Source organism: Rhodobacter ferrooxidans (assembly GCF_000176015.1).
In the GTDB taxonomy this organism is placed as follows: domain Bacteria; phylum Pseudomonadota; class Alphaproteobacteria; order Rhodobacterales; family Rhodobacteraceae; genus Pseudorhodobacter_B; species Pseudorhodobacter_B ferrooxidans.
The window spans coordinates 109785-274438 of record NZ_ACYY01000002.1 but is presented as its reverse complement, the minus strand read 5'-3'; the positions used below and the strand labels follow the sequence as shown (position 1 = coordinate 274438).

The 164654-nt window shown below is 65.7% G+C and carries 160 protein-coding genes (1 of these 160 only partly in view); 81 read left to right on the top strand and 79 right to left on the bottom strand.

Going from position 1 to position 164654, the window contains the following annotated elements; translation table 11 throughout:
* A partial coding sequence (locus RSW2DRAFT_RS02825) for an alcohol dehydrogenase catalytic domain-containing protein (RefSeq protein WP_008027848.1) occupies positions 1 to 247 on the bottom strand: 247 nt, incomplete at its 3' end.
* 87 nt (positions 248 to 334) lie between these two features.
* Here RSW2DRAFT_RS02825 and RSW2DRAFT_RS02820 point away from each other — a divergent pair.
* Positions 335 to 634, top strand: a complete 300-nt coding sequence (locus tag RSW2DRAFT_RS02820; protein ID WP_008027845.1) for an I78 family peptidase inhibitor — start codon at positions 335 to 337, stop codon at positions 632 to 634.
* Positions 635 to 673: 39 nt separating this feature from the next.
* On the opposite strand, the gene RSW2DRAFT_RS02815 is transcribed toward RSW2DRAFT_RS02820, so the two are convergent.
* Positions 674 to 1114 carry a c-type cytochrome gene (locus RSW2DRAFT_RS02815; RefSeq protein ID WP_008027844.1) on the bottom strand — a complete coding sequence of 147 codons (441 nt, stop codon included), beginning with the start codon at positions 1112 to 1114 and terminating at the stop codon, positions 674 to 676.
* A gap of 162 nt (positions 1115 to 1276) precedes the next feature.
* Here RSW2DRAFT_RS02815 and RSW2DRAFT_RS02810 point away from each other — a divergent pair, with 162 nt between their 5' ends.
* The 14 genes from RSW2DRAFT_RS02810 to RSW2DRAFT_RS02745 all read left to right on the top strand — a co-directional run bounded on the left by RSW2DRAFT_RS02810 (position 1277) and on the right by RSW2DRAFT_RS02745 (position 13964).
* Positions 1277 to 2929 (top strand): DUF6504 family protein, encoded by a 1653-nt coding sequence (locus tag RSW2DRAFT_RS02810; protein WP_008027842.1) that lies wholly within the window; start codon positions 1277 to 1279, stop codon positions 2927 to 2929.
* A 255-nt stretch (positions 2930 to 3184) separates the two neighbouring features.
* Positions 3185 to 4045, top strand: coding sequence for a branched-chain amino acid aminotransferase (locus tag RSW2DRAFT_RS02805; RefSeq protein WP_008027840.1), 861 nt, complete (start codon positions 3185 to 3187; stop codon positions 4043 to 4045).
* 56 nt (positions 4046 to 4101) lie between these two features.
* On the top strand, positions 4102 to 4557 hold the full coding sequence (locus tag RSW2DRAFT_RS02800) for a universal stress protein (RefSeq protein ID WP_008027839.1): 456 nt from the start codon (positions 4102 to 4104) through the stop codon (positions 4555 to 4557).
* A gap of 108 nt (positions 4558 to 4665) precedes the next feature.
* The gene (locus tag RSW2DRAFT_RS02795; protein ID WP_008027837.1) at positions 4666 to 4812 is read left to right on the top strand and encodes a hypothetical protein; all 147 of its coding nucleotides are present in this window, start codon (positions 4666 to 4668) and stop codon (positions 4810 to 4812) included.
* Between the two features lie 84 nt (positions 4813 to 4896).
* A complete protein-coding gene (locus tag RSW2DRAFT_RS02790; RefSeq protein WP_008027836.1) occupies positions 4897 to 5457 on the top strand; it encodes a NifU family protein in 561 nt (186 codons plus the stop codon).
* Positions 5447 to 6082, top strand: coding sequence for a tRNA (adenosine(37)-N6)-threonylcarbamoyltransferase complex dimerization subunit type 1 TsaB (tsaB, locus tag RSW2DRAFT_RS02785; RefSeq protein ID WP_008027834.1), 636 nt, complete (start codon positions 5447 to 5449; stop codon positions 6080 to 6082). Before RSW2DRAFT_RS02790 ends, tsaB begins: the two co-directional genes overlap by 11 nt.
* Entirely contained in the window at positions 6079 to 6501 is a 423-nt protein-coding gene (gene rimI, locus RSW2DRAFT_RS02780) for a ribosomal protein S18-alanine N-acetyltransferase (protein ID WP_008027831.1), read from the top strand. The genes tsaB and rimI overlap by 4 nt, the downstream gene beginning before the upstream one ends.
* A gap of 179 nt (positions 6502 to 6680) precedes the next feature.
* The gene (locus RSW2DRAFT_RS02775) at positions 6681 to 7676 is read left to right on the top strand and encodes a BMP family lipoprotein (protein ID WP_008027829.1); all 996 of its coding nucleotides are present in this window, start codon (positions 6681 to 6683) and stop codon (positions 7674 to 7676) included.
* Between the two features lie 2 nt (positions 7677 to 7678).
* Positions 7679 to 9286 carry an ABC transporter ATP-binding protein gene (locus tag RSW2DRAFT_RS02770; RefSeq protein ID WP_008027827.1) on the top strand — a complete coding sequence of 536 codons (1608 nt, stop codon included), beginning with the start codon at positions 7679 to 7681 and terminating at the stop codon, positions 9284 to 9286.
* Positions 9286 to 10377, top strand: a complete 1092-nt coding sequence (locus RSW2DRAFT_RS02765) for an ABC transporter permease (RefSeq protein ID WP_040671492.1) — start codon at positions 9286 to 9288, stop codon at positions 10375 to 10377. The genes RSW2DRAFT_RS02770 and RSW2DRAFT_RS02765 overlap by 1 nt, the downstream gene beginning before the upstream one ends.
* On the top strand, positions 10377 to 11345 hold the full coding sequence (locus RSW2DRAFT_RS02760) for an ABC transporter permease (RefSeq protein ID WP_008027823.1): 969 nt from the start codon (positions 10377 to 10379) through the stop codon (positions 11343 to 11345). The genes RSW2DRAFT_RS02765 and RSW2DRAFT_RS02760 overlap by 1 nt, the downstream gene beginning before the upstream one ends.
* Complete coding sequence (locus tag RSW2DRAFT_RS02755; protein WP_008027821.1) at positions 11329 to 12132, top strand: purine-nucleoside phosphorylase; 804 nt, start codon at positions 11329 to 11331, stop codon at positions 12130 to 12132. The genes RSW2DRAFT_RS02760 and RSW2DRAFT_RS02755 overlap by 17 nt, the downstream gene beginning before the upstream one ends.
* 102 nt (positions 12133 to 12234) lie before the next feature.
* The gene (locus RSW2DRAFT_RS02750; protein WP_008027819.1) at positions 12235 to 13155 is read left to right on the top strand and encodes a sulfite exporter TauE/SafE family protein; all 921 of its coding nucleotides are present in this window, start codon (positions 12235 to 12237) and stop codon (positions 13153 to 13155) included.
* Entirely contained in the window at positions 13152 to 13964 is an 813-nt protein-coding gene (locus RSW2DRAFT_RS02745) for a TIGR02186 family protein (RefSeq protein ID WP_008027816.1), read from the top strand. The genes RSW2DRAFT_RS02750 and RSW2DRAFT_RS02745 overlap by 4 nt, the downstream gene beginning before the upstream one ends.
* A 12-nt stretch (positions 13965 to 13976) precedes the next feature.
* Here RSW2DRAFT_RS02745 and RSW2DRAFT_RS02740 read toward each other — a convergent pair whose 3' ends face one another.
* Genes RSW2DRAFT_RS02740 through RSW2DRAFT_RS02730 form a run of 3 tightly spaced genes read right to left on the bottom strand, consistent with a single transcriptional unit; the run spans position 13977 to position 16223 of the window.
* Entirely contained in the window at positions 13977 to 15278 is a 1302-nt protein-coding gene (locus RSW2DRAFT_RS02740) for an MATE family efflux transporter (protein ID WP_008027815.1), read from the bottom strand.
* Entirely contained in the window at positions 15271 to 15795 is a 525-nt protein-coding gene (locus RSW2DRAFT_RS02735; RefSeq protein WP_008027812.1) for a PaaI family thioesterase, read from the bottom strand. The genes RSW2DRAFT_RS02740 and RSW2DRAFT_RS02735 overlap by 8 nt, the downstream gene beginning before the upstream one ends.
* Positions 15792 to 16223, bottom strand: coding sequence for a PaaI family thioesterase (locus tag RSW2DRAFT_RS02730; RefSeq protein ID WP_008027810.1), 432 nt, complete (start codon positions 16221 to 16223; stop codon positions 15792 to 15794). Before RSW2DRAFT_RS02730 ends, RSW2DRAFT_RS02735 begins: the two co-directional genes overlap by 4 nt.
* Positions 16224 to 16353: 130 nt before the next feature.
* Between RSW2DRAFT_RS02730 and RSW2DRAFT_RS02725 the strand changes: the two genes are divergently transcribed.
* The 10 genes from RSW2DRAFT_RS02725 to RSW2DRAFT_RS02680 all read left to right on the top strand — a co-directional run bounded on the left by RSW2DRAFT_RS02725 (position 16354) and on the right by RSW2DRAFT_RS02680 (position 25535).
* Positions 16354 to 16716 (top strand): MerR family transcriptional regulator, encoded by a 363-nt coding sequence (locus RSW2DRAFT_RS02725; protein ID WP_008027808.1) that lies wholly within the window; start codon positions 16354 to 16356, stop codon positions 16714 to 16716.
* Between the two features lie 134 nt (positions 16717 to 16850).
* The gene (locus tag RSW2DRAFT_RS02720) at positions 16851 to 17246 is read left to right on the top strand and encodes a MerR family transcriptional regulator (RefSeq protein WP_008027807.1); all 396 of its coding nucleotides are present in this window, start codon (positions 16851 to 16853) and stop codon (positions 17244 to 17246) included.
* 25 nt (positions 17247 to 17271) lie between these two features.
* Entirely contained in the window at positions 17272 to 19047 is a 1776-nt protein-coding gene (locus tag RSW2DRAFT_RS02715; protein WP_008027805.1) for an acyl-CoA dehydrogenase C-terminal domain-containing protein, read from the top strand.
* A 39-nt stretch (positions 19048 to 19086) separates the two neighbouring features.
* Entirely contained in the window at positions 19087 to 19299 is a 213-nt protein-coding gene (locus RSW2DRAFT_RS02710) for a hypothetical protein (RefSeq protein ID WP_008027803.1), read from the top strand.
* Positions 19300 to 19411: 112 nt separating this feature from the next.
* Positions 19412 to 20047: a glutathione S-transferase family protein gene (locus tag RSW2DRAFT_RS02705; protein WP_008027801.1), complete on the top strand. Its 636-nt coding sequence runs from the start codon at positions 19412 to 19414 to the stop codon at positions 20045 to 20047.
* 9 nt (positions 20048 to 20056) lie between these two features.
* On the top strand, positions 20057 to 21268 hold the full coding sequence (locus RSW2DRAFT_RS02700) for an acetyl-CoA C-acetyltransferase (protein ID WP_008027800.1): 1212 nt from the start codon (positions 20057 to 20059) through the stop codon (positions 21266 to 21268).
* A 216-nt stretch (positions 21269 to 21484) separates the two neighbouring features.
* Complete coding sequence (locus tag RSW2DRAFT_RS02695) at positions 21485 to 21886, top strand: hypothetical protein (protein ID WP_008027798.1); 402 nt, start codon at positions 21485 to 21487, stop codon at positions 21884 to 21886.
* A gap of 30 nt (positions 21887 to 21916) precedes the next feature.
* A complete protein-coding gene (locus RSW2DRAFT_RS02690) occupies positions 21917 to 22387 on the top strand; it encodes a cupin domain-containing protein (RefSeq protein ID WP_008027796.1) in 471 nt (156 codons plus the stop codon).
* Positions 22384 to 23349, top strand: a complete 966-nt coding sequence (locus tag RSW2DRAFT_RS18430; RefSeq protein WP_008027794.1) for a cupin domain-containing protein — start codon at positions 22384 to 22386, stop codon at positions 23347 to 23349. Before RSW2DRAFT_RS02690 ends, RSW2DRAFT_RS18430 begins: the two co-directional genes overlap by 4 nt.
* Positions 23346 to 25535 (top strand): 3-hydroxyacyl-CoA dehydrogenase NAD-binding domain-containing protein, encoded by a 2190-nt coding sequence (locus tag RSW2DRAFT_RS02680; RefSeq protein ID WP_008027790.1) that lies wholly within the window; start codon positions 23346 to 23348, stop codon positions 25533 to 25535. The genes RSW2DRAFT_RS18430 and RSW2DRAFT_RS02680 overlap by 4 nt, the downstream gene beginning before the upstream one ends.
* Here the strand turns inward: RSW2DRAFT_RS02680 and RSW2DRAFT_RS02675 are convergent.
* From RSW2DRAFT_RS02675 to RSW2DRAFT_RS02655, 5 genes are all read right to left on the bottom strand, one after another.
* Positions 25517 to 26083, bottom strand: a complete 567-nt coding sequence (locus tag RSW2DRAFT_RS02675; protein ID WP_008027787.1) for a Hint domain-containing protein — start codon at positions 26081 to 26083, stop codon at positions 25517 to 25519. The two genes, RSW2DRAFT_RS02680 and RSW2DRAFT_RS02675, sit on opposite strands and share 19 nt — an antisense overlap.
* A gap of 246 nt (positions 26084 to 26329) precedes the next feature.
* A complete protein-coding gene (locus RSW2DRAFT_RS02670; RefSeq protein ID WP_040671431.1) occupies positions 26330 to 27283 on the bottom strand; it encodes a 2-hydroxyacid dehydrogenase in 954 nt (317 codons plus the stop codon).
* The gene (locus RSW2DRAFT_RS02665) at positions 27280 to 27612 is read right to left on the bottom strand and encodes a tRNA-binding protein (RefSeq protein WP_008027784.1); all 333 of its coding nucleotides are present in this window, start codon (positions 27610 to 27612) and stop codon (positions 27280 to 27282) included. The genes RSW2DRAFT_RS02670 and RSW2DRAFT_RS02665 overlap by 4 nt, the downstream gene beginning before the upstream one ends.
* Positions 27609 to 28421, bottom strand: coding sequence for a pyrroline-5-carboxylate reductase (gene proC / locus RSW2DRAFT_RS02660; RefSeq protein WP_008027782.1), 813 nt, complete (start codon positions 28419 to 28421; stop codon positions 27609 to 27611). Before proC ends, RSW2DRAFT_RS02665 begins: the two co-directional genes overlap by 4 nt.
* 63 nt (positions 28422 to 28484) lie before the next feature.
* Complete coding sequence (locus tag RSW2DRAFT_RS02655) at positions 28485 to 28988, bottom strand: type III secretion system chaperone family protein (RefSeq protein ID WP_008027781.1); 504 nt, start codon at positions 28986 to 28988, stop codon at positions 28485 to 28487.
* A gap of 569 nt (positions 28989 to 29557) precedes the next feature.
* Between RSW2DRAFT_RS02655 and RSW2DRAFT_RS02650 the strand changes: the two genes are divergently transcribed.
* The gene (locus RSW2DRAFT_RS02650; protein WP_040671430.1) at positions 29558 to 30610 is read left to right on the top strand and encodes a nucleoid-associated protein; all 1053 of its coding nucleotides are present in this window, start codon (positions 29558 to 29560) and stop codon (positions 30608 to 30610) included.
* A 634-nt stretch (positions 30611 to 31244) separates the two neighbouring features.
* Complete coding sequence (locus RSW2DRAFT_RS18175) at positions 31245 to 31970, top strand: hypothetical protein (protein ID WP_198008063.1); 726 nt, start codon at positions 31245 to 31247, stop codon at positions 31968 to 31970.
* A 241-nt stretch (positions 31971 to 32211) separates the two neighbouring features.
* Here the strand turns inward: RSW2DRAFT_RS18175 and RSW2DRAFT_RS02640 are convergent, their stop codons facing one another.
* The 3 genes from RSW2DRAFT_RS02640 to RSW2DRAFT_RS17760 form a co-directional block, all read right to left on the bottom strand.
* Positions 32212 to 33042 (bottom strand): DNA adenine methylase, encoded by an 831-nt coding sequence (locus RSW2DRAFT_RS02640; protein ID WP_008027778.1) that lies wholly within the window; start codon positions 33040 to 33042, stop codon positions 32212 to 32214.
* Positions 33043 to 33188: 146 nt separating this feature from the next.
* Positions 33189 to 33428, bottom strand: coding sequence for a hypothetical protein (locus tag RSW2DRAFT_RS02635; protein ID WP_008027777.1), 240 nt, complete (start codon positions 33426 to 33428; stop codon positions 33189 to 33191).
* Positions 33429 to 33501: 73 nt separating this feature from the next.
* Positions 33502 to 33726 carry a hypothetical protein gene (locus tag RSW2DRAFT_RS17760; protein WP_156790606.1) on the bottom strand — a complete coding sequence of 75 codons (225 nt, stop codon included), beginning with the start codon at positions 33724 to 33726 and terminating at the stop codon, positions 33502 to 33504.
* Between RSW2DRAFT_RS17760 and RSW2DRAFT_RS18780 the strand changes: the two genes are divergently transcribed.
* From RSW2DRAFT_RS18780 to RSW2DRAFT_RS17750, 7 genes are all read left to right on the top strand, one after another.
* Entirely contained in the window at positions 33688 to 33786 is a 99-nt protein-coding gene (locus tag RSW2DRAFT_RS18780) for a hypothetical protein (protein WP_394295232.1), read from the top strand. The genes RSW2DRAFT_RS17760 and RSW2DRAFT_RS18780 overlap by 39 nt on opposite strands.
* A gap of 39 nt (positions 33787 to 33825) precedes the next feature.
* A complete protein-coding gene (locus RSW2DRAFT_RS02630) occupies positions 33826 to 34269 on the top strand; it encodes a hypothetical protein (RefSeq protein ID WP_008027776.1) in 444 nt (147 codons plus the stop codon).
* 5 nt (positions 34270 to 34274) lie between these two features.
* Entirely contained in the window at positions 34275 to 34898 is a 624-nt protein-coding gene (locus RSW2DRAFT_RS02625) for a DUF5131 family protein (RefSeq protein ID WP_008027775.1), read from the top strand.
* Between the two features lie 52 nt (positions 34899 to 34950).
* Positions 34951 to 35847, top strand: coding sequence for a three-Cys-motif partner protein TcmP (locus RSW2DRAFT_RS02620; RefSeq protein ID WP_008027774.1), 897 nt, complete (start codon positions 34951 to 34953; stop codon positions 35845 to 35847).
* 803 nt (positions 35848 to 36650) lie between these two features.
* A complete protein-coding gene (locus tag RSW2DRAFT_RS17755; RefSeq protein WP_008027773.1) occupies positions 36651 to 36956 on the top strand; it encodes a hypothetical protein in 306 nt (101 codons plus the stop codon).
* Between the two features lie 319 nt (positions 36957 to 37275).
* Entirely contained in the window at positions 37276 to 37842 is a 567-nt protein-coding gene (locus RSW2DRAFT_RS17080; protein ID WP_008027772.1) for a hypothetical protein, read from the top strand.
* 68 nt (positions 37843 to 37910) lie between these two features.
* Complete coding sequence (locus tag RSW2DRAFT_RS17750; RefSeq protein ID WP_008027771.1) at positions 37911 to 38678, top strand: hypothetical protein; 768 nt, start codon at positions 37911 to 37913, stop codon at positions 38676 to 38678.
* Between the two features lie 48 nt (positions 38679 to 38726).
* Here RSW2DRAFT_RS17750 and RSW2DRAFT_RS02600 read toward each other — a convergent pair whose 3' ends face one another.
* From RSW2DRAFT_RS02600 to RSW2DRAFT_RS02575, 6 genes are all read right to left on the bottom strand, one after another.
* A complete protein-coding gene (locus RSW2DRAFT_RS02600) occupies positions 38727 to 43286 on the bottom strand; it encodes a MupA/Atu3671 family FMN-dependent luciferase-like monooxygenase (protein ID WP_008027769.1) in 4560 nt (1519 codons plus the stop codon).
* A gap of 31 nt (positions 43287 to 43317) precedes the next feature.
* Positions 43318 to 44307 (bottom strand): glycosyltransferase family 2 protein, encoded by a 990-nt coding sequence (locus RSW2DRAFT_RS02595; RefSeq protein WP_008027767.1) that lies wholly within the window; start codon positions 44305 to 44307, stop codon positions 43318 to 43320.
* 2 nt (positions 44308 to 44309) lie between these two features.
* Positions 44310 to 50690, bottom strand: a complete 6381-nt coding sequence (locus tag RSW2DRAFT_RS02590) for a type I polyketide synthase (protein ID WP_008027765.1) — start codon at positions 50688 to 50690, stop codon at positions 44310 to 44312.
* A 209-nt stretch (positions 50691 to 50899) separates the two neighbouring features.
* The gene (locus RSW2DRAFT_RS17070) at positions 50900 to 51901 is read right to left on the bottom strand and encodes a glycosyltransferase (protein ID WP_008027763.1); all 1002 of its coding nucleotides are present in this window, start codon (positions 51899 to 51901) and stop codon (positions 50900 to 50902) included.
* Positions 51901 to 53316, bottom strand: coding sequence for a hypothetical protein (locus tag RSW2DRAFT_RS02580; RefSeq protein WP_008027762.1), 1416 nt, complete (start codon positions 53314 to 53316; stop codon positions 51901 to 51903). Before RSW2DRAFT_RS02580 ends, RSW2DRAFT_RS17070 begins: the two co-directional genes overlap by 1 nt.
* Positions 53317 to 53355: 39 nt before the next feature.
* Positions 53356 to 54249 (bottom strand): acyltransferase family protein, encoded by an 894-nt coding sequence (locus RSW2DRAFT_RS02575; protein ID WP_198008062.1) that lies wholly within the window; start codon positions 54247 to 54249, stop codon positions 53356 to 53358.
* 169 nt (positions 54250 to 54418) lie between these two features.
* Here RSW2DRAFT_RS02575 and RSW2DRAFT_RS02570 point away from each other — a divergent pair, with 169 nt between their 5' ends.
* On the top strand, positions 54419 to 55171 hold the full coding sequence (locus tag RSW2DRAFT_RS02570) for a WecB/TagA/CpsF family glycosyltransferase (RefSeq protein WP_008027757.1): 753 nt from the start codon (positions 54419 to 54421) through the stop codon (positions 55169 to 55171).
* Here RSW2DRAFT_RS02570 and RSW2DRAFT_RS02565 read toward each other — a convergent pair whose 3' ends face one another.
* Complete coding sequence (locus tag RSW2DRAFT_RS02565) at positions 55172 to 56158, bottom strand: glycosyltransferase (RefSeq protein WP_008027755.1); 987 nt, start codon at positions 56156 to 56158, stop codon at positions 55172 to 55174.
* A 334-nt stretch (positions 56159 to 56492) separates the two neighbouring features.
* Between RSW2DRAFT_RS02565 and RSW2DRAFT_RS02560 the strand changes: the two genes are divergently transcribed.
* Positions 56493 to 57395, top strand: a complete 903-nt coding sequence (locus tag RSW2DRAFT_RS02560) for a CpsD/CapB family tyrosine-protein kinase (RefSeq protein WP_232209637.1) — start codon at positions 56493 to 56495, stop codon at positions 57393 to 57395.
* Positions 57396 to 57416: 21 nt separating this feature from the next.
* Complete coding sequence (locus RSW2DRAFT_RS02555; protein WP_008027751.1) at positions 57417 to 58736, top strand: GumC domain-containing protein; 1320 nt, start codon at positions 57417 to 57419, stop codon at positions 58734 to 58736.
* A gap of 56 nt (positions 58737 to 58792) precedes the next feature.
* Here the strand turns inward: RSW2DRAFT_RS02555 and RSW2DRAFT_RS02550 are convergent, their stop codons facing one another.
* The 3 genes from RSW2DRAFT_RS02550 to RSW2DRAFT_RS02540 all read right to left on the bottom strand — a co-directional run bounded on the left by RSW2DRAFT_RS02550 (position 58793) and on the right by RSW2DRAFT_RS02540 (position 61651).
* Entirely contained in the window at positions 58793 to 59485 is a 693-nt protein-coding gene (locus RSW2DRAFT_RS02550) for a sugar transferase (protein WP_008027749.1), read from the bottom strand.
* A 471-nt stretch (positions 59486 to 59956) separates the two neighbouring features.
* Positions 59957 to 60139: a hypothetical protein gene (locus RSW2DRAFT_RS02545; protein ID WP_232209636.1), complete on the bottom strand. Its 183-nt coding sequence runs from the start codon at positions 60137 to 60139 to the stop codon at positions 59957 to 59959.
* A gap of 177 nt (positions 60140 to 60316) precedes the next feature.
* Positions 60317 to 61651: an oligosaccharide flippase family protein gene (locus RSW2DRAFT_RS02540; protein WP_008027746.1), complete on the bottom strand. Its 1335-nt coding sequence runs from the start codon at positions 61649 to 61651 to the stop codon at positions 60317 to 60319.
* A gap of 107 nt (positions 61652 to 61758) precedes the next feature.
* Between RSW2DRAFT_RS02540 and RSW2DRAFT_RS02535 the strand changes: the two genes are divergently transcribed.
* A complete protein-coding gene (locus RSW2DRAFT_RS02535; RefSeq protein WP_008027745.1) occupies positions 61759 to 62955 on the top strand; it encodes a glycosyltransferase in 1197 nt (398 codons plus the stop codon).
* Positions 62952 to 63737, top strand: coding sequence for a hypothetical protein (locus RSW2DRAFT_RS02530; RefSeq protein ID WP_008027743.1), 786 nt, complete (start codon positions 62952 to 62954; stop codon positions 63735 to 63737). The genes RSW2DRAFT_RS02535 and RSW2DRAFT_RS02530 overlap by 4 nt, the downstream gene beginning before the upstream one ends.
* A gap of 85 nt (positions 63738 to 63822) precedes the next feature.
* On the opposite strand, the gene RSW2DRAFT_RS02525 is transcribed toward RSW2DRAFT_RS02530, so the two are convergent.
* The 7 genes from RSW2DRAFT_RS02525 to RSW2DRAFT_RS02495 form a co-directional block, all read right to left on the bottom strand.
* Positions 63823 to 64644, bottom strand: coding sequence for a glycosyltransferase family 2 protein (locus tag RSW2DRAFT_RS02525; RefSeq protein WP_008027741.1), 822 nt, complete (start codon positions 64642 to 64644; stop codon positions 63823 to 63825).
* On the bottom strand, positions 64638 to 66932 hold the full coding sequence (locus RSW2DRAFT_RS02520) for a hypothetical protein (RefSeq protein ID WP_008027739.1): 2295 nt from the start codon (positions 66930 to 66932) through the stop codon (positions 64638 to 64640). Before RSW2DRAFT_RS02520 ends, RSW2DRAFT_RS02525 begins: the two co-directional genes overlap by 7 nt.
* Before the next feature lie 139 nt (positions 66933 to 67071).
* Positions 67072 to 67809: an SDR family NAD(P)-dependent oxidoreductase gene (locus RSW2DRAFT_RS02515; protein ID WP_008027737.1), complete on the bottom strand. Its 738-nt coding sequence runs from the start codon at positions 67807 to 67809 to the stop codon at positions 67072 to 67074.
* Complete coding sequence (locus tag RSW2DRAFT_RS02510) at positions 67806 to 68366, bottom strand: DUF3833 family protein (protein WP_008027734.1); 561 nt, start codon at positions 68364 to 68366, stop codon at positions 67806 to 67808. The genes RSW2DRAFT_RS02515 and RSW2DRAFT_RS02510 overlap by 4 nt, the downstream gene beginning before the upstream one ends.
* 3 nt (positions 68367 to 68369) lie before the next feature.
* Positions 68370 to 69617, bottom strand: coding sequence for an MFS transporter (locus RSW2DRAFT_RS02505; RefSeq protein WP_008027733.1), 1248 nt, complete (start codon positions 69615 to 69617; stop codon positions 68370 to 68372).
* Positions 69614 to 70366 carry a DUF1365 domain-containing protein gene (locus RSW2DRAFT_RS02500; RefSeq protein ID WP_008027731.1) on the bottom strand — a complete coding sequence of 251 codons (753 nt, stop codon included), beginning with the start codon at positions 70364 to 70366 and terminating at the stop codon, positions 69614 to 69616. The genes RSW2DRAFT_RS02505 and RSW2DRAFT_RS02500 overlap by 4 nt, the downstream gene beginning before the upstream one ends.
* On the bottom strand, positions 70363 to 71655 hold the full coding sequence (locus RSW2DRAFT_RS02495; RefSeq protein WP_008027729.1) for an NAD(P)/FAD-dependent oxidoreductase: 1293 nt from the start codon (positions 71653 to 71655) through the stop codon (positions 70363 to 70365). The genes RSW2DRAFT_RS02500 and RSW2DRAFT_RS02495 overlap by 4 nt, the downstream gene beginning before the upstream one ends.
* Before the next feature lie 226 nt (positions 71656 to 71881).
* Between RSW2DRAFT_RS02495 and RSW2DRAFT_RS02490 the strand changes: the two genes are divergently transcribed.
* Positions 71882 to 72427, top strand: a complete 546-nt coding sequence (locus RSW2DRAFT_RS02490) for a sigma-70 family RNA polymerase sigma factor (protein WP_008027727.1) — start codon at positions 71882 to 71884, stop codon at positions 72425 to 72427.
* A 10-nt stretch (positions 72428 to 72437) separates the two neighbouring features.
* Positions 72438 to 73073: a ChrR family anti-sigma-E factor gene (locus RSW2DRAFT_RS02485; protein WP_008027725.1), complete on the top strand. Its 636-nt coding sequence runs from the start codon at positions 72438 to 72440 to the stop codon at positions 73071 to 73073.
* Here the strand turns inward: RSW2DRAFT_RS02485 and RSW2DRAFT_RS17065 are convergent.
* The 10 genes from RSW2DRAFT_RS17065 to RSW2DRAFT_RS02435 all read right to left on the bottom strand — a co-directional run bounded on the left by RSW2DRAFT_RS17065 (position 73070) and on the right by RSW2DRAFT_RS02435 (position 85174).
* Positions 73070 to 73594: a HutD/Ves family protein gene (locus RSW2DRAFT_RS17065; protein ID WP_008027724.1), complete on the bottom strand. Its 525-nt coding sequence runs from the start codon at positions 73592 to 73594 to the stop codon at positions 73070 to 73072. The two genes, RSW2DRAFT_RS02485 and RSW2DRAFT_RS17065, sit on opposite strands and share 4 nt — an antisense overlap.
* A complete protein-coding gene (locus RSW2DRAFT_RS02475; RefSeq protein ID WP_008027722.1) occupies positions 73591 to 74748 on the bottom strand; it encodes a DNA recombination protein RmuC in 1158 nt (385 codons plus the stop codon). Before RSW2DRAFT_RS02475 ends, RSW2DRAFT_RS17065 begins: the two co-directional genes overlap by 4 nt.
* A complete protein-coding gene (gene mutL / locus RSW2DRAFT_RS02470) occupies positions 74745 to 76562 on the bottom strand; it encodes a DNA mismatch repair endonuclease MutL (RefSeq protein WP_008027720.1) in 1818 nt (605 codons plus the stop codon). Before mutL ends, RSW2DRAFT_RS02475 begins: the two co-directional genes overlap by 4 nt.
* A 47-nt stretch (positions 76563 to 76609) precedes the next feature.
* Positions 76610 to 77920, bottom strand: coding sequence for a M16 family metallopeptidase (locus tag RSW2DRAFT_RS02465; protein WP_008027718.1), 1311 nt, complete (start codon positions 77918 to 77920; stop codon positions 76610 to 76612).
* Positions 77917 to 79260: a M16 family metallopeptidase gene (locus RSW2DRAFT_RS02460; RefSeq protein WP_008027716.1), complete on the bottom strand. Its 1344-nt coding sequence runs from the start codon at positions 79258 to 79260 to the stop codon at positions 77917 to 77919. The genes RSW2DRAFT_RS02465 and RSW2DRAFT_RS02460 overlap by 4 nt, the downstream gene beginning before the upstream one ends.
* Positions 79261 to 79343: 83 nt before the next feature.
* On the bottom strand, positions 79344 to 79868 hold the full coding sequence (locus RSW2DRAFT_RS02455; RefSeq protein WP_008027714.1) for a DUF3035 domain-containing protein: 525 nt from the start codon (positions 79866 to 79868) through the stop codon (positions 79344 to 79346).
* Between the two features lie 51 nt (positions 79869 to 79919).
* Positions 79920 to 80414, bottom strand: a complete 495-nt coding sequence (gene lspA / locus RSW2DRAFT_RS02450) for a signal peptidase II (RefSeq protein ID WP_008027711.1) — start codon at positions 80412 to 80414, stop codon at positions 79920 to 79922.
* A 1-nt stretch (position 80415) separates the two neighbouring features.
* Complete coding sequence (gene purH, locus RSW2DRAFT_RS02445; RefSeq protein ID WP_008027707.1) at positions 80416 to 82020, bottom strand: bifunctional phosphoribosylaminoimidazolecarboxamide formyltransferase/IMP cyclohydrolase; 1605 nt, start codon at positions 82018 to 82020, stop codon at positions 80416 to 80418.
* Positions 82021 to 82041: 21 nt separating this feature from the next.
* Positions 82042 to 83721 carry a heparinase II/III family protein gene (locus RSW2DRAFT_RS02440; RefSeq protein ID WP_008027705.1) on the bottom strand — a complete coding sequence of 560 codons (1680 nt, stop codon included), beginning with the start codon at positions 83719 to 83721 and terminating at the stop codon, positions 82042 to 82044.
* Between the two features lie 169 nt (positions 83722 to 83890).
* Positions 83891 to 85174, bottom strand: coding sequence for an RsmB/NOP family class I SAM-dependent RNA methyltransferase (locus tag RSW2DRAFT_RS02435; RefSeq protein ID WP_008027702.1), 1284 nt, complete (start codon positions 85172 to 85174; stop codon positions 83891 to 83893).
* 72 nt (positions 85175 to 85246) lie between these two features.
* On the opposite strand from RSW2DRAFT_RS02435, the gene RSW2DRAFT_RS02430 reads away from it, so the two are divergent.
* On the top strand, positions 85247 to 85417 hold the full coding sequence (locus RSW2DRAFT_RS02430; RefSeq protein WP_008027699.1) for a DUF1674 domain-containing protein: 171 nt from the start codon (positions 85247 to 85249) through the stop codon (positions 85415 to 85417).
* Between the two features lie 71 nt (positions 85418 to 85488).
* On the opposite strand, the gene dapB is transcribed toward RSW2DRAFT_RS02430, so the two are convergent.
* Positions 85489 to 86298 (bottom strand): 4-hydroxy-tetrahydrodipicolinate reductase, encoded by an 810-nt coding sequence (gene dapB / locus RSW2DRAFT_RS02425; RefSeq protein ID WP_008027697.1) that lies wholly within the window; start codon positions 86296 to 86298, stop codon positions 85489 to 85491.
* A 98-nt stretch (positions 86299 to 86396) separates the two neighbouring features.
* Between dapB and rbfA the strand changes: the two genes are divergently transcribed.
* The 4 genes from rbfA (at position 86397) to RSW2DRAFT_RS02405 (ending at position 89148) form a co-directional block, all read left to right on the top strand.
* Positions 86397 to 86813 carry a 30S ribosome-binding factor RbfA gene (rbfA, locus tag RSW2DRAFT_RS02420; RefSeq protein WP_008027695.1) on the top strand — a complete coding sequence of 139 codons (417 nt, stop codon included), beginning with the start codon at positions 86397 to 86399 and terminating at the stop codon, positions 86811 to 86813.
* The gene (locus RSW2DRAFT_RS02415) at positions 86797 to 87534 is read left to right on the top strand and encodes a phosphodiester glycosidase family protein (protein WP_008027693.1); all 738 of its coding nucleotides are present in this window, start codon (positions 86797 to 86799) and stop codon (positions 87532 to 87534) included. Before rbfA ends, RSW2DRAFT_RS02415 begins: the two co-directional genes overlap by 17 nt.
* A 51-nt stretch (positions 87535 to 87585) precedes the next feature.
* Positions 87586 to 88491, top strand: coding sequence for a tRNA pseudouridine(55) synthase TruB (gene truB / locus RSW2DRAFT_RS02410; RefSeq protein WP_008027691.1), 906 nt, complete (start codon positions 87586 to 87588; stop codon positions 88489 to 88491).
* A gap of 129 nt (positions 88492 to 88620) precedes the next feature.
* Positions 88621 to 89148 (top strand): DUF1643 domain-containing protein, encoded by a 528-nt coding sequence (locus RSW2DRAFT_RS02405; protein WP_008027687.1) that lies wholly within the window; start codon positions 88621 to 88623, stop codon positions 89146 to 89148.
* On the opposite strand, the gene RSW2DRAFT_RS17060 is transcribed toward RSW2DRAFT_RS02405, so the two are convergent.
* Complete coding sequence (locus RSW2DRAFT_RS17060) at positions 89130 to 90077, bottom strand: calcium-binding protein (RefSeq protein ID WP_232209635.1); 948 nt, start codon at positions 90075 to 90077, stop codon at positions 89130 to 89132. The genes RSW2DRAFT_RS02405 and RSW2DRAFT_RS17060 overlap by 19 nt on opposite strands.
* Before the next feature lie 444 nt (positions 90078 to 90521).
* Here RSW2DRAFT_RS17060 and rpsO point away from each other — a divergent pair, with 444 nt between their 5' ends.
* The 3 genes from rpsO to RSW2DRAFT_RS02385 all read left to right on the top strand — a co-directional run bounded on the left by rpsO (position 90522) and on the right by RSW2DRAFT_RS02385 (position 94624).
* Complete coding sequence (gene rpsO, locus RSW2DRAFT_RS02395; protein ID WP_008027682.1) at positions 90522 to 90791, top strand: 30S ribosomal protein S15; 270 nt, start codon at positions 90522 to 90524, stop codon at positions 90789 to 90791.
* Positions 90792 to 90939: 148 nt separating this feature from the next.
* Positions 90940 to 93075, top strand: a complete 2136-nt coding sequence (pnp, locus tag RSW2DRAFT_RS02390) for a polyribonucleotide nucleotidyltransferase (protein WP_008027680.1) — start codon at positions 90940 to 90942, stop codon at positions 93073 to 93075.
* A gap of 241 nt (positions 93076 to 93316) precedes the next feature.
* Entirely contained in the window at positions 93317 to 94624 is a 1308-nt protein-coding gene (locus RSW2DRAFT_RS02385) for a D-amino acid dehydrogenase (RefSeq protein WP_008027678.1), read from the top strand.
* 71 nt (positions 94625 to 94695) lie between these two features.
* Here the strand turns inward: RSW2DRAFT_RS02385 and RSW2DRAFT_RS02380 are convergent, their stop codons facing one another.
* Complete coding sequence (locus RSW2DRAFT_RS02380) at positions 94696 to 95349, bottom strand: peroxiredoxin (RefSeq protein WP_008027676.1); 654 nt, start codon at positions 95347 to 95349, stop codon at positions 94696 to 94698.
* 58 nt (positions 95350 to 95407) lie between these two features.
* Positions 95408 to 96343, bottom strand: a complete 936-nt coding sequence (locus tag RSW2DRAFT_RS02375; RefSeq protein WP_008027674.1) for a glycosyltransferase family 92 protein — start codon at positions 96341 to 96343, stop codon at positions 95408 to 95410.
* Between the two features lie 145 nt (positions 96344 to 96488).
* Between RSW2DRAFT_RS02375 and RSW2DRAFT_RS02370 the strand changes: the two genes are divergently transcribed.
* From RSW2DRAFT_RS02370 to RSW2DRAFT_RS02360, 3 genes are all read left to right on the top strand, one after another.
* Positions 96489 to 97934, top strand: a complete 1446-nt coding sequence (locus tag RSW2DRAFT_RS02370) for an aldehyde dehydrogenase family protein (RefSeq protein WP_008027672.1) — start codon at positions 96489 to 96491, stop codon at positions 97932 to 97934.
* Positions 97935 to 98244: 310 nt separating this feature from the next.
* Positions 98245 to 98499, top strand: coding sequence for a DUF883 family protein (locus RSW2DRAFT_RS02365; RefSeq protein WP_008027670.1), 255 nt, complete (start codon positions 98245 to 98247; stop codon positions 98497 to 98499).
* A 3-nt stretch (positions 98500 to 98502) separates the two neighbouring features.
* Entirely contained in the window at positions 98503 to 98901 is a 399-nt protein-coding gene (locus RSW2DRAFT_RS02360; protein WP_008027668.1) for a hypothetical protein, read from the top strand.
* A 3-nt stretch (positions 98902 to 98904) separates the two neighbouring features.
* Here RSW2DRAFT_RS02360 and RSW2DRAFT_RS02355 read toward each other — a convergent pair whose 3' ends face one another.
* From RSW2DRAFT_RS02355 to RSW2DRAFT_RS02340, 4 genes are all read right to left on the bottom strand, one after another.
* Positions 98905 to 99552 carry an RluA family pseudouridine synthase gene (locus tag RSW2DRAFT_RS02355; RefSeq protein ID WP_008027666.1) on the bottom strand — a complete coding sequence of 216 codons (648 nt, stop codon included), beginning with the start codon at positions 99550 to 99552 and terminating at the stop codon, positions 98905 to 98907.
* Between the two features lies 1 nt (position 99553).
* On the bottom strand, positions 99554 to 100450 hold the full coding sequence (locus RSW2DRAFT_RS02350; protein ID WP_040671427.1) for a homocysteine S-methyltransferase family protein: 897 nt from the start codon (positions 100448 to 100450) through the stop codon (positions 99554 to 99556).
* Positions 100447 to 101079 (bottom strand): LysE family translocator, encoded by a 633-nt coding sequence (locus RSW2DRAFT_RS02345; RefSeq protein ID WP_008027662.1) that lies wholly within the window; start codon positions 101077 to 101079, stop codon positions 100447 to 100449. Before RSW2DRAFT_RS02345 ends, RSW2DRAFT_RS02350 begins: the two co-directional genes overlap by 4 nt.
* Before the next feature lie 119 nt (positions 101080 to 101198).
* Positions 101199 to 101984: a DeoR/GlpR family DNA-binding transcription regulator gene (locus RSW2DRAFT_RS02340; protein ID WP_008027660.1), complete on the bottom strand. Its 786-nt coding sequence runs from the start codon at positions 101982 to 101984 to the stop codon at positions 101199 to 101201.
* A 148-nt stretch (positions 101985 to 102132) separates the two neighbouring features.
* On the opposite strand from RSW2DRAFT_RS02340, the gene glpD reads away from it, so the two are divergent.
* The 4 genes from glpD to RSW2DRAFT_RS02320 all read left to right on the top strand — a co-directional run bounded on the left by glpD (position 102133) and on the right by RSW2DRAFT_RS02320 (position 107598).
* Positions 102133 to 103710 carry a glycerol-3-phosphate dehydrogenase gene (glpD, locus tag RSW2DRAFT_RS02335; RefSeq protein WP_008027658.1) on the top strand — a complete coding sequence of 526 codons (1578 nt, stop codon included), beginning with the start codon at positions 102133 to 102135 and terminating at the stop codon, positions 103708 to 103710.
* A 300-nt stretch (positions 103711 to 104010) separates the two neighbouring features.
* Complete coding sequence (locus RSW2DRAFT_RS02330) at positions 104011 to 104541, top strand: hypothetical protein (protein WP_040671426.1); 531 nt, start codon at positions 104011 to 104013, stop codon at positions 104539 to 104541.
* A gap of 433 nt (positions 104542 to 104974) precedes the next feature.
* Entirely contained in the window at positions 104975 to 106453 is a 1479-nt protein-coding gene (gene glpK, locus RSW2DRAFT_RS02325) for a glycerol kinase GlpK (protein ID WP_008027654.1), read from the top strand.
* The gene (locus RSW2DRAFT_RS02320) at positions 106453 to 107598 is read left to right on the top strand and encodes an iron-containing alcohol dehydrogenase (RefSeq protein WP_083800636.1); all 1146 of its coding nucleotides are present in this window, start codon (positions 106453 to 106455) and stop codon (positions 107596 to 107598) included. Before glpK ends, RSW2DRAFT_RS02320 begins: the two co-directional genes overlap by 1 nt.
* 46 nt (positions 107599 to 107644) lie before the next feature.
* Here RSW2DRAFT_RS02320 and RSW2DRAFT_RS02315 read toward each other — a convergent pair whose 3' ends face one another.
* Both RSW2DRAFT_RS02315 and RSW2DRAFT_RS02310 read right to left on the bottom strand, forming a co-directional pair.
* Positions 107645 to 108310: a 4'-phosphopantetheinyl transferase family protein gene (locus RSW2DRAFT_RS02315; protein WP_008027650.1), complete on the bottom strand. Its 666-nt coding sequence runs from the start codon at positions 108308 to 108310 to the stop codon at positions 107645 to 107647.
* Positions 108310 to 108762: a GAF domain-containing protein gene (locus RSW2DRAFT_RS02310; protein WP_040671464.1), complete on the bottom strand. Its 453-nt coding sequence runs from the start codon at positions 108760 to 108762 to the stop codon at positions 108310 to 108312. The genes RSW2DRAFT_RS02315 and RSW2DRAFT_RS02310 overlap by 1 nt, the downstream gene beginning before the upstream one ends.
* Before the next feature lie 160 nt (positions 108763 to 108922).
* On the opposite strand from RSW2DRAFT_RS02310, the gene RSW2DRAFT_RS02305 reads away from it, so the two are divergent.
* The 3 genes from RSW2DRAFT_RS02305 to RSW2DRAFT_RS02295 all read left to right on the top strand — a co-directional run bounded on the left by RSW2DRAFT_RS02305 (position 108923) and on the right by RSW2DRAFT_RS02295 (position 111546).
* Positions 108923 to 109270: an STAS domain-containing protein gene (locus RSW2DRAFT_RS02305; protein ID WP_008027646.1), complete on the top strand. Its 348-nt coding sequence runs from the start codon at positions 108923 to 108925 to the stop codon at positions 109268 to 109270.
* A complete protein-coding gene (locus RSW2DRAFT_RS02300; RefSeq protein WP_008027645.1) occupies positions 109260 to 109730 on the top strand; it encodes an ATP-binding protein in 471 nt (156 codons plus the stop codon). Before RSW2DRAFT_RS02305 ends, RSW2DRAFT_RS02300 begins: the two co-directional genes overlap by 11 nt.
* Before the next feature lie 238 nt (positions 109731 to 109968).
* Positions 109969 to 111546 (top strand): gamma-glutamyltransferase family protein, encoded by a 1578-nt coding sequence (locus tag RSW2DRAFT_RS02295; protein WP_008027644.1) that lies wholly within the window; start codon positions 109969 to 109971, stop codon positions 111544 to 111546.
* Between the two features lie 66 nt (positions 111547 to 111612).
* Here the strand turns inward: RSW2DRAFT_RS02295 and hspQ are convergent, their stop codons facing one another.
* Positions 111613 to 111939: a heat shock protein HspQ gene (gene hspQ / locus RSW2DRAFT_RS02290; RefSeq protein WP_008027641.1), complete on the bottom strand. Its 327-nt coding sequence runs from the start codon at positions 111937 to 111939 to the stop codon at positions 111613 to 111615.
* 84 nt (positions 111940 to 112023) lie between these two features.
* On the opposite strand from hspQ, the gene RSW2DRAFT_RS02285 reads away from it, so the two are divergent.
* Together RSW2DRAFT_RS02285 and RSW2DRAFT_RS02280 are read left to right on the top strand one after the other, a co-directional pair.
* Positions 112024 to 112905, top strand: a complete 882-nt coding sequence (locus RSW2DRAFT_RS02285; RefSeq protein WP_008027639.1) for an AEC family transporter — start codon at positions 112024 to 112026, stop codon at positions 112903 to 112905.
* A gap of 73 nt (positions 112906 to 112978) precedes the next feature.
* Positions 112979 to 113563, top strand: coding sequence for a transglycosylase SLT domain-containing protein (locus RSW2DRAFT_RS02280; protein ID WP_008027637.1), 585 nt, complete (start codon positions 112979 to 112981; stop codon positions 113561 to 113563).
* 3 nt (positions 113564 to 113566) lie between these two features.
* Here the strand turns inward: RSW2DRAFT_RS02280 and RSW2DRAFT_RS02275 are convergent, their stop codons facing one another.
* Complete coding sequence (locus RSW2DRAFT_RS02275; RefSeq protein WP_040671461.1) at positions 113567 to 114169, bottom strand: LolA family protein; 603 nt, start codon at positions 114167 to 114169, stop codon at positions 113567 to 113569.
* Between the two features lie 162 nt (positions 114170 to 114331).
* Between RSW2DRAFT_RS02275 and RSW2DRAFT_RS02270 the strand changes: the two genes are divergently transcribed.
* Positions 114332 to 115417, top strand: coding sequence for an alkene reductase (locus RSW2DRAFT_RS02270; protein ID WP_008027634.1), 1086 nt, complete (start codon positions 114332 to 114334; stop codon positions 115415 to 115417).
* A 30-nt stretch (positions 115418 to 115447) separates the two neighbouring features.
* Here RSW2DRAFT_RS02270 and RSW2DRAFT_RS02265 read toward each other — a convergent pair whose 3' ends face one another.
* The 3 genes from RSW2DRAFT_RS02265 to RSW2DRAFT_RS02255 form a co-directional block, all read right to left on the bottom strand.
* Entirely contained in the window at positions 115448 to 118357 is a 2910-nt protein-coding gene (locus tag RSW2DRAFT_RS02265; RefSeq protein WP_008027632.1) for a DNA translocase FtsK, read from the bottom strand.
* 12 nt (positions 118358 to 118369) lie between these two features.
* A complete protein-coding gene (locus RSW2DRAFT_RS02260) occupies positions 118370 to 119548 on the bottom strand; it encodes an aminotransferase class I/II-fold pyridoxal phosphate-dependent enzyme (protein ID WP_008027630.1) in 1179 nt (392 codons plus the stop codon).
* 185 nt (positions 119549 to 119733) lie between these two features.
* Positions 119734 to 121071 (bottom strand): amidase, encoded by a 1338-nt coding sequence (locus RSW2DRAFT_RS02255; protein ID WP_008027628.1) that lies wholly within the window; start codon positions 121069 to 121071, stop codon positions 119734 to 119736.
* An 84-nt stretch (positions 121072 to 121155) separates the two neighbouring features.
* Between RSW2DRAFT_RS02255 and RSW2DRAFT_RS02250 the strand changes: the two genes are divergently transcribed.
* Entirely contained in the window at positions 121156 to 122385 is a 1230-nt protein-coding gene (locus tag RSW2DRAFT_RS02250; RefSeq protein WP_040671425.1) for an FAD-dependent monooxygenase, read from the top strand.
* Positions 122386 to 122461: 76 nt separating this feature from the next.
* Here the strand turns inward: RSW2DRAFT_RS02250 and RSW2DRAFT_RS02245 are convergent, their stop codons facing one another.
* From RSW2DRAFT_RS02245 to RSW2DRAFT_RS02220, 6 genes are all read right to left on the bottom strand, one after another.
* Complete coding sequence (locus RSW2DRAFT_RS02245; protein WP_008027624.1) at positions 122462 to 122662, bottom strand: Trm112 family protein; 201 nt, start codon at positions 122660 to 122662, stop codon at positions 122462 to 122464.
* A complete protein-coding gene (locus tag RSW2DRAFT_RS02240; protein WP_008027623.1) occupies positions 122659 to 123306 on the bottom strand; it encodes an LON peptidase substrate-binding domain-containing protein in 648 nt (215 codons plus the stop codon). Before RSW2DRAFT_RS02240 ends, RSW2DRAFT_RS02245 begins: the two co-directional genes overlap by 4 nt.
* A gap of 27 nt (positions 123307 to 123333) precedes the next feature.
* Positions 123334 to 124245 carry a thioredoxin gene (trxA, locus tag RSW2DRAFT_RS02235; RefSeq protein WP_008027621.1) on the bottom strand — a complete coding sequence of 304 codons (912 nt, stop codon included), beginning with the start codon at positions 124243 to 124245 and terminating at the stop codon, positions 123334 to 123336.
* Positions 124246 to 124372: 127 nt separating this feature from the next.
* Positions 124373 to 125161 carry an exodeoxyribonuclease III gene (locus RSW2DRAFT_RS02230; RefSeq protein ID WP_008027619.1) on the bottom strand — a complete coding sequence of 263 codons (789 nt, stop codon included), beginning with the start codon at positions 125159 to 125161 and terminating at the stop codon, positions 124373 to 124375.
* A 129-nt stretch (positions 125162 to 125290) separates the two neighbouring features.
* Complete coding sequence (locus RSW2DRAFT_RS02225) at positions 125291 to 125614, bottom strand: hypothetical protein (RefSeq protein ID WP_008027618.1); 324 nt, start codon at positions 125612 to 125614, stop codon at positions 125291 to 125293.
* 302 nt (positions 125615 to 125916) lie between these two features.
* Positions 125917 to 126603, bottom strand: coding sequence for a response regulator transcription factor (locus RSW2DRAFT_RS02220; RefSeq protein WP_008027614.1), 687 nt, complete (start codon positions 126601 to 126603; stop codon positions 125917 to 125919).
* Positions 126604 to 126753: 150 nt separating this feature from the next.
* On the opposite strand from RSW2DRAFT_RS02220, the gene ribA reads away from it, so the two are divergent.
* Genes ribA through RSW2DRAFT_RS02205 form a run of 3 tightly spaced genes read left to right on the top strand, consistent with a single transcriptional unit; the run spans position 126754 to position 130282 of the window.
* A complete protein-coding gene (ribA, locus tag RSW2DRAFT_RS02215) occupies positions 126754 to 127842 on the top strand; it encodes a GTP cyclohydrolase II (protein WP_008027612.1) in 1089 nt (362 codons plus the stop codon).
* Positions 127839 to 128348 carry a L,D-transpeptidase family protein gene (locus RSW2DRAFT_RS02210; protein ID WP_008027610.1) on the top strand — a complete coding sequence of 170 codons (510 nt, stop codon included), beginning with the start codon at positions 127839 to 127841 and terminating at the stop codon, positions 128346 to 128348. Before ribA ends, RSW2DRAFT_RS02210 begins: the two co-directional genes overlap by 4 nt.
* Positions 128349 to 128401: 53 nt before the next feature.
* Positions 128402 to 130282, top strand: a complete 1881-nt coding sequence (locus RSW2DRAFT_RS02205; protein ID WP_008027609.1) for an alpha-amylase family protein — start codon at positions 128402 to 128404, stop codon at positions 130280 to 130282.
* Between the two features lie 59 nt (positions 130283 to 130341).
* Here the strand turns inward: RSW2DRAFT_RS02205 and RSW2DRAFT_RS02200 are convergent, their stop codons facing one another.
* Together RSW2DRAFT_RS02200 and RSW2DRAFT_RS02195 are read right to left on the bottom strand one after the other, a co-directional pair.
* The gene (locus RSW2DRAFT_RS02200; protein WP_008027607.1) at positions 130342 to 130989 is read right to left on the bottom strand and encodes a YggS family pyridoxal phosphate-dependent enzyme; all 648 of its coding nucleotides are present in this window, start codon (positions 130987 to 130989) and stop codon (positions 130342 to 130344) included.
* 92 nt (positions 130990 to 131081) lie between these two features.
* Positions 131082 to 132005, bottom strand: coding sequence for a porin (locus tag RSW2DRAFT_RS02195; RefSeq protein WP_008027605.1), 924 nt, complete (start codon positions 132003 to 132005; stop codon positions 131082 to 131084).
* Positions 132006 to 132303: 298 nt separating this feature from the next.
* Here RSW2DRAFT_RS02195 and RSW2DRAFT_RS02190 point away from each other — a divergent pair, with 298 nt between their 5' ends.
* The 5 genes from RSW2DRAFT_RS02190 (at position 132304) to RSW2DRAFT_RS02170 (ending at position 139930) form a co-directional block, all read left to right on the top strand.
* Positions 132304 to 132855, top strand: coding sequence for a DUF3576 domain-containing protein (locus RSW2DRAFT_RS02190; RefSeq protein ID WP_008027602.1), 552 nt, complete (start codon positions 132304 to 132306; stop codon positions 132853 to 132855).
* Positions 132856 to 133067: 212 nt separating this feature from the next.
* Positions 133068 to 135791, top strand: a complete 2724-nt coding sequence (gene leuS / locus RSW2DRAFT_RS02185; RefSeq protein ID WP_008027601.1) for a leucine--tRNA ligase — start codon at positions 133068 to 133070, stop codon at positions 135789 to 135791.
* Positions 135778 to 136266, top strand: a complete 489-nt coding sequence (gene lptE, locus RSW2DRAFT_RS02180; RefSeq protein WP_008027599.1) for an LPS assembly lipoprotein LptE — start codon at positions 135778 to 135780, stop codon at positions 136264 to 136266. Before leuS ends, lptE begins: the two co-directional genes overlap by 14 nt.
* Positions 136263 to 137282 (top strand): DNA polymerase III subunit delta, encoded by a 1020-nt coding sequence (gene holA / locus RSW2DRAFT_RS02175; protein WP_008027597.1) that lies wholly within the window; start codon positions 136263 to 136265, stop codon positions 137280 to 137282. Before lptE ends, holA begins: the two co-directional genes overlap by 4 nt.
* 158 nt (positions 137283 to 137440) lie before the next feature.
* Complete coding sequence (locus tag RSW2DRAFT_RS02170; protein WP_008027596.1) at positions 137441 to 139930, top strand: DEAD/DEAH box helicase; 2490 nt, start codon at positions 137441 to 137443, stop codon at positions 139928 to 139930.
* Positions 139931 to 140085: 155 nt separating this feature from the next.
* Here RSW2DRAFT_RS02170 and RSW2DRAFT_RS02165 read toward each other — a convergent pair whose 3' ends face one another.
* Positions 140086 to 140700 (bottom strand): enoyl-CoA hydratase/isomerase family protein, encoded by a 615-nt coding sequence (locus RSW2DRAFT_RS02165; RefSeq protein WP_008027594.1) that lies wholly within the window; start codon positions 140698 to 140700, stop codon positions 140086 to 140088.
* The gene (locus RSW2DRAFT_RS02160; protein ID WP_008027592.1) at positions 140697 to 141443 is read right to left on the bottom strand and encodes an SDR family oxidoreductase; all 747 of its coding nucleotides are present in this window, start codon (positions 141441 to 141443) and stop codon (positions 140697 to 140699) included. The genes RSW2DRAFT_RS02165 and RSW2DRAFT_RS02160 overlap by 4 nt, the downstream gene beginning before the upstream one ends.
* A gap of 144 nt (positions 141444 to 141587) precedes the next feature.
* On the opposite strand from RSW2DRAFT_RS02160, the gene RSW2DRAFT_RS02155 reads away from it, so the two are divergent.
* The 4 genes from RSW2DRAFT_RS02155 to RSW2DRAFT_RS02140 all read left to right on the top strand — a co-directional run bounded on the left by RSW2DRAFT_RS02155 (position 141588) and on the right by RSW2DRAFT_RS02140 (position 145788).
* Positions 141588 to 143087, top strand: coding sequence for a DUF2125 domain-containing protein (locus RSW2DRAFT_RS02155; protein ID WP_008027589.1), 1500 nt, complete (start codon positions 141588 to 141590; stop codon positions 143085 to 143087).
* Between the two features lie 72 nt (positions 143088 to 143159).
* Positions 143160 to 143612, top strand: a complete 453-nt coding sequence (locus tag RSW2DRAFT_RS02150; protein ID WP_008027587.1) for a GAF domain-containing protein — start codon at positions 143160 to 143162, stop codon at positions 143610 to 143612.
* A gap of 60 nt (positions 143613 to 143672) precedes the next feature.
* On the top strand, positions 143673 to 145016 hold the full coding sequence (locus RSW2DRAFT_RS02145; protein WP_008027585.1) for a TldD/PmbA family protein: 1344 nt from the start codon (positions 143673 to 143675) through the stop codon (positions 145014 to 145016).
* Positions 145003 to 145788, top strand: a complete 786-nt coding sequence (locus RSW2DRAFT_RS02140) for a 3'(2'),5'-bisphosphate nucleotidase CysQ (protein ID WP_008027584.1) — start codon at positions 145003 to 145005, stop codon at positions 145786 to 145788. The genes RSW2DRAFT_RS02145 and RSW2DRAFT_RS02140 overlap by 14 nt, the downstream gene beginning before the upstream one ends.
* 53 nt (positions 145789 to 145841) lie before the next feature.
* Here RSW2DRAFT_RS02140 and trxA (RSW2DRAFT_RS02135) read toward each other — a convergent pair whose 3' ends face one another.
* Together trxA (RSW2DRAFT_RS02135) and hpaR are read right to left on the bottom strand one after the other, a co-directional pair.
* Positions 145842 to 146162, bottom strand: a complete 321-nt coding sequence (trxA, locus tag RSW2DRAFT_RS02135) for a thioredoxin (protein WP_008027582.1) — start codon at positions 146160 to 146162, stop codon at positions 145842 to 145844.
* Between the two features lie 110 nt (positions 146163 to 146272).
* Positions 146273 to 146743, bottom strand: a complete 471-nt coding sequence (gene hpaR / locus RSW2DRAFT_RS02130; protein WP_008027579.1) for a homoprotocatechuate degradation operon regulator HpaR — start codon at positions 146741 to 146743, stop codon at positions 146273 to 146275.
* 108 nt (positions 146744 to 146851) lie between these two features.
* On the opposite strand from hpaR, the gene RSW2DRAFT_RS02125 reads away from it, so the two are divergent.
* Genes RSW2DRAFT_RS02125 through hpaH form a run of 5 tightly spaced genes read left to right on the top strand, consistent with a single transcriptional unit; the run spans position 146852 to position 151295 of the window.
* Positions 146852 to 147241, top strand: a complete 390-nt coding sequence (locus RSW2DRAFT_RS02125) for a 5-carboxymethyl-2-hydroxymuconate Delta-isomerase (protein ID WP_008027577.1) — start codon at positions 146852 to 146854, stop codon at positions 147239 to 147241.
* A 7-nt stretch (positions 147242 to 147248) separates the two neighbouring features.
* Positions 147249 to 148766, top strand: coding sequence for a 5-carboxymethyl-2-hydroxymuconate semialdehyde dehydrogenase (gene hpaE, locus RSW2DRAFT_RS02120; RefSeq protein ID WP_008027575.1), 1518 nt, complete (start codon positions 147249 to 147251; stop codon positions 148764 to 148766).
* Positions 148767 to 148796: 30 nt separating this feature from the next.
* Positions 148797 to 149636 (top strand): 3,4-dihydroxyphenylacetate 2,3-dioxygenase, encoded by an 840-nt coding sequence (gene hpaD, locus RSW2DRAFT_RS02115; RefSeq protein WP_008027573.1) that lies wholly within the window; start codon positions 148797 to 148799, stop codon positions 149634 to 149636.
* A gap of 1 nt (position 149637) precedes the next feature.
* Positions 149638 to 150510 carry a fumarylacetoacetate hydrolase family protein gene (locus RSW2DRAFT_RS02110; RefSeq protein ID WP_008027571.1) on the top strand — a complete coding sequence of 291 codons (873 nt, stop codon included), beginning with the start codon at positions 149638 to 149640 and terminating at the stop codon, positions 150508 to 150510.
* Complete coding sequence (gene hpaH / locus RSW2DRAFT_RS02105) at positions 150507 to 151295, top strand: 2-oxo-hept-4-ene-1,7-dioate hydratase (protein WP_008027569.1); 789 nt, start codon at positions 150507 to 150509, stop codon at positions 151293 to 151295. Before RSW2DRAFT_RS02110 ends, hpaH begins: the two co-directional genes overlap by 4 nt.
* A 73-nt stretch (positions 151296 to 151368) precedes the next feature.
* On the opposite strand, the gene RSW2DRAFT_RS02100 is transcribed toward hpaH, so the two are convergent.
* The 6 genes from RSW2DRAFT_RS02100 to dnaN form a co-directional block, all read right to left on the bottom strand.
* Positions 151369 to 153402 (bottom strand): oxidoreductase, encoded by a 2034-nt coding sequence (locus tag RSW2DRAFT_RS02100; protein WP_008027568.1) that lies wholly within the window; start codon positions 153400 to 153402, stop codon positions 151369 to 151371.
* Positions 153403 to 153499: 97 nt separating this feature from the next.
* Entirely contained in the window at positions 153500 to 155917 is a 2418-nt protein-coding gene (gyrB, locus tag RSW2DRAFT_RS02095; protein WP_008027566.1) for a DNA topoisomerase (ATP-hydrolyzing) subunit B, read from the bottom strand.
* A gap of 80 nt (positions 155918 to 155997) precedes the next feature.
* Entirely contained in the window at positions 155998 to 156618 is a 621-nt protein-coding gene (locus RSW2DRAFT_RS02090) for a LysE family translocator (protein ID WP_008027565.1), read from the bottom strand.
* Positions 156615 to 157049: a VOC family protein gene (locus tag RSW2DRAFT_RS02085; RefSeq protein WP_008027563.1), complete on the bottom strand. Its 435-nt coding sequence runs from the start codon at positions 157047 to 157049 to the stop codon at positions 156615 to 156617. The genes RSW2DRAFT_RS02090 and RSW2DRAFT_RS02085 overlap by 4 nt, the downstream gene beginning before the upstream one ends.
* Entirely contained in the window at positions 157046 to 158146 is a 1101-nt protein-coding gene (recF, locus tag RSW2DRAFT_RS02080) for a DNA replication/repair protein RecF (RefSeq protein ID WP_008027560.1), read from the bottom strand. The genes RSW2DRAFT_RS02085 and recF overlap by 4 nt, the downstream gene beginning before the upstream one ends.
* Before the next feature lie 67 nt (positions 158147 to 158213).
* Positions 158214 to 159332 carry a DNA polymerase III subunit beta gene (dnaN, locus tag RSW2DRAFT_RS02075; RefSeq protein ID WP_008027557.1) on the bottom strand — a complete coding sequence of 373 codons (1119 nt, stop codon included), beginning with the start codon at positions 159330 to 159332 and terminating at the stop codon, positions 158214 to 158216.
* Between the two features lie 217 nt (positions 159333 to 159549).
* Here dnaN and RSW2DRAFT_RS18665 point away from each other — a divergent pair, with 217 nt between their 5' ends.
* On the top strand, positions 159550 to 159675 hold the full coding sequence (locus RSW2DRAFT_RS18665) for a hypothetical protein (RefSeq protein ID WP_269629099.1): 126 nt from the start codon (positions 159550 to 159552) through the stop codon (positions 159673 to 159675).
* A 60-nt stretch (positions 159676 to 159735) separates the two neighbouring features.
* On the opposite strand, the gene RSW2DRAFT_RS02070 is transcribed toward RSW2DRAFT_RS18665, so the two are convergent.
* From RSW2DRAFT_RS02070 to mutM, 6 genes are all read right to left on the bottom strand, one after another.
* Complete coding sequence (locus RSW2DRAFT_RS02070) at positions 159736 to 160911, bottom strand: LamG domain-containing protein (RefSeq protein ID WP_008027556.1); 1176 nt, start codon at positions 160909 to 160911, stop codon at positions 159736 to 159738.
* Entirely contained in the window at positions 160908 to 161174 is a 267-nt protein-coding gene (locus RSW2DRAFT_RS02065) for a spike base protein, RCAP_Rcc01079 family (RefSeq protein WP_008027553.1), read from the bottom strand. Before RSW2DRAFT_RS02065 ends, RSW2DRAFT_RS02070 begins: the two co-directional genes overlap by 4 nt.
* A 229-nt stretch (positions 161175 to 161403) precedes the next feature.
* Positions 161404 to 162762, bottom strand: a complete 1359-nt coding sequence (gene dnaA, locus RSW2DRAFT_RS02060; RefSeq protein ID WP_008027552.1) for a chromosomal replication initiator protein DnaA — start codon at positions 162760 to 162762, stop codon at positions 161404 to 161406.
* A 496-nt stretch (positions 162763 to 163258) separates the two neighbouring features.
* Complete coding sequence (rpsT, locus tag RSW2DRAFT_RS02055) at positions 163259 to 163534, bottom strand: 30S ribosomal protein S20 (RefSeq protein WP_008027550.1); 276 nt, start codon at positions 163532 to 163534, stop codon at positions 163259 to 163261.
* A gap of 94 nt (positions 163535 to 163628) precedes the next feature.
* Positions 163629 to 164405: an enoyl-CoA hydratase gene (locus tag RSW2DRAFT_RS02050; protein WP_008027548.1), complete on the bottom strand. Its 777-nt coding sequence runs from the start codon at positions 164403 to 164405 to the stop codon at positions 163629 to 163631.
* A gap of 56 nt (positions 164406 to 164461) precedes the next feature.
* Positions 164462 to 164654: the end of a bifunctional DNA-formamidopyrimidine glycosylase/DNA-(apurinic or apyrimidinic site) lyase gene (gene mutM / locus RSW2DRAFT_RS02045; protein ID WP_008027546.1), read on the bottom strand. The gene runs 659 nt beyond the window's last position; the window shows 193 of its 852 coding nt (coding positions 660–852); its start codon lies off the right edge, out of view — the gene reads right to left on this strand; it ends in the stop codon at positions 164462 to 164464.

Sequence of the window (164654 nt, the reverse complement as noted above, 5' to 3'; positions counted from 1 at the left end):
GATCGCCGGGTTTCAGGCTGGTCACACCCGGGCCGACCTCCAGCACCACGCCCGCACCTTCGTGGCCGAGGATGGCCGGAAACAGCCCTTCGGGATCAGCGCCCGACAGGGTGAATTCGTCGGTATGGCAGATGCCGGTGGCGCGGATTTCCACCAGAACCTCGCCCGCCTTCGGGCCTTCCAGATTGACCTCCATCACCTGCAACGGTTGTCCGGCAGCGACAGCAACGGCGGCGCGGGTGCGCATGACGATTTCCTCCCGAAGTGTTATTTTGCCGCAGGTTGCGCGAAATCGCGGGCCTTGGCAACCTCTGGAGCGACAAGGAGAACCGCCATGACCGGCATGTCGATGACAGGATTTCGGGCGCCGTTTCTGGCGATGACGGTGGCCTTGCTGACCGCCGGTTGCGTCGTGGAAGCGCCGCCGCCCATGCCCGACATGAGCCCGAATTGTGGGGCTGCCGATCTGCAAGGGCTGGTCGGCCAACCGGCTTCGGTGCTGCAAACCATGCGCTTTGCCAAACCCACCCGCATCATCCGCCCCGGCATGGCGGTGACGATGGATTACAGCCCCGACCGGCTGAACATCGAGATTGATTCAGCGGAAAGGATCATCCGCGTCGCCTGCGGCTGATCAGGTCGCGGCCCCCGGGTTCAGGGGACCGCGCTGCGTTCAGCGTTTGACGCGATAGGTGGAATGACATTCCTTGCAGGCACCGCCCACCGCCATCATCCCTGCCTGCACCCCGGCCAGCGTGGTGGTATCGACGGCCTCGGCGGCCTTGACCAGATCGTTCGATTTCGCCACGAAATCATCCCACTGGGTCCAGATTTCCGGCAGTGCGTCGGTCACCGGGTCGGTGGCCTGCGGCTCGAACTTCGCCGCAATGTCCTTGGCCGAAGCCAGCAGGTCGGCGCGCGCGGCCTCGGCGGCGGCGGCATCGAAGGCGTTCTTTTCCTGGGCAAACTCCATCAGGATCTTCACGCTGTGCGATTGCACGCCCATCAGATCCATCCGCGCCTTCACGGTCGGATCCTGCACGCCTTCCTTGGCAACGGCAACGCCGCCCGCCAGAATCAGGCCTGCGACAAGGGCTTTGGTGGCAAATTTCATGGTAGTCCTCCCGGTTTTTCTGGTCTGAAAACTATAGCCGCGGTTTGAGATGGCGAAAGTGACAGGATCACTCGCCCTAAGGGGGATCACGCGAATGTCATCCTTTTCAGGGCCTCGACTCGGTCCGTCATGCCGCGCTATTGTGAACGAAAAGAGAACATGATGGCACATCGACGGATTCTCTCGCTGTGGTTTCCACGGCTGGCGGCGGAACGGCTGCTGCGGCAACGCGGCGACGTGCTGCCGCTGGCCTTTGCCGTGGTGGCCGATCAGGGCGGGGCGCAGGTGCTGGCCTCGCTGAACGGGTCGGCCGAGGCGGCGGGGCTGCGGCTGGGCCAGCCGTTGCGCGATGCTACGGCGATGTGCCCCGGCCTGATCACCCGCGCCGCCGACCCGTTGCGCGATGCGGCGTTTCTGACGGTGCTGCGGCGCTGGGCGGGCAAGTTCTCGCCTTGGGTGGCCGAAGAACCCCCGGCGTCGCTGGTGATCGACCTTACCGGCTGCGCGCATCTGTTCGGCGGCGAGGCGGCGCTGCTGGCGGAGGTGGAGGCCGATTGCGCCGCCCTTGGCCTGAGCCTGCGGGCCGGGGTGGCCGATACGCCGGGGGCGGCCTGGGCGCTGGCGCGGTTTGCGGGAAAGGACGTGGTGCCGGGTCGCAATGGTGACGCGATTGCGCAGGAGGCCCGTGCCACCCGCTCGCGCGCGTCCAGGCGGCGCGGCTGGGAACGCGGCGGGGCGGTGCCGGCGCTGGCAACCCCGGCGCTGCCGCAGGGGGTGATTGCCGCCCCCGGGCAGATGCGGCAGGCGCTGGCACCCTTGCCGATGGCGGCGCTGCGGCTGCCGGGCGAAACCGTGACCGGGCTGGCGCGGCTGGGCCTGCGCCGGGTCGAGGATATCATGGGCCTGCCGCGTGCCGCCCTGGCCCGGCGCTTTGGCACCGACACGCTGCGGCGGCTGGATCAGGCGCTGGGGCTGGAGCCGGAACCGGTCGCCCCGGCCCGTGCGCCGTTGCATTTCGCGGTGCGGCTGACCTTTCCCGACCCGATCGGCCTGCTGGCCGATGTGCAGGCGGCAGTGGACCGGTTGTTGCCGGTGCTGTGCGCCAAGCTGCACGACCGCGCCCGCGGTGCGCGGCGGGTGCGGCTGCAGGCCTTTCGCGTCGATGGCGCGGTTCAGATGATCGAAGTGGGTCTGGCGCGCCCCGCCGACGACCCTGCCCGCATCCGGCCGCTGCTGGCGCTGAAGCTCGATCAGATCGACGCGGGCTTCGGCATCGACTGCCTGCGGCTGGAGGCGTCCGAGACCGAGCCGCTGACGCCGCGCCAGCACCGCGGTGCGATGGACCCGCAGCCGCGCGGCGCGGCGCAGGATGGCGATGCCCTTGACGATCTGTTGGGCAAGTTGGGGGTGCGGCTGGGGATGGAGGCGGTGACCCGGCTGCACCCCGCCGAAAGCCATATCCCCGAGAAATCGGCGCTGGTGCTGGCCGCCGCCTGGTCTGCCCCCACCACCGACCCCTGGCCCGAGCCGCGCGCCCCCCGGCCCTTGATCCTGTTCCCGCCCGAGCCCGTCATCGCCCCCGAGGAACCCCACCTGCCCGCCACATTCCGCTGGCGCAGACGCGACATGGTGGTGCACCGCGCCGCCGGCCCCGAACGCATCGCGCCCGAATGGTGGTTCGACGACCCCGACTGGCGATCCGGCCCGCGGGATTACTTTCGAGTCGATACGGGCAGCGGCGAGCGGCTGTGGCTTTACTTTGCCCATGGCGCAGCGGTGTCGGCCGGCTGGTTCTGCCACGGCAGTTTTGCCTGAAACGGGGCAGCCGACCCCGGTGGCATCGAGCCACCGTGCCCGGCGCTGACGCGGTGCGGATGACCGGGGGTATCACGCATCTTCTCTGCAAAAATATCCCCGCCGGAGGCACCCGGCCCAATCGCCAGAGCCTCCGGCGGGGATACTTGAGCAAAGGAGAATGCGAAGAGCGCCCGCAGGGTGCGCGATGAGCCTGTGGCTGGACCCCGCCGCCTGCCGGTGCTTAAGTGGCGCCGAATCGCAGGGGTTACAGACATGGCATTCGGCAAGAATATCCGCACTTTCTTCGAGGGGCGTTGGCACGAGGGCGACGTGGCGGTGATGCGCGCCGCCGATCACGGCATCTGGCAAGGCTCGTCGGTGTTCGACGGTGCGCGCTGGTTCGATGGGGTGTCGCCCGATCTGGACAAGCACTGCGCCCGGGTCAACCGCTCGGCCGAGGCCTTGATGATCACCCCCACTGTCGATGCCGCCGAAATGGTCGCCATCGCGCGCGAGGGCTTGCGCGCCTATTCCGACAAGCAAGCGGTCTATATCCGGCCGATGTATTGGGCGCTGGACGGCTCGGAACTCGGCATCGCGCCCAAGGCGAATTCCACCGGCTTTGCGCTGTGCCTGGAAGAAGTGCCGATGCCTGATCCGCTGGCGATGACCAGCCTGACCCGCACCCGCTTTCGCCGCCCGGTGCTGGAGAACAATGTCTGCAACGCCAAGGCGGGCTGCCTTTACCCCAACAACGCAAGGATGCTGGTTGAAGCCAAGGCCAAGGGATTTGGCAACGCGCTGGTGGCCGACGCCATGGGCAACGTCGCCGAAACCGCTACCGCCAACGTCTTCATGGTCAAGGACGGCGTGGCCTTCACGCCCATCGCCAACGGCACCTTCCTGTCGGGCATCACACGGGCGCGCCACATCGCCAACCTGCGCGCTGACGGCATCGAGGTGCGCGAGGCGGTGCTCAGTTTCGACGATTTCCACGCCGCCGACGAGGTGTTCCTGTCGGGCAACTTCGCCAAGGTCACGCCGGTCGGCAATTTTGACGGCACGCATTACCAGCACGGCCCGGTGGCAAAGCGCGCCTGGCAGCTTTACCGCGACTGGGCGCACTCCGCCTAGGGCTTGCCAGCCGGGGGGCGGATCGGCGATGCTGGGGGCTTGTTGGGGGAAATATCATGCGCAAGTTTCTGGTCGTGCTGGATGACAGCCGCGAATGTCTGAACGCGATGCGGTTCGCGGCCTTGCGAGCTGCCCGCACCGGCGCCGGGGTGCAGATCCTGTCGGTGGTGCCGCCCGAGGAATACCAGCACTGGCTGGGCGTCGCTGACCTGATGCGCGCCGAAGCCCGCGAGCGGATCGAGGCGCATTTCGAGGTCTTCGCCAAATGGATGCGCGACAAGAACGGCATCAACCCCGAACTGGTGATCCGCGAGGGCGACCCGACCACCGAGATTTTGGCGCAGGTGCGCGATGATCCCAGCATCGGCGTGCTGGTGCTGGGTGCCGGCACCGACAAATCCGGCCCCGGCCCGCTGGTGACACAGATGAGTCGCAACTCGGGCAGCCTGCCGATCCCAATCACAATCGTGCCGGGCGACATGTCGAAGGAACGGCTGGAAAGCATCACCTGACGCCACGTCAGGTTTGCGCCAGGCGCATTTCGCACTTGCAGCAATTGAATGACGGAAGTCATGCTGCACGTGCATCATGCCGTGGGAGGCGAACCAGAGGAGCGTGCAATGGCCCGCAAACTTCGCTACGTCAAGAAGCCCACTCCGGCGCTGGATGATGCTGTCGCCTACTTCCGCGTCGAGCCAAGCAGCGATCACAGTCTGCGTCTGATCACCGCGCTGGACCAGATGTATGGCTATTACAGCCCGGAATAGCCGAAGATCGGTTTAGAACCGTTCCAAACCTTGACTTGTCGGCGCTGGCGGCGCATATCCGACTATAACAGTTGGAGAAGCCACATGTTCATCCAGACCGAATCCACGCCCAACCCGGCGACGCTGAAATTCCTGCCCGGCCAGACCGTGCTGGAGCTTGGCACCGCCGATTTTCCCAGTGCCGAGGCTGCGGGGAAATCGCCGCTGGCGCAGCGGATCTTCGCGGCGGGCGGTGTGGCTTCGGTATTTTTCGGCACGGATTTCGTCACCGTCACCAAGACCGACACCGCCGCCTGGGACCATATCAAGCCCGGCATCCTGGGCGCGATCATGGAGCATTTCCAGTCGGGTGCGCCGGTGATCGAGGGCGAGCAGGCGGCCTCGGGTCACGCCGACCATGACGGGCCGGATTCCGATATCGTGCGGCAGATCAAGGAGTTGCTGGACAGCCGGGTGCGGCCTGCCGTGGCGCAGGATGGTGGCGACATCACCTTTCACGGTTTTGACCGCGGCGTCGTCTATCTGCACATGCAGGGGGCCTGCGCCGGCTGCCCGTCTTCGACACTGACGCTGAAGATGGGGATCGAGAACCTGTTGCGGCACTATATTCCCGAAGTGCTTGAGGTGCGGTCTGTTGCCGCCTGAGCCATGGATTCTGGGGTTCGACACATCGGCCGCGCATTGCGCGGCCGCTTTGCTGTGCGGCGACCGGCTGGTGGCCGAGGCGCTTGAACCCATGGAGAAGGGGCAGGCCGAACGGCTGATGCCGCTGCTGGCCGAACTGCTGGCCCAGGGTGGCATCGGTTGGCGTGACCTGGCCGCCATCGGCGTCGGCACTGGTCCCGGCAATTTCACCGGCGTGCGCATTGCGGTTTCCGCAGCGCGCGGGCTGGCGCTGGCGCTGAAAGTGCCCGCCATCGGCATCACCCGGTTCGAGGCGGCGGCTTTCGGTCTGCCGCGGCCCGTGGCGGTGGTGGAGGATGCCCGGCGCGGCGAGGCCTTTGTGCAGGCGTTTGCCCCTGACGCCGGTCCGGCGCATGTAGGACTGCTGGCCGATCTGGCCGAAGGGCTGACAATGCCACTGGTCGGCTCGGGTGCCGCTGCGGTGGCAGGCGCGCAAGTGCTGGCGCAACCCTTGCCGCTGGCCGAGGCGATTGCCCGGCTTGCGGCGCAGCGGCTGGGGGCCACACAACCGCGCCCGGCGCCGTTCTACCTGCGCCCCGCCGATGCCGCCCCTTCCTCTGACCCGCCGCCGGTGATGCTGCCGTGACACCGTCCGATCTGGCCTTGCTGCACTTGCGGGTTTTCACCATGCCTCGGCCCTGGACCGTGGCGGAATTCTCCGGGTTTCTGGCCGACCCCGCCTGTTTCCTGTGCCACCAGCCCGGCGGCTTTCTGCTGGGGCGGGTGATTGCGGACGAGGCGGAGCTTTTGACCCTTGCCGTAGCCCCCGAAGCCCGCAGGCAGGGCATCGCTGCTGCCTTGCTGGCGGAATTTCTGGCACAATCCACCGCGCGGGGGGCCGAAACGGCCTTTCTGGAAGTGGCCGCCGACAATCGCGCCGCCCTTGGCCTTTATCACGCCGCGGGCTTTACCGCAGTTGGGCGCCGGCGGGGGTATTACACCTCGCCCGAGGGCCGGGCCATTGATGCGCTGGTGCTGCGTTGCCGGCTGCCCGCCACAGCCTGAACAGCGAACAGTGCAGGCGATTTGATCGAAAGATCAAACCCCTGCCGCGCCTTGCGCAAATATCTATTGACCGGCCAAGCCAAACCCGCCCTAAATCGGCTACGATACGTCCGACGTTTGGTCCGCTGAGTCTGGACCGCTGATCGGGCGTCGCAACAAACAATAACCGGGAGACTTCCATGACCCTCACGAAACACCTGCTCGGCGCGGCGGCAACGCTGGCGCTGACCTCCGGCATGGCGCTGGCCGATCCGGCGATCATCTACGATCTGGGCGGCAAGTTCGACAAATCCTTCAACGAATCGGCCTTCAATGGCGCGACGCTCTGGGCCAAGGAAACCGGCGGCACCTTCAAGGAACTTGAAATGCAGTCCGAAGCCCAGCGCGAACAGGCGCTGCGGCGGCTGGCGGAATCGGGTGCCAACCCGGTGGTGATGACCGGCTTTGCCTTTGGTGACGTGCTGAACCAGGTGGCCCCCGACTTCCCCGACACCAAGTTTGCCATCATCGACATGGTGGTTGATCAGCCGAACGTGAAATCGGTGGTGTTCTCGGAGCATGAGGGCTCGTATCTGGTCGGTCTGCTGGCCGGCATGGCCTCGAAAACCGGCACGGTCGGCTTTGTCGGCGGCATGGACATTCCGCTGATCCGCAAGTTCGGCTGCGGCTATGCGCAGGGTGTCGTGGCGGCCAACCCGGCGGCCAAGGTCATCTTGAACATGACCGGCACCACGCCAGCCGCGTGGAACGACCCGGTGAAGGGTGGCGAGCTGGCCAAGTCGCAAAAGGCGCAAGGCGCCGACGTGATCTATGCCGCCGCCGGTTCGACCGGTCTGGGCGTGCTGCAAGCCGCGGCGGATGAGGGCATCCTGTCGATCGGCGTCGATGCCAACCAGAACTACCTGCATCCCGGCCAGGTGCTGACCTCGATGCTGAAGCGCGTCGATGTCGCGGTTTACAGCGCCTTCATGGAAGGGGCCGACATGACCCCCGGCATCAACGTGCTTGGTCTGGCCAACGAAGGCGTCGGCTACGCGCTGGACGAAAACAACGCCGCCCTGATCACCCCGGAAATGAAGGCCGCGGTGGATGCCGCCGCCGCCAAGATCAAGTCGGGCGAACTGGTGGTGCATGACTACATGAGCGACGACACCTGCCCGGCAGCGACGTTCTGAGCATGTCGGTTGATACCGAAACGGGGCGGCGGGCAACTGCCGCCCCACCTTCCGGCGATGTGCCGCCAGCCATCGAGCTGCGCGGCATCTCGAAGGCCTTCGGCTCGGTGCAGGCCAACAAGGATATCGACATCCTTGTGGCGCGCGGCACCATCCACGGCATCATCGGTGAAAACGGCGCCGGAAAATCCACCCTGATGTCAATCCTTTACGGCTTTTACAAAGCCGACAAGGGCGAGATTTTCATTGGCGGCAAACTGACCACCATCCCCGACAGCCAGAGCGCCATCCGCGCCGGCATCGGCATGGTGTTCCAGCATTTCAAGCTGGTGCAGAATTTCACGGTGCTGGAAAACGTCATTCTGGGTGCCGAAGAAGGCAGGCTGCTGGCGCCGTCGCTGGCCAAGGCGCGCAAGGTGCTGGCCGAACTTGCCGCGGAATACGAGCTTGACGTGGACCCTGACGCGCTGGTGCAGGATCTGTCGGTGGGCCTGCAGCAGCGGGTCGAGATCCTGAAGGCCCTTTACCGCCACGCCGATATCCTGATCCTGGACGAGCCGACCGGCGTGCTGACGCCCGACGAGGCCGACCATCTGTTCCGCATCCTGCAGGGGCTGAAGGATCAGGGCAAGACCATCGTCATGATCACCCACAAGCTGCGCGAGATCATGGAGATCACCGACAATGTCAGCGTCATGCGGCGCGGCACCATGGTGGCGACGGTCAAGACCGCCGAAACCAGCCCCGAGGATCTGGCCGAACTGATGGTGGGCCGCAAGGTCTTGATGCATGTACCCAAAGGCCCCGCCAACCCCGGCAAGGTGGTTCTGGAGGTGGAAAACCTGGCCGTGCGCGACGAGCACAAGGTGGAACGCCTGCGCGGCATCAGCCTGCAAATCCGCGCCGGTGAAATTCTGGGCATCGCCGGGGTGGCGGGCAATGGCCAATCCGAACTGCTGGCGGTGCTGGGCGGTTTTGCCAATGGCACCGGCAAGATCCGGGTCAACGGGGTCGAGCTGGACCTGACAGGGCGCCATTCGGATGGCCAGAGCCGCCGCGCCCAGGGCATCGCCCATGTGCCCGAGGATCGGCAAAGCCTTGGCCTGATCATGGATTTCACCGCCTGGGAAAACATGGCCTTCGGCTATCACAACGCCCCGGAATACCAGAAGAACTGGCTGCTGATGGACAACGACGCCCTGCGCGCCGACACCGACAAGAAGATGGCGACCTATGACATCCGGCCGCCGATTGCGACGCTGGCTGCCAAGAACTTTTCCGGCGGCAACCAGCAGAAGATCGTGGTGGCGCGCGAGATGGAGCGCAATCCCGACCTGTTGCTGATCGGCCAGCCCACCCGCGGCGTAGATATCGGTGCCATCGAATTCATCCACAAGCAGATCATCGCCCTGCGCGATGCCGGCAAGGCGATCCTGCTGGTCTCGGTCGAGCTGGACGAGATCATGAGCATCGCAGACCGCATTGCCGTGATGTTTGATGGCCGCATCATGGGCGAGCGTGATCCGGCGACCACCAACGAACGCGAGCTTGGCCTGCTGATGGCGGGCATGGGCGAGGCAAGTGCCGCCCCAACCAAAGGGGCCGCATGATGGACAGATTGCCAAGATGGGCCGACGTGGTGCTGGTGCCGCTGATCAGCCTTTTGCTGGCGGCGGGCATCTCGGCGCTGACGCTGCTGGCGATCGGGGCCAGCCCAATGGAGGCGCTGACCACCATGGTGACGGGTGCTTTGGGCACGCCCTACGCCTGGGGTTACACGCTCTATTACACCACCAGTTTCATCTTCACCGGGCTGTCGGTGATCGTGGCTTTCCATGCCGGCCTGTTCAACATCGGCGGCGAGGGGCAGGCGCAACTGGGCGGGCTGGGGGTGGCGCTGGTCTGCCTGGCGGTGCCATGGCCACACTGGACGCTGGCCCTGCCTGCGGCGATGCTGGGGGCGGCGCTGTTCGGGGCGGCCTGGGCGGCGATACCGGCCTATCTGCAGGTGCGGCGCGGCAGTCATATCGTCATCACCACCATCATGTTCAACTACATCGGTGCGGCGCTGATCGTCTACATGCTGGTCAACGTGCTGCGCCCCAAGGGCCAGATGGACCCGGCCTCGGCGCATTTTCCGCCCGGTTCCAACCTGCCGACGCTGCATGAATTGCCGGGCTTCAGCCTGATCTTCACCAAGCAGGTGCCCGCCAACGTCACGCTGTTCATCGCCCTGCTGGCCTGCTGGCTGGTCTGGGTGCTGCTGTGGCGCACCCGCATGGGCTATCAGATCCGCGCCTTCGGCAAATCCGACAAGGCGGCGCGCTATGCCGGGATATCACCCTTCAAGGTGACGATGGTGGCCATGCTGATCTCGGGCGCGCTGGCGGGGTTGATGTCGATCAACAACGTGATGGGCGAAAGCGAGCGGTTGTTGCAGAACTCGTCCGAAGGGGCGGGTTTCATCGGCATCGCGGTGGCGCTGATGGGGCGCAACCATCCGTTCGGGGTGTTTCTGGCGGCGCTGCTGTTCGGGTTCCTGTATCAGGGCGGCGCGGAAATCGGCCTGTGGACCTCGATCCCGATCGAGTTGCGCATCGTGGTTCAGGGCCTGGTGATCCTGTTCACCGGCGCGCTGGATCAGATGGTGCGGATGATGCTGGGGCTGGTATTCCGCCCCCGCAAGGCGGAGGCCGCCTGATGGATTACGCAACCCTGCTGCAAATCCTGGACAGCACGCTGCGGCTGGGAACGCCGTTGCTGCTTGCCTGTCTGGCGGGCCTGTTTTCCGAACGATCCGGCATTTTCGACATCGGGCTGGAAGGCAAGATGCTGATGGCCGCGATGTGTTCGGGGGCAGTGGCGGCGCTGTCGGGGTCGGTGTGGATCGGGCTCTTGGCCGGGATCGCCGGGTCGATGATGTTTGCGGTGGTGCACGGGCTGGCCTCGATCACCTTCCGCGGCAACCAGTTGATTTCCGGCGTGGCGCTGAACTTTGTGGCCTCGGGCATTACCGTTCTGGTGGCGCAGGATCTGTTCCATCAGGGTGGCCGCACCCCGGCGCTGACCGGGAACGCGCGGTTCAACGCCATCGACCTGCCGTTTGCCGAAAGCCTGCGGGGCGTGCCGGTGCTGGGGCCGTTCTATGCGGAAGTGGTCTCGGGCCATTCGGCGCTGGTCTATGTGGCGCTGCTGGCGGTGCCGGTGACGTGGTGGCTTTTGTATCGCACCCGGTTCGGGCTGCGGCTGCGGGCGGTGGGGGAAAACCCGGCCTCGGTCGATACCGCCGGGGTTTCGGTGGTGCGGCTGCGTTATGCTGCGGTGGGGATTGCCGGGCTGCTGTGCGGGCTGGCCGGGGCCTACATGGCCACCGGCTTGCAAGCCGGGTTTGGTCGCGAGATGACGGCAGGGCGCGGCTATATCGCGCTGGCCGCGCTGATCTTTGCCAAATGGCGGCCATGGCAGGCACTTTACGCCACCATGCTGTTCGGCTTCCTGCAGGCCTTGGCGCTGCGGCCCGACGTGATCGAGAATATTTTCGGTTTCGCCGTGCCGATCCCGCTGCTGGATGCGCTGCCCTATATCCTGACCGTGGTGGTGCTGGCCGGGTTCGTCGGCAAGGCCATCCCGCCGCGAGCCGGAGGCGAGCCTTATGTCAAAGAGCGCTGAGCTTGCCGCCCTGATCCGCGCCCGCGCGGGCGATGCGCCAGTGCGGCTGGGGCTGATCCTTGGATCGGGGCTGGGGCATCTGGCGGGGGCGGTGCAGGGGGTGGCGATTCCCTATGCCGATCTGCCCGGGTTTCCGCATGTCGGCGTTTCGGGCCACAACCCGAACCTGGTGATCGGCGATCTGGAGGGCGTGCGGGTGGCGGTGTTCGGTGCCCGCGAGCATTACTATGAAAACGGCAACCCTGCGGCGATGCGCCTGCCGCTGGAGGTGCTGAAGGCCCTGGGGGCCGAGGCGCTGATCGCCACCAATGCCGCCGGCTCCCTGCGCCCCGACATCCGCCCCGGCGATCTGATGCTGCTGGCGGACCATATCAACTTTTCCGGCCTGAACCCGCTGATTGGCGAAAAGACCGATGCCCGTTTCGTACCGATGACCGCCGCGCATGATCCCGACCTGCGGGCAGCGCTGCGGGCGGCGGCGGGTCGCGTCGGCGTGGCGCTGCCCGAGGGGGTCTATGCCTGGTATTCCGGCCCCAGTTTCGAAACCCCGGCCGAAATTCGCGCCATCGGCATCCTTGGCGGCGATGCGGTCGGCATGTCCACGGTGCCCGAGGTGATCCTGGCGCGGTTTTTCGGCCTGAAAGTCGCGGCGATCTCGACCATCACCAACATGGCGGCCGGGCTGTCGAGCGAAAGCATCAGCCACGAGCACACCAAGGCGATGGCACCGCTGGGGGCGGCCAAGCTGGAAAAACTGTTGCGCGAATTCCTGCGATGTCTGCGATGACGCCGTGAGCCGCACCGGGGTTTGACAAGCCAACCCGCAACGCGCAAGACTTTTCCCAGCGCCTGTTTTTTCAACCCGCAGCATTTCTTTCCGGCTTCGCCCATGCAGATCTTCCTACCCATCGCCGAGGTTTCCGTGAATGCCTACCTGCTGTTGGGCATTGGCGGAGTCGTGGGCTTTCTGTCGGGCATGTTCGGGGTTGGCGGCGGCTTTCTGATCACGCCCCTGCTGTTCTTCATCGGCATCCCGCCGGCCGTGGCGGTGGCCACCGGCGCCAATCAGGTGGTGGCGTCGTCGGTTTCGGGGGTGCTGGCGCAGTTGCGACGCAAGGCGGTGGATTTCCGCATGGGAGTCGTGCTGCTGGCGGGCGGCATGCTGGGGTCGGCCTTCGGCATCTGGGTGTTTGCGCTGCTGACCAAGGCCGGGCAGATCGACGTGTTCGTGCAGCTGAGCTATGTGCTGTTCCTTGGCATCGTCGGCGCGTTGATGCTGAAGGAAAGCCTGGGGACTCTGCTGCGCACCCGTGGCGGCCGAGCCCCGGTGGCGCGCGCCCATACCCACACCTGGGTGCATGGTCTGCCGCTGAAAGTGAAATTCCGCACCTCGGGGCTGTTCATCTCGGTTTTGCCACCGTTGGCGGTGGGGGCGGTGGTGGGCTTTCTGTCGGCGATCATGGGGGTGGGCGGCGGCTTCATCATGGTGCCGGCGATGATCTACCTTCTGGGGATGCCGACCAAGGTGGTGATCGGCACCTCGCTGTTCCAGATCATTTTCGTGACCGCCTTCACCACGCTGATGCAGGCTGTCACCAACCACACGGTGGACATCGTTCTGGCGGCGCTGCTGATCTTTGGCGGAGTGATCGGGGCACAGCTTGGCGCCCGCGTCGGCGTGCGGCTGAAGGCCGAGCAGTTGCGCGTGCTGCTGGCGCTGCTGGTGCTGGCCGTCTGCATCCGGGTGGCGCTGGATTTGTTGCTGATGCCAGCCGAGCTTTTCTCGATCACCGCGGGCAGGTTGCCATGATCCGCGCGCTGGCCCTTCTGATGCTGATGGCGCTGCCTGTGGCCGCCCAAACCGGACCGGAACAGACCCGACCGGAACAGCCCCGACCTGAACAGACTGCGACCGAAACCATCGTCGCCGGCCTCAGCCACAGCCGGGTGTCGATCACCACCAATTTCGGCGGCTCGGAAATTCTGATCTACGGCGCTGTCAAACGCGAAACCAAGGTGCCCGAAGGCCCGCCGTTACAGGTGATCATCACCGTCGAAGGCCCGCCACAAACCCAGATCGTGCGCCGCAAGGACCACCGCTTTGGCATCTGGCTGAACTCGGCCGAGGTGCGGATCGACAGTGCGCCCAGCTTCTATGCCGTGGCCAGCACCGGCCCGCTGAGCCAGATTCTGGCGCAGACCGATGACCTGCGCTACAATATCTCGCTGCCGCAAGCGATCCGCGCCGTCGGCATCAGCGCCGAAGCCGAAAGCGCGCCACAGTTCGTCGAGGCGCTTATGCGCATCCGCACCGGCGAAGGCAGGTTCATGGTGCGCGACACCGGTGTCGGACTGGCGGAGGACACACTGTTCCGCGCCGATATCGAACTGCCGGCCAACCTGACCGAAGGCAACTATCAGGTGCGGATTTTCCTGACCCGCGATGGCGCCGTGGTCGATACGCTGAAACGCACCATCCGGGTGCGCAAGGAAGGGCTGGAACGAACTGTCTATCGCATGGCCACCCGACAGCCGCTGCTGTATGGCCTGATTGCGCTGGCGCTGGCAGCGGTTTCGGGCTGGGCGGCCTCGGCGGTGTTCCGGCTGTTCCGGCTGTAGCCAACACCGCAGCTAGGCCGCCGCCCGTTCAACCGCCGGGTAGGCCAGTGCCATGCTGATGCCGCGCGTGGCGTTCAGCACCATCAGCGCCGCCCATAGCCCGTGGTTGCCAAAGGGCAGCAGCACCAGCAGCGCCACCGCATAGGCCGCGACCGAAATGGCCATGCAGGCCAGCATCGCCCGGGTGCGGGTGGCGCCGATGAAGATGCCGTCGAACATCCAGCTGGCGACCCCGATCAGCGGCGCCGCAACCAGCCACCAAAGATGCGCCCGCGCCACCGTGCGCACATCCGGGGCAGTGGTCATCAGGTCGATGATCTGTGGGCCGAACAAGGCAAAGGCCAGCGCCAGCAGTGCCGCCCCGCCAAGCCCCCATAACCCGGAAATCCGCGCCGCCTGCCGCACCGCCGCGACCGAGCGCGCGCCCACCGCCTGCCCCACCAGCGCCTCGGCGGCAAAGGCAAAGCCGTCCAGCGCATAGGCGGTGATCTCCAGAAACTGCATCAGCACCTGGTTGGCGGCCAGCGTCACGTCACCAAAGCCCGCGCCAAGGAACAGGAAGGCGGTGAAACTGCCCTGCAACAGCACGGATCGCAGCATGATGTCGGTGTTGACCGAGGCCATCCGCCGCAGCGCCCGCGCATCCCGCATCCGCGCCCAGACCGCCGCCAGCCCCGGGCCAAAGGCGCTGCGGCAAAGCCACAGACCGAAGCCAAGCCCGGTCCATTCGGCAATCAGCGTCGCGGCGGCCACCCCCGGCACGCCCCAGCCAAGGCCCAGCACGAACCACAGGTCCAGCGCGATGTTCAGCCCGTTCATCCACAGTTGCAACAGCAGCACCGCGCGGGTGCGCTCCTGCGCGATCAGCCAGCCGGTCACGGCGTAAAGCGCTATGGTGGCAGGCGCCCCCCAGATGCGGATGGCAAGATATTGCCGCGCCAGCCCCTCCACCTCGGCACTGGCCGGGGCCAGCGCGAAGGCGGCCCAGACCAGCGGTGCTTGCAACGCCACGAACACGCATCCCGCCGCAGCACCAATGGCCAGCGCCCGCAGCAGAATCGCCCGCAATTCCACCCGGTCCCCCGCCCCCAGCGCCTGCGCCGCCAGCCCCGAGGTGCCCATGCGCAGAAAGCCGAAGATCCAGTAGACCGAGGCCAGCACGATCGCCCCCAGCCCCACCGCGCCGATCGGGGCCGCCAGACCCATCTGCCCGACCACGGCGGTATCCACCGCCCCCAACAGCGGCACGGTGGCGTTCGAAAGCACAATGGGCAGCGCGATCTTCAGAACGCGGGTGTGACCGACCTCAGCCATCCGTGGCCATGCCGTCGCCCGTTGGCATCAGGAAATGCCCGGTGGCCTGCGCGAACAGGCGGCTGCGATTGTCCTGCCAGGCCTCGACATGCACGCTCGCATAGCGCCGCCCCGAGCGGTTGACCCGCGCCCTTGCATAGGCGTCGCGCGGCAGGCCTGCGCGCAGATAATCCACTGTGAAATCAATGGTCTTGGGCAGGCGTGGCAGATGCGCGGGGTCCAGCGCCCGCGGGTCCAGCGCGCCTTTCTCCATGTTCTCCCACAGCAGCGACCACGACAGTTCGATGATCGCCGTCACCTCCAGAAACGCCGCCGTCACCCCGCCGTGCAGCGCCGGGATCGTCGGGTTGCCAATCAGCTTTTCGTCAAACGGCAGGATCGCGGTCAACTCGTCGCCGCGGCGGTCGAACCCTATCCCCAGAAAGCTGATATAGGGCACGCCTTCCACCAGCGTGCGCAGCGCGGTATCGCGGCGCTGCTTGATCACCTGCACCGGCTCGGGCTTGGCGCGGGTCATTCGGCGGCCCTCCGGCGTTCGACGGTGAAGGCGCCGGTGGCAGTGGCGACCGGGCGGGTGGTGTCGTCGTCGGTGGTGACCACCCGCACGAAGGCCACCGACCGGGTGACGTGGTAACATTCCGCCCGGGCCGAGATGCGCTGGCCGGGGGCTGCGGGGCGCATGTAGTCGATGCGCAGGTCAATGGTGGCGGTGCTGTCGCCGGCCGCAGGGTGGCTCATCACCGCCGCCCCCGAGGCGGTATCCATCAGCGCCGAAACCGCCCCGCCATGGATGACCCCGGTCAGCGGATCACCGACGAATCGCTTGTCATAGGGCATATCGACCACGGCCACGCCATTGCCGATCTTCTGCAACTGCATGCCCAGCGCCGCACTGTGCGGCAGCGCCTCGATGAACTGGCGGGCGAATTTCAACGTGTCGCGCATCGCGGCCCCCTGCAACCTGCGCCATATTCGCCGAACCACCCGCAAGCACAAGCCCCGGCCCCTGCGGCCTTTGCACAACGATTGCGCAACCGGATGCTTTGGCCTTAGGCTGGCCGCGAAAGGAAGGGCGATGGCCGATATCCGCCTCAGCTTCAAGGACATGTGCGCGCGGTTCGATGTGACGCCGCGCACCCTGCGCTATTACGAATACATCGAATTGTTGCAGCCCGAAAAGGACGGCCGCGCCCGGTTTTATGGGGCGCGTGAGGTGGCGCGGATGACGCTGATCCTGCGGGGTCGGCGGTTCGGCTTTTCGCTGGAGGAAATCCGCCAGTGGCTGCTGATCTATCAGCAAAAGGGCACCAAGGCGCAGATGGCCGCCATGGTGGCGCTGGCCGACCGGCAACTGGCGGAACTGGAACGCCAGCGGGCCGAACTTGACGCCTCGATCACCGATCTGCGCGCCCTGCGCGATACCGCCGCCGCACAGTAACCGCTTGCCCGGCTGACATCACGTCAAGCGCGCTTTGACGTAACGTTACGTTTACGTCAACGTCAACCGGTCTGGTAACACCGGGGTTCGGCGCACATTTACCCCCTATCCCCATTCACTGCGCGAGCATGTCAATGACACCCGACCTGATGACCATCCGCGAGATGTGTGCCGCTTTCGACGTCACCCCGCGCACATTGCGGTTTTACGAATCCAAGGAACTGATCTTTCCGGTCCGCCAAGGCACCCGGCGGCTGTTCACCCGGCGCGACCGGGCGCGGCTGACGCTGATCCTGCGCGGCAAGCGTTTCGGCTTTTCGCTGGAAGACCTGCGCCAGCTTCTGGACCTTTACGACCGCGACGGCAGCCAGGAGCCGCAGTTGCGCCGCACCTACGAGATCGCTAGCGAACGGCTGGCACAGATGGAACGCCAGCGCGCCGAGCTTGATGTGGCGATTTCCGACCTGAAAGAGCAACTGGCCTGGGGCGCCGAGGTGCTGGCCAGCTTTCGCCAACCCGCCGCCGAATAGAATTCCCACCTGACCGGAGACGCCGATGCCCGTATATGCTGCCCCCGTGAAAGACCTGCAATTCGTGCTGCACAACCTGCTGGAGGTGTCGCAATCCGAGGTGCCCGGCTATCACGAACTTGACGCGGGCTTTACCGGTGCGGTGTTCGAGGAAGCGGGCAAGGTGGCCACCGACCTGCTGACCCCTTTGAACGCCGTGGGCGACCACGAGGGCTGCGTGCTGGAAAACGGAGTGGTGCGCACCCCCACCGGCTTCAAGGCGGCGTTCAAGGCGATGCAAGAGGGTGGCTGGACCTCGCTTGATTGCGACCCCGATTATGGCGGCCAGGGCCTGCCCTATCTGATGGGGGCGGCGGTTTCGGAAATCTTCTCCTCGGCCAACATGGCGTTCAACATGTATCAGGGTCTGACCCATGGCGCCTATTCAGCGATCCACGCCCATGGCACCGAGGCGCAGAAGGCCACCTATCTGCCGAAGATGGTCAGTTGCGACTGGACCGGCACGATGAACCTGACCGAGCCGCAATGCGGCACCGATCTGGGCCTGATGCGCACCAAGGCAGAACCGCAGGCCGACGGCAGCTATGCGATCACCGGCACCAAGATCTTCATCTCGGCCGGCGAGCATGACCTGGCGGAAAACATCATCCATCTGGTGCTGGCCCGTGCGCCGGGCGGTGCGCCGGGCATCCGCGGCGTCAGCCTGTTCATCGTGCCGAAGTTTCTGGTCAACCCCGATGGCAGCCTTGGCGCACGCAACAAGGTGACGGCGGGCAAGGTCGAACACAAGATGGGCATCCACGGCTCGGCCACCTGCGTGATGAACTACGATGGCGCCACCGGCTTTCTGCTGGGCGATCTGCACAAGGGCATGCGCGCCATGTTCACCATGATGAACGAGGCCCGGCTTGGCGTCGGCCTGCAAGGCTATGCGGTGGCCGAAGCCGCCTTTCAGAACGCCGTCGCCTACGCCCGCGAACGCCTGCAAGGCCGCGCTGTCACCGGCGACGCCAACCCCGCCGGCCCCGCCGACCCGCTGATCGTGCATCCCGACATTCGCCGCAGCCTGATGGACCAGAAAAGCTTCGTCGAAGGCGCGCGGGCCTTCACCCTTTGGGGGGCGCATCTGATCGACCGCTCGCGGCGGCAGGGCGACGCGGCGGCCGAGGCGATGATCTCGCTGCTGACCCCGGTAATCAAGGGCTTCCAGACCGACAAGGGCTTCGAGATGGCGGTGGCGGCACAGCAGGTCTGGGGCGGCCACGGCTATATCGAGGCCAACGGCATGAGCCAGTTCGTCCGCGACGCCCGCATCGCCATGATCTACGAAGGCGCCAATGGCGTGCAGGCGCTGGATCTGGTGGGGCGCAAACTGGCATTGGATGGCGGCAAGCCGGTGATGGCGTTCTTTGCCATGATGAAGGCCTTCATCAAGGACAATGACGGCGACCCGCGGCTGAAGGCCGACTTCCTGCTGCCGCTGAAAAAGGCGTCGAAAGACGTGCAGGCCGCGGCGATGCACTTTCTTGGAACGGCGGCGAAAGACCCCAATGCCGCCCTCTCCGGTTCTACCGATTTCCTGCACATGATGGGACATGCCTGCCTTGGCCTGATGTGGGCGCGGATGGCGAAAGCCGCTTATGCCGCACTGGACGCAGGCGGCGATACCGCATTTCTGGAAGCCAAGATCGCCACGGGCCGCTACTACATGTCCCGCCACCTGCCCGCCACTGCGCTGCATTTGGCGCGGATCGAGACCGGCGCTGCGGCGGTGATGGCGCTTCCGGCTGCAGCGTTCTAGTCTGGGTTGCACGCCCATCGGCAACACCACGAGGATACCATGCCCAAACGCTTTCGCCTGACCCGCCGCTTCCCCGTCGCCATGACCGAAGACGGCTACCGCCGCCTGAAACGCTTTGCCACCGAGGCAGGGCTGGACGAAGGCGAGGCGCTGTCGTTCCTCTTTGAAAACTTCACCTCGGTGATCAACGAAGACAACCTGACCCACCGCCTGCGGCTGTTCAATTCGGAACTGGAGGATCGCAAGGCATGACCGCCCGCCGCCCCACACCCGCACTCCACTTTTCACCTTTGCACAAATATCCCACGGGGGTGCGGGGGTGTGAAACCCCCGCTGCCGTCGCCAACAACGGAGTGCCCCGCCGATGACCACAAAACTTTATTGCTTTGGCGAATCCGGCAATGCCTACAAGGTGGCGCTGGCCCTGACGCTGGCCGACATGGAATGGCAGCCGGTCTACGTCGATTTCTTCAACGGCGAGACCCGCAGCCCGGCGTTCCGCGCCCTGAACCCGATGGGCGAGGTGCCGGTGCTGGTCGATGGCGATACCACGCTGACCCAGTCGGGGGTGATCCTCGACTATATCAGCTCCAAATCCGGCAAGCTGGGCGGGCGGTCGGCGGCGGCGCGGCGCGACATCCTGCGCTGGCTGTTCTGGGACAATCACAAACTGTCCACCCAGATCGGCACCACCCGCTTTCTGGCCAATTTCATGCCCGAAGACAAACGCCCCGCCGGCGTCATCCCCTTCCTGCAAGGCCGCCTGAAAGCCGCCTATACCGTGCTGGACGACCACCTTGCCGCGCACAAATGGCTGGTGGGCGACGCCGTCACCATCGCTGACCTCTCCTGCTGCGGCTATCTGTTCTACCCCGAGCCCTTCGGCTTTTCCCGCACCGACTGGCCGCATATCGACGCCTGGCTGGGCCGGATTTCCGCCCTGCCCGGCTGGCAGCTTCCCTATGATCTGATGCCCGGCAACCCGTCCGACCGCGCCTAAGGAGCCACCATGACCGACGCCTTCATCTACGACGCCCTGCGTTCCCCCCGCGGCAAGGGCCGCCCCGACGGCGCGCTGCACGAGGTCACGGCGTTGGCGCTTTCGGCCCGGATGCTGAACGCGGTCAAGGCGCGCAACGGGCTTGTCGGCGCTGCGGTCGAGGATGTGATCTGGGGCAACGTCACCCCGGTGGGCGAGCAGGGTGGCTGCCTGGCCCGCTCGGCGGTGCTGGCGTCGGACCTTGACGAAACCATCCCCGGCCTGGCGATCAACCGCTTCTGCGCCTCTGGCATCGAGGCGGTGAACCTTGCCGCCAATCAGGTGCGCGGCGGCGCCGGGAACGGCTATATCGCCGGCGGGGTCGAGATGATGGGGCGCGTTGCCATGGGCAGCGATGGTGCTGCGATTGCCGCCGACCCGTCTCTGGCGATGAAGGTCCATTTCGTGCCGCAAGGCATTTCCGCCGACCTGATCGCCACGAAATATGGCTTCAGCCGCCAGCAGGCCGACGCGCTGGCGGTGGAAAGCCAGCGGCGGGCGGCGCAAGCCTGGGCAGAGGGGCGGTTTGCCCGCTCCATCGTGCCGGTGCTGGATCAGAACGGCCTGACCATTCTGGCCCGCGACGAATACATGCGCCCGGCCACCGACATGGCCAGCCTTGCCGCCCTGCGCCCGGCCTTCAAGGACATGGGCGAAACCATGCCCGGTTTCGACAAGGTGGCGCTGATGCGCTATCCGCAACTTGAGAAGATCGAACATGTCCACCATGCGGGCAACTCCAGCGGCATTGTCGATGGCGCCGCTGCGGTGCTGATCGGCAACCGCGAGTTTGGCGTGAAGTTCGGCCTGCAACCCCGCGCCCGTATTCGCGCAACCGCCAAGATCGGCACCGAACCCAGCATCATGCTGACCGGCCCGGTGCCGGTGACCGAAAAGATCCTGCGCGAAGCCGGCATGTCAATTTCCGACATCGACCTGTTCGAGGTCAACGAGGCCTTCGCCGCCGTGGTGTTGCTGTTCCAGCAGGCTTTCAACGTCGATCCCGCCCGGGTCAACGTCAACGGCGGGGCGATTGCCATGGGCCACCCGCTGGGCGCCACCGGTGCCATGATCATCGGCACCCTGCTGGACGAGCTGGAGCGCAGCGGAAAATCGGTGGGGCTGGCGACGCTGTGCATCGCCTCCGGCATGGGCGTGGCGACGATCATCGAACGGGTGTGACCATGCGGCGGGGCAAGTTTTCGACCGGAATCGACGCTGATTTTCCTTTATGCGCGTCAAGCGGCATGAAAATCCCATTGATTCCCGCGCCGGTTGTCGTATTTTGCGCAAACAAGGGCGCTAAAGGTCGCATCACTTGGCCCATCCGGGTTATTCTTCGCTGTTTGAATTTTCGCTCAGGCCCGGCCCCCGATGTATGCACGCGCGCGAGATTTGATGGACCAGCATGCCCACGCCTTCAACGCGGGCAATTTCCGGCAATTCGTCGGGATCTACGACTTTCCGCTGGCGATGGAGGTCGAAGGGCAGATGATGCTGTTCGTCACCCCGGATGCGCTGGTGGCGTCCATGCGCGGCTATCGCCTGATGCTGGCCGGGCTGGACAGTGCGACCATCCGGCCGCGGGTCAAGGCGGTGGAATTGCCGCGGCACAGCCGCTTCCGCATCTGGACCAGTTGGCTGCATTTCGATGCCGCGGGCACCGAGTTCGGCGTTTCGGAATTCGTCTATCATTGCCGCGACCGACGCGACCACATCTGCGTCGAGATGGTGTCGGTGCTCAAATCCTTCGACGCCGCAATGGTGCCAGCGCAGCCGACCCAGGCCTTCCGCGCCTGACCTCGCAGGCCACCGCACCGGAGGCCGCCCATGCCCAAGCTTGACCTGACAAAGGTGCCGCTGAAGACCGGCAGCATCTATCCCGAACCCTATGCCAGCCAGATGGCCGGGCGCAGCAGCCTGCGGCTGGGTGCGGCGGGAGGCCTCACGCAATTCGGCGCCAATCTGGTGATCCTGCAACCGGGTGCGATGTCGTCCTTGCGGCACTGGCACGCCGCCGAGGATGAATTTGTCATGGTCACGCAAGGCATCTGCACCCTGGTGCAGGACGCAGGCGCCACCGACATGCACCCCGGCGATTGCGCGGCCTTTCCGGCGGGCAACTCCGATGGCCACCATTTCCTGAACCGCACCGATACCGAGGCGCGGTTTCTGGTGATTGGCAGCAAGGCCGCGCACGAGGTGGCCACCTATTCCGATATCGACATGCAGGTCGAAATGTCGGGCGGCAAGGCCCGCTTCCTGCACAAGGACGGCAGCGACTGGAGCGGCCCGCGATGATCGTCGATCCCTTGCGCGCGCCGGTCAGCGGCGAGAACGGCTGCCACACGCTGCACCTTTCGGTGGCGGGCGGACTGACCCAGTTCGGTGCCTATGTCGATACGCTGCAACCGGGGGCATATTCGTCCAAACGCCATTGGCACGAGGCCGAGGACGAGTTTCTTTTCGTTCTGGAAGGTGTCGCCACGGTGATCGACGATGATGGTGCCCATGATCTGGTGCCCGATGATGCCGCCTGCTGGCGTCACGGCGACCCCAATGCGCATCACGTCACCAACCGCGGTGCTGCCCCTTGCCGTTACCTGATCGTCGGCAGCCGGGTGGCGGGCGATGTCTGCCACTATCCCGACAGCGGCTGGCGACAGGTGAACGGCCCCACACGCTGGACGGTTTGCAACGGCGACGGCGGGGTGGAACGGCAAGGCGATCTGCCGCCGGAACTTCTGAACCTGCCGCCGGTCTGGGGCACGCCCTATGACCGGCCGATGCCACGCATCTTGCGGGCGGCCACGCGGCAATGGGTGCTGGAGGATAGCTATGCCCACCCGGTGCTGGGCGGCGGCCTTGGCCCCTATAGCCATGCCATTCTGGGCGATGTCGGCGGGCTGTCGCAATTCGGCGTGCATCTGGAGCGTCTGCCTGCAGGCAGCCGGTCGTCGTTCCGCCATTGGCACGAAGCCGAGGATGAACTGGTGCTGATCCTGTCGGGCCATCCGACGCTGATCGAGGATCAGGAAACCCGGCTGAACCCCGGCGACATGGTCTGCTGGCCTGCCGGTCAGGCTACCGCGCACCAGTTGCGCAATGATGGCCCGGGCGAGACGCTGTATCTGACCCTCGGCACCCGGCTTGCCGATGACATCATCCACTACCCCGACCACGACCTGATCACCCACAAGACCGGCCCCGCCCGACGCTACACAAGCGCCGACGGCACCCCGATCGACAGGAGGCTTCCATGACCGATTTCACCATGACCACCGACGCCGACGGCATCGCCACCATCACCTGGGACGTTCCGGCCAAGTCGATGAACGTGATGTCGCTGGCAGGCTTTGCCGAACTGGATGCAGCGATGGATGCGGCCTTGGCCGATCCGGGGGTGAAGGGCATCCTGATCACCTCGGGCAAGAAGGATTTCGCCGGCGGCATGGATCTGAACGTCATCGCCGAGATGCGGGCCGGCGGCGCTCAGGCGATCTTTGACGGGGTGATGGCGATGCACGCCGTGCTGCGCAAGATCGAGCGTGCCGGCATGGACCCGAAAACCCTGAAGGGCGGCAAGCCGATTGCCGCCGCCCTGCCCGGCACCGCGTTGGGGATCGGGCTGGAGCTTCCCCTCGCCTGCCACCGCATCTTTGCCGCCGACAACCCGAAGGCGAAGATCGGCCTGCCCGAGATCATGGTCGGCATCTTCCCCGGTGCCGGTGGCACCACGCGCCTTGCGCGCAAGATGGGGGCAATGATGGCCGCGCCCTACCTGCTTGAAGGCAAGCTGTCCGACCCGAAATCCGCCAAGGCGGGCGGGTTGATCGACGAGGTGGTGGCCCCCGATGCGCTGCTTGCCCGGGCGAAGGAATGGCTGCTGGCGGCGACCGACGCCGATCTGGTCAAGCCCTGGGACGCCAAGGGCTACAAGATGCCGGGCGGCGCGCCTTACCATCCGGCGGGCTTCATGACCTTTGTCGGTGCCAGCGCCATGGTGCTGGGCAAGACCATGGGGGTTTACCCTGCGGCGAAGGCGCTGCTGTCGGCGGTCTATGAAGGCGCTTTGGTGCCGTTCGATACCGCCCTGAAGATCGAGGCGCGCTGGTTCACCCATGTGCTGATGAACCCCTCCTCCACCGCGATGATCCGCAGCCTGTTCATCAACAAGGAGGCGCTGGAGAAGGGCGCCAACCGGCCTGCCTTGACTGACCAGAGCGTGCAGAAACTGGGGGTGATCGGCGCGGGCATGATGGGTGCCGGCATCGCCTATGTCAGCGCCAATGCGGGCATTCAGGTGGTGCTGATCGACGCCACGCAAGAGGCCGCCGACCGTGGCCGCGCCCATGCCGAAAGCCTGCTGGACAAGGGCATCGCGCGGCGCAAGGTGACGCCGGAAAAGAAGGCCGAAGTGCTGGCCCGCATCAGTGCCACCACCGATTATGCCGCCCTTGCCGGGTGCGATCTGGTCGTCGAGGCGGTGTTCGAAGACCCGAAAGTGAAGGCCGAGGTCACGGCGAAAGTCGAAGCCGCCACTGGCCCCGGTTGCATCCTTGCCACCAACACCTCGACCCTGCCGATCACTGGCCTGGCCCGCGCCAGCACCCGCCCCGAGGCCTTCATCGGCATCCATTTCTTCTCGCCCGTGGACAAGATGAACCTGGTCGAGATCATCCGTGGCAAGCAGACCGGCCCGACCGCCGTCGCCAAGGCGCTGGATTTCGTCCGGCAAATCCGCAAGACCCCGATCGTGGTCAACGACGCGCGGTTCTTCTTCGCCAACCGCTGCATCATCCCCTACATCAACGAGGGCATCCGCATGGTGGCCGAAGGGGTGGAACCGGCGCTGGTGGAAAACGCGGCCAAGCTGGTGGGCATGCCGCTGGGGCCACTGCAACTGGTCGATGAAACCTCGATTGATCTGGGGGTCAAGATCGCCAAGGCCACCAGGGCCGCGATGGGCGATGCCTATCCCGATGGCGCGGTGGATACGGTGCTGTTCGCCATGGCCGACGCCGGGCGGCTGGGCAAGAAGGCCAATGCCGGGTTCTACGCCTATGACGCGCAGGGCAAGCGCGAGGGGCTGTGGCCGGGGCTTGCCACCGCCCATCCCGTCGCTGCCAGCCAACCCGACCTGACCGAGGTGCAACACCGCCTGCTGTTCGCGCAGGTGCTGGAGGCGGTGCGGGCGCTGGAAGACGGCGTGCTGACCGACATCCGTGAAGGCGACGTGGGGGCTATCCTCGGCTGGGGCTTTGCGCCGTGGTCAGGCGGGCCGTTCTCCTGGCTCGACATGATCGGCACGCCGCGTGCGGTGGAGATTTGCGACGCCCTTGCCGCCGCCCACGGCCCGCGCTTCGCCGCCCCCACCCTGCTGCGCGAGATGGCGGCCGGCAACCAGCAGTTCTACAGCCGCTTCGCGCCTCAGGTAAACGCCGCCTGACCGCCGCCGTAACCGGTCTGATACAGGCTGCGGCCCAGGTCTTCGGCCATCATGCCAGCGACCAGCGTCCGCGCCTGCGCCGCTGTCAGCAGCGGGTATTCCGTCACCTTGCTGGCGGGCGACGGGCAATGCAGCAGCATGCCGCGCCCGCCGTAGATGATCTGATCGGCTGCAAACTGCAGCGAAAAGGCCGGGCGCGCGCCCACCGGGCACAGATCAATGCCGCGAAACCCCATCAGCGCCGCCGCTGGCACCAGCACAAAGGGCTGGCCATAAAGCTCTTCGGCGGCATCGCTTTCGATCAGCACCCGCTGTTCGGGTAACAGCACGATGCCCTGACGGTTCTCCATCGCCCCGACCGGCACCTTCAACGGCCAGACCAGCCGCAACCCGATCTCGGCCACCTCCGGCAGCGCCAACCGTTCCACCCGCACCAATGCCTGCGGCCCGGATTCAAAAGTCAGAACCACATCGCCCGGCAGTAGCGTTTCCACCGCCCGCCAGCCGTTCGGCGTGGCCACATAGGTGCCCGCCAATATTCCACCCATCATCTGTCCCACTTCGCAACCCCTGCCCCACAGCAGATTTAGCCGCGCCCACGCGTCAGAAAGCCGGGAAACCGAGCCACCCAAGCGGCCGGATTCAGGCGCGCTTTGGACACTTCGGGTTAATTTGATTCAAACTTTCGGCTTCTTCTCTGGAAACCGGCGCTCCGCGCGTTCAGGCCTGAAACGCTCCACTGGAGCGTTTCCGAGACGGCCTTCACCCCCGCCGCAGGCTCCGACCGTTCAGCCTCAAACCCGGTTCGGCACCTCGGCGCCGTCAAACAAAGCCACCAGATTGGCCACCGCCATCAGCCCCATGGCCGTGCGCACCTCCAGCGCCGCGGTGCCCAGATGCGGCAGCAGCGTCACGTTTTCCAGCGCAATCAGGGCCGCAGGCACCTTCGGCTCGAACTCATAGACATCCAGCCCCGCCCCGGCGATCAATCCGGCCTGCAAGGTCGCCACCAAGGCGCCTTCATCCACCACATCGCCGCGCGAGATGTTGATGAAAATCCCCGAGGACTGCATCGCCGCGAATTCATTGATGCCGATCAGATGATGCGTGGCCGCCCCCCCGGGCACCGCCACCACCACGAAATCCGCCGCCATCGCCTGCGCCAGGCCGACCTGCGTCGCCGGAACCCCCACATCGGCCAGCGCCGAGCGGTTGTGGAACACCACCGTCATGCCAAAGCCGAAATGACAGCGCCGGGCGATTGCCTTGCCAATCCGGCCCATGCCGATGATGCCCACCGTCTTGCCGGTGACATGGGCGCCCAGCATCTGCACCGGCCCCCAGCCTTGCCACCTGCCCGCACGCAGCAACCGCTCGCCCTCGCCCGCCCGCCGCGCCGTCATCAGGATCAGCGTCAGCGCGATATCGGCGGTGGCGTCGGTGACGGCACCGGGCGTGTTCGATACCACCACGCCGGCCGCCCGCGCGGCTTCGGCGTCGATATGGTTGTAGCCCACCCCGAAATTCGCCAGAATCCGGGCGCGGGGCTGCGGCACATCGGCAAAAACCGCGGCATCAAAGCGATCGCCAAGCGTCGGCAGCACCGCATCGAAATCGCGCAAAGCGTCGCGCAACTCCTCGGCATCCAGCGGTGCTGTTTCGTCGCGCAGGGTGACCTCAAAGGCCGCCTCTGCCGCCTCCATCACCTCGTCCGGCAAGCGCCGGGTGATCAGAAGCGCCGGTTTCAAAACAGTTTCCCCCCCAAGGGCACGTCATGGCCGGGGCCGATCAGCACCACCTCGCCCGCTGCATCCGGCAGGCCCAGCACCAGCACTTCCGACATGACCTTGCCGATCTGCCGGGGCGGAAAGTTCACCACCGCCAGCACCTGCCGCCCGATCAATTCCTCGGGCGCATAGTGCACGGTGATCTGCGCCGACGAACGTTTCTCGCCGATCTCCGGCCCGAAATCGAGCCACAGCTTGTAGGCGGGCTTGCGCGCCTCCGGGTAGGGCTCGGCCCTGGTGATCCGGCCCACGCGAATATCGACCTTCTCGAAATCGGCGTAAGTGATCACTTGCCCAGCTCCCGCCCGCGATCCGCCGCCGCCTTCACTGCCCGCCGCAGCAAGGGCGGAAAGCCGGTCTCGGCGTCCATCAGCACCGCCAAGGCCGCCGCCGTGGTGCCGCCGGGCGAGGTGACGTTGATGCGCAACTGCGTCGGGTCTTCCGGCCCCAGCCGCGCCAGCTCGCCTGCCCCCGCCACGGTTTCCAGCGCCAGTTGCGCCGCCAGCGCTGCAGGCAGGCCCTGCGCCTCGCCCGCGGCCGCCATCGCCTCGATCAGGTGGAACACATAGGCGGGGCCAGAGCCGGATACCGCCGTCACCGCATCCATCTGATGCTCGCCGTCCAGCCGCACCACCTTGCCCACCGCCGAAAGCAACGCCTCGGCCAGTGCCATGTCGCCTTCGGTCGCCACCGCATTGCCGCAGATCGCGGTGATGCCACGCGTTACTGCCGCCGGGGTGTTGGGCATGGCGCGGATGATCGGTGTCCCCACCCCAAGCACCTTTTCATAATAGGCAATTGTGGTGCCCGCCGCGACCGACAGGAACAGCGTCGCCCCACCGCCCAAGGCCGCCAGCGAGGGCAAAGCCTCGGCCATCATCTGCGGCTTCACCGCCACCAGCACGATGGCCGGCGCTTCGGGGAGGCCTGCGTTCAGATGCACGCCGGTGCCGCGCAACCACGCGCTCGGATGCGGCTCCTGCACCCAGACCGAGGCTGCGGGCAACCCCTGCCGCAACCAGCCCGCCAGCATCGCAGAACCCATCTTGCCGCAACCCAGCAGCACCAGCCCCTGACGGCCCACCTTGTCGAAATTCATCCGCAATCCCCGCGCTTGTTCGCGACAAGGTTAGGCGGGTGCCGCATCTGCCGCAAGGGCGCGTCAGGCCCGGCCGTAAGCCTCGGCAATCGCCACCTTCATTGCGTCGGCGGGGGTTTTCTCGGCCCAGGACACCAGTTGGAACGCCGGATAGAACCGCTCCGACGCCAGCACAGCATCGGAGATCAGCGTGTCGATCTGTTCGATATTGGCCATCTGCCCGCCCGCCAGCGTCAGCCCATAGCGCCAGACCATCAGCTTTTGCTCGGTCCAATAGGTGAAGCAGCCGGTCCAGACCATGTCGTTGCAGCGGTTCAGCACATCGTAAAGCTCGCCCATGCGGTGCAGCGGCGGCTCCATCTCGAAGGTGCAGATCAGCCGCAGGGTTTCGTCCTGCGCCGACCACGCGAGCGTCAGCGCATAGGTGCGCCACTGGCCTTCCACCGCCATGGCGATCTGGTCGGGGGTGACGCGGTCAAACTCCCAATCATGGTCGGCGGCCAGCGATTCCACCATGTCGATCGGGTGCAGGTCATCGCCTGACAGGTATTCTTCGGAAAGCGACATCGCCCGGCCTCACTATTAAGCCTCTGGCGGGAAACGACCCACTAGAAGCTGGGTGTCTGGCAAGGCACAGCGTTTGCCGAACTGCACCTATACTAGATATGGTGTGACCAAAGCGGAACCCTGTAAAGTGATTTCTGCAGAAATCTTCTGTGGGTAAGTTTGGCGCGTGTGTGGCTCGCCACCCGAGTTGGCACACTTTGACAACCGAGTTGGCAGCAAGCGAAATGTATCGTCGTTGAACTACTTTTCGGCCACGGCCGAGCTTGTAGAGGGGTTGAACGGGGTGTTCAACGGGGCATCAAGGCCGCCAGTGTGGCTCGCCACCAGAATTGGCAAAAGAACCTGCTGCGGAGTTGTGCCATCGCCACCAAGGGCGTGAGCTCGGCTGCAGAATGTCATGCCTACTGGCCGACACCCATGATCGGAAGGTCGATCACTGGTGTCAGACGCTCTCGACGGTGCGACGATACGACACCCAAACTGCGCATGGGCCATTCAGGTTATTCTTGCTGGTCGTAGACTCCGCCTGCATCCTCTCCCTAATTGGCCTAGGGATTCGGGGGTAGACGTTGAGTTTTTTTCGTGACGAGGAAATCGGTGCGTTGGCCATTCGCCGGATGGTGTTGCACGTCGTCGGCCGAGAACGCCCCATAGCGTTGCAGCCGGAGATCGATGGTGTCGAGCATTTGGAGTTCTTCTTGGCTCGAATACGCGAAGTTTCATCTAGCCCCGTCCATGAGTTTGCCGACCTATCACCAACTAAAGCTCTGATCGAAAAGATCGCAAGAAACGAGGTCGACTTCGCGGCAGGGGCGTTCGAACTGGCAAGGCGCTTTTCAGAAGCTCATGACGGCTCTAGCAGCGATGGTGCATTCTTCGTTGTGGAACTTGGTTGCGGGGATCCAGCGACGGCGTTCTTCTGCCTCATCAAGTATGACTACCGCTCGGTCGTTGAGCTGGCGCATGACGGCGAACGCAACATCCTGCGCGAGATAGTCCAAGCATTCGTGCGGGAAAAGCGAGCGATCCAGAAATGTTGCACAGTTCGCGTCACGAACGGCGATGCAGAAGCCGCCGTTTCGGCCGTCGATCGCATGGGCAACGCGCCGGATCTCACTAGGTACTTCGCGGTCTACTTGGATGTGACAAGACACCGAGATCAGGAGGAGTTGAGCACCAAACTCAGCGAAGCTCTCCGCAAGACGTTCATTGCGTGTTCGAATGACGTCCCAAACCTCAACCTGGGAGATGCAGTAGGGATTGCAAAGGGCATCCTCCAGAGACGAGAGCAAGTGGATGAGGACGCGGTCCTCGAGGCAGTTCGGATCGCCGTCGGGAACCCTGAGGACGAATCGGTGCGTTCTGAGATAGACAAGAAGGCCACGCGCGCGCTACGCACGGCTAACTTGGAGGGGTTGACCTTCCGACCGGATGATAAATTCTTTCGTACTCGCCCCCGAAGGAAATTGAAGACACAGGAAGATGTGACGATCGACTATCCCGGCGAACTTGAAGGCAAGGCCGTGTTCAAGGAACATAGAGCGGAGGGGGGATGGACGTTCACCATCATCACGGACGGGGAATTGGCGAAGGATGAGACCATCTCCAGCAAAGCTCGCTGACCTTCTGGACTCATGGGCGGGTGCGGGCCGTGCTGCGGTCATTGAGACTGGGGCGGAGGTACTGGTAAAGAATCTGACGCTCTCTCAAGCTCAGGAGCTTTTCCAGTTCTCGGACGAGGCATCCCTGCACACTGTTGCTGTAGATACGGGTGGGGAGGAGACCGGAATCGACGGGCTTGTAGAGGCATTCGCCCCTTTTGAGATGCGGATATCCAAGCCGACGGGTGGGTACACACATATCTTGACTGCTACCGCGCTCAGGGACTGGCTGAGAAATGATCGGCGAGATGGCCAGAGCGTCCTCGCCATTCCCGGTATCGACGTTCCTGTCGATACTCTTTCAATGCGCCTCGCTCCCTGGGGGGACGAGTCCGAATTCATCCCCACTCGTATTGATGCCAATCCGAGAAAACTGGTTCGTGAGACAGGCGATTCCCGCATGGTGGTGAGTGACCTGAGCCCATGGCTCCTTCGAGATCAAGATTTGGTCCTTAATGCACCGAGTCCGCACGTTCAGGCTTGGTGTGACCTGTCAGCAGTTCGCTTGACACATTGTCTCGCTGATGAAGTCGATCACGATGGGCGGTTCAGCTTCAGGGGTCCGCCTGTTGTCCGGTTTGGCCAGGCGACCGGAATGAAGCGGTTGGAGCCGGTCGATTTCCGGTCCCTTCAGACACTGGCCATGTGGGTTTACGACAACAACTCTGACGCCGAGACGCGGCGATCGCTCGTTGCAGCGGAGATCGCAAGATCTGCCTTTCCGGACGAAGAACCGGCGAGAATTGCCGCGCTTGCCCCAAACTTCCTCGAGGGCGCCAGAATTGCTCACCAAGTCGGCCTCAACAAGGTCAGCTTAGACACACTGAGAGCGCTGGCTGATCTGCGGAAGACTGTTTCGGACGAAACTGCTCGGTTTTCGGAGGCCACACGGCAACTTTCTACCAGCGTTGCTGGTGCAGTGTTCACCGGGATAGGGGTGATGGCTGCTCGCCTCTCCCTTCCGGTGGAAGGGACCGCCTTCAGCGTCGCTGTCTTCGTTGTTGGTGTTGTATTGTTGCTTTACGTTTGGGCGGTGATTTGGAATGGCTATCGCTTTATGGCCATCCAAAAGCAGCTCAGGTTGGACTGGCGTCAGAGACTATATCGCTACCTCCAAAAAGAAGAATATGACCTTCTGGTCACCTCACCGGCGGAATCTGCGGAGCGCGCATATACTTGGGCCGCTCGGTTTGCGATCGCCATTGCAGTATTCTTGCTTCTTGGGTTGTCCGTCGTTGCATTTTCCGACGCTTTCAGCGCCGCCCTAAGGGGTGAAGCAATGACAGATTTGCCAGTGACTGGCACCAGCGCGGCACCCTGAACCGTCGGGCATCTGACGATCGAGTGCAAACTGTCGCAGGTCCAAGCTACTGATCCACCCGCCCATCGCCCGCCCTATCCTTCGGCACCCGCCAGGGGTTCAGCTTGCAGACCATGGGTTCACGCGCTACTTCCAAAGATGCGCAGCGGGGCCGGGGAAGGCGAGCCGTCCCAGATATCTTGAAGCCGTGCTGAAAACCGCTTCTCGCGCTGCGCACCTCCGCCGATGCCAAGCGGCTTCTTCAGCTCGGCCCGTCCAGCCCCAGCGGCCAGTTCGAGATCAGCACCTCGGCCCGGTCTGGCGACGCCCCGCCTGCGCCGATCGTGTAGGTGGTTTTCACCTCGCGGAACTCGAATCCGGCGAAGGTTTCACGCACCCCTTTAACGTCGTTTAAAGACAGGATGAAACGCCCCTTCAAAGCCCCCAGAACCGCCGCCAGGCCCTCGAACCGCTCGCGGCTGAACAGCGCCTTGCCGTAGTCGGCCTCGCAGCCCCAGTAGGGCGGATCGAGGTAGAACAGCACCTCCGGCCGATCGACCCTGCGGATGAATTCGGCGAAGTCGAGGCAGGTCACCGTCACCCCCGAAAGCCGGGTGTGCAGCGCCTCCAGGTCGGACTGCAGCGTGGTCAGGTTGAACCGCGCGGGCCTATCCACCGCCAGCCCGAAATTGCGCCCCGAAACCTTGCCGCCGAACGCGCAGCGCTGCAGATACAGGAACCGCGCTGCCCGCTGCATGTCGGTCAGGGTGTCGGGGTCAACCCCCACCAGCCGGTTGAAGTTCGCCTGCGTGGTGATCTGGAATCGCAGCATGTCCAGAAAGGGCACGTAGTGCTCCTGCAGCACCCGGAACAGGTTGTAGATGTCGCGCCCGGCATCGTTGATGAACTCGGCCTGGGGCCGCATCGAGCGGCGCAGGAAGATGCCGCCCATGCCCACGAAAGGCTCGGCATAGGTGCGGTGCCGGTCGTCGGCATCGATGATGGCGCAGATGCGTTTCGCCAGGTTGCGCTTGCCGCCCAGCCAGGGGGCGATGGGGCGCACGGGGGCGACGGATGTTAACTCGGTCTTCATGGGAATCAGTGCCTCAATGGGCGGCCCGCAAGGGCGGTGCGGCCATAAGGTGATACTGGTCGGCGGGGGGTTCTTTGCTCGTTAACCCCGTGTCTGGGGGGTGTTCCACCACCCCCCGGCCTCCCTTGCAGGGAAGGCCTGATCGATCACTCGGTCAGTTGCACCAACCCGAGTCGGGCCAGCACATCGGCGAAATGCGCCGCCCCATCGGCCCCGGGGCGGACATCGACCACCAGCACTGCCAGCAGCGGCTGCGCCTCGGCCGGGGGGGCTGTCAGCATCTGGGTAAACACCTGATCCACCTGCGCGCGGCAGCCGAAATGCGTGGCCGGGGCCGCACCAGTCGGCGACAGCGCCACTGAATAGTTGCCCGGCCCCCAGCCCATCGCCAGCCCCAGCGCATCCCGGCCGCACGTTGGGCGGCAGGCAGGATCAGCACGGCAGAAAACTCGAACCCGCTCATGCCGCCACCCCGCTCTTGCGCGCCAGATACCGTTCCGTTTTGACGATTTCCGACGTGGTAGAAGACGCACCCCGCAGGGCCAGCCCATACAGCCGCCCGTTGAACGGCAAAGACGTGCCGCCGCGCCGCCCGATGTAAAGCGCGTGGTTGCCGAATGTGCCGGTGCCCTGATCCGCGATGCCATGCGGGTCGAAGGCTCGAAGACCTATGTGCGCTGCCACCGCCGCGACGCAGTGGATGCGCCATGGCAGCCGGTCAGCATCGATCTGGCGAAGGCGTGACGGCTAATACTTGAACCCCAACCCGAAAAGGAGACAACCATGAAAATCATCAGTACTGACACGATTGCCGACGCCATCGCCCAAGAGCCTGGCGCACTTCTGCAAATTCTGGGCGTCATCGCGACGGCCCATGAAGACCCCGTTGGTGACGAGGAAGTGAACCTCAGCAGTTTCGACAATTTCCTTTCGCGTGTCGCCACCGCGGCCAACCTTTCGCACGGCTGCCTGTGCATCCCGCATTTTCTGCGGCAATTTGCAGATGTCGTCGAAAGCCGCATGCGGGACCAGGTCGCCGAGGTTCATGCGAATCATCCGGAATTCTTTCTGGGTGAGAGCAGCGTTGACCGGCATTTGTACTTGCGGCTGATGAACCCGGTGCCGGTCTGGGTCGTCGATCAGGAAAGAACGGATGATTTTCGCGCCGCGTTGGCGAAGCGGGCGGCGGAAGAAGTTGACGATATGCCTGACGAGTCGAAGGCGTGACGGCCATGACGAACAAGCTGGCCGACCTCAACGACCACCTGTTCGCGCAGCTGGAGCGGCTGCGCGACGAAACCCTGACGCCCGAGCAGATCGCCACCGAGGTGAAGCGGGCCGGGGCCATCGTGGATCTGGCGGACCAGATCACCGAGGCCTCGAAGCTTCGGCTGGCGGACTGGCATGTCTACCAGGTGCTGACCAAGCGCAGCTCGCTGATGCGCAATTACATCCGCAGTCGCTATTATGGCGGGCGCGTCCCGCGCCATATCTGGCTTGGGGTGTCGGTCGAGAACGCGGCGCACAAGAGCCGGATCGATCACCTGAAGGAAACAAATTCAGAAGCCAGGTTTGTCTCATTCGAGCGCTTGCTGGGTCAGATTGGTGACGTTGACTTGAAGGGCATTGCCTGGGCGATCGTGGGCGGCGAGAGCGGCCCAGGTGCACGAGTCATGGAGGGAGAGTGGGCAACCGAACTGCGCTTGATTTGCGATCGAGACGGGGTAGCCTTTTTCTTCAAGCAATGGGGTGGGGCGCGACCGAAATCGGGTGGTCGTCTGCTTGACGGCGAAGAGTGGAATGGCTTCCCGACCGACATCGTCCCGCAGGCAATCCGTGACGCGATCACGGGTTGACCCGATACCCTTGCCAGTTGTCTGATCGGACAATTGGAATCGGGAATGGTGCATGGTCAAGAAGTCGCATTTAGAAAACACCGTTGGCCCGTGGGCAAGAGAGAAACTCGAGGCCCTCGAAAAGTACCTCAGATTTTACTGTTCAGTCCTTCAGAATCCGCGCCTGAAGCTTGTCTATATTGATGGATTTGCGGGCGCTCCGGTTACAACGCTTCGGGGGATTTCAGCCACAAAGAGCAAGGGCTTCCTCGACGATGACCAGCCTGAGGATCAGGCTGAGTTCGTAATGGGCTCGCCCATCCGTGCGCTGGATATCGAGAAGGGATTTGATCGGCATTACTTCTTCGACCTTGATGACCGGCGCGTCGCCGAGCTTGAAGAACTCAAGCCGGTGTGGCCAAAGAAGTGGATCTATGTCCAGGTGGGCGATGCCAACGAGCGAATTCGGGCGTTGATGCAGAAGATCGGCGGGTTTGGCGATGTCAAAGGCGTTGCCTTTCTCGACCCTTACGGGCCACACCTTGAATGGGCAACGCTCGAAGCGCTGGCCGCCACCCGGAAGTTCGAAGTGATCGTCAACCTGCCCATCCACATGGCAATAAACAGGCTGCTCGCCAAGAACGTCGATCGGAACCCCGAATGGGAGGAGATGATTGATCGCTGCTTTGGCACACCAGACTGGCGGCGCATTGTCTACCCTGAGCACCTAACCCTGTTCGGGGAGATCGAGACCCCGAAGGCAGAGGGTGTCCCCCGCATGCTGCTCGCGCTCTATGTCGAACGTCTCAGGGACATCTTCCCATGCGTGGCAACCCCTCGGTTGATCCGCGACACTCAGAAGAAGCCGCTTTACTATTTGCTTTGGGCTGGCCCTCACGCCAAAGGGAAACAGGGTGCCGAGTATATTTTGGGATACGGAGAGAAGCTCGCGAAGAAGCGTCGCTTTTGAAATCGGCTGCCGTGGCCTCAATCCATCCCTGCTGGCCTGCGCAGGCAACGCCTTCATGGTGCGTTCAGACTTGCCGTCCAACACCTACCCGATGATCGAAAATTCGTTTGCTGCCAACTCGGTTGTCAAAGTGTGCCAACTCGGGTGGCGAGCCACAGCGCGCCACCCGAGTTGGCTGGAAACGGGTTTTCCATACGGCCCGAATGTCAGGTCGGTCGCAGGGGCCATTTCGCGCGCTGGAATGGCCGCGCCGGGGTCAGTGCGCAGCGGTTCACCCGGGATGATTTTGCGGCGGCAAGACTTTTTTCCGCGCTGTGGGCCAAAAAAAACGGCCATGGCAGTGAATATCTGCCATGGCCGTTTCGGGTAGGCGACCAGCCCCCTAGCCACCTACACGTCTTGCGGGACTGGCCGCACAGGCTTTGCGCCATCCCCTTTAGCGTGAGCCGAGCAAACATCGAAGCGATGATCAAGGCAACTGACCAAGGTCTGGCATAGAGTGCATATTGTTCAGACTTAGGGCCGAATTCCGCAGCCAACCGCACAACTGATTTCCTTAACATACTGTTTTGGAATGGTTTCCTGTTTCGCAATCATCTTGATGAGTGTCAGTATCCTGCCCGCCAATGGCTTGGCTTCAGACCTTGGCCCGTCGGGTTCCGCGGACCAAGGTCTGCTTTGGGTTGAGTATTGGTCTGAGCAAACCCGGCAATGGTCCGCAGCGACTTTGCACCCGCAGCATTGGGTGTCACATCACGAAGATATCCGGCATCGCGTTCCGGTCCGCCAAAAAGGAGATGACAATGCGTGTGACCCAGAGCCTCGCTTCCCGCCTGTTCGCAACCAGCCTCGCGTCCATCGCAGCCTTCGGGCTGCTGGGCGCACCGACTTTGGCGCAGGCTGCCGCCGAAGCCGACGCTGCCACCGCAGCGCCATCCCCTTCGGTGATGCGGGTGCTGCATTTCAAGAACTGGATCGAAGTGACCATGACCGATGGCAGCTATGAACAGATCAAGAATGGCTTCTATCAGCACATCGACGCTGCCGGAACGGTGCTGGAAATCCGCGCCGCCACATCGACGGACATCACCCGTTTGCTGGCGATGTAATCTGACACCAGAATCTGAAGAACTGCGCCCCGGATCAGGAATGGTCCGGGGTGCAGTTTTTTCATGGCTGCGCGTCACAGTGCGTGCTGGCCGCGAGTCGCGCCGCAACGCCTCAGCGACCACCTGACGACCTTGTCACCCCGCTTTTTGGCCGGCTTCAGACCTTGGTCTGAGTCAATCACCAGACCAACGACCCGGGCATTTTGGGTGGAAGTCTGATCAGCTTCCGCAAAGGTCGTGTGCCGGTATTTTCGCAAAACTCGTTGTGCCATCAAGACTCATCCCCGGCACAACGCCGGATAACCAACCGGAGAACACCATGACCAAGACCCTGAAATCCCCGTCGCGCCTGATCACCCTGTTCTGCACCACCGCCTTCGTGGCCATCATGCCGCTCAGCCTTCATGTCAACGTCAAGACCGGTGCCCTTGATGTCGTGTCGTCGGTGGCATTCGCCGACAATGACGGCGGGAACGACAGCGGCTCGGACGACCACGGTTCGGACGACAATGGTTCGGACGACCATGGCTCGGCCGGCCACGGTTCGGACGACAACGGTTCGGACGACAACGGTTCGGACGACAACGGTTCGGACGACCACGGATCGGACGACAACGGTTCCGACGACAACGGCACCGACGACAATATGGACGGTCTGGACGATTCGACGGGCACTTCGGTTTCTGGCAGCACCTCGGGCTCTGGCGCGACTGCGGTTTCGGTGATCAACCTGCGCCGCTTTGCCAATGGCATTGAAGTCGAATTGAGCGATGGTTCGGTGGAATCGATCATTGATGGCACCTACACCCGCCGGAGCGCATCGGGCGCAGTTGTCGAAAACCATGCCGCCACGCGCGCTAACATCGACCGTCTGTCCGGTCTCTGATAGACTGGCAAAACAAGGTGCCCCGGACCGATGTGGTCCGGGGCAGGGTTTTTCTGCCTGGAATTGAAATGAATCGCCGGCTGATCCATCTTCTTCTGCTTTCGGCTGTTCTCGCTTCGGCGGGAGATCTCGTTTGCAGCGGTTGGAAGCCCGGAACCGGCGCGGTCTTTGCCGGTGGCAGCGACGACGGGTCAGATCACAGCGACCATGATAGCGGCGGTTCTTCCGGCGATGACCACGACAGCGATCGTGACGGAAATGACGATCAGTCTGACCAGAACGACAGTTCGGGTAACGACGGCGGATCGGATGATGGCGGCTCCGACGACGGCGGTTCCGATGACGGTGGCTCCGACGACGGGGGCTCCGACGACGGGGGCTCCGATGACGGCGGTTCCGATGACGGCGGATCAGACGGCAGCGACGCGTCCCGCGGTGGGTCTGGAGGTGATGCGGTCACGCTGAACCTCAATGGCGCTGATGGCATCCGCCTGTTTTTCAACAACGGCAGCATGGAACGTATTCTGGCCGGCACCTATCAACGGATCGACCGCCGGGGCCGGATACTGGAAAGTCGGCCTGCCACCCGCACCGAGCGCAATCGCCTGCGCGCGATCAGTTCGAATGTCCGGGCTGCCGCCAGTGACGGTGTGACCAGCGTGGTTACGGTCAACGCCTCGCGCCAGCGCGTCGAGATCGTGGACGTTGCCGGTTGGCGGGAAATGCTCGACAAGGACCGTTATGTGCTGACCGACCCCAACGGCAACGTGGTGACCCGCCGCAAAGCCAGCAAGAAAGACGTCGCCCGCGTCCTGAAGATGCTTGGCCGGAATTGACTGACACTGCAGCCGGCAACTGCGGTTGCCGCCGACTGCTGAGCCTGATCAGGCCTCCACCTTTCCCGACCGCAGCGCCCGCCGCCGCGCCATGGCATCGGCGCGGGCGTCGGCGCGATCGGCCATCGCTTGCGGCGTTTCGGCGGGTTTGCTGCCCCCCCCCAGATGCGCCGCCAGCGCCGACAACACCGGATAGCGGAAGATGTCGGTGATCGAGTGTTTTGGCAAGCCAAGCGTCTGGCTGATCTCGCGATGCACCTGCACCGCCAGCAGCGAATGGCCACCCAGCGCAAAGAAATTGTCGCGTGCACCGACCTTCGGCACGTTCAGCACCCGCGACCAGATCGCGGCAATCTGCGCCTCGATCCCCAGGTCCGGCGCCTGATAGGCCTCGGTCACCATCGCCGCCTGCGGGGCGGGCAAGGCCTTGCGGTCCAGCTTGCGGTTGGGGGTCAGCGGCATCGCGGGCAGGACCACGAAGTGGGCCGGGACCATATGCGCCGGAAGCGCAGCGCCCAGACCCGAGCGTAGCGAGGCCTCCGTCGCCGTGCCCACCAGATAGGCCACCAACCGCAGATCGCCGGGCGTATCCTCGCGCGCCAGCACCGCAGCCTGAGTGACCCCCGGCTGCGCCTCCAAAGCCGCTTCGATCTCGCCCAACTCGATCCGGTAGCCGCGCAGTTTCACCTGATGGTCGCTGCGGCCAAGGAACTCCAGCTTGCCATCGGCGCGCAGCCGCACCAGATCGCCGGTCTTGTACATCCGGGCACCCCAGGGCGTCGCATGGTCGGCGGGCACGAAGGGATCGGGCCGGAAGGCATCCGCCGTCAGATCGTCGCGCCGCCAGTAGCCGCGCGCCACACCGTCGCCGCCGATCCACAATTCGCCCGGGCTGCCCACCGGCACCGGCTGGCGGGCGGCGTCCAGCACATACAGCCGTGTGTTGGCGATGGCGCGACCGATGCTGACCGGGCCATCCGCCTCTTTCACCGCCTCGCAGGTGGACCAGATCGTGGTTTCCGTCGGCCCATACATGTTGGTGATGCTGGCGCGCGTGGCCTTTTGCAAGTCCGCCACCAGCCCGCCCGGCAGCGCCTCGCCGCCCAGCAGCAGGTGCTTCACATGCCCCAACGCCATGCGTGACTCTTCGTTCATGTTCAGCATCCGCGCCATCGACGGGGTGCATTGCAGATGCGTCACGCCGTGGCGGATGATCTGGGCGGCGATGGAATAATCGCCCGCTTCCACCGCTTCGCCGGCATTGGCGCGGCGCAGCACTTCGGCCAGCGGGAAAAGCCCCTCCAGCACCAGCTCCGGTGCAATGCCATAGTCGATCAGGCAGGCCACCTCGGTCACGCCGATGCGTTTCAATTGCTCGACCCGATCCAGCGCGTCTTCCACCGTGCCGAACAGCCCCGAATCCTCGAAGTAGCGGTTGAAGGCGAAATCGAGAATCCCCGTCACCTCGTCACCCGTCAGGGTGCGCAGGTCGATATCCGCCGGATCGCTGATGCCCTGCGGCTTCTTGAACGCCGGGAAGGCCCAGGCGTATTGCTTGACCAGCCCGGCGGCGGCGCCCAGATAGGCCTTCATCGGGCCGATGGCGGTGGCGCGGGCCTGCTCGCGGTCGCGCGTGACATAGGTGTGCAGCATCAGCGTCACGGTGAAGTTTGCCGGGTCATGCCCGGCCTCGCGCAGCGCAGAATGGTAGATCTTGATCTTGTCCGCCACCTCGTCGATCGACTGGCCCAGAAGGTGCGTCAGCACATGCGCGCCAATCTCGCCCGCCTCGCGCCAGGTGGCGGGGTTGCCTGCGATGGTGACCCAGACCGCCAGTTCCTTTGACACCGGCCGCGGCTGGGTCTGCACCCCGAAGGTTCCGGTTTTCGTTGGGAAATCAACGGTTTCACCGCGCCACAACCGCCGCAGTTGGTCAATCGCCGCAAACATGGCCGACCGGTTGTCGGGTGGCGAGTTTTCGGGACGCAGCACAAAATCGTTGGGATGCCAGCCCGCCGCCACGCCAAGCCCGGCGCGACCATTGGTCAGGTTGTCGATCACCGCCCATTCCTCGGCCACCCGCGCGGGATGGTGCAGCGGCAGCACCACCGACCCCGCGCGCACGCCGATATTTTTCGTGACCGCCGCCACCGCAGCCCCGGTCACCGACGGGTTCGGATAGGGCCCGCCAAAGGCGTGGAAGTGGCGTTCCGGCGTCCAGACCGCACAGAAGCCGTGGTTGTCGGCAAAGCGCGCGCCTTCCAGCAGCAGTTCGTATTTCTTCGGCCCGGCGCCATCGTCGTTGCCCCAGAAATAGATCGAGAAATCCATCTTCTTGGCGGAAGAAATCCGCCCCGCCGACACCAGGGCGCGATCCTCGTCCGAGGTCAGCACCAGCTTGAAGCCGCGTGCCAGCGTCCAGAACAGTTCCAGCACCGAAATGTCGAACGACAGGCTGGTGACCGCCAGCCAGACCCCGCCCTGTGCATGGTCGATGCGGTCGTCCATGCCGGCGAAGAAGTTGATGACGTTGCGATGCTCGATCATCACGCCTTTCGGGCGACCGGTGGAGCCGGAAGTATAGATCACATAGGCCAGATCGGCCGAGGTGACGCCGCTTGCCGGATTGGTTTCCAGCGCCTCGGCCAGCCGCGGATCGGCATCCAGCGTCAGCAGTTGCGCGTCATGCGGCGGCAAGGTTTCCGCCATCGCCGCATGGGTCACCACCACCGGGGCGGCGCTGTCTTGCAGGTAAAGCGCAATGCGATCAGACGGATAGGCCGGGTCGATCGGCACATAGGCGCCGCCCGCCTTCTGGATCGCCAGCGCGCCCACCAGCAGATCAAGCCCGCGCGGCACGCACAGCGCGACCAGCGTGCCGGGTTTCACGCCCATCTGCATCAGCACATGCGCGGCACGATTGGCACGGGCGTTCAGCGCGGCATAGCTCAGGCTTTCGGCCTCGAACACCACGGCAATTGCGTCGGGGGTGCGGGAGACCTGAGATTCAAAAGCCTGATGCACGCAAAGTGAACGTTCATACGGTTTTGCCGTACGGTTCCATTGCTCCAATACTAACTCTCGTTCACTATCGGGCAAGATCGGCAGATTGGCCACCAGAGTCGCTGGCCCCGTGCTGGCCGCAGCGGCCACGAATTGCCCCAGACGGGCGGCAATAGCGCGGGCTTCGTCATCCGAAATGCGGGTGCTGTCGTAATGCAGCGCCGAAGCCGTCAGCGTCAGCACCGAGCCAGGATGCACATCCTCGCCAAAAGCCAGTGGTGGCTGGGTCAGCCCGTGCAGACGGGAATCGCGCAGCAACAGATCCAGCGCGAAAGCCGGGGTTTGCTGCGCCACCGCCCGCGCCTTGGCAAAAGCCGCCTCGGCCTCGGCCAGCGTGCCTTCGGTGCATACCCGCAGCGGCACCCAGGTGCTCAGAATCCCCGCGGCCGGCGACCCCACACCATAAGCCACATCGCAGGCGGTCTTGCCGACCAGCCGCGCCAGCCCCAGCGCCAGCAGCGCCAGCAGCGCCAGACGCCGGTCATCCGCCATCGCCCGCGGCAACGCCAGCGGCAGACGGGCATGGACCGCCGGGCCAGACCGTGCCGAGACCGGCAATTCCGCCGGGTCCAGCGCCAATAGCACCCGCCGCAGCGCCGCCTCGCCGGGCACCACCGCCGCCAAGGCCGCCGTCAGCGCCGCGGCCTCGGCCACCGAAGGCGAGGCCAGATGCGACACCGCCAGTGTCGTCGGGCAGATCTTTTCCCCGGCGGCATCACGCAAGCCCGCCAGCCGCACCGCACCGGAGCCACAGGCCACCACCAGCCCGGCCTCGGTCGCCTCCAGCACCGTGCCGGGGCTGGCCGTGCCTGCCGCCGCCTCGGCAGAGCCGACATGCAGAACCGATGCGCCGATCCTGATCTTGGCCGTGCTCAAGGGATTGAAATAACTGCCATGATCCAGCGCCCGCACCAGCGCCACCACCTTGGCGGCGGGCACGGAAAAGTCGATCAACCCCGCCGCAGCTGGCCGGTCGGCGCGGGCATAAAGATGCCGCTGCGACAGATCCTGCACCTGCCGTTTCGGCGCGCCGGTTTCCAGCGCCGTCAGCAGCGCCGGAAAGCTTTCAATCGCGGCCGCAAAGCATTTGGTGTTCAGGGTCAGCGCGGTATCGGTGGGCGCGATATCGAACAGCCGCTGCTCCAGAATGTCGCCCTCGTCCACGCCACCCGCGATCAAGTGCCAGGTGATGCCATGCCGCACCTCGCCGTTCAGAATGGCCCAGACCGGCGCGTTCAGCCCGGCATAGCGCGGCAAAGGCCCGTCGTGAAAGTTCACCGCCCCCTTGGCCAGCGCCAGCACCGCCTCGGGGATCAGCGACAGGTTGGCAATCGACAGCAGCCAATCCACCCGCAGCCCGGCCAGCCGATCCGCCAGCCCCTGCCCCGGAGCCTCTTGCCGCAGACCGCGCGCTTGCGCCCAGGCCTGCACCTCGGGGTTGCGGCTGACCAGCGCCGCGATGCTGTGGCCACGCGCCAGCAGCACCTCGGCGCACTGGATGGTCAGGGATTCATTGCCGATGACGATACTGGAAAACGGCTTCATCTTGCACTCCTTGCCGCCCGTGGGCGGGAAATCATTCGGCCCCGGTCCGGGGTGGCATTGGCGGCGCTTGCGGTTTGCGACGCACAGCATGGCCGATCAGGTCTTTCAGAAAATGTGGCGGATCGCCCCGGTCCTTGCGCTGCGCCAGAAGCCGCGCGCGCCACAGCAGGCCACCCACCACATGCGCCGCCGTCGCCCCGGCCGCGTAAAGGTAGCCGTGGTTCTTGGTGAAATAATGACGCCGGGAATCCAGCCAGAAGCCAGGGATACGGGTCCAGCTTTTCATCCCCGTAGAGGCCGAACCGATATGCGTCACCCGGCTTTCCACCACGAAATCGGTGGGCCACCCGGCGCGTGCCGCCCGCAGGCACAGATCGGTTTCCTCGAAATAAAGAAAGAACGTCTCGTCGAACAACCCGATCTGATCCAGAACCGATTGCCGCATCATCAGGCTGGCACCGGCCAGCCAATCCACCCGCCCGGTTGCCGCCGGGATCGGCTGCGCCACGATATGATCGCGCAACAGGCGGCTGATCGGGCCAAACCGCGCCGCCCCCTCCAACTCGCTGGCGATCGAGGGGAAGCGGAAGGCGGTGCGATGCGGGTCGCCCTCCGGTCCGCGCAGGAAGCTGCCGGCGAAACCGGTCTGGGGGTGGGCTTGCAGATGGTCCAGCAGGGCGGTCACGGCGCCTTGGTCGGGGAAGGCATCGGAGTTCAGGATATAGACGAAATCGGGCCGCGCGCCGCCGGGCAGACCCTGACGGATGGCGAAATTGTTGCCGGCACCAAAGCCGCCGTTATGGCCTGATTGCAGCACCCGCACCGGATGCGCGCCCTTGTCCCAGCCACGGCGCTGCACTTCGGCGGTCATCACTTCGAACGAGCCATCGCCCGAGTCGTTGTCAACAATGGTAATCGCGCCGTCGATGGTTGCCACCGCTTGCAGGGCTGCGGCGCAGGCGTCCAGCGTCATCTCGGCGCTGCGCCAGTTCAGGATCACGGTCAGCAAGGTCGGGGCCATGGCTATTCTGCCGCCTGTGGCAAGGACTGCTGCGCCTCGGTTGCTGCGATCACCGCCGCCAGCCGCTGCGCCAGCACCCGCACATTCGGTTCCAGCACCATGCCGTCATGGTCGCCCGGCACCTCGATCACCTGCAGGGCCGGGGCGAACTGCGTCAAGTCATTATCGGGGAACACATATTCCTTCGCCGCGCTGACCCATTGCCCGCCCGAGACCTGCCAGCACCGGTCCAGCTTCGGGCGCAACAGCAGCGTGGCACCTGACCGGGGCTGAATCTGGTAGATCGGCAATGCGGCGCGGAAGGCCGCCTCGATGGCGGCATTGTGAAACGCCCCTTCGGCCTGCGCAGGCAGGCTTTGGTCACACCGCGCCCAGGCCCAGCGGGCACGCGCCCAGTCCAGCAGGTAGCCCGGCCCTTTGGCGCGCAATTCCGCCAGCTTGATCAGCGCCTTGTCGCGGCGGGTCAAGCTGGGGCGCATCGGCAGCGGCGTGTCCAGCAGCACCAGCAGCGCCACCTCCTCGCCTGCCGCTTCCAGTTGCTGCGCCATTTCCCAGGCGGTCAGCCCACCGCCGGAAAAGCCGCCCAGCAGGTAGGGGCCATGCGGCTGCACCTGCCGCAGTTCGGCAATGTAATCCGCCGCCGCTTCGGGCAACGTGGCATGCGGGGCCGCGTCGCCGTAAAGCCCGCGCGCCTGCAAGCCGTAGAACGGCCGGTCGGTGCCCAGAAGCTGCGCCAGATGCCGCAGGTTCAGCACGTTGCCGAACATTCCGGCCACCAGGAAGAACGGTTGCTTCGGCCCGCCTTCGCGTTCGTGCATCGCCACCAGATGGGTAAAGCGGCGGGTCGGTGTTGCGGTTTGCGGCGCGGTATCCTGCGGCCCGATGCGCGCCTCGATCAAGGCAGCACAGCGGGCGATGGTCGGCGCCTCGAACAGCACCGAGATCGGGAAATCCACCCGATACGCCTTTTTCACCATGGCAAACAGCCGCACCGCGATCAGGCTGTGGCCGCCAAGGGCAAAGAAATCATCCTCCACCCCCACCTGCCCGACGCCCAGCAGGTCTTGCCAGAAGCCGGTCAACGTGCGCTCGATATCGTTGCGCGGTGCCAGATAGGCGGTGTCCAGATCGGGGCGGGCAAAGCTTTGGCCTTCGGGGCGGGTGTCCACCACGTCAGCCTGCGCAATCAGCGCGGGCAGGTCCAGCGACGAGACGATCACCTGCGGCAGGCCCGTGGCCAGCGCGCGGCGGAAAGCCTCGGCCCCCTCGGCAGCATGGATGCCCTGCGAAAGGTTGTGCAGCAGCCGTTCCTCGGCGGGCGAGGCGGGCTTGGCACTGGCAGCATCGTCGAACACCAGATCGCGCGCTTCCGGCGGGCGCAAGGTCAGCGCGCCGTCCAGCTTGTGCAGGGTAAAGCCCTCGATCTCCATGCAGATCGTGCCGCTGGCATCGGCCAAAGTGATATCAAACGTGGCCACCGCCGACGCGGCCCGGTTCGGCCCGGCATTGCGCACCCAACTGGTGATCTGCGCGGGCAGCGCCGCATAAACCCTCGCCCTGGCATAAGAAACCGGCACCCACAGATGCGTTGGCGCATAGCCCTCGATCAGCCCCATCGCCCAGCCGGTCGCGAGGTCCAGCAGCGCCGGATGCAGCAGCCAGCCCTGCGCCAGATCGCCGTGGAACGCCTCTGGCAGCGCCAATTCGGCAATCCCCTCGCCCTTTCCCAGCGCCGCGCGGGTCAACACCCGCCAGCGCGGACCAAAGCGCAGATGCGCTTCCTGCGGCGAGCGGATGCCTTGCGCATCGGTGGTGACGGCGGTGCAACGGGCGGCAATCGGCACGGTTTCCAGCCGCCCCGGGGTGGCGGTAATCGGCATCAGCCGGGCTTGCGCGTTGGTCTGGAAACCGGTGCGCCCGGCCAGGGCAACGGCGCTTTGCAGATCGAACCCAAAGCCCTCGTCGCTGCGGATCAGCCGGGCGCGGATGTCGCGGGCGGTGCCCTCCGCCACGTCCAGCGGCCGGAAAAAGGTCAAATCGCGCAGTTCGAATTGCGCGATACCCTCGGCGGCCATTGCCTCGGCGGCCAGCTCCAGAACCCCGGTGCCGGGGATCAGCGCCTGCCCCTCCTTTGTGCGGTGGCCATCCAGAATCCATCGGTCGGTGCCAAGCCGGGCGCAGAACATCCGGTTGCCCGCGGCATCGAACGTCGCCTCGTCCAGCATCGGCGCAGAAATCGGCAGGCGCGGCGCGGGCAAGCGGGCGCCGTGGCGGTCGGCCAAGGCTTCCGCCGCCATGCCGACGCCTTGCCAGATGCCCCAGTTCAGCGCCAGCACGCGGGTCTTGCCACCCTTGCGCGATTGTGAACAGGCGTTCAGGAATTCATTCGCCGCCACATAGTCGATCTGCCCGGCAGGCCCGGTGACGGTGGATGTCGAGGCAAACAGCACCAGAAGGTCAAGGCTGCCATCGGGGAACAGCGCCTCCAGCACCCTGGTGCCGTGCAGTTTCGGCGCGAAAACCTCCTCCACCGCAGAGGGCGATTTGGTCAGCAGCGGCCCATCGTTCACCACCCCCGCCGCATGGATCACCGCGCGGAAGGGGCCAAACCGCGCCACGCCCTTGGCCACGGCCTCGCGCATGTCGTGCAGGTTGCAGACGTCAGCGCAGGCCACCAGCACCTCGCCACCCAGCGCCTGCAACCGCTGCAATGCCAGAATGCGGCGTGAAACGGGGTCATCGGGCGCATGGCCCGCCAGATAGGCCGCCCAATCCGCCGCATCCGGCAAGGGGCGGCGGGCGATCAGCACGATTTTCGCACCGTTGCGGCGGATCAGGTCTTCGGCCAGCGTCAGGCCGATGCCACCAAAGCCACCGGTGATCAGCACCGGCGCGCCTTGCGGCAGGGTGATCGCCTCGGTCTCCGGCAAAGGAACCGGCTTCACCCCCCGCTCCAGCCGCCGCGCGCCACGCAGGGCGGCGATGGCGTTGCCGGGCGTGGCCAGCAGGTCTTCCAGCACCTGCGAAGCCAGCGGCTCCAGCCCGGCCCCGGCCTTGCCCCAGCGCGATTTCGCAGCCTGCGGCAGCACCACGTCCAGCGCGGCACAAGTCAGCCCCGGCACCTCGCGCGGGATCACCTTGATCGGTCCGGCGAGGATGGCTTTCTCGGGGTAAGGCAGGCCCTCGCTGCGCACCTGCACAGCCCCGGTGCTGACGGCGGTCAGGTGGATCGGGCCGGGCAAGCCCTCGCCAGCAATCGCTTGGGCCAGATTCAGCAGGCTGTAGAAACCCTGCTCGATATTGCGGTGAAAGAAGCTCGATCCGGGGCGGCAGCTTTCGCCCGCCGTCACCAGCCAGAAATGCGCGATGCGGGTCGGGGTCTGGCCGGTCGCCACCAGATCGCGGATCAGCGCGTCGTAACCGTCGCGGCCCTGCTCGGGGGCCAGCACATAGTCCTGACCGTCGCGCCTGAAGGCATCGCCGGGGCGCACCGTCACCACACGGTGCCCGGCAGCCACCAGCCGCGCGGCACAGGCGGCGGCAAGGCCCGCCTCGTCCATGAACATCAACCAGGTCTGCGGGGTGGAGCCTTCCAACCCGGCCTCGATATCAATCTCGCAATCGGCGGCGCGGGGGCGCCAGTGCGGCTGCCAGCCCCAGGTGGCCAGATCGTCCTGGCGCATCGGCAGGGTGCTGGTGGCGGCAACGGCCTTGCCGGGTTCGATGAAATACTGTTTGCGCTGAAAGGCATAGCCGGGCAACGGCACGCGACAGCGGCGAGCCTCGCCCCAGATCGGCGCCCAATCGACCGGCACGCCGCAGGCCCAAAGCCGGCCGATGCTGGCCAGATGCCAGGCGTCATCCGCCAGCTTCTGCTCGGGGTGGCGCAGGGCGGGCACGATCTGGCCGGCCGCCACGCCGTTGGCCTGCGCAAGGGATGACATCGACCTTCCGGGTCCGATCTCGATGAACACGCGGTTCGGGGCGGCAAGGGTCTGCATGCAGTCCTGAAACCGCACGGTGTTGCGCAGATGCGCCACCCAGTAGTCGGGGTCGGTGGCCTGCGCCGCGGTCAGTTCCACACCCGAGCGGTTGGAGATGATCGGGATTTGCGGCGGGCTCAGTTTGATACTGCGCAGGTAGTCGCCAAACCGCTGCAGGATCGGTTCCAGCATCCGCGAGTGCGCCGCGATGTCGATCGGGATGCGCTGGGTCTCGACCTCCTCGCCCGCCAGCCTTGCCGCCAAAGCCCCCAGCGCCGCATCGGGGCCGGAGACGACGCAAAGGCCGGGCGCGTTGACCGACGCGAGGTCAAGATCACCGGTCAGATGTGGCGCAAGGGCGGCCTCGTCCAGCGGCACCGACAGCATTCCACCGGGCGGCACGGTGTCGAACAGGCTGCCGCGCAGATGCACCAGGCCGATGCAATCCTCGAAACTGATCACCCCGGCCAGACAGGCGGCGGTATTCTCGCCCATCGAATGACCGACCAGCGCGGTGGGCGTCACCCCCCAACTGATGAAAAGCTTCGCCAGCGCATATTCCACGATCATGATCAGCGGCAGTTGCACCGAAGGGCGCTTAAGCCGGGCGTTGGCGGCAACTTCAGCCCCCGGTTCGGGCAACCACAGCGCCCTGATGTCGTAATCCAGCTTCGGTTGCAGGATCGCCAGACCCTTGTCCATCCAGTCGCGGAACTCGGGTTCGGTGTCGTAAAGATCGCGCGCCATGCCAGCGTATTGCGCACCGCCACCGGGGAACATGAACACCACCTCGGGGTCGTCGCCAAGGTGGTCATGCGCGAACACCCGGCGCGGATCGGTGCCTTCCAGCAGGTCGGCGGCCTCGGCATGACTGTGCGCCACGATCACCCGGCGACGGTCGAAGGCGCGGCGGCCTTCCTTCAAAGTCCAGGCCACATCGGCCAGCGGCTGTTCGGGATGGGCGCGCAGATGCGCCGCCAAGGCCCGCGCCCCATCCTCCAACGCGCCGCGCGATTTGGCCGACAGCACCAGAAGCTGAAACGGCCAGTCGCTGGCCTCGGAACTCGCCCGCAGAGGCGCCTCTTCCAGCACCACATGCGCGTTGGTGCCGCCGACCCCCAGCGCATTCACCCCGGCACGGCGCGGGCCGGCCGAGGGCCAGTCCAGCAGCCGATCCGCCACCTTGAACGGGCTGGTTTCGAAATCAATCGCCGGGTTCGGCGCCTCGTAGCCCAGGCTGGGCGGGATCTGCCGATGGTGCAGCGCCAGCGCGGTCTTGATCAACCCCGCCACCCCGGCGGCGGTATCCAGATGGCCGATGTTGGTTTTAACCGAGCCAAGGCGGCAGAAGCCCACGGCATCGGTGGTCTCGGCAAAGGCCGCAGACAGCGCCGCCACCTCGATCGGGTCGCCCAGAAAGGTGCCGGTGCCGTGACATTCAACGTATGCGACGGTCCCGGCCGAAACGCCCGCCACCGCCTGCGCCTCGGCAATCGCCTTGGCCTGACCATCGACCGAGGGCGCCAGATACCCCGCCTTGGCCGCGCCATCGTTGTTGACCGCCGAGCCCTTGATCACCGCCCAGACATGATCGCCATCGGCCAGCGCATCCTTCAGGCGCCGCAGCACCACCACCCCGGCGCCCGAGCCGAACACCGTGCCCTGTGCGCGGTGGTCGAAGGCGTGGCAATGGCCGTCGGGCGACAATATCTCGCCGTCGTTGAAGATGTAGCCGCGACCCTGCGGCAGTTCGATGGTGACGCCGCCCGCCAGCACCATGTCACATTCGCCGTTCAGCAACGCCTGCACCCCGAAATGCACCGCCACCAGCGAGGTGGAACAGGCGGTCTGCACGGAAATCGACGGACCTTTCAGATCGAAGATATGGCTGACGCGGGTGGCCAGAAAATCCTTGTCGTTGCCGGTATGGCGCAGCAGGAACATGCCGGTGTTTTCCACCAGATCCGGGTTCGAGCAGATGTTGAAATAGAAATAGCTGCCCATGCCGCAACCGGCATAAACCCCGATGGCGCCGGGGAAATTCTCGGGCGGATGACCGGCGTTTTCCAGCGCCTCCCAGGCCACTTCCATGAACTGGCGGTGCTGCGGGTCAAGGATCGCGGCCTCTTTCGGGGAAAATCCGAAAAAGTCGGCGTCAAAATGGTCGAACTGATCCAAGGGCGCCGCGGCGCGCACATAGTTGCGGTGGCGCAGCCGGTCCGGCGCCTCGCCCGCCGCCAGCAATTCGGCATCAGACAGCACCCGGATCGATTCCACCCCGTCCCGCAGGTTGTCCCAGAACGCGGCAATCGAAGGCGCACCGGGCAGATGCGCCGCCATGCCGACGATGGCAATGTCGGTATCGGAAATAGCCTCAGGCCGCACTGGTGATGCCGTCATGCCGAAAACTGCCTTGCCACTTCCTTCGGGTTGCGTGCCGCATCGGCAAGCCGCACCCAAGCCTGATCCGCTTTTTCGTTAAAATACCGCAAATGCCGGGCAGGCGATACCCGCGCTGGCCGGGCTGTGCCATCATATCCCAGCGGGTGACAATGCCTTGAGATTGCCACAATCCTGCCACAATTTCCCGGCGATCAAGGCAAATCCCGCTACCAATGCCCCGGTCCGGTGCCACGCGCCATGCGGATTTGGGCGTTCAGGTAAACAATCAGATCAAAGCCGAAACCGGCGACCAGTACCGCCAGCCGTTTGGGGCTTGCAAGGGTGCCCTGCTGCCGCAGCAGGTGGATGCTGCGCTTGGTCAGGAAATGCAGCGGCACATAGCCGAAAGGCGCGCGCGGCAGTTGCTCTGCCAGCACCCGCGCCAGCCAGCCGTCATCCCCCGCCGCCCGCGCCAGTTCGGCGTGCCGGGCGGCTTGCGGCAGCGCCCGCAGATGCGCAAAGCAGGCGGCATTGATCGCCGAGCCGATGACGATCCGCGTCTGATGCCGGATCAGAGCCCCGATCCGACGTTCCGAGGCATAGACGTGATAGGCATCGCCCCCGTCGATCCGCGTCAGGTCTTCCGGCACGGTCAGCGCGTCGGTCAGTAGCATGGCGCGCAGAAAGCCGTCCTCGACCGGCAGGCCGACCGGCAGATGCAAGCCCCGCGCCGCCCCGGTCCGCAGCGCATAAAGCTGGCCGCACAGTGCGCGCCGCCATTCCTCCAAAGTGCCGCCCGCTGCCGCGATCAACCGATCCTGCGCGCCCAGTGCCGCCCCTGGTTGGGCGATATCCTTCACCGGGCGCGAGGTGAACACTTTCACCGCTGGCCGCTCCAGCAATCCCTGCACCAGAAGCCGCAGCGTGGCGGGGTCGGGCAGGGCGATATCGGCATCGCAGCAGATCAGCACCTCGGCCTCGCGCCGCGAAAGCTCATGCACAAAAGCGTTCCAGGTTCGCGACTTGCCACCCTGCGGCAGGTCCACCACCTCGGCCAAACCCGAGGCCCGCGCCACGGTGTCGTCGGTGCAGCCATTGGCCAGCACCAACAGCCGCAGGTCATAGCCCGCATCCGCCCAGATATCCTGCGCCAGCACCCCGGCCAGCATCGCGGCGATGCCTGCGGCCTCGTCATGGGCAAACACCCCGATATCGACGCAAACCGCCATCACAGCACCGTGCGCTGCGGGCCGGGGTGCATCCGCCGCCGCCGCTCGGCCTCGGCTGCCGCGCGCCGTGCCACAGCCAAAGCCTCGGCATGGCCCAGCAACGCCCCGGCCATCAGCCAGGTGAAGGGGATCAGCGTCGCATTGGGCAGCATGTCCACCATGTTGGCCGCCAGGATCAGCGCCACCGCACTGACATAGGGCGAGAACGCCGCCCGTGCCGAAAAAGCCTCGCGCCCCAGCGCCAGCAGCGGCAGCGCCAGCAGCCCGAACAACGCGATATAGCCCAGCCAGCCATAGATCCCCAAGGTGATGATCCAGGCGCCGTCGGCAATCGACAGCCCCGCGCCGGTGAACGGATCGTAAAGCAGGTTGCGCCCGTAACCGCCCCAGCCGAACAGCGGCCGCTCGGCGGCGCGGGCCAGCAGTTGCTCCTCGTTGCCGATGCGAAAGCGCAGCGAATAGGCGCGGTTGGCGTCCAGATGGTCGGCCAGCCCCAGAATGGCATCCAGCGGCACCAGATGTGCGCCGCGCAGCAAGGGATAGCTGACCACCAGCACCGCCAGCACCGCCGCCGCCAACACCTGCAACCGCCGCGGCGCCAGCAGCAACAGCGGCGCCAGCCCCAGCGCATAAACCAGCGGCCCGGCGCTTTTGCACAGGATCAGCACTGCCATCAGGTAAAGCGCCGCCGCCAGCAGCCTTGGCCGCCGCTCGGGCGGGCTGGCGCGGAACAGCACCAGTGCTGCCAGCACCGCCATCAGAGCCAGAAACGCCACCCAAAGCCCGTGCGGCAGGAACACCACCGGCCGATAACCGCCAAAGCGGATGGTCTGAAAGAAATCATGCTGGAAATAGCCGTAAACCCAGACGTTCATCTGCGGCGACAACCGCATCTCCACCAGCATCGGCAGCGAATAGGCCAGCCCCGCCGCCATCAGCGCCACCAGCAGGGCGCGCATCGCCACTGGGGTCGCCAGATAGCGCCGGGCCAGAAAGAACGGCAGCAGCGCAATCGCCTGATTGGCCACCGCGGCGATGCTGTCGTAAATCCGCATCCCCTGCAGATCGTCTCCCACCCGCGGCACCGGGTCGGTATTGGTCAGCACCGTGGCAAACGGGCTAAGGATGAACAGCGCGATCAACACCTTGCCGACGCTCGATTGCGGCAGCAGCGCCAGGCGGTCGCGCAGCACGAACAGCACCATCACCAGCGCCGCCAGATTGGGGATCGACGCCTTGTCCAGATCGGGCACCACCGGCAGGTCCAGCGCAGCCAGCGGCGGCAGCAGCAGATAGCCGCCCAGCACTGTCCAGATCAGCGCGCGATCCGGTGTCAAGCGCCGATACAGCAGCAGCGCCACCAGCGGCCAGGCCAGCAGCATCAACCAGGCAAAGGCGTTGGGCGAAATCTGCACGCCGCGCGTCACTCCACTTTGGGGCCGAACACCCCGACCCTACACCATGCGCCGCAACCCCGGCAGCCGCAGCAGCAGCACCGTGGCCGCCCAGGACAGCGCGAAACACACCAGCGCCGCCAAGGCCGGGCTGACCTGCGGCCCGAAAATCTTGTAGCACACCAGCATGAAAAACGGATGCAGCAGATAAATCCCGAACGCCGCCTGCCCCAGTGCCGGCAACCAGCGCGCCCGCAAATCCAGCCGCCAGGCCGCCTCGAACAGCAGGGCGGCGAAGCCCAGTTGCAGCGCCCACAACTGCCCCGCCCAGGCGTAGGTCAGACCCGAGATCAGCGCCATCGCCGCCAGCGGCAGCCAGACCAGGCCAAAGCGGTGACCGAACGCCGCCAGAATCCCGTAGGCAAAGGCCGGCAGCGCAAAGGCCCATTGCGGCAGCGGCCCCGGCATCGCCACCGCCCCATGCAGCCACAGAATCGGCAGCGACACCGCCACCAGCACGCCGCTGGCCAGCCACAGATCGCGCGGGCCTGCCACGCGGTTGCCGATCAGCGGCACCAAAGCCGAGGCCAGCATCACGAAGGGCAGAAACCACAGATGGATGGTTGACCCGATCAGCAGCGACCACGGATCGCGCAGCGGCACGAACCGCGCCGGATCGTCCGAGATCGCCATGTCCAGCAGCCGATACATCAGCGACCAGAACAGCCAGGGCAGGGCAATGCGCTGCGCCCGTTTGACCCAGGAAAACCGCCCCCCCGCCCGCTGCATCGACCCGATCGCCAGAAACGCCGTCAGGATCAGGAACAGCGCCAGCGCCAGATGCCCCACCCAATCCTGCGGGCTGACGAAAGCATGGGCCCAGACCACCCCGAACGCCGCACCAAAGCGCGCAAGGTCGATAGAGGCCCGGTGCTGCACGGCGCTGCTGCTCATGGCGTTTGGGTAGAGCATGGCCCGCGGGCAGGCAACCCGCATCCCCGCCGCCTCGGTGCCGCAGCGGAAACAGAGTGTTCGCCGCTTTTTCAAGATCCCGGCCCGCAGCAACTGTCGCAAGCCCGCAAGTGCCATGCTAACAAGGCGCAGGTCGCGTAAGGATGTTGCCGTGCAGTTCCGCTTTGCCGATACGGTGATTGCCGTCAACCTGCCCGACAGGGCGGCGTTGCTGGCGGCGGTTTCGGCGCGGCTGGCGGCGAAGCAGGGCTTTGCGCTGGCCACGCTCAATCTGGATCATCTGGTGAAACTGGCGCGGTCAGACAGTTTCCGCCGCGCCTATGCCGCGCAGGATCTGGTGGTGGCCGATGGCAACCCGATTGTCTGGCTGTCGCGGCTGGCTGGCGATCCGGTGGCGCTGGTGCCGGGGTCGGACATGGTGCTGCCGCTGGTGCAGGCGGCGGCTGCGGCTGAGGTGGGCGTGGCGCTGGTCGGCAGCACCGATGCGGCGCTGGCGGCTGCGGCAGAGCGGCTTTGCGCCGAGGTGCCGGGGCTGCGGATCACCGCTTGTGTTTCGCCGCGCTTTGGCTTTGACCCCGAGGGTGCAGAGGCTGTGCAGATCTTGACCGATCTCAACGCCGCCGATGTCGGCCTGTGCCTGATTGCGCTGGGCGCCCCGAAACAGGAAGTGTTTGCCGCCCTTGGCCGCAGGCTGGCGCCGCAGGTGGGCTTTGCCTCGATCGGCGCGGGGGTGGATTTTCTGGCAGGCAACCAGAGCCGCGCGCCGCTGTGGCTGCGCAAACTGGCGCTGGAATGGGTCTGGCGGATGCTGTCCAGCCCGCGGCGGCTGATCCCGCGCTATGCCGCCTGTGCCGCAATCCTGCCGGGGCAGGCCTTGGCGGCCCTGCGGCAACGCTGGCGCTGACTACTTGTATTCAATCAGCTTTGCCCGCCGCCGGAAAACCTGCCCGGCGTGATAGCCCAGCACGCCCTGCGCCTCGGGCAGCTTGCCCAGCACGCTGAAGAACGCGGCCTGCCAGGCGTGCAAACCCGCCCCGTCGCGGAAGGCCAACCGCACCACCTGCATCGGCCAGGCCACCAGCAACCACAGCGCCCCCGGATCGGCCAGCACCGCCACTGTCGCCACCCCCAGCGGCAACACCGCCCCCCACAGCAGCGCGCGGCGGGTTTCCCGGACCCAATGCGCCTCTGGCCCGGCCCCGTGCAGCGCCGCCCCTTCGGCAAAGGCATGCCCGGCGCGGCGGCTGCGCTGCCACCATTGCCGGACCGAGGTGATCCCGGCGTCATGCAGTGTCATCTCGGCCTCCAGCCGCCAGATCACACCCCCGGCGCGCCGCAGCCGCAGACACATCTCCGGCTCTTCCCCGGCAATCAGACCGGCACGATACCCTCCCGCCGCCTGCACCGCGTCAAACCGCATCAGCGCGTCGCCGCCACAGGCGCGGGCCTCGCCCACGGGCGTATCCCACTCAGCGTCGATCAGCCGGTTATACACCGACACCTGCGGAAACCGCTCGCGCCGCCGCCCGCAAACCACCACGACCTTCGGCTGATCGGCCAGAAATGCCACCGCCTTGGCCAGCCAGCCCGCGTCCAGCGTGCAATCGCCATCGACGAATTGCACGAACTGCGGCGGGTCGGCGGCAAGCTGCGCCAACCCGGCATTGCGGGCGCGGGCGGCGGTGAACGGTTGCCGCCGATCCAGCACCACCACCTGCGCACTAAAGCCGCGCGCCAGATCGGCGCTGCCATCGGTCGAGCCGCTATCGACATAGACCAGCCGCCGCACCTGCCCGGCCAAGGAGGCCAGACAATCGCGCAACCGCGCCCCCTCGTTGCGGCCGATCACCACTGCATCGACGGTCTGGGGTTTCACGCTGGAACCTTGCATCACACCTGACCTGCCATGAATTGACCGCCATTCTAAGCCGCGTCCCGGCGATTGACCACGCCCCGCAGCGGCGGTCGGCAGGCGGTCGCCGGGGGCTATCTGCTTTCAATTTCAACGCTAATCTGCTATTCACCAAGCTGCTAGGCGGGGGCCCGGGCGATTCCTTTTCCGCTTGTCCGCAGGGGCATCGCGGGGTTCTGGCTAAGCCGGTCTTCATGCCTGCTGCAAGGCGGGGCGTCGTTTTTCCGTTCGCGGCACATCGGTGTCGTGCCGCAGCAGGAGCCCAAGTTTTCGGATGGTCAAGCACAACATGTTGACAGCGCGACCAGAATCCATGGCCGATATGGAGCGTTCTGCGATGAATGGTGACAGTTCCGGCAAGAAACCCGGCGACTCCCGCACCGAAGGGGTCAGCCTGTTCCGCCCCGGCCAGCCGATCCGGCGCGAGCCGGTGACGCTGGATCAGGCCACCGGGCGCGAGATTTTTGCGGCGCCGAATCTGCTGCGGCAAAGCAATCCCGACCGGGTCTGGGACTCGCTGACCGCCGTGGCGCTGGACGCTACTGCACTGGCTGGAAACGGATTGTTCGTGAATTCGCAACCCGAGCAGCCCGCGGCTTCGGCCTTCGACATCCTGCGCACCCGGCTGTTGCAGGCGATGGCGCAGCGTGGCTGGAAACGCATCGCCGTCACCTCTCCGACCCATGGCTGCGGCAAGTCTTTCGTGGCGGCCAATCTGGCGCTCAGCCTGGCGCGGATGCCCGGCACCCGCACCGTGCTGGTCGATCTGGAACTGCGCAAGCCCGGCATGGCGGCGCTGCTGGGCATCAAGGGCACCGGGCCGATCCGCGATCTGCTGACCGGCGATCAGCCGCTGGAATCGCATCTGCAACGGGTCGGGCGCAATCTGGCGCTGGCACTGAACGGCACGGCAGTGGCCGACGCCGCCGAATTGCTGCACGAACCCGATACCGCCGCGGCGCTGGAGGCGATGCTGGAGCAGCTTGACCCGGCAGTGGCGATCTATGACCTGCCACCGGCACTGGGCAGCGATGATGTGATCACCATGTTGCCGCAGGTCGATGCAGTGCTGCTGGTGGCCGACGGCACCCGCACCACCGCCGAAGACGTACGCGCCTGCGAGCGGCTGTTCGAAGGCCGGGTGCCCTTGATGGGCGTGGTGCTGAACCGCAGCCAGGACCGCAGCGAAGACCGCTATCGCTATGGCCGGAAGTGACGGCAAGACAGGGAAACCGGCATGGGCCAGATACAGACGCTTGAAGAATTCGTCGGCCTGCTGATCCGCAGGCGCTGGCTGATCGGGCTGGTATGCGGCGCGGGCGTTCTGCTGTCGTTGGTGTTCGGCCTGTCGCAGGGCAAGACCTATCAGACCGGCGCGGTGATCCAGGTGGAAAGCCCGGCGGTGGCCGATGGCAGCGCCACGGTGGGCGGCCAGTCAGCCCGGCTGTTGCAAGTGATCGAGCAGCGCCTGACCACCCGCGAAAGCCTGACCGCGATGATCGAACGGCACGGACTGTTTGCCGACGCACCCGGCCTGACCATCGACCAGAAGATCGCAGTGCTGCGCAAGGCCGTGACCTTTGAAAGCGTGGCCTCGGTTTCCCAGCAGGCCTACGGCGCTCCGGCCAGTGTTTCGGCGCTGATCATCACGGCACAGTTGGCCGATGCCGATCAGGCGGCGCGGGTGGCCAATGATTTCGCCCAAAGCATCCTTGACCAAAGCAGCGCCGGGCAGACCGGGCGGGCGCGCGAAACCCTGGCCTTCTATCAGGCCGAGGAACAGCGGGTGGGCCAGGAGATTGTGGCGCTGGAAGCCGATCTTGCCGCCTTCAAGAACCGCAACGCCGCCGCCCTGCCCGGCAGCCGCGACACCAGGCGCGACGAGCTGGTAGCGCTGGAAAGTGATCTGCGGCGGCTGGACCAGAGCCTTGTCGCCGTCAGCGGCGAGCGGCTGGCGATCGAGGCCAAGGGCCAGTTGCGCGAAACCGACCGGCGGCGGCTGGAGGACCTGCTGGTGCAGATCGGCGTGCTGACGGCGCAGAAATCGGCACTCGCGGCGCAGCGGGCGGCGCTGGAGGCCGCGATGGCGCAGACCCCGGATATCGAGCGCGAACTGGGCAGCTATGACCGCCGCTTGCAGCAGTTGCAAAGCCAGTATGAGGTGATCACCGCCCGGCAGGCCGAGGCCGAAACCGGCCTGCGGCTGGAAGAGGCGCAACATTCCGAACATTTCAGCCTGCTGGAGCGCGCCACGGTGCCGGAAACTCCGGTGGGGGGGGGCGGCAAGAAACTGGCGGTGCTGGGCAGCCTGGCCAGTCTGCTGGCCGCTGTGGGGCTGGCGTTCCTGCTGGACTTGTTGAACCCGGTGCTGCGCACCCCCGGCCAGATGCAGCGCGAGCTTGACCTGCGGCCGGTGATCTCGATCCCCGAGGTGAAGCCGGTGCGCCATGGGCCAAACCCGGCCGAGCGGGTGAAACCGTTGCAAAGCCTGCCCCGCTATGCCGCCCTTGCCGGTGCGGTGGTGTTGTTGGTGCTGGTGGCGGCGAACCTGACCTGAGGCGCAGAAAAAACCGCCCGCGGCATGGCCCGGGGCGGTTTCGCGATTCCAGCCGATCAGAAGCCGGTGCAGGCCACCACCACACCAATCGTCCGCGCCAGCACCTTCAGATCAGTGGTCAGCGACAGCTCGGCCTCATAGGCGGTGTCATAGCCCGCCCGCGCCTCAAAGGTGGTGCGGTTGCGCCCGGCGGTCTGCCAATAGCCGGTGATGCCCGGCCGCAGCGCGTAATAGGCGGTGCCGGGATACATCTCTTGCTGGTTCAGCATCATCGGACGCGGCCCGACCAGGCTCATGTCGCCGGTCAGCACGTTCCACAACTGCGGCAGCTCGTCGATCGAGGCCTTGCGCAGAAACCGGCCCAAAGGCGTGATGCGCGGGTCATCCTTCAGCTTCTGGGTCTCGTCCCATTCCAGCCGCGCCTCGGGGTTGGCGGCCAGATGACCCTCCATCCGTGCATCGGCATCGCTGACCATGCTGCGCAGCTTCCACATGCGGAAGGCCCGCCCGCCCCTGCCAACCCGGCTTTGCGCATAGAATGGCGCGCCGCCATCACGCGCCACCGCCAGGGCCAGCCCCAACACCAGCGGCACGATCACCGGTGCGGCCAGCACCACCGCCGTCACATCGAAAATCCGTTTGAAACCGTTGCGATACAGCCCCTTGCGCCTTGGCGAAGCCGCAACAACCGCCTCCCGATCAAGCCTGACCGACGCACCGGTAACGAACTCTGAATACCTGATGGTCATTTCCGGTCAATCCGAAACAATAATGATCAAGATGCCGGGAAGGCCGCCAAAGTCAGCGCCGACTGATGTCCTGAAGTCTGTGATGATACGGCTTGGATTGCAGAACATTACTCTTACCCGGCTGTTACGCCCACACCCGCCATTTTACCGTTTGTTCAAGACGGATGGCGACACCTAACCTGTCGGGCTGACCATATTCATGCCCGATTAACCAAACAATTCTGACGTAAACTCGCCTTAATCTTGCCACATTGTCAAGCGCTTCAACTCAGGATTGAGACAACAAATCGACGCCTGCACTCTGGCAGCAACTGATTCGAATCCTGAGGTTTTTTCGTTTGGGTCAGCAGCTACGAATTGCCACCAGGGCGTGTATTTTCTGCAAGAATACCATTCTCGCACCGATGGCGGCATTGTTTCCAAACTGTCAAAAATCGGCCCCAAAAAGGCCAGTGCCGCAGTCTTGCGCAATCAGGGCGTGGTCCGGCCCGACGGACAGCGCCGCATCGCAAAGCCAAGGAACAACCCGACGCCGCAAAGCCCGGACAGCGGGTATAGCATGGCAAGCCCCAGCAGCGGCACCCCCGCGGCGATGCCCCAAGCGACCCCCGTCATGCCCGCCACTATCCCCGAGACCACCAGTCCGATCAGCACGACCTTTGCTATCCTTTTCGACATGTCTGACCAGAATCCTTGCAGGATCTGGAAACAAAGCCAGCGCAAAATGCATTGTATTTTTTGAATTGGTCTAAAAATGGGCAGAAACGTGCTGGCTGCGGCGAATTGAGCGCAATCTTCCGCTGATTTCCCAATCTCGCGTGGAGTACCGGCTTAAATCAGCACCAGCACCGCCCAGTTCACCCACAGCGCCAGCCCGATCAGCGCCGCCGCCAGCGCCCCGAACAGCGCATCATGCAGCCCGTCCCAGGCGCCATGCCGCCGCGCCAGCCAGATGATGCCGGGATGCACCGCCGCCAGCGCCAGCCCCTGCGCGGCCAGCGCCCCCGCCAGACCGCCCGCCTGCGCCCCGGCCAGAAACGCCAGGGTCTGCACTGTGGCCTTGGCGGCGATCAGCAGGAAGTAGTTGCGCGAATCCCCCGCCGCCAGCGCCGACTGGTCATAGCTCATGCCGATCACCGCGGGCATCTGCACGCAGGCAATCGCCACCACGATCGCCCCGGCGCGGGCATAGCGGTCGTCATACAGCACCCCCACCAGCGGCACCCCGGCAAAGGCCATCACCGCCAGCAAGGCCAGCAACCCACCCGTCAGCCCGAAGCGCAGCCGCCGCAGTCGGGCGAAGTTTTCGGGCGAGGCACCCGGCGGATGGTCGCGATACAGCGGGATCAGCACCCGGCTGGTCACCGCCCCGCCCAGCAGCACCGGGAACGACGCCAGGAACCAGCCGATGTTATAGACCCCAAGCTGGTCCAGCGGCAGATAGGCCCCCAGAATCGCCTTGTCGCCCTGCGCCAGCAGAAAGCCGCAGGCGGTGGACAGGAAGATCCATTTGCCGAACCGGATCAGCTCTTGCCCGGCACTGGCGTCCCAGCGCAGCCGGTTGCGCTGCCCCGGCAGATAAAGCCGCATCAGCACCAGCTTGGCCAACGACCCGGCTATCGCCCCCAGCACCAGCGCCCAGACCGAGCGCAGCGCAAAGGCCAGCGCCACCATCGCCACGATGCCGATGATCTGGCTGGCAAGGTCCAGCGCCGTCACCCGGCCCAAGCGCAGATGCCGGTTGGCGGTGTCGATGCTGGTGGGGTTGAACCCGGCGATCAGCAGCGTCAGCCCGGCGGCGGGCAAAAGTTGCAGCAGCATCGGGGCGGAGTAAAGCTGCGCTACCGGCCAGGCGATGGCACAGGTGCCCAGCCACAGCGCCGCCCCGCGGGCCACCTGAATGGTCCAGGCGGTGTCCAGGAAATCCGGGTCATCGCCGCGCCGGTTCTGCGCTATCGCCGGGCCGATGCCGACATCGGAAAACATCGCCAGCCCGACCAGAAACACCGACACCAGCGCCATCATCCCGAAGGCCTCGGGGAACAGCAGCCGCGTCAGGATCAGGTTCGAGGCCAGCCGCAGCACTTGCGCCACGGCATAAGACCCCGCCGTGATGGCAGAGCCGCGCAGCACACGGGCGAACAGGTTGGGGGCGGCGGTGGTCATGGCGGCGACCCTAGGGGGGGCGGCGGCAGGGGTCAATCCGCCGTCACAGGGCTTTGCATCCCGCCCCCCGCGCCGTAAGCTGGCGCCAAACCATCGGGGCGTTTCGCGTGAAGATTGCCTATCTTGTGAACACCTACCCGCGCGCCTCGCACAGCTTCATCCGCCGCGAGATTGCGGCGTTGGAGCGGGCGGGGCATCCGGTCCACCGCTTTGCCATGCGCTCGGACCGTGCCGCTTTGGTCGATCCCGCCGATCTGGCCGAGGATGGCAAGACCGAACATGTGCTGGCGGCGGGTGCTTGGCAGATCGCGCTGCGGGCCAAGCTTTGGATGCTGCGGCATCCGGCCAAGGCGCTGGCGGCGCTGCGGCTGGCGTGGCGTTGCGGGGCGCGGGGTGGCGGGCGGTTGCGGCATCTGATCTATCTGGCCGAGGCCGCCTATGTCGCCAACCGTTGCCAGACCCTTGGCATCCCCCATCTGCACGCGCATTTCGGCACCAACTCTGCCACCGTCGCGATGCTGGCCCAAGCCCTTGGCGGCCCGCACTACAGTTTCACCGTGCATGGGCCAGAGGAGTTCGACAGCCCCGAGGCGCTTTGCCTGCGCGACAAGATCCACCATGCCGCCTTTGTGGTGGCGATCAGCTCCTATGGTCGCAGCCAGCTTTGCCGCTGGGCCGACCATGCCGACTGGCCGAAACTGCGGGTGGTGCATTGCGGCATCGAGCCGTGGCACTATGGCGACCCGGCGCCGTTGCCGACCGGTGGCCCGCATCTGGTGGCCATCGGGCGGCTGGCCGGGCAGAAGGGCTTTGCGCTGCTGATCGAGGCTATGGCACTGGCCGCCCCCCGCCACCCCGGTCTGCACCTGACGCTGGTGGGCGATGGTGAATTGCGCGACCATATCGCGGCGTCGATTGCCGCCCTTGGCCTTGGTGATCGCATTACCCTGACCGGTTGGCTGGACGAAGTTGGCGTGCGGTCAGCCCTCGCCGCGGCGCAGGCGCTGATCCTGCCCAGCTTTGCCGAAGGCCTGCCGATGGTGGTGATGGAAGCGATGGCGGCCGGTCGCCCGGTGATCGCCACCGCCATCGCCGGGGTGCCGGAACTGGTGGTGCGCGAAACCGGCTGGCTGGTGCCAGCGGGCGACGCGACCGCCCTGGCCGAGGCGATCGACGCACTGGCCGCGATGCCTGCCGACCGGCTGACCGAGATGGGCCTGGCCAGCCGCGCCCGGGTGTTCGCCCGCCACGACATCGACACCGAGGCCGCGCGCCTTGCCACCCTGTTTGCCGAGGTGCCATGACCGGGATCGTCATAGCAGCCGCCTGCAATGCGCAGGCCATTCTGGACGCCAATCTGGCCCGCTCGCCACTGCTGGGGCAAGGCGTGCGGCTGGTCAGCGAATTTGGCGCGCCATCCGCCTCGGTCGCCTATAACCGGATGCTGGATGCCACTGACGAACCCTTCGTGGTCTTCGCGCATCAGGATGTGTTCCTGCCCAAAGGCTGGGACGCCGTGTTGCGGGCGCGGATTGCCGAGGTGGCGGCGCTGGACCCGAACTGGGCCTTGCTGGGGGCGTTTGGCGTCGGGCTGGATGGCGCGCATATCGGGCCGGTGTGGTCGTCGTCGCTGGGGATGATCGTCGGCCGGGTGCCGCTGGTGCCGGTGGCGGTGCAAAGCTATGACGAGATGCTGATCGTGCTGCGCCGGGCCTCGGGCTTGCGGTTCGACGAGGGGCTGCCGGGCTGGCACATGTATGGCACCGATATCGCGCAGACTGCGCGGGCGGCGGGGATGGGCGCCTGGGCCGGTGCGCTGCCGACGGTGCACAACGACCGCTATCATGGCGCGCTGGGGCCGGATTTCACCGAATGTTACCGCTTCATGCAGCGCAAATGGCAGGCCGCGCTGCCGCTGCGCACGCCGATCACCAAGATCAGCGGGCACGGGCTGCATCTGCTGCGCGACCAGTGGCAGAACCGCCAATCCGCCGGGTTCCGGCTGGGGATGGCGGTCGGGACGGATACCGATCCGGCGGTGTTGGCTGGGCGCTGTGGCTGGGCTGACTTGAGTGCTTGCGGATAGGCGGGGGTGAGCGCCGTCTCGGAAACGGTCCAGTGGACCGTTTCAGGCGTGAACGCGCGGAGCGCCGGGCAAAGTTGAAATGGGGTCAGCGGCCCCGGGTCCATGCGCCGTTGCGTTTTAGCCGCACGGTCAGCGCAACGGCGGCGTAGGTGGCGAAGCCTGCGGGGTCGGTGAGGGCCAGCCGGGCGAGGTGTTGGGTCGTCAGCGGCGGTTTGGCTTCGCGGGGCGGCAGGTCGGGGTAGAGCCGGGCAATCTCGGCCACGCCCGCATCCTGACGGCGGCGGACGCGGACCAGCGGGCCGAAGCCCTCGATCATCGGCCAGAGGTAGGGGGCGGGGCAGGCGATGCGTTCGGATGCATCGAAGTGCAGGCGCACGAAGGTGTCATCCGAGATGATGTCGGGGAAGGCACCCCAGCGGGCGCGACCAGCGGCGTTGACAGCGTATAGGCCGTAGCCGGGGGCGGGGCTTTGGGCGAAGGGCAGGCGTTGCCAGAACCTTGCGTAGGCGCGGGTGATGGGGCTGCGGGCGGGCGGGATTTGCGGTGTGCCGCTGGCGTAGCCGGGGGATGGAGTGGCCAGCGCCGCCGCAAGTTGCGCCATCAGGGCGGTCGAGACCTGCACATCGGCGTCGAGATAGGCCCGCATCTCGCCCCGGGCCACCGCGTCACCGGCGTTCAGGGCGGCGGGCTTGCTGCCTTCGGTCAGGTTCAGCACCGTCAGGCCCCAGCCCGCCTGCGCTGCCCTGTCGCCAAAACCGCGCGCCAGATCGGCGGTGGCATCGCGGCAACCATTGGCCACCACCAGCGCCTCGGCACCGCCCGGCACCGGGTCCGAGGCCAGCAAGGCCTGCAGGCAGGCCCCGATGTAGCCCGCCTCGTTGTTGGCCGGGATGATCACGCTCAGCATGTGCTGCAGCCCAGCGCCAGCGCCCGCCAGCGCGGGTTGTCGTCGCCCAGATGCCGCAGCGCCCCCCAACTGCCCCATTTGGTCGGGCGATAGACATCGACAAAGCCGTTGAACGGCGCGTCGGTCAACCTGGCCCAACCGGCCAGCAGTTCGTCATAAAGCGCCCCCATCTCCGGGCTGTAGTTCAGCGCCTGAAAGAAGGCGGTCAGATCGGCATCCTCGACCTCGGCACCGTAACCCACCACATGGCTGCCGCCCTCATACATCACCAGCCGCAAGCCGCGGGCCGATGCCACGGCGGCATGATGCGGCAACACCTCGCCCAGCACCTGTGCCAGACTGTCCGAGGCATCGCCAGTCTCTGACCCATCGCGCAACTCGGCGGCGGCGCGGGCGATGGCGCGGTCGTAGCGGTGCTTGGCGTCCTTGGCCGCACCCTGCGATTCCGCCAGCCATTGCCGCACCTGCGGGGTCTTGAAATCCGACCCCAGCAGCGCGCTGAAATAGCCGGTGACGGCATAGGCATCAAAGCTTTGCACCGGTGGCTTGCCGCCTTCGGCCACCAGCAGGGGCGCATCGAGGATCTGATCCTCCAGCCCCAGCCAGCCGGTTTGGGTGGCGATCACCCGCACCAGCCTGTCCTTGGCCTGCGCGCCGAACACCTGCGCCCAGATCTCGGCCACTTGCGCCGCCCGCAGCCCGTAGAACTGCACCCCGGCCTGATCATTGCCCCAGCGCGCCTTGGCCTGCGCTGCGGCCCAGCGGGATTGGGCAAACTGGCCGTTCCAGACCTCGTTGGAGTATTCCACCCAGGCGCGCAGGCCGGGGGCAAGGCTGTCGCGGGCGGCTTCGGCATAAAAGCGCACCAGCGCATCCTCGGCCAGATGCGGCAGGGTGAACCAGGGGTCGGCTTGCAGCTCGTTGGCCAGCGCCAGCATCACCTCGACCGGCACGCCGTTGCGGGCATAGGTGAAATCGTCGGGTTTGGGGCGGTCTGCCAGCTTGGCCAGGGTGGAATCGTTGGTGGCCATCCAGTCCATGAAGCGCAGGCCCCGGGCGCCACGGATGCGGTCCAACCAGTCGGGATTGAAGATCGCCCCGGCATCGAAGGCGGCCTGCCGGTCCTCGCGCACCACGGTGATGCCGCGCAGCGGGTCGGCGGCGTCGGTGGCGGTCAGGGTCAGGATCACGGCACCCTCGCCGGGGGTGTAGGTGAAGCGGATTTCCCCCGATGCCGCCTGCTGATCGGCGGCGCGGCCTTCCAGTTTCAGCGTGCCCTTGCCCTGATAGCGCAGCAGATAGCGGCCCGCGACGCCCCCGGCATCTTCGGGCAGATCGGTCAGGATCAGCGTGGCAAGGCCGGTCACCTTTGGCGGCACGGCCTTGGGCCAGCCCGCGGCATCCAGCCAGCCGCCTGCAACCAGGCTTGGGTTCTCCATGCCGCCCCATTGCCCCGGCAGATGCCCGACCCAGGGCCGCGCGGTTTTCATCACGTCCAGAAACGGCTGCTGCACCGACCAGTCGTTGATGCCCGCCAGCCCCAGCGCCAGCGCCGGATTGCTGACGCCCGCAAGCGCCACCGGTTTCGGTGCGGGGGCCGTGACCTGCCGGGCATCCTGCGCCTGCACCGCCGCCCAGGCAATGCGTTGCAGGGCCAGCGCCGTGGCATCACCGATCACCGAATCGCGGCTTTGCCAGGCGCGGGTCAGTTTCGGCGGCAGGCCTTCCGGGCTTTGGCCGGTGATCGCCGCCAGATGCAGCATCGCCAGCAGATAGCGGCCCTTGCCGTTGGGGTGGATGTCATCCGCGAACAGATCGCGCAGGGTCTTCAGACCGGGCACCTGCTGGGTGGCAATGGCATCGGCGGCCAGCCCCAGCGCCTGACCGGCGGGGATCAGCCGGACAGGTTCCGCATCGGGCGGGCGGGCGGCACTGGTGGTGGCAACCGCTGCTTGCCAGCCGGGCAGGTCGGCAGTCAGTTGCTCGCGCCAGGGCAGTACCGAACTGGTGGTCAGGCTGGGCCAGCTTTCCGTAACGAACACCTGCGCCTGCGGATTGGCCGCCCAGGCCATCGCGGCCAAGCTGGTATCGGCGTCGGATTGCCCCATCAGCACCAGCACATCGGTGCCGCCGCGCGCCAGTTCTGACGCGGCATCGCTGTCGCTGCTGCGCACTTCGGCCTGCACCGCCATCGCCGCCAGCCCGGCCTGCACCAGCGGCGGCAGGTCGGGGCCGACCAGCGACTGGCCGACGAACAGTATCTTGGTCAGAAGCGTCAGGATCGACATCGGGGATTCCCTCTGGCGGCGATCCTAGCGGCTTGCGCGGCTGGGAGCCACTGGGGAGATCGGGTTTGGCGGAAAGGCCGGGGGGCTGTCTGCCCCCCGGACCCCCCGAGGATATTTGTGCAAAGGAGAATGGAAATCGTTATTTCGGGGCGAATATCCGGTAGTAGGCCCAGTCTGGCAACAATTGCGCGCCGCGGAACAGCCAGGAAAACACCGTCGGGAAGCTGGATTTGAAGCGGTTGGTTCGCATCAGCCTCAGCATGTGGGCGGCGGCTTCTTCGGGGGTCATCAGGAAGGGCATGGGGAAATCGTTCTTGTCGGTCAGGCGGGTGCGGATGAAGCCGGGGTTGGCCAGTTGCACGTCAATGCCGCTGCCGCGCAGGTCGGCGTAAAGCGATTCCGCCAGCGCCATGCAGCCGGCCTTGCTGGCGCCATAGCCGATGGCGCCAGGCAGGCCGCGAAACCCGGCAAGGCTGCCGGTGATCACCACATGGCCGCTTCCGCGCGCCACCATGCCGGGCAGCACGGCGCCGACCACCCGGGCGCAGCCAGTGAAGTTCACGTCGCACATCGCGGTGACCTTTTCGACGTCCCACGCCTGGGCCTTGGTCGGCCAATAGACCCCGGCCAGGAACACCACGCCGTCGATGTCGCCAAGTTCGTGGCCCGCCGCCGTCACCGCCGCACTGTCGGCCACATCCAGCGGCAGGGCGCGGGCGGGGCCGGGCAATGACGCCACCGCGCGGGCGAGGGGTTCGGGCGAGCGGGCCGACAGGATCAGCTCCGCCCCCAGCGCGCTGAGTTGCTGCGCCAGGGCCAGCCCCAGCCCGTCGCTGGCACCCACCAGCCAGTAGCGCTTGCCGCGAAACTCTCTCATGCTGCTACCGGGCGCATGGTGGCCACCAGTTCGGCCACCTTGATGCCGAATTTGGAAAACTGGCTGCGGTTCATGATCGTTCCATTCTCCATCAGATACATCCAGTCCACCACGTCCAGTACATGCCCGCCCGCGTCTTTCTCCAGCCTGATCCGGTAGCAAAGCCGCAGCGCCGAGCCTTCCACCCGGCCTGCGCCGGTGCCTTCAAGATCGGCGGCATCGGCGGCAACCGCGCCGTCATTGCCCAGCCGCAACTGCCATTGCCGGGCTTGCGTGCGGCCCGAATCATAGCGGAAATGCTCGGTCAGGGTGCCGGAGTTGCCCTGCCAGTCGCCCTGCATGTCGGCGACAAAGCGCGAGGAAACCCGCCCCGTCGGGCCATAGATCACCCCTTCGCACAGGATCGGGCCGGACAGATGTTTGCGCAGATCAAGCTGCGGCGTGGTGTCCGCATAGTCGGCGGGTTTCTGGGCACGAAAGCCTGTGGTGCGGGCGGCAAGGGCCAACGCAAGCAGGGTCAGGGCGGCGCCCAGCAGCAGGGAAACGAATGGTGTCATGGGTCAGACCTCGGGAACCGGGGTGGTGGCCAGCAACGCGATGGCCAGAAGTTTCAGGGCGCAGGGCAAGGCTGCGTAAAGCAGGCTGAGGGTCGAAAGGGCCTCGGCGGCATTGGTGGCGCCGGGAGTGAAACCCTGCGCTTGCAGGATCGGCAGCAGGGTGGCGGCGGCCAGCGCCAGCGACAGCTTCGAGACGAACGACCACAGGCCGAAGGCGGTGGCGGGTCCGGCCAATGGCACCTGTTGCGCCAGATGCCGGGCGAAGATCGCGGGCAGCAGGGTCATGTCGGCACCCAAAGCCGCCCCCGAGGCGACGCAGACCAGCGCGAAGGCGGCGGTATCCCCTGCGCCCAGCGGGATGGCAAAGCCGAAGGTGAGGACAGCCAGACCCATCCCCGCCAGCAGGATGCGCTTGGTCCCAAAGCGGGTGGCCAGTCGGCTCCAGATCGGGGCCGAGGCGGCGGCGGAAAGAAAGAACAGCAAAAGCAGCGGGCCAGCAGCGTTTGGCGCATCCAGGCGGCTTTCGACGTAGAACAGGAACAGCGTCGAGGTCACCGCTACCGGGGCCGCATTGACCAGCGCCAGCAGCAACAGGCGGCGCGCGGTGGAATCGCGCAGCACCACGGCGAAATTCGGGTGTGGCGCCGAAGCCCCAGCCCATTGCCGCCGCATCGCCCAGACCGCGACGACCGCCAGCAGGGCAAACCCAAGCGCGAAGGCGGCAAAAGGTTGGTCGGTCACCGACGCCAAAGCCACCGGTGCCACGGCGGCAACCGACACGCCAATCAGCCCGCCCGCCTCGCGCCAGCCTGCCAGCCGCAGGTGGCCGGAGGGGCCAAGCGTGGCGGCCTTGGCCACACCCTCGGCATAAAACGCGATGGTCAGGAAGGAAAACGCGGTGAAGAGAACCGCCAGCGTCAGCGCGAACCACAGCAGCGGCGCCACCGGCGGCGTCACCGCAAACAGCCCCAGCATCGCCAGCGCCATCAGCGCCGCGGCACCTGCCACCATGGCACCACGTTGCCGCCGCCCGATCTCGGCCAGCCAGCCCAAGGCGGGGTCTTGCACCACGTCGAACAGCCTCAGCCCGAACAGCACCGCCCCCAGCGCCGCCAGCCCGACGCCATACTCGTCAACGTAAACCTTCGGCGCGTGGATATAGATCGGCAACCCCGCCGCCGCGATCAGCGCCGCAAACAGCGACCAGGGCGCCAGCCCGAAACTGGCAGGCCGGGCCAGGGCGGCAGTCACCGGGAAACCTCGTCCACCGGCGGTTTCGGGCGGCGGCGGAACGGCGCGCGCTTCAGCGCCAGGATCACCGCCTGCCAGTGGATCAGCGCCAGCACCCGGCGCGACCCGAACGGCCGCCGCAGCGCCGCCCGCAGGATCGCCGCATTGGTCAGCGGCTGGCGCGGCCCGACCAGCGTGGCGATCAAGCCGCCGTCGCCGTTGGAATAATCAATGCGGATGTTGATGTGATCGGGCGCGATGTCGAAGCGGAATTCATAGCCGCCCGCCACCGGCTGGAACGGCGAGACATGCAGGATTTTCTGCGCCTGCACCACGTCCTGCGGGCCGATCACGCCCTGATCCTCGCGCAGGCACAGATAGGAATGGCGGTCACCGAAGGTGTTGGACACCTCGGCAATCACCACCCGCATATCGCCCGCGGCGTCATGGCACAGCCAGAAGGAAACCGGGTTGAACACATGCCCCAGCACCCGGGGTTGCGCCAGCAGCAGCACCCGCTCGCCCCCCGGCAGGCCTTGCGCCGCCAGCACTTCGCGCACCCATGCGACGCCACGGCCTTGCCCCGGCGCGCCGCCATGATCCACGTCCCAAAGCGAGGTCAGGTTGCCGCGGTTGCGCGAAAACAGGCTTGGCCCTTCGGCGGTTTCGGGGTCCAGCAGCACATAATCCACGCCATAGCTGAAGCGGTTGGTCACCGCCCCCTTGCGACCATGAAAGGTTTTTCCCGCGATATGTTCGACCCCGGTCATGCCGCCACCGCCAGCCTTGCGGCGCGCAGGCTGCCCACCACATCAACTGCACTGGCAAAGCCGTCCTCGTGGAAACCGTTGCGCATCCAGGCGCCGCAGAACCAGGTGCCGCGGGTGCCGTTCATCGCCCGCACCGCATCACGCCCGGCCTGTGCCGCCAGATCGTAAACCGGGTGGCGGAAGGTCACGGTGTCGTGGATCAGATCTTGCCGAATCGGCCGGTTCGAATTCAGCGTCACGAACAGCGGGTCATCCTGCGGGATCGGCTGCAGCGAGTTCATCCAGTAGGTCAGGTCGATCCGGTCGGGCCGCGGCCCTTTCGGTTCGGTATAGACCCAGCTTGACCAGACCTGCTTGCGCTTGGGCATCAGGCTGGTGTCGGCATGCAGCACCGCCTGATTGTCCTGATAGCGCAAGGGCTTCAGCGCCGCGACCTCGGCCGGCGAGGCATCGGACAACAGGTGCAGCGCGTCGTCGGAGTGGCAGGCGAACACCACCTCGTCAAAGCTTTCCCATTCGCCGCCCTCACCGCGCACCTGCACGCCGCCGGCATCCCGCCGCACCCCGCCAACTTTGGCCCCCAGCCGCAGCCCCACGCCCTGCCGCAGCAATTCGGCCTGCAACCGCCGCACATATTCGACCGAGCCGCCCTGCACGGTATACCACTGATGCTGCCCCGAGGCTTGCAGCAGCGCGTGGTTCTGGAAGAACTGCACCATCGCCTGCGCCGGGAAATCCATGATGCCCTGCACCGGGGTGGACCAGATCGCACCGGACAGGGGCAGGATATAGTAGTCGCGGAAATAACTGCCGGTGCCCAGTTCGCGCAGCAACTCGCCGATGGTAAGGCCGGGATTGTTGGCCACCTGCACCGCATGGGCATTGAAATGCGCGATGTCGCGCAGCATCCGCAGAAACCGCGGGTTCACGATGTTGCGGCGCTGCGCGAACACCGCGTTCAGGCTTTTCAGCGCATATTCCAGGGAACCGCCGTTGATCGAGGCGCCAAAGCTCATGTCGCTTTTGGTGGTCGGCACGCCCAGACGGTCGAACAGCGCCACCAGGTTCGGATAGTTCACCCGGTTGAACACGATGAAGCCGGTATCCACCGGCTGATCGCCGCGCTTGCCCGCGATCACGGTGCGGGCATGGCCGCCCAGGCGCTTCTCGGATTCGAACAGCGTCACCGCATGGTCATCGGCCAGCAGATGCGCCGCGGCCATGCCGGAAATGCCGCCCCCGATCACGGCAATACGGCGGCGGGCGGGATGGGACGTCTGAAAGGACATGGCACGGCTTTCCTTGGGTTTGCAGGTTTTACGACGGGTGCAGCGGGATGGATCAGTCTTGCGCTGCCGGGAAAATGCAAAGCGGGGTGATCCAACCCGACTTGGCCCGCGTAGAAATGCCATGATGCAAAACACTCTGTCCCCCACGTTTCAGGATGCACCCCGGTCCCCGGCAGTCTATGCTGGGGTGCCGGTATTGGTGCAGCATCGGAAGGAAGCAGGCCGGGTGAGCGAACCACAAGCCGAAACCGACTGGACGGCCCTGCTGGGCCAGGTGCGCGACACGCAAGACCGCGCCGCCTTTGCGCTGCTGTTCCGGCATTTCGCGCCGCGCATCAAGGGCTTTCTGATGAAATCCGGCGCCTCGGCGGCGCTGGCCGAGGAATGTGCGCAGGACGTGATGGCGACGGTCTGGCAGAAGGCGCATCTGTTTGACCCCGCGCGCGCCTCGGTGGCGACCTGGGTGTTCACCATCGCCCGCAACCGCCGGATCGACGCGCTTCGCAAATCGCGCCGCCCCGAGCCCGAAGACCTGCCCTGGGGCCCGGAGGCCGAGCCCGACCAGCAGGACGCGCTTGAAATGGCGCAGGAAACCGCCCGGCTGGGCGCCGCCTTGGCGCAACTGCCGGAAAAGCAGCGCGCCCTGATCGAGCGGGCCTATTTCGGGGATCTGTCGCACTCCGAGATTGCGCAGGAAACCGGCCTGCCCTTGGGCACCATCAAATCCCGTATCCGTCTGGCGCTGGACCGCTTGCGCCACCACATGAGCTGAGAGCATTGCCATGACGATGAACCACCATATCTCCGAACCGATGCTGATGGCCTATGCCGCCGGAACCCTGCCGGAGGCGTTCAACCTGGTGCTGGCGACGCATCTTTCCTTGTGCGACGACTGCCGCGCCCAACTGGCCGCCTGCGAGGCGGTGGGGGGCGCGCTGTTGCAGGATGCCGGGTCGGTGGCGATGGACGCTGGCAGTTTCGAAGCCTGCCTTGCCCGGCTGGCCCGGCCCACGCCCGCGCCGCGCTTGGCGGCCAAGGGGTTGTTCCCGGCGCCCTTGCGCGATTATGTCGGCGGCGATCTGTCGGCGGTGCAGTGGAAGCCCTTGGGCATGGGCGTGCGGCAGGCGATCCTGACCACCGACAAGCTGGCCACCGCGCGGCTGCTCTATATCCCCGCAGGCCATGGCGTGCCCGACCACGGCCACCGCGGCATCGAACTGACGCTGGTGCTGCAAGGCGCGTTTTCCGACAGCACCTCGCGCTTTGGTCCGGGCGATCTGGAGATTGCCAACGAGGATCTGGATCATACGCCGGTGGCCGAGGCCGGGATGGATTGCATCTGCCTTGCCGCCACCGACGCGCCGTTGCGCTTTTCCGGGCTGATCCCGCGGCTGGCGCAGCCGTTCCTGCGGATTTAAACCGCCAGCCGCACCGCGATCACCGGCCAGCGGCCCGTGACGGTGGCGGGGCCTTCGGTGAGGATCAGATCATGCCGCGCCATCGCCACGCCGTTCACCGCCACCGGCCCCAGCGCGAACAGGCACAAGGTGCCGCCCGCCGCCAGCTTTGAGCCGTCATGTTCCACCGTGACCTGCGGCTTGGGCAGGCGGCGTGCGGTCATCACGTTGAAATCGTCCGATTGCGCGCCAGCGGTGCCCACCGCCCGCACCGCCACATCGCCGGGAAACGCCACCGGCACCAAGGCCAGCGCCCGTAGCGCAATGCCCTCGCCAACCAGATCAAACCCCGGCCCCATGATCACGGTCAGATTGCGCTCGATGCCGGGGAAGATGGAAAACGGCCCGTCCTCGACCACCGCGGCCATCGACAGCCGGTAAAGCAAGCCCTGCGCATCCTCGACCCGCAGCAGTTCCACGGTCTTGCCACGGCCATTGGCCCAAGGCATCTCGCGGTAATCCGAAACGGTCAGATGCCTCATTCCGCCGCCTGCCCGCCGACCAAGGGCACCGCGACATCCGGCGCGAGTTCCTCGAAATCGAAGTTGTCCAGCCGCCGCGCCCGCCTTGCGGCCTTGTCGGACGACACCTTGATTTCCTCGATATCCTTCACCGCCAGCCCGAAGTGGCGATCCAGATTTTCCACCCGCAGCCCCAGCCGTTCGACATCCTTGTAAAGCTCGCCCAGCTCGCGCCGGATCGCCCCGGCCTGCTCGCGCATCCGCGCATCCTTCAGCACCGCGCGCATGGTGTTCAGCGTCGCCATGCAGGTGGTGGGCGACACGATCCAGACCTTCACCGCAAAACCCTCGCGCACCAGATCGGGGAAATTGCTGTGCAATTCGGCATAGACCGATTCCGAGGGCAGGAACATCAGCGCGCCATCCGCGGTTTCGCCGTCCAGAATATAGCGCTCGGCAATCGCCTTGATATGGGCGCGAACCGAGGTGCGGAAGGCCCGCGCGGCCTCCTGCAAGGCCTGCGGGGTGGTGGCGCGGCGCAGGGCCTCGTAAGCCTCCAGCGGGAATTTGGCGTCGATCACGATCGGCCCGGGCGGGTTGGGCAGATGCACCAGACAGTCGGCCCGCCGGCCGTTCGAAAGCGTGGCCTGCATGGTGTAGGCGTCGGCGGGCAAGGCCTTCAGCACAATGTCGTGCAACTGGATTTCGCCAAAGGCACCGCGGGTCTGCTTGTTGGAAAGAATATCCTGCAACGACAAGACGTTGCCGGACAGTTTTTCGATATTGGCCTGAGCCTTGTCAATGGTCTCCAGCCGCTGTTGCAGATCACCCAAGCTGCGCGCCGTGCGCATGCTGGTGCCGGTCAGGCTTTCGCCCATCGCCCGCTGCACCTCGGCCAGCCGCTGTTCCATCACCTGCAACATGGCGCTTTGGCTGACCGCCTGGGTTTCCGACACATGCTGCAAGCCGCCCGCCAGCCGTTCCTGCCCATCCGACAGCATCTGCACCCGCTGGCCCAGCCAGCCCAGTTCGCGCAGCATTGGCGCCGCCATCTGCCCCGAGCGCGCCGCTGCCCGTAAGATCAGCCCCAGCAGCACCAGCACCACCACTGCCCCCGCGATGCCCAGCACCCAGGGGTCGTTCCACGCATAATCCTGGCCCTGAATACGGATCATCGGCGGCCAAACAATCGCTCGATATCGGCCAGCTTGAGCTCGACATAGGTCGGGCGACCATGGTTGCACTGGCCGGAAAGCGGCGTCGCCTCCATCTCGCGCAGCAGCGCGTTCATCTCTTCGGCGCGCATCTGGCGGCCCGAGCGGACCGAGCCGTGACAGGCCATGCGCGACAGCACCGCATCCATCCGCGCCTGCACCCGCGTGCTGTCGCCAAGGTCTGCCAGATCGTCCAGAATGTCGCGCAGCAGCGCCTGCGCATCGACCCGGCCCAGAATGGCGGGGGTTTCGCGCACCGCCACGGCATTGCCGCCGAAGGGTTCGATCACCAGCCCGAGGGCGGCCAGATCGGCGGCGGCATCCAGCAGGCGGCTGGCATCGGCAGGGGAAAGGGAGACGATTTCCGGGATCAGCAGGGCTTGCGCGGCAATGCCGCTGCTGTCGCGCTGCGCTTTCAGCCGCTGATAGACCAGCCGTTCGTGCGCCGCATGCTGATCGACGATCACCATGCCGCTGGCGGTCTGGGCGATGATGTAATTCTCGTGCAGTTGCGCCTTGGCGGCCCCCAGCGGGCGAGGGGGCTCATCGCTCGCGGGCGCTTGCTCTTCGAAGCGGGCCTGCGGGGCTTCGGCAAACCCGGGCGCCTGCCAGTGCAACGCCTGCGCCAGCGTCGGCTGCGACGGGCGGTCCATCTGGTAGATGCGGGGTTCCGGGCGGAAGGCGGTCAGGGTTTCGCCCGCCACGGTGGTCGAGGCGCGATGCCCCGCCGCCGCCAAGGCCTGCCGCAGGCCCGACACCACCAGCCCGCGCACCAAGGCCGGTTCCCGAAACCGCACCTCGGCCTTGGCGGGGTGGACGTTCACATCCACCTGCTGCGGGTCGCATTGCAGGTTCAGCACCGCCGCAGGGTGCCGGTCGCGGCTAAGGACATCCATGTAACCCGCCCGCAGCGCGCCGAACAACTGCCGGTCCAGCACCGGGCGGCTGTTGACGAACAGGAACTGCGCCACCGACGAGCCGCGCGAATAGGTCGGCAGGGCGGCATAGCCCAACAGCCGCAACCCATCATGTGCCACGTCGATCCGCAGGGCGTTTTCGGCAAAATCGGCGCCCAGCACCCGGGCCACCCGGCCATGCAAGGCATCGAAGAAATCGCCCGGCTCGGGGTCGGCGCGGAACAACAGCCGCCCCTCGCCGCCCGACACATCGCGCAGGGTAAAGCCGACCTGCGGCTGTGCCAGCGCCAGCCGTTTCACCACATCGGCAATCGCCTGCATCTCGGCCCGGTCGGTGCGCATGAACTTCAGCCGCGCCGGGGTGGCAAAGAACAGATCGCGCAATTCGACCACCGTGCCGCGGGTCAGCGCCGCCGGACGCACCGCCGCCATCCGCCCGCCTTCGACCGACAGCGTGGCAGCCTCTGCCCCCGCCGCACGCGAGGTCAGGGTCAGGCGGCCCACGGCGCCAAGGCTGGGCAAAGCCTCGCCGCGAAAACCGAAGGAGTGGATGTTCAGAAGGTCAGAGCCGTCGATCTTCGACGTGGCGTGCCGCGACAGCGCCAGCGGCAGGTCGGCCGCCGTCATGCCACAGCCATCGTCGCTGACCCGGATCAGGGTCTTGCCGCCATCCGCCACGTCGATGCCGATGCGCAAGGCCCCGGCATCCAGCGCGTTTTCCACCAGTTCCTTTACCGCCGAGGCCGGACGTTCGACCACCTCGCCCGCCGCAATGCGGTTGATTGCGGCTTCGTCCAACTGCCGGATCACCGGCGGGTTGGCAGGGCGCGAGCGGCCTATGTTGTGGGCATCCAGCATCATGCCACCAGTTTTAGCATGGCCGCAGAGATTCGGCCACAGCTAGGCTAGTTTCCGGTAGCCACCCCGACCGGCTGCCCAACCACCACGAAATGCAGCGCCTCGGGCTTGAACAACCCCGCCACAACCCGCTTCACCTCGGCCAGCGTCACGGCGTTGATCTTGTCGTTGCGGGTGGCGGAATAGTCGATCGGCAGGCCCTGCATCTGCATGCCGACCAGGATGTTGGCAATCGGGCCGTTGCCGTCAAACCGCAACGGATAGGCGCCGGTCAGATAGGTCTTGGCATCGGCCAGTTCCGCCTCGGTCACGCCATTGGCGGCGACATCGGCCCATTGCTGGCGCACCAGATCAATCGCCTGTGCCACGGTGCTGTTGTCCGACGAAAACTGCCCCAGCACCAGTTCGGCCTGATCCATCGGCGCAAGGTAGGTGCCGACGCCATAGGTCAGCCCGCGCTTTTCGCGCAATTCGCTCATCAGCCGCGACGAGAAGCGGTCACCGCCCAGGATTTCATTGGCGATGAAGGCGGCAAAGAAATCCGGGTCGTCGCGCTTGATGCCCTGATGGCCGAACAGAACCACCGATTGCGGCACCGGGAAATCCTGCACGGTGACGCCACCGGCCAGTGCATAATCGGCGCGGGTGGGCAATGGTGCCCCGGTGGTCGGCAGATCGCCCAGCAGATGATCCAGCAGCGCGCCCAGTTGGGCGGCATCAATGTCACCCACCGCCGCCACATAGATGCGGTCGCGGGCCAGCGCGCCCTTGTGCGCCGCCAGAATGTCGTCGCGGGTCAGCGCGGTTACCGAGTCTTCAGTGCCATCGCCGGAACTGCCGTAGGGATGGGCACCGAAAGCCGCGGCGTTGAAAATGCGCCCGGCCATCGCCCCCGGATCCTTGGCATCGGCGCGGATGTTCGACAGCACCTGCCCGCGCACCCGGTCCAACGACGGCTGGTCGAAGCGCGGCGAAACTAGCGCCTGCCGCAACAGATCGACCGCCGCATCGCGGTTTTCGGTCAGGAAACGCGCCGAGACCGAGACCTGCTCTGGCCCGGCGCGAAAGCTCATCTCGGCGGCCAGCGCGTCGCGGGCGGCGGCGAAGGCTTGCGAGTCCATCTCGCCGGTGCCTTCCTCGATCAACGCCGTCATCAGGTTGACCGCCCCGCGCTTGCCGGGGGCATCCAGAGCAGTGCCGCCGCGAAAGCGAATTTCCAGCGCGGTGAAGGGGATGCCGGGCTCCTGCACCAGCCAGGCATGGATGCCGCCGGGGGAAACCACGTCCTGTATCGCGATCTCGGCCCGCAGCGGCAGGGCGAACAGCACGAAGGCCAGCGCCAGTTTCAGCATGTTCATTGCGCCGCCTCCTGCAACAGCCAGCTGGTCACCGCCTGCCGCCGATCCAGCACCTCGCGCGCAGCGGCCATCACATCCTCGGGCGTCACCGCCTGCAACACCGCAGGCCATTCCTGCACATCGGCCACGTTCAGCCCGGTGGTCAGCGCCTCGCCATAGCGCTGCGCCAGGCCCTGCACATCGTCGCGGGCATAGATTTCGGCCGCCTTCATCTGGGTCTTCAGCCGGGCAAAGGCGGCGGGGTCGATGCCGTCTTGCAGGAACTTTTCCAGCACCGCATCCATCGCCGCCTCGGCATCGGCCAGCGCCACGCCGGGCAGCGGCATCACCACCAGGCTGAAAGTGCCGGAATCCAGCGCCGTGCCATCGTAATAGGCCGAGGCATAGACCGCCTTCGGATCTTCGAACTGCAGCGCCTTGGCCAGCACCGAGGTGGTGCCCGCCCCGCCCAGCAATTCGGCCAGATAGGTCAACGCCGCCGCCTGCGCCTGCGCGCCGCTTTGCCGCCGTGGCGCCAGATAGCTGCGGGAAAGGTAGGGCTCCGACACCCGCGCATCGGCCATGCTCAGGCGGCGTTCGGCCAGTTGCGCAGGCTCGACGGGGCGGATGCGCGGGCCAAGGCCGGGGGTCGGCTGCAACACGCCATAATGCTTTTCCGCCAAGACCTTGACTGCGGCAGGCACCACGTCACCCGCCACCACCAGCACGGCGTTGTTGGGGGCGTAATAGGTCTGATAGAACGCCAGCGCATCGGTCTTGTTCAACGCCTCGATCTCGTGCCGCCAGCCGATGACCGGGATGCCGTAAGGGTGGTTCAGATACTGCGCCGCCCGCGCCTGTTCCTGCAACAGCGCGCCGGGATCGCTGTCGGTGCGCTGGCTGCGTTCTTCAAGGATCACGCCGCGTTCGGTGGCCACCAGATCATCGGTCAGCGCCAGATCGCGCATCCGGTCAGCCTCCAGCGTCATCATCAGGTCCAGCCGGTCGGCGGCGACGCGCTGGAAATAGGCGGTGTAATCCCAACTGGTGAAGGCGTTGTCGCTGCCGCCCTGCGCCTCGATGATGGCGGAAAACTCGCCCGGCTTCACATCGTCGGTGCCCTTGAACATCAGGTGTTCAAAGAAATGCGCGATGCCGGAATGGCCGGCCGGTTCATCCGCCGCCCCCACGCGATACCACACCATATGCACCACCACCGGGGCGCGGTGATCCTCGATCACCACCACCTGCATGCCGTTCTTCAGGGTGAAGTCGGTGACGGTATCTGCCTGCGCTGCAAGCGAAAACCCAAGGGATAAAGCAGCACCAAGGCACAGGCCGCGCAATTCATTCGGAAACATCTGTCACTCCGCTGGCGTCACATCCCATAGCTACCCACAGGGCTGCCGGGGTCAAGCCGGGTGACGCTTAAGTGAACGAAGGCTTACCTTGTCGCCTCGGGCGGGGCCGAGGGGTTGCCCACGCCTGCCCGACGCCAGCGCGCCAGTTCGGCATGCTGATCCAGCGACATCTTTTCGTAGGCGCGGAAATACACCGTCACATTGAACAACCGTTCCAGCAGGCGGCCGTCATGGCTGCGGCGCCATTCCAGGTCTTCGGCGGCCAGCGTCTGCCGAATCCCGGCCTCGACACCGTTGCGGCGGGCGTGGTTGACCAACGCCCCATCCGAGGCCGGAACCCCGCGCGACACCTGCGGATTGCCGCCCAGTGCCACAATGGCGTCGTCGAAGGGATTTGGGTCGGTGCGCGACACGCCGCCCACCTCCGGTGTTGGCAAGGCGGCAAGGTCTTCGGGCATTTCCAACGGCTTGGGCGGCAGAATCGAGAACTCGTCCGGTCCGTTGCCGGTGGAGCGCAGGTTCATCAGCAATGGCTCTTTCTTGCTGCAACCCGCCAGCACGAAAAGCGCTGCCGCCGTGATCAACAAGGCCCCTCTTGCTGCCCGCATACTTCGTCTCCCGAACCAATGCCTAGTCTTTAGCGCAAAGCTTGCGCGCCGTCACGGGGTCTTTCGCCGCCCCGACCGCGGCTTTGGCGACTCTGCGGTGAACAGCACCAGCCCCACCGCGCCAAGGAAAATCGCGATGTCGGCCACGTTGAAAGCATAAGGGTTTTCAATGCCACAGCAGGACATGTTCAGAAAATCCGCCACCGCGCCATAGGCCAGCCGATCGACCACATTGCCCAGCGCGCCACCGATCAAGAGCCCCGCCGAGGCCCGCGCCCACGGCCCATGCCCCTCGCGCGCGATCCAGCGCCAGACCCAGGCCGAGATGCCAAGCGCCAGCGCCACCAGCACCCAGCGCATCAGATCGCCGGTGCTGGAGCCAAGGCCGAAGTTCACACCGCGGTTCCAGGCCATGTGAAACGAAAGGTAAGGCGGCACCACGTCAATCTCGCCGCGTTCGGCCAGGTTCAGGCCCCAGACCACGGCGATCTTGCTGGCCTGATCCAGCAGAAACGTCAGCAGCGCGATGAGGGCCACCCGCCGCATGTCAGTGCCGGAAATGCCGCTGGCCGGTGAACACCATGGCCAGACCGGCCGCATCCGCTGCGGCAATCACCTCGTCGTCGCGCATCGACCCACCCGGCTGGATGATCGCCGTGGCACCCGCCGCCGCCGCCGCCAGCAAGCCATCGGCAAACGGGAAGAACGCGTCCGAAGCCACCACCGCGCCAAAGGTCAGCGGTTTTGCCAGCCCCAAAGCCTCGGCCATGTCTTCGGATTTGCGCGCGGCGATGCGGGTGCTATCGACCCGGCTCATCTGCCCGGCACCGACGCCGACCGTGGCGCCATCCTTCACATAGACGATGGCGTTGGATTTTACATGCTTGGCGACGTTCCAGGCAAACAGCAGGTCGGCAATCTCGGCAGGCGTCGGCGCGCGTTTGGTCACCACCTTCAGGTCGGCAGCAGAGATATGGCCGTTGTCACGGTCCTGCACCAGAAAGCCGCCCGCCACCTGCCGGAAGGTCAACCCGCCCGCCCGCGGATCGGGCAGACCCGCCGTGGTCAGCAGCCGCAGGTTCTTCTTTTTGGCAAAGATCGCCATGGCATCGGCATCGGCACCGGGGGCGATCACCACTTCGGTGAATATCTCGGCAATCTTTTCCGCCGTGGCGCCATCCAGCGGCATGTTCAACGCCACGATGCCACCAAACGCCGAGGTGCGGTCGCAGTCATAGGCTCGGCTGTAAGCCTCGGCCAGCGTCGCCCCGCGCGCCACACCGCAGGGGTTGGCGTGCTTGATGACGGCACAGGCCGGGCCCTGCGCCGGGTCGAACTCGGCCACCAGTTCGAAGGCCGCATCGGTGTCGTTGATGTTGTTGTAGGAAAGCTCCTTGCCCTGCCATTGCTTGGCGGTGGCCACGCCGGGGCGGTTGGAACCATCCAGATAGAACGCCGCCGCCTGATGCGGGTTTTCGCCATAGCGCAGGGTCTGCGCCAGCTTGCCGGCAAAGGCGCGGCGGCGCGGTGCCGGTTCGTTCAACGCCCCGGCCATCCAGGTCGAAACCGCCGCATCATAGGCCGCGGTGCGGGCATAGGCAGTCAGCGCCAGCTTCTGGCGGAACGCCAGCGAGGTGGCGCCATCGTTCTGCGCCAGTTCGGCCAACAGCGCCGCATAATCCTGCGGATCGGTGACGACGTTGACGAAACGGTGGTTCTTCGCCGCCGCCCGGATCATCGCCGGGCCGCCGATGTCGATATTCTCGATGCAATCGGCATAACTGCCGCCACGCGCCACCGTCGCTTCGAACGGGTAAAGGTTGACCACCAGCAGATCAATCGGCTCGATCCCGTGTGCGGCCATCGCCAGCAGATGCTCGTCATCATCGCGCAGCGCCAGCAAACCGCCATGCACCATCGGATGCAGGGTTTTCACCCGCCCATCCATCATCTCGGGGAAACCGGTGACTTCGGCCACATCGCGCACCTTCAGCCCGGCGGTGCGCAGGGTTTGCGCCGTGCCGCCGGTCGAGATCAGCTCGACCCCGCTTGCCGCCAGCGCCCGCGCCAGATCCAGCAGCCCCGACTTGTCGGACACCGACAGAAGTGCGCGGCCAACCGGCACCAGATTGGTATGTATGGGGTGGGTCATTCGGCAGTCCCTCCTAAATATTCAGGGGCGGGACGAGGTGTCATCCCGGTCAAGATCGCGGATTGCCAGTGGCGTATCCTGTGCCTTCGCCAAGGTCCAGCCGATCCGCACCTGAAAATCCTGCAACGAGCCCGCCAGGACAATCTGTTTTGTCGCACGCGGCTTCAGACGGCCCTTTTGCAGGTAAACCGAGGGCTCCAGCGTCAGTTTCGCCTGCCCGTCATGGCGGAACACCCAGATTTCGCCAGATTTCAGCGCCATCGACACCGCAGCGCCGCCCATGTCCAGCACGGCATCGGCATCTGGGTGCAAATGGAACCGCAGGGCATAGCCCACGCCTTTCAGCTTTGCCGCCAGATCGAACCGCTTCTGCTCGGCCGGGGTGTCGGCAAACAGCGCATCCGCCCCCACCAGCCGCCGCCCGGCAGGGTCCAGCGCCAGTTCTCGCCGGTGCCAAAGGCCGTGGGTGGCGACCCAGCCATCCTGCTCGGCCTCCAGCAGACTGCCCTCCGGCCCGGCCTCGTGCCGCAGGATCACCACGCCCGCCCGGTCGGCCAGCGCCTCGGCTTTCCACGCCCCCAGCCGCGACGAGGAATAGCCCTCCACCGCCAGTGTGGAATGTGAGGCCGTGGCGCGGCTGGCGCGTTGCCAATCCGCCCCGAACGGCGCACCGGCCCCGCAGGAAACCACCAACGGGCGGCGCCCCGAGGTCAGCTCGAACGCCAGGGTCGAGGCATGGGCCTGCGCCCCCGCCCGTCCGCCCGGAGGTGGGGCTGCATCCACAATCACCGTGCTGCGCCCGCCCGCCAGCCGGGCAAAGCCCATGGCCAAACCGTCCTGCCGCATGGTCCGCCCTGGGGCGTTGGCCAAAGCCTGATCCAACCGCCCCTCCATCCCGCGACCACCACCATGAAACCGCGCCAGCCCGCCATCGGCATGGCGCAAGGCGCGCAAGGTCGGGGCAATCCGCGCCATCGCCGCCAGATGCGCCGGCAACACCTGCTGCCCGGCCTCGGTCAACGCCTGTGCGGCCCAGGTCAGCAGGGTAAAAACCTCCAGCAGTTCCTCGGGGTTGCGGGTGGGAATACCGCCCTCGGCATCCACCTCGGCGTCGCAATCGCGGGCCAGCGCCGCCGCTGCCGGGCCGACATGCGCCTCCATCCCGGTCAGCGCCAGTCCGGCGTAGATCAACCCGGTCAGCGCCTCGATCCGCGGCAGACCGGGCGAGGCCGCCTGCCAGCGCCGCGACAGGAACAGGGTCTGATGCGACAGCGAGTGGTAAAACGCCAACGACGGCTCGCGCCCCTTGCCGCTAAGCAACAGCAGCGCGTGGTTGATCCAGCGGATCAGCCGCCGCCCGGTCAGATCCGGCGTCCAGCCCGGACCCCGGCCCTTGCCGTAGCGGGCGATCCAGTCCCAGGTCCAGTCTTGCGCCCGGGTGCGCGCCGCCCCGTCGCCCACCGCCGCCAGATCGTCCAGCCAGCCGAAACCCTGCACCTCGGCGGTAAAATCGGCACCGGGCATCGTCAGATCCCACAGCCGCAGCCCCGGCGCCTCGATCAACTGGCCGCCGAACAGAAAATTCCCGGCAATCAACTGCTTGCCACGGGCGAACAGGCCGATGCTGCGCGGTTCGGGCTGATAGACAAAGCCAGTGGCGGGCTGGGCATAGGCCGCACGCCGGGCGTGCAGACGATTCATCGCCTGCGTCCCCCATGCCGAAAACCGCATGTCCCGGATCACGCTGCCTGCCTTATCTGCCAAACTGCTGCTCGTCGCCCGCTTCCGGGTCGCTTTGGCCAGCATAACGCCAAGCCCCGCGCCTGTCACCGCCGCTTTCGTCGGATGGAATATTCCTGTGCGTCCGCGCTCACGCGGGAAGCCGCAGCCGCGCCATGAAGAACCCGTCCATGCCGCCACGCTCTGCCCAATAGTCGGGCCGCAGCCGCAAACCACCCGTTTCGGTGATCCATGCAGGCTCCACCCCCGGCAGATCAGGCCGCTCTACCACCAGCCCCGGATGCCGCGCCAGCGCGCCCGCCAGTTGCGCCTCGCCTTCATCCGGCAGCAACGAGCAGGTGCAGAACACCAGCCGCCCGCCGGGCTTCAGCCAGCCCAGCGCCCGGTCGATCAGCGCCGCCTGCAGGGCCAGCACCTGCGGCAGGTCGGAGCCGTCCTTGACAAAGGGCAGGTCAGGATGCCGCCGTATGGTGCCGGTGGCCGAACAGGGCGCATCCAGCAGGATGGCGTCAAACGCCGCCGCGGGTTGCCAGACCAGCGCATCCGCCGCCACCACTTCTGCAGCCAACCCGCAGCGGGCCAGGTTGTCGCGCAACCGCACCAACCGCGGGGCCGAGATGTCCAGCGCCAGCACCTGAGCCCCCGCCGCGGCCAGTTGCAGGGTCTTGCCACCGGGGGCCGCGCACAGGTCCAGCACCCGCTCGCCCGGGCGTGGTGCCAGCAGCCCCACCGCCAGCGCCGCCGCCGCGTCCTGCACCCACCATTGGCCTTCGGCAAAGCCCGGCAGGTTCGATACCTGCACTTGCGGCGGCAAACGCAGGCTGCCGGTCGGCAAGGCTTCGGCCCCCGGAATGGCCACTTCGGCCCCCGGCTTCACCGATATGTCGATCGGCGGTGCCAAAGCCTGCACCGCCTCCATCGCCGCCACCTGCTCGCGGCCATAGGTATCGACCAAGGGCTTGCGCAGCCAGAACGGCAGGCGCTGCGGCGGCAGACCGGCAAACGGCTCGGGCACCTCGGCCACCTTGCGCAGCACCGCATTCACCAGCCCGGCCATATGGGTGGTGCGCTTGCCCAGCCGCATCAGGCTGACCGCGGCATTCACCACCCCATGCGCCGCCGCGTGCTCCACCGCCAGTTCGACCACCGCCAGCCGCAGCGCAATCCGCACCGCTTCGGGCGGCTCCTTGCGCAGATGCGGCTTCAGCACCCGGTCGGCGGGTTCGATATGCCGAAGAACCGCCAAAGCCAGCCGCTGCGCCCGCGCCCGGTCGCTGGGCGAAAGCCCGGTCAGCGGCCCGGCGGGGTCGGCCAGCACCTGCCCCAGCATCGCGCCCTGCTCCAGCACTGCCTCCAGCAGCGCCAGTGCCGCCGCCCGCGCCGCCAGACCGCCGCTTTGCTTGTCGCCCGCCATCCCTCGCACCCCGCCCTGTTCCTTGCCCCAAGCCCGGTATATCATGCCGGGTGAAGCCACAAGGAAGCCGCCATGTCTGACGCCGCCGATCTGCCCCCCGCCGCCCAACGCGCCCTGGCCGAGGCCGAGGAACGCCGCAAGAAGGCACAAACTGCCCTGCCCCCCGAGCTTGGTGGCCGCAACGGCCCGGAACCGGTGCGCTATGGCGATTGGGAGAAGAAGGGCATCGCCATCGACTTCTGACCGGTCCCTCTTTGTTCCCTCACGGTCGCGCATCGTCAGCGAAGAGGCCTGACAGGGCCGATGAGCGCGCGCTACAGCCCCAACACATCCATCATGTCATAGGCGCCGGGCTTCTGCCCCTGCCCCCACAGCGCCGCCTTCAGCGCGCCGCGGGCAAAGATCGCCCGGTCGGTCGCCACATGCCGCAGCGCGATGCGCTCGCCATCGGCGGCAAAGATCACCTCATGCTCGCCCACGATATCGCCGCCGCGAATCGATGCAAAACCGATGTCGCCGCGCCGCCGCGCCCCGGTGATGCCGTCGCGCCCCGCATCGCGCACCGCGTCCAGATCCACCCCGCGCCCGTCCGCCGCCGCCTGCCCCAGCATCAGCGCGGTGCCCGAGGGCGCATCGACCTTGCGGCGGTGATGCGCCTCGACCACCTCGATATCCCAATCGGCATCCAGCGCCTGCGCCACCTTCTGCGTCAGCCGCACCAGCAGGTTCACGCCGAGGGACATGTTCCCCGCCCGCACGATCACCGCATGATGCGCCGCCCGGTTGATCGCCGCGATATCGCCCGCCTCCAACCCGGTGGTGCCGATTACATGCACGGCGCGGGCCTGCGCGCACAGCCCAGAAAAAGCCACCGTCGCCGCCGGGGCGGTGAAATCCAGCAAGGCCTGCGCCTTGGCCAAGGCCGCCAGCGGATCATCGGTCACCAAGACCCCCACCGCCGCCCCGCCCAGACACTCACCGATATCCCGGCCAATCCAGCCATGCCCCGGCCGTTCAAGACAACCAACCAGCCGCGCCTTGCCCGAACTCAGCACCGTGCGCACCAGCATCTGCCCCATCCGGCCCGACGCCCCGGCCACCACGATCCCCGGCAAATTGTCCATCCCGCGCCCCTTTGCGTGTTTCCCCCGCTTTAGCCGCTTCCTGCGCATGCTGCAAAGCCTGCCGTTGCGGGGGGCGGCAAAAACGCCTAAACGGGCGCATGGCACAGAACCGCTCCTCCTCCGGCCCGTCTCAACGGCAGCTTCGCGTCGGCGAACTGATCCGCCGCACGCTTTCCGATCTGCTGAACCGCGGCGAGATTCACGACCCCGAACTGAACCGCATGTCGATCACCGTCGGCGAAGTGCGGCTGTCGAATGATCTGAAGATCGCCACCGCCTATGTGATGCCGCTGGGTGGCGGAGATGTGGCCGCGGCCATTGCCGCGTTGAAGCGCAACAAATACGACCTGCGCCACCGCATCGGTCAGCAGATGACGCTGAAACACACCCCCGATCTGCGGTTCCTGCCCGACGAGACCTTTGACCGGATCGAGGAAACCCGCCGCCTGTTTGCCAACGAAGTGGTGCAGCGCGACATTGCCGCAAAGCCGGACGCGGATGACCCGCTGGCGTAGCGCCCTTCTGGCCGCCGCTCTGGCGCTGGCCCCGGCTGTGGCGCAGGCGGCCTGCCGCGACATGGAGCAGGATGGTGCCAGCTACACGGTTTGCGAGGTGCAGGCGGGCGCGGACCTGCGGCTGTTCCACACCGCAGCCGATGGTGCGATCTATGGCAGCTTTCTGAAGGTGAACGACTCCCTTGCGGCCTCCGGTCAGCAGTTGGGCTTTGCGATGAACGCCGGGATGTATCACTCGGATCGCAGCCCGGTGGGCCTGCTGATCGAGGAGGGCACGCAGCGCGGTCGGCTGATCACCGCCGCCGGGCCGGGCAATTTCGGCATGCGCCCCAATGGCGTGCTGTGCATCACCGAGCATTTTGCGGTGATCGAATCGCGCCACTTTGCCAAAAACCCGCCCGCCTGCCGCGAGGCCAGCCAATCCGGCCCGATGCTGGTGATCGACGGCGCGCTGCACCCGCGGTTCCTGCCGGATTCGGATTCGCGCTATATTCGCAACGGCGTGGGCGTCAGTGCCGATGGTGCCACGGCGGTGTTTGCAATCTCGAACCAGCCGGTGACCTTCCACGAATTCGCCCGGCTGTTCCGCGACGGGCTGAACCTGCCCAACGCGCTTTACTTCGACGGCAACATCTCGCGGCTTTATGCGCCGGAATTGGGCAGGCATGACGGGGGCCTGCCGATGGGGCCGATTGTCGGCACCGTGGTGCCCGCCGGTTGACGGCACCCCGCGGCTTCGCTAGCACCCGGGCTTCGCAACGGAAGGCAGATCATGGCGCGCAAACCCAAGGGACGGGCAATTTCGGGTTGGCTGGTGGTCGATAAACCCGCAGGCATCGGCTCGACCACGGTGGTCAACAAGGTGAAATGGGCCTTCAACGCCGCCAAGGCCGGGCATGCGGGCACCCTTGATCCGGCGGCGACCGGCGTGCTGGCGGTGGCTTTGGGCGAGGCCACCAAGACCGTGCCCTACATCACCGACGCGCTGAAATGCTACCGTTTCCGGGTGACGCTGGGGGCGGCCACCAACACCGATGACGCCGAGGGCGAGGTGATCGCCACCTCGGCGCTGCGCCCGACCGATGCGCAGATCATTGCGGCGCTGGCGCAGTTTCGCGGCGAGATCATGCAGATCCCGCCGCAGTTTTCGGCGGTGAAGATCGACGGCGAACGCGCCTATGCGCTGGCCCGCGATGGCGAGGAGTTTGATATCGCCGCGCGCGCCCTGTGGGTGGAAAGCCTGGAGATGACCGGCCGTCCCGATGCCGACCATGTCGATCTGGAAATGGTCTGCGGCAAGGGCGGTTACGTGCGTGCCATCGCCCGCGATCTGGGCGCCGCGCTGGGCTGCCTTGGCCATGTGGAGCATCTGCGCCGCACCTGGTCCGGCCCATTCGATGCCGAACAGGGTATCAGTTTGACAACGCTGGACGAATTGGCAAAGACCGAGGCGCTGGACGCCTGGCTTCTGCCGCTGGAAATCGGCCTTGCCGACCTGCCCGAACTGCCCGCCACCGCCGAAGGTGCCGCCCGGCTGCGCAACGGCAATCCCGGCATGGTGATGGCGTCCGACGCCGGATATGGCGACGAGGCCTGGGCCAGCTATCAGGGGCAGGCGGTGGCCGTCGGCACTTACAAGGCGGGTGAATTGCATCCCACCCGGGTGTTCAACCGCTGATCCGGGACCATGCGGCGGATGCCTCCGGCGGGGATATTTGCGTAGAGAAGAAACCCTGCCTTGCCCATTCTCCTTTGCTTAAATATCCCCGCCGGAGGCTCCTCCCTTTCAACCTGCAAGGCCCAAGGCATGATCACCCGCAGCCACCAGAAGGCCGATGCCGCCAGCGTCGCGGTGTATTCGCCCTGCGAGGCCTACCGCTATCTGCTGACAAGGGTGTGGAACCCGGCGGGGCCGAGGGTGCTGTTCGTGATGCTGAACCCCTCGACCGCGACCGAAGTGCAGAACGACCCGACAGTGGAACGCTGCGAGCGGCGGGCGCGGGCGCTGGGGTTCGGGGCGTTTCGGGTGACCAACATCTTCGCCTTTCGCGCCACCGACCCCAAGGTGATGCGGGCGCAGGCCGATCCGGTTGGCCCCGGCAATGACGCGGCGATTTGCGAAAGTGCAGTCTGGGCCGACAGCATCATCTGCGCCTGGGGCACCCATGGCGCGCATCTGGGCAGGGGTGCCGCGGTCGAGGCGCTGTTGCGCGCCATTGGACAGCCGCTGCACCACCTTGGCCTCAGCCAGGCGGGCCACCCCAAGCATCCGCTGTATATCGGTTACGACTGCCAGCCGCAGCTTTGGGTCCAGGCTCAGGCTGCCAGCAACTGAATCTCGGCCGCCGTCAGCCCGGCACCGCCTTGCACCACCGCCAGCGGCAAGCCATCCAGCAGCAGGGTCACATCGTCCGAACCTTCCAGCTGTTGCAGGGTAATCTGCGGATCGGGATGCGCTGCAGCGTCATAGACCACCACAAGGTCATCCTCGGCGGCGTTGTAATCCTGGATCTGCGCCGCGTCGCCCTGATCAAGCCAGTCGCCCAGACGGAACTCGTCATTCCCCTGACCGCCAGTGGCAACATCACCATTGCCGACGATCAGCTGATCATTGCCTTCGCCGCCGTTCAGGTAATCGACGTTGGCATCCACCTGCCCGGCCACATAGCCCAACAGCGTGTCATTGCCAAAATCGCCATCCAGCGTATCGCTGCCCTGACCGCCGGCCAGCACGTCGTCGTCAAAACCCGCCGTCAGCCAGTCGTCGCCGCCCCCGCCATCCAGCCTGTCATTGCCCGAGCCGCCCGACAGCGTGTCAGCCCCGGCATTGCCCGCCAACCGGTCGTTTCCGTCATGGCCAGAAAGCGAATCGGCACCAAAACCACCCAGCAGCCGGTCATTGCCGGCCTCGCCCTGCAAATCATCGGCACCCGTGCCACCTCGCACGAAGTCCCTGCCCTCGCCGGCGTGAACCTCATCCCTGCCCGAACCGCCCAGGATGCTGTCATCGCCGTCGCGCCCGCCAAGCTGGTCGTTGCCCGCCCCGCCCGAGACGGTATCATCGCCCGCATCGCCGGTCAGGATGTCGTTGCCGTCGCCGCCGTTCAGTTCCTGATCGTCAGAAACGGGATCGGGGCTTTCGCCATGAGCCGACGCCGTTTCAACCCAGTTCATCATGCCTGTCGAAGTGTCGGCGCTTTCCGCCGAATCCGCTGCGGCATCATCAGACTCGGCGTCACTTTCATCAGAGCCTTTGCTGCTCATGAAGGCATCCGCGATGGCACCCGCGAAAAGCGCACCGACCAATCCAAGCATCCCAAACACCACACAACCCTCCGAACCGACGCCAGCACCCCTGCCCAGCGTTAACCAATTCTCCGTTAACCTTTTGGGTTTACGAGGAAATACAAGAAACAACATGCCACAAGCCGAGGCGAAAAACCAGTGGGTGCAACACACGCAAAAGAAGAATCGTTATACAGGGTTAAACAAACCACAATTGTGCGGCTCACAGGTGGCCCGGCCCCTGTCGGTGCGCGATCCAAAAACCGCGGGCTGGCACCCTGCACCACCGATCCGGGGCGAAATGCCTTTTCTTTTGCGCCAAATTCCCCTATACGCGCGCATCCGCCGCAGGGTGGATACCTCAAGGGCCTCGCTGGACGACATCCCGGCCTGCGCCGTCACACGCACCTCAAGGAGATCCCGATGTCGATCACTGTCGAAGAAAAAGCCCGGCTGATCACGGAATACGCAACCAAGGAAGGCGACACCGGGTCGCCCGAAGTTCAGGTTGCCATCCTGTCGTCGCGCATTGCCACGCTGACCGAACATTTCAAGATGCACCGCAAGGACAACCATTCCCGGCGCGGCCTGTTGATGATGGTCGCCCAGCGCCGCAAGCTGCTGGACTATCTGAAAGGCAAGGACGAGGCCCGCTATACCGCGCTGATCGCGCGTCTGGGTCTGCGTCGCTGAACCAAGAAAGCGCGCCCCTCGGGGCGCGTTTTTCACAAGGCCCTTCCCTCGGGTTCCGGGGCGGGGTGTCACACCAGGAACCACGGGCAGGACGCCCGTATGACCACAAGGCCGGGCGGAGGGTCCCCCGACCAGTATAGGATAGAGAATGTTCAACGTTACACGGAAATCGATCCAATGGGGCGGCGAGACGCTGACCCTCGAAACGGGCAAGGTTGCCCGTCAGGCCGACGGCTCGGTGATCGCCACTCTGGGCGAAACCAGCGTCATGGCCAACGTGACCTTCGCCAAGACGGCGAAACCGGGGCAGGATTTCTTCCCGCTGACCGTGCATTACCAGGAACGCTACTACGCGGCCGGCAAAGTGCCCGGCGGCTTTTTCAAGCGTGAAGCCCGCCCGTCGGAAAAGGAAACCCTGACCTCGCGGCTGATCGACCGTCCGATCCGGCCGCTGTTCGTCGATGGCTTCAAGAACGAAGTGCTGCTGATCGTCACCGTGCTGTCGCATGACCTGGTGAACGAGCCCGACATCCTGGCGATGATCGCGGCCTCTGCCGCGCTGACCATTTCCGGCGTGCCGTTCATGGGGCCGATCGGGGCTGCCCGCGTCGGTTTCTCCAAAGGCGCCTATGTGCTGAACCCCGATGTCGAAGACATGCAGAAGCTGCGCGAAAACCCCGAGCAGCGGCTGGATCTGGTCATCGCCGGCACCAAGGACGCGGTGATGATGGTCGAATCCGAAGCTTACGAGCTGTCGGAAGACGAGATGCTGGGCGCCGTGAAATTCGGCCATGAAGCGATGCAGCCGGTGATCGACCTGATCCTCGACTTCGCTGAAGACTGCGCCAAGGAACCCTTCGACTTTGCGCCGCCGGACTATTCGGCGCTGTATGCCGCGGTGAAAGCTGCGGGCGAAACCCAGATGCGTGCCGCTTTCGCCATCCGCGACAAGCAGGACCGCACCAACGCCATCGACGCTGCCTCGGCGGCGATCAAGGCGGCGCTGACCGACGAGCAGAAGGCCGACGAGAACCTTGGTTCTGCGATCAAGAAGCTGGAAAGCTCGATCCTGCGTGGCGACATCATCAACGGTGGTGCACGCATCGACGGGCGCGACAACAAGACGGTGCGGCCGATCACCTCGGAAACCGGCATCCTGCCGCGCACCCATGGTTCGGCGCTGTTCACCCGCGGTGAAACCCAAGGCCTGGTGATCACCACGCTGGGCACCGGCGAGGATGAGCAGATCATCGACGCGCTGCACGGCAACAGCCGGTCGAACTTCCTGCTGCACTACAACTTCCCGCCCTATTCGGTTGGCGAAGTGGGCCGCTTTGGCCCGCCCGGTCGGCGCGAGATTGGCCATGGCAAGCTGGCCTGGCGGGCGCTGCAAGCGGTTCTGCCGCCGGCGACCGAGTTCCCCTATACCATCCGCGTCGTGTCGGAGATCACCGAATCCAACGGCTCTTCGTCGATGGCGTCGGTCTGCGGCGGCTCGCTGTCGATGATGGATGCGGGCGTGCCGCTGAAAGCCCCGGTGGCCGGTGTGGCCATGGGTCTGATCCTGGAAGACGACGGCCGCTTTGCCGTGCTGACCGACATTCTTGGCGACGAGGATCACCTCGGAGACATGGATTTCAAGGTGGCCGGCACCGAGAACGGCATCACCTCGCTGCAGATGGACATCAAGATTGCCGGCATCACGCCCGCGATCATGGAGCAGGCTTTGGCGCAGGCCAAGGACGGCCGTCTGCACATCCTGGGCGAAATGTCCAAGGCACTGACCGGGCCGCAAGCCTTCAGCGCCTATGCGCCGAAGATCGAAACGCTGACCATCCCCACCGACAAGATCCGCGAAGTGATCGGTTCGGGCGGCAAGGTGATCCGCGAGATCGTGGAACTTTCGGGTGCCAAGGTCGATATCAACGACGACGGCGTGATCAAGATCGCGTCCTCCTCGGCGGAAGCCATCAAGAAGGCCTACGACCTGATCTGGTCGATCGTGGCCGAGCCGGAAATCGGGCAGATCTACACCGGCCGCGTGGTGAAACTGGTCGATTTCGGCGCTTTCGTGAACTTCTTCGGCAAGCGTGACGGGTTGGTTCATGTGTCGCAGATCGCCTCCAAGCGGCTGCAGCACCCGAACGAATACCTGAAGGAAGGCCAGGAAGTGAAAGTGAAGCTGCTGGGCTTTGACGACCGCGGCAAGGTGCGCCTTGGCATGAAGATGGTCGATCAGGAAACCGGGGCCGAGATCACCGAGGCCAAGACCGAAGAGGCGTAAGCTTCCGGTAGCAACGGCAAAAAGGCCCCGGTGGAAACGCCGGGGCCTTTTCCTATCGGATCAGCCCCCGATTACCCTGGTGTGATCTGCGGCCATTTCACTTTATGTCGAAGATTTCCACTATGATTTGCACATTTTATCGAATCTTCTTCGATATAATGACTGTTTTTAGCCCGAAATCCCCAAGAAATCCCGCGTCATTTCGGCCATTCTTCTGCGAACGCGAATAGAAGAGGTTGCCATGCGGATCGTGATTCTCGGAGCCGGTGTGATCGGTGTGACCTCGGCCTGGTATCTGGCCAAGGCAGGGCACGAGGTCACGGTGATCGACCGTCAGACCGGACCGGCACTGGAAACCAGCTTCGCCAATGCTGGCGAGATCTCGCCCGGCTATGCCGCGCCCTGGGCGGCGCCGGGCATCCCGATGAAGGCGTTCAAGTGGATGTTCATGCGGCACGCGCCCCTGATCATCCAACCGCGCCCTGATCCGGCCAAGGTTCGCTGGATGGCGCAAATGCTGGCCAACTGCACCGCGCAGGCCTATGCGATCAACAAAAGCCGCATGGTTCGTCTGGCCGAGTATTCGCGCGACTGCCTGATCGAGTTGCGGGCTGAAACCGGCATCCGCTATGACGAACGCACGCAGGGCACGCTGCAAGTGTTCCGCACCCAGAAACAGGTCGATGCCGCGGGCAAGGATATCGACGTGCTGCGCGCCGACGGCGTGCCGTTCGAAGTGCTGGACGCCGCTGCCTGCGTGGCCGCCGAACCCGGCCTTGCCAATGCCCGCCACAAGATTGCCGGTGGCCTGCGCCTGCCCGGCGACGAAACCGGCGATTGCTTCAAGTTCACCTCCGCGCTGGCCAGCATGGCCGAGGCCGCCGGCGTGACCTTCCGCTATGGCGTGTCGATCGACGGGCTGGAGGCCGAGGGAGGCCGCATCGCCGCTGTCCGCACCAGTCTGGGTCGCATCACCGCCGACAGTTTCGTGGTGGCGCTGGGCAGCCATTCACCGGCGCTGGTGGCACCACTGGGCCTGCGCCTGCCGGTCTATCCGCTGAAGGGTTACTCGATCACCGTGCCGATCCTTGATGAAAGCCGGGCCCCGGTCTCGACCGTGATGGATGAAACCCACAAGATCGCCATCACCCGTCTGGGCGACCGCATCCGTGTGGGCGGCATGGCTGAACTTGCGGGTTTTGACGCCTCGCTGTCGCCCCGCCGGCGCGAGACGTTGCAACATTCGGTCGAAGACCTGTTCGGTGGCGCGGGCGACCAAAGCCAGGCGCAATTCTGGTGCGGCCACCGTCCGATGACCCCCGATGGCACGCCGATCATCGGTCGCACCACGCTGCCCAACCTGTTTCTGAACACCGGCCATGGCACATTGGGCTGGACGATGTCGGCCGGTTCCGGCCGGGCGCTGGCTGATCTGGTGTCGGACCGCCGGACCGAGATCGACATGTCGGATCTTGGCTATGCGCGCTATCTGAAACCCGCGCGGCAAACCCGGCGCAGCCAACGCCCGATTGCGATTCCGGCAGAATAAACCCGTATCACCAGACCATCGGCGCAGAGCCTGCCGGTTCTGCGCCGTTCTTGCGGTGGCTGTCGTCGCGGTTAATTCGGCGCCTTGGCAAACCGCAGATAGGGCAGACGCATGTCCAGCTTGCCGAACTTCGCTGTGGCTTGCTCGTTGGTCAGGCTCAGTGCCACGATCACATCCTGCCCCGGCACCCAGTTGGCGGGGGTGGCAATCGGCACGCCATCAGTGGCCCGCACCGCATCCAGCGCCCGCAAAATCTCGGCAAAGTTGCGGCCAACCGACATCGGGTAGGCCATTGTCAGCCTGATCTTCTTGTCCGGCCCGATGATGAACACCGTGCGCACCGTGGCCGAATGGGCGGGCGTGCGGCCATCGGGCAGATAGGCGTCGGCGGGCAGCATGTCGTAAAGTTTGGCCACAGTCAGGCTGGTGTCGTCGATGATCGGGAAATCGGCAGGGGCACCGCCAAAGGCCTCGATGTCGCGCTTCCATTTCAGGTGTTCGGCCACCGAATCCACCGAAACGCCGATCACCTTGGTGTTGCGCTTGGCGAATTCACCGGCAAGCTGCGCCACGGCACCAAATTCGGTGGTGCAGACCGGGGTGAAATCCTTCGGGTGCGAAAAGATGATGGCATAGCTGTCACCGATCCAGTCGTGCAGCCGGATGGTCCCGGCGGTGCTTTCGGCGGTGAAGTCGGGGGCAGTATCGTTGATGCGAACAGACATGATCGGCCTTTGCAATGAGAAGCGGTCTGCTTGACATATAAGCATTGCCGCAGGGAATTCATCCCGTTACCGGCGTCCCGGCAGGAAAACCGGCGGTTCTGCCACCGGTCACGCGCGCCAGATAATCCAGCGCCGCACGGTCCTCGACCTCGCCCGCCTCGATGTTCTCGACCTTGCGCAGCACCCGGCGCAGGTGGTCGGCGTCCGGCGTGGTCAGGTTCGGCCCCCGCGCGATCTTGGCGCGCAATTCGGCGTCCGAGCGGGTGTAGTAGTGGTTCAACTGGATATGGTCGGCGGAATAGAAGGCCCGCGTTTCCCGTGCCGTCAAACTGAAGCTTTCGCCGCGGTCGTTGCATGTGTCGGTCTGCCCGTCAGTTTCAATGGCGTGGACCTTGATCGCCGTCACATGGCAGGGATCGACGATCATCTTGAAATTGCGCAGGCCGCGGGTGTTGCTCATCGGGTCGGGGTTGCGGCGGGTGTAATTTTCCAGCACCCCGCCCGCCGGTGGCTGCATGTGGCCCGCGCGGCCGAACATGTGCCAGGGCAGGCTGATGCAGCGGCAGCCCCCCAGATGCGCCAAGGCTTGCGGCAGGCTATCCGCCTGTTTCGGCACCAGAAACTCATCGACATCCAGATAGCTCAGCCAGCGGTGCCGCCCGCCGAAATTGCGCGTGGCATGGGCGTAGGCCAGCACCTGATTGTGAATCTCGTGCCCCCGGCCATCGCGCAGCTTCTGGTTCCAGGGCATCACCACCAACGCTTCGCCCAACGCCGCGCGCAGCACCTCGATGGTGCCATCGGTGCAGCCATTGTCATAGACATAGAACCGCGACACCCCCGCAAGCGCGTGAAACCGCGCCCATTCGGCGGCATGGCGCGCCTCGTTGCGCACGATCAGCACCAGCGCCAGCCCGGCCCGGTCGGGCGCTGGTTTCGGCGGATCAAAGGCGATCCGGGTGATGCTTTGGCCGCGCTGCAAGAACCCGAACATGGCGCCCTCCTGTTGCCCCGGCAATATCAGCCCAAACCGGCCTTGGCAAAGCCAACCGCGCCGCAATAATTTGATCAAATCTAGCAAAGCCCCCTTGCGCCACGCCCCGGCCAGTGCCAATTTGCCGCAACCTTGGAGGGCTGACATGCTTGAGCACCGCAATTTCTATATCAACGGCCAGTGGACAGCCCCCGCCGCCCCGCGCGATTGCACCGTGATCGACCCTTCCACCGAGGAAGCCTGCGCCGTGATCTCGCTGGGCAGCGAGGCCGATACCAACGCCGCCGTTGCCGCAGCCAAGGCCGCCTTTCCCGGCTGGGCCGCCACCCCGCCTGCCGAGCGCGCGGCGCTGGTCGAGCGGATTCTGGCGCAATACGAGGCCCGCAAGGAAGAGATGGCCGCCGCCATCAGCCTGGAGATGGGCGCGCCGATCGACATGGCGCGCGACAGTCAGGCGCCCTGCCTGCCTTGGCATCTGAAGAATTTCCTGACCGCGTTCAACCACATCGAATGGGTGCGCCCGCTGGGACCGAACACCCCGAACGACCGCATCGCGCTGGAACCCATCGGCGTGGTTGGCCTGATCACGCCGTGGAACTGGCCGATGAATCAGGTGACGCTGAAGGTGATTCCGGCATTGCTGGCGGGCTGCACCTGCGTGCTGAAACCCTCGGAAGAAGCGCCGCTGTCGTCGCTGCTGTTTGCGGAATTCGTGCATGACGCCGGGGCGCCTGCGGGGGTGTTCAACCTGGTCAACGGCGATGGGCCGGGGGTGGGCAGCCAGCTTTCGGCGCATCCGGATGTCGAGATGATCAGCTTTACCGGCTCGACCCGCGCTGGTCGCGCCATCTCGGTCGCCGCAGCGCAGACCCTGAAACGCGTGGCACTGGAGCTGGGCGGCAAGGGTGCCAACCTGATCTTTGCCGATGCCGATGACCGTGCGGTCGAACGCGGCGTGCGGCACATGATGAACAACTCGGGGCAAAGCTGCAACGCCCCCAGCCGGATGCTGGTGGAACGCTCGGCCTATGCCCGCGCGGTCGAAATCGCCGCGGAAGTCGCCAGTTCGATCAAGGTCGCCTCGGCGCACGAGGCTGGCCGCCACATCGGCCCGGTGGTCAACCAGCGGCAATACGACCAGATTCAGGGCTTTATCCAGAAGGGTATCGACGAGGGTGCGCGGCTGGTGGCCGGTGGTCCGGGCCGCCCCGATGGGTTGAACCGCGGCTTCTTCGTGCGGCCCACGGTGTTTGCCGATGTCATCCCCGGCATGACCATCGAGGCCGAGGAAATCTTTGGCCCGGTGCTGTGCATGATCCCCTTCGATACCGAAGCCGAGGCGGTGGCGATTGCCAACAACACCCCCTACGGGTTGACCAACTATGTGCAATCCGCCGATGGCAGCCGCCGCAACCGTCTTGCGCGGCAGTTGCGGTCCGGCATGGTCGAGATGAACGGCAAATCCCGCAGCGCCGGCGCGCCGTTTGGTGGCGTGAAAGCCTCGGGCCGCGCCCGCGAGGGCGGCGCCTGGGGGATCGAGGAGTTTCTGGAGGTCAAGGCGATCTCCGGCTGGGAGCCGGGCGCCGACTGAGGGTTTCGTTTTCCCAACCCTTGCCGCCGGCCACGCTTCCTGAAGGCCTGCACCTGTAACCGCGCCAAATCCCTGCCGGATACTGACACGGATCAGTGCCGCTTTTGGCAAAAAGGCGCATCATTTGCGTGGCGCCGCCCCACGCCGATTCTCCGGGGCAAGGAGCTGTCCATGAACCAGATCATTTACCTTGTCGGCCTTGTCGTTGTGGTGATGGCGATCCTCGCCTTCTTTGGTCTGCGCTGATCCGCACCCCATATGCGACTTGTTGGCACCGCAAACCGGTGCCGCTTTTCCGAAGGAGAACCCCATGAGCATCGCGAAATCCGAATTTACCGACGACCTGCGCGAACAGGTTGCCGCCCTGCGTGCCGATCTGGCCAAGCTGACCACCACCGCCAGCGAAGGCGTGACCGAAGGCGTGGGTGCCGCCCGCAAGCAGGTGGAGAAGGCCGGCCATGACGCCAAGATCAGCGTGGTCGATGCCGTTGTCGCCAACCCTTTGGGGGCCATCGGCATTGCCGCCGGGCTTGGCTTTCTGGTTGGCGTGATGACGAGGCGCTAAGCCATGGCAGCGCAATTTGCCGCCCTGTTGCGCGAACTGACCGCCCGCAGCGGCGAGGCGTTGATGGGTCGCATCATCGCCTCGCTGGCCTCGGCGGTGCTGCTGATCGTGGCGCTTGGGTTTCTGACCGCGGGCGGTTTCGGCTTTCTGGCCGCCCGGATCGGCGCGCCGATGGCCGCGCTGACTTTCGCCGCGCTGTTTGCCGTTCTGGCCCTGCTGGTCGATGCGATCAGCCGGGTCAACGCCAAGCGGCGGCGCCAGCAGGCCGAGGCGGCGCGGGCGCAACTGACCTCGCAAGTGTCAACCCAGGTCGCCGCCGCCAGTCTGGTGCTGAAAAGCGCTGGGTGGCTGCCACTGCTGGCCGCGTTTCTGGCCGCCTTCGCCTTGGCGCGAAAGCAATAGGCCTCAGAACGGGCAGGGGGCGGTGAAGGTCAGGCTTTTGCCGGTTTCCGGGTGGCGGAACCGCAGGGATTCGGCGTGCAGCATCAGCCGCGGATGCTCGCAGGCGGCCCCCGAGGCATAAAGCGCATCCCCCAGGATCGGATGCCCCAAGGCCGCCATATGCACCCGCAACTGGTGGCTGCGCCCGGTCAGCGGCATCAGCCGCACCCGGGTTTCCGCCTTGCCATATTTCACCACCCGCCAGTCGGTCTGCGCCGGGCGCCCGGTGTCATGGTTCACATGCTGCCGCGGCCGGTTCGGCCAATCGACGATCAAGGGCAGGTCCACCCGCCCCTCGCGCGGCTCCAGCAGCCCGTCCAGCCGGGCAATATAGACCTTCTTGGTCTGCCGCTTTTCGAACTGCTGGCCCAGCGCCCCCTGCGCCGCCTTGTTCATGGCAAACACCATCACGCCCGAGGTATCGGTATCCAGCCGGTGCACCAGCAGCACCTCGGGAAACACCGCCTGCAAGCGGGTGATCAGGCAATCGGCCTTGTCTGCCCCCTTGCCCGGCACCGACAAAAGCCCCGCGGGCTTGCTGACCACCAGCACCTGATCGTCGTGATACAGGATTTCCAGCGGCACATCGGGCGGGGTGTAGGTATAGCTCACCTTAAACGATCTCGTGCCCCGCCGCCCGCAAGGCAGCAGCAAGGGCGGCGATATGCGCAGGCCCCACCTCGCAGCAGCCACCGACGATGGTCGCCCCCTGCGCTACCCAAAACATGGCGAAATCGGCATATTTCGCGGGTGTCAGGTCATGGCGATGCTCCAGCACATCGACCGTCGGGGCATCGGCCTTGAAGGCGGCGTTGATATGGGTAAAGCCGTTGGCATAGGCGCCGAAGGGCACGCCGAAACCCGCCACCTGCGCCAAGGCTGCCGCCATCGCCTCGGGCACCGAGCAGTTTACCAGCACCGCCGCCGGCTTGTATCGCGCCACCAGTGGCGCCAGATCCGCCACCGCCTCGCCCGAGCGCAAGCGGCTGCCATCGGCATCATCAACCGTGACCGACAGCCAGACCGGCTTGCCCGCCGTCAGCGCCCCTGCCAGCGCGCCCTCGGCCTGCTGCACCGAGGCCATGGTCTCGCACAGGAAGAAATCCACCCCAGGAGCCAGCAGGGCGGCGATCTCGGCATATTTCACCGCTGCCTCGGCCACTGGCGGGCAGGTTTCCGGACGGTAGGAGGCGACCAGCGGCCCCAGCGACCCGGCAATCCGCCCGGACCCATGCGCCGCCCGCGCCTCTTGCGCCTGTGCAAGCGCCTTGGCGTGCAAGGCGCCAAACAGGTGATCGACGCCAAACCGTTCCAGCCGGTCGTGGTGAATGGCATAGGTGTTGGTGGTGGCCACCGTCGCCCCGGCGGCGAAATAGTCGGCGTGGATCTGGCGCACCACATCGGGGTGATCCAGCATCACCTGCGTCGCCCAAAGCGGCGTCGGCGCATCGCCGGTGCGGGCCAGCAGTTCCTGCCCCATGCCGCCATCAAGTAGCGTGATCTGCATCATTCTCCCCCTGCATCCAGAACCAGCTTTGCCGCCAACCCGACGAACATCACCGAGGCCACCTTGTTCACGATCTCCATTCGCGCCCCCAGCGCCTGCCCGACATAGCCCGCCAACGCACCATAACCCATGGTCACCAGCGTGCCGGTAAAGGCAAAGATGCTGCCCAAGGCCACGATCTGCTGCCAGACCGGCCCGACCTGCGGTTCGACGAATTGCGGCAGAAAGGCCAGCACGAACAGCACCGGCTTGGGGTTCAGCATGTTGGTCAGCACGCCGCGCCGGAACGCCCGCGCCGCTGTCGGCATGCCGCGCCCCTGACCCGAAGCACCGGCCTGCCAGGCCTTCCAGCCCAGATACAGCAGGTAAGCCGCGCCGAGCCAGCGCACCGCGTCCAGCGCCTGCGGATAAAGCGCGATCAGCGCCGAAACACCCAAGGCCGCCAGCGTCACATGCCAGACCACGCCAACCCCGGCGCCAAAGCCCGCCGCCGCCCCGACCCGCGGCCCGCCCTGAATGCCGCAAGCTGTGGCAAACATCGCATCCGCCCCAGGCGCGAAATTCACCACCAGCCCGCCCGCGATGAAGGCGGCCAGTTGTTCGGGCGGCATGACAAACAGGATGTCGAACATCGGGCGGGCCTTTCGCGGTCTGGCCGCACCATCCCTGCCACACCGCGAAAGATCAAGGACCAGATACGCCGCTCGACGCTCCCTTGCGGGCGCTTCTCGTTGACCAGCGCCGAGGGCGGTCACGCCCGAGAAGCGGCCCCGCCAGACTCCGCCACATGCACCGCCGTGCCCCATTCGGCACATTTGCGCGCCAACGCCTCGGGCAACGGCTTGTCGGTGAACACCGCGTCAATGTCCGCCAGCGACGCCAGCCGCGCCGGGGCCGAGCGTTCCAGCTTTGATCCGTCCACCACCAGATATACCCGCCGCGCCTGCCGCAGGATCGCCTTCGACACCCGCACCTCGGCCAGATCGAAATCCAGCAGATCTCCATCCGGGTCCAGCGCCGAAATGCCGATCACCGCGTAATCCACCTTGAACTGCTCGATGAACTGCGTCGTCAGATCGCCCACCAAACCGCCATCGCTGCGCCGCAAGCCACCGCCCGCCAGCATGATCTCGCAGCTTTCATTGGCAACCAGAGTGTTGGCGACATTCATGTTGTTGGTCACCACGGTAATCTGGCGGTGCTGCAACAGCGCCCGCGCCACCGCCTCGGTCGTGGTGCCGATGTTCAGGATCAGCGAGCTGTTGTCCGGGATCGCCCGCGCGCAGGCCCGCCCGATCGCCGCCTTGGCATCATCGTTCATCTGCCGCCGTTCGGCGTAGCCGATGTTGGAAACCCCGGTCCGGATCACCGCCCCGCCATGCACCCGGTCCAGATGCCCGGCCTCGGCCAGATCGGTCAGGTCGCGGCGGATGGTTTGCACCGTCACGCCCAGGCGGTCGGCCAGAGCTTCCACTGCCACCCGCCCCTCGCCACGGGCAATCTTCAGGATTTCCGCCTGCCGTAAACTCAGTGCCACCTGCATCCCTCCTCTGCGTCTCTGCCTTCTGCCACAGCACAAAACGAAAGTCATCCTGCGCGTTTCCATTCGTTTCAGCAAAAAGCGCAAAATAACGAATGTCAGGCCGCCTGAACCGCGCTATGTTTGCCAAGAACAGGAGACTCCCATGCCACCGCACGATTCCCCCCCCGTTGACCTTTTCATCATCGGCGGTGGCGTCAACGGCTGCGGCATTGCCCGCGATGCGGCGGGGCGCGGGCTGTCGGTCACGCTGGCGGAAATGGGCGATCTGGCGCAGGGCACCTCCAGCGCCTCGACCAAGCTGTTCCACGGTGGCTTGCGCTATCTGGAGTATTTCAAGATCCGGCTGGTGCACGAGGCGCTGACCGAACGTGAAACCCTGCTGGTTGCCATGCCGCATATCAGTTGGCCGATGCGCTTTGTGCTGCCCTATCACCCGGCCATGCGGTTCGAGACCGATACGCCGGTGTCGAAACTGATGGCGCTGCTGATGCCCTGGATGCGCGGTCGCCGCCCGGCCTGGCTGATCCGGCTGGGCCTGCTGGTCTATGACACGCTGGGCGGCCGCAAGATCCTGCCCGCCACCCGCACGCTTGACCTTGCCCGCGATCCAGCGGGGGCGGCCTTGCAGCCGAAGTTCCGCCACGCCTTTGAGTATTCCGATTGCTGGGTCGAGGATTCCCGCCTCGTGGTGCTGAACGCCCGCGCAGCGCAGGCCCATGGCGCGCAGATCATGGTCGGCACCCGCGTCACCGATGCCCGGCGGGATGGCGACCTGTGGCACATCACCCTCGAGTCCGCCGATGGCACTACCCAGCACCGTGCCCGCGCCTTGGTCAATGCCGGTGGGCCGTGGGTCGAGGATGTGATCCGCAACGTCACCCATATCCAGTCCACCGAGGGCGTGCGGCTGGTGCGCGGCAGCCATATCGTCACCCGCCGCCTGTTCACCCATGACCGTTGCTATTTCTTTCAGGGCACCGATGGCCGCATCGTCTTTGCCATCCCCTATGAACAGGATTTCACCCTGATCGGCACCACCGATCTGGACCATGAAGGCCCGCCCGGGTCCGCCACCTGCACCGAGGCCGAGAAGGACTATCTGCTGACCTTCGTCTCGCAATACTTCGCGCAGCCGGTGACGCGCGAGGATATCGTCTGGTCCTATTCCGGCGTCCGCCCGCTTTACAACGACCACGCCAGCTCGGCCACCGCCGCCACCCGCGATTATGTCCTTTCCCTCGATACCAACGGCCCGCCGCTGCTGAACGTCTTTGGCGGCAAGATCACCACCTACCGCCGCCTGGCCGAGGCCGCCCTTGCCAAACTCGCCCCCCATTTCCCCAACCTTCCCCCCAACTGGACCGCCCGCGCCCCGCTTCCGGGCGGCAACTTCCCCCACGACGGCGTGCCCGCCCTGACCGCCCGCCTGCGCGTCGACTATCCCTTCCTGACCGACTACTGGTCCGCCCGCCTGATCCGCGCCTATGGCACCGAGGCCTGGCAAGTGCTGGGCACCGCCGGAACCGCGTCCGCCCTCGGCCAGGATTTCGGCGCCACCCTGACCGAAGCCGAGGTCCGCTGGCTGATGCAGAAGGAATACGCCCGCACCGCCGCGGATGTGGTCTGGCGCCGCACCAAGCTTGGCCTACGGCTGACGGCGGAGGAGGTGGAGGCGCTGGCGGGGTGGATGGGGAGAAAGGTGTCCTCTTCAATTTTTTAGCCGCCACCCGGTGCGTTCCTGAAGTTCGATATCCTGGTGCAAATTTGCGCTGCGACTCATCATGATGGCTTGGCATGTTGGTTGAAATGAAACCTTCGGGCAGAACCACACAGGGTGGGAACCTTCAGTCTTGGTCCAGTGGGATCTTCCGGATCATTGCTTCTGTCAACTACTTGCAAACAAACAGAAATCATTTTGCATTTCAACGGAAATGTGGAAGCGAGAACAAAGCCAGAATTCGCCATTCCGAGAACATTTTCGACTTGCACGGGGCTTCGTCCGGCGCTATGATAAGCCATCATGGATCAAAATCTTTCACTCATTCAGAACCGCCGGGACGTAGTCGAGCAGGAGATTGCACGGCATCGCAATTCCATTGCTGTCCTTGAAAACGAATTGGGCGAACTTGAAATGGCTGAGCGAGTCGTAACTCGTTTGTCTGGAGGGGGTGGGCTTGAAGCGCAGCCGAACCTTGCAACAACCGCGGTTGAGCTTCCAGCGGCGCGTGCGAGGGAAAAGCGCACTTTGCCTGAAATGATCATCACCATTCTGCAAGAGAAATTGGCAGACGGAATCAATGGAATGGAACCGAAGTTCGCAACCAAGATCATTCGGGACCGATGGGACCGGAATGTCGCGGGCACTTATGTATCCACGACTTTCTGGCGCATGTGGAAGGGAAACCTTCTGCACAAGGACGAGGGGTCGTCGGTCTACCGTCTTCCCGAAAAGAAAGAACCCGCTGACATGTTGCCTGGGGAGGCGTCAACGGGCTCTTTGTTCAACACCCAAGCGAAAGGCCGTGAAGCCGTGCCGGGGGGTGGGACATGAGATTATGACCTAAGCCACACTCCCTAGTCGCCCCGACATGTCGGGGCGACACATATTGTGGAGCATCGCGTCTTCGACTTAGATTTCGCTCGACTGCGCCAGCAATATGCAACTTTCTCTACCATGAGCGCGCGAATCAGTCAATAGAATCACGGAGTTGGGTCTGCTTGCCACTTTCTCCTCCGAGATATGGCTTCCTGCTTGGAGTGCAGGTCAGAATGAATGGTAGCGGGCGAAATGCTGAATGAATCAGCTAGCACTGCGAATCGCAAGCATCAATCATCACATCCTATACATTCTTCTCTAAAGATATTGCCACCCGGTGAGCTTGCAATTGACTGCAGGCGGTCCATCACTGAACAACAAGAAATATTGTTTCAGTCTCACACATCGTCCATTCTACCTGTGACTGACCCCCCAAGGCCACCCCCCCATGACCCAAATCCTCGCCATCGACCAGGGCACCACCTCCACCCGGGCCATCCTGTTCACGGACGGCCTCACCCCGATCACCTCGGCGCAGGAGGAGTTTCCGCAAATCTACCCGGCTTCCGGTTATGTGGAGCATGACCCCGCCGACCTATGGCGCACCACCCTTGCCACCACCCGCGCCGTGCTTTCCCGCACTGACCCGGCGAAAGTTGCCGCCATCGGCATCACCAACCAGCGCGAAACCACCCTTGCCTGGGATCGCTCCACCGGCCAGCCGATCCACAACGCCATCGTCTGGCAAGACCGCCGCACCGCCGACACTTGCGCCCGCCTGCGCGCCGAGGGGCACGAGCCGATGATCACCGCCCGCACCGGCCTGCTGCTGGACCCGTATTTCTCGGGCACCAAGCTGGCTTGGCTGCTGGACAATATCCCCGGTGCAAGGGCGCGGGCGGAGCGGGGCGAGCTGGCTTTCGGCACGGTGGACAGCTTTCTGATCTGGCACCTCACGGGCGGCAAAACCCATGCCACCGACGCCACCAACGCCAGCCGCACTCTGCTTTACAACATCCGCGACGGCGGCTGGGATGCCGATATCTGCGCCCTGCTGAACATCCCGATGGAGCTGCTGCCAGACGTGCGCGATTGCGCCGCCGATTATGGCAGCACGCAAGCCGACCTGTTCGGGCGGGCGATCCCGATCCTTGGCGTGGCGGGCGATCAGCATGCCGCCACCGTCGGGCAGGCCTGTTTCACGCCGGGGATGCTGAAATCCACCTACGGCACCGGCTGTTTTGCCCTCTTGAACACCGGCGATCAGATGGTGCCCAGCCGCAACCGCATGCTGACGACGCTGGCATATCAGTTGAACGGCAAGCCGACCTATGCGCTGGAAGGCTCGATCTTCATCGCCGGTGCCGTGGTGCAATGGCTGCGTGACGGGCTGCATCTGATTGGCGCGGCGGGCGAGACCCAAAGCCTCGCGCAAACCGCCGATCCCTCGCAGGACGTGGTGCTGGTGCCCGCCTTCACCGGCCTTGGCGCGCCGTATTGGCAGCCGGACTGTCGTGGCGCCGTCTTCGGCCTGACCCGCAACACCGGCCCCGCCGAACTGGCCCGCGCGGCGCTGGAAAGCGTCGGTTTCCAGACCCGCGACCTGTTGGGGGCGATGCAGGCCGATTGGGGGGCGGGGCAGGCGGCGGTGCTGCGGGTAGATGGCGGCATGGCGCGTAGCGACTGGACGATGCAGTTTCTGGCCGACATTCTGGGTGCGCCGGTGGATCGGCCACAGGTCACCGAAACCACGGCGCTGGGTGCCGCCTGGCTGGCCGGTCTGCAGGCCGGTATCTGCCCCGGCCCGGAGAAATTCGCCCAAAGCTGGGCGCTGGAGCGCCGCTTCACCCCCGCCATGCCCCCCGATATTCGCGCGGCGAAATACGCTCGCTGGCAACGCGCCGTCGCCGCCACGGTCAGCGTATGATCGCGCCATTCGGCATCACCGCCCCCGCGCGCATCCTGTTCGGTCGGGGCGAATCCGCCAAAGCTCCGGCGCTGATAACGGCCTTCGGCACCCGTGGCGTGCTGGTGCATGGCGCCAACCCGGCCCGCGCCCAGTGGCTGCTGACGGCGCTGCAAGACCTCGGCGCCGAAGTGCTGCCGCTGCCCTGCCCGCGCGAGCCTGACCTTGCGATGCTGAACGCCGCCGTGGCGCAGGCCAAGGGTGCCGGGGCCGAGTGGGTGGTGGGCCTTGGCGGTGGTGCGGCGCTTGATCTGGCCAAGGCGGTGGCGGCGCTGCTGCCCGCCCCCGGCGGTGCGATGGACCATCTGGAGGTGGTGGGTCGCGCCCTGCCGCTGGCCGCCCCGCCGCTGCCTTTCATCGCCATCCCCACCACTGCGGGCACTGGCGCCGAGGCCACCAAGAACGCCGTCATCGGCCTGCCCGAGCATCACCGCAAGGTCAGCCTGCGCGATGACCGGATGCTGGCACGACTGGCGATCATCGACCCCGCCCTGACCGACCACTGCCCACGCGCCGTCACCCTCGCTTCGGGCCTCGACGCCCTCACCCAGGTGATCGAGCCTTACGTCTCGTGCCGCGCCACCCCCTTCACCGACGCGCTGACTCTGCCCGCCATCGGCAGCGGCCTGACAGCCCTGATCCGGCTGATGCAGGTCGAAGACCCGGAAGCCCGTGATGCGCTGGCCTGGGTCAGCCTGTGCGGCGGGCTGGCGCTGGCCAATGCGGGCCTTGGCGCGGTGCACGGCCTGGCCGGGGTGATCGGCGGTAGCACCGGGGCCGCGCATGGCGCGATCTGCGGCGCACTGCTGGCGCCGGTGCTAAGCGCCAATCTGGCGGCAACCTCTCCCGGCAGCCCCGCCCATGCCCGGCTGACCACGGTCTGCAGCCTGATCGGCACCGCCTTCGGCACCACGCCCGAGGCCGCCCCCACAGCCCTTGCCACCTGGATCCGCGCCGCGGGCCTGCCCGGCCTCACCGCCCAGGGCCTATCCCCTGCCGATCACGCCGCCACCACCCTTGCCGCGCAAGCCTCGTCCTCCATGCAGGGCAACCCGGTGCCGCTTTCCCCCGCCACCCTGCAACAGGTGCTGGCCGCCGCCTCCTGACCTGCGCATTCATCTTTGCACAAATATCCCCCGCGGAGCGTCCGCCCTATCCGCCGCAGGGCTCTGCCAGCAGCGTCAGACAGATGCCGTCCGCCCAGCGATAGTGCAGCCGATGCTCTGCCCCGCCCAACCCGGGCACCAGCGCCAGCCGCACCTCGCCCGGCGCGATGCCGCACAGCCGCACCTCGTGAAAACCGATGATCCGCCCCAGATCGGCTGACAGCGCCTTGTAAAACGCCTCCTTGGCCGAAAACACCAGCGTCACGAAAGCGGCAAAACCCACGCCCGCCGGGCAGAACGCGGCATCCACCGGCGCCAGCAAGGTTTCGGCCAGATCGCGGGACTGCGCCTCGGGCATCAGCGGCTCGATATCCACTCCCAGCCGCCGATAGTCGCCCGCCTTCGCCACCACCGCCACCACCTGGTCGCCGCTATGACTGATCGAGCCTACAAACCCCACCGGCCAGCACGGGCTGCGGTCGGGGTTCACCGCCACCTCGACCGACTCGGCCCCGAGGTCTCGCAACGCCAGCGCGGCACAGAGCCTGCCTGCCATGAACTCCGCCTGCCGCTGAGGCACCGCCCTCAGCAACGCCGCAGGCAGCGCCAGGCCCAGATCGGCATAGGCCGCATTTGGCGCAATCCGTCCTTGCCGACAGGCCAGCCGCGGCAGCCCGAACGGCACCGCATCGCTGATCCCGTCACCCACCATCAGGAAGCGTCGCGGAAAATATCCGCCAGAATTGCCGTCAGCCGCGCCTCGTCCTCGGCGGTAAAGGCAGCCGGAGTGTTGCTGTCCAGATCAAGCACCCCCAGCAAGGCCCCGGCGCCGTTCCACACCGGCAGCACCAGTTCCGACCGCGTGGTTGAAGCGCAGGCGATATGATCTGGAAACGCCTCGACATCCGGCACATTCAACGCCTTGCCGCTGCGCGCCACCGCCCCGCAAACCCCGCGCGAGAACGGAATCACCAGACAGCCATGCCCGCCCTGATAGGGACCGATCTTCAAAAGCTTTGGCCCGACCACCCGGTAGAACCCGGTCCAGTCGGCCAGCGGGTGCGTCTGGTGCACCTCGCAGGCCACCGTCGCCATCAACGCCACCACATCGGTCTCGCCGTGGCACAAGGCATGCAGGCGGGAGTCGAGATCGTCGTAGTCCAGTGTCATGGCCGATTTCCCAAGAAAGCCGGGGGGCCGTCTGCCCCCCGGACCCCCCGAGGATATTTGTTCAAAGGAGAAAGCGAAAGGTCGGAGTGGCGCTTACCAAATCCTAACGAAGCGGCCCTAGTCTGCGGGGGTAATGATCAGCAGGAGTTGGGTTATGGACCTGAAAGCAGAGCAGCGCGGCGATCTTCTGATCGTGACCGCGATGGGCGACCGGATTGATGCCGCGGGTGCCATCCAGTTCAAGGATCGCATGCGCGAAATCACCGAAGCCCCGACCCGGCGGGTGCTGCTGGATCTGTCGCGCGTCAGCTTTCTGGACAGCTCGGGCCTTGGTGCCGTGGTGGCGGTGATGAAGGCGCTGGGACCGGACCGCAAGCTGGAACTGGCCGGGCTGACGCCGACGGTGCAGAAGGTGTTCCGCCTGACCCGGATGGATTCGGTATTCACCATCCATCCCGCCGTGCCGGACCGTGGCCAGCCCGGTCTGCGCGATGCCGGGTGACAGCCTTCGCCGCCTTGTGCCGCAGGAGGCGGCCGATCAAGCCCGAATTGTCATCCGCGCCGATCCGATGGCGGTGCGCGACGGCCTGCGCGCGTTGTTCGACATGCCGGTTTTGCGCGCCATGCCAGAAACCGAACGCGGCGTTGCCCAGATCGTTTTGGCCGAGGCGTTGAACAATATTGTCGAACATGCCTATGCGGGCGGTGATGGTGTGATCAGGGTCAGCCTGCGACGGCAAAGGGCCGACCTGCTGTGTCAGATCGAGGACCAGGGTGCGCCGATGCCGGGTGGCGTATTGCCGGCTGGGGTGCCACATCCGGCTGCGGCGCGCGAAGACCTGCCCGAGGGCGGCTTTGGCTGGCACATGATTCGCGCCCTGTCGCGCAACCTGCGCTATCGGCGGTCTGATGGTCGCAACCACTTGAGCTTCCGGTTGGACGCACGACGCCCTGCCCCATGACCGCCGATCTTGCGAAAAATCCAACTGGCGAAAAGCCCGACTCGTGAAAAGGACGCAACTTTGCCTAAATTTCCCCCTAAACCTGCCGCACACAGCAGCCATATAGAAGGCGTAGCTGCATAAAGCTTCCCTCGGTGCCGTGATCGTTTGCCCCCACCCAGATCGCGGTACCGAGGTTCCTTCCCCGCTTGGAAATCCACTCTGTGCCGCTTAGGCTGCGCCACAACAGGGGGATTTGATGCGCGATTTCCAGCTTCCGGGCCGTTCTGCCGTTTTTGCCAGCAACGGAATCTGTGCCACATCGCACCCTTTGGCCGCCAAAGTGGCGATCGACACCCTGCAGGCCGGAGGTAACGCGGTCGATGCCGCCCTTGCCGCCGCAGCCCTGCTGGGTATCTGCGAACCGCCAATGTGCGGGCTTGGCGGCGATTGTTTCATCCTGCTGAAACCTGCCGGCGAAGATCGCGTTGTGGCGCTGAACGGCTCGGGCCGCGCCCCGGCTGGGCTTTCGGCGGCGGACATGCGTGCGCGCGGTCTGACTGCGGCGCCGCTGCGCGGGATCGAGGCGATCACCATTCCCGGCGCCGTCGATGCCTTCTGCCGCCTCGCCGCCGATTGGGGCAGCCAGGACCTGACGCAGACCTTCGCTCCGGCGATCCGCTACGCCGACGAAGGCGTGCCGGTGGCGCCGCGCACTGCCCGCGACTGGGCCGATGACGCCGCAATCCTGCAAGGTGCGGCCCGCGACTTCTATCTTCTGAACGGGCAGGCACCGCGCGTGGGCCAGGTGTTCCGCGCCCCGGGCCAGGCAAAGGTGTTGCGCCGCATCGCCGCCCAAGGGCGCGCCGGGTTTTATGAAGGCGAGGTGGCCGAAGACCTGGTGACCTCGCTGCAAGCCCTTGGCGGCAGCCACACTCTGCAGGATTTCGCTGACACCGCCTGCACTTACACCGACCCGATCGGCGGCCTTTACCACGGCACCGAACTGCTTGAACATCCGCCGAACGGTCAGGGCGCCACCGCCCTGCTGATGCTGAACATCCTGAAACAGTTCGACCTTGCCGCGCTGGCCCCTTTCGGCGCCGCCCGCGCGCATCTGGAGGCCGAGGCCGCCAAGCTGGCCTATGACGCCCGCAACCGCTTTGTCGCAGATGCCGACCACACCACCCGGCTGGCGCATATGCTGGCACCCGAAACCGCAACGCGGCTGGCGGTGCTGATCGATCCCAACCGCGCCCTGCCCGCCGCCGCCCCGCTGACCGAGGCTGTGCACCGCGATACCGTCTATGTCACCGTGGTGGACCGCGACCGCATGGCGGTGTCGCTGATCTATTCGGTTTACTGGGGTTTTGGCACCGGGCTGGCCTCGCGCAGGTTCGGCCTGACCTTCCAGAACCGCGGCGCCGGTTTCTGCCTGACCCCCGGCCACCCGAACGAGGCTGCGGGCGGCAAGCGGCCGATGCATACCATCATTCCCGGCATGTTGCGGCAGGGCGGGCGCGTCACCATGCCCTTCGGGGTGATGGGCGGCAGCTACCAGCCCACCGGCCATGTGCGGTTTCTGACCAACATGGTCGATTTCGGCCTGCACCCGCAGGCTGCCATCGACGCCCCCCGCTGCTTTGCCAGCCCCGAGGGCCTTGCGGTCGAGCGCGGCTACCCGCCCCAGGTTCACGCAAGGCTGGCCGAACTGGGCCACGCCGTCCACATCCCCGACGAACCGCTGGGCGGCGCGCAAGCGATCCTGATCGACGACAGCGGCGTGTTGCAGGGTGCCTCAGACCCGCGCAAGGACGGGTGCGCGCTGGGCTACTGATTTCACCTGAGCGCAAATATCCCACGGGGGGTCCGGGGGGTGTGAAACCCCCCGGCTTCCGCAAGCTCAGTTCAACTGAAACTGCAACGGATAGCGGCCATCCTGAAAATCCCCGAACAGATCGCCCAGATCCGGGTGATCGACCGGCTCGCCGGTTTCGTCCGGCACCAGATTTTGTTCCGAAACATAAGCCACGTAATAGCTTTGGTCGTTTTCGGCCAGCAAGTGATAGAACGGCTGATCGCGGCGCGGGCGGCTTTCCTCGGGGATGTTCTCATACCATTCCTCGGTATTGGAAAACATCGCGTCCACATCGAACACCACGCCACGGAACGGGTGTTTGCGGTGCCGAAGCACCTGCCCCAGATGGTATTTGGCCTGCGTCTTAAGCATGATGTTGCGTCCCCCGACAACTCTAACTAATCCCGCACGGGGTGGATTGTCCATCTGGCAGATCGAATTTCGGGGAAACAGTCTGTGGACCTCATCCTGACAGTGCTGGGAATTGTGGCACCGGTGGCGGCGCTGGCGCTGACCGGCTTTGTCTGGGTGCGGCTTGGCTTCGAATACCGGCTGGAGTTCGTGACCCGGCTGTCGATGACCCTGGCAGTGCCCTGCCTGATCTTCACCGCGCTGATGAAAACCAGGCTGGACCCGCAGGCGCTGGCCACGGTGTCGCTGGCGGCACTGGCCGGATATGCCGGGCTGACGGCGGCGTTCTGGGGCATCACCCGGGTCATGCGCCTGGAAACCCGCACCTATCTGGCACCGCTGATCTTTGGCAACACCGGCAATCTGGGCCTGCCACTGGCGCTTTTTGCCTTTGGCGAGGCCGGTCTGGGCTATGCCGTGGTGATCTTTGCGGTGATGGTGATCCTCAGCTTTACCTTCGGCATCTGGCTGGTGGCGGGCGGCGGCTCGGTGCTGCGGGCACTGCGCGAGCCGGCTACGGCGGGCACGCTGCTGGGCGCCTTGTTCCTGTGGCAGGGCTGGCAAACCCCGCTCTGGCTGACCCGGTCGCTGGACATGGTGGGGCAACTGGCAATTCCGCTGATGCTGATCACGCTGGGGGTTGCGATGGCGCGGCTGACACCGGGCAGGCTGGGTCGCGGGGTCTGGCTGGCCGGGTTGCGGGTGGCAATCTGCATTGGCGTGGCCATCGCGGTGGGCTGGGCGTTCGGGCTGGAGCCAGTGGCTTTCGCCGTGATGATCGTGCAGCTTTCCACCCCGGTCGCCGTCACCTCCTACATGCTGGCCGAGAAATACGGCGCCGATGCCGATGCGGTGGCGGGGCTGGTCATCGTCTCGACGCTGATCTCGATTGTGTCCTTGCCGCTCACTCTCGCTTTTCTGATCTGAAATTGCCGCACGCCCCATTTCCCCAGCCGTTCTTTTGCCCTATCGTGCAGAAAAACAAACGTGCGAGGGGCAGATGAGCAGACTTCTCCGTGCGTCGATCCTGTTGATATTCCTCGCCTCCTGTGGCGGGGGCGGCAAGTTTTCGGCGCCCCGTGACCTGGATAACGCCTGCGCCATCCTGCGCGAGCGGCCCGAATATGCCCGGGCGATGAAAAGCACCGAGCGCCGCTGGGGTATCCCGATGGCGGTGCAGATGGCGGCGATCCATCAGGAATCGAAATTCGTCGGCAACGCCCGCACCCCGCACCGCTTTGCGCTGGGCATCATTCCGATGGGGCGGCAAAGCTCGGCCTATGGCTACAGTCAGGCGCTGGACGGCACCTGGGAGGAATACCAGCGCGACCAGCACCGCCGCAGCGCCAAGCGCGACCGCATCGCCGATGCCACCGATTTCATGGGCTGGTATATGGACGAATCCGCGGCGACCTTGGGCATTTCCAAGGCTGACGCCCGCAACCAGTATCTGGCCTATCACGAAGGCCGCACCGGTTTTGCCAATGGCAGCTACAACGACAAGGCCTGGCTCCTGGAGGTTGCCGACCGCGTGGCGATGCGCGCCGAAACCTATGCCGCGCAGTTGCAAAGCTGTCGGCGGTAAGGCTTAGCGCAGCCGCTTGCTGGTCTCGGTGGTGATGTTGAACAGCGACGCGGGGTAACTGCCGCCCTTGGACATCTCGCCCAGGATCACCGTGGTCTGGTTGCCGCCGTCATCGGTGATCACCCACTGGCGCAACTCGGTCGGGTTGGCGGTGAACACCATCTCGATCGAGCCGTATTCCGGGTGTTCGGGGTCTTGCGCCTGCACACGGGTGCTGGTGCCATCTTCGCTGTGGCCGGTCACCATCTTCGCCCGCCCCAGATCGACATTCGCCGCCAGGATCAGGTTCAGCGGCGTGCGCGCGAGGGGGTATTGTTCCGGCGGCTGGTTCGATTTGGCATCGAAAATCGCCACCTGACCGCCCCCCGCCATCACCAGGCTTTTGTCGGGTGGGGCATATTCGAACCGCACCCGCCCCGGACGCTTGATGTAAAGCCGCCCCGAAGTGATCGAGCCGTCGCCGTTGATCTGGGTAAACTCGGCCTCGGCGGTTGTCAGACCGTTGAGGTAGCTGGAAATTTTCGCCAGCGGAATTTTCTCGGCCAGCGCCGGGGCGGCAAAGGCGATCAGGGCAAGCGGGGCCAGCAGGGCAATGCGAATGTTCATGGCCGCAATATAGGCGATCCATTCCGCCTTCGCACCCCCCGGCATCGCGCAATGGCCCGGCCTTGCCGATCACATTGGCATGAGCCGCGCCTTCAAACCGGCGGGGAAAGTGATTAGCTGCACCGTGGGGGTCACCCTTCGACCCGGATCAAAGGAAATTCCATGCCTGACCAGACACTGTTCTCGCCGCTGCAAGTGGGGGCGATCAGCCTCGCCAACCGCATCGTCATGGCGCCGTTGACCCGCAACCGGGCGCGGCACGAGGATGACACGCCCACCGAATTGCACGCCGAATACTATGCCCAGCGCGCCACCGCCGGGCTGATCATCACCGAGGCCGCGCAAATCTCGCCCGAGGGCAAGGGTTATGCCTGGACGCCGGGCATCTATTCGCCGGCGCAGATCGCGGGTTGGCGCAAGGTGACGGATGCGGTGCATGCCAAGGGCGGCAAGATCGTGATCCAGCTTTGGCATGTCGGCCGGGTGTCGCATACCGTGCTGCAACCCGACGGCAAGGCGCCGGTGGCCCCTTCGGCAATCACCGCCGCCACCAAGACCTTTGACGGCACGCAGTTCCTGCCCACCTCGGAACCACGGGCGCTGAAGATCGCGGCCATTGCCCGCATTGTGGCCGACTATGCGCAGGCCACCCGCAACGCCCGCGCAGCAGGCTTTGACGGGGTCGAGATTCACGCCGCCAACGGCTATCTGATCGACCAGTTCCTGCGTGACGGCTCGAACACCCGCACCGACGCCTATGGCGGCCCGATCGAAAACCGCACCCGGTTTCTGGCCGAGGTGCTGGCGGCAGTGGTTGGCGCCTGGGATGCGGGCCATGTCGGCATCCGCCTCAGCCCGTTTTCCAACGCCAACGGCATCAGCGACAGCAACCCGGTGCCACTGTTCGAAGCCGCGGTCGATCTGGTGGACAAGGCCGGGCTGGCCTATCTGCACATGGTCGAGGGTCAGACCGGCGGCAGCCGCGATCTGGCGCCGGGGCAGGACATCGACGCGCTGCGCCGTCGGTTCAAGGGGGTCTATATCGCCAACAACGGCTATACCCGGGCGATGGCGATGGACGCCGTGGCCTCGGGCCGTGCCGATCTGGTGGCTTTCGGGCGGCCGTTCATCGCCAACCCCGATCTGGTGGAACGGCTGCGCCGCGATGCAGCCCTGAACCCGCTGGACGCCACCACGCTTTATGGTGGCGGCGCCAAGGGGCTGACGGATTATCCTGCCTTGGTGTGACAGATCGGGCGGGGGCAACCCCGCCCTTTCTCAATGCTCGGGCAGCAGGATCTCGCGCTTGCCGACATGGTTGGCGGTGGTGACCACATGGTTTTCCTCCATCTGCTCCACCAGCCGCGCTGCCTTGTTGTAGCCGATCCCCAGCTTGCGCTGAATGTAGGAGGTCGAACACTTGCGGTCCTTGGCCACCACGGCCACCGCCTGATCATACAGCGTATCGTCGGCCCCGTCGCCGCCAAGCCCCAGCACCAGGTCGATATCGCCTTCCTTGTCGTCGTCCACGCCTTCAACCACACCCGACATATAGACCGGCGGGCCGTAGGATTTCAGGTGGTTGACGATTTCCTCGACCTCTTCATCCGACACGAACGGCCCGTGAATCCGGGTGATCTTTGCGCCGCCCGCCATATAGAGCATGTCGCCCATGCCCAGCAGTTGTTCCGCCCCCTGCTCGCCCAGGATGGTGCGGCTGTCGATCCGGCTGGTCACCTGAAAGCTGATCCGGGTCGGGAAGTTGGCCTTGATCGTGCCGGTGATCACATCGACCGAGGGCCGCTGCGTTGCCATGATCAGATGGATGCCGCTCGCCCGCGCCATCTGCGCAAGCCGTTGAATACAGGCCTCGATCTCCTTGCCGGCCACCATCATCAGGTCGGCCATTTCATCGACCACCACCACGATATAGGGCACGGTGACCGGCTGGTATTCGTCGGTTTCGAACACCGGCTCGCCGGTATCCTCGTCAAAGCCGGTCTGGATGGTGCGCTTGAACATCTCGCCCTTGGCCAGCGCCTCGCGCACCCGGCCGTTGTAGCCTTCGATGTTGCGCACGCCCAGCTTGGACATCTTGCGATAGCGTTCCTCCATCTCGCCCACCACCCATTTCAGGGCGACGACCGCCTTCTTGGGGTCGGTGACGACCGGGGAAAGCAGGTGCGGGATACCGTCATAGACCGACAGTTCCAGCATCTTCGGGTCGATCATGATCAGGCGACATTCCTCGGGGGAAAGCTTGTAAAGCAGGCTCAGGATCATGGTGTTGATGGCGACCGACTTGCCCGAACCGGTGGTGCCCGCAATCAGCAGGTGGGGCATCTTGGCCAGGTTGGCAATGATCGGCTCGCCGCCGATATCCTTGCCAAGCGCCAGCGGCAGCCGCATCGAGCTGTCGCCGAAATCGCGGGCGGACAGGATCTCGCGCAGCACCACCTTTTCGCGGTGGACGTTGGGCAGCTCGATCCCGATCACCGTGCGCCCCGGCACCGTGGATACCCGCGCCGACAGCGCCGACATGCTGCGGGCGATATCATCGGCCAGCCCGATCACCCGGCTGGCCTTCAGCCCCGGCGCCGGTTCCAGTTCATACATCGTCACCACCGGACCGGGGCGCACCGACACGATCTCGCCCTTGACGCCGTAGTCATCCAGCACCGATTCCAGCATCCGGGCATTTTCTTCCAGCGCCTCGACCGAAAGCTGGTGGCGCTGGATATTGGCCGGGTTGGACAAAAGGCCCAAGGGGGGCAGTTCATAGGCCGGTTGCTGGTCATCGAAGCGCAAGCGGGGTTGCGCTTCGGCGGTGGCCTGACGCGAGGGGGTGGCGGCCTTCTTGGCAACCGGCTGCACCACGCGGCGGTCAGCGGTCAGTTTCGGCAGGGCGATCACTGGCGTCGGGTCATAATCCGGCTCGAAATTGGCGGAATCCCAGGCATCGTCGTCCACCAGCGGCATCGCATCTTCCAGCGGTGCTGCGGCCACCACGGGCGCTGCGGCCACCACTGGCGGCTCGGCCCGCATCCGGCTGACCGCCGGTTCACGCCGGGCAATCGCGGCGCTGATCGGTGACATCGGCGGTGCCAGCGGCCCGGTCTGGCGCACGCGAGAGCGGATAACGTCGGTGATCCGTGCCTTGATCCGCTCGTCGGTCGGCAGATCGCTGATATCGACCCCGGCCGAAAACTCCGGCGCCGCAGGTTCGACCACCCGCCGCATCAGTTGCGGCATCCGCGCCAGCAGACCCAGCTTTTCCTTGGGTGCTGTCAGCGGCGGCACGGCATATTCGGCCCGCGCATCGCCGCGCAGCACGGCGGCATGCCTATCCTCGGCCACCAGACCGCCACGCACCCGCAGCGGCTGTGGCTGCATCGCCGCCAGCGCCTCGCCACGGCGTTCGATCAGCGGCTCGCTGTCAAGCCGCCGCTCGGCCACCACCGCCTGAGCGGCGGCGGCTTCCTCGCGGCGCGCCCGCTGGCGTTCCTGAAAGGCTTTGGCCGCCGAAGCGGTGCCCGAAGCCCCACGCCCGGCCAGCGTCATCATCCCGGCATAGCCCTTCACCAGCCCCAGCAGCAGGAACCGCAGGATCGCCTGCAACTCGCCCCGATCAAAGCCGGTGACAAACAGCCCCATCGCAAGCAGCGCCAACCCGGCCAGCAGCGACATCAGCTTCAACCCAAAGGTGGCCTCGATCGGGGCCACTCCCAGCATCGCCCCCAGCACGGTATCACCGAACAACCCGCCCAGACCAAACGAATGTGGCCAGTCGGCCCCCGGCACATGGGTCGCGGCAAACACCGAGGCCAGCGCCACGCCGATCACCGCAAACACCACCCGGCCCAGCGCCCGCTCGCTGCCCCGATGCGTCACGAACCGCAGCCCCCAGGCCGCCAGCACTGCCGGAATGGCCCAAGCCCCCAGCCCGCCGATGATCATCAGGGTCGAGGCGACGGCAGCGCCAAACCGGCCCAGCAGGTTGCTGGCAGGTTCATCCGTCGCCACCATCCAGCCGGGATCCTGCGGCGAATAACTGCCCAGAAGCGCCACGAAGGCCAGTGCCGCCAGCAACAGCACCACCCCCAGAAGCTCGCGCCCCCGGCGTTCCAGCATTGCCTGCGTGTCCTGGTCCACAAGAGGTTCACGCCGCCGCGCCTGATAAGATGCCATGCCGAATGGTCCTCACTGATAAAGGCAGTCGCGCAGCCTGATCAGCCCGCGCTGCATTTCGTCTTTTGGGGCGACCAAAGCCACCCTTATGTAACCCTTGCCGGGGTTGTCCCCGGCCACGTCGCGCGAAAGATAGGCGCCGGGCAGAACCCGCACGCCGGTTTCAAGCCACAGCTTCATCGTGGCGGCCTCGCCATCAGCGACCGGCAGCCACAGGAAAAACCCGCCCTCGGGGCCGGAATAGCCCTGCATCCCGGCAAACACCTGATCGGCCAGCGCAAACTTTTCCTGATAGAGCGCCCGGCTGGCGGTCACATGGTCCTCATCGGCCCAGGCCACCTCGGACACCCGCTGGATCGGCAGCGGCAGCGGTGCGCCAGCAAATGCCCGCAGCTTGCGCATCGCCGCAATGCCCTGCACGCCGCCCGCCACAAAGCCAGACCGCAGCCCCGGCAGGTTCGAGCGTTTGGACAGCGAGTGGAACACGAACACCCGCTCGGGGTCAGCCCCCACCGAATCCGCCACATCCAGCGCCCCCACCGGCGGCGCGCTGCGCCAGATCTCGGAATAACATTCGTCGGCGAAGATGCGGAAATCGTGCTTTTCCGCCAAGGCCATGAGGCTTGCCCAATACTCGGCACTGGCCACAGCCCCTTGCGGATTGGCAGGCGAGCACAGATAGGCAATCGCCACCCGGTCCAGCACGTCACGCGGCAGGGCGGCATAGTCGGGAAGGAAGCCGTTGGCGGCGGTGGCGGGCACATAGACCGGCTCGGCCCCCACGGCGAGGGCCGCCACCGCATAGACCTGATAGAACGGGTTCGGCATCAGCACCACCGGCCGCTTGCCGTTCTTCAGTTCCGGGCACAGCGCCACCGCGGCGTTGAACAGACCCTCGCGGGTGCCGTTCAGCGCCATCAGCCGGTCCTCGGTCAGGCCGACGCCATAGCGGCGCTTGATCCAACCGGCGATGGCCGCAAGCAGTTCCGGCGTGCCGTCATTGGGCGGGTAAACGCCAAAGCCGTCCAGGTTGGCCGCCAGCACCGGGCCGACGAAATCCGGCATCGGATGGCGCGGCTCGCCGATGGTCATGGTGATCGGCGCGCCGCCCGGCGCATGCGCATCCAACAGCTTCCGCAGGCGCGGAAACGCGTAATCAGGCAGGTTCGAAAACCGCTCGGGAAAAACCATTGCCGCCTCATCTGCCGGGGTCGTATCGCCCCGTTTTGTCGCACGATAGCCAGTCTCGGGCCGTCGGTCCAGAAAAACCCAAGCGCGCCCTAGGCTTGCCCGCTGCAAATGTGACTTTTTCGCCCTTGCACCGCCGCTCATCAGCCCTGCCAGGCTTCTTCGCTGACCAAAGCGAGGACCGACCGTCAGGAAGGGACGAGCGCCCGCTCTGCCGCAGCCCCCAGCCGCAGCAGCCGTTCCTCCTGCCCCGGCGCCGCCATCAGGCTGATGCCGCAGGACACCTGACCGGTCGGCAGCGTCAGCACGCACAACCCGAACATGTTGCCGATCCTTGTGTTGCGCAGCGCCAACAGGTTCTCGGCCACGAAATAGGCCGCGTCCTGCATCAGCCGCTGCGCCTGCGGCGGCAGGATCGCCGAGGTCGGCAGGATCACCGCATCATATCCCGCCGTCCGTTCCGCCCAGACCTTGCGCAACACCTCCAGCCGCCGCCATCCGGCCACGTAGTCCGCCGCCTTCACCGACGCGCCGGACCTGAACCGCTCCAGGATCCGTGGAAACATCAACTGCGGTGCGGCTTCGATCACCTCGGCCCAGATGCCGTATGCCTCGGGGGTGAAAAGGATCCCCGCCAGTTCCATGGCTTCGACCACTTCCGGCACCACGCCTCGCTCGATCCGCGCCCCTGCTGCTGCCAGCCGCGCCACGGCAGCCTCGAACCCGCGCGCCGGGGCGTCGCGCAAATCATCCAGCGCCAGGGTCTCCAGCATCAGCAGCCGCGCCCCGCCAAGGCTGGCCCCGGTCAGATCCGCCGCCCGCCGCCCCTCCAGCGCGCCCAGCAGCAGCGCGCAATCCTCGACGTTGCGCGCCAGCGGCCCCACCGTGTCGAACTTCTCGCACAGCGGCACCACGCCCTGCAGCGACAGCCGCCCATGCGTGGTCTTCAGCCCGACCAGATCGTTCCACGCCGCCGGGATCCGCACCGACCCGCCGGTGTCCGACCCGATCGCCGCCGGGGCCAGCCCAAAGGCCACGGAAGTGGCCGCCCCCGATGACGACCCGCCCGCCACCGCCGCCGCATCATTGACGCATGGCGGCGTGGCGGTCACCGGGTTCAGCCCGAGGCCCGAGAACGCCAGTTCCGACATGTGGGTCTTGCCCAGGCAGACCAGCCCCTGCAGCGACGCCACCTCCAACACCTCGGCATCGCGCGCAGGCACCCGACCTGCCAGCAGCGCCGAGCCTGCCTCGGTCGCCACCCCGGCGCTGTCGAACAGGTCTTTCCACGACAGCGGCACCCCGTCCAGCAGGCCGATCCGGTTGCCCTCCTTGACCCGCCGCGCCGCCGCCATCGCCGCACTGCGCGCCCGGTCCGGCGAGGTGCGGGCATAGATCCGCGGCCCCAACGGGTGCGCGGCAATTGCCTCCAGAAACGCCTCGGTCAACTCCACCGGGTGAATTTCACCGGCGCCGATGCCGCGCCCCAGATCGCCCGCCGTCATTGCCAGCCAGTTTCCGCGCATCCCCGTCCCCCTGATCGCACCGGCGTGAAGGCTAACGCCATGCTGGCCCATGGACAATCCCGCCCGCACCGCCATATTTGGCCCATGACACATGACACCGATATCCTGATCGCCGGGGGCGGGCTGAACGGCCCGGCGCTGGCCCTGGCGCTGGCCTCGGGGGGCTTGCGCGTCACCGTGATCGACGCGCGGCCGGCACCCTTGCGGACCGAGGCCGGGTTTGACGGCCGGGCCTATGCACTGGCCATCGCCTCCAAGCGGCTGCTGACGGTGCTGGGGGTCTGGCAGGCGGTGCTGGCCAACGCCCAGCCGATCCTGCAGATCAAGACCAGCGACGGCATTGCCGGTCGCGGCCCGGCACCGTTCTTCCTGACCTTCGATTCCGCCGAGATCGACGAAGGCCCGATGGGCTTCATGCTGGAGGATCGCTTCCTCTATGCGGCCTTCCTTCAGGCCATGCAGGCCGACCCGAACATCACCCTGATGTCGGGTGAAACCGTTGTAGGACAAGAGGTTACCCCCGGCGGTGTCCGCATCACCCTGGCCTCGGGGCAAAGCCTTGCCGCCCGGCTGCTGGTCGGCTGCGATGGTCGCCAAAGCGGCGTGGCGCAGCGCGCGGGCATCAAGCGCACCGGCTGGGGCTATGGCCAGACCGCGCTTGTCACCGCCATTGCCCATGCCAAACCGCACCATGGCGTAGCACATCAGTTCTTCATGCCCGCAGGCCCGCTGGCGATTCTGCCGCTGCCAGGTGGCCACCATTCCTCGATCGTCTGGAGCGAGACCGACACCAATGCCGCCGCCATTCAGACGCTGTCGGATGCCGACTACCTTGCCGCCCTGCGCCCGCGTTTCGGCGATTTTCTGGGCGAGATCGCGCTGGCCGGCGCGCGCTTTACCTACCCCTTGAACCTGACACTGGCCAACAGCTTTGTCGCGCCGCGCGTGGCGCTGGTGGGTGATGCCGCCCACGGCGTCCATCCCATCGCCGGGCAGGGCCTGAACCTCGGCTTGCGTGATGTGGCCGCCCTGGCGCAGGTGCTGATCGAAGCCTCCCGGCGCGGCGAGGATATCGGTGCCGCCGATGTGCTGGACCGTTATCAGGAATGGCGCCGGTTCGACAGCACAGCCCTTGCCTTGGGAATGGACAGCATCAACCGGCTGTTTTCCAACGACAATCCGATCCTGCGAACCGGGCGCGACCTGGGCCTTGGCCTGGTAAACGCCCTGCCGTTCCTGCGCCGCCGCTTCATCCGGCAGGCAGCCGGGCTGAGTGGCGATCTGCCAAGGCTGCTGGCCGGGCAAGCCATCTGAACCCAAGCCCACATTCACCTTAGCAAATATATCCCACGGGCCGCGCAGGGGGTGTGAAACCCCCGGCTTTCGGCCATCAGCCGACCTGGCGGGCTTCCGACACCAGCATGATCGGAATGCCATCGCGGATCGGAAACGCCAGATTGGCGGCCTTGGACACCAGCTCGCCGCGGTCGGCGTCATAGGCCAGCACGGCATGGCTGACCGGGCAGACCAGCGCCTCCAGCATGCGGCGGTCGAACACCGCGGCGTCGCGGGGCGGTTCGGGGTCGGTCATTGCATCACCTCGTCTTCGCCACCGCCGCGCAAAGCAAATTCCATCAGCGTCACCAGCGTCTCGCGCCGCGTGGTCAGCGACGGCGCCTCCAGCAACGCCTGTTTGTCCTCGGGGGCAAAGGGGCACAGCATCGACAAGGAGTTGATCAGCATTTCCACCTCGGCATCCTTCAGGCTGCCCCAGTCGGTTGAAAGCTGCATCGCCGCGAAATAGCGCCCCAGCAGCGCCATGAACGGTTCGCGGCGAAAGCCCTTGTCCTCCTCGACGCTGCCCAGATCGCGGGCGAAAGGTGCCCAATCGACCGAGCCGCGCCGGTAGGGCACCGCCCCGGCGGTTTCCTGCAGCAGCCGGAACCGCGAGATGCCCGACAGCGTCACCATGTAACGCCCATCCTCGGTTTCGGAAAACCCGGTCAGCCTTCCTGCACAGCCAATGGCCTGCAACCGGCGCTCGCCCTGGCCATTGGGCACTTCGCGCGGCTGGATCATGCCGATCAGCCGCGGGCCGGTTTTCAGGCAATCCTCGATCATCTGCAAATAGCGTGGCTCGAAGATATGCAGCGGCAGCCGGGCGCGCGGCAACAGCAGCGCCCCGGGCAACGGGAACAGGGGCAAGGTTTCGGGCAGGTCTGTGGCTTTCATCATGTGCCCCAACCTAGACCGGATCGGCGGTCAGGCAAATATCATCGACGACAACCGGCGGCGACCTTTCAGCACAATCGGATCTTGTGGTTTCAGCGCCTCGAAAATGGTGAAAAGCTGAGTGCGGGCGGCGCCGTTGTTCCATTCGCGGTCGCGGCGGAACAGCTCCAGCAATTCGTCCACCGCGGCTTCCACCTTGCCCGCGGCATGCAGCGCCAGCGCCAGATCGAACCGCGCCTGCGGGTCGTCGGGGTTGGCCTGAACGGCGGCCTGCAACTCGGCCTCCGGGCCTGCGTTGGCGGCCTGCCGCGCCAGTTCGATCTGCGCGCGGGCGGCCTCGATCTCCTTGGCCTTGGTGATCGCCGGGGGGGCGGCATCGGCGAAGGCTTGCGCCTGATCCAGCTCGCCCAAAGCGATGTGGCAGCGGATCAGCCCGCCATAGGCGGCGGCATTGCCCGGCTCTTCGCCCAGGATGGCGGCAAAGGTTTCGGCGGCATCGACCACGGCGCCTTCGGTCAGCATGGCTTCGGCGGCCTCCAAAGCCTCGGCCAGCCCGCCGTCGCCCGCCAGCGCCGCGATTTTATCGACGAATTTCTTCACCTCGGACGGCGGCAACGCGCCTTGAAAGCCATCGGCGGGCTTGCCCTGCCAGAAGGCATAGACGGTGGGAATCGACTGGATCCGCAGTTGCGCGGCAATCGCCTGATTTTCATCGACGTTGATCTTGACCATGCGGACCTTGCCGCCCGCCGCCGTGACCGCCGCCTCCAGCGCCGGGCCAAGCGTCTTGCACGGCCCGCACCACGGCGCCCAGAAATCGACGATCACCGGCACGTCATTGCTGGCGTCGATCACATCGACCATGAAGCTGGCCTCATTGCCGTCCTTGATCAGCGTGGCTGCGGCACCGTTGGCCAGCGGTTTGTCACCAATTCCGAACATCATTTCCTCATGGGTCTGTGGCTTTGCCCCTATATGCGCATCACGCCGCGAAAGGCCAAGAGGCTTCGGCTCCATCAGTTTGCGCGCATTCCATCCGAAAACCGCGTCACACTTTTCGGAATGCGCTTCAAAGATCGAAGGTCGCGAACACCGGCGCGTGGTCGCTGGGCTGCTGCCAGCCCCGCGCGGCGCGCAGGATGCGGCTGGAATGGGCGGCGCTGGCGATATCCGGCGTGGCCCAGATATGGTCCAACCGGCGGCCCTTGTCGGCAGCGCCCCATTCGGCGGCGCGGTAGCTCCACCAGCTATAAAGCGGGCCTTCGGGGATATCGGCGCGGGTCACATCGACCCAGGAACCCGCCTCCATCACCGCGGTCAGATGATCCACCTCGATGGGCGTGTGCGATACGATCTTCAGCAGCGCCTTGTGGCTCCACACGTCATCCTCGCGCGGGGCGATGTTCAGATCGCCCACCAGAATGGCGCGGTCGGGCTTTTCCCAACGGCACCAGTCGCGCATCTCGGTCAGGAAATCCAGCTTCTGGCCAAATTTTTCGTTCTGGTCGCGGTCGGGAATGTCGCCGCCCGCGGGCACATAGCAGTTGTGGATGGTCACGCCGTTCTCCAGCCGTGCCGCCACATGCCGCGCATGGCCCATCGACGCGAAATCCCGGTCGCCTGCATCCATGATCGGCAGTTTCGACAGGATGGCCACGCCGTTGTAGCCCTTCTGGCCGCGCGCCACCATGTAGCGGTAGCCCAGCGCCTGAAACTGCTCCAGCGGGATCTTGTCCACCGGGCTTTTACATTCCTGCAAACACAGGATGTCGGGCGCTTCCTCGGCCATCAGCCGCGCCACCAACCCCTCGCGCAACCGCACCGAGTTGATGTTCCAGGTGGCAAGGGTGAAGGCCATGGCGGTTCTCCTTTGCCCCTTTGCACCATGAAACGGCGCTGCGGTCCAGCCGTGCCGCCAAATGAAAACGCGCCACGAGCGGCTCGCGGCGCGTTGAATTGCTGTCCTGGCGGTCGATCAGTTGCCCAATCAGTTGATCGTGTAGCTGCCGGTTTCGCAAAGGTTGCCCGACTGCTCGATCACGTCGCCATCGGCGAACACCATGCGCAGGTCATAGTCGCAGACGTCGCGGGCATCGCCGATCGTCACCTGCCCCGACGACCCGGCAGGCAGCACCGCGCCGCCCAGAATGTCTTCTTCCCAACTGTCAACGCCCACCGGCGAGGCATAAAACTCGGTCAGATCGACGCCGGAGTTGTTGGTCAGCGTGAAGGCAAGATCTTGCGCCAAAGCCGGGGCCGCCATCAAAGCGCTCGCCATGGCCACACCGACAAAACCAGAACGCAGTTTCATTCGAAGAACCCTCAAAGGGGACACTGCCCCAATCCGACGCAGATTGCGTCATTGCGGTATTTAAGCAGTTAACAGCGGAATTAAAGCCCCTGACGCCGGAATATTCGCAGGGCTGCCACGGGGGGGGCGCCCAAAAAAACGGCCGGGCAAACGCCCGGCCAGGTCCAACAGGGAGGTAGCCGCGCCATGACCCCGACGCGACAAGGGGAACTTCAGAAGATCGCCATAGCCTTCAATCCATGGTTGCACTGCAACCTCCGACTGTCCAGTCCGCTAGACACTTTCGAACTGCAGTATGGCGTTTATGCCACGAGCCGATAGCCGCCGCTTTCGGTGACCAGCAGCCGCGCGTTCGACGGATCGGGTTCGATCTTCTGGCGCAGCCGGTAGATGTGGGTTTCCAGCGTATGGGTCGTCACCCCGGCGTTATAGCCCCAGACCTCATGCAGCAGCACATCACGGGCCACAACAGATTGTGTGGCGCGATACAGATACTTCAGGATGTTGGTCTCTTTCTCGGTCAGCCGGATCTTCTTGTCCTTGGCATCCAGCAGCAGTTTCTGCGCCGGTTTGAAGGTGTAGGGGCCAAGCTGGAAGATCGCATCCTCCGATTGCTCGTGCGTGCGCAACTGCGCCCGGATGCGTGCCAGCAGCACCGGAAACTTGAACGGCTTGGTCACATAGTCGTTGGCGCCCGCGTCCAGCCCCAGAATGGTGTCGGCATCCGAATCATGCCCGGTCAGCATCAGGATCGGGCATTTTACCCCGACCTTGCGCATCCGCCGGCACAGCTCGCGCCCGTCGGTGTCGGGCAGGCCGACGTCGAGGATCACCAGATCATAGGGGCCGGCCTTGGCCTTTTCCATGCCCTCGGCCCCGGTGGCGGCTTCGAACACGTCGAAGTCCTCGGTCATCACCAATTGCTCGCTGAGGGCTTCGCGCAGGTCGTCGTCGTCATCGACCAGAAGGATTTTTCGCAAGGATGCCATGGTATTGCTCCGGTTGGGTGCGACAGACATGCGCCCGGCTCACCTTTGCGACAAGATATGCGACAGATTTCTCACGCGGACGTGTCGCAGGCGGGGGAAATGTTTCAATTTGCTGCGGCGCCCTTTAAACAAGGGGCGAAAGGACGGCGCATGACCCTGGCCCCCAGCATCATCGAACGGCTGACTCGCGCCCGCGGCGATCTGCGCATGGGCGTGCCGGTGGTGCTGACCGATGGGCCGCAGGCTGCGCTGGTGGTGGCGGTCGAGGCGCTGTCGGCGGCGCGGCTGGAGGCGCTGCGCGGCATGGGTCGGCCGGAACTGGCAATCACCGCGCGGCGGGCCGAGACGCTGAAAACCCCGGCCTATGACGGCGATCTGGTGCGGCTGGCGCTGAGCGACGATGTGGGGCTGGACTGGCTTGCGGCGATGGCTGACCCGGCCGATGACCTGCGGGTGCCGATGAAAGGCCCGTTCCACAGCCTGCGCGGCGGCTCTGCCAGCCTGCACCGCGCCGCGATTGCGCTGGCGAAATCGGCGCATCTGCTGCCTGCGGTGCTGGTGCTGCCGGTGACCGATGGTGCCGCCTTGGCCGCCAGCGGCAACCTGACCCTGCTGGCGTTGGCCGAGGCTTTGCCCGAGCTTGACCGCGCCTCGCCGCTGCGCGAGGTTATCTCGGCCCGGCTGCCGATGGCGGCCAGTCAGGCCGGGCGGCTGCATGTGTTCCGCCCCGAGGATGGCGGCGAGGACCACTATGCCATCGAGATCGGTCGCCCCGACCGGCAGCACCCGGTGCTGGCGCGGTTGCACTCGGCCTGTTTCACCGGCGACGTGCTGGGCAGCCTGAAATGCGATTGCGGCCCGCAACTGCGCGCGGCCTTGGCGCAGATGGGGGCGGAAGGCGCGGGGGTGCTGTTGTATCTGAACCAGGAGGGGCGCGGCATCGGCCTTGCCAACAAGATGCGCGCCTATTCCTTGCAGGATCAAGGCTTTGACACCGTGCAGGCCAACCACCGTCTGGGGTTCGAAGACGACGAGCGCGATTTCCGGCTGGGTGCTGGGATGCTGCGGCAGATGGGGTTTTCGGCGGTGCGCCTGCTGACCAACAACCCGCGCAAGCTGGCGATGCTGGCCGCCAACGGCCTGACCGTGACCGAACGGGTGGCGCTGCATGTCGGCCAAACCGAGCAGAACGCCGCCTACCTTGCCACCAAGGCCGCCAAATCGGGGCACCTGCTGTGAGCCCCGCCGACCTGGTTGCATCCCGCTGGGGCGCGCGGTTTCAGGGGCGGAATTTCCCCTGTTCGGTTGGTCGCGGTGGCATCGTGGCGCCGCAGAAAAAGCGCGAAGGCGACCGTGCCACGCCTGCCGGGCAACATCATATCGTCGGCATGCTTTTCCGCCCGGACCGGATTGCCGCGGCGACCCTGCCCGCTTGGGCGCAACCGATCGGCCCCGGCGACCTGTGGTCGGACGATGCCAGAGACCCCGCCTACAATCACCCGGTCCGCGCGCCGCACCGCTTCAGCCACGAACGCCTCAGCCGTGCCGACCCGATGTATGATCTGCTGCTGGTCACCGACTGGAACTTTCCGATGGCAGCACCCGGCAAAGGTTCTGCGATCTTCGTGCACATCTGGCGCAGGCCGCGTTACCCGACCGCCGGTTGTGTCGCCTTTTCTCGCACCGACCTCATGTGGATCGCGCCGCGGCTGACGCTGGGCACAAGGCTGATGATCACGCCATAACCTCTTTCCAAACCGCTTTGGAAACTCTATCTTGTGCGAAACGGGAGGATTCCATGGCAAAGATGGCGGCGGTGGACGAAATCTTCGACCTGCGGCTCGCCCGCAGTGCCCCCGACCTCTGGCCGATGCTCGACGCGCTTTTTGGCCATCGCGCCGACTATCCGACCTTTCGCGACGCCCTGTTGGGCGCCCTGCGCGCCGCCTGGGAGGCCCGCCCCGCCGACCTGCGGCATCTGGACCTGCAACGCGATCTGGAGCCGGACTGGTTCCAGCGTTCCGACCGTGCGGGCTATGTGTTCTACATCGACCGCTTTGCCGGAACGCTGCCGGGCATCCTGGAAAAGCTTGATTACTTGCAAGACCTTGGCATCACCTATGTGCATCTGATGCCCTGCCTGAAACCCCGCCCCGGCGACAGTGACGGCGGCTATTCGGTGATGGATTACCGCGCCATCAACCCGGCCTTTGGCACGATGGAAGACTTCGAGGCGACGGCCAAAGCCCTGCGCGCCCGTGGCATCAGCCTGTGCATCGACCTCGTGCTGAACCACACCGCCAAGGAACACGACTGGGCGCAGAAGGCCCGCAATGGCGACCCGAAGTATCAGGACTACTACCTGATGTTCGACGACGACAGCCTTCCAAAGCGCTTCGAACGCACGCTGGTCGAGGTGTTTCCCGACAATGCGCCGGGCAGTTTCACCCATTACCCCGAGTTCGGCAAATGGGTCTGGACCACCTTCAACGAACACCAGTGGGATCTGAACTGGGCCAATCCGCAGGTGTTTCTGGAAATGGTCGGGATCATGCTGAACCTGGCCAATCGCGGCGTCGATGTGGTGCGGCTGGACGCCGTTGCCTTCATGTGGAAGCGCCTTGGCACCCGCTGCCAGTCGGAACCCGAGGTGCATATGCTGTTGCAGGCGCTGCGGGCGTGCAGTCGCATCGCGGCCCCGGCGGTGATCCATCTGGAGGAGGCGATCGTGGCCCCCGCCGAGATGCTGCCCTACCTTGGCCGCGGCAGGCACGATGGGCGCGAGGGCAATCTGGCCTATCACAACAGCCTGATGGTGCAGTTCTGGAGCGCGCTGGCCACCCGCGACACCCGCCTGATGACCCATGTGCTGCGCAGCCATTTCCCGGCCACGCTGAACAACGCCACCTATGCCACCTATATCCGCTGCCACGACGATATCGGCTGGGCCATCACCGATGAGGACGCCAACGCGCTGGGCATCAGCGGCGGCGCGCATCGCACCTATCTGTCGGATTTCTACGAGGGCAGCTTTCCCGGCTCTTTCGCCCGCGGCGCGCTGTTTCAGGTGAACCAAACCACCGGCGACAAGCGAATCTCCGGCACATTCGCCAGCCTTGCCGGGCTGGAAAAGGCGATGGCTATGGGCGATGCGGCGGGGGTCGAGGTGGCGATCCAGCGCATCCTGCTGGGGCACGCACTGATCGCGGCCTATGGCGGTATCCCGTTGATCTACATGGGCGACGAGCTGGCCATGCTGAACGACCACGGCTATCTGGACCAGCCCGACCACGCACATGACAGCCGCTGGATTCACCGGCCCATGATGGATTGGACGGTGGCCGCCACTCGCGAAACCGCCGATACCCCGGCGGCAAAGGTATTCCGCGGCACCCGCCACATCCTGACCCGCCGCCGCGCCACCCCGGCGCTGCACGGCGCGTCACCGACCGAGGTCCTGGATTGCGGCCTGCCCGGCGTGTTTGCCGTGGCCCGCCGGGCGCCTGCGGGCACGGTGTTGTGCCTGTTCAACTTTGCCGACGATTGGCGGCATCTGCCGGAAAGCTTTGCCCGGGCGAAGGGGGTGACGCGGCTGCACGACGCGCTGTCGGATCAGCCGGTGGTGCCTTACGGTGGGCTGATCGCCTTGCCACCGCAAGCGCGGGTCTGGCTGACCTGAACCTTGCGATTTTCGCGCGTCGGGCGGCAAAACCGGTGTCCACTTTTGCCTGACGCGCTTCAGGCCCTGGCGCCGAAAATCGCGCTGCCGACCCGGACATGGGTGGCACCGGCAGCAATCGCCGCCTCGAAATCGCTGCTCATGCCCATAGACAGGCCGGCAAGGCCGTTGCGGGCGGCGATGGCGGCCAGTTCGGTGAAATGCGGCGTGCTGTCGGTGCCTTCTGGCGGGATGCACATCAGCCCGGCCAGCGGCAGGTCCATGGCGCGACAGGTGGCAATGAAGGCATCCGCATCAGCGGGCAGCACCCCGGTCTTCTGCGGCTCGGCGCCGGTGTTGACCTGCACGAAAAGCTGCGGGCAGGTACCGCGATCCTGCGCCAGCCGCGCCAGCTTTTCGGCCAGCGACGGGCGGTCGAGCGTGTGGATGGCGTCGAAAAGATCGACGGCAACCTTGGCCTTGTTGGTCTGCAACGGCCCGATCATGTGCACCTGCACCGCGCCAAACCGGGCGCGCAGGTCGGGCCATTTGCCCTGAGCCTCTTGCACGTAGTTTTCACCGAATAGCCGATGACCCTGCTCCAGCACCGCCACCACCCGCGTCAGCGGCTGCACCTTTGACACGGCAATCAACTGCACCGCCCCTGGCGCACGGCCTGCGGCGGTTGCGGCGGCGGCCACGCGGGTCTGGATTTCGGACAGCGGCATGAAACCCCCAAGCCTGGTGACGAACAAGCCCTGTATTAAAAATGAAAAGAGCGGGCACAAGGCCCGCTCTTTCCGTAGAACCGATCGTCAGATCAGAACGACAGCGACATACCGACTTGCGCACGGGTCACGTTGTCGATCGAACCGACAGCGCCCTTCACGACAGCGCCGCCGCCCAGGTCATAGGCAGCACCGATACCGTAGGAGGTGTCGGTCGAGAAGTCGTTGTCCGCGACGGCAGCCGTCAGGGTCAGAGCGTCCATCTTGTAGTCCGCGGTGATGCCCCAGGCTTCGGCTTTCGGAGCACCAGCGAGTTCCGGATCAAAGCTGGAGTACATGGCTTTAACGCCAACCGGACCAATGGTGCCACCGATGTAACCCGAGGTGGTCGCGCCATCAGCTGCGGAAGAGGCGATTTCCAGATCGGTGTCGTTGTAGCCGACGCCAACATAGTAGTCACCGAAGGTGTACTTCACGCCGACAGCTGCCGAGTCGTTCTTGGCAAGCGGGGTGGCTTCACCAACGCGGGCCGACACGGCGAAGCTCAGGCCGCCGGTGGCGTAGCTGTAGTTCACGTCGTGCGAGATGGCGTTCTTGGTGCCGTAGCCGGTCGAGTCGCCCGACAGGGCTTCTGCAACGTTGTCCAGGCCAATGCCGGTCACGCCGAGGTCGGACAGGGTGGCAACTTCGTCAGCTTCGGCAACGTCGCCGAAGGTCAGCTTGCCGAAAGCGCCCGAGATGTAAACGGTGGTGCCGTCATCCACGTAGTCCGGAGCCAGGGTGTCGTACTGGGCCAGAACGGCTTCCATGCCGAACGACAGGCCGCCATCAGTTTCACCCGAACCGGTGAAGGTCAGGTAGGTTTCCATGATGGTGGTGGTGTTGTCGAAACCGGCGGGGGCGCCATCGGTGTAGTCCAGGCCGAAATCAACCGAACCGGTCACTGCGAGGCCTTCGGCGGCGGCGATGCTCGAGGTCGCGACGAGCAGGGTGGTAGCAAGAAGAATCTTTTTCATAGTTTCCCTCATTTGTCTTAAAGGTGCGGCCCAGCCCAGGGGAATCCGAGTGGGTATGCCTCTGTTTCGTTCTTTGGGGTCGGGATTGCAATGCGCGGCTGGGTTCGTTCCGGAAACACGTGGTCGATGGTGCAGCAATGCCACAGTGGGTTTTGGCCGGAATTTGGCACCGGGAACCGCGACCCCGAGCGTCGCGTTATATAAAGCGCGTGCGCGAGGGGCGGGGCGGCGTTCGGGAAAGGTCTTGTTCGCCAATGCGCGCTGGGCTAGACAGGGCGGGAATAAATCGGGGGAACGTATGAGCTTGCACCACCTCGCGCGCGCTGCAATCGCGGGCAGCCTCATGTTTGCCCTTTCGGCTTGCGGCGGTGGTTTTGCCAGCGGCGACTCGGGTCTGTTCCGCAAGAGCGACGGTATCCCCACGGATTCGCAGCTTGCCAGCCGGCAGGCCGCCGATGCGCAACGCGCGGCTCTGGCCAAGGCCAGTGGCGAAGACAAGCCGCGGTCAACGATCTGGGATCTGTTCTCGAACTCGGCCAACCCCAACACCACGGTCGAGGTGAACAAGTATATCTGGAACGCCTCGCTGGATGTGCTGAACTTCCTGCCCATCGAATCGGTGGACCCGTTCACCGGGGTGATCGTGACCGGCTTTGGCACGCCGCCCGGCGGTGGGCGGGCCTATCGCGCCACCGTCTATGTGCAGGACCCGGCGCTGGATGCGCGGTCGCTGAACGTGGCGCTGGTGTCGCGCGGTGGCGGGGCCGTCGCACCGGAAACCGCGCAGGCGGTCGAGGATGCCATCCTGACCCGGGCGCGGCAGTTGCGCATCCGCGACGGCAATCTGTGATCTGACGTCTGGTATTGCCGCTGGCAGCCGGGGCTCTGCCCCCCGGCCTGGCCACGGGCCGGGCGTTCTCCGCTGAAAAGGGTCCACCGGACCCTTTTTCGGGCGCGGATCACCCCGGGATATTTGGACAAAGGTGAATGGCAAGCCTGCTCTGGACCTTTTGCCTGCGGTCGGTGTAACTCGGCGCCACAATGCCAGAGAACGAGGCCCCCATGTCGCGCTATGAACCTGCTGTAACCGAAGCCAAGTGGCAGGCCGCCTGGGAGGCGGCGGGGGTGTTCACCGCGCGGCGCGACCCGGCCAAGCCGAAGTATTATGTGCTGGAGATGTTTCCCTATCCCTCGGGGCGCATCCACATGGGGCATGTGCGCAACTATACCATGGGCGACGTGGTGGCGCGGCAGAAGGCGGCGGCGGGCTATTCGGTGCTGCATCCGATGGGTTGGGACGCCTTCGGCATGCCCGCCGAGAATGCCGCGATGGAGCGGGGCGGCCATCCGAAAACCTGGACCTACGGCAACATTGCCGACATGCGGGCGCAGATGAAGCCCTTGGGCCTGAGCATCGACTGGAGCCGCGAGTTTGCCACCTGCGACCCGGAATATTACGGCCAGCAGCAGGCGATGTTCATCGACATGATGGCGGCGGGGCTGGTCTATCGCAAGGCCGCGGTGGTGAACTGGGACCCGGTGGATCACACGGTGCTCGCCAACGAGCAGGTGATCGACGGGCGCGGCTGGCGGTCGAACGCGCTGGTGGAACGGCGCGAGCTGACGCAGTGGTTCTTCAGGATTTCGGATTATTCGGGCGAGTTGCTGGCGGCGCTGGATGGTCTGACGCATTGGCCCGAAAAGGTGCGGCTGATGCAGGCCAACTGGATCGGCAAATCGCGCGGCTTGCAGTTTGCCTTTGAAACCGTGGGCGCGCCTGCGGGCTTTGCGGCGCTGGAGGTTTACACCACGCGGCCCGACACGCTGCTGGGGGCGTCCTTTGCGGCGATTTCCCCCGATCATCCGCTGGCCAAGGCGCTGGAGGCGGGCAACCCAGGCTTGGCCGCTTTCGTGGCCGAATGTCGGCGCGGCGGCACCACCGAGGCGGCGCTGGAGACCGCCGAGAAGATGGGGTTTGATACCGGCATCCGTGTCAAGCATCCGCTTGATCCGGCACGGGAATTGCCGGTTTACATCGCCAATTTCATCCTGATGGATTACGGCACCGGCGCGATTTTCGGTTGCCCGGCGCATGACCAACGCGACTTTGATTTCGCCACGAAATACGCCCTGCCAATCCCGCCGGTGTTCTGCGCCGAAGGTGGTGACGAGGCCGCGTTGACCGAGGCTTACACTCCGCTGAAATCGGAACGCGTGCGCTATCTGCGCGGTTTCGCCGGGGCCGAAGTGCAGACCGGCGAGGAAGCCGTGGCCGCGGCCATCGCCCATTTTGAAACCCGTGGCATCGGCAAGGGTGTCACCAACTACCGCCTGCGCGACTGGGGGATTTCCCGCCAACGCTATTGGGGCTGCCCGATCCCGGTGGTGCATTGCGCCACCTGCGGCGTCGTGCCCGAGGCCAAGACGAACCTGCCGGTCAAACTGCCCGATGATGTGACCTTTGATGTGCCCGGCAACCCGCTGGACCGCCACCCGACCTGGCGCAACTGCGCTTGCCCGAAATGCGGTGCACCGGCGCGGCGGGAAACCGACACCATGGATACCTTTGTCGACTCAAGCTGGTATTACGCCCGCTTCACCGCCCCGCATGCCACCACCCCCACTGTGACCGAGGATGCCGACTACTGGATGAACGTCGATCAATACATCGGCGGCATCGAGCATGCGATTCTGCACCTGCTGTATTCCCGCTTCTTTGCCCGCGCCATGCACGCCACCGGCCACCTGCCGGCCAAGGCGATCGAGCCGTTCAACGCGCTGTTCACGCAAGGTATGGTGACGCATGAGATTTATATGGGATCAGTCGTGACTGAAGGCCCATCGTTGAAAGTTGATGCAGATGGTAACCAATTCCAAAGCATCGGTGTTACCCGTGTGAAGTTTTACCTTCCGGAAGAGGTTGTTAGGATTGATATTTCCGGGAAACCTGAAGCTGTCCTTCTCTCGGCACTTACTGACAAAAACATTGACCCCGCCAACCGACAAGCGGTGGAAGATTTCTGGGCGACTGAAAGATACGCACCGTTGCCGACTGTAGGGAGGGAACTTCCAATCTTGACGGTCATCCCCTCGGCCAAGATGTCGAAATCCAAGAAGAATGTCGTCGATCCGATGAACATCATCCAGGCCTTCGGTGCCGATACCGCGCGGTGGTTCGTGATGTCGGACTCGCCCCCCGAGCGCGATGTGGAATGGACCTCGTCGGGGGCCGAGGCCACCTCGAAGCACCTGGCGCGGGTCTGGCGCATTGCCGACGAGATCAGCCGCGCCGATGCCCCGGCCAATGCCGAGGATGCCGCTTTGGATCGTGCCACCGCCCGCACCATTGCCGATGTGACGCAGGGGATCGAGGGCTTTGCCTTCAACAAGGCGGTGGCGGCGCTCTATGCCTTCACCAACACAATGTCGAAATCCACCGCCGGGGCGGGTGCCAAACGCGCGGCGATGCTTGCCATGGCGCAACTGATGTCGCCGATGGTGCCGCATCTGGCCGAGGAAATCTGGGCGATGCTGGGCGGCGCCGGTCTGGTGGCGCAGGCGGCTTGGCCCAAGGCGGACCCGGCGCTGCTGGTGGAGGACTCGGTGACGCTGCCGATCCAGATCAACGGCAAGCGGCGGGCGGAGATTACCGTGCCCAAAACCATGGCCGCATCAGAGGTTGAAAAACTGGTGCTGGCGGATGAGGATGTGATCAGGTTCCTTGCCGGGCAGCCGGTGAAGAAGCTGATCGTGGTTCCGGGGCGTATCGTCAATGTGGTTGTCTGACCGCCGCACCTTTCTTGGCCTGATCGCCGCAGCCTTGGCCGGTTGCGGCTTTACCCCGGCCTATGCGCCGGGCGGGCCTGCCGAGCATCTGCAAGGGGCGATCCGGGTCGCGGCCCCCAGTGACAAGAATGGCTTCGATCTGGTCGAGCGGCTGGAGGAACGGCTGGGCCGCCCCGAAGCCGCGCGGTTCCAGCTTGCCTATACCATCACCACCAAACCGATCGGCGTTGCGATCACCCCGGAAAACGCGGTGCTGCGCTATAACCTGACGGGCGCGGTGGATTGGACGCTGACCGATGGCGCTGGCAGCAGGGTGGCGGGTGGCAAGGTGGAAAGCTTTACCTCCTATTCCGCTACCGGCAGCACCGTGGCCGGCCTGACCGCCGAGGAAGACGCAGGCTACCGGCTGATGCGCATCCTCGCCGACCAGATTGTGATGCGGCTTCTGGCCACCTCGGGGCGCTGGGCGGGATGAAGCTGTCGGGCGCCGAGGCCAGCCGCTATTTCGGCAAACCCGACCCCAAGCGCACCGGCCTGCTGATCTTTGGCCAGGATGCGATGCGGGTGGCGCTGCGGCGGCAAGAGGTGATCGCCGCGCTGATCGGACCGGAAGGCGAGGCGGAAATGCGGCTGGCCCGGCTGTCTGCCGCCGACCTGCGCAAAGACCCCGCCGCCCTGATCGACGCTTGCCGGGCGCAGGGGTTTTTCCCCGGCCCACGGGTGGCGTTCCTGGAGGAGGCCTCGGATGCCGTGGCACCGCTGGTCGCCATTGCGCTGAAGGACTGGCGGCCGGGGGATGCGACGCTGATTGTCACCGCAGGCAACCTGACCGGCAAATCGGCGCTGAAAAAGCTGTTCGACGACCATGGCAGTGCGATCAGCATCGGGCTTTACGACGACCCGCCCTCGCGCGAGGAGATTGAAGCCGTGCTGACGAAATCCGGCCTTGCCGCCATTTCTCCCGCCGCGATGACCGATCTGCTGGCGCTGGGCCGCGACCTCGACCCCGGCGACTTCCGGCAAACCGTTGAAAAGCTGTCGCTTTACAAATGGCAGGATGCGACGCCCCTGACCCCCGAAGACGTCGCCGCCTGTGCCCCCGGCAGCATCGAGGCCGAGGTGGATGACGTGCTGCACGCGGTGGCCGAAGGGCGCGGCAATGCGGTCGGCCCGCTGATGCGGCGGCTGGAGGGGCAAGGCGTGCTGCCGGTCAGCCTGTGCATCAACGCGCTGCGGCACTTTCGCACCCTGCACTTCGCCGCCGCCGATCCGGGCGGGCCTGCCTCGGGCCTGGCAAGGATGCGCCCGCCGGTGTTCGGCCCGCGCCGCGACCGGATGTTGCAACAGGTGCAGGGCTGGGGCCTGCGCAATCTGGAAACCGCCCTGTCGCTGCTGGTGGAAACCGACCTGACCCTGCGCTCCACCTCGCGCGCCCCCGCCATGGCGGTGATGGAACGCGCGCTGATCCGGCTGGCAATGATGCGGCGCTAAGGCTTTCGCTATACTTCACCGCAGTTTCCCTGTATCAGCCCCCCTCACGGCCCGAGGATTCCGGGGCAGGCGGCGAGGAGGCCGGCTTGCGATGGGGAATGAGGTGCCGCTGAATTTGGCATCATCGGGCGCCGCGCGCGCCCCATCAGGTAGAACATATGACACATATCGAGATCGCCGCGCCGCTGGCTGCGGCGTTGGCCGCCAAGGGCTATGAAACCCTGACCCCGGTGCAGGACGCCGTGCTGAGCGGCGACGTGACGGGCCGCGACCTGCTGGTTTCGGCGCAGACTGGTTCCGGCAAGACCGTGGCCTTCGGCATCGCCATTGCCGACGAACTGCTGCGCGGCGCCGACCGGCTGCTGTTTGCCGACACGCCGATGGCGCTGATCATCGCCCCCACCCGCGAACTGGCGCTGCAAGTGGCGCGCGAGCTGGACTGGCTTTACGCCGAGACCGGCGCGATCATTGCCACCTGCGTCGGCGGCATGGATTACCGCACCGAAAAGCGGGCGCTGGACCGCGGCGCCCATATCGTCGTCGGCACGCCGGGCCGGTTGCGCGACCATATCGAGCGTCGCAGTCTTGATCTTTCCGGCCTGCGCGCCGCCGTGCTGGACGAGGCGGACGAGATGCTGGACCTCGGCTTCCGCGAGGATCTGGAGTTCATCCTGCAAGCCGCCCCCGCCGAACGCCGCACTCTGATGTTTTCCGCCACCGTGCCGAAAGCGATTGCCGAACTGGCGAAGGATTTCCAGAACAACGCCCTGCGGCTGCAAACCGCCGGCGAGGCGCGTCAGCATGTCGATATCGAATACCGGGCGCTGAATGTCAGCACCCGCGACCGCGAGCATGCGATCTTCAACCTGCTGCGGTTCTACGAGGCGCGCTCGGCCATCGTGTTCTGCAAGACCCGGGTCGCGGTGAATCACCTGCTGGCCCGCATGGGCAACCGCGGTTTTCAGGTGGTGGCTTTGTCGGGCGAACTTAGCCAACAAGAACGCACCCATGCCTTGCAATCGCTGCGCGACGGTCGCGCCCGCGTTTGCATTGCGACGGATGTGGCCGCCCGTGGCATCGACCTGCCGGGCCTCGATCTGGTGATCCACGCCGACCTGCCCTCGAACTCCGAAGTGCTGCTGCACCGCTCGGGCCGCACCGGGCGGGCGGGGTCGAAAGGCGTTTCGGCGCTGATCGTGACCCCGGCCGAGTTCCGCAAGGCCCAGCGGCTGCTGCAAGGTGCCAAGGTGGTGGCCGAATGGGCCAAGGCACCTTCCGCCGACGAAGTGCAGATGCGCGATGACGCCCGCGTGCTGGAACATCCGGTGCTGATGGCGCCTGCGGGCAACGAGGCCGAGATTGCCGCGACCCTGCTGGAACGCTTCGGCGCCGAACAGGTGGCCTCGGCCTTCGTGCGGCTGTGGCGCGAGGGGCGCTCGGCCCCCGAAGAATTGCAAGACGCCAATGCCGCCCCTTCCGCCGCCCGTGAACGCACGGAGTTTGGCGAATCGGTGTGGTTCGCGCTGTCGGTGGGTCGCTCCGGCCGGGCCGAGGCGCGCTGGCTGTTGCCGAAAATCTGCGACGGCGGCGGCATCACCAAGAACGAGATCGGCGCCATCCGGGTGCAGGAGGATGAAACCTTCGTGCAGATCGCCAAGCCGGTGGCCAGCCGGTTCGGCGCGTCCTTCGAGCTGGAATCCGGCGTGGTGATGCGGCGGATGGAGGGCGAGCCGTCGATGGACCGCCCCGAACGCGCGCCCCGCAAGGTCTATGAAAAGCCCAGCCCGCGTCCCGCGCGCGATGACGACGCGCCGCGTGCCCCGCGTGCCGACAAACCCGCCTATGTGCCCAAACCGCCGCGCGTGGTCGAGGAAGGCGATGCCCTGACCGCCTACAAGCCGAAGGTGGAAGACACGCCAAAAGCGCCCTACGTCGCGCCCGAGGCCGCCGAACCCGCTCCGGCGCCGAAAAAGCCCTATGTGAAACGCGAGGCCGCGGAAACCGCCGAGGCGCCGCGCAAGCCCTACGTCAAGCGCGACGAGGCCCCCAAGCCCTACGCCCCGCGCGATGACGCCCCGCGCAAGCCCTACGTCAAACGTGACGACGCGCCGAAGCCCTATGCCAAGCGCGACGATGCCCCCGCCAAGCCATGGGCCCCGCGCGCCGATGGCCCCAAGGCCCCCTATGCGCCGCGGGCGGAGGGTGCGAAGAAGCCCTACGTCAAACGCGACGATGCGGCAGCCAAACCCTACGGTGCCAAGCCCTATGCCAAGCGCGAGGATGGCCCGGCCAAACCCTACGCCAAGCGTGACGACGCCGGTGCCAAACCCTATGCGCCGCGCCGTGCCGCCGAGGCCGGGGCCGATGCCGACAGCAAACCGCGCTGGAAGGCGGGCGACAAACCGGCGGGCAAACCGTTCGGCGCCAAACCCGCCGCCCCACGCTCGGCCGGGTTCAAATCGCTCGGTGGCGGCAAGACCGAAAGCGGCGAAGCCCGCCCCGGCCGCGCCGCCGGTTTCAAATCCCACGCCGCCGAGGGCAAGAGCTTTGGCAAGCCGGGTTTCGCCAAAGCCAAACCCGCCGCTGCCAAGGTTGACGCCAAGGACACCTCCAAACGCTTCACCCCGCCGCGCAAACCCAAAGCCTGAACGCCAAAGGCCGCGCCCGAAACCCGGCGCGGCCTTTGCATTTCATCTGTTCTCCCGGCGCTCCGCGCGTTCGCGCCTGAAACGCTCCACTGGAGCGTTTCCTGGACGGCTCTCACCCCCGCCGCAGGCTCCTGCGCCATACCCGGGAAAAACCCTCAGCCAATCAATCCCTTGATCGCCGCCACATGATGGCTGCTGGCCCCCAGCGAATCCGCGGCCAACAGCGCCGCCTCCGCCAACAAGTCCTCGGGCGGCAAGATGCGGTCGATCAGGCCCCAGGCCAGGGCCTCCTCGGCACTGGCCTTCACCCCGGCCATCAGGATCAACTTGGCGCGTGACGGCCCGACCAACGCCACCAACCGTTTGGGATCAGATGGCTGCGGCAGGAACCCCAGCTTCATCACCGGATAGAACACCTTGGTGGAAGGCACCGCCAGCCGCAGATCACAAGCCAGCGCCATGCCCATGGCGCCCCCCGCCAGCGTGCCGTTCAGACAGGCGATGGTCAGGCAGGGCAGCGCCGCGATCCGCGCCGACAGCCGCTCCCAGACCGGATCGGTGGCCAGCCCGGCGCGGGCCTCGTCCAGATCGGCACCGGCGGAAAACACCTTGCCCGTGCCGGTCAGCAGCAGCGCCCGCGCCCCCTGCGCCCCGGCGCGCTCCACCGCCGTATCCAGCCGCTCCAGCATGTCGCGGGTCAGCGAATTGGCTTTCTCGGGCCGGTTCAGCGTCAGCGTCCACAGCCCGGCTTCGGCATGCACCCCGATCATGCAACCAACCCGATGCGGCGGCGGATCGCCTCGTCGCGCAGGCTGATCTCCTTGCCCAGAAACTCGTCCGCCGCAGGCCCGCACATCCACAGCAGCGCCCGCGCCGCCCAGTCGGCGGGGATGTGCACCGAGGGATCAAGGAAGGCCACCGGGTTCACCCGGCTGGCGCGGATCTTCACCTGCATCTCGGTGGCCACAGTGCCGGGCGACAGCCCCATCACCCGCAGCCCGAAACCGCTTTCCTCCAGATGTGCCGCCCGGGTCAGCATCGCCGCCCCGGCCTTGCTGGCGCAATAGGCGCTCCAGCCTTCCAGCGGCGTCGCCGCCGCCCCCGAGGATACCGTCAGGATGCTGCCACCGCCCTGCGCCCGCATCTGCGGAATGGCGGCGCGCATGCCGTGAAACACGCCGGTGAGGTTGATGTCGATTGCCCGCCGCCACGCCACCGGATCGGCGCTGCTGATCCGCGAAATCGGCTCGATCACGCCTGCGTTGTTGATCAGCACGTCCAGCCGCCCGAACCGCGCCACCACCCCCGCCATCGCCGCCTTGACCGAAGCCCAGTCGGCCACGTCGCACTGCAGCGCCAGCGCGTTCTTGCCCAGCCGCGACGCCAGCGTGTCAATTTCGGCGGTGGACCGCGCCAGCAGCGCCACCTTGGCCCCGGCCTGCACGAAAACCTGTGCCGCCGCCGCGCCAATTCCGCGGCTGGCACCGGTGATCGCCACGACTTTACCTTGCATTTTCGTCTCCATCTTCCAACCCGCGACAATCATTGTTACGTGATCCGCCGACACGATGGAATCCCTTGACCCGTCTTTGTCGTCGATAGATGCTGCCGCATCATTTTCCAGAGGAAAGGTTTCGTTATGAACAGGTGGAATTTCATGGGCTCGACAGCCCTGTTGGCCCTGGTTTCGGGCAATATGGCATTTGCAGCGGTAACGCCCGAAGACGTCTGGAAAAGCTGGCAGGAAACCCTGACCACCGCCGGGCAGACCGTTGCCGCCGAAAGCGAAGCCCGTGAAGGCGATACGCTGGTGGTCAGCGGCGTCACCATCACCTCGGAAAGCGATGGCTCCAAGGCCGTGGTGTCGATGGACGAAGTGCAGTTCACCGACACCGGCGATGGCAGCGTCGAGATTTTCATGCCTGAGGAGTTTCCGGTCAACCTGACGGTGCCACCGGGCGAAGGCGAAACCGCGCCGACCGAGATCGAGTTGACCGTCACCCAGACCGACATGGTGATCACCGCTTCGGGGGCGGCAGATGCGACCAGCTATGCCTATGACGTGCCGACGATGGCGATGGAAGTGACGCATCTGCAGGGGGTGAAGGCCGAAAAGCTTGACCTGACTGCCAAGATGGCCGTCACCGGTGCCAAGGGCAGCTATACCTCCACCGGCACCACCGACAAGGCGCTGGCGACCGAGGGCACCGCGGCATCCGTTGCGATCAATGTCGTGGTCAATGACCCGGAGACCAGCAGCAAGGTCAATTTCACCGCCAACATCGCCGATATCGCCGGCAAATCAGCGGCCAACCTGATCGGCGGCGTCGATATGGCCGACATGAATGCGGCGCTGAAAGCCGGGTTCACCACCGATTCCACCCTGACTTATGGCAAGGTCGATTACAGCTTCGATTTTGCCGATGCCGAACAAAGCGGTGCCAGCAAGGGCACAGTTGACGGCGGCAATGTCGATGTGGCCATCGACCAAGGCCGCATGGCTTATGGCTTTGGCAACAAGGCGGTGGCGATCACCGTAACGGGGTCCACCATTCCTTTCCCGGAAGTCGCGGTGAAATTCGCTGAAAGCGCTTTCAACTTCGTGATCCCGGTGTCGAAATCCGACGCGCCGACGCCGTTTGCCATGCTGACCAAGATCGTCGATCTGACGGTGTCCGACGAGATCTGGGCGATGGCAGACCCGACCAAGACCCTGCCACGCGATCCGGTGACGGTGATCCTGGACGCCAAGGGCACGGCAAAGCTGAGCGTCGATCTGCTGGATCAGGCGGCGATGGCGGCACTGGGCGGCGCGGCACCGGGCGAGTTGCACTCGCTGGACGTGACCGAGCTGCGCGTGAAGTTCGCCGGGGCCGAGGCGACCGGCAATGGTGCGCTGACCTTCGACAACACCGACATGACCACCTTCAACGGTATGCCCGCGCCAACCGGCAAGGTTGATCTGAAGGTGGTGGGTGCCAACGGGCTGATGGACAAGCTGGTGTCGATGGGCCTGATGCCGGAAGATCAGGTGATGGGCTTCCACATGATGCTTGGCATGTTCGCCAAAGTGGTGGAAGGCGAGGCCGACACCATGACCTCGACGCTGGAGTTCAAGGACAAGGGCTTCTTCGCCAACGGCATGCAGCTGCAATAAGCGGCTTTTGCCAGCAATTCGGCCGCCTGGTGCATTGCCGGGCGGCCTTTTTTCTTGCTCCTTGAGGATGCGATGACCCTTCCCGACCAGACCTTTGCCGCCCTGCACACCGCCGCCGATTGCGCCATTGGCGTGCAGCTTTTCACCGTCACCGTGCAGGATGCGGCGGCGGGCGTGGTGCGGCGGGCCTACAGCTCGCACCCCGAGGACTATCCGGTATCGGGCACCAAGCCGCTGCAAACCGACCGCTGGAGCGCGCAGGTGCTGGGCGAAGGCCGGATGTTCGTGGCCAACACCACCGCCGAATTTGCCGACGTGTTCCCAGACCATGCGCTGATCAATGCGCTGGGTTGCCAATCGGCGGTCAACGTGCCGGTGACCCTTGGTGGCGTCGTGTTGGGCACGGTGAACCTGCTGGATGTCGAAGGCCATTTCACGCCGGATCGGCTGGCGGTTCTGCAACGCCTGATGGCCGCATGGCAGGGCCGTCTGGTGACGGCGATGCGCGCGGTGCCGATGGCATGACGCGCCCGCTTGCGCAACGCGCCCGGCCACACTAGGTGGCAAGTGAAAGCAGAGGGCACCATGACCGACAGATTGCAATCGCTGACCGCGGCCTTGCTGGACGCCGCCCGCCGCGCCGGGGCTGAAAGTGCCGACGCGCTGGCGGTGCAGGGGGCAGCGGTGTCGGTCGATATCCGCGCCGGCAAGCTGGAGCAGGTGGAACGTTCCGAGGAGCTGGAGCTTGGCCTGCGGGTGCTGATCGGCGGGCGGCAGGCCTGCGTTTCGGTGTCCGACACCTCGGCCCGCACCTTGGAGGATATGGCGCAGCGCGCCGTGGCGATGGCGCGCGAGGCGCCGGTCGATCCCAGCGTCGGGCTGGCCGAAGCTGGGCAACTGGCCCACGGCTGGGACATCGCGGCGCTGGAATTGTGCGACCCGACCGGAGAGCCCGCCGCTGCCGCGCTGGAAGCCGACGCCCGCGCCGCCGAAGCCGCGGCATTGGCGCAGGCTGGCATCACCCAGGTCGAAGCCTCGGGCAGTTATTCCACCCGCCGCATGCATCTGGCCGCCAGCAACGGCTTTTCCGGCGGCTATGCGCGCAGTTCCCGCTCGGTCTCCGCCGTGGCCTTCTGCGCCAATGCCGACGGGATGGAGCGGGACCATGCCGGCGAGGCGCGGATTTTCCAGACCGATCTGCCCTCGGCCACCGATGTCGGCACCCTGGCTGCCGAACGCGCGCTGGCGCGGCTGGGCGGCAGAAAGCCCGCCACCGGCAGCTATCCGGTGCTGTTTGACGAACGCATCGCCAGTTCGCTGATCGGGCATCTGCTGTCGGCGGTGAATGGCGCGGCAATCGCCCGTGGCGCCAGTTGGCTGCGCGACGCGCTGGGCCAGCAGGTGCTGCCATCCGGGCTTTCGGTGATCGAAGACCCGATGCGGCGGCGCATCTCGGGTTCGCGGCCGTTCGACGGCGAGGGGCTGCCGACTGCCCGCCGCGCCATCGTGCAGGACGGCATCCTGACCGGCTGGACGCTGGACCTGGCCACCGCGCGCAAGCTGGGCATGGCCAGCACCGCCAACGCCTCGCGCGGCACCGCCTCGCCGCCGACACCTTCGACCTCGAACATCGACCTGACGCCGGGCAGCTTCAGCCGCGCCGATCTGATCGGCCAGATGGGCACCGGGCTGCTGGTGACCTCGCTGATCGGCTCGGCCATCAACGGCACCACGGGGGATTATTCGCGGGGTGCCGCGGGATTCTGGGTGGAAAACGGCCAGATCAGCCATCCGGTCAACGAATGTACCATCGCGGGCAACCTGCGCGACATGCTGTTGCGGATCATCCCCGCCAATGACGCGCGGGCGCATCTGTCCACCCGGGTGCCAAGCCTGCTGCTGGAAGGGATGACGCTTGCCGGAACCTGATCTGCAGCTGTTGACCGATGCCGCGCGGGCGGCGGGCGAGATTGCGCTGCGGTTCTGGAAGCGCGACCCGCAGGTGTTCATCAAGGCCGACCAAAGCCCGGTGACCGAGGCGGATCTGGCGGTAAATGCGCTGCTGTCCGACCTGCTGCTGGGCGCCCGCCCCGACTATGGCTGGCTGTCCGAGGAAGACGCCGACAACCCGGCGCGGCTGGATGCCGAGAGGGTGTTCATCATCGACCCGATCGACGGCACCCGCGCCTTCATCAACGGCGAGGATACCTTTGCGCTGTCGCTGGCGGTGGCCGAAGGCGGGCGGGTGCTGGCGGGGGTGGTGTATCTGCCGGCGCTGGACCGGCTGTATTCGGCCACGGCGCAGGGCCCGGCGCTGAAGAATGGCGCGCCGATCCACGCCAGCGACCGTGCGGGCATCGAAGGGGCGACGTTGCTGACCAGCCATCCGCAACTGGCACCGCAGCACTGGCCGGGCGGTGTGCCCGATCTGAAACGCAGCTTCCGCACCTCGCTGGCCTACCGGCTGTGCCTGGTGGCCGAGGGGCGGCACGACGGCATGCTGGCGCTGCGCGACACCTGGGAATGGGATATTGCCGCTGGCGGGCTGATCGCGGCACGGGCGGGGGCCAGGGTCACCGACCGGCATGGCGGCGTGCTGCGCTTCAACGCCGCACCCCCGCAGTCGCCGGGGGTTCTGGCGGCAGCGCCGGGGCTGCACGCGGCGCTGCTGGCGCGGCTGCAACCGCTGGCACAGGGCTGAAACGCCAAGGGGCCGCCCGCAGGCAGCCCCTTTGAAATCCGCTGATGGCCCGATCAGATCGCGGTCTTGATCCAGGTTTCCAGTGCAGCCTTCGGCGCGGCACCGATCTTGTTCGACACCACCTGACCGTCCTTGAACAGGAACAGCGCCGGGATACCGCGCACGCCCAACAGCGCCGGGCTTTCGGGGTTTTCATCGACGTTGACCTTCACGATCTTGACGCGACCGGCGTATTGCGCCGCCAGTTCCTCCAGCGCCGGACCGATCTGGCGGCAGGGGCCACACCACTCGGCCCAGAAATCCACCACCACGGGCAGAGCGGATTTGCGCACTTCGGCGTCGAAGGTGGCATCGGTGACGGCAACGGTGGTCATGAGGACTCTCCTGACAGGAATGGGGGCCTGTCGAACCTAAGGACATGCATGGGCAGCGTCAAGGGATAGTGGCAAGCACGGCGTCGGCCTCACCATATCGGGATCGGCGCTTAGGTCCGGTCCTCTGACAGCGCCGCCAGATCGTTCAACAGCGCCAGCAGCGCGTCGATCCGTTCGGGGCCGAATTGCGCCTCAAGCTCGGCATAGGCGCGCAGGCTGTGCGGTGATACCGCGCGGATCAGCGCCTCGCCCTTCGGCGCGATTTCCAGAAGCACGCGGCGGCGGTCGCCTGCGTCGCCGGTCTTGATGATCAGGCCGCGGTCGCTCATCGCCCGGATCATCCGGGTCAGCGAAGGCGCCAGGATATTGGCCCGCGCCGCGACTTCCGACGCATCCAGCCGCCCGGCCTCGGCCAGCACCCGGATCACCCGCCACTGTTGTTCGTTGATGTCCTCCGCTGCTAGAATCGGCCGGAATCGCGCCATCACCGCTTCCCGCGCGCGCAGCAGCGACATCGGCAGAGAGGCCCGGGTGTCGCGGGTCAGGATGGTGTCGCCTTCGGGGGTCAGATCGTGTTTCATCCTGCCAGCATAGGCAGTTACACGATGCACTGGCAAGATGTTCGCGCAAACATCGTCATTGACGGCGCGTCCGGATTTACTTAACCTGTTAACAGGATTGGAGCCGCCATGCCGCATCTGACGATCGAATATTCCGCCAATCTGGGCGCTGACAGTGACCTTGCGGCGCTGTGTGCCCGGCAACATGCGGCACTGCTGGCCAGCGGGTTGGTGGAGCCGGGCGCGATAAGGGTGCGGGCGCTGCCCTGCCCGTTCTATGCGGTGGGCGACCTGCTGGCGGAGAACGGCTTTGCCGACATGGTGCTGCGGATGGGGGCGGGGCGCACTGCGGCACAACTGACCGCGCTGGGCGAAAGCCTGATGGCGGTGGCCGCCGATCATTTTGCGCCGCAACTGGCGCGGCCGCATTTCGCTCTGTCGCTGGAGGTGCAGGAAATCTCTGCCCACAGTTGGAAACGAAACGCCATCCACCCGCGCCTGCGTGCCGCCAATGCCTGAGGGGTCCATGTCCGAATTCGCCGCCAACCTTGCCCGCGCCAACGGCTTTCTCGAGCGGTTCCGCCAGAATGGCGTGCTGAACCAGATCGGCGGGCGGGCGGTGCCTGCGGCCTCGGGGCTGACGTTCGAGACCCTGTCGCCCGTGGATCGCGCCCCTTTGGCGCAGGTGGCCCGCGGGGCGGCGGCGGATGTCGATGCGGCGGCGCGGGCGGCCAAGGCGGCCTTTGCCGATTGGGCGGCCACACCGGGAACCGAGCGGCGGCGCATCCTGCACCGGATTGCCGATGGCATTACCGCCCGGGCCGACGAAATTGCTTTGGTCGAAAGCATGGATACCGGCCAGCCGCTGCGCTTCATGGCCAAGGCCGCGCAGCGCGGCGCCGAGAATTTCCGCTATTTCGCTGACCGCGCGCCCTATGCCTGCGACGGCCAAAGCCTGCGGGCGCCAGGGCAGGTGAACGTGACCTCGCGCAGCCCGCTGGGGCCGGTGGGGATCATCACGCCGTGGAACACGCCGTTCATGCTGTCCACCTGGAAAATCGCGCCTGCCCTGGCCGCCGGTTGCACCGTGGTCCACAAACCCGCCGAGTTCTCGCCGCTGTCGGCGCGGTTGCTGGTCGAGATAGCCGAGGAGGCCGGTCTGCCCGCCGGGGTGTGGAACCTGGTGAACGGCCTGGGCGAAGAGGCCGGGCGGACGCTGACCGAGCATCCACTGATCCGCGCCGTAGGCTTTGTCGGTGAAAGCCGCACCGGCAGCCTGATCATGGCGCAGGGGGCGGCGACGCTGAAGCGGGTGCATTTCGAACTGGGCGGCAAGAACCCGGTGGTGGTGTTCGCTGATGCCGATCTGGACCGCGCGGTGGATGCCGTGGTGCTGATGATCTATTCGCTGAACGGCGAGCGTTGCACCTCGTCGTCGCGGCTGCTGGTGGAGGCGTCGATTTACGATGAATTTACTGCAAGGGTGGCCGAACGGGCGGGGCGTATCAAGGTCGGCCATCCGCTGGACCCAGACACCGAAGTCGGGCCGCTGATCCATCCGACGCATGAGGTCAAGGTGTTGAGCTACCTTGATATTGGCCGCGCCGAGGGGGCCGTGGTGGCGGCGGGCGGTCATGCCGTGGCCGGGCCGGGTGGTGGCTGCTATGTGGCGCCGACGCTGTTCACCGGCGCGCATGCGCAGATGCGGATCGCGCAGGAGGAAATCTTTGGCCCGGTACTGACCGCCATTCCCTTCGCCGACGAGGCCGAGGCTTTGGCCATCGCCAATGATGTGCGCTATGGCCTTGCCGCCTATCTGTGGACCAGCGACCTTACCCGCGCCTTGCGGTTTTCCGATGCGGTCGAGGCCGGTATGGTCTGGGTCAATGCCGAAAACTGCCGCCACCTGCCCAGCCCGTTTGGTGGCGCCAAGGACAGCGGCATTGGCCGCGACGGTGGCGAATGGTCGTTCGATTTCTACATGGAAACCCGCAATGTCTGCTTTGCCACCGGCAGGCATGATATACAGAAGCTGGGTCTGTGACAGCGGGCGGTTGGCCCGGGGGAGGCGAAGATGGGGATAGTTCTGGCGGCCAAGGTCACGCATGTGCCGACCATCTGGATGTCGCACACCATGGAGAAATACCGTGGCATCCGCCAGCCGGCGATCGACGGCTATGCCCGTATCCGCGAACAGGCCATCGCCGCCGGGGTGGAAACCTTTGTGGTGTTCGACACCCACTGGATCGTCAATCAGGGCTTCCATCTGAACGCAAGGCCCCAGCATCAGGGCCGATTCACCAGCCACGAATTGCCGCACATGCTGGCCGACATGGACTATGGCTATGACGGCGACAGCGAGTTGGCGCGGATGATCGCCGACGAGGTGCGTGCATCGGGGCAGAAGGCGATGGCGCATGAAACGCCGGGGCTGGGCATGGAATACGGCACGTTGCTGCCGATGCATTTCATCAATCAGGGGGCTTACGCGCGGGTGGTGCCGGTGGCGGTGAACCAGTTCGCCTCGATTGCCGAACATGCGGCGGCCGGGGCGGCGCTGGCGCGGGCGGTGGCGGCCTCGGGGCGGCGGGTCGGGGTGCTGGCCTCGGGCTCGCTGAGCCATGCGTTCTGGCCGAACGACAAATCCGAGGCCGGGATCAACAGCCTGAACGGCGAGTTCAACCGCCAGAGCGACCTGCGGGTGCTGGAGCTTTGGGCCGAAGGGCGCTGGCCGGAGTTTCTGGCCATGCTGCCCGACTATGCCGGGCATTGCAGCGGCGAATGTGGCATGGGCGATACCGCGCTGCTGTTCGGCGCGCTGGGGTGGGAGGGATACAAGGGGCAAGCCACGGTGCAGACGCCGTATTTCCCCAGTTCCGGCACCGGGCAGACCAATGTCACCTTCTCGGTCTGACATGCCCTTTGTGGCGTTTCAGCGGGCCGGAAAGGCCGGCTGGGGGGTGGAAACCGCGGCGGGAGTGGTCGATCTATCCGCCCGGCACGGCGCGCTCTTCCCATCGCTGCGCGAGGTCATCGCTGGTGGGGCACTGGGGCGGATGGCGGAGGCGGCGGCGGCGGCGGAGATGGCGGCGGATTTTGCTGCCCGCGACATGGCTTACGCGATTCCGATCGCGGCGCCCGAGAAGATCATCTGCGTCGGCGTGAACTTTCCCGACCGCAATGCCGAATACAAGGACGGGCAGGAGGCGCCGCCCAACCCCAGCCTTTTCGTGCGGTTTGCGCGGTCCTTCGTCGGCCATGGCCAGCCGCTGCTGCGGCCACCGGAAAGTGCGCAACTGGATTACGAGGGCGAGATTGCTTTGGTGATCGGCAAGGCCGGGCGGCGGATTGCCGAGGCGGATGCCTATGACCACATCGCCGGGATGACGCTGGCCAACGAGGGCACGCTGCGCGACTGGGTGCGGCATGCCAAGTTCAACGTGACCCAGGGCAAGAATTTCGATGCCTCGGGCAGCCTGGGGCCCTGGCTGGTGCCGTTTGCGGATGCGGCACAACTGGATGATATTGCACTGGAAACCCGGGTGAATGGCGAGGTGCGGCAGACTGATCGCACGGCGCGGATGCTGTTTTCGTTTCGTCGGATCGTGGCCTATGTCTCGACCTTCACCACGCTGGTGCCGGGCGACGTGATCCTGTGCGGCACCCCGACCGGCGCCGGGGCGCGGTTCGATCCGCCGAAATGGCTGGTGCCGGGGGACGTGGTGGAGGTCGCCGCCGAAGGGCTGGGGGTGCTGCGCAACCCTGTGGCGGATGAGGTTCCGGCATGACCCCGGTGCAGGTGGCCGAGGCGGCGGCGGCGCTGTTTGCCGCCGAGCAGACCCGGGTGCAATGCGGGCTGCTGTCGCTTCGCTATCCCGGCATGACGATGGACGACGCCTATGCGGTGCAGGCGGCGTTCGTGGCGTTGAAGCGGCAGGCGGTGCTGGGGTGGAAGATCGGGTTGACCTCGAAGGCGATGCAGTCGGCGCTGGGGATTGATATCCCGGATTCAGGGGTGCTGCTGGCGGATATGCTGTTTGCCGATGGCGCGGTGGTGCCGGCGGGGCGGTTCATCCAGCCGCGGATCGAGGCGGAGATCGCCTTTGTGATGGGGGCTGATCTGGCGGGCGATGCCACGCGGGACGCGGTGCTGGCCGCCACGGAAGCCGTTGTTCCGGCTTTGGAAATTCTGGATACGCGGGTGCAGCGGCTGGACACCGGGACCGGGCGGGCGCGGATCATCACCGACACCATCGCCGACAATGCCGCCAATGCCGGGATCGTGCTGGGGGTGCAGCGGCATGCGCCGGAAGCGTTCGATCTGCGCTGGGTCGGGGCGATTGTCAGCCGCGATGGCGAGGTGGAGGAAACCGGGCTGGGGGCGGGCGTTCTGGGCGACCCGGTGTTGGGCATCGTCTGGCTGGCGCGGCGGCTGGCGAGTTACGGTCAGCAGATCCGGGCCGGGCAGGTGATCCTGTCGGGCAGTTTCATCCGCCCGGTGGAATGTCCGCCCGGCAGCCGGATCGACGCCGATTTCGGCGGGTTTGGCAGGGTGGGTTGTGCTTTTGCCTGAGACTGCAGTTTTTATCCCCGCCGCAGGAGCCTCCGGCGGGGATATTTAGAAACAGATGAAAGGCCGAGGTCGGTCAGATGTCCTTCAGCAGCCGCAGGGCGTCGTAGATGGCGGCGTGGGTGTTGCGGGCCTCGACCGCGTCACCGATGCGGAATAGCTGGAAGCCTTTCGGACCGCCGGTCAGGGTTTGCGGGGTTCCGGCGATCAGGGCGTCGTAATCCACGGCGCCGAGGTTTTCCGACTGCGGTTTCAGGTCGAAGTAAATCTCGGCCAGCGGCTGGGTGCCGTGGTTGACCACCACCTGATCGTAGGTCGCGGTTTTCGCCAGCGGGATGTAGTCCGAGCCGATGGTGGCGCGCAACAGGTTGCCGTCGCGGGCGACCGAGGTCAGCCGATACGTCACGGTAAAGGTGACCTTCTTGTCTTGCAGCGCCCGCATGTAGGGCACGAGATTCATCGCCATCACATCGGGGGCAAAGGTGCGGTCCGGGGTCATCACCTCGACCGTCGCCCCGGCTTCGGCCAGCAGTTGCGCGGCCTGCAGCGCCGCGTGGTCGCCGGCGTCGTCGTAAAGCAGCACGTTGCTGCCGGGTTTCACGTCGCCGGACAGGATATCCCAGGCCGAAACCACCAGATCGTTGCCGCCTTGCAGAATCTCGGTGGTGGGCAGGCCGCCGGTGGCGATGATCACCACATCGGGGGCGCAGGCCAGCACATCCGCCGCCTCGGCCCAGGTGTTGAAGCGGAACTCTACCCCGCGGGCGGCGCATTGCGCCATGCGCCAGTCGATGATGCCGATCATCTCGCGCCGGCGCGGCGACTGCGCGGTCAGGCGGATCTGGCCGCCAGGAACAGAAGCGGCTTCGAACACCGTCACCTGATGCCCGCGTTCGGCGGCAACGCGGGCGGCCTCCAGCCCGGCAGGCCCGGCGCCGACCACCACCACATGGCGGCGGGTGGCGGCGGGGGTGATGGTGTGCGGCATGGTTTCTTCACGCCCGGTCGCCGGGTTGTGGATGCACAGTGCCATGCCGCCCTGATAAATCCGGTCCAGACAGTAGGTTGCGCCGACGCAGGGGCGGATATCCTCCTCGCGGCCTTCCATGATCTTGCGCACGATATGCGGGTCGGCCATGTGGGCGCGGGTCATGCCGACCATATCCAGCTTGCCCGCGGCGATGGCGTGGCGGGCGGTGGCGACATCGGGGATGCGGGCGGCGTGGAAGGTGGGCAGGCCCACCTCGGCGCGGATACGGCCAGCGAAATCCAGATGCGGCGCCGATTTCATGCCCTGAATCGGGATCACGTCGGTCATCGCCGGATCGGTGTGAATCTGGCCGCGGATGATGTTGACGAAATCCACCAGCCCCGAAGCCTTGAAGCGCCGGGCCATCTCGACCCCTTCATCGGCGGTCAGGCCACCGGCGGCAACCTCGTCGGCGGTGTAGCGCATGCCCAGCAGGAAACCGGGGCCGACCCGCTTGCGGCACGCCTCCAGCACGTCGAACACAAAGCGGGCGCGGTTGTCGAAACTGCCGCCATAGGGGTGCGCGAGGTGGTTGGTCAGCGGCGACAGGAACTGGTCCATCAGGTGGCCGTAACATTCGAATTCCACGCCATCCAGACCCGCCGCCTGCATCCGTTCGGCGGCGTCGGCGTAGTCTTCGATGATGCGGGCGATATCCCAATCCTCGATCACCTTGGGAAAGGCGCGGTGGGCAGGCTCGCGGTCGGCCCCGGCGGCCACCACCGGCAGCCAGTCGCCCTTGTCCCAGCGGGTGCGGCGACCCAGGTGGGTGAGCTGGATCATCACCGCACAGCCTTGCTCGTGGCAGTCGTCGGTGAGGCGTTTCATCCAGCCCACCACCTCGTCCTTGTAGGCCAGGATGTTGTTGAACACCGGCGGGCTGTCGCGCGACACGGCGGCGGAACCGGCGGTCATCGTCATCGCCACCCCGGCCCTGGCGCGTTCCAGATGGTAAAGCCGGTAACGGTCCTTCGGCATGCCGTCTTCGGGATAGGCCGGTTCGTGACTGGTGGTCATGATCCGGTTTTTCAGCGTCAGGTGCTTGAGTTGGTAGGGCTGCAACAGCGGATCGGTGGACATGGGATTCCCTTTGGCTGGACTGGCATCAGCCTATGCGGTGCCGCCCCGCCCGTGGAAGGGCAAATGCGGCATCCGATAGCAGGCGGGCGACCGCGGCTCAGGTATCCAGATTTTCCACGTTCAGCGCGTTCTGCTGGATGAACTCGCGCCGGGGTTCGACCACATCGCCCATCAGCTTGGTGAAGATGTCGTCAGCCTCGGCCAGATCATCGACCTTGACCTGCAGCAGCGTGCGGGCCTCGGGGTCGAGCGTGGTTTCCCAAAGCTGTTCGGGGTTCATCTCGCCCAGACCCTTGTAGCGTTGCAGGGTCAGGCCTTTTTCGCCCTCGGCAAGAATGGCCTTCAAAAGTTCAATGGGGCCGTGGATCAACTGCTCGCGGTCCTTGCGCACCAGACGCGCCGGGGTGACATAGACATCGCGTGTGGTGGCGGAAACCTGCGACAGCCGCCGCGCCTCGCCCGAGCGCAGCACGGCACCATCCAGCGTGCGCAGTTCTTCGACGCCGCGCAGGATGCGCGACAGGCGGATGCCGTGATCTTGCGTGATCCGCCCCTGCCAGCCGCGTTCGTATTCCAGCGCCACAGCATCGAGCCGGCGGGCCACGGTATCGGCCACCGCTTGCAGGTCGCTTTCGGCGCGACCGGGGTCAAACGCCCCCGCCAGCGCCGCCTGTTCCAGAATGTGCCGCGGGTAATGCGTCGGAAACGCCTCCAGCACCCGGCGGAACTGCCGCGCGCCTTCGATGACGCGGGCCAGATCGGCGCCCGCGATATCCTCGCCGGTGCCCAGCCGCAGCACGGCACCATCGACGCCCATCTGCACCAGATAATCCTCCAGCGCCGCCTGATCTTTCAGGTAAACCTCGGACTTGCCACGCGCCACTTTGTAAAGCGGCGGCTGGGCGATATAAAGATAACCGCCTTCAATGACTTGCGGCATCTGCCGGAAGAAGAAAGTCAACAAGAGCGTGCGGATATGGGCACCGTCAACGTCGGCATCGGTCATGATGACGATCTTGTGGTAGCGCAGCTTGGCGATGTTGAATTCATCGCGGCCAATGCCGGTGCCAAGTGCTGTGATCAGGGTGCCAATCTCCTGACTGGCCAGCATCCGGTCGAAACGGGCGCGTTCGACGTTCAGAATCTTGCCCTTCAGCGGCAGAACCGCCTGATTGGCGCGGCTACGGCCCTGCTTGGCCGACCCGCCCGCCGAGTCGCCTTCGACCAAGAACAGTTCCGATTTCGCCGGGTCGCGTTCCTGACAGTCGGCCAGCTTGCCGGGCAGGCTGGCCACGTCCAGGGCGGTCTTGCGCCGTGTCAGATCGCGCGCCTTGCGGGCCGCCTCGCGCGCCAAAGCCGCCTCGATGATCTTGCCGACGATGATTTTCGCATTGGCGGGGTTTTCTTCAAACCATTCGGCCAGCTTTTCGTTGACCAGATTTTCCACCGCCGGGCGAACCTCGGACGACACCAGCTTGTCCTTGGTCTGGCTGGAGAATTTCGGGTCTGGCACCTTCACCGACAGCACGCAGGTCAGCCCTTCGCGCGCGTCGTCGCCGGTAAAGTCGATCTTCTCGCGCTTGGCGATGCCCGAGGATTGCGCGTAATTGTTGATGGTGCGGGTCAGCGCGCCGCGAAAACCGGCCAGATGGGTGCCGCCGTCGCGCTGCGGGATGTTGTTGGTAAAGGGCAGCACGGTTTCATGGTAGCTGTCGTTCCACCACATCGCCACTTCAACGGTGATCCCGGCCCGTTCACCGATGATATAGATCGGGTCGGCCATGATCGAGGATTTCGAGCGGTCCAGATAGCGCACGAATTCGCGCACGCCGCCCTCATACATCAACTCGGTTTTCAGCGGCTCGGCGGGGCGCTCATCCTCCAGCACGATCTTGACGCCCGAGTTCAGAAAGGCCAGTTCGCGCAGCCGGTTTTCCAGCGTCTTGAAGACATAGTCGAGGTTGGAAAAGGTTTGCAGGCTGGCCAGAAACCGCACCTCGGTGCCCTTCTGCCCCGGCGCATCCCCAACGATGCGCAGGTGTTCGACGGTGTCGCCATGCACGAATTTGGCAAAATATTCCTTGCCGTTGCGCCAGACCCGCAGCTCCAGCCATTCCGACAGCGCGTTCACCACCGACACGCCAACGCCATGCAACCCGCCCGAAACCTTGTAGCTGTTCTGGTCGAATTTGCCGCCCGCGTGCAACTGGGTCATGATGACTTCAGCCGCCGAAACGCCCTCTTCGGCATGGATATCCACCGGGATGCCACGGCCATTGTCGCGCACCGAAACCGAGCCATCGGCGTGGATTTTCACCGAGACCGCGGTGGCATGCCCCGCCAGCGCCTCGTCGATGCCGTTATCGACCACCTCGTAAACCATGTGATGCAGGCCCGAGCCATCATCGGTATCGCCGATATACATGCCGGGCCGTTTGCGAACGGCTTCCAACCCTCTGAGAACCTTGATGGAATCGGCGTCATAGGTGGGCGTGGTCTTGGCAGCTTCGGACATGCGGATAGAACCCCTTCGGTTGGGCAGGTTTATAGCCGGATGGGGGGGGAATGTCACGCGCAAGCCACAAGATTTAGCGGTCAGATCAGGGCGATTGCACCTGCCACCGCAATCAGCAGCCAGCCCGCCGTCAGGTTCAGCCGCCGCAGCGCCGTGGGCGAGGACATCACGCGCCGCACCCGGTCCACCGTGGCGGCAAAGATCAGGTTGCCGGTCATCGGAATGGCCACCGACACGGCAAGGATGGCGGCAATGTCGGGGGCGGTGACGCGGGTCAGATCGAAGAACCCCGGCAACACGCCCATGTAGAACAGGATCGCCTTGGGGTTGCCCAGAATCGCCGCCACCCCTGCGGCAAACCCGGCCCAGCGCCCCGGCCGCGTCAACCGGCTGTCGGCCGAGATCGCCCGACCGGCGTGGCGGATCAAGAGATACCCCATCAGCAGGAAAATCCCCACCGCCACCCAGCGCAGCACCACCATGAAATCGGCATAGACCGAGGCGACCCAGCTCAGCCCGAAAATCGCCGCCAGCGGCCAGACCATGTCGCCGATCGCCACCCCCACCGCCAGCGGCCAGGCGGCGGAAAACCCGCCGGTCAGCCCGCGGGCGATGATCGCCACCCAGACCGGCCCAGGGGTCAGGAACAGGATCACCAGCGCGCCGCAATACAGCAGCAGGCCCTCGATCGTGATGGTCATGGCGCCTCGGCCAAAGTCAGGCTGCCATCTGCGGCCAAGGGCCAGAACGGGTTCATTGCCACTTCCCAGACATGGCCATCCGGGTCGGCCCAATAGCCGGAATAGCCGCCCCAGAACACTTTCTCCGGTGCTTTCAAGGCCTTGCCCCCGGCGGCCAGGGCGACGGCAAAGGCGGCATCCACCTCTGCCGCACTGGCGAAATTCTGCGCCAGCGTGATCGCCCCGGTGCCCAGCGCCACCCCCGGCCTGCCCTGATCGGCGGCCAGATCGCCCAGCCCAAACAGCCCCAGAACCGCGCCGTGCATCTGGAAAAACGCAACGCCGGGCTGGCTCTGGCCATGCTCGCGCCAGCCCAACCGCGCATAGAACGCCCGCGAAGCAGCCAGATCGGCCACACCCAGGGTGATCAGCGTCACGCGTTGCGGGGTCATGTCTCCGATATCCTCGATACGCCAGCCTCGTCGGCCACGGCAAAGGTTTGGCCGCGCGCGCCCAGAGTGTCAAACAATTCCGCCCCGGTGCCGGTCATCAAGGCCTGCGCCCCCAACGCGCAAATCTCGTCATAAAGCGCCGCCCGCCGGTCGGCATCCAGGTGTGCCGCCACCTCGTCCAAAAGCAGGATCGGCGCCACCCCCAGATCGGCGGCCAAAGCCCGCGCGTTGGCCAGGATCAGGCTGATCAGCAGCGCCTTCTGCTCGCCGGTCGAGCACTGGTCCGCCGCCACATCCTTGGCGGCAAACCGCGCCGCCAGATCGGCCCGATGCGGCCCGATCAGCGTCCGCCCCGCCGCCAGATCGCGCCTGCGCCCCTCGGCAAAGGCCTGCGCCAAGGCATCGGTAGTCTCGGGCAAATCGCCCTCCGCCACAATCGCCAGATCCGCCTGCGGAAACGCCGTCTCGGCCCCGACCTGCGCCGCCAGCAACCGCGCCACCGCCAGCCGCCGATGCGCCATGATCGCCGCGCCCGAGGCCGCCATCTGCGCCTCCAGCACCCCGTACCAATGCGCGTCCGTCACCTGATCCTTCAATAGCCGGTTGCGGTCGCGCATCGCCTTTTCATAGGCCAGCACCGCCTCGGCATGATCGGGCGCGAAACTCAGCGTCATGCGGTCCAGAAACCGCCGCCGCCCCTCCGCCGCCTCGATCCACAGCCGGTCCATCGCCGGCACCAGCCACAGCATCCGGGCAATCCGCCCCAGCATCGCCTGCGTCGCGTGCTTGCCGTCGATGCGCACCTGCCGCGCCTGCCCCGCCTCGGCCCAGGTTTCCACCTCATGCGCAGCACCAATGCCGCGCAGATCGGCGCCGACCTTCCAGCCCATTGCCTCGGGCCGCCGCGCGATCTCGTCCACCCCCGCCCGCCGCAACCCCCGCCCGGGCGACAGCAGCGACACTGCCTCCAGCACATTGGTCTTGCCCGCGCCGTTCGGCCCGACCAGCGCCACCGGCCGTCCGTCAAAATGCAGCCGCGCCGCACGATGGCTGCGGAAATGCGACAGGCTCAGCGATGTGATGGCCAGACCGCTCACACGCTACCCCATTCACCTGTTCTCAAATATCCCGGGGGGTCCGGGGGGCTGGCCCCCCGGCTGCTTGTCAAACGCGCATCGGCATCACGACATAGACCGCCGAGGTGTCATTGCCCTCGCGCATCAGCGTCGGATCACCCGAGGAATTGAACAGGAACACCGCATTCTCGCGGTCCACCTGGCTGGCAATCTCCAGCAGATACTTGGCGTTGAAGCCGATCTCCAGCCGCTCGTCGCCGTAAGCCACCGCCAGCTCTTCCTCGGCGGCGCCACTGTCCGGCGCGTTCACCGACAGCACCAGCCGGTCCTCGTCCAGCGAAAGCTTCACCGCACGCGAGCGTTCCGAGGACACCGTCGCCACCCGGTCCACCGCGCGGGCGAACTCGGCGGCGTCCACTTCCAGACGGCGGGTATTGCCGGTCGGGATGACGCGGGTGTAATCGGGGAAGGTGCCGTCGATCACCTTCGAGGTCAGCGTCAGGACCGGGGTGGCAAACCGCACCTTGGTTTCCGACACCGAGACCGCGATCTGCGCCTCGTCATCGTCCAGCAGCTTGCGCAACTCGTTCACCGTCTTGCGCGGCACGATCACGCCGGGCATACCGGCAGCGCCTTCCGGCAAGGGCGCATCAATCCTCGCCAGCCGGTGGCCATCGGTCGCCACCGCCCGCAGCACCGGACCGGACTCACCGGTCGAGACATGCAGATAGACGCCGTTCAGGTAATAGCGGGTCTCCTCGGTCGAGATGGCGAATTTCGCCTTGTCGAACAGCCGCCGCAACAACGGCGCCGGGGCCGAGAAGTTCGAGGCGTATTCCGCATTCGCCATCACCGGAAAATCTTCTTTCGGCAGCGTCGCCAGATTGAAGGTCGAACGCCCGGCGGTGATGGTCAGCCGACCCGCCGCGCCATCCTCGGCCAGCGACACCAGCGCGCCTTCGGGCAGCTTGCGCACGATCTCGTGCAGCATTACCGCCGACACCGTGGTGGCCCCGGCGCGTTCCACCATTGCAGGCGCGCGGTCAACGACCTCGATATCCAGATCGGTGGCGCGGAACGACACGTTCGCCCCCTCGGCCTCGATCAGCACGTTGGCCAAAATCGGGATGGTATTGCGGCGCTCGACAACCGATTGGGCCTGGGACAGCGCCTTGAGCAGCGTGCCGCGTTCGATGCTGATCTTCATTGGCTTATCCCCCTGAAAGCCCCGTGACCGGGACGCCAAAACTAGCGGTTTTGCCAGCTTTCACAAGGCCTAAGGGCGGCCGGGGCGGCGCATGATGGCCCGATTGTGGGCGAAAAAGCCACATCGGCCCATCAATCCCGCGGGTTCGACGCATTTATCCCGCAAACGACCCGGTTGGCGGCGTTGGCGCGGCACGCTCGATCACATGGCAACCGACATGTATAAGCATCTGCCCTCGACCCTGTCTGCCGAAGTATGCCTTGCCCCCGAATCGGCCAAGCACCGCGGCATCCGGCCGCCAGACCATCCGCAGTTCATTGTCTGCCTGAAGGGCCACGCCTGACACGCTACTGCGTCTCGAAAATATCCAGCAAAGGTAACCTCCGTTTTCGCCTCAGCAGGTTCACGGCAACATGACAGCGCTTTTTGCGGCCAGGAAATGCTCGGCTTTTGAAATATCCACCGCCGATTTTGCAGCCCCCATCAGGATCAGCCCGTAAAGCCGCCCACCGAACGGCAACGTCGTGCCACCACGCCGCCCGATGTAAAGCGGGTAGTTGCCATAGGCCCCGGTTCCCTGATCGGTGGCGACGCTGGCCACCTGCACCCCGTTCAGGCGCAGGGTCGCGCTGTCACCGGCGATGTCGCCGGTCCCGGTCAGCACTGCTGCAAACGGTGCTGCAATGCCAGCGTCGGTGTAAACCGCGTTGGCAATCGCCGTCCCGGCGCTGCTGAACGAAAACGCGGCACTGCCCGCCAGATGCGGGCCAAACAACGCCATGCTGCCCGGATTGCTGCCGGACGAGGCCGACAACTCTGCCAGAACGCCGATCGCCGCATCACTCGCCTTCCGCACGCCGGCGATGACCGTCAGCTTGTCGGTGGCGGTAAGGTCGATGGCGCCGGACACCAGACCGTCATCCACGCCGTCAAAATCAAGCCAACGCCGGCCGCCGCCGGTCTGCCAGATCGGACGGGCAGCAGCGGCGGTCTGGCTTGCATGGTTGCCCGCAAGTTCGCGAACGCTGATGTTGTCGATCGACCCGACAAACGCGGCATTGGCGAAAATCTTCAGATCCTGGTCATAAAGACCAGAAAAGATCACCGCAGAATAGCTTCCCGACGCCGAGATGGTCGGTGTCTTGATCGCACCGGTGCCACCGATGCCAATGTCGGCACCACCGGCGGTGCAAGTCGCGGTGTAGCTGACCCGGTAGAACCGGCCTGCCGTTGCGCCGACCGGTTGAAAGATGCTGGACCCGGCACCTGGCACCTTGGTCGCCACGCCACCGCTGACCGTCCAGCCCGCCCCTTTCGTCCAGGCCGTATCGCTGTCGAATCCGCCATTCGCCACCAGTTCCGGCCCCAGCATCAGGCCGCGTGATTTGTCCAGCATCAGCCCGACCGGCTGCCCTGCCGCCGTCACCGGAATGGTGCCCGCCGCATCCTGAAACAGCGTCCGCAGATCGGACGGGTCATACCAGCCCCCCTTCACCCCTGCGGAAAACAACTTGGTCGGCTTCCACCCGCGGGGTCGGTGGGGGGCCGAACTGAAGCTGAGGTCGCAGGTCAGTTTCATGCGATCACCAAGGCATGAATACCGGTTGCGGTGGTGCCGGTGGCGCGCACACGCAATGCCCCAACCGGAAGAATCGAGGTATCGGCCACAACGACCTGACGGGTTTGGCCCGCGGCCGTCACCAAGGAAACGGTTCCGCCGACTTCGACATACAGCGACAAGGCAACAATCGGCAGGTCGATGCCATCGTTCGGGCTGACCGGAAAAATATCTGTCGCAGGGCCATTCAGGGCGGCTGCACGATTGGTGAATGGGTTGGTCATGTCTTTTCTCCGATTTTGGATGGGATTCATCCGCAAGCCCAGCGGCACCGGGCAACTATTCCATCGGGTTGGACATTTTCGGTAAATGCAGCGCGCGCTGCAGGCCGCGGCTTTGCCATTCCAGAGTCAAACGGCAAAACTCACCGCGGCGTCCAGCACATCACAGGCTGGCAGCCCGGCCTTTCCAAGCCGCCAAAGCTGCGGTCGCAGCCTTTGGCAATGACAAGGCTCAGGCTTGCAGCAGGCGACGCAGCAGTTGCAGGTCGTCGGAAAGCTGACTGTCAGTGGTGATCAGCTCTTCGATGCGGCGCACGCCGTGCATGATGGTGGTGTGGTCGCGCCCACCGAACCGCCGACCGATTTCCGGCAGGCTGCGCGGGGTCAACTGCTTGGCCAGATACATCGCCACCTGCCGCGGACGGGCGATGGTGCGCACCCGTTTTGGCCCGATCATGTCGGCCAGACGGATGTTGAAATGCTCGGCCACCTTGCGCTGAATTTCTTCAATCGTGACCTTGCGATCCGAGGCGCGCAGAATGTCGGCCAGGCAATCTTGCGTAAGGTCCAGCGTGATCTCGCGGCCCACCAGGCTGGCAAAGGCGAACAGCCGGGTCAGCGCGCCTTCCAGCACCCGCACGTTGGTGGTGATGCGATGCGCCAGAAACTCCACCACGCCATCGGCCAGTTGCAGGCCCGGATACTGGCCGCGGTAGAACTCGGCCTTCTGTTGCAGGATTCCAAGGCGCAATTCGTAGTCGGTGGGGTGCAGATCGACCACCAGCCCGCATTGCAGACGGCTTTTGATGCGTTCCTCCAGATCCTTGATCTCGCCCGGCGCGCGGTCGGCGGAAATCACGATCTGCTTGTTCTGATCAACCAGCGCGTTGAAAGTATGGAAGAATTCCTCCTGCGTGCTGTCCTTGCCCGCGATGAACTGCACGTCATCGACCATCAGCACATCGACCGAGCGGAACAGCTCCTTGAAATCCATGATCTGGCGTTCGCGCAAGGCTTGCACGAAGCGATACATGAACTGTTCGGCCGAAAGATACAGCACCCGCAGATGCGGCTGGCGGACGTGCAATTCATGGGCGATGGCATGCATCAGGTGGGTCTTGCCCAGACCGACGCCGCCATACAGGAACAGCGGGTTGAAGCTGACAGGCCCGCCCTCGGCCACCCGGCGGGCGGCGGCATGGGCCAGCTCGTTCGGCTTGCCGACCACAAAACTGTCAAAGGTGAAACGCGAATCCAGCGGCGCGCCCGGCACCTCGGCCTCGGCGGCAGGACGGGCTTTGGCGGCTTTGACACCGCGCGGAGCGGCGGTTTTCGGCGCGGCAACCGCTCGGGCACTGTGTTTGAATTCGACCCGGTGCACCGTCACACCCGCAGTGCCCAGATGGGCGCGGATATGGTCGGAATAGTTGCGCGATACCCAATCGCCATGAAACTGCGACGGCACCCGGAACGACACCACACCGTTTTCCAGCCCCGACAGGGTCAGCGGTTCGATCCAGCTTTTATAATTGTTGTCGCCAATCTGTTGGCGCAGTTCTTCACACACTTTGCCCCAGGTTTCGTCGGTCATGTTTTCCTGTCCGTCGCCATTCATTACTGGCTTGATTGGGACGACAATCGTCCGCGCCACACACCACACACGACTCACCCCGAGGGCGGCACAAGGCACCGCCGAACGGATCATCATGTGGGGTCAGCACAGGGCAACACCGGCCCCGAATCCGGGCCCGGCCAAGCCGATGGTCACAGTTGGCGCCGGAACAGGCGCAGACCGCATAACCATTTGATCACGAACAGGAAATTTTCCACCGCGGCAGCGCGGCAGCTTTGCAAGCAGTCCCCCGAAGCGTGATCCTGTCATGTCCCCCAGGACAAGCGTGAATCGCTTGGACAAGCTAGCAAGCGGGCAGGTGGTGCTGCAACTGATCTTCGTTGTTGACAGAACTTTGATCGCGCGAATCCCCCGGCGCTGGCAAATCGGCAACGGCGGTGGTTTTGCGGCTTTGGCGAAATGCAAAAAGCGCACCCAGAGGCGCGCTTTTCAGATCGGAAAATGTGTCGTGATATCAGGCGGCGACGGTCGCCAGACCCTTCACGCGCGACGACAGCCGCGACATTTTGCGCGCCACGGTGTTCTTGTGCAGCACACCCTTGGTCACGCCACGCGCCAGTTCCGGCTGCACCACGCGCAGGGCGGCGGCGGCGGCATCCTGGTTGCCAGAGGCCAGCGCCTCTTCGACCTTGCGCAGGAAGGTGCGGATACGCGAACGGCGCGCCTTGTTCACGGCATAGCGTGCCTCGGACTGGCGGGCGCGCTTCTTGGATTGGGGCGAATTGGCCATGTAAGGATTCCGGTTCTTCGGTTCGTGTCTATCTTGAAGCCGCGTCTTTACGAGCGACTCGGGGGCAAGTCAACCGGGGAAACCCGGATTTGTCTTATCTGTCGCGGAATTGCGGCTGGCGCTTTTCAAGGAAGGCGGCCATGCCCTCTTTCTGGTCTTCGGTGGCAAACATCGCGTGGAACAGGCGGCGCTCGAACCGCAGCCCCTCGGTCAGCGTGGTCTCGAAAGAGCGGTTCACCGATTCCTTCACCGCCATCGCCGTCAGCGCCGACTTCTCGGTGATCTTCACCGCGGCCTTCAGCGCCTCTTCCATCAGGTTCTTGGCGGGCACCACGCGGGAAACCAGCCCCGACCGTTCCGCCTCGGCGGCATCCATGAAGCGGCCGGTCAGATGCATGTCCATCGCCTTGGCCTTGCCGACTGCCCGCGTCAGCCGCTGGGTGCCGCCCATGCCGGCCACCACGCCCAGGTTGATCTCGGGCTGGCCGAACTTGGCATTGTCGGCGCAGATGATGAAATCGCACAGCATCGCCAGTTCGCAACCGCCGCCAAGGGCATAGCCCGCCACCGCGGCAATGATCGGCTTGCGCACCCGCGAGATTGCCTCGGCATCCAGACCGAACAGATCGGCGCCATAAACATCGACGAAGGATTTCGTCGCCATTTCCTTGATGTCGGCCCCGGCAGCAAAGGCCTTGTCCGACCCGGTCAGCACGATGCAGCGCACCTGTTCATCGGCATCGGCGGCGGCCATGGCATGCGCCAGTTCGGTCATCAACTGCGCGTTGATCGCGTTCAGCGCCTCGGGCCGGTTCAGGCGGATCACGGCCACATAGTCTTCGATCTCGACGATCAGCGTCTCATAGGCCATGGCCTGTCTCCCTTGCGGATGGCGCGACTCCTAGCACCACTGGGGCCGGGATCAAGTCATCTCTGACAGACCGGGCAGTAAAAGCTGGAGCGGCCCGATTGCACCATGCGTTCGATGTGGCCGGGGCAACCGGGGGTGGCGCAGGGCTGGCCCTCGCGGTCGTAAACGTGGAAACGGTGCTGGAAATAGCCCAGTTCGCCGTCGGTCTGGCGGTAATCGCGCAAGCTGGACCCCCCGGCCTCGATGGCC

Coding starts and splice junctions, on each gene's coding strand:
- RSW2DRAFT_RS02820 (WP_008027845.1), top strand. CDS start 335: ATGACCGGCATGTCGATGACAGGATTTCGGGCGCCGTTTCTGGCGATG.
- RSW2DRAFT_RS02815 (WP_008027844.1), bottom strand. CDS start 1,114: ATGAAATTTGCCACCAAAGCCCTTGTCGCAGGCCTGATTCTGGCGGGC.
- RSW2DRAFT_RS02810 (WP_008027842.1), top strand. CDS start 1,277: ATGGCACATCGACGGATTCTCTCGCTGTGGTTTCCACGGCTGGCGGCG.
- RSW2DRAFT_RS02805 (WP_008027840.1), top strand. CDS start 3,185: ATGGCATTCGGCAAGAATATCCGCACTTTCTTCGAGGGGCGTTGGCAC.
- RSW2DRAFT_RS02800 (WP_008027839.1), top strand. CDS start 4,102: ATGCGCAAGTTTCTGGTCGTGCTGGATGACAGCCGCGAATGTCTGAAC.
- RSW2DRAFT_RS02795 (WP_008027837.1), top strand. CDS start 4,666: ATGGCCCGCAAACTTCGCTACGTCAAGAAGCCCACTCCGGCGCTGGAT.
- RSW2DRAFT_RS02790 (WP_008027836.1), top strand. CDS start 4,897: ATGTTCATCCAGACCGAATCCACGCCCAACCCGGCGACGCTGAAATTC.
- RSW2DRAFT_RS02775 (WP_008027829.1), top strand. CDS start 6,681: ATGACCCTCACGAAACACCTGCTCGGCGCGGCGGCAACGCTGGCGCTG.
- RSW2DRAFT_RS02770 (WP_008027827.1), top strand. CDS start 7,679: ATGTCGGTTGATACCGAAACGGGGCGGCGGGCAACTGCCGCCCCACCT.
- RSW2DRAFT_RS02765 (WP_040671492.1), top strand. CDS start 9,286: ATGGACAGATTGCCAAGATGGGCCGACGTGGTGCTGGTGCCGCTGATC.
- RSW2DRAFT_RS02760 (WP_008027823.1), top strand. CDS start 10,377: ATGGATTACGCAACCCTGCTGCAAATCCTGGACAGCACGCTGCGGCTG.
- RSW2DRAFT_RS02755 (WP_008027821.1), top strand. CDS start 11,329: ATGTCAAAGAGCGCTGAGCTTGCCGCCCTGATCCGCGCCCGCGCGGGC.
- RSW2DRAFT_RS02750 (WP_008027819.1), top strand. CDS start 12,235: ATGCAGATCTTCCTACCCATCGCCGAGGTTTCCGTGAATGCCTACCTG.
- RSW2DRAFT_RS02745 (WP_008027816.1), top strand. CDS start 13,152: ATGATCCGCGCGCTGGCCCTTCTGATGCTGATGGCGCTGCCTGTGGCC.
- RSW2DRAFT_RS02740 (WP_008027815.1), bottom strand. CDS start 15,278: ATGGCTGAGGTCGGTCACACCCGCGTTCTGAAGATCGCGCTGCCCATT.
- RSW2DRAFT_RS02735 (WP_008027812.1), bottom strand. CDS start 15,795: ATGACCCGCGCCAAGCCCGAGCCGGTGCAGGTGATCAAGCAGCGCCGC.
- RSW2DRAFT_RS02730 (WP_008027810.1), bottom strand. CDS start 16,223: ATGCGCGACACGTTGAAATTCGCCCGCCAGTTCATCGAGGCGCTGCCG.
- RSW2DRAFT_RS02725 (WP_008027808.1), top strand. CDS start 16,354: ATGGCCGATATCCGCCTCAGCTTCAAGGACATGTGCGCGCGGTTCGAT.
- RSW2DRAFT_RS02720 (WP_008027807.1), top strand. CDS start 16,851: ATGACACCCGACCTGATGACCATCCGCGAGATGTGTGCCGCTTTCGAC.
- RSW2DRAFT_RS02715 (WP_008027805.1), top strand. CDS start 17,272: ATGCCCGTATATGCTGCCCCCGTGAAAGACCTGCAATTCGTGCTGCAC.
- RSW2DRAFT_RS02710 (WP_008027803.1), top strand. CDS start 19,087: ATGCCCAAACGCTTTCGCCTGACCCGCCGCTTCCCCGTCGCCATGACC.
- RSW2DRAFT_RS02705 (WP_008027801.1), top strand. CDS start 19,412: ATGACCACAAAACTTTATTGCTTTGGCGAATCCGGCAATGCCTACAAG.
- RSW2DRAFT_RS02700 (WP_008027800.1), top strand. CDS start 20,057: ATGACCGACGCCTTCATCTACGACGCCCTGCGTTCCCCCCGCGGCAAG.
- RSW2DRAFT_RS02695 (WP_008027798.1), top strand. CDS start 21,485: ATGGACCAGCATGCCCACGCCTTCAACGCGGGCAATTTCCGGCAATTC.
- RSW2DRAFT_RS02690 (WP_008027796.1), top strand. CDS start 21,917: ATGCCCAAGCTTGACCTGACAAAGGTGCCGCTGAAGACCGGCAGCATC.
- RSW2DRAFT_RS18430 (WP_008027794.1), top strand. CDS start 22,384: ATGATCGTCGATCCCTTGCGCGCGCCGGTCAGCGGCGAGAACGGCTGC.
- RSW2DRAFT_RS02680 (WP_008027790.1), top strand. CDS start 23,346: ATGACCGATTTCACCATGACCACCGACGCCGACGGCATCGCCACCATC.
- RSW2DRAFT_RS02675 (WP_008027787.1), bottom strand. CDS start 26,083: ATGGGTGGAATATTGGCGGGCACCTATGTGGCCACGCCGAACGGCTGG.
- proC (WP_008027782.1), bottom strand. CDS start 28,421: ATGAATTTCGACAAGGTGGGCCGTCAGGGGCTGGTGCTGCTGGGTTGC.
- RSW2DRAFT_RS02655 (WP_008027781.1), bottom strand. CDS start 28,988: ATGTCGCTTTCCGAAGAATACCTGTCAGGCGATGACCTGCACCCGATC.
- RSW2DRAFT_RS18175 (WP_198008063.1), top strand. CDS start 31,245: ATGAAGCGGTTGGAGCCGGTCGATTTCCGGTCCCTTCAGACACTGGCC.
- RSW2DRAFT_RS02640 (WP_008027778.1), bottom strand. CDS start 33,042: ATGAAGACCGAGTTAACATCCGTCGCCCCCGTGCGCCCCATCGCCCCC.
- RSW2DRAFT_RS02635 (WP_008027777.1), bottom strand. CDS start 33,428: ATGGGCTGGGGGCCGGGCAACTATTCAGTGGCGCTGTCGCCGACTGGT.
- RSW2DRAFT_RS18780 (WP_394295232.1), top strand. CDS start 33,688: ATGCGGGTCGAAGGCTCGAAGACCTATGTGCGCTGCCACCGCCGCGAC.
- RSW2DRAFT_RS02630 (WP_008027776.1), top strand. CDS start 33,826: ATGAAAATCATCAGTACTGACACGATTGCCGACGCCATCGCCCAAGAG.
- RSW2DRAFT_RS02625 (WP_008027775.1), top strand. CDS start 34,275: ATGACGAACAAGCTGGCCGACCTCAACGACCACCTGTTCGCGCAGCTG.
- RSW2DRAFT_RS02620 (WP_008027774.1), top strand. CDS start 34,951: ATGGTCAAGAAGTCGCATTTAGAAAACACCGTTGGCCCGTGGGCAAGA.
- RSW2DRAFT_RS17755 (WP_008027773.1), top strand. CDS start 36,651: ATGCGTGTGACCCAGAGCCTCGCTTCCCGCCTGTTCGCAACCAGCCTC.
- RSW2DRAFT_RS17080 (WP_008027772.1), top strand. CDS start 37,276: ATGACCAAGACCCTGAAATCCCCGTCGCGCCTGATCACCCTGTTCTGC.
- RSW2DRAFT_RS17750 (WP_008027771.1), top strand. CDS start 37,911: ATGAATCGCCGGCTGATCCATCTTCTTCTGCTTTCGGCTGTTCTCGCT.
- RSW2DRAFT_RS02600 (WP_008027769.1), bottom strand. CDS start 43,286: ATGAAGCCGTTTTCCAGTATCGTCATCGGCAATGAATCCCTGACCATC.
- RSW2DRAFT_RS02595 (WP_008027767.1), bottom strand. CDS start 44,307: ATGGCCCCGACCTTGCTGACCGTGATCCTGAACTGGCGCAGCGCCGAG.
- RSW2DRAFT_RS02590 (WP_008027765.1), bottom strand. CDS start 50,690: ATGACGGCATCACCAGTGCGGCCTGAGGCTATTTCCGATACCGACATT.
- RSW2DRAFT_RS17070 (WP_008027763.1), bottom strand. CDS start 51,901: ATGGCGGTTTGCGTCGATATCGGGGTGTTTGCCCATGACGAGGCCGCA.
- RSW2DRAFT_RS02575 (WP_198008062.1), bottom strand. CDS start 54,249: ATGAGCAGCAGCGCCGTGCAGCACCGGGCCTCTATCGACCTTGCGCGC.
- RSW2DRAFT_RS02565 (WP_008027755.1), bottom strand. CDS start 56,158: ATGCAAGGTTCCAGCGTGAAACCCCAGACCGTCGATGCAGTGGTGATC.
- RSW2DRAFT_RS02560 (WP_232209637.1), top strand. CDS start 56,493: ATGGCCGATATGGAGCGTTCTGCGATGAATGGTGACAGTTCCGGCAAG.
- RSW2DRAFT_RS02555 (WP_008027751.1), top strand. CDS start 57,417: ATGGGCCAGATACAGACGCTTGAAGAATTCGTCGGCCTGCTGATCCGC.
- RSW2DRAFT_RS02550 (WP_008027749.1), bottom strand. CDS start 59,485: ATGACCATCAGGTATTCAGAGTTCGTTACCGGTGCGTCGGTCAGGCTT.
- RSW2DRAFT_RS02540 (WP_008027746.1), bottom strand. CDS start 61,651: ATGACCACCGCCGCCCCCAACCTGTTCGCCCGTGTGCTGCGCGGCTCT.
- RSW2DRAFT_RS02530 (WP_008027743.1), top strand. CDS start 62,952: ATGACCGGGATCGTCATAGCAGCCGCCTGCAATGCGCAGGCCATTCTG.
- RSW2DRAFT_RS02525 (WP_008027741.1), bottom strand. CDS start 64,644: ATGCTGAGCGTGATCATCCCGGCCAACAACGAGGCGGGCTACATCGGG.
- RSW2DRAFT_RS02520 (WP_008027739.1), bottom strand. CDS start 66,932: ATGTCGATCCTGACGCTTCTGACCAAGATACTGTTCGTCGGCCAGTCG.
- RSW2DRAFT_RS02515 (WP_008027737.1), bottom strand. CDS start 67,809: ATGAGAGAGTTTCGCGGCAAGCGCTACTGGCTGGTGGGTGCCAGCGAC.
- RSW2DRAFT_RS02510 (WP_008027734.1), bottom strand. CDS start 68,366: ATGACACCATTCGTTTCCCTGCTGCTGGGCGCCGCCCTGACCCTGCTT.
- RSW2DRAFT_RS02500 (WP_008027731.1), bottom strand. CDS start 70,366: ATGACCGGGGTCGAACATATCGCGGGAAAAACCTTTCATGGTCGCAAG.
- RSW2DRAFT_RS02495 (WP_008027729.1), bottom strand. CDS start 71,655: ATGTCCTTTCAGACGTCCCATCCCGCCCGCCGCCGTATTGCCGTGATC.
- RSW2DRAFT_RS02485 (WP_008027725.1), top strand. CDS start 72,438: ATGACGATGAACCACCATATCTCCGAACCGATGCTGATGGCCTATGCC.
- RSW2DRAFT_RS17065 (WP_008027724.1), bottom strand. CDS start 73,594: ATGAGGCATCTGACCGTTTCGGATTACCGCGAGATGCCTTGGGCCAAT.
- RSW2DRAFT_RS02475 (WP_008027722.1), bottom strand. CDS start 74,748: ATGATCCGTATTCAGGGCCAGGATTATGCGTGGAACGACCCCTGGGTG.
- mutL (WP_008027720.1), bottom strand. CDS start 76,562: ATGCTGGATGCCCACAACATAGGCCGCTCGCGCCCTGCCAACCCGCCG.
- RSW2DRAFT_RS02465 (WP_008027718.1), bottom strand. CDS start 77,920: ATGAACATGCTGAAACTGGCGCTGGCCTTCGTGCTGTTCGCCCTGCCG.
- RSW2DRAFT_RS02460 (WP_008027716.1), bottom strand. CDS start 79,260: ATGTTTCCGAATGAATTGCGCGGCCTGTGCCTTGGTGCTGCTTTATCC.
- RSW2DRAFT_RS02455 (WP_008027714.1), bottom strand. CDS start 79,868: ATGCGGGCAGCAAGAGGGGCCTTGTTGATCACGGCGGCAGCGCTTTTC.
- lspA (WP_008027711.1), bottom strand. CDS start 80,414: ATGCGGCGGGTGGCCCTCATCGCGCTGCTGACGTTTCTGCTGGATCAG.
- purH (WP_008027707.1), bottom strand. CDS start 82,020: ATGACCCACCCCATACATACCAATCTGGTGCCGGTTGGCCGCGCACTT.
- RSW2DRAFT_RS02440 (WP_008027705.1), bottom strand. CDS start 83,721: ATGAATCGTCTGCACGCCCGGCGTGCGGCCTATGCCCAGCCCGCCACT.
- RSW2DRAFT_RS02435 (WP_008027702.1), bottom strand. CDS start 85,174: ATGGCGGGCGACAAGCAAAGCGGCGGTCTGGCGGCGCGGGCGGCGGCA.
- RSW2DRAFT_RS02430 (WP_008027699.1), top strand. CDS start 85,247: ATGTCTGACGCCGCCGATCTGCCCCCCGCCGCCCAACGCGCCCTGGCC.
- dapB (WP_008027697.1), bottom strand. CDS start 86,298: ATGGACAATTTGCCGGGGATCGTGGTGGCCGGGGCGTCGGGCCGGATG.
- rbfA (WP_008027695.1), top strand. CDS start 86,397: ATGGCACAGAACCGCTCCTCCTCCGGCCCGTCTCAACGGCAGCTTCGC.
- RSW2DRAFT_RS02415 (WP_008027693.1), top strand. CDS start 86,797: ATGACCCGCTGGCGTAGCGCCCTTCTGGCCGCCGCTCTGGCGCTGGCC.
- truB (WP_008027691.1), top strand. CDS start 87,586: ATGGCGCGCAAACCCAAGGGACGGGCAATTTCGGGTTGGCTGGTGGTC.
- RSW2DRAFT_RS02405 (WP_008027687.1), top strand. CDS start 88,621: ATGATCACCCGCAGCCACCAGAAGGCCGATGCCGCCAGCGTCGCGGTG.
- RSW2DRAFT_RS17060 (WP_232209635.1), bottom strand. CDS start 90,077: ATGAGCAGCAAAGGCTCTGATGAAAGTGACGCCGAGTCTGATGATGCC.
- rpsO (WP_008027682.1), top strand. CDS start 90,522: ATGTCGATCACTGTCGAAGAAAAAGCCCGGCTGATCACGGAATACGCA.
- pnp (WP_008027680.1), top strand. CDS start 90,940: ATGTTCAACGTTACACGGAAATCGATCCAATGGGGCGGCGAGACGCTG.
- RSW2DRAFT_RS02385 (WP_008027678.1), top strand. CDS start 93,317: ATGCGGATCGTGATTCTCGGAGCCGGTGTGATCGGTGTGACCTCGGCC.
- RSW2DRAFT_RS02380 (WP_008027676.1), bottom strand. CDS start 95,349: ATGTCTGTTCGCATCAACGATACTGCCCCCGACTTCACCGCCGAAAGC.
- RSW2DRAFT_RS02375 (WP_008027674.1), bottom strand. CDS start 96,343: ATGTTCGGGTTCTTGCAGCGCGGCCAAAGCATCACCCGGATCGCCTTT.
- RSW2DRAFT_RS02370 (WP_008027672.1), top strand. CDS start 96,489: ATGCTTGAGCACCGCAATTTCTATATCAACGGCCAGTGGACAGCCCCC.
- RSW2DRAFT_RS02365 (WP_008027670.1), top strand. CDS start 98,245: ATGAGCATCGCGAAATCCGAATTTACCGACGACCTGCGCGAACAGGTT.
- RSW2DRAFT_RS02360 (WP_008027668.1), top strand. CDS start 98,503: ATGGCAGCGCAATTTGCCGCCCTGTTGCGCGAACTGACCGCCCGCAGC.
- RSW2DRAFT_RS02350 (WP_040671427.1), bottom strand. CDS start 100,450: ATGATGCAGATCACGCTACTTGATGGCGGCATGGGGCAGGAACTGCTG.
- RSW2DRAFT_RS02345 (WP_008027662.1), bottom strand. CDS start 101,079: ATGTTCGACATCCTGTTTGTCATGCCGCCCGAACAACTGGCCGCCTTC.
- glpD (WP_008027658.1), top strand. CDS start 102,133: ATGCCACCGCACGATTCCCCCCCCGTTGACCTTTTCATCATCGGCGGT.
- RSW2DRAFT_RS02330 (WP_040671426.1), top strand. CDS start 104,011: ATGGATCAAAATCTTTCACTCATTCAGAACCGCCGGGACGTAGTCGAG.
- glpK (WP_008027654.1), top strand. CDS start 104,975: ATGACCCAAATCCTCGCCATCGACCAGGGCACCACCTCCACCCGGGCC.
- RSW2DRAFT_RS02315 (WP_008027650.1), bottom strand. CDS start 108,310: ATGGTGGGTGACGGGATCAGCGATGCGGTGCCGTTCGGGCTGCCGCGG.
- RSW2DRAFT_RS02305 (WP_008027646.1), top strand. CDS start 108,923: ATGGACCTGAAAGCAGAGCAGCGCGGCGATCTTCTGATCGTGACCGCG.
- RSW2DRAFT_RS02300 (WP_008027645.1), top strand. CDS start 109,260: ATGCCGGGTGACAGCCTTCGCCGCCTTGTGCCGCAGGAGGCGGCCGAT.
- RSW2DRAFT_RS02295 (WP_008027644.1), top strand. CDS start 109,969: ATGCGCGATTTCCAGCTTCCGGGCCGTTCTGCCGTTTTTGCCAGCAAC.
- hspQ (WP_008027641.1), bottom strand. CDS start 111,939: ATGCTTAAGACGCAGGCCAAATACCATCTGGGGCAGGTGCTTCGGCAC.
- RSW2DRAFT_RS02280 (WP_008027637.1), top strand. CDS start 112,979: ATGAGCAGACTTCTCCGTGCGTCGATCCTGTTGATATTCCTCGCCTCC.
- RSW2DRAFT_RS02275 (WP_040671461.1), bottom strand. CDS start 114,169: ATGAACATTCGCATTGCCCTGCTGGCCCCGCTTGCCCTGATCGCCTTT.
- RSW2DRAFT_RS02270 (WP_008027634.1), top strand. CDS start 114,332: ATGCCTGACCAGACACTGTTCTCGCCGCTGCAAGTGGGGGCGATCAGC.
- RSW2DRAFT_RS02265 (WP_008027632.1), bottom strand. CDS start 118,357: ATGGCATCTTATCAGGCGCGGCGGCGTGAACCTCTTGTGGACCAGGAC.
- RSW2DRAFT_RS02260 (WP_008027630.1), bottom strand. CDS start 119,548: ATGGTTTTTCCCGAGCGGTTTTCGAACCTGCCTGATTACGCGTTTCCG.
- RSW2DRAFT_RS02255 (WP_008027628.1), bottom strand. CDS start 121,071: ATGCGCGGAAACTGGCTGGCAATGACGGCGGGCGATCTGGGGCGCGGC.
- RSW2DRAFT_RS02250 (WP_040671425.1), top strand. CDS start 121,156: ATGACACATGACACCGATATCCTGATCGCCGGGGGCGGGCTGAACGGC.
- RSW2DRAFT_RS02245 (WP_008027624.1), bottom strand. CDS start 122,662: ATGACCGACCCCGAACCGCCCCGCGACGCCGCGGTGTTCGACCGCCGC.
- RSW2DRAFT_RS02240 (WP_008027623.1), bottom strand. CDS start 123,306: ATGATGAAAGCCACAGACCTGCCCGAAACCTTGCCCCTGTTCCCGTTG.
- trxA (WP_008027621.1), bottom strand. CDS start 124,245: ATGTTCGGAATTGGTGACAAACCGCTGGCCAACGGTGCCGCAGCCACG.
- RSW2DRAFT_RS02230 (WP_008027619.1), bottom strand. CDS start 125,161: ATGGCCTTCACCCTTGCCACCTGGAACATCAACTCGGTGCGGTTGCGC.
- RSW2DRAFT_RS02225 (WP_008027618.1), bottom strand. CDS start 125,614: ATGAAACTGCGTTCTGGTTTTGTCGGTGTGGCCATGGCGAGCGCTTTG.
- RSW2DRAFT_RS02220 (WP_008027614.1), bottom strand. CDS start 126,603: ATGGCATCCTTGCGAAAAATCCTTCTGGTCGATGACGACGACGACCTG.
- ribA (WP_008027612.1), top strand. CDS start 126,754: ATGACCCTGGCCCCCAGCATCATCGAACGGCTGACTCGCGCCCGCGGC.
- RSW2DRAFT_RS02205 (WP_008027609.1), top strand. CDS start 128,402: ATGGCAAAGATGGCGGCGGTGGACGAAATCTTCGACCTGCGGCTCGCC.
- RSW2DRAFT_RS02200 (WP_008027607.1), bottom strand. CDS start 130,989: ATGCCGCTGTCCGAAATCCAGACCCGCGTGGCCGCCGCCGCAACCGCC.
- RSW2DRAFT_RS02195 (WP_008027605.1), bottom strand. CDS start 132,005: ATGAAAAAGATTCTTCTTGCTACCACCCTGCTCGTCGCGACCTCGAGC.
- RSW2DRAFT_RS02190 (WP_008027602.1), top strand. CDS start 132,304: ATGAGCTTGCACCACCTCGCGCGCGCTGCAATCGCGGGCAGCCTCATG.
- leuS (WP_008027601.1), top strand. CDS start 133,068: ATGTCGCGCTATGAACCTGCTGTAACCGAAGCCAAGTGGCAGGCCGCC.
- lptE (WP_008027599.1), top strand. CDS start 135,778: ATGTGGTTGTCTGACCGCCGCACCTTTCTTGGCCTGATCGCCGCAGCC.
- holA (WP_008027597.1), top strand. CDS start 136,263: ATGAAGCTGTCGGGCGCCGAGGCCAGCCGCTATTTCGGCAAACCCGAC.
- RSW2DRAFT_RS02170 (WP_008027596.1), top strand. CDS start 137,441: ATGACACATATCGAGATCGCCGCGCCGCTGGCTGCGGCGTTGGCCGCC.
- RSW2DRAFT_RS02165 (WP_008027594.1), bottom strand. CDS start 140,700: ATGATCGGGGTGCATGCCGAAGCCGGGCTGTGGACGCTGACGCTGAAC.
- RSW2DRAFT_RS02160 (WP_008027592.1), bottom strand. CDS start 141,443: ATGCAAGGTAAAGTCGTGGCGATCACCGGTGCCAGCCGCGGAATTGGC.
- RSW2DRAFT_RS02155 (WP_008027589.1), top strand. CDS start 141,588: ATGGGCTCGACAGCCCTGTTGGCCCTGGTTTCGGGCAATATGGCATTT.
- RSW2DRAFT_RS02150 (WP_008027587.1), top strand. CDS start 143,160: ATGACCCTTCCCGACCAGACCTTTGCCGCCCTGCACACCGCCGCCGAT.
- RSW2DRAFT_RS02145 (WP_008027585.1), top strand. CDS start 143,673: ATGACCGACAGATTGCAATCGCTGACCGCGGCCTTGCTGGACGCCGCC.
- trxA (WP_008027582.1), bottom strand. CDS start 146,162: ATGACCACCGTTGCCGTCACCGATGCCACCTTCGACGCCGAAGTGCGC.
- hpaR (WP_008027579.1), bottom strand. CDS start 146,743: ATGAAACACGATCTGACCCCCGAAGGCGACACCATCCTGACCCGCGAC.
- RSW2DRAFT_RS02125 (WP_008027577.1), top strand. CDS start 146,852: ATGCCGCATCTGACGATCGAATATTCCGCCAATCTGGGCGCTGACAGT.
- hpaE (WP_008027575.1), top strand. CDS start 147,249: ATGTCCGAATTCGCCGCCAACCTTGCCCGCGCCAACGGCTTTCTCGAG.
- hpaD (WP_008027573.1), top strand. CDS start 148,797: ATGGGGATAGTTCTGGCGGCCAAGGTCACGCATGTGCCGACCATCTGG.
- RSW2DRAFT_RS02110 (WP_008027571.1), top strand. CDS start 149,638: ATGCCCTTTGTGGCGTTTCAGCGGGCCGGAAAGGCCGGCTGGGGGGTG.
- hpaH (WP_008027569.1), top strand. CDS start 150,507: ATGACCCCGGTGCAGGTGGCCGAGGCGGCGGCGGCGCTGTTTGCCGCC.
- RSW2DRAFT_RS02100 (WP_008027568.1), bottom strand. CDS start 153,402: ATGTCCACCGATCCGCTGTTGCAGCCCTACCAACTCAAGCACCTGACG.
- gyrB (WP_008027566.1), bottom strand. CDS start 155,917: ATGTCCGAAGCTGCCAAGACCACGCCCACCTATGACGCCGATTCCATC.
- RSW2DRAFT_RS02090 (WP_008027565.1), bottom strand. CDS start 156,618: ATGACCATCACGATCGAGGGCCTGCTGCTGTATTGCGGCGCGCTGGTG.
- RSW2DRAFT_RS02085 (WP_008027563.1), bottom strand. CDS start 157,049: ATGACCCCGCAACGCGTGACGCTGATCACCCTGGGTGTGGCCGATCTG.
- dnaN (WP_008027557.1), bottom strand. CDS start 159,332: ATGAAGATCAGCATCGAACGCGGCACGCTGCTCAAGGCGCTGTCCCAG.
- RSW2DRAFT_RS18665 (WP_269629099.1), top strand. CDS start 159,550: ATGTATAAGCATCTGCCCTCGACCCTGTCTGCCGAAGTATGCCTTGCC.
- RSW2DRAFT_RS02070 (WP_008027556.1), bottom strand. CDS start 160,911: ATGAAACTGACCTGCGACCTCAGCTTCAGTTCGGCCCCCCACCGACCC.
- RSW2DRAFT_RS02065 (WP_008027553.1), bottom strand. CDS start 161,174: ATGACCAACCCATTCACCAATCGTGCAGCCGCCCTGAATGGCCCTGCG.
- dnaA (WP_008027552.1), bottom strand. CDS start 162,762: ATGACCGACGAAACCTGGGGCAAAGTGTGTGAAGAACTGCGCCAACAG.
- rpsT (WP_008027550.1), bottom strand. CDS start 163,534: ATGGCCAATTCGCCCCAATCCAAGAAGCGCGCCCGCCAGTCCGAGGCA.
- RSW2DRAFT_RS02050 (WP_008027548.1), bottom strand. CDS start 164,405: ATGGCCTATGAGACGCTGATCGTCGAGATCGAAGACTATGTGGCCGTG.